Origin of the sequence: Pseudomonas sp. QS1027, assembly GCF_002814235.1 — a bacterium.
Taxonomy (GTDB): domain Bacteria; phylum Pseudomonadota; class Gammaproteobacteria; order Pseudomonadales; family Pseudomonadaceae; genus Aquipseudomonas.
On sequence record NZ_PHSU01000005.1, the window covers coordinates 1 to 210,088 of the forward strand.

General features: G+C 61.3%; 182 protein-coding genes, 4 tRNA genes, 1 other RNA gene and 3 pseudogenes. 75 read left to right on the top strand and 115 right to left on the bottom strand.

Annotation, left to right across the window (positions count from 1 at the left end; genetic code table 11):
- Nucleotides 1-68 precede the first annotated feature (68 nt).
- The 12 genes from msrQ to CWE01_RS05675 all read right to left on the bottom strand — a co-directional run bounded on the left by msrQ (nucleotide 69) and on the right by CWE01_RS05675 (nucleotide 10,737).
- The gene (msrQ, locus tag CWE01_RS05620; RefSeq protein ID WP_100939554.1) at nucleotides 69-695 is read right to left on the bottom strand and encodes a protein-methionine-sulfoxide reductase heme-binding subunit MsrQ; all 627 of its coding nucleotides are present in this window, start codon (nucleotides 693-695) and stop codon (nucleotides 69-71) included.
- Complete coding sequence (msrP, locus tag CWE01_RS05625; protein WP_100939555.1) at nucleotides 695-1,708, bottom strand: protein-methionine-sulfoxide reductase catalytic subunit MsrP; 1,014 nt, start codon at nucleotides 1,706-1,708, stop codon at nucleotides 695-697. Before msrP ends, msrQ begins: the two co-directional genes overlap by 1 nt.
- Before the next feature lie 63 nt (nucleotides 1,709-1,771).
- Nucleotides 1,772-2,629: a CDP-diacylglycerol--serine O-phosphatidyltransferase gene (gene pssA, locus CWE01_RS05630; protein WP_100939556.1), complete on the bottom strand. Its 858-nt coding sequence runs from the start codon at nucleotides 2,627-2,629 to the stop codon at nucleotides 1,772-1,774.
- A 126-nt stretch (nucleotides 2,630-2,755) separates the two neighbouring features.
- Entirely contained in the window at nucleotides 2,756-3,913 is a 1,158-nt protein-coding gene (locus tag CWE01_RS05635; protein ID WP_100939557.1) for a glutathionylspermidine synthase family protein, read from the bottom strand.
- A gap of 13 nt (nucleotides 3,914-3,926) precedes the next feature.
- Nucleotides 3,927-4,658, bottom strand: a complete 732-nt coding sequence (locus CWE01_RS05640; protein WP_100939558.1) for a DUF1190 domain-containing protein — start codon at nucleotides 4,656-4,658, stop codon at nucleotides 3,927-3,929.
- A gap of 27 nt (nucleotides 4,659-4,685) precedes the next feature.
- On the bottom strand, nucleotides 4,686-5,111 hold the full coding sequence (locus CWE01_RS05645) for a DUF350 domain-containing protein (RefSeq protein WP_100939559.1): 426 nt from the start codon (nucleotides 5,109-5,111) through the stop codon (nucleotides 4,686-4,688).
- A gap of 13 nt (nucleotides 5,112-5,124) precedes the next feature.
- Nucleotides 5,125-5,784 (bottom strand): DUF2491 family protein, encoded by a 660-nt coding sequence (locus tag CWE01_RS05650; protein ID WP_100939560.1) that lies wholly within the window; start codon nucleotides 5,782-5,784, stop codon nucleotides 5,125-5,127.
- Nucleotides 5,785-5,881: 97 nt separating this feature from the next.
- Nucleotides 5,882-6,586, bottom strand: coding sequence for a PspA/IM30 family protein (locus tag CWE01_RS05655; RefSeq protein ID WP_100939561.1), 705 nt, complete (start codon nucleotides 6,584-6,586; stop codon nucleotides 5,882-5,884).
- Nucleotides 6,587-6,608: 22 nt separating this feature from the next.
- Entirely contained in the window at nucleotides 6,609-7,280 is a 672-nt protein-coding gene (locus tag CWE01_RS05660) for a YjfI family protein (protein ID WP_100939562.1), read from the bottom strand.
- Between the two features lie 175 nt (nucleotides 7,281-7,455).
- Complete coding sequence (gene ilvC, locus CWE01_RS05665) at nucleotides 7,456-8,472, bottom strand: ketol-acid reductoisomerase (protein WP_003212125.1); 1,017 nt, start codon at nucleotides 8,470-8,472, stop codon at nucleotides 7,456-7,458.
- Between the two features lie 47 nt (nucleotides 8,473-8,519).
- Entirely contained in the window at nucleotides 8,520-9,011 is a 492-nt protein-coding gene (gene ilvN, locus CWE01_RS05670) for an acetolactate synthase small subunit (protein WP_003176102.1), read from the bottom strand.
- A 1-nt stretch (nucleotide 9,012) separates the two neighbouring features.
- The gene (locus tag CWE01_RS05675; protein WP_100939711.1) at nucleotides 9,013-10,737 is read right to left on the bottom strand and encodes an acetolactate synthase 3 large subunit; all 1,725 of its coding nucleotides are present in this window, start codon (nucleotides 10,735-10,737) and stop codon (nucleotides 9,013-9,015) included.
- 404 nt (nucleotides 10,738-11,141) lie between these two features.
- Between CWE01_RS05675 and CWE01_RS05680 the strand changes: the two genes are divergently transcribed.
- Nucleotides 11,142-11,573 (top strand): DUF4124 domain-containing protein, encoded by a 432-nt coding sequence (locus tag CWE01_RS05680; protein ID WP_100939563.1) that lies wholly within the window; start codon nucleotides 11,142-11,144, stop codon nucleotides 11,571-11,573.
- Here the strand turns inward: CWE01_RS05680 and CWE01_RS05685 are convergent, their stop codons facing one another.
- The 3 genes from CWE01_RS05685 to mrcB are packed head-to-tail and all read right to left on the bottom strand — an operon-like array spanning nucleotide 11,574 to nucleotide 15,032.
- Entirely contained in the window at nucleotides 11,574-11,903 is a 330-nt protein-coding gene (locus CWE01_RS05685; RefSeq protein ID WP_100939564.1) for a YqcC family protein, read from the bottom strand.
- Entirely contained in the window at nucleotides 11,903-12,685 is a 783-nt protein-coding gene (locus CWE01_RS05690) for a tetratricopeptide repeat protein (RefSeq protein WP_100939565.1), read from the bottom strand. The genes CWE01_RS05685 and CWE01_RS05690 overlap by 1 nt, the downstream gene beginning before the upstream one ends.
- 16 nt (nucleotides 12,686-12,701) lie before the next feature.
- Entirely contained in the window at nucleotides 12,702-15,032 is a 2,331-nt protein-coding gene (gene mrcB, locus CWE01_RS05695; RefSeq protein ID WP_100939566.1) for a penicillin-binding protein 1B, read from the bottom strand.
- Nucleotides 15,033-15,149: 117 nt separating this feature from the next.
- Here mrcB and CWE01_RS05700 point away from each other — a divergent pair, with 117 nt between their 5' ends.
- From CWE01_RS05700 to CWE01_RS05715, 4 genes are all read left to right on the top strand, one after another.
- Nucleotides 15,150-16,703, top strand: a complete 1,554-nt coding sequence (locus CWE01_RS05700) for a bifunctional aminoglycoside phosphotransferase/ATP-binding protein (protein WP_100939567.1) — start codon at nucleotides 15,150-15,152, stop codon at nucleotides 16,701-16,703.
- An 89-nt stretch (nucleotides 16,704-16,792) separates the two neighbouring features.
- The gene (locus tag CWE01_RS05705) at nucleotides 16,793-17,134 is read left to right on the top strand and encodes a pentapeptide repeat-containing protein (protein ID WP_100939568.1); all 342 of its coding nucleotides are present in this window, start codon (nucleotides 16,793-16,795) and stop codon (nucleotides 17,132-17,134) included.
- 258 nt (nucleotides 17,135-17,392) lie between these two features.
- Nucleotides 17,393-17,665 (top strand): TfoX/Sxy family protein, encoded by a 273-nt coding sequence (locus CWE01_RS05710; RefSeq protein ID WP_100939569.1) that lies wholly within the window; start codon nucleotides 17,393-17,395, stop codon nucleotides 17,663-17,665.
- Nucleotides 17,666-17,680: 15 nt separating this feature from the next.
- Nucleotides 17,681-18,481, top strand: coding sequence for a Crp/Fnr family transcriptional regulator (locus tag CWE01_RS05715; RefSeq protein WP_100939570.1), 801 nt, complete (start codon nucleotides 17,681-17,683; stop codon nucleotides 18,479-18,481).
- A 260-nt stretch (nucleotides 18,482-18,741) separates the two neighbouring features.
- On the opposite strand, the gene deoC is transcribed toward CWE01_RS05715, so the two are convergent.
- The 4 genes from deoC to CWE01_RS05735 form a co-directional block, all read right to left on the bottom strand.
- A complete protein-coding gene (deoC, locus tag CWE01_RS05720; RefSeq protein ID WP_100939571.1) occupies nucleotides 18,742-19,512 on the bottom strand; it encodes a deoxyribose-phosphate aldolase in 771 nt (256 codons plus the stop codon).
- Nucleotides 19,513-19,732: 220 nt separating this feature from the next.
- Nucleotides 19,733-20,500 carry a heme ABC transporter ATP-binding protein gene (locus CWE01_RS05725; RefSeq protein ID WP_100939572.1) on the bottom strand — a complete coding sequence of 256 codons (768 nt, stop codon included), beginning with the start codon at nucleotides 20,498-20,500 and terminating at the stop codon, nucleotides 19,733-19,735.
- The gene (locus CWE01_RS05730; protein WP_177144881.1) at nucleotides 20,500-21,483 is read right to left on the bottom strand and encodes an iron ABC transporter permease; all 984 of its coding nucleotides are present in this window, start codon (nucleotides 21,481-21,483) and stop codon (nucleotides 20,500-20,502) included. Before CWE01_RS05730 ends, CWE01_RS05725 begins: the two co-directional genes overlap by 1 nt.
- A gap of 50 nt (nucleotides 21,484-21,533) precedes the next feature.
- The gene (locus CWE01_RS05735) at nucleotides 21,534-22,409 is read right to left on the bottom strand and encodes a hemin ABC transporter substrate-binding protein (RefSeq protein ID WP_100939574.1); all 876 of its coding nucleotides are present in this window, start codon (nucleotides 22,407-22,409) and stop codon (nucleotides 21,534-21,536) included.
- A 130-nt stretch (nucleotides 22,410-22,539) separates the two neighbouring features.
- On the opposite strand from CWE01_RS05735, the gene CWE01_RS05740 reads away from it, so the two are divergent.
- Nucleotides 22,540-22,857 carry a Rieske (2Fe-2S) protein gene (locus CWE01_RS05740; RefSeq protein WP_100939575.1) on the top strand — a complete coding sequence of 106 codons (318 nt, stop codon included), beginning with the start codon at nucleotides 22,540-22,542 and terminating at the stop codon, nucleotides 22,855-22,857.
- Nucleotides 22,858-22,861: 4 nt separating this feature from the next.
- Here CWE01_RS05740 and sfsA read toward each other — a convergent pair whose 3' ends face one another.
- Together sfsA and CWE01_RS05750 are read right to left on the bottom strand one after the other, a co-directional pair.
- Nucleotides 22,862-23,569 carry a DNA/RNA nuclease SfsA gene (gene sfsA, locus CWE01_RS05745; protein ID WP_100939576.1) on the bottom strand — a complete coding sequence of 236 codons (708 nt, stop codon included), beginning with the start codon at nucleotides 23,567-23,569 and terminating at the stop codon, nucleotides 22,862-22,864.
- On the bottom strand, nucleotides 23,569-24,741 hold the full coding sequence (locus CWE01_RS05750; protein WP_100939577.1) for a pyridoxal phosphate-dependent aminotransferase: 1,173 nt from the start codon (nucleotides 24,739-24,741) through the stop codon (nucleotides 23,569-23,571). The genes sfsA and CWE01_RS05750 overlap by 1 nt, the downstream gene beginning before the upstream one ends.
- Nucleotides 24,742-25,083: 342 nt before the next feature.
- Between CWE01_RS05750 and dksA the strand changes: the two genes are divergently transcribed.
- The 16 genes from dksA to CWE01_RS05830 all read left to right on the top strand — a co-directional run bounded on the left by dksA (nucleotide 25,084) and on the right by CWE01_RS05830 (nucleotide 45,483).
- The gene (gene dksA, locus CWE01_RS05755; RefSeq protein WP_100939578.1) at nucleotides 25,084-25,530 is read left to right on the top strand and encodes an RNA polymerase-binding protein DksA; all 447 of its coding nucleotides are present in this window, start codon (nucleotides 25,084-25,086) and stop codon (nucleotides 25,528-25,530) included.
- A gap of 102 nt (nucleotides 25,531-25,632) precedes the next feature.
- Entirely contained in the window at nucleotides 25,633-26,523 is an 891-nt protein-coding gene (gene gluQRS, locus CWE01_RS05760) for a tRNA glutamyl-Q(34) synthetase GluQRS (protein ID WP_100939712.1), read from the top strand.
- Nucleotides 26,524-26,600: 77 nt separating this feature from the next.
- Nucleotides 26,601-26,777, top strand: coding sequence for a hypothetical protein (locus CWE01_RS05765; protein ID WP_003176118.1), 177 nt, complete (start codon nucleotides 26,601-26,603; stop codon nucleotides 26,775-26,777).
- Complete coding sequence (locus CWE01_RS05770) at nucleotides 26,761-29,715, top strand: sensor histidine kinase (RefSeq protein WP_177144834.1); 2,955 nt, start codon at nucleotides 26,761-26,763, stop codon at nucleotides 29,713-29,715. Before CWE01_RS05765 ends, CWE01_RS05770 begins: the two co-directional genes overlap by 17 nt.
- Nucleotides 29,716-29,737: 22 nt before the next feature.
- On the top strand, nucleotides 29,738-31,174 hold the full coding sequence (locus CWE01_RS05775; protein ID WP_100939580.1) for a sigma-54 dependent transcriptional regulator: 1,437 nt from the start codon (nucleotides 29,738-29,740) through the stop codon (nucleotides 31,172-31,174).
- A 776-nt stretch (nucleotides 31,175-31,950) separates the two neighbouring features.
- Entirely contained in the window at nucleotides 31,951-33,339 is a 1,389-nt protein-coding gene (locus CWE01_RS05780; protein ID WP_100939581.1) for a polynucleotide adenylyltransferase PcnB, read from the top strand.
- Nucleotides 33,340-33,343: 4 nt separating this feature from the next.
- Complete coding sequence (gene folK / locus CWE01_RS05785; protein WP_100939582.1) at nucleotides 33,344-33,835, top strand: 2-amino-4-hydroxy-6-hydroxymethyldihydropteridine diphosphokinase; 492 nt, start codon at nucleotides 33,344-33,346, stop codon at nucleotides 33,833-33,835.
- Nucleotides 33,836-34,064: 229 nt separating this feature from the next.
- Nucleotides 34,065-34,865 carry a 3-methyl-2-oxobutanoate hydroxymethyltransferase gene (gene panB, locus CWE01_RS05790; protein ID WP_100939583.1) on the top strand — a complete coding sequence of 267 codons (801 nt, stop codon included), beginning with the start codon at nucleotides 34,065-34,067 and terminating at the stop codon, nucleotides 34,863-34,865.
- Nucleotides 34,862-35,722 carry a pantoate--beta-alanine ligase gene (panC, locus tag CWE01_RS05795; protein ID WP_100939584.1) on the top strand — a complete coding sequence of 287 codons (861 nt, stop codon included), beginning with the start codon at nucleotides 34,862-34,864 and terminating at the stop codon, nucleotides 35,720-35,722. The genes panB and panC overlap by 4 nt, the downstream gene beginning before the upstream one ends.
- A 105-nt stretch (nucleotides 35,723-35,827) precedes the next feature.
- Nucleotides 35,828-36,208, top strand: coding sequence for an aspartate 1-decarboxylase (gene panD, locus CWE01_RS05800; protein ID WP_040064140.1), 381 nt, complete (start codon nucleotides 35,828-35,830; stop codon nucleotides 36,206-36,208).
- 249 nt (nucleotides 36,209-36,457) lie between these two features.
- Nucleotides 36,458-38,122, top strand: coding sequence for a glucose-6-phosphate isomerase (pgi, locus tag CWE01_RS05805; protein WP_100939585.1), 1,665 nt, complete (start codon nucleotides 36,458-36,460; stop codon nucleotides 38,120-38,122).
- A gap of 109 nt (nucleotides 38,123-38,231) precedes the next feature.
- Nucleotides 38,232-40,169 (top strand): acetate--CoA ligase, encoded by a 1,938-nt coding sequence (gene acs / locus CWE01_RS05810; protein WP_100939586.1) that lies wholly within the window; start codon nucleotides 38,232-38,234, stop codon nucleotides 40,167-40,169.
- A 46-nt stretch (nucleotides 40,170-40,215) separates the two neighbouring features.
- Complete coding sequence (locus tag CWE01_RS05815; RefSeq protein ID WP_100939587.1) at nucleotides 40,216-41,088, top strand: oxygenase MpaB family protein; 873 nt, start codon at nucleotides 40,216-40,218, stop codon at nucleotides 41,086-41,088.
- 46 nt (nucleotides 41,089-41,134) lie between these two features.
- On the top strand, nucleotides 41,135-42,151 hold the full coding sequence (locus CWE01_RS05820; protein WP_100939588.1) for a class I SAM-dependent rRNA methyltransferase: 1,017 nt from the start codon (nucleotides 41,135-41,137) through the stop codon (nucleotides 42,149-42,151).
- A gap of 108 nt (nucleotides 42,152-42,259) precedes the next feature.
- Nucleotides 42,260-45,187 (top strand): DUF748 domain-containing protein, encoded by a 2,928-nt coding sequence (locus tag CWE01_RS05825; protein WP_100939589.1) that lies wholly within the window; start codon nucleotides 42,260-42,262, stop codon nucleotides 45,185-45,187.
- A 2-nt stretch (nucleotides 45,188-45,189) separates the two neighbouring features.
- Nucleotides 45,190-45,483: a DUF2845 domain-containing protein gene (locus tag CWE01_RS05830; RefSeq protein WP_100939590.1), complete on the top strand. Its 294-nt coding sequence runs from the start codon at nucleotides 45,190-45,192 to the stop codon at nucleotides 45,481-45,483.
- Nucleotides 45,484-45,634: 151 nt separating this feature from the next.
- Here CWE01_RS05830 and CWE01_RS05835 read toward each other — a convergent pair whose 3' ends face one another.
- From CWE01_RS05835 to rlmE, 16 genes are all read right to left on the bottom strand, one after another.
- A complete protein-coding gene (locus CWE01_RS05835; RefSeq protein ID WP_100939591.1) occupies nucleotides 45,635-46,237 on the bottom strand; it encodes a BON domain-containing protein in 603 nt (200 codons plus the stop codon).
- Between the two features lie 292 nt (nucleotides 46,238-46,529).
- Nucleotides 46,530-48,635: a polyribonucleotide nucleotidyltransferase gene (gene pnp, locus CWE01_RS05840; protein ID WP_100939592.1), complete on the bottom strand. Its 2,106-nt coding sequence runs from the start codon at nucleotides 48,633-48,635 to the stop codon at nucleotides 46,530-46,532.
- Between the two features lie 211 nt (nucleotides 48,636-48,846).
- Entirely contained in the window at nucleotides 48,847-49,116 is a 270-nt protein-coding gene (rpsO, locus tag CWE01_RS05845; RefSeq protein WP_002555121.1) for a 30S ribosomal protein S15, read from the bottom strand.
- A 143-nt stretch (nucleotides 49,117-49,259) separates the two neighbouring features.
- The gene (truB, locus tag CWE01_RS05850) at nucleotides 49,260-50,177 is read right to left on the bottom strand and encodes a tRNA pseudouridine(55) synthase TruB (RefSeq protein ID WP_100939593.1); all 918 of its coding nucleotides are present in this window, start codon (nucleotides 50,175-50,177) and stop codon (nucleotides 49,260-49,262) included.
- Between the two features lie 3 nt (nucleotides 50,178-50,180).
- Nucleotides 50,181-50,597: a 30S ribosome-binding factor RbfA gene (gene rbfA, locus CWE01_RS05855; RefSeq protein ID WP_100939594.1), complete on the bottom strand. Its 417-nt coding sequence runs from the start codon at nucleotides 50,595-50,597 to the stop codon at nucleotides 50,181-50,183.
- Between the two features lie 158 nt (nucleotides 50,598-50,755).
- Nucleotides 50,756-53,281, bottom strand: a complete 2,526-nt coding sequence (gene infB, locus CWE01_RS05860) for a translation initiation factor IF-2 (RefSeq protein ID WP_100939595.1) — start codon at nucleotides 53,279-53,281, stop codon at nucleotides 50,756-50,758.
- 27 nt (nucleotides 53,282-53,308) lie between these two features.
- Nucleotides 53,309-54,790 carry a transcription termination factor NusA gene (gene nusA / locus CWE01_RS05865; protein WP_100939596.1) on the bottom strand — a complete coding sequence of 494 codons (1,482 nt, stop codon included), beginning with the start codon at nucleotides 54,788-54,790 and terminating at the stop codon, nucleotides 53,309-53,311.
- Nucleotides 54,791-54,837: 47 nt separating this feature from the next.
- Nucleotides 54,838-55,296 carry a ribosome maturation factor RimP gene (gene rimP, locus CWE01_RS05870; RefSeq protein WP_157815186.1) on the bottom strand — a complete coding sequence of 153 codons (459 nt, stop codon included), beginning with the start codon at nucleotides 55,294-55,296 and terminating at the stop codon, nucleotides 54,838-54,840.
- Nucleotides 55,297-55,439: 143 nt separating this feature from the next.
- Nucleotides 55,440-55,516: transfer RNA gene (locus CWE01_RS05875), tRNA-Met, on the bottom strand.
- 96 nt (nucleotides 55,517-55,612) lie between these two features.
- Nucleotides 55,613-55,698, bottom strand: a tRNA-Leu gene (locus CWE01_RS05880).
- Nucleotides 55,699-55,727: 29 nt separating this feature from the next.
- Nucleotides 55,728-56,108, bottom strand: a complete 381-nt coding sequence (gene secG / locus CWE01_RS05885; RefSeq protein ID WP_100939598.1) for a preprotein translocase subunit SecG — start codon at nucleotides 56,106-56,108, stop codon at nucleotides 55,728-55,730.
- 4 nt (nucleotides 56,109-56,112) lie between these two features.
- Nucleotides 56,113-56,868 (bottom strand): triose-phosphate isomerase, encoded by a 756-nt coding sequence (gene tpiA / locus CWE01_RS05890; protein WP_100939599.1) that lies wholly within the window; start codon nucleotides 56,866-56,868, stop codon nucleotides 56,113-56,115.
- 66 nt (nucleotides 56,869-56,934) lie between these two features.
- Nucleotides 56,935-58,272 (bottom strand): phosphoglucosamine mutase, encoded by a 1,338-nt coding sequence (gene glmM / locus CWE01_RS05895; protein WP_100939600.1) that lies wholly within the window; start codon nucleotides 58,270-58,272, stop codon nucleotides 56,935-56,937.
- A 16-nt stretch (nucleotides 58,273-58,288) separates the two neighbouring features.
- Complete coding sequence (folP, locus tag CWE01_RS05900; RefSeq protein ID WP_100939601.1) at nucleotides 58,289-59,140, bottom strand: dihydropteroate synthase; 852 nt, start codon at nucleotides 59,138-59,140, stop codon at nucleotides 58,289-58,291.
- Nucleotides 59,141-59,148: 8 nt separating this feature from the next.
- Nucleotides 59,149-61,059 (bottom strand): ATP-dependent zinc metalloprotease FtsH, encoded by a 1,911-nt coding sequence (gene ftsH, locus CWE01_RS05905; RefSeq protein ID WP_100939713.1) that lies wholly within the window; start codon nucleotides 61,057-61,059, stop codon nucleotides 59,149-59,151.
- A 203-nt stretch (nucleotides 61,060-61,262) separates the two neighbouring features.
- The gene (rlmE, locus tag CWE01_RS05910; protein WP_100939602.1) at nucleotides 61,263-61,892 is read right to left on the bottom strand and encodes a 23S rRNA (uridine(2552)-2'-O)-methyltransferase RlmE; all 630 of its coding nucleotides are present in this window, start codon (nucleotides 61,890-61,892) and stop codon (nucleotides 61,263-61,265) included.
- Between the two features lie 106 nt (nucleotides 61,893-61,998).
- Between rlmE and yhbY the strand changes: the two genes are divergently transcribed.
- Nucleotides 61,999-62,307, top strand: a complete 309-nt coding sequence (gene yhbY / locus CWE01_RS05915; RefSeq protein WP_100939603.1) for a ribosome assembly RNA-binding protein YhbY — start codon at nucleotides 61,999-62,001, stop codon at nucleotides 62,305-62,307.
- Nucleotides 62,308-62,319: 12 nt separating this feature from the next.
- Here yhbY and CWE01_RS05920 read toward each other — a convergent pair whose 3' ends face one another.
- The 8 genes from CWE01_RS05920 to grpE all read right to left on the bottom strand — a co-directional run bounded on the left by CWE01_RS05920 (nucleotide 62,320) and on the right by grpE (nucleotide 72,670).
- A complete protein-coding gene (locus tag CWE01_RS05920; RefSeq protein WP_100939604.1) occupies nucleotides 62,320-62,724 on the bottom strand; it encodes an MFS transporter in 405 nt (134 codons plus the stop codon).
- Nucleotides 62,725-62,752: 28 nt separating this feature from the next.
- On the bottom strand, nucleotides 62,753-63,229 hold the full coding sequence (gene greA / locus CWE01_RS05925; protein WP_024077441.1) for a transcription elongation factor GreA: 477 nt from the start codon (nucleotides 63,227-63,229) through the stop codon (nucleotides 62,753-62,755).
- On the bottom strand, nucleotides 63,226-66,447 hold the full coding sequence (carB, locus tag CWE01_RS05930) for a carbamoyl-phosphate synthase large subunit (protein ID WP_100939605.1): 3,222 nt from the start codon (nucleotides 66,445-66,447) through the stop codon (nucleotides 63,226-63,228). The genes greA and carB overlap by 4 nt, the downstream gene beginning before the upstream one ends.
- 105 nt (nucleotides 66,448-66,552) lie before the next feature.
- The gene (carA, locus tag CWE01_RS05935; RefSeq protein WP_100939606.1) at nucleotides 66,553-67,689 is read right to left on the bottom strand and encodes a glutamine-hydrolyzing carbamoyl-phosphate synthase small subunit; all 1,137 of its coding nucleotides are present in this window, start codon (nucleotides 67,687-67,689) and stop codon (nucleotides 66,553-66,555) included.
- A 259-nt stretch (nucleotides 67,690-67,948) separates the two neighbouring features.
- Complete coding sequence (gene dapB, locus CWE01_RS05940) at nucleotides 67,949-68,755, bottom strand: 4-hydroxy-tetrahydrodipicolinate reductase (RefSeq protein ID WP_100939607.1); 807 nt, start codon at nucleotides 68,753-68,755, stop codon at nucleotides 67,949-67,951.
- Between the two features lie 10 nt (nucleotides 68,756-68,765).
- Entirely contained in the window at nucleotides 68,766-69,890 is a 1,125-nt protein-coding gene (gene dnaJ, locus CWE01_RS05945) for a molecular chaperone DnaJ (RefSeq protein ID WP_100939608.1), read from the bottom strand.
- Between the two features lie 193 nt (nucleotides 69,891-70,083).
- Nucleotides 70,084-72,003, bottom strand: a complete 1,920-nt coding sequence (gene dnaK / locus CWE01_RS05950; RefSeq protein ID WP_100939609.1) for a molecular chaperone DnaK — start codon at nucleotides 72,001-72,003, stop codon at nucleotides 70,084-70,086.
- 100 nt (nucleotides 72,004-72,103) lie between these two features.
- Entirely contained in the window at nucleotides 72,104-72,670 is a 567-nt protein-coding gene (gene grpE / locus CWE01_RS05955) for a nucleotide exchange factor GrpE (protein ID WP_100939610.1), read from the bottom strand.
- A gap of 241 nt (nucleotides 72,671-72,911) precedes the next feature.
- Here grpE and recN point away from each other — a divergent pair, with 241 nt between their 5' ends.
- Entirely contained in the window at nucleotides 72,912-74,585 is a 1,674-nt protein-coding gene (recN, locus tag CWE01_RS05960) for a DNA repair protein RecN (RefSeq protein WP_100939611.1), read from the top strand.
- Nucleotides 74,586-74,684: 99 nt separating this feature from the next.
- Here the strand turns inward: recN and fur are convergent, their stop codons facing one another.
- The gene (gene fur / locus CWE01_RS05965; RefSeq protein ID WP_100939612.1) at nucleotides 74,685-75,092 is read right to left on the bottom strand and encodes a ferric iron uptake transcriptional regulator; all 408 of its coding nucleotides are present in this window, start codon (nucleotides 75,090-75,092) and stop codon (nucleotides 74,685-74,687) included.
- A 97-nt stretch (nucleotides 75,093-75,189) separates the two neighbouring features.
- On the opposite strand from fur, the gene CWE01_RS05970 reads away from it, so the two are divergent.
- Nucleotides 75,190-75,714, top strand: a complete 525-nt coding sequence (locus tag CWE01_RS05970) for an outer membrane protein assembly factor BamE (protein WP_100939613.1) — start codon at nucleotides 75,190-75,192, stop codon at nucleotides 75,712-75,714.
- A gap of 46 nt (nucleotides 75,715-75,760) precedes the next feature.
- Here CWE01_RS05970 and CWE01_RS05975 read toward each other — a convergent pair whose 3' ends face one another.
- Both CWE01_RS05975 and CWE01_RS05980 read right to left on the bottom strand, forming a co-directional pair.
- Nucleotides 75,761-76,075 carry an RnfH family protein gene (locus CWE01_RS05975; RefSeq protein ID WP_100939614.1) on the bottom strand — a complete coding sequence of 105 codons (315 nt, stop codon included), beginning with the start codon at nucleotides 76,073-76,075 and terminating at the stop codon, nucleotides 75,761-75,763.
- Nucleotides 76,068-76,502 (bottom strand): type II toxin-antitoxin system RatA family toxin, encoded by a 435-nt coding sequence (locus CWE01_RS05980; RefSeq protein ID WP_100939615.1) that lies wholly within the window; start codon nucleotides 76,500-76,502, stop codon nucleotides 76,068-76,070. Before CWE01_RS05980 ends, CWE01_RS05975 begins: the two co-directional genes overlap by 8 nt.
- A 127-nt stretch (nucleotides 76,503-76,629) precedes the next feature.
- On the opposite strand from CWE01_RS05980, the gene smpB reads away from it, so the two are divergent.
- Complete coding sequence (smpB, locus tag CWE01_RS05985) at nucleotides 76,630-77,112, top strand: SsrA-binding protein SmpB (RefSeq protein ID WP_100939616.1); 483 nt, start codon at nucleotides 76,630-76,632, stop codon at nucleotides 77,110-77,112.
- A 32-nt stretch (nucleotides 77,113-77,144) separates the two neighbouring features.
- Here smpB and CWE01_RS05990 read toward each other — a convergent pair whose 3' ends face one another.
- The gene (locus CWE01_RS05990) at nucleotides 77,145-77,912 is read right to left on the bottom strand and encodes a GntR family transcriptional regulator (RefSeq protein ID WP_100939617.1); all 768 of its coding nucleotides are present in this window, start codon (nucleotides 77,910-77,912) and stop codon (nucleotides 77,145-77,147) included.
- A 261-nt stretch (nucleotides 77,913-78,173) separates the two neighbouring features.
- Between CWE01_RS05990 and CWE01_RS05995 the strand changes: the two genes are divergently transcribed.
- From CWE01_RS05995 to CWE01_RS06035, 9 genes are all read left to right on the top strand, one after another.
- Nucleotides 78,174-79,868: a lactate permease LctP family transporter gene (locus tag CWE01_RS05995; protein ID WP_100939618.1), complete on the top strand. Its 1,695-nt coding sequence runs from the start codon at nucleotides 78,174-78,176 to the stop codon at nucleotides 79,866-79,868.
- 70 nt (nucleotides 79,869-79,938) lie between these two features.
- Nucleotides 79,939-81,084, top strand: coding sequence for an FMN-dependent L-lactate dehydrogenase LldD (gene lldD / locus CWE01_RS06000; protein ID WP_100939619.1), 1,146 nt, complete (start codon nucleotides 79,939-79,941; stop codon nucleotides 81,082-81,084).
- Between the two features lie 79 nt (nucleotides 81,085-81,163).
- Nucleotides 81,164-83,980: an FAD-binding and (Fe-S)-binding domain-containing protein gene (locus CWE01_RS06005; protein ID WP_100939620.1), complete on the top strand. Its 2,817-nt coding sequence runs from the start codon at nucleotides 81,164-81,166 to the stop codon at nucleotides 83,978-83,980.
- Nucleotides 83,981-84,105: 125 nt separating this feature from the next.
- Nucleotides 84,106-84,381, top strand: coding sequence for a hypothetical protein (locus CWE01_RS06010; RefSeq protein WP_100939621.1), 276 nt, complete (start codon nucleotides 84,106-84,108; stop codon nucleotides 84,379-84,381).
- An 82-nt stretch (nucleotides 84,382-84,463) separates the two neighbouring features.
- Nucleotides 84,464-84,855: a transfer-messenger RNA gene (gene ssrA / locus CWE01_RS06015) on the top strand.
- Nucleotides 84,856-85,226: 371 nt separating this feature from the next.
- Nucleotides 85,227-85,451 (top strand): DUF6124 family protein, encoded by a 225-nt coding sequence (locus CWE01_RS06020; protein ID WP_100939622.1) that lies wholly within the window; start codon nucleotides 85,227-85,229, stop codon nucleotides 85,449-85,451.
- A gap of 843 nt (nucleotides 85,452-86,294) precedes the next feature.
- A complete protein-coding gene (locus CWE01_RS33540; protein ID WP_177410454.1) occupies nucleotides 86,295-86,819 on the top strand; it encodes a LasR-specific antiactivator QslA in 525 nt (174 codons plus the stop codon).
- Between the two features lie 347 nt (nucleotides 86,820-87,166).
- Nucleotides 87,167-87,550 (top strand): nucleotide pyrophosphohydrolase, encoded by a 384-nt coding sequence (locus tag CWE01_RS06030; protein ID WP_100939623.1) that lies wholly within the window; start codon nucleotides 87,167-87,169, stop codon nucleotides 87,548-87,550.
- Between the two features lie 24 nt (nucleotides 87,551-87,574).
- The gene (locus tag CWE01_RS06035) at nucleotides 87,575-89,434 is read left to right on the top strand and encodes a DUF2075 domain-containing protein (RefSeq protein ID WP_100939624.1); all 1,860 of its coding nucleotides are present in this window, start codon (nucleotides 87,575-87,577) and stop codon (nucleotides 89,432-89,434) included.
- A 93-nt stretch (nucleotides 89,435-89,527) separates the two neighbouring features.
- Here CWE01_RS06035 and CWE01_RS06040 read toward each other — a convergent pair whose 3' ends face one another.
- The 6 genes from CWE01_RS06040 to cydP form a co-directional block, all read right to left on the bottom strand.
- Nucleotides 89,528-90,811 (bottom strand): hypothetical protein, encoded by a 1,284-nt coding sequence (locus CWE01_RS06040; RefSeq protein WP_157815187.1) that lies wholly within the window; start codon nucleotides 90,809-90,811, stop codon nucleotides 89,528-89,530.
- A gap of 291 nt (nucleotides 90,812-91,102) precedes the next feature.
- Nucleotides 91,103-91,390 carry a cyd operon YbgE family protein gene (locus tag CWE01_RS06045; RefSeq protein WP_218274274.1) on the bottom strand — a complete coding sequence of 96 codons (288 nt, stop codon included), beginning with the start codon at nucleotides 91,388-91,390 and terminating at the stop codon, nucleotides 91,103-91,105.
- Nucleotides 91,380-91,496: a cytochrome bd-I oxidase subunit CydX gene (gene cydX, locus CWE01_RS06050; protein WP_100939626.1), complete on the bottom strand. Its 117-nt coding sequence runs from the start codon at nucleotides 91,494-91,496 to the stop codon at nucleotides 91,380-91,382. The genes CWE01_RS06045 and cydX overlap by 11 nt, the downstream gene beginning before the upstream one ends.
- Nucleotides 91,497-91,508: 12 nt before the next feature.
- Nucleotides 91,509-92,651, bottom strand: a complete 1,143-nt coding sequence (gene cydB / locus CWE01_RS06055) for a cytochrome d ubiquinol oxidase subunit II (RefSeq protein WP_100939627.1) — start codon at nucleotides 92,649-92,651, stop codon at nucleotides 91,509-91,511.
- A gap of 11 nt (nucleotides 92,652-92,662) precedes the next feature.
- Complete coding sequence (locus tag CWE01_RS06060; protein ID WP_100939628.1) at nucleotides 92,663-94,249, bottom strand: cytochrome ubiquinol oxidase subunit I; 1,587 nt, start codon at nucleotides 94,247-94,249, stop codon at nucleotides 92,663-92,665.
- Nucleotides 94,246-94,443, bottom strand: coding sequence for a cytochrome oxidase putative small subunit CydP (cydP, locus tag CWE01_RS34175; RefSeq protein ID WP_100939629.1), 198 nt, complete (start codon nucleotides 94,441-94,443; stop codon nucleotides 94,246-94,248). Before cydP ends, CWE01_RS06060 begins: the two co-directional genes overlap by 4 nt.
- Nucleotides 94,444-94,677: 234 nt before the next feature.
- Between cydP and CWE01_RS06070 the strand changes: the two genes are divergently transcribed.
- A complete protein-coding gene (locus CWE01_RS06070) occupies nucleotides 94,678-95,628 on the top strand; it encodes a helix-turn-helix domain-containing protein (protein ID WP_100939716.1) in 951 nt (316 codons plus the stop codon).
- 69 nt (nucleotides 95,629-95,697) lie between these two features.
- On the opposite strand, the gene CWE01_RS06075 is transcribed toward CWE01_RS06070, so the two are convergent.
- From CWE01_RS06075 to CWE01_RS06085, 3 genes are all read right to left on the bottom strand, one after another.
- Nucleotides 95,698-96,180, bottom strand: a complete 483-nt coding sequence (locus tag CWE01_RS06075; protein ID WP_100939630.1) for a DUF4440 domain-containing protein — start codon at nucleotides 96,178-96,180, stop codon at nucleotides 95,698-95,700.
- An 81-nt stretch (nucleotides 96,181-96,261) separates the two neighbouring features.
- On the bottom strand, nucleotides 96,262-97,116 hold the full coding sequence (locus tag CWE01_RS06080) for a DJ-1/PfpI family protein (RefSeq protein WP_100939631.1): 855 nt from the start codon (nucleotides 97,114-97,116) through the stop codon (nucleotides 96,262-96,264).
- Nucleotides 97,117-97,129: 13 nt separating this feature from the next.
- A complete protein-coding gene (locus CWE01_RS06085; protein ID WP_100939632.1) occupies nucleotides 97,130-97,876 on the bottom strand; it encodes an SDR family oxidoreductase in 747 nt (248 codons plus the stop codon).
- A 359-nt stretch (nucleotides 97,877-98,235) separates the two neighbouring features.
- Here CWE01_RS06085 and CWE01_RS06090 point away from each other — a divergent pair, with 359 nt between their 5' ends.
- Nucleotides 98,236-98,475 (top strand): hypothetical protein, encoded by a 240-nt coding sequence (locus tag CWE01_RS06090; RefSeq protein WP_100939633.1) that lies wholly within the window; start codon nucleotides 98,236-98,238, stop codon nucleotides 98,473-98,475.
- Between the two features lie 44 nt (nucleotides 98,476-98,519).
- Here CWE01_RS06090 and CWE01_RS06095 read toward each other — a convergent pair whose 3' ends face one another.
- From CWE01_RS06095 to ectB, 5 genes are read right to left on the bottom strand one after another with little or no spacing between them, the layout of a single operon-like run.
- Nucleotides 98,520-98,825: a hypothetical protein gene (locus CWE01_RS06095; protein ID WP_100939634.1), complete on the bottom strand. Its 306-nt coding sequence runs from the start codon at nucleotides 98,823-98,825 to the stop codon at nucleotides 98,520-98,522.
- Nucleotides 98,826-98,834: 9 nt separating this feature from the next.
- On the bottom strand, nucleotides 98,835-99,458 hold the full coding sequence (locus CWE01_RS06100) for a LysE family translocator (protein ID WP_100939635.1): 624 nt from the start codon (nucleotides 99,456-99,458) through the stop codon (nucleotides 98,835-98,837).
- 54 nt (nucleotides 99,459-99,512) lie between these two features.
- A complete protein-coding gene (locus CWE01_RS06105) occupies nucleotides 99,513-100,826 on the bottom strand; it encodes a SidA/IucD/PvdA family monooxygenase (protein ID WP_100939636.1) in 1,314 nt (437 codons plus the stop codon).
- Nucleotides 100,827-100,835: 9 nt separating this feature from the next.
- A complete protein-coding gene (locus CWE01_RS06110; RefSeq protein ID WP_100939637.1) occupies nucleotides 100,836-101,303 on the bottom strand; it encodes a GNAT family N-acetyltransferase in 468 nt (155 codons plus the stop codon).
- The gene (gene ectB / locus CWE01_RS06115; RefSeq protein WP_218177026.1) at nucleotides 101,300-102,562 is read right to left on the bottom strand and encodes a diaminobutyrate--2-oxoglutarate transaminase; all 1,263 of its coding nucleotides are present in this window, start codon (nucleotides 102,560-102,562) and stop codon (nucleotides 101,300-101,302) included. The genes CWE01_RS06110 and ectB overlap by 4 nt, the downstream gene beginning before the upstream one ends.
- Nucleotides 102,563-103,305: 743 nt before the next feature.
- Between ectB and CWE01_RS33260 the strand changes: the two genes are divergently transcribed.
- The 3 genes from CWE01_RS33260 (at nucleotide 103,306) to CWE01_RS06125 (ending at nucleotide 106,025) form a co-directional block, all read left to right on the top strand.
- Nucleotides 103,306-103,452, top strand: a complete 147-nt coding sequence (locus tag CWE01_RS33260) for a hypothetical protein (protein WP_157815188.1) — start codon at nucleotides 103,306-103,308, stop codon at nucleotides 103,450-103,452.
- Nucleotides 103,453-103,758: 306 nt separating this feature from the next.
- Nucleotides 103,759-105,468 (top strand): DUF262 domain-containing protein, encoded by a 1,710-nt coding sequence (locus CWE01_RS06120; protein WP_100939639.1) that lies wholly within the window; start codon nucleotides 103,759-103,761, stop codon nucleotides 105,466-105,468.
- A 158-nt stretch (nucleotides 105,469-105,626) separates the two neighbouring features.
- The gene (locus CWE01_RS06125; protein WP_315975348.1) at nucleotides 105,627-106,025 is read left to right on the top strand and encodes a VOC family protein; all 399 of its coding nucleotides are present in this window, start codon (nucleotides 105,627-105,629) and stop codon (nucleotides 106,023-106,025) included.
- A gap of 34 nt (nucleotides 106,026-106,059) precedes the next feature.
- Here the strand turns inward: CWE01_RS06125 and CWE01_RS06130 are convergent, their stop codons facing one another.
- A complete protein-coding gene (locus CWE01_RS06130; RefSeq protein ID WP_100939641.1) occupies nucleotides 106,060-106,539 on the bottom strand; it encodes a lysozyme in 480 nt (159 codons plus the stop codon).
- A 70-nt stretch (nucleotides 106,540-106,609) separates the two neighbouring features.
- Nucleotides 106,610-106,981, bottom strand: coding sequence for a hypothetical protein (locus tag CWE01_RS33265; RefSeq protein WP_157815189.1), 372 nt, complete (start codon nucleotides 106,979-106,981; stop codon nucleotides 106,610-106,612).
- Between the two features lie 333 nt (nucleotides 106,982-107,314).
- Between CWE01_RS33265 and CWE01_RS06135 the strand changes: the two genes are divergently transcribed.
- The 6 genes from CWE01_RS06135 to CWE01_RS06160 all read left to right on the top strand — a co-directional run bounded on the left by CWE01_RS06135 (nucleotide 107,315) and on the right by CWE01_RS06160 (nucleotide 113,420).
- Nucleotides 107,315-108,955 carry an Nramp family divalent metal transporter gene (locus tag CWE01_RS06135; RefSeq protein WP_100939717.1) on the top strand — a complete coding sequence of 547 codons (1,641 nt, stop codon included), beginning with the start codon at nucleotides 107,315-107,317 and terminating at the stop codon, nucleotides 108,953-108,955.
- A gap of 228 nt (nucleotides 108,956-109,183) precedes the next feature.
- Nucleotides 109,184-109,642: a type IV pilin protein gene (locus CWE01_RS06140; protein ID WP_305729720.1), complete on the top strand. Its 459-nt coding sequence runs from the start codon at nucleotides 109,184-109,186 to the stop codon at nucleotides 109,640-109,642.
- Nucleotides 109,642-110,106, top strand: a complete 465-nt coding sequence (locus tag CWE01_RS06145) for a Tfp pilus assembly protein FimT/FimU (RefSeq protein ID WP_100939642.1) — start codon at nucleotides 109,642-109,644, stop codon at nucleotides 110,104-110,106. The genes CWE01_RS06140 and CWE01_RS06145 overlap by 1 nt, the downstream gene beginning before the upstream one ends.
- Nucleotides 110,090-110,506, top strand: a complete 417-nt coding sequence (locus CWE01_RS06150) for a hypothetical protein (protein WP_100939643.1) — start codon at nucleotides 110,090-110,092, stop codon at nucleotides 110,504-110,506. Before CWE01_RS06145 ends, CWE01_RS06150 begins: the two co-directional genes overlap by 17 nt.
- The gene (locus CWE01_RS06155; protein ID WP_100939644.1) at nucleotides 110,503-111,240 is read left to right on the top strand and encodes a PilW family protein; all 738 of its coding nucleotides are present in this window, start codon (nucleotides 110,503-110,505) and stop codon (nucleotides 111,238-111,240) included. The genes CWE01_RS06150 and CWE01_RS06155 overlap by 4 nt, the downstream gene beginning before the upstream one ends.
- 11 nt (nucleotides 111,241-111,251) lie before the next feature.
- Nucleotides 111,252-113,420, top strand: coding sequence for a hypothetical protein (locus tag CWE01_RS06160; protein ID WP_100939645.1), 2,169 nt, complete (start codon nucleotides 111,252-111,254; stop codon nucleotides 113,418-113,420).
- A 15-nt stretch (nucleotides 113,421-113,435) separates the two neighbouring features.
- On the opposite strand, the pseudogene CWE01_RS06165 reads toward CWE01_RS06160, so the two are convergent.
- Nucleotides 113,436-113,711 (bottom strand): annotated as a pseudogene (locus CWE01_RS06165) (DUF1016 N-terminal domain-containing protein); the annotation flags it as partial.
- Nucleotides 113,712-113,924: 213 nt separating this feature from the next.
- Between CWE01_RS06165 and ggt the strand changes: the two are divergent.
- The 4 genes and pseudogenes from ggt (at nucleotide 113,925) to CWE01_RS34185 (ending at nucleotide 119,534) form a co-directional block, all read left to right on the top strand.
- Nucleotides 113,925-115,775, top strand: coding sequence for a gamma-glutamyltransferase (gene ggt / locus CWE01_RS06170; protein WP_100939646.1), 1,851 nt, complete (start codon nucleotides 113,925-113,927; stop codon nucleotides 115,773-115,775).
- Nucleotides 115,776-115,897: 122 nt separating this feature from the next.
- Nucleotides 115,898-117,358: a glycosyltransferase family 39 protein gene (locus CWE01_RS06175; protein WP_177144876.1), complete on the top strand. Its 1,461-nt coding sequence runs from the start codon at nucleotides 115,898-115,900 to the stop codon at nucleotides 117,356-117,358.
- 388 nt (nucleotides 117,359-117,746) lie between these two features.
- Nucleotides 117,747-118,679 (top strand): annotated as a pseudogene (locus CWE01_RS34180) (methyl-accepting chemotaxis protein); the annotation flags it as partial.
- Nucleotides 118,671-119,534, top strand: coding sequence for a methyl-accepting chemotaxis protein (locus tag CWE01_RS34185; RefSeq protein ID WP_371315564.1), 864 nt, complete (start codon nucleotides 118,671-118,673; stop codon nucleotides 119,532-119,534). The pseudogene CWE01_RS34180 and the gene CWE01_RS34185, both read left to right, overlap by 9 nt.
- 161 nt (nucleotides 119,535-119,695) lie before the next feature.
- Here CWE01_RS34185 and CWE01_RS06185 read toward each other — a convergent pair whose 3' ends face one another.
- From CWE01_RS06185 to CWE01_RS06195, 3 genes are all read right to left on the bottom strand, one after another.
- Nucleotides 119,696-120,064 (bottom strand): glyoxalase superfamily protein, encoded by a 369-nt coding sequence (locus CWE01_RS06185; RefSeq protein WP_100939649.1) that lies wholly within the window; start codon nucleotides 120,062-120,064, stop codon nucleotides 119,696-119,698.
- A gap of 207 nt (nucleotides 120,065-120,271) precedes the next feature.
- Entirely contained in the window at nucleotides 120,272-121,165 is an 894-nt protein-coding gene (locus tag CWE01_RS06190; protein WP_100939650.1) for an NAD-dependent epimerase/dehydratase family protein, read from the bottom strand.
- A 135-nt stretch (nucleotides 121,166-121,300) separates the two neighbouring features.
- Nucleotides 121,301-122,197 (bottom strand): LysR family transcriptional regulator, encoded by an 897-nt coding sequence (locus tag CWE01_RS06195; protein ID WP_100939651.1) that lies wholly within the window; start codon nucleotides 122,195-122,197, stop codon nucleotides 121,301-121,303.
- A gap of 452 nt (nucleotides 122,198-122,649) precedes the next feature.
- Here CWE01_RS06195 and CWE01_RS06200 point away from each other — a divergent pair, with 452 nt between their 5' ends.
- The 3 genes from CWE01_RS06200 to CWE01_RS06210 are packed head-to-tail and all read left to right on the top strand — an operon-like array spanning nucleotide 122,650 to nucleotide 125,984.
- Nucleotides 122,650-123,936 carry an ABC transporter ATP-binding protein gene (locus CWE01_RS06200; RefSeq protein ID WP_100939652.1) on the top strand — a complete coding sequence of 429 codons (1,287 nt, stop codon included), beginning with the start codon at nucleotides 122,650-122,652 and terminating at the stop codon, nucleotides 123,934-123,936.
- Nucleotides 123,927-125,288 carry a polysaccharide pyruvyl transferase family protein gene (locus CWE01_RS06205; protein WP_177144879.1) on the top strand — a complete coding sequence of 454 codons (1,362 nt, stop codon included), beginning with the start codon at nucleotides 123,927-123,929 and terminating at the stop codon, nucleotides 125,286-125,288. Before CWE01_RS06200 ends, CWE01_RS06205 begins: the two co-directional genes overlap by 10 nt.
- A 9-nt stretch (nucleotides 125,289-125,297) precedes the next feature.
- Complete coding sequence (locus tag CWE01_RS06210) at nucleotides 125,298-125,984, top strand: 2OG-Fe(II) oxygenase (RefSeq protein WP_371315565.1); 687 nt, start codon at nucleotides 125,298-125,300, stop codon at nucleotides 125,982-125,984.
- A gap of 50 nt (nucleotides 125,985-126,034) precedes the next feature.
- Here CWE01_RS06210 and CWE01_RS06215 read toward each other — a convergent pair whose 3' ends face one another.
- Nucleotides 126,035-126,802: a sulfite exporter TauE/SafE family protein gene (locus CWE01_RS06215; RefSeq protein ID WP_100939654.1), complete on the bottom strand. Its 768-nt coding sequence runs from the start codon at nucleotides 126,800-126,802 to the stop codon at nucleotides 126,035-126,037.
- An 80-nt stretch (nucleotides 126,803-126,882) separates the two neighbouring features.
- Between CWE01_RS06215 and CWE01_RS06220 the strand changes: the two genes are divergently transcribed.
- Both CWE01_RS06220 and CWE01_RS06225 read left to right on the top strand, forming a co-directional pair.
- The gene (locus CWE01_RS06220; protein ID WP_100939655.1) at nucleotides 126,883-127,815 is read left to right on the top strand and encodes a LysR family transcriptional regulator; all 933 of its coding nucleotides are present in this window, start codon (nucleotides 126,883-126,885) and stop codon (nucleotides 127,813-127,815) included.
- A 39-nt stretch (nucleotides 127,816-127,854) separates the two neighbouring features.
- Nucleotides 127,855-128,202 carry a cupin domain-containing protein gene (locus CWE01_RS06225; protein ID WP_100939656.1) on the top strand — a complete coding sequence of 116 codons (348 nt, stop codon included), beginning with the start codon at nucleotides 127,855-127,857 and terminating at the stop codon, nucleotides 128,200-128,202.
- 69 nt (nucleotides 128,203-128,271) lie between these two features.
- Here the strand turns inward: CWE01_RS06225 and CWE01_RS06230 are convergent, their stop codons facing one another.
- Nucleotides 128,272-129,750 (bottom strand): NCS1 family nucleobase:cation symporter-1, encoded by a 1,479-nt coding sequence (locus tag CWE01_RS06230; protein ID WP_100939657.1) that lies wholly within the window; start codon nucleotides 129,748-129,750, stop codon nucleotides 128,272-128,274.
- A 579-nt stretch (nucleotides 129,751-130,329) separates the two neighbouring features.
- On the opposite strand from CWE01_RS06230, the gene CWE01_RS06235 reads away from it, so the two are divergent.
- The gene (locus CWE01_RS06235) at nucleotides 130,330-131,952 is read left to right on the top strand and encodes a methyl-accepting chemotaxis protein (protein WP_256579321.1); all 1,623 of its coding nucleotides are present in this window, start codon (nucleotides 130,330-130,332) and stop codon (nucleotides 131,950-131,952) included.
- Between the two features lie 9 nt (nucleotides 131,953-131,961).
- Here CWE01_RS06235 and CWE01_RS06240 read toward each other — a convergent pair whose 3' ends face one another.
- The 3 genes from CWE01_RS06240 to CWE01_RS06250 all read right to left on the bottom strand — a co-directional run bounded on the left by CWE01_RS06240 (nucleotide 131,962) and on the right by CWE01_RS06250 (nucleotide 136,984).
- Nucleotides 131,962-134,325, bottom strand: coding sequence for a DNA polymerase II (locus tag CWE01_RS06240; protein ID WP_100939721.1), 2,364 nt, complete (start codon nucleotides 134,323-134,325; stop codon nucleotides 131,962-131,964).
- A 236-nt stretch (nucleotides 134,326-134,561) separates the two neighbouring features.
- Entirely contained in the window at nucleotides 134,562-135,446 is an 885-nt protein-coding gene (mmsB, locus tag CWE01_RS06245) for a 3-hydroxyisobutyrate dehydrogenase (protein WP_100939658.1), read from the bottom strand.
- A gap of 14 nt (nucleotides 135,447-135,460) precedes the next feature.
- Complete coding sequence (locus CWE01_RS06250; protein ID WP_100939659.1) at nucleotides 135,461-136,984, bottom strand: CoA-acylating methylmalonate-semialdehyde dehydrogenase; 1,524 nt, start codon at nucleotides 136,982-136,984, stop codon at nucleotides 135,461-135,463.
- Between the two features lie 131 nt (nucleotides 136,985-137,115).
- Here CWE01_RS06250 and CWE01_RS06255 point away from each other — a divergent pair, with 131 nt between their 5' ends.
- Entirely contained in the window at nucleotides 137,116-138,063 is a 948-nt protein-coding gene (locus CWE01_RS06255) for a LysR family transcriptional regulator (RefSeq protein ID WP_100939660.1), read from the top strand.
- A gap of 127 nt (nucleotides 138,064-138,190) precedes the next feature.
- Here the strand turns inward: CWE01_RS06255 and CWE01_RS06260 are convergent, their stop codons facing one another.
- From CWE01_RS06260 to CWE01_RS06290, 6 genes are all read right to left on the bottom strand, one after another.
- Complete coding sequence (locus CWE01_RS06260) at nucleotides 138,191-138,475, bottom strand: hypothetical protein (RefSeq protein WP_100939661.1); 285 nt, start codon at nucleotides 138,473-138,475, stop codon at nucleotides 138,191-138,193.
- Nucleotides 138,476-138,940: 465 nt separating this feature from the next.
- The gene (locus CWE01_RS06265; RefSeq protein ID WP_100939662.1) at nucleotides 138,941-139,189 is read right to left on the bottom strand and encodes a BrnA antitoxin family protein; all 249 of its coding nucleotides are present in this window, start codon (nucleotides 139,187-139,189) and stop codon (nucleotides 138,941-138,943) included.
- Nucleotides 139,167-139,445, bottom strand: a complete 279-nt coding sequence (locus CWE01_RS06270; protein ID WP_100939663.1) for a BrnT family toxin — start codon at nucleotides 139,443-139,445, stop codon at nucleotides 139,167-139,169. The genes CWE01_RS06265 and CWE01_RS06270 overlap by 23 nt, the downstream gene beginning before the upstream one ends.
- Nucleotides 139,446-139,809: 364 nt before the next feature.
- Nucleotides 139,810-140,094, bottom strand: a complete 285-nt coding sequence (locus CWE01_RS06275; RefSeq protein ID WP_100939664.1) for a hypothetical protein — start codon at nucleotides 140,092-140,094, stop codon at nucleotides 139,810-139,812.
- A 383-nt stretch (nucleotides 140,095-140,477) separates the two neighbouring features.
- Nucleotides 140,478-141,368: a triacylglycerol lipase gene (locus tag CWE01_RS06285; RefSeq protein WP_100939666.1), complete on the bottom strand. Its 891-nt coding sequence runs from the start codon at nucleotides 141,366-141,368 to the stop codon at nucleotides 140,478-140,480.
- A 118-nt stretch (nucleotides 141,369-141,486) separates the two neighbouring features.
- On the bottom strand, nucleotides 141,487-143,556 hold the full coding sequence (locus CWE01_RS06290) for an AsmA family protein (protein WP_100939667.1): 2,070 nt from the start codon (nucleotides 143,554-143,556) through the stop codon (nucleotides 141,487-141,489).
- Between the two features lie 361 nt (nucleotides 143,557-143,917).
- Between CWE01_RS06290 and CWE01_RS06295 the strand changes: the two genes are divergently transcribed.
- From CWE01_RS06295 to CWE01_RS06325, 7 genes are all read left to right on the top strand, one after another.
- Entirely contained in the window at nucleotides 143,918-144,457 is a 540-nt protein-coding gene (locus CWE01_RS06295; protein ID WP_100939668.1) for a hypothetical protein, read from the top strand.
- Between the two features lie 165 nt (nucleotides 144,458-144,622).
- Nucleotides 144,623-145,255 (top strand): TetR family transcriptional regulator, encoded by a 633-nt coding sequence (locus CWE01_RS06300; protein WP_100939669.1) that lies wholly within the window; start codon nucleotides 144,623-144,625, stop codon nucleotides 145,253-145,255.
- A gap of 343 nt (nucleotides 145,256-145,598) precedes the next feature.
- Nucleotides 145,599-146,099 (top strand): urease accessory protein UreE, encoded by a 501-nt coding sequence (gene ureE, locus CWE01_RS06305; RefSeq protein ID WP_100939670.1) that lies wholly within the window; start codon nucleotides 145,599-145,601, stop codon nucleotides 146,097-146,099.
- A complete protein-coding gene (locus tag CWE01_RS06310) occupies nucleotides 146,096-146,770 on the top strand; it encodes an urease accessory protein UreF (RefSeq protein WP_100939671.1) in 675 nt (224 codons plus the stop codon). The genes ureE and CWE01_RS06310 overlap by 4 nt, the downstream gene beginning before the upstream one ends.
- Before the next feature lie 9 nt (nucleotides 146,771-146,779).
- A complete protein-coding gene (gene ureG, locus CWE01_RS06315) occupies nucleotides 146,780-147,394 on the top strand; it encodes an urease accessory protein UreG (protein WP_100939672.1) in 615 nt (204 codons plus the stop codon).
- Between the two features lie 41 nt (nucleotides 147,395-147,435).
- Entirely contained in the window at nucleotides 147,436-148,008 is a 573-nt protein-coding gene (locus tag CWE01_RS06320) for a HupE/UreJ family protein (protein WP_100939673.1), read from the top strand.
- Between the two features lie 271 nt (nucleotides 148,009-148,279).
- Entirely contained in the window at nucleotides 148,280-149,413 is a 1,134-nt protein-coding gene (locus CWE01_RS06325; RefSeq protein ID WP_100939674.1) for an AGE family epimerase/isomerase, read from the top strand.
- A gap of 20 nt (nucleotides 149,414-149,433) precedes the next feature.
- On the opposite strand, the gene CWE01_RS06330 is transcribed toward CWE01_RS06325, so the two are convergent.
- The 8 genes from CWE01_RS06330 to CWE01_RS06370 form a co-directional block, all read right to left on the bottom strand.
- The gene (locus tag CWE01_RS06330) at nucleotides 149,434-150,198 is read right to left on the bottom strand and encodes an SDR family oxidoreductase (protein WP_100939675.1); all 765 of its coding nucleotides are present in this window, start codon (nucleotides 150,196-150,198) and stop codon (nucleotides 149,434-149,436) included.
- A 757-nt stretch (nucleotides 150,199-150,955) separates the two neighbouring features.
- Entirely contained in the window at nucleotides 150,956-151,672 is a 717-nt protein-coding gene (locus CWE01_RS06335) for an ABC transporter ATP-binding protein (RefSeq protein ID WP_100939676.1), read from the bottom strand.
- Nucleotides 151,669-152,544 carry an ABC transporter ATP-binding protein gene (locus CWE01_RS06340; protein ID WP_100939677.1) on the bottom strand — a complete coding sequence of 292 codons (876 nt, stop codon included), beginning with the start codon at nucleotides 152,542-152,544 and terminating at the stop codon, nucleotides 151,669-151,671. The genes CWE01_RS06335 and CWE01_RS06340 overlap by 4 nt, the downstream gene beginning before the upstream one ends.
- Nucleotides 152,541-153,839: a high-affinity branched-chain amino acid ABC transporter permease LivM gene (livM, locus tag CWE01_RS06345; RefSeq protein ID WP_100939678.1), complete on the bottom strand. Its 1,299-nt coding sequence runs from the start codon at nucleotides 153,837-153,839 to the stop codon at nucleotides 152,541-152,543. Before livM ends, CWE01_RS06340 begins: the two co-directional genes overlap by 4 nt.
- A gap of 3 nt (nucleotides 153,840-153,842) precedes the next feature.
- On the bottom strand, nucleotides 153,843-154,757 hold the full coding sequence (locus CWE01_RS06350) for a branched-chain amino acid ABC transporter permease LivH (RefSeq protein ID WP_100939679.1): 915 nt from the start codon (nucleotides 154,755-154,757) through the stop codon (nucleotides 153,843-153,845).
- A gap of 170 nt (nucleotides 154,758-154,927) precedes the next feature.
- Nucleotides 154,928-156,061, bottom strand: coding sequence for a branched-chain amino acid ABC transporter substrate-binding protein (locus CWE01_RS06355; protein ID WP_100939680.1), 1,134 nt, complete (start codon nucleotides 156,059-156,061; stop codon nucleotides 154,928-154,930).
- A gap of 363 nt (nucleotides 156,062-156,424) precedes the next feature.
- Nucleotides 156,425-157,708, bottom strand: a complete 1,284-nt coding sequence (locus tag CWE01_RS06360; protein ID WP_100939681.1) for an FAD-binding oxidoreductase — start codon at nucleotides 157,706-157,708, stop codon at nucleotides 156,425-156,427.
- Between the two features lie 223 nt (nucleotides 157,709-157,931).
- Nucleotides 157,932-159,422: an aldehyde dehydrogenase family protein gene (locus CWE01_RS06370; protein ID WP_100939682.1), complete on the bottom strand. Its 1,491-nt coding sequence runs from the start codon at nucleotides 159,420-159,422 to the stop codon at nucleotides 157,932-157,934.
- A gap of 164 nt (nucleotides 159,423-159,586) precedes the next feature.
- Between CWE01_RS06370 and CWE01_RS06375 the strand changes: the two genes are divergently transcribed.
- The 4 genes from CWE01_RS06375 to CWE01_RS06390 all read left to right on the top strand — a co-directional run bounded on the left by CWE01_RS06375 (nucleotide 159,587) and on the right by CWE01_RS06390 (nucleotide 163,635).
- On the top strand, nucleotides 159,587-160,492 hold the full coding sequence (locus tag CWE01_RS06375) for a LysR family transcriptional regulator (RefSeq protein ID WP_100939722.1): 906 nt from the start codon (nucleotides 159,587-159,589) through the stop codon (nucleotides 160,490-160,492).
- 251 nt (nucleotides 160,493-160,743) lie between these two features.
- Nucleotides 160,744-161,943, top strand: a complete 1,200-nt coding sequence (pncB, locus tag CWE01_RS06380; protein ID WP_100939683.1) for a nicotinate phosphoribosyltransferase — start codon at nucleotides 160,744-160,746, stop codon at nucleotides 161,941-161,943.
- A gap of 59 nt (nucleotides 161,944-162,002) precedes the next feature.
- Nucleotides 162,003-162,830, top strand: coding sequence for an ammonia-dependent NAD(+) synthetase (gene nadE, locus CWE01_RS06385; protein WP_100939684.1), 828 nt, complete (start codon nucleotides 162,003-162,005; stop codon nucleotides 162,828-162,830).
- A 109-nt stretch (nucleotides 162,831-162,939) separates the two neighbouring features.
- Nucleotides 162,940-163,635, top strand: coding sequence for a hypothetical protein (locus CWE01_RS06390; protein WP_100939685.1), 696 nt, complete (start codon nucleotides 162,940-162,942; stop codon nucleotides 163,633-163,635).
- Nucleotides 163,636-163,661: 26 nt separating this feature from the next.
- On the opposite strand, the gene azu is transcribed toward CWE01_RS06390, so the two are convergent.
- Nucleotides 163,662-164,108, bottom strand: coding sequence for an azurin (azu, locus tag CWE01_RS06395; RefSeq protein WP_100939686.1), 447 nt, complete (start codon nucleotides 164,106-164,108; stop codon nucleotides 163,662-163,664).
- Between the two features lie 420 nt (nucleotides 164,109-164,528).
- Between azu and CWE01_RS33545 the strand changes: the two genes are divergently transcribed.
- Nucleotides 164,529-164,705, top strand: a complete 177-nt coding sequence (locus CWE01_RS33545; RefSeq protein WP_177144542.1) for a hypothetical protein — start codon at nucleotides 164,529-164,531, stop codon at nucleotides 164,703-164,705.
- 167 nt (nucleotides 164,706-164,872) lie between these two features.
- On the opposite strand, the gene CWE01_RS06400 is transcribed toward CWE01_RS33545, so the two are convergent.
- The 5 genes from CWE01_RS06400 to CWE01_RS06420 form a co-directional block, all read right to left on the bottom strand.
- Entirely contained in the window at nucleotides 164,873-165,784 is a 912-nt protein-coding gene (locus tag CWE01_RS06400) for a transglutaminase family protein (RefSeq protein ID WP_100939687.1), read from the bottom strand.
- Complete coding sequence (locus CWE01_RS06405) at nucleotides 165,784-168,270, bottom strand: circularly permuted type 2 ATP-grasp protein (protein ID WP_100939688.1); 2,487 nt, start codon at nucleotides 168,268-168,270, stop codon at nucleotides 165,784-165,786. The genes CWE01_RS06400 and CWE01_RS06405 overlap by 1 nt, the downstream gene beginning before the upstream one ends.
- Nucleotides 168,271-168,357: 87 nt before the next feature.
- The gene (locus CWE01_RS06410) at nucleotides 168,358-171,633 is read right to left on the bottom strand and encodes a DUF2126 domain-containing protein (RefSeq protein ID WP_100939689.1); all 3,276 of its coding nucleotides are present in this window, start codon (nucleotides 171,631-171,633) and stop codon (nucleotides 168,358-168,360) included.
- A gap of 182 nt (nucleotides 171,634-171,815) precedes the next feature.
- A complete protein-coding gene (locus tag CWE01_RS06415) occupies nucleotides 171,816-172,274 on the bottom strand; it encodes a hypothetical protein (RefSeq protein WP_100939690.1) in 459 nt (152 codons plus the stop codon).
- A complete protein-coding gene (locus tag CWE01_RS06420) occupies nucleotides 172,274-173,194 on the bottom strand; it encodes an NAD synthetase (RefSeq protein ID WP_100939691.1) in 921 nt (306 codons plus the stop codon). Before CWE01_RS06420 ends, CWE01_RS06415 begins: the two co-directional genes overlap by 1 nt.
- A 316-nt stretch (nucleotides 173,195-173,510) precedes the next feature.
- Between CWE01_RS06420 and CWE01_RS06425 the strand changes: the two genes are divergently transcribed.
- Nucleotides 173,511-174,890, top strand: coding sequence for an ATP-binding protein (locus CWE01_RS06425; protein WP_100939692.1), 1,380 nt, complete (start codon nucleotides 173,511-173,513; stop codon nucleotides 174,888-174,890).
- Between the two features lie 135 nt (nucleotides 174,891-175,025).
- Here CWE01_RS06425 and CWE01_RS06430 read toward each other — a convergent pair whose 3' ends face one another.
- Nucleotides 175,026-177,329 (bottom strand): YgiQ family radical SAM protein, encoded by a 2,304-nt coding sequence (locus CWE01_RS06430; RefSeq protein WP_100939723.1) that lies wholly within the window; start codon nucleotides 177,327-177,329, stop codon nucleotides 175,026-175,028.
- 188 nt (nucleotides 177,330-177,517) lie between these two features.
- On the opposite strand from CWE01_RS06430, the gene CWE01_RS06435 reads away from it, so the two are divergent.
- Complete coding sequence (locus CWE01_RS06435) at nucleotides 177,518-181,267, top strand: SET domain-containing protein (RefSeq protein WP_157815190.1); 3,750 nt, start codon at nucleotides 177,518-177,520, stop codon at nucleotides 181,265-181,267.
- Nucleotides 181,268-181,274: 7 nt separating this feature from the next.
- Nucleotides 181,275-185,225: a dermonecrotic toxin domain-containing protein gene (locus CWE01_RS06440; RefSeq protein ID WP_100939694.1), complete on the top strand. Its 3,951-nt coding sequence runs from the start codon at nucleotides 181,275-181,277 to the stop codon at nucleotides 185,223-185,225.
- A 40-nt stretch (nucleotides 185,226-185,265) separates the two neighbouring features.
- Here the strand turns inward: CWE01_RS06440 and dnaB are convergent, their stop codons facing one another.
- The 7 genes from dnaB to rnr form a co-directional block, all read right to left on the bottom strand.
- Complete coding sequence (gene dnaB / locus CWE01_RS06445) at nucleotides 185,266-186,663, bottom strand: replicative DNA helicase (protein WP_100939695.1); 1,398 nt, start codon at nucleotides 186,661-186,663, stop codon at nucleotides 185,266-185,268.
- Nucleotides 186,664-186,790: 127 nt separating this feature from the next.
- Nucleotides 186,791-187,237, bottom strand: coding sequence for a 50S ribosomal protein L9 (gene rplI, locus CWE01_RS06450; protein WP_017125059.1), 447 nt, complete (start codon nucleotides 187,235-187,237; stop codon nucleotides 186,791-186,793).
- Between the two features lie 19 nt (nucleotides 187,238-187,256).
- Nucleotides 187,257-188,159 (bottom strand): hypothetical protein, encoded by a 903-nt coding sequence (locus tag CWE01_RS06455; protein ID WP_100939696.1) that lies wholly within the window; start codon nucleotides 188,157-188,159, stop codon nucleotides 187,257-187,259.
- Between the two features lie 36 nt (nucleotides 188,160-188,195).
- Nucleotides 188,196-188,426 (bottom strand): 30S ribosomal protein S18, encoded by a 231-nt coding sequence (gene rpsR, locus CWE01_RS06460; RefSeq protein WP_002551829.1) that lies wholly within the window; start codon nucleotides 188,424-188,426, stop codon nucleotides 188,196-188,198.
- A gap of 28 nt (nucleotides 188,427-188,454) precedes the next feature.
- Entirely contained in the window at nucleotides 188,455-188,877 is a 423-nt protein-coding gene (rpsF, locus tag CWE01_RS06465; RefSeq protein WP_040063859.1) for a 30S ribosomal protein S6, read from the bottom strand.
- Between the two features lie 399 nt (nucleotides 188,878-189,276).
- Complete coding sequence (gene rlmB, locus CWE01_RS06475; RefSeq protein WP_100939697.1) at nucleotides 189,277-190,038, bottom strand: 23S rRNA (guanosine(2251)-2'-O)-methyltransferase RlmB; 762 nt, start codon at nucleotides 190,036-190,038, stop codon at nucleotides 189,277-189,279.
- Complete coding sequence (rnr, locus tag CWE01_RS06480) at nucleotides 190,035-192,647, bottom strand: ribonuclease R (RefSeq protein ID WP_100939698.1); 2,613 nt, start codon at nucleotides 192,645-192,647, stop codon at nucleotides 190,035-190,037. Before rnr ends, rlmB begins: the two co-directional genes overlap by 4 nt.
- A gap of 224 nt (nucleotides 192,648-192,871) precedes the next feature.
- On the opposite strand from rnr, the gene CWE01_RS06485 reads away from it, so the two are divergent.
- A tRNA-Leu gene (locus CWE01_RS06485) sits at nucleotides 192,872-192,958 on the top strand.
- Nucleotides 192,959-193,187: 229 nt separating this feature from the next.
- A tRNA-Leu gene (locus tag CWE01_RS06490) sits at nucleotides 193,188-193,274 on the top strand.
- Between the two features lie 264 nt (nucleotides 193,275-193,538).
- Here CWE01_RS06490 and CWE01_RS06495 read toward each other — a convergent pair.
- The 12 genes from CWE01_RS06495 to CWE01_RS06550 form a co-directional block, all read right to left on the bottom strand.
- Complete coding sequence (locus CWE01_RS06495) at nucleotides 193,539-195,473, bottom strand: methyl-accepting chemotaxis protein (protein ID WP_100939699.1); 1,935 nt, start codon at nucleotides 195,471-195,473, stop codon at nucleotides 193,539-193,541.
- A gap of 140 nt (nucleotides 195,474-195,613) precedes the next feature.
- Nucleotides 195,614-196,906: an adenylosuccinate synthase gene (locus tag CWE01_RS06500; RefSeq protein ID WP_100939700.1), complete on the bottom strand. Its 1,293-nt coding sequence runs from the start codon at nucleotides 196,904-196,906 to the stop codon at nucleotides 195,614-195,616.
- A 54-nt stretch (nucleotides 196,907-196,960) separates the two neighbouring features.
- Nucleotides 196,961-198,148: an ATP phosphoribosyltransferase regulatory subunit gene (locus CWE01_RS06505; protein ID WP_100939701.1), complete on the bottom strand. Its 1,188-nt coding sequence runs from the start codon at nucleotides 198,146-198,148 to the stop codon at nucleotides 196,961-196,963.
- 291 nt (nucleotides 198,149-198,439) lie between these two features.
- Nucleotides 198,440-199,309, bottom strand: a complete 870-nt coding sequence (hflC, locus tag CWE01_RS06510) for a protease modulator HflC (RefSeq protein ID WP_100939702.1) — start codon at nucleotides 199,307-199,309, stop codon at nucleotides 198,440-198,442.
- Complete coding sequence (gene hflK, locus CWE01_RS06515; protein ID WP_100939703.1) at nucleotides 199,309-200,481, bottom strand: FtsH protease activity modulator HflK; 1,173 nt, start codon at nucleotides 200,479-200,481, stop codon at nucleotides 199,309-199,311. Before hflK ends, hflC begins: the two co-directional genes overlap by 1 nt.
- A 96-nt stretch (nucleotides 200,482-200,577) precedes the next feature.
- On the bottom strand, nucleotides 200,578-201,879 hold the full coding sequence (gene hflX / locus CWE01_RS06520) for a ribosome rescue GTPase HflX (RefSeq protein WP_100939704.1): 1,302 nt from the start codon (nucleotides 201,877-201,879) through the stop codon (nucleotides 200,578-200,580).
- A gap of 12 nt (nucleotides 201,880-201,891) precedes the next feature.
- On the bottom strand, nucleotides 201,892-202,152 hold the full coding sequence (gene hfq, locus CWE01_RS06525; protein WP_040063849.1) for an RNA chaperone Hfq: 261 nt from the start codon (nucleotides 202,150-202,152) through the stop codon (nucleotides 201,892-201,894).
- Nucleotides 202,153-202,245: 93 nt separating this feature from the next.
- A complete protein-coding gene (gene miaA / locus CWE01_RS06530; RefSeq protein ID WP_100939705.1) occupies nucleotides 202,246-203,226 on the bottom strand; it encodes a tRNA (adenosine(37)-N6)-dimethylallyltransferase MiaA in 981 nt (326 codons plus the stop codon).
- Nucleotides 203,226-205,145 carry a DNA mismatch repair endonuclease MutL gene (mutL, locus tag CWE01_RS06535; RefSeq protein ID WP_100939706.1) on the bottom strand — a complete coding sequence of 640 codons (1,920 nt, stop codon included), beginning with the start codon at nucleotides 205,143-205,145 and terminating at the stop codon, nucleotides 203,226-203,228. The genes miaA and mutL overlap by 1 nt, the downstream gene beginning before the upstream one ends.
- Complete coding sequence (locus CWE01_RS06540; RefSeq protein WP_218176983.1) at nucleotides 205,142-206,569, bottom strand: N-acetylmuramoyl-L-alanine amidase; 1,428 nt, start codon at nucleotides 206,567-206,569, stop codon at nucleotides 205,142-205,144. The genes mutL and CWE01_RS06540 overlap by 4 nt, the downstream gene beginning before the upstream one ends.
- Before the next feature lie 3 nt (nucleotides 206,570-206,572).
- Nucleotides 206,573-207,043, bottom strand: coding sequence for a tRNA (adenosine(37)-N6)-threonylcarbamoyltransferase complex ATPase subunit type 1 TsaE (gene tsaE / locus CWE01_RS06545; RefSeq protein WP_100939708.1), 471 nt, complete (start codon nucleotides 207,041-207,043; stop codon nucleotides 206,573-206,575).
- The gene (locus CWE01_RS06550; RefSeq protein ID WP_100939709.1) at nucleotides 207,031-207,891 is read right to left on the bottom strand and encodes an NAD(P)H-hydrate dehydratase; all 861 of its coding nucleotides are present in this window, start codon (nucleotides 207,889-207,891) and stop codon (nucleotides 207,031-207,033) included. The genes tsaE and CWE01_RS06550 overlap by 13 nt, the downstream gene beginning before the upstream one ends.
- 63 nt (nucleotides 207,892-207,954) lie before the next feature.
- Here CWE01_RS06550 and queG point away from each other — a divergent pair, with 63 nt between their 5' ends.
- Nucleotides 207,955-209,043, top strand: a complete 1,089-nt coding sequence (queG, locus tag CWE01_RS06555) for a tRNA epoxyqueuosine(34) reductase QueG (RefSeq protein WP_100939710.1) — start codon at nucleotides 207,955-207,957, stop codon at nucleotides 209,041-209,043.
- Nucleotides 209,044-209,052: 9 nt separating this feature from the next.
- Here queG and CWE01_RS06560 read toward each other — a convergent pair.
- Nucleotides 209,053-210,088: pseudogene (locus CWE01_RS06560) on the bottom strand (hypothetical protein); the annotation flags it as partial.

Here is a 210,088-nt window from a genome sequence, read left to right on the forward strand (position 1 = left end):
TTTCACTTTTCTGTCATAAGGGCCAGAAACAGTGCAAACAACGAGGGCTGTGGCGCTAGTGCCGACGCCTATAGGGAGCGAGTCGTTGTGGAGAGCGGCTTTCTTGCCACAAGGCGAGGCATTCGACGCGCCACCGCCGGGATACGCAATGCCAATAGCAGTGCGCCTATAGAGGCATACACCGTCCACTCCTTCAGATCGGCCCGCACGATCCACAACATATGCAGCAACCCCAACCCGAGAATCACATAGACCAGGCGGTGCAACTTCTTCCAGCCCTTCCCCAGGCGACGCTGGCTGTAACGGTTCGACGTCACGGAAAGCGCCAGTAAACAGAGGAAGCCCAGCGCACCGACAATGATGTAGGGCCGCTTGCGCAACTCGACCGCCAATTGCGACCAGTCCAACCCGAGCACAAACACCAGGTAAGCCGCCAGATGCAGCACTACATAGGCAAAACACCACAAACCCAATTGCCGGCGCACCGCGACCCAGCCCGGCCAACCACTGAGCTTCTGCAACGGCGTCATGCTCAAGGTCACCAACAACAGAATCAGCGTACCCAAGCCCAACCGATCAACCAGGACCTTTCCCGGATCCGGTCCCAGGGCCAGGCTCCACGCCTGGTACAACCAGAGCAACGGCCAGATCGCCGCCGCAATAAAGACGCCCACGCGCCAGAACGGATATCGCATCAGTAGTTCTTCCGCAGATCCAGGCCGGTATAGAGAGAGGCGACTTCATCCGAGTAGCCATTGAACATCTGCGTCTCACGCACATTGGGACTGAACAGCCCGCTGGGCAAACGCCGCTCCCGAGCCTGGGTCCAGCGCGGGTGGTCGACGGTAGGGTTCACATTGGCATAGAAGCCATATTCATCCGAGGCAATGCTTTGCCAGGTGGTCTTGGGCTGCTCTTCCACCAGGCTGATACGCACAATCGACTTCACGCTCTTGAACCCGTACTTCCACGGCACCACCAGGCGCAACGGCGCACCGTTCTGATTCGGCAGTTCCCGCCCGTACATGCCCACTGCCAGAATCGCCAAGGGGTTCATCGCCTCGTCGAGCCGCAAGCCTTCTACATACGGCCAGTCGATCAGGGCGAAACCAGAGCGCTGGCCCGGCATGCTCTTGGGGTCCTGCAGGGTTTCGAAGCGAATGTACTTGGCCTTCGAAGTCGGCTCGACCTGCTTGAGCAACGCCGAGATGGGAAAGCCGATCCAGGGAATCACCATGGACCAGGCCTCGACACAACGCAGGCGATAGATACGCTCCTCCAACTGGTAAGGCTTCATGAAGTCTTCCAGGGCATAACGCCCCGGCTTGCCGACTTCACCGTCCACCACCACTGACCAGGGCTCGGTCTTCAGGCTGCCGGCGTTCTGCGCCGGATCACCCTTGTCGGTACCGAACTCATAGAAGTTGTTGTAGTGGGTCGCATCCTTGTAGGGGGTAATCGCCTCCCCCTTGACCGTCACCGCGCCCCATTGGGTCTCGGGCAGCTTCCCGGCAAACCAGGACGGCGCATTCCCCGCGTCCACATCGGCATAACGCGCCGCCTCGGCGGCACTGGCCCACCGCGGCAGACTGCCGATCGCCAGCCCGGCAACAGAGGCACCGAGTAATGCACGACGGGAAAGATAGAGGGATTCGGGCGTGACGTCCGATTCTTGGCAATCGGATCGCTTGGGAAGCTTGATAAGCATGGCAACTCCGTAGCATTGGAGGACTGATGCACCAATAGACTACGGAGTCTGCGGGAAATTACATCACTCGCCGGCTTTGTGCCGACGAAGATGCAACAGGTACTGGATAGGACCCGAGGCCGCATAGGCGAGGAAAATCAGCAGCAGGATGCGCGGTGGATCGCTGAATACCACGGCGAACACCAGCACCACGGCGAGAATCGCCACGAACGGCACCCGCCCCTTGAGGTCCAGCTCCTTGAAGCTGTTGTACTTGATGTTGCTGACCATCAGCATCCCGGCCGCCGCCACCAGCAAGGCCACCAGGAACGACATCTTCGAACCCTGGATCCCGTAGTCGCTGAACGCCCACACCGTACCCGCTACCACGCCCGCCGCCGCCGGACTGGCCAGGCCGATGAAGTAGCGCTTGTCGGCGGTGCCGACCTGGGTATTGAAGCGCGCCAGGCGCAATGCCGCGCCGGCCACATAGATGAAGGCAACCATCCAGCCGACCTTGCCCATATCCCCCAGTGCCCAACCGAATGCCAGCAGTGCCGGGGCGACGCCGAAGGCGACCATATCGGACAGCGAGTCATACTCGGCGCCAAAGGCACTCTGGGTATTGGTCATGCGCGCCACGCGACCGTCGAGGCCATCGAGCACCATGGCGACAAAGATCGCGATGGCGGAAAACGCGAAATACTTGCTCGCCCCCGCCGGATCCCCGGCACTCGCGGCGCTCTGTGCACTCATCGCACTGATGATGGCGTAGAAACCGGCGAACAGGTTTGCGGTGGTGAACAGGTTCGGCAACAGATAGATACCGCGATGGCGGACTTTCTGGCCGTCGGCGTCATGCCCTTCTTCGACATGTTCGTCGATGGGCAGCAGGCTTTCGGCTTCGGAGCCCTGACCAGGCTCTTCGGGACGTTCAGTCATGACATTACCTTGCAGCTAAATGAATGGTTTCAACAGCACTCGGCGACCACGATGGGAGCGCAAAACGATCCCGCTTTATACCAGAAGCGCCCCGGCCTGCGGAAAAACCCGGGCCAGACCGCTCGATCAACCCAGGACAACGTGGGGCAGGAATCGACTGCTGTCCTTGGTAATCAGGCTGTCGTCTTCACGGATACCGATCCCGGCCGCCACATCCCCCACCACCCATGAACCGATCACGGTGTAGCTGTCGCCGAACTTCGGCAACGGGGAAAAAGCCTGCAGGATAAAGGGCGCATCGGTGTAAGGCCCATCCTCGGCCACCACCTGGTCGTCACCGGTACGGATCTCGATGTTCGCGCCCTCACGGGAAAAGAACGGTTTGCGCACCCAGCCCTTGGGCACGGGCCGCTGCGGGTTCTGGTCGACATAAGCGGGCAAGAGGTTGGGATGCCCTTCATGAAACTTCCACAGCAGCGGCAAAATGCCTTTGTTACTGACAATGGCTTTCCAGGCCGGTTCGATAAATTGCGTGTCACATCCGGGCACCGCCTGGCCGAACACCTCATGGAAGATATGCTCCCAGGCATGCAGCTTGAACAGCCGCTCGATCCAGCGTCCGTCCAGATCGACAAAGCGCCCCTGGGCGGTGAGACCGATGTCTTCGATGTCGATATGCCGCGCCTCGATCCCCGCATGCGCGGCCATCTTGCGCAGGAAGTCGGTGGTCCCGCGATCTTCCTCTGAACCCGAGATGGCCGAGAAGTAGAACGCCCCTCCGGCTGGAAAAGCCGCGAAGGCCCTGACCAGATCTTCGGCAATGGTGTTGAACTGGTTCGCATGGGCCGGCAGCACACCCCGGGCGATCTGCTCCTCAAGCCAGAGCAACTGCACGGAACCGGCTTCGAGCAGACTGGTGGGGGTGTCGTAATTGGCTTCCAGGCACTTGGCCGGACCGCTGCCGTCATACGCCAGGTCGAAGCGGCCGTACAAATGCGGATGTCCCTGCTTCCAGGAGTCGCGGACCAGATCGAAAAACGCCGGTGGTATGGCCAGGCTGGCCAGCAACTCTTCGCTGTCGACAACGCGCTCGACCACCTCCAGGCACAGGTCATGCAGCGCCTTGGTCGGCGCTTCCAGGTCACGGGAGATCTGCTCCTCGGTGAACAGGTAGTAACCGCGCTCATCCCAATAGCGTTCGCCGCCGATGGTGTGGAAGCCGAACCCTTCGCGCTCGACACTCTGGCGCCAGTGCGGGCGTTCTTCGATACCGATCTTTTTCACCCTGGCCGTCTCCTCAACCGCCGGAACTGAAGAAACTGCTGCTCTTGCCGCCCCAACCACTGCGCGCGGTCGCCTGGCTGCCGAAGCCGCCACGCGAGACCGTCGAGGACACAGAGCCGGAACCGCTGCCCAGGCTCTTGCCGAGAGTCGCCTGGGTGTAGCTGTTGCTGGAACTGCTGCGGGCCTGGGTCGAGCGACTGAACGACTTGCCCTGCTCGATCTGCCGCGACAGTGTCGAGCTGGTATAGGTACCGCGATTGTCGCGGCTGTCGTAGATCGGCTGGGAATAGTAACGCCCGCCGCCACCGCTGTTGCTGAGCAGATTGCCGAGCAACAATCCGGTCAGCAGACCACTGTTGCCGCCGCCGCCCGACTGCACGGCCGCTTGTTGCTGGGCCTGTTCGAGGTCCTTGCGCGGCACATCGCCGGACATCGCCAGTTCAAAGCCACCCATCTTCGGCATGTACTTGCCGTCCGGGGTGATCTGGCAATAGCCGGGAACGAAGTCGCTGTCGCAGGAAGCCTGGTCGTCATAGGTCGGCGCGATACGCCGGTGATCGGCCAGCGCCTGCATGAAGGCGTCGGAACAGACCTCCACCGGGACTTTCGCCGCGACACATTCCTCGACCGACTTGAAGTTGCTCTTGGTGTTGAAGGCAACGGTGTCCTGGGACGCACCGCAGGCGGAAAGCGCCAACGGAAAGGTACCGGCCAGCAACAGTTTTACGGAGCTACGGGTTCTCATCGAATGATCCTTATCCTTGCCCTGGGCTCAGGTCGACGGTGTCATGCAGGCCGAATTCAGCAGCCCCACACTGATAGCCACGGACGCCGAATAGATCGCCGCCGCCATCTCGCCGCGCACGATACGCCCGGACAGCCCCTTTAGCACCAGGCTGGTCACGATAAACGCCAGCAATTGCACCACGGCCGCGATCAACACCCAGACGACGACGTCGACGACGCTGATGCTGTTGGCGATGATATTGCTCGCCGGCAGGGCAAAACCCACCAACGACCCCCCCAGGGCCACCGCCGCCGCGGTGTTGCCCTCGCGGATCAGGGCGAACTCCTTGTGGGGCGTGATCAGGGTGTAGATGAACTGGAACAACACGAACAGAACAGCGGCCACCGCCATATAGATGATGAAGCCGTATACCGCGGTGGCGTTGAGCGACAGGCGCAGCGCTTCGAGCATGATGATTTCCTTGTCAGAGAACTTCGATATCGGTGATTTGCAGCGTCACGCCCACAGCGGTGGACAGGGTGATCACCCCTTCCTCGTCTTCCTCGACCGAGAAGAGCAGGAACTCCCGACGGTTGAGCAGGCCGATCTCGCGGGAATAGAGCATGCTCAGGTGCTTGATCGAGTAGGCCGCGTCCGGACTCTTGACGAACTCCTGCATCGGCGTGAGTTCGGTCTGCCCGTCTTCGCCACCCCATTGCCGGCCATATTCCTCGCCTTCGAGTTCATAGAGCGGCATGCCGATCTTCGCATTCGGGCCGGTCAGTTGCAGCAACTGCTCCTTGCTGTTGATCGTGGTGACATCGTGGTAGCCGAACAGGATGAGGTCCTGAATGTCCTCCGCCGCGGGGCCGTTCATGACCACTTGCAGGAAGTAATCCTCGTTATCGAGGTAAAACCGCTGCAAACGCATTGACTGCCCGAGGTCGATGTCGCCCACCGCCCAGACTTTTTCGTCATCGGGCAGCACCACGTGGGACTGCCCCTCGAGCAACAGTTTCAAGGAGCGATCCAGGCAGAGCATCCGCCCCGAGGCCAGCCCCAGGGGACTGCCCGGCGCTACCGAGGTCGCACCCGCGGCAGGCTTCGGCGCCTCGAACCCCATGACGCGCTTGATCCAACTCATCGTGTCTCTCCTTCCTGTCGCGACAACGTACTACCCGACCCGTTTTTCAGACGGCAAAAAGGGCAAAGCGCTCACGCGTTTGCCCCAGGACTTGCGCTTACTGGCCCGAGCCAGGATTCTGCCGGGCCTTCAGACGCGCCAGCACGTCGCTGCCGCTGCCCGACCTGGCGCCGATACCGGCGTCCTGCAGACGGCGTTCCAGATCGCCACCATTGGACTCATCGGCCAATTCCTGCGCCGCATCCAGCTTGGCGTCGCGCTCATCCTGGCGTTGCTTGATACGTGCCAGCGAACCGACCGCCGTTTCCAGCTTGCCATTCGCCCCGCCGGTGGCGGCTGCGGTAGCGACACGGGCCTGCTGGACCGTCTCGCGGGCCTTGGCCATTTCAACCTGCTGCTTCAAACCCTTGATCTGGTTTTCCGCCTTGATCACCTGGGCATGCAGCATCTCGACCTGGGCACCGAACTGATCGGCCAGGAGTTTCTCCTGGTCGCGCAGGGCCTCGATCTCGGCCACCTTGTTGGCGCACTCGCCGGCCAGGCTTTCCACGCCCTTGTCCAGCGCGGCCATGGCCTTGCCTTCCCAGTTGGCGATGTCGTTGTTCAGGCCGTCGAGGCGCTGTTGCGACAGCTTGTAGCGGGCCTTGATGTCCACCAGGCCGTTCTTGGCCTTGGCTACTGCATTTTCGGCGTCGCGCTGTTCCTGCTCGAGGATACGAATGGCGTTGGCATCGACGATGGTCTCACCCACCTCGGAAACGCCACCACGAATGGCGGTAATGACTTTCTTCCAGATACTCATCGAAAACTCCTTGGGGACTTCATTAAACGTGGATGTGGTCTTCGAACGCTTCCACCGCACGGATCACGTTTTCGGCCAGGGTGTAGATTTCCTGGACGATCACGGTGATCGTGGAAGCCGCGCTCAGCGCGCCGAACATGCAGTAGACCTCGGTGCCGTCGCCGACCCGCTCGATGCCCACGGAGGACAGCGGGAACAGGTCGCGGCTGCGCAGCACCAGGCTGTTGAAGACTGCTGGATCCTTGACCCGGCTCACTTCAACCAGGGTCGCGTCCACCAGGATCTGGTCACCGGACACCGCCAGGTAGAGCGGCAGGTCGCCGAATTCGGTCATGTTCAGCTTGATGCTCTGCTCGGCGTTCTCGGCGAGGGTCAGGACAATCTCGCCACTGGACACGACCTCCAGCTCCGACAGCGCCTTGTGCAGCGAGTTGATCGTCCAGTTGATGTTCTCAGTCATGAAAGCCTCCAGTTTGATCCGTTCACCCAGGAAGGGCTGGCGTAACGCCTTTTCGATACCCCGCAGGGCCGTCGCATTCTCGGGAAGAATCCAGAATTCCCGCTTCACCAGCCCGGCGTCGCGCAGACGCGTGCGCATATCGCGAACGTAGTCGGCGGTCGTCTTGGGCTTGGCCGGTGATGACGATTTCTCGCCCGTGAGGGGCTTGTCATCCGCTGCTTTTTTACGGGGCATCTGTCCTCCGAAAAATCTTACATGTAAGTAAATTACGTCCTTTGCCTGGAATGTTCAACATCTGACACAAAAGCTTTATGTGACAAAACAAAACGCCCCGACAAGTCGGGGCGTCTGGGTACAGCGTGTACCGGTGCTCAGCCCCGAAGGGCCAGGCAGCCGGTTGAGCGTCGACTCAGTTCTTGGCTTTGTCGACGATCTTGTTCGCACCGATCCACGGCATCATCGAGCGCAGTTGCTCGCCGATGATCTCGATACCGTGAGCGGCGTTGTTGCGACGCTTGGCGGTCATCGATGGGTAGCCGGTAGCACCTTCGCTGATGAACATCTTCGCGTATTCGCCGTCCTGGATGCGCTTCAAAGCGTTGCGCATGGCCTGGCGGGATTCGGCGTTGATGACTTCAGGGCCGGTCACGTACTCGCCGTATTCGGCGTTGTTGGAGATCGAGTAGTTCATGTTGGCGATACCGCCTTCGTACATGAGGTCAACGATCAGCTTCAGTTCGTGCAGGCATTCGAAGTAGGCCATTTCCGGCGCGTAGCCCGCTTCAACCAGGGTTTCGAAACCGGCTTTGACCAGCTCGACGGTACCGCCGCACAGAACGGCTTGTTCGCCGAACAGGTCGGTTTCGGTCTCGTCCTTGAAGGTGGTTTCGATGATGCCGGTACGACCACCGCCAACGCCGGCGGCGTAGGACAGTGCAACGTTCTTGGCGTTGCCCGAGGCGTCCTGGTAGATCGCGATCAGGTCAGGGATACCGCCGCCCTTGACGAACTCGGAACGCACGGTGTGGCCTGGAGCCTTCGGCGCGATCATGATCACGTCAAGGTCGGCGCGTGGCACAACCTGGTTGTAGTGGATCGCGAAGCCGTGGGAGAAGGCCAGGGTGGCGCCTTTCTTGATGTTCGGCTCGATTTCGTTCTTGTACAGCGCGGACTGGAACTCGTCCGGGGTCAGGATCATGACCAGGTCGGCAGCGGCAACAGCGCTGGCCACGTCGGTCACTTTCAGGCCATGGGCTTCAGCCTTGGCAACAGTGGCCGAGCCTTTGCGCAGGCCGACAGTCACGTCAACGCCGGAATCTTTCAGGTTGCAAGCTTGTGCGTGACCCTGGGAGCCGTAGCCGATGATGGCGACTTTCTTGCCCTGGATGATCGACAGGTCGCAATCTTTATCGTAGTAAACCTTCATGAAATTCCCCTTTATATCCAGGCCGTTCAGGCCGTTTGCAAGTTGGTTTAGATGCTGAGTACTTTGTCGCCGCGCGCAATACCGGTGACGCCACTACGGACGGTCTCCAGGATCGAGGCGGTGCCGATGGACTGAATGAAGCTGTCGAGCTTGTCGCTGGTACCGGTCAGTTGAACGGTATACACGCTGGCGCTGACATCAACGATCTGACCCCGGTAAATATCGGTGGTGCGTTTGATCTCGGCGCGCTGGGCGCCAGTGGCCTTGACCTTGACCAGCATCAGTTCACGCTCGATGTGAGCGCTTTCCGACAGGTCCACCAGCTTGACCACTTCGATCAGCTTGTTCAGGTTCTTGGTGATCTGTTCGATGACTTCGTCATGCCCCACGGTGGTCAACGTCAGACGCGACAGGGTCGGGTCTTCGGTCGGAGCCACGGTCAGGCTTTCGATGTTGTAGTTGCGTTGCGAAAACAGGCCAACCACACGGGACAGAGCGCCAGGTTCGTTTTCCAGAAGCAGGGAAATGATGTGCCGCATATTAGGTACGCTCCGTCTTGCTCAGCCACATATCGCGCATGGAGCCGTCTTTGATCTGCATCGGGTAGACGTGCTCGCTGGTGTCGACCTGGATATCGAGGAACACCAGGCGATCCTTCATGGCGAACGCTTCTTCCATCTTCGGCTTCAAGTCTTTCAGATCCGTGATACGGATACCGACGTGACCGTAGGCTTCGACCAGCTTGACGAAGTCAGGCAGCGATTCCATGTACGAGTGCGAGTGACGGCTGCCGTAGCTCATGTCCTGCCATTGGCGAACCATGCCGAGCACACCGTTGTTCAGGCTGACGATCTTCACCGGCAGGCCGTACTGCAGGCAGGTCGACAACTCCTGGATGTTCATCTGGATGCTGCCCTCGCCGGTGACGCAAGCGACGTCGGCGTCCGGGAAGCTCAGTTTCACACCCATGGCCGCAGGGAAACCGAAGCCCATGGTGCCCAGGCCACCGGAGTTGATCCAGCGATTGGGCTTGTTGAACTTGTAGTACTGCGCCGCGAACATCTGGTGCTGGCCCACGTCGGAGGTCACAAAGGCATCGCCCTTGGTCACTTCGCAGAGGGTCTCGATCACGGTCTGTGGCTTGATGATGCTGCCGTCGCCCTTGTCATAAGGGAACAGGCCGCGATCGCCGCGCCATTCGTCGATCTGCTTCCACCAGCTGGCAACAGACTCCTTGTTCGGGGTCTCGCCGATTTCCTTGAGGGTCGCAACCATCTCGGTCAGCACGCTCTCCACGGGACCAACGATAGGCACGTCTGCCTTGATGGTCTTGGAGATCGATGCCGGGTCGATGTCGATATGGATGATCTTGGCGTTCGGGCAGAACTTCGACGGGCCGTTGATCACCCGGTCATCGAAGCGCGCGCCCACGGCCAGGATCACATCGGCGTGGTGCATGGTCAGGTTGGCGGTGTAGCTGCCGTGCATGCCGAGCATGCCGACGAACTGCCGGTCGGTGCCAGGGTAGGCACCCAGGCCCATCAGGGTGTTGGTGACGGGCAGGTTGAGCATTTTCGCCAGCTCGGTCAGCGGCGCGGAGCCACCCCCGAGGATCACGCCGCCGCCCGCATAGAGCACCGGACGCTTGGCTGCCAGGAGCATCTCTGCTGCCTTGCGGATCTGGCCGGAGTGGCCACGTACCGCCGGGCTGTAGGAACGCAGCTTGGCTTTTTTCGGGAAGATGTATTCGAACTTCTCGGCCGGGTTGGTCATGTCTTTCGGGATATCGACAACGACAGGGCCAGGACGACCGGATTGCGCCAGGTAGAACGCCTTCTTCATGACTTCCGGGATTTCCGAAGCGTGCTTGATCATGAAGCTGTGCTTCACGATCGGCCGGGAGATACCGATCATGTCGGTTTCCTGGAACGCATCGGTACCGACCAGGGTGCTTGGCACCTGACCGGAGATGATAACCATCGGAATGGAGTCCATGTACGCCGTGGCGATACCGGTGATGGCATTGGTTGCGCCAGGACCGGAAGTCACCAGGACCACGCCGGCTTTACCGGTGGCTCGAGCGTAGCCGTCAGCCATATGGGTCGCGGCCTGCTCGTGACGAACCAGGATGTGGGTTACATCCGGCTCCTTGAACAGGGCATCGTAGACATGAAGGAGAGCACCACCCGGGTACCCGTAGATGTACTTGACGCCTTCGTCACGCAAAAAGCGGACGAGCATCTCACCGCCAGATAAAAGCTCCACGTTGTTCACCTCTAAAACGCCAGAATACCGTCCACGCACACTGGAGGACGGGTCTTAATAGGTTTACTTCTCAGCAGAGCATGAGCGACGGTGGTCGCCGACTACGTCAGCACTGACTGAGCAAGTATTGGGAGTGCCCCAAATGTTGCGGGGGTTTCCCACCCAGCGCGAGGTAACGCGTTGCGGGTGTAACAGGTCGGCGCGGATGTGCGCCTCATGATCTGCCGAGTGGGCCTGCTTCTGGCAGTCCCTCTACAGCGGACTTTGGATTGTTCTGATTCGTCCGGTCCAAGTCAAGTCATCTTGTGAGCTTTCTTCGAACTAAGCGCATGACAACGCAGAAGAAAACCTTTCATGAGGGAATGTGCTACGTTGCTTATCGCATTGTCTGACAAGGAAACCTGATGCGTAGAAGCATTCTGATGGCAAGCCTGCTGCTCGCCTTGAGCCCGCTGTGCCAGGCCGGACAGATCTACAAATGGGTCGATGCCCAGGGCCAGACGCACTTCGATGCGCAGCCGCCGACCGGGCAAACGGCCACCGTGGTGACTCCGGCAATCGGCAATGTCCCCGCGCCGCCACCCAGCCCCGCCGTACCGGCGAGTACGCCCCTGGGCGACCAGAAAGCCATCGACGCCAAGGTCAAGAAGCAGATTGCCGATCAGGAAGTGGTGCGCAAAGCCTATTGCGAGAAAGCGCGGACCAACCTGGCCCAGCTGGAGAACAATGCGCGGGTGCGTGAAGAGGTCAATGGCGAACTGCGTCGCCTGACCGAGGAAGAACGCCAGGCGCGCCTGGTGGAGACGCGCAAGACCATCGAGGAAAACTGCTCGTAGTCAGCGGGTCTCGGCAATCAGCTGGTCGAACTGCGCCAGCAACCGCTGCAAACCACGCCCCTGCCCTGGTCGCTGGGCATAGACCATTTCAGCCATGGCCAGAATCCCCGAAGCATTGGGCAGCGGCAGATCCGCCTCGAGAATCAGCTTCATCCTCGGCAGGAAGATCCATTGCAGCCACTGCTCGAACTCCAGCGTATCGACACTGAAAGGCTCGACACTGGCCAGGGCCTCGACGCTGGGCGACTCTTCATCCCAGCAGCCCTGGGCCCGCAGCTCCCGCTCGATCAGCAGGAGTTGCTCGGCAATCAACGGAAAACGTGCATCCATCAGTAACCGGCCTTGGCCTTCTGCTGTGCCTGGGCGGCACCCGCAGCATCGCCCTGCTTGCTTCGCGCCTGGGCGATGATGCCCCAGAGGTTGGCCTGCAGATCAGGACGACCGTTGGCGAAGCTCAGGCCACGACGGGCCAGTTGCTCGGCTTGCGGCGCATCGCCCTGGGCCATGCGCACCTGGGCCAGGCGATAAAGCACTTGCGGCTCACGCGGCGCCACACGCTGGGCGCGCTCGAGACTGGACGAAGCACCATTGAGGTCGCCGCTGGATTGCTGCTGCTGGGCAGTGGTCAACAACGCCAGCACCGGACCGTCCAGTTGCTCGTCAGCGGACAGGCCACCGCTGTTGTTGTTCGACGGAATACCGCTCGGCGCCACCGGGCTCGGCATGTTGTAGCTGCCCTGATTCACCGGCGGGGTGTAGGCGCCCTGGTTATAGGCACCCGAGTCACCCGGCACGGCCTGGATCGGCGCGTTGTTCGAAGGTCCTGGGGTAATCGGCCCTGGCGTGAACGGTTCGCTACTGATCGGCGTCGACACGGCCGCGCCACCACCGGGAATCATCACCACTACGCCGGAATCCTGCGGCACCGCCTGGGTCTGGCTCGGCGCCGACCCCTTGACGATGGTTTTGCGGAAACCGCCGGTGGACGAAATACGCTCGTTGTTGGAGACCGCGGTCCCCGAATCAACCACCGGGATCGAACCCCGTGGCACGCTGGAACAACCACCCAGCACGGTCAGTGCGGCAAAAGCTGGAATCCACCACTTGTTCACGTCAAACCCTCTTCGCTCAATTCAACCAGCCCTTGACCCAATCCATCACTTCGGTGGCCGGCGCAGGGGCCACGCCACCACACGACGCACCGGGTACCGGTTCACTGCCGCGAATATACGGCATCTGCACCGCGCCCGGGCAATTGGCATCGGAGCCTTGCCCGGTATGCGGATCGACCCAGGCCTGGACCACATTATCCGGCTGCGGCATATCCAATGGCAGCGGATCGGCCTTGCGCATGAAACTGGTCCAGACCTGCAAGGCGCCGCTGGCACCGGTAAACGGTGTCTTGCCGTTGTCATCGCGACCGAGCCAGACCACCGCCAACAGGTCCTGGCCGAAACCGGCGAACCAGCTGTCACGCGAGTCGTTACTGGTACCGGTCTTGCCGGCCAGGGTCAGGGTCTTGGGCAGGACGTTGTAGACCCCACTCCCCGTACCCTCGCGCATCACCCGCTGCATCGCCGCCTGGATCAGGTAGATCGAACCCGCATCGAAACGCTGCTGGATCTGGAACGGATAACGCTTGAGCGGCTGGCCTTCGGCTGTCAGCACGCTGCGGATCCCGCGCATCGGCGTATTGAAGCCGCCGTTGGCCAGGGTCTGGTACATGGTCGCGATATCCATCGGCGTCATGCTCGCGGCGCCCAGCAACATCGACGGAAAGGCCGGGAATTCACGGGTAACGCCAAGGCGTCCGAGGGTCTTGAGGACATTCGGCACGCCGACCTCCAGGCCCAGTCGAGCAGTCGCCAGGTTGTAGGAATGCGCCAGGGCCTGATAAAGGAAAATCGTGCCATGGGAACGACGCTCAAAGTTCTTCGGTGTCCAGACCTGTCCGTCGGCGCCTTTCACCGAGAAGGCTTCGTCCGACAGCCAACTGGTCAGCGTGTACTGGCTGGGTTTCTCCAGCGCAGTCAGGTACACCGCCGGCTTGATCAACGAGCCCACCGGGCGTACCGCGTCCAGCGCCCGGTTGAACCCGGCAAAGCTGGACTGGCGACTGCCGATCATGGCCTGGATCTCACCGGTTTCCGGGTTGGTCACCACCATGGCAGCCTCGACATCCTCCCCCCCCTTGCGACCATCCAGACGCTTGAAGGTATCGCGGACCGAGGCCTCTGCCTTCATCTGCAGGATCGGGTCGAAGCTGGTGAAGATACGCAAGCCTTCCTCGGTCAAGTCTTCGTCGCGATAGTCTTGGCGCAGTTGCCGCTTGACCAGGTCGAGGAAGTCGGGGAACGAGCTGTCCGCCAGGCTGCCGCGGGCGGTCACGCCCAACGGCATTTTCTTCGCCGCGGCCACTTGCTCGGCGGTCGCCACGCCCTGCTGCTCCAGCAGGTCGAGCACCAGGTTGCGTCGTTCCAGCGCGCGATCCGGGTAGCGTCGCGGGTTGTAGTAGGACGGGCCCTTGACCATGCCCACCAGCAACGCCACCTGATGCAACTTCAGCTCCGCCAGGGGCTGGCTGAAGAAGAACTGGCTGGCCAGGCCGAAACCGTGCACCGCGCGCTGGCCGTCCTGGCCGATAAAGACCTCGTTGAGGTAGGCTTCGAGAATCTCTTTCTTGCTGTAATGCAGCTCCAGCAGCATGGCCATCATGGCCTCGGTGAGCTTGCGGCTCAGGCTGCGTTCGTTGGTCAGGAAGAAGTTCTTCACCAACTGCTGGGTCAGGGTACTGCCGCCCTGGCGCATCTGTCCGGCCGAGGTATTGACCCAGATCGCCCGGGCAATCGACTTGGGCGAGACGCCGAAGTGATGATAGAAATCCCGGTCCTCGACCGTGACCAGGGTATCGAGCAGGTACGGTGGCACCTGGTCGATCTTGATCAGGATGCGGTCTTCGAGGTTCTTCGGGTACAGGCCGCCGATCAGCAGCGGCTCAAGGCGCACCACCGAGAGCTTCGCGCCGTTGAGCGAGGACAGCTCGGCCACATAGTCGCCGGAGAAGCGCACCCGCACCGGCTGGGCCGACTCCATGCCTTCATAGAACTGGAAACCACGGGTGTTCAGGTCCACGGTATTGCCGTTGACCGCCGCCGCCCCCGGGCCATTGGCCACGGGTTCGCGACGATAACCGAGGGCATCGAGTTCGGTGAGGAAATCTTCCTTGCTCAGTTTCTGGCCGGCGAACAGCTCCAGCGGCCGGGCATAGACCTTGGCCGGGATGGTCCAGCGCTTGCCGGAGAATTTCTCCTGCACGATGGCATCGAGGTAGACGGCAAAACCGGCCAGCACGACGAGGCCAACCAGGCTGAGCTTGATCGCCCAGCCAAGCCAGGGGCGCAAGCGGCCAGCGGGAGGTTTGGATTTGGCGCGGGAACGAGGGGATCGGGTACGAGTCATGGCGGCGGATTATACGCACTTTATTCATGATCAACATGTACGTCCGGCGGTTTGCACTGACGCCCGCAGCGGCCATAATGACCGCCTTGAATTTACCGCCCTCTTGAAGGATCGCCAGTGAGCCAGTCCCTGATTACCGCCCTGCAAAACCCGGCCCTCTACCCGCATCCGGTGGAAGCTTTCCAGGTTATCGAAACCCATATTTCCTGGGTCCTGCTCACCGGTCCCTATGCCTACAAGATCAAGAAGCCGGTCAACTTCGGTTTCCTCGACTTCACCGAACTGAGCGCTCGCGCACACTTCTGCGCGGAAGAGCTGCGCCTGAACCAGCGCCTGACCGCCGACCTGTACCTGGAAGTCCTGCCGATCACCGGCAGCATCGAGGCCCCCGTCCTGGGCGGCAGCGGCCCGGCCATCGAATACGTGCTGAAAATGCGCCAGTTCCCGCAGAGCCAGTTGCTGAGCACCCTGCAGGCCAACGGCGAACTGACCGCCACCCACGTCGATGAAATGGCCCAACAGATCGCCGCGTTCCACCAGAGCGCCCCCGAAGTGCCGAAAGACCACTACCAGGGCACTCCGGAAGCGGTCATGGACCCGGTCCGGCAGAACTTCGATCAGATCCGCCCTTTCCTCAGCGAAAAAGCCGATCTGCTGCAACTCGACGCCCTGCAAGCCTGGGCTGAAACCAGCTTCGAACGCCTCAAGCCGCTGCTGGCCCAGCGCAAGGCCGAGGGTTTCATTCGTGAATGCCACGGCGACATCCACCTGGGCAACGCCACTGTCATCGACGGCAAGGTCGTGATCTTCGACTGCATCGAATTCAACGAGCCCTTCCGCTTCACCGACGTCTACGCCGACACCGGCTTCCTCGCGATGGACCTCGAAGACCGCGGCCTCAAGAGCCTGGCCCGGCGCTTTATCAGCCAGTACCTGGAACTGACCGGCGACTACCAGGGCCTGGCCCTGCTGAACTTCTATAAAGCCTATCGCGCCCTGGTACGCGCCAAGATCGCGCTGTTCAGCATGCCGGCCGACGATGCGGTGCAACGCGCCAGCAGCATGCGCCAGTACCGCAACTACGCCAATCTGGCGGAAAGCTACAGCACCATTCCTTCGCGCTTCCTGGCCGTCACCAGCGGCGTGTCCGCCGTCGGCAAGAGCCACGTCGCCCTGCGCCTGGTGGAAGCCCTGGGCGCCGTGCGCCTGCGCTCGGATGTCGAACGCAAACGCCTGTTCGGCGAACAATCGGTCGAGAACAACGTCGGCGACGGCATCTACAGCCACGATGCCAGCGTGAACACCTACCAGCGCCTGCATGAAATCGCCGACACCGTCCTGCGCGCCGGCTTCCCGGTGGTGATCGACGCCACCTACCTCAAGCGCGAACAACGCGACGCCGCCGCCAAGGTGGCCGAAGCCACTGGCGTGCCGTGCCTGATCCTCGATTGCAGCGCCCCGCAGGCCGTGATCGAAAGCTGGCTGGCCCGGCGCCAGGCGGATGCCATCGATCCGTCCGACGCTACACTGGAAGTGATCGCCGCCCAGCAAGCGAGCCGCGAAGCCCTGAGCGCCGATGAAGTGCTGCGCACCAAACGCGTCGAAACCCACGAAAGCGGGAGCCTCGACGCCCTGGTCGAGCAGATTCGCCAGCGTCTGCCGGGTCTGTAAAAACTATTTCAGCCGTGGGGCCGCAAGTGCTTCACGGCTGAAACATAGTGGCATTATACTGGCGTCATAATTCCAACAGGAGACGTCTCATGAGCCATCCCAAGCTGCTCGACTCACCTTTGTTTGCCCTGCTGCACAAGGATGACATTGCCGGCTTCAACAAGGCACGCCCCAAGGATGGTCCGATCGACATGCGCGGCGGCGACTTCCGCGGCCTGGACCTGCGCGAACTGAATGCCGAGGGGATCGATTTCACCGATGCCTACTTCCGCTCCGCCGACCTGCGTGGCGTGGACTTCCAGAAATCCATCCTGATCGGCGCCAGCGTGGCCCATGCGCAGATTTCCGGCGCTTACTTCCCCGTGGAACTGACCCCGGCCGAGATCCTCATGTCGATGCAGTTCGGTACCCGCTTGCGCTACAGCGCCTAGCCCCGCGGAGGGGCCCGAAGATGGCGGCAACGCCTGCCGTCTGGTGCCTGTTCACGGCCTGGACAAGGCTTGCGCCGTACGACTTTTCCCTTTATGCACCGTTCCTGCTCCGCAGATCAGCGTTGGCGAAAGCCCCGGCTTAGAAGCATTTGCACCACCGCCGAGCAAAGAACCACGCTTTTCCTACTGACCGCTACACTCCTTTTCAGGCTTGCCTACTCTCGTCCACGCAGCGTTCGGCCGTCGCAAGGAGGCTTGATGAACGATGAACTGCAACACCTGAAGAACCTTGGCAAGACGTCGGCGCAATGGCTGCACGCGGTGGGTATCCACAGCGCATCGGATTTGCGTCGACTGGGAGCGGTGGATGCCTACCGTGCGGTACGAACCCGCGGATTCCGGGCATCGAAAGTGCTGTTATATGCGATCGAAGGGGCCTTGATGGACATTCATTGGAACGATATCCCTCAAGAACGCAAAGAAGCCTTGAATAAACAGTTGGACGCGATATCGTCGCGTCACAAAAACTGATTTCGCAGGTTTGGCATGTATCTACTCGGGGAGCAACCGGCCTACGCCGATGAACTGATCAATCGCCTGCAGGCGATTCCGGCACAGCTGCTCAAAGGTTTGCCCCCCTGCGCGGCCCCCCTGGAGTTTGAGCAAATCGCTGACCTCGGCGCCGTGTTGCCCGCCGACCAGGTGTTTCTGATCGACAGCGGCCTGCTGCATGCCCGGGTCGATGAACGGGCCCTGTTCTATCTGCACGAAGGCGACCTGGTCGGATTGCGCCAGGGCATCGACTGGCCGCGCTGTGTGTTGAGCAGCGACAACCCACTGCGCCTGATCCCCTACCAGCGCACTGACCTCTTCGCCCATATCTACGCCGACGAAAACCGCGCCGAAGCGTTGCTGCGTTACCTGATCGGTCAGACCGCCCTGCTCTCCGACGCCGTCACCCGCCTGAAACAGCCGGAATTTCGCAGCAGCAACGGTTTCCAGCAGGTGGCCAGCGGCGAAGTGATGATCCGCCAGGGCGACGACGCCGACCATGTCTTCATCATTACCGACGGGCACGCCGAGGCTTTTGTCGACGGGCACAAGGTCGGCGACGTCCCCAAGGACGAGATTTTCGGCGCCATGGCCGTGTTCACCGGCGAGAAACGCAGCGCCAGCGTGATCGCCAGCCAGCCGTGCACGGTCATGCTGATCCCCAAGGAACAATTCCTCAGCCTGACCCAGAGCAACCCGCGCATCGCCCACAGCCTGATCGAAAGCATGGCCCGACGCATCGATCTGCTGAACAAGGAAGTCACGCGCCTGAGCGCTATCGGCACGCCCCGCTGAACCGCCGCGACCTCGATCACTCACCCGTTGCAGCACCCCGGACGAACGGTCGATAAAAAGACATTGACTTAGAAATGAGAATCGTTATGATTATCACAACTGATCGCGAGATCGGTTGGATTTTCTGGAAGGCCCTGGTTCGGACTCTCAGATTATCTCCTCATCAGGCTAATCACGGTTATTGACCCGGCTTTTTGCCGGGTCTTTTTTTGCCTGTCCGAAAGTCAGCCGAGAAGCCCCTTGGCGGTACAACGCAAGCGTCAGGCCTCACCCACCGGGCACTCCAGTCGTGCCAGCAGCTCATCGAGCAAACCCGAAGCCCCGAGCCGTACATGGTCGGCGTTGACCCAGGCGGCCCCGAAACGCGCGCGCGCCAGTTCGATATAGATGCGCGCGTCATCAAAGGTGCGTATTCCGCCGGAGGCCTTCAGCCCCACCAGCCCGCCCCGCTCGGCGATGGCTTCAAGCATGATGCGCACCGCCTGTTCGGTCGCATTGACCAGGACTTTGCCGGTACTGGTCTTGAGAAAGTCGGCGCCGGCGGCAATCGCGTCCTGGCTGGCCTGGCGGATCATCTGCGGGTCGCGCAGCTCGCCGGTCTCCAGGATCACCTTGAGTTTGGCCCGCCCCTGGCAGGCGTCACGACAGGCGGCGACCATGCTCAGGCCGGTCTGGGCATCGCCCATCAGCAATGAGCGGTAGGGATAGACCAGATCCACCTCATTGGCGCCCGCGGCGAGCGCCTCCAGGGTTTCAGTGACCGCCGCCGCGACATTCGGTCCGCCATGGGGGAAGTTGACCACCGTGGCGACCCGGATCGCCTGCCCGCCCTGAGCATCGAGAGCCCGTCGCGCCAGGGCGATAAAACGCGGAAATACGCACACCGCCGCCACCGGCCCAAAAGGTGTCTGCGCTCGCTGGCACAGCGAAAGGATGCGCTCGTCATCGTCATCGCCACTCAGCGAGGTCAAGTCGAGCAGGCCAATGGCCTGCTGCACCAGTTGTTGATCGGCCTCATTTATCTGCTTCATCTTCACTCCCAATCCGGATCGTTGCATAAACCTGACAAGCGTCCGAGGCGCCTCCTCGGCGGTCCTGGCTGCCGGATGACGCGAAATACGCCAGGGGAAGCAGAATAAAGGACTCGTCGGCGCCAGGGCATGTGTCAGCCAAAGACAAGGACTCGGCTCACATCAGAACAGGAAATATCTCACCCATTACAGGGGACGGATAACGCCTGGGAGAACCCCATCAACGGGCGATGATCAGCGGATGACCACGCTCGGGATGGGCCTGCACCAGCACCTCCAGGCCGAACACCGCCTTGAGCGGCTCGGGGCGCAGTACCACGTCCGGGCTATCCAGGGCATGGGGCCGGCCCTGCTCGAGCAGCAGGATACGGTCACAGTAACGGGCCGCCAGGTTCAGGTCATGGAGGATGATCAACACCGCCGCGCCACGGTCGGCGAAGGTCCGGATGGCTTGCAGGGTGGTGTGCTGGTGCAGCGGATCGAGCATCGAGGTCGGCTCGTCGAGCAGCAGGGTCTGGCCGCTCTCCCCCGGCCATAACTGCGCCAGCACCCGCGCCAGGTGCACCCGTTGTCGTTCGCCACCGGACAAGGCCAGGTAGCTGCGCCCGGCCAGATGAAAGGCGTCGGCCGCCTGCAGGGCCGCCGTGACGATTTCGTCGTCGCGGACCTGGCCGGTCTGGTGCGGCAAGCGCCCCATGCCCACCACTTCTTCGACCCGGAAGGCGAAGTCCAGCGTCGAAGTCTGCGGCAGCACCGCCAGGCGTTGCGCGCGCTCGGCTCCGCGCCAGTCGGCCAACGGCCGCTGATCAAGCCAGACCTGCCCGGCGGCTGGCTGCAGCTCACCACTCAAGGCACCGAGCAGGGTGCTTTTCCCCGCGCCGTTGGGGCCCAGGACACCGAGTATCTGACCCGGTTCGAGGCCCAGGTCGATGCCATCCAGTACCGTTTTCTGCCCGCGACGGATCTGCAGACTCTGCGCACGCAGCATCAGGTACGTCCTCGCAACAGCAGGTAGAGAAAGAACGGCGCACCGAGAAAGGCCGTGACGATACCGATCGGCAGTTCCGCCGGCGCCAGCGCCAGGCGCGCGACCAGGTCGGCGAACAGCAACAGGCTGGCGCCGGCCAGGATCGATGCCGGCAGCAGCACGCGATGATCCGGCCCGGCCAGCAGGCGGACCAGATGCGGCACCACCAGGCCGACAAAACCGATCATCCCGGCTGCCGCCACGGCAGCCCCCACGCCCAGCGCCGTGCAGAGCACCAGTTCGCGCTTGAGGCCTTCGACGTCGATGCCCAGGTGACTGGCCTCCGACTCGCCCAGCAACAAGGCATTCAGCGCCTTGGCCCGGCGCGGCAGCCAGAGGGCCACCGCCACGGCGACCAGCAGCAGCGGCCACAACCGTGCGTAGCTGGCGCCGTTGAGGCTGCCCAGGTTCCAGAAGGTCAGGGTGCGCAGGGTCGCGTCGTCGGCCAGGTAGGTGAACAGGCCCACCGCCGAGCTGGCCAGTGCGGTCAGCGCGATCCCCGCCAGCAGCATGATTGCCACATGGGTCTGGCCATTGCGCCGCCCCAGACGATAGACCAGCGCCGTCACCCCGAGGCCGCCGAGAAAGGCGCAAACCGACAGCAGGTACGGACTCCAGGCATCCGGCAGGCCACCGAACGCGGCACCTCCGACAATCGCGATGGCCGCGCCCAATGCGGCACCACTGGAGACACCCACCAGCCCGGGGTCGGCCAGCGGGTTGCGAAACAGCCCCTGCATGGCCACGCCGGACAGCGCCAGTACACCGCCGACCGCCAGGCCGAGCAAGGTCCGCGGCAGGCGGATCTGCCCCAGGATCAGTTCGGCCTGCTCCAGGCCCTCCGCCGGCAGCGGCACTCCCGCCAGGCGCAACGCCGCGCGCAGGGTGTCGAGCAACGGCAGGCTGACCGGGCCCAGCGCCAGCGACAACCAGGTCGCCAGCAGGCACAACAGGCCCAGGCCGATAAACAGCGTACGCGGCTTGACCAGGGTGGTCATGGTGTCACGGCTGCCGCCGGATAGAACTCACTCGCCAACTGTTTCAGCGCCTGCGGCAGACGCGGTCCCAGCCCACCCACCAGCAAGGTCGGGTCGAGTTCGAAGATCTGCCCGGCCTTCGCCGCCCGGGTCGAGGCGAGAATCGGGTTTTCCTTCATCAAGGCCTGGCGCGCGGCGTCGCCGGTCAGGCTGCGATCGGCGAACACCAGTACTTCGGGGTTCAAGCCGGCCAGCGCCTCGACGGAAAAAGGCTTGTAGCCGCTATGGGTCGCCAGGTTGTGGCCACCGGCCAGGGTCAGCAGCCAATCGGCAGCGGTGTCCTTGCCGGCGATCAACGGCTTGCCACCGGCATGCCCCAGCAACAGCAGGACGCCCGGGCTCGATTGCTTGGCCCGGGCCTGTCGGACCAGGCCCTGCTGTTCTTCGAGTTGCTGTTGATAAGTCTGGAACAGCGTCGCGGCCTGCTCTTCCCGACCGAGCAATTTGCCCAGGTGTTGCAGGTTGCCTTGCAGCGCCGACAAGTCCGCTTGGGCCGAGAACATCTCCACCGGCACTCCGGCCTTGCGAATCTGCTCCAGTACCTGCGGCGGGCCCATCTCCTCGGTACCCACCAGAATCTGCGGACGCAGGCTCAGGATGCCCTCGGCGGACAATTGCCGCTGGTAGCCGATACTCGGCAAGGCTTTCAGGGATTCAGGATGCTGGCTGGTGGTATCGACACCGACCAATTTAGACTCCGCCCCCAGGACACTGACCCATTCAGACAACGCCCCGCCGGCGCTGACCCAGCGTTGCGGCAGTTCGGTCGCCAGGGCGGCATGACTGAGCGCTAGCCCGGCGACAAGGGCAAACAAGCGGGGATGCAGGCGCATAGACGATAATCCTGAAGGGAAGGCGTTCACTATTATCATTTGATAATTATTTGCATTTACCCGTCAACCCGAAACACATCCTGTTGCGTAATCGCCGACAAAACGGCGCGAGGTTCCCTAAAGGATCAACATGAAATTTCTCTGCGACTCGAACACCCTGGCCGACAACAGCAGTCGTGGTTTTGAAGTGGACGGCCGGCCGCTGTTGGCCGTGCGTCGTGAGGGCCGGGTCTACGTCTACCAGAATCGCTGCCCGCACCGCGGCATCCCCCTGGAGTGGCAGCCCGACCAGTTTCTCGACCCCAGCGCCAGCCTGATCCAGTGCGCGACCCATGGCGCGCTGTTCCTGGTCGAAAGTGGCGAGTGCGTGGCCGGACCTTGCGCCGGGCAGTCACTGCTGGCGATCCCCTGCACGGAAGACGCACAGGGCATCTGGCTGACGCCGTGAGCCGCTAGAGCAGCACCGGCAAACGACGATCGACGCGGACTTCCTCCGGCGTCAGGCTCACCCCATAGGCCAGCACCTCGACCCCGGCGGCGACCGCTTCGCGCAGGGCCGCGGCATAACCCGGATCGATCTCCTCGGCCGGCCGCACCGCCTCGATACCGGTCAGGTTCACGCAGTACAGCTGCACCGCCCGCACACCTTCGCGCGCCAGGGTGGCCAGCTCGCGCAGATGCTTGGCCCCGCGCTGGGTCACCGCATCCGGAAACGCCGCCACCGCCGTGCCGTCGAACCCGAGGGTGACGCTTTTGACTTCGACAAACGCTGGTCCCGTCGGATAGTCGAGGCGAAAATCGATCCGGCTGTTCTCCTGACCGTAGGCCACTTCACGCTTCAGGCCGGTAAAGCCGTTCAGTTCGCTGATGACCCCGGCGCGCAAAGCCTCTTCGATCAAGGGGTTGGCCCGCGCGGTATTCACGCAGGCCAGCCGGCCCTGGGGGGTTTCACCGATTTCCCAGGTGCCGGGCAGCTTGCGCTTGGGGTCGTTGGAGCGACTGAACCAGACCTGCCCGCCCGGGACCATGCAGTTGAGCATCGAGCCGGTATTGGGGCAGTGAATGGTCAGCAACTCGCCGGAGGCGGTTTCGATATCCGCCAGGAAACGTTTGTAGCGCTGGATCAGACGACCTTCTTCGAGGGCAGGAGAAAAACGCATCAGCCTTGCCAACTCCGCAGGCCCCGGGCAATCCGCTCCACCGCCTGCTCAAGGCGCGGCAGGCTCTGGGTGTAGGCAAACCGCACATGGTGGCTGGCCAGGTGACGACCGAAGTCCAGTCCGGGGGTAAAGGCCACGTGCTCGGTTTCGAGGAAATGTCGGCAGAATGCGAAGGCATCGCCGCCGAACGCGCTGATATCGGCGTACAAGTAGAAAGCGCCCTGGGGCTCCACGGCGATGCCGAAACCCAGCTCGCGCAACGCCGGCAGGAGGAAGTCGCGACGGCGTCCGAACTCGGCCCGGCGCTCTTCGAGAATGCTCAGGGTTGCCGGCTCGAAACAGGCCAGCGCTGCATACTGGGCCATGCTCGGCGCGCTGATGTAGAGGTTCTGCGCGAGCTTTTCCAGGTCCCCCACCGCTTCCGGCGGCGCCACCAGCCAGCCCAGCCGCCAGCCGGTCATGCCGAAATACTTGGAAAAACTATTGAGCACGAAAGCGCTGTCATCGACTTCCAGCACGCTGGCCGCATCGCAGCCGTAGGTCAGGCCGTGATAGATCTCGTCCACCACCAGATGGCCATGACGCTCCTTGACCGCCGCCGACAGCGCCCCCAGTTCGTCCCGCGTCAGCAGGGTCCCGGTGGGGTTGGCCGGCGATGCCACCAGGGCGCCGACACTGTCCTGGTCCCAATGCCGTGCCACCAGATCGGCGGTGAGCTGATAACGCACCTCCGGCCCGACCGGCACCAGTTGCGCCGCGCCCTCGACCAGGCGCAGGAAATGCCGGTTGCACGGGTAGCCCGGATCGGCCAGCAGCCAGTGTTTGCCAGGGTCCACCAGCAGGCTGGTGGCCAACAGCAACGCGCCGGAACCGCCCGGGGTGATCAAAATACGCTGCGGATCGATATCCAGCTTGTAGCGCTGCTGATAGAAGCCGGCGATCGCCTCGCGCAACTGCGGCAACCCGCGCGCCGCCGTGTAATGGGTCTTGCCCGTCTCCAGCGCGGCCTGACCGGCGCGGATGATCGGCGCGGCGGTGGTGAAGTCCGGTTCACCGATCTCGAGGTGGATCACATCATGCCCGGCGGCCTGCAACTCATTGGCGCGCGCCAGCAGGGCCATCACATGAAAGGGTTCGATTGCGCGGCTGCGCGCGCTGTAGTGCTGAGTCATGTGCCTTCCTTGATTTGACGGGGGAATGGGCGATAGACCGATTCTACCCAACCGCGATCACCCTGGAGGGTTTAAAGCATCCTACGCTTCGCGCAAGATTGGCTAAAATAAACAATTAACCATTGCTTCACGAAGCTGACGTCTTCCATCCGGCATATATTGGCCCGCTTCTTGTAGGAGCAGCCGGTCGACGTTCGACTCGACAAGTCCAGCCTCGACAACCGGGAGTAGCGCACCCCGATTCGATCTGGTAAGTTCGCCCGCTTGCAGCCGCAGGGCCGGCAGGTGTCGGTGATGTTGAAATCCTGCGCAATGGATTAGAAGAGTAGAGGCGGTCCATTCATGCCCACCCAAGCAAAGCAGCAAAGCACTGAGCCAAAGATCGGCGGCTTCGAACCCTATGTTGAAAGCAAGGGCGAGGAGTACATGGGCGAGCCCATGCGCAAACACTTCACCAAGATCCTGCAGAAATGGAAGCAGGAATTGATGCATGAAGTCGACCGTACCGTTGATCATATGAAGGACGAAGCGGCGAACTTCCCTGACCCGGCTGACCGTGCCAGCCAGGAAGAAGAGTTCAGCCTCGAACTGCGTGCCCGCGACCGCGAGCGCAAGCTGATCAAGAAAATCGACAAGACCCTGCAGCTCATCGAAGACGAAGAGTATGGCTGGTGCGAGTCCTGTGGCGTCGAGATCGGCATCCGCCGACTGGAAGCCCGACCAACCGCCGACATGTGCGTCGACTGCAAGACCCTGGCGGAAATCAAGGAAAAACAGGTCGGCAAGTAATCCCTGTCGAAACCTGAGCAAACGGAGCGTGCGAACGCTCCGTTTTCATTTGTGTCGCCGATGCGGCGTATCGCCTACGGATTCTCCAGTAATATCCGAACCATGACTGCCACTCCCGCCTATATCGGACGCTTCGCCCCCACGCCCAGCGGCCACCTGCATTTCGGTTCACTGGTCGCCGCCCTGGCCTCGTACCTCGACGCCCGTTCGGTCGGCGGCCGCTGGCTGCTGCGCATGGAAGACCTCGACCCGCCGCGCGAAGCACCCGGTGCCCAGGCCTCGATCCTCGATACCCTGCAACGCTACGGCTTCGAATGGGACGGCGAACTGGTCCGCCAGAGCGAACGCCACGACGCCTATGCCCAGGTCCTCGAACGCCTGTTCAGTCAGGGCCTGGCCTACGCCTGCACCTGCTCGCGCAAGGAGCTGGAGCCCTACCACGGAATCTACCCGGGCTTGTGCCGCAACCTCGGCCACGGTATCGACAATGCCGCCATCCGCCTGCGCGTGCCGGAGCTGAGCTATCGCTTCGAAGACCGGGTACAAGGCCCCTTCCAGCAGCACCTGGGCCGTGAAGCCGGCGATTTCGTGATCCGCCGCCGCGACGGGCTCTACGCCTACCAACTGGCTGTGGTGCTGGACGATGCCTGGCAAGGCGTCACCGATATCGTCCGCGGCGCCGACCTGCTGGACTCGACACCACGCCAGCTCTACCTGCAGGAATTGCTCGGACTGCCGCAGCCGCGTTACCTGCACGTGCCGCTGATCATCCAGCCCGACGGCAACAAGCTCGGAAAATCCTACCGCTCGCCACCACTGGCGGCCGACCAGGCGACCCCCTTGCTGATGCGCGCCCTGCGTACACTGGGCCAACACCCGCCCGCTGCACTGGAACAGGGCACGCCGCGGGAGGTGCTCGACTGGGGCATCGGCCATTGGGATGCCACACTGATTCCCAGGACCGCCACCCTGGCCGAAGCGCAATTGCACTGACGCCCCTTGCAGGTTGGCGCCCATCCGTTACCATCGCCGCACGTTTTCGGGCACGCACACAATAAAGAGAGGCCGGGATGTACATCTATCGCTTGGTCCTGCTGCTGGTGGTCGGGATCTACCTGTTCTCGCCGGCCATCATGGACTGGTGGATCGACGCCACCGGCGCCTGGTATCGCCCTTATCTGCTCTGGCTGATCCTGATCGTCGTGACCTTCATCCTGCAGAGCCAAAAAGATGCCGATGAGCTTTAGCCTGACCCAGATGCTGCTGATCAGCGCCGCGTACCTGCTGGCGTTGTTCGGCGTGGCCTGGATCAGTGAACGCGGGGTGATCCCACGCTCGATCATCCGTCACCCGCTGACCTACACCCTGTCCCTGGGCGTCTATGCCAGCGCCTGGGCGTTTTATGGCACGGTGGGCCTGGCCTACCAGTACGGCTACGGCTTTCTCTCCAGCTACCTCGGGGTCTCCGGCGCCTTCCTGCTGGCGCCGGTGCTGCTCTATCCGATCCTGAAGATCACCCGCACCTACCAGCTCTCGTCCCTGGCCGACCTGTTCGCCTTCCGCTTTCGCAGCACCTGGGCTGGCGCCCTGACCACGGTGTTCATGCTGATCGGTGTATTGCCGCTATTGGCGTTGCAGATCCAGGCGGTGGCCGACTCCATCGGAATTCTTACCCGCGAACCGGTGCAGCACCGGGTGGCCCTGAGCTTCTGCGCACTGATCAGCCTGTTCACCATCTTCTTCGGCTCACGTCATATCGCCACCCGGGAAAAACACGAAGGCCTGGTGTTCGCCATTGCCTTCGAGTCGGTGATCAAGCTGATCGCCATCGGCGGGGTTGGCCTCTACGCCTTGTACGGGGTGTTCGACGGTCCGCAGCAACTTGAACTTTGGCTGCTGCAGAACCAGACCGCCCTGGCCGCATTGCACACGCCGCTGCAGGAAGGCCCGTGGCGCACCCTGCTGCTGGTGTTCTTCGCCTCGGCCATCGTGATGCCGCACATGTATCACATGACCTTCACCGAGAACCTCAACCCGCGCTCGCTGGTCAGTGCCAGCTGGGGCCTGCCGCTGTTCCTGCTGCTGATGAGCCTGGCGGTGCCGCTGATCCTCTGGGCCGGACTCAAGCTCGGCGCCACCACCAACCCGGAATACTTCACCCTCGGCATCGGCATTGCCGCCAACAACGAGGCCCTGGCCCTGCTGGCCTACGTCGGCGGACTCTCGGCCGCCAGCGGGCTGATCATCGTCACCACCCTGGCGCTGTCGGGCATGGCCCTGAACCACCTGGTGCTGCCGCTCTACCAGCCACCGGCCGAAGGCAATATCTATCGCTGGCTGAAGTGGACACGCCGCGCCCTGATCGTCGCCATCATCATGGCCGGCTATGGTTTCTACCTGCTGCTGGGCGCCGAACAGGACCTCGCCAACCTGGGCATCGTCGCCTTCGTCGCGACCCTGCAATTCCTCCCCGGCGTGCTCTCGGTGCTGTACTGGCCGACCGCCAACCGGCGCGGCTTCATTGCCGGTCTGCTGGCGGGGATCCTGGTCTGGCTGGTGACCATGCTGCTGCCGTTGATCGGCAACCTGCAGGGCTTCTATGTCCCCTTGCTGAACATGATCTATGTGCTCGACGACACCAGCTGGCATATGGCGGCCATCGCCTCCCTGGCGGCCAACGTGCTGATGTTCACCCTGATCTCGCTGTTCACCAGTGCCAGCCCGGAAGAGGCCAGCGCCGCCGAGGCCTGCGCGGTGGACAATGTGCGGCGCCCGCAACGCCGCGAGCTGCACGCCGCCTCACCGCAGGAATTCGCCACCCAACTGGCCAAGCCACTGGGGGCCAAGGCCGCGCAGAAAGAAGTCGAGCAGGCACTGCGCGATCTCTACCTGCCCTTCGACGAGCGCCGCCCCTACGCCCTGCGCCGCCTGCGCGACCGTATCGAGGCCAACCTGTCCGGGCTGATGGGCCCGAGCGTCGCCCAGGACATGGTAGAAACCTTCCTGCCCTACAAGGCCGGTGGTGAAAGCTACGTCACCGAGGACATCCACTTCATCGAAAGTCGCCTGGAAGACTACCACTCGCGTCTCACCGGTCTTGCCGCCGAGCTCGACGCCCTGCGCCGCTACCATCGCCAGACCCTGCAGGAACTGCCGATGGGTGTCTGCTCGCTGGCCAAGGATCAGGAGATCCTGATGTGGAACAAGGCCATGGAAGAGCTCACCGGCGTGGCCGCGCAGCGTGTGGTCGGCTCACGCCTGGGCACCCTCGGCGAGCCGTGGAAGGATTTGCTGCAAGGCTTTATCAACCTGCCGGACGAACACTTGCACAAGCAGCACCTGGCCCTCGACGGCCAGACCCGCTGGCTGAACCTGCACAAGGCGGCGATCGACGAGCCATTGGCGCCGGGCAACAGCGGCCTGGTGCTGCTGGTCGAGGACCTCACCGAAACCCAGATGCTCGAAGACAAGCTGGTGCATTCCGAGCGGCTGGCGAGCATCGGCCGGCTGGCGGCCGGCGTCGCCCACGAGATCGGCAACCCGATCACCGGCATCGCCTGCCTGGCGCAGAACCTGCGCGAAGAGCGCGAGGACGACAGCGAACTGACCGAAATCAGCGGGCAGATCCTCGAACAGACCAAGCGCGTCTCGCGCATCGTCCAGTCGCTGATGAGCTTCGCCCATGCCGGCAGTCACCAGCACAACGACGAAGCCGTCTGTCTGGCCGAGGTCGCCCAGGATGCCATTGGTCTGCTGGCCTTGAACCGGCGCAACTTCGAAGTACAGTTCTTCAACCTGTGCGATCCCGAGCACTGGGTCGACGGCGATTCCCAACGCCTGGCCCAGGTGCTCATCAACCTGCTCTCCAACGCCCGTGACGCTTCGCCTGCCGGTGCGGCGGTGCGGGTCAAGAGTGAAGCCTTCGAACACACCATCGACCTGATCGTCGAGGACGAAGGCACTGGTATCCCGAAGAACATCATGGATCGATTGTTCGAACCCTTCTTCACCACCAAGGATCCTGGCGAGGGCACCGGACTGGGCCTTGCTCTGGTCTATTCCATCGTTGAAGAGCATTATGGACAAATCACCATCGACAGCCCGGCTGACATCCAAAGCCAACGTGGCACCCGTATCCGGGTCACCCTGCCGCGTCATGTCGAAGCGACGTCCGCTGTGAACTGAGACCGTCGAGAGAACCGAATCAATGCCGCACATTCTGATCGTCGAAGACGAAACCATCATCCGCTCCGCCCTGCGTCGCCTGCTGGAACGTAATCAGTACCAGGTCAGCGAAGCCGGTTCGGTGCAGGAAGCCCAGGAACGTTTCAGTATCCCCTCGTTCGACCTGATCGTCAGCGACCTGCGCCTGCCCGGCGCCCCCGGCACCGAACTGATCAAGCTCGGCCAGGGCACCCCCGTGCTGATCATGACCAGCTACGCCAGCCTGCGCTCGGCCGTGGACTCGATGAAAATGGGCGCGGTGGACTACATCGCCAAGCCGTTCGACCACGACGAGATGCTCCAGGCCGTGGCCCGCATCCTTCGTGATCGCCAGGGCAACCAGGGCGCGCCGGCCGAGAAAGTCGCCGGCAAGGGCAATGGCGCGGCGGAAAAAGCCGGTGCCAACAACATGAATGGCGAAATCGGCATCATCGGCTCCTGTCCGCCGATGCAGGACCTCTACAGCAAGATCCGCAAAGTCGCGCCCACCGACTCCAACGTCCTGGTCCAGGGCGAGTCGGGTACCGGCAAGGAGCTGGTGGCCCGCGCCCTGCACAACCTGTCCAAGCGCGCCAAGGCGCCAATGATCTCGGTCAACTGTGCGGCCATCCCGGAAAGCCTGATCGAGTCCGAACTGTTCGGCCACGAAAAAGGCGCCTTCACCGGGGCCAGCGCCGGTCGCGCCGGCCTGGTGGAAGCGGCGGATGGCGGCACGCTGTTCCTCGACGAAATCGGCGAGCTGCCCCTCGAAGCCCAGGCACGTCTGCTGCGGGTATTGCAGGAAGGCGAGATCCGCCGCGTCGGTTCGGTGCAGTCGCAGAAAGTCGATGTGCGCCTGATCGCCGCGACCCACCGCGACCTCAAGAGCCTGGCCAAGATCGGCCAGTTCCGCGAAGACCTTTACTACCGCCTGCACGTGATCGCGCTGAAGCTGCCGGCCTTGCGCGAGCGTGGCGCCGACGTCAACGAGATCGCCAGTGCCTTCCTCGCCCGCCAGAGCGCACGGGTGGGTCGCACCGACCTGCGCTTCGCTCCCGATGCCGAGCAAGCCATTCGCCATTACTCCTGGCCGGGTAACGTCCGTGAACTGGAGAATGCGGTCGAGCGTGCGGTGATCCTGTGCGAAAGCCCGGAAATTTCCGCCGACCTGCTGGGCATCGACATCGAGCTCGGTGATCTGGAAGAAGAAGAATTCATCGGCCTGGCGCCGCAACAGGCCAGCGCCAGTAACGCCAGCCACGAGCCGACCGAGGACCTGTCACTGGAAGACTACTTCCAGCACTTCGTCCTCGAGCACCAGGACCACATGACCGAGACCGAGCTGGCCCGCAAACTCGGGGTCAGCCGCAAGTGCCTGTGGGAACGCCGCCAGCGCCTGGGCATTCCACGGCGCAAGACCGGGGTGGCCAGCGAGAGCTGATCCGGGCGCGCGCCCACAGGTAACACTGCACCTTGTGAAAAAACTGTTACCCCAGGATTTTCACGTAACAAAAGCCGGGTCTATCGGTAACGAAGATCCGGCTTTTTTTCGCCTGAAAAAAACCATTTCCGCGGGAGAACCCAACGTTTACGGGGTTTCGAAAAAGTTGGCACGGCACCTGCTATAGCTTTGGTACAAGAACAATAACAAGCAATGCACCAGACAATAAAAACAAGACGTATCGACTCACGCACAATAAAAACAACACGGCGAGAGACGTAGCTAACTGATTCTTTTGGAGAAGTACTGTAATTGGGGCTTGCCCCGCGACCAGGCCGAGAACAACAAAAACTGCCCTCAAAGCAGCGCCTGAACTGGTTGGATCCTCTGGATCATCACACTACAGCGATCAAAGCAATCCGTTTGCTCTTGGCTCCCGATTGGGAGAGCCCACTGGCTTGAAACCTAGTGGCACAGGGCGATCAACAAAAACAAGAAGCCCGAAACCATAATAAAAATAGAGCACGCAACTACTTCTGGGGGAGCTTCGGCTCCCCTTGTAGTTTCCGCGATACCGACCCGCCCGCCCTGCTTCCCCTGCGCCCTCGATTGATTGATTTGCAGCCTTCGCAACGCCTGTGGCAGACCCTCCATCACGGTCCCTGGCCGATACTGCGGCGGCTTCCTACACCATCCCTCGACTAAATGCTAGAATCCTCGCCCATCGTGCGGTCATTCTTTGAGGTGGCCGAATATTCCTTCAAACAGTGCCTCCCATGCTGAAGAAGCTGTTCCAGTCATTACGTTCTCCCTCGCGTCGAACGCAACATAAACGCAGCACCCCTGAAGTGCTCAATAGCGGCCAGCACTCGCTGCAAAAGGCCCAGTTCAGCCGGTATGCGGTGAATATCGTCGAACGCCTGCAGAACGCCGGCTACCAGGCCTATCTGGTCGGCGGCTGCGTGCGCGACATGCTGCTCAACATCACACCCAAGGATTTCGACGTCGCCACCAGCGCCACGCCGGAGCAGATCCGCGCCGAATTTCGCAACGCCCGGATCATCGGTCGTCGCTTCAAACTGGTGCATATCCACTTCGGTCGGGAAATCATCGAGGTCGCGACCTTTCGCGCCAACCACCCGCAAGACGAAGACGAGGACAGCAATCAGTCCTCGCGCAACGAAAGCGGGCGGATTCTGCGCGACAACGTCTACGGCACCCTCGAGGACGACGCCCAGCGCCGCGACTTCACCATCAACGCCCTGTATTACGATCCGGTCAGCGAGCGCATCCTCGACTACGCCAACGGCGTACACGATATCCGCAACCGCCTGATCCGCCTGATCGGCGACCCGACCCAGCGTTACCAGGAAGACCCGGTACGGATGCTGCGGGCCGTGCGCTTCGCCGCCAAGCTGGACTTCGGTATCGAGAAACACACCGTCGCGCCGATTCGCAAACTGGCGCCGATGCTGCGCGAGATCCCCTCGGCGCGCCTGTTCGAAGAAGTGCTCAAGCTGTTCCTCTCGGGATATGCCGCCGACACCTTCGAGATGCTCGTCGACCTCAAGCTGTTCGAACCGCTGTTCCCGGCCAGTTTCGAGGCCCTGGAACACAACCCGACCTACACCCACACGCTGATCAGCGAAGCCCTGATCAACACCGACCTGCGCATCCAGCAGAACAAGCCGGTCACCCCGGCGTTCCTGTTTGCCGCGCTGCTCTGGCCGGCCCTGCCCGGCCGTGTGCTGCGCTTGCAGGCCAAGGGCATGCCGCCGATTCCGGCCATGCAGGAAGCCGCCCACGAGTTGATCAGCGAACAGTGCCAACGGATTGCGATTCCGAAGCGCTTCACCCTGCCGATCCGCGAGATCTGGGACATGCAGGAACGCCTGCCACGGCGCAGCGGCAAGCGTGCCGACCTGTTGCTGGACAACCCGCGTTTCCGCGCCGGCTACGACTTCCTGCTGCTGCGCGAAACCGCCGGCGAGCAGACCGATGGCCTGGGCGAATGGTGGACCGATTACCAGGACGCCAATGATGCCGGTCGACGCGACATGATCCGTGACCTGGGCAGCAAGGACGACGGTACTGGCACCGGCCCGCGCAAACGCCGGCGCAGCCCGGCCGGCAAGCGCAAGCGTGCCGCTGGTACGGACGAGTAAGTCGATGGAACACGTGTATATCGGGCTGGGCAGCAACCTGGCGGATCCGGCGGAGCAATTGCGCAACGCCATCCAGGCCCTGGGGCAACTGCCCGACACGCTGCTGACAGGCGTTTCCGCGTTCTACCAGAGCGATTCGCTGCTGCCCGGCCAGCCGCGCTACACCAATGCCGTGGCCGCCCTCGACAGCGGCCTGGCGCCCCTGGCGCTGCTGGATGCGCTGCAAGCCATCGAAATCGACCAGGGCCGTGAACGGCACGAGCGTTGGGGGCCGCGCACCCTCGACCTGGATATCCTGCTGTTCGGCGAGCGCCTGATCGACGAGCCGCGCCTGAAAGTCCCGCACTACCATATGCAGGCCCGGGCGTTCGTGCTCTATCCCCTCGCGGAACTGGCGCCGGCTGATTTGCAACTGGCCGATGGCCGCAGCCTGAAGGCGCTGTTGGCGGACTGCCCGTTCGTCGGCCTGGAACGCCTGCAGCCCTCCCACTGCTGAATCGCATCAGTTAAGCCGGTAACACTCCCGGCGTAACATTGCGGTAACACACACGATTGACTTCCCCAGTTCTCCTCACGACTATAGGCGTCCCGTTGCCGCCCCTGCGGCGTTTGAAGGGCGCAATCCAGGCTTTTGCAAGCACGACATCAGAACGTGCGCCTGTATACACGACGAATCACGCGCGTTACTCGCAGTCATTTGCACGGCGCCTAATGAGGACTTTTTCATGCCAGACATTACCCTGACCACCCTGCAAGGCCTCAAGCAAAAGGGTGAGAAAATCACCATGCTGACCTGCTACGACGCGACCTTCGCCCACGCCAGCTGCGCGGCCGGTGTCGAGGTGTTGCTGATCGGCGATTCGCTGGGCATGGTTACCCAAGGGCATGACAGCACGCTGCCCGTTACCGTCGCCGACATCTGCTATCACACCGCCAGTGTCAAACGCGGCAACCAGGGCGCCTTCATCATTGCCGACCTGCCGTTCATGGCCTACGCCACCCTCGAGCAGACCTTTCACAACAGCGGCCTGTTGATGCAGGCCGGTGCGCATATGGTGAAGGTCGAAGGCGCCGCCTGGCTCGCCGAATCCATCCGCCAGTTGGCCGAACGCGGCGTCCCGGTGTGCGTGCACATGGGCCTGACCCCACAGTCGGTGAACATCTTCGGCGGCTACAAGGTCCAGGGCCGCGGCGAAGCCCAGGCCCGGCAGATGCGCGCCGACGCCATCGCCCTGGAACAGGCCGGCGCGGCCATGATCCTGCTGGAATGCGTGCCGAGCGAACTGGCCGCGGAAATCACCCAGGCGGTGAAGGTCCCGGTGATCGGGATCGGTGCCGGCAGCGCCACCGACGGCCAGGTCCTGGTCCTGCACGACATGCTCGGCCTGTCCATCAGCGGTCGCGTGCCCAAGTTCGTGAAGAACTTCATGGCCGGCCAGGACAGCCTGCATGGTGCCCTGAGTGCCTATGTCAGTGAGGTCAAGGCCGCCACCTTCCCTGGGATCGAACACGGATTCAGTGCATGAACACAGTCAAGACCATTCTCGAACTGCGCGCCGCCGTGGCGCGCGCCCGCGGCGAAGGCAAGCGCATCGGTTTCGTGCCGACCATGGGCAACCTGCACAGCGGCCACGCGGCCCTGGTGACCAAGGCTGCGCAACGGGCGGACTTCGTGGTGGCGAGCATTTTCGTCAACCCGTTGCAGTTCGGCGCCAACGAAGACCTCGACAAGTACCCGCGAACCCTCGCCGCCGACCAGGAAAAACTGCTCCAGGCCGGTTGCCACCTGCTGTTCGCCCCCAGTGTCGAGGAAATGTACCCCGGCGGCATGACGGGCCAGACCCGCGTCAGCGTCCCGCAACTCTCCGAAGGCCTGTGCGGCGCCAGCCGTCCCGGGCATTTCGAAGGCGTGGCGACGGTGGTCAGCAAGCTGTTCAACATGGTCCAGCCGGACCTGGCGGTATTCGGTCAGAAGGACTTCCAGCAACTGGCGGTGATCCGGCAGTTGGTGCATGACCTGAACATGCCGATCCAGATCATCGGCGAACCGACCGTACGCGCCGCCGACGGCCTGGCGCTGTCCTCGCGCAACGGCTTTCTCGACGAACAACAGCGGGCCAAGGCGCCGGCGTTGTATCGCAGCCTGAAGCAGATCGCCGAGGCCATCGAACAGGGCGAGCGCGACTATCCCAAGCTGCTGGCCGAGCAGACCCGGCAGATCGAAGGCGCCGGCTTGCGCAGCGACTACCTGGAAATCCGCCACGCCCTGAACCTGCGCCCGGCGACGCCCGAGGACCGCGACCTGGTGATCCTGGTCGCGGCCTTCCTCGGCACCACGCGCCTGATCGACAACCTGCACCTGAACCTCGACAGCCCGGCCTGACCGCCCGATTGCCCGGCCCCACGGCTTCGGGCAAACTGCCGCCGCCCGGCGCCACGCACCGCAAATGCGTGGCGCCGCACGAGGATCCGCCCAAGGAAACACCCCATGCACGCCATCATGCTCAAAGCCAAATTGCATCGCGCCGAAGTCACCCACGCGGTGCTCGATTACGAAGGTTCCTGCGCCATCGACGGCGAGTGGCTGGACCTGGCCGGGATCCGTGAGTACGAACAGATCCAGATCTACAACGTCGACAACGGCGAGCGCTTCACCACCTATGCCATTCGCGGCGAGGAAGGCTCGCGGATCATCTCGGTGAACGGTGCCGCCGCCCACAAGGCCGGCGTCGGCGACCGGGTGATCATCTGCGCCTACGCCCATTACAGCGAGGCCGAGCTGGTCGATTTCAAACCGCGCATGCTGTACATGGCCCCGGGCAACGAACTGAGCCACACCAGCCACTCGATTCCGGTGCAGGTCGCCTGATCACCGCCTGACCGGGTACGCGAAAACGCCTTTCGTCCCCGGGAGTGCGAAAAAGTACCGAGTAAAGGTCAGACAAAGCCAAGACAGATGCAGGCGCGAGCGGTACTGTAATCGCCCCTGCATCATTCAACCGTGCTGACGCAGGTTGCCGGACACTGCCACCGACAAAAGCAGGACGTTCCGGCGTTTCTGGTGTCCAAAAAAGCCAAATGTCCAAAAGGCAGCTCTCGTAAAAGGAAACCCGCAGCGATGGCGTACTACCGCACTCCTCACGACGTGACCACCCTGCCCGCTTGGCAGGCGTTGAACCAACACCGCGACAACATGCACGACTTCAGCATGCGCGAAGCTTTCAATGCCGATCCGCAGCGTTTCAATCAATTCACCCTCAGCAGCTGCGGGTTGTTCCTCGATTACTCCAAGAACCTGATCACCCAGGAAACCCGCAACCTGCTGGTGGGCCTGGCCAATGAAGTCGACCTGCAAGGCGCGATCAAGTCGCTGTTTGCCGGCGAACTGGTCAACGCCTCCGAAGGTCGTCCAGCCCTGCACACCGCCCTGCGCCGCCCGGTGGGCGACAAGCTCTCGGTCAACGGCGTCAACGTGATGCCCGACGTGCACAAAGTGCTGAACCAGATGACCGAGCTGGTCGGGAAAATCCACGACGGCCTTTGGCGCGGCTACAGCGAGAAGCCGATCACCGACGTGGTGAACATCGGTATCGGGGGTTCGTTCCTGGGCCCGGAACTGGTTTCCGAGGCATTGCTGTCCTACGCCCATAAAGGCGTGCGCTGCCATTACCTGGCGAATATCGATGGCAGTGAGTTCCACGAGCTGTCCGCCAAGATCCGCGCCGAGACCACCCTGTTCATCGTCTCGTCGAAAACCTTCACCACCCTTGAAACCCTGAAGAACGCCCGTGCCGCCCGTGACTGGTATCTGGCCCAGGGCGGCTCCGAGGCGGAGCTGTACAAGCACTTCATCGCGGTCTCGAGCAACAATGCCGCGGCCGTGGCCTTCGGCATCCGTGAAGAGAACATCTTCCCGATGTGGGACTGGGTCGGCGGGCGTTACTCGCTGTGGTCGGCCATCGGCTTGCCGATCGCCCTGGCCATCGGCATGTCGAACTTCAAGGAACTGCTGTCCGGCGCCTACACCATGGACCAGCATTTCCAGACCGCGCCGTTCGAACAGAACATGCCGGTGCTGCTGGCCCTGCTCGGTGTCTGGTATGGCAACTTCTGGGGTGCGCAGAGCCATGCGATCCTGCCGTACGACCATTACCTGCGCAACATCACCAAGCACCTGCAACAGCTGGACATGGAATCCAACGGCAAGAGCGTGCGCCAGGACGGCACGCCGGTGTCCACCGATACCGGCCCGGTGATCTGGGGCGGCGTCGGCTGCAACGGCCAGCATGCGTACCACCAGTTGCTGCACCAGGGCACCCAGTTGATCCCGGCCGACTTTATCGTGCCGATCGTCAGCTTCAACCCGGTCGCCGACCACCACCAGTGGCTGTACGCCAACTGCCTGTCGCAGAGCCAGGCGCTGATGCTCGGCAAGACCCGCGACGAAGCGGAACGTGAGCTGCGTGACAAGGGCCTGAGCGAAGACGAGGTGCAGAAACTGGCACCGCACAAGGTGATCCCGGGCAACCGTCCGAGCAACACCCTGGTGGTCGAACGCATCAGCCCCCGTCGTCTCGGCGCCCTGGTGGCGATGTACGAACACAAGGTCTTCGTGCAGAGCGTGATCTGGGGCATCAACGCCTTCGATCAGTGGGGTGTGGAGCTGGGCAAGGAGCTGGGCAAGGGCGTCTACAACCGCCTGACCGGCAGCGAAGAGTCTTCGGCCGAAGATGCTTCGACCCAGGGCCTGATCAACTACTTCCGCGGTCGTCATCGCGGTTGATCGCACTATCCCGGGCAGACATATCTGCCCGGGATGTCACTGAAGCTTGAACCCCTCCTCAACAGAGCGCACCCTTGAGACTTGTCGTAGACAAGAACAAGGAAACGCCATGTTCGATCTTCGCACCTACCCCCAGGCCGACGCCGTGCGTCAGGCCGCGCAATTGAGTCAGGACGACTACCGGCGCCTCTACCGCCAGTCGATCGACCAACCCGACACCTTCTGGGCCGAACAGGCCAAACATTTTCTCGACTGGTCCAGACCCTGGGATCGCGTCCAGCACTGGGACCTGCATACCGGCCAGGCCAGCTGGTTCAGCGGCGCACAACTGAATGTCAGCCACAACTGCATCGACCGCCATCTCGATAGCCGTGGCGACCAGATCGCCCTGATCTGGGAAGGCGACAACCCCAGCGAATCGGCGCAGATCACCTACCGCAAACTGCACCACAACGTCTGCCGCCTGGCCAATGTGCTCAAGGCCCGCGGCGTGAAGAAAGGCGACCGGGTGTGCATCTACATGCCGATGATTCCCGAAGCCACCTACGCCATGCTCGCCTGTGCGCGCCTCGGCGCCATCCACTCGGTGGTCTTCGGCGGCTTCTCCCCCGACGCCCTGCGCGACCGCATCCTCGATGCCGACTGCCGCACGGTGATCACCGCCGATGAGGGCGTGCGCGGCGGCAAATACGTGCCCCTCAAGCAGAATGTCGACCAGGCGCTGCTCAGTTGCCCGGATGTCAGCACCGTGCTGGTGGTGGAACGCACCCAGGCCGAGGTGAACTGGGTCGCGGACCGCGACCTCTGGTACCACGAAGCCCTGCGCGGCATCAGCGCCGACTGCCCCTGCGAACCGATGGACGCCGAAGACCCGCTGTTCATCCTCTATACCTCCGGCAGTACCGGCAAACCCAAAGGCGTCTTGCACAGCACCGGCGGTTACCTGCTGCAGGTCGCCATGACCTTCCAGTACGTATTCGACTATCGCCCCGGCGAGGTCTTCTGGTGCACCGCCGATGTCGGCTGGGTCACCGGCCACAGCTATATCGTCTACGGCCCCCTGGCCAACGGCGCGACCAGCCTGATCTACGAAGGTGTGCCGAACTATCCGGATGCCTCGCGCTTCTGGCAGGTCATCGACAAGCACCAGGTGAATATCTTCTACACCGCGCCCACCGCCCTGCGCGCCCTGATGCGTGAAGGCCCGGCACCACTGGAAAACACCTCGCGGGCCAGCCTGCGCCTGCTCGGCAGTGTCGGCGAACCGATCAACCCGGAAGCCTGGGAATGGTATTTCAATGCCGTCGGCGAGCAGCGCTGCCCCATCGTCGACACCTGGTGGCAGACCGAGACCGGCGGCATCATGCTCACCCCGCTGATCGCCAACAGCCGGATCAAGCCCGGCTGCGCGACCCAGCCGATGTTCGGCGTGCTGCCGGTCCTGCTGGATGAACAAGGCCAGGAAATCAGCGGTGCCGGCAGCGGCGTGTTCGCCCTGAAAAGCAGTTGGCCTGGGCAGATCCGCAGCGTCTATGGCGACCCGCAGCGTATGCTCGAAACCTATTTCAAGCCCTATCCCGGTTACTACTTCACGGGCGACGGCGCCCGCCGCGACGAGGACGGCGACTACTGGATCACCGGTCGTATCGATGATGTGATCAACGTATCCGGCCACCGTATCGGCACCGCCGAAGTGGAAAGCGCCCTGGTGCTGCATGACAGCGTCGCCGAAGCCGCCGTGGTCGGTTATCCCCACGACCTCAAGGGCCAGGGCCTGTATGCCTTCGTCACCCCGATGAAAGGCGTCGAGGCGGATGACAGCCTCAAGAAGGCCCTGCTGGCCCTGGTCGGCAAGGAGATCGGCAGCTTTGCCAAGCCGGACCTGATCCAGTGGGCCCCGGCCTTGCCGAAAACCCGTTCGGGCAAGATCATGCGGCGTATCCTGCGCAAGATCGCCAGCAACGAACTGGACAGCCTCGGCGATACCTCGACCCTGGCCGACCCGAGCGTGGTCGACGGCCTGATCGAGCAACGCCTGAATCCCTGAACCCCGGGCGGTGAATGCTGTTCGCCGCCCTACTGACCGAGCCAGCATGGAATTCCTTCGCAGCCGCATCGAAACCCAGCTCATGAGCCTGACCGGCCTCTCCCTGGGCATGCTCGACCTGGAAAACCCCAAGGGCGACCCCGGCCTCTTCGGCCCGGACTCGGTGAGCTGGCAGGTCCATGGCGACTTCAGCAGCATGCTGATCGGCGGCATCAGCGCGCTGATGCTGCAAGCCCTGCATCCACTGGCCCTGGCCGGGGTCTGGGACCATTCGAACTTTCGCCAGGACATGCTCGGGCGCTTGCGCCGTACCAGCCAGTTCATTGCCGGGACCACCTTCGGCTCGCGCAAGGACGCCGAATGGCTGATCGACAAGGTCCGCACCATCCATTTGCAGGTGGTCGGCACCGCGCCGGATGGCCGGCCCTACGCCGCCAGCGACCCGGAGCTGTTGACCTGGGTGCATGTGGCCGAGGTCAGCAGTTTTCTCAAGGCCCACCTGCGCTACCGCAACCCGAACCTGTCGCCGGAGGACCAGGACCGCTACTACGATGAAATCGCCGTGATCGCCGAACGCCTGGGCGCACAGAACGTACCGCGCTCACGCCAGGCCATCGCCGACTACCTGCAACGCATGCGCCCGCAACTGCTCTGCGATGCCCGCAGCCGCGAGGTCTTGCGCCTGCTGTTGGCCGCCCCCGCGCCAAGCCGTCTGGCCCAGCCGTTCGGCAACCTGATGATGCAGGCCGGTATCGACCTGCTGCCGGACTGGGCCGGCGAGATGCTCGGCCAGTCGCAAAACCCGCTGCAACGCCAGGTCATCCGGGCCGGCGTCAAGCGCAGCGCGCCGTTGTTGCGCTGGGCCATGCGCAACGGCTCCGCCCAGCGCGCCAAACGCCGCATGGGCCTGATCCCCTGAAGGCTGGTAAACTCCCGCGCCAAATCCGACCCCCAAGGCGCCGAGCATGTCTTCCTTGAACCAGGCGCTGCGCGCCGCCCTCGACCATCGCCAGGCACTGCTCGCCGAGCTGCACAGCCAGGGCACCGATTGCTATCGCCTGTTCCACGGCAGCCAGGAAGGTGCCGGCGGCCTGACCATCGACCGCTACGGCCCGCAGTTGATGGTGCAGACCTTCCACCAGACCCTGGAACGCGAAGACCTGCTCGCCCTGCACGCGGCGATCAACCAGCACCTGGAACTGGACACCCTGCTGGTCTACAACGACCGCTCCCGGGGCAACTCGCGGATCGATCGTGAAGACCCGGTCTATCGTGCCGACGAGGCCGCCCTCGCCGACCTGGTGGGCCATGAAGGCGGCTTGAACTATCGCGTCCGTGGCCGCCACGCCGGCCAGGACCCGCTGCTGTTCCTCGACCTGCGCAACGCCCGTGCCTGGGTTCGCCAGCACAGTGCCGGCAAGCGCGTGCTGAACCTCTTCGCCTACACCTGCGGCGTCGGCCTCAGCGCCGCGGCCGGCGGTGCCCGGGAGGTCTGCAACCTGGACTTCGCCGAGGGCAACCTGGCGGTCGGCCGGGAGAACGGCCAGCTCAATCCACACCTGCCGCAGATGGACTTCATCCAGTCCGACTACTTCCCCGCCATCCGCCAGCTCGCCGGCCTGCCCATCAGCCAGCGCCGTGGCCAGAAGCTGCCCAGCTATCAGCGCCTGGAACAGCGCCAGTACGACCTGGTGCTGCTCGACCCGCCGGCCTGGGCCAAGAGCGCCTTCGGTACCGTCGACCTGCTGCGCGACTACCAGAGCCTGCTCAAGCCGGCCCTGCTGGCGACCGCCGACAACGGTGTGCTGATCTGCTGCAACAACCTGGCGAAAGTCAGCCTGGAAGACTGGCGTGAACAGGTCCTGCGTTGCGCGGAAAAAGCCGGGCGTCCGGTGCGTGAATGGCAAGTGCTGGCGCCCGCCGCCGACTTCCCCTCCCGTGACCTGCAACCGCCGCTGAAGACCCTGGTTCTGCACCTGTAGCAATGACTCGCAAACGCCCACTATTACGCCGCAACAAGGGGCTTGCTTCGGAACTGCAAACGCATGCCATACTCCAAGGCACCTCCACCAAGAGAGACGACGCCTCACATGCCCAAAGGATTGAAACGCGCCCTCGGCGCCTTGTTGACCGGCCTCGCGCTGTATACCGTGCTCGGGTTCCTGATTATCCCCGGTGTTGGCCTGCGTATCGCCAACCAGCAGCTGGCGCACTACGCCACGGTGCCCGCCAGCCTGCAGCGCCTGGAGTTCAATCCCTTCAGTCTCGAACTGACCCTGTGGGGCCTGAATATCGGTGAACCGGGCAAGGAGCAGGTCGCGTTCGAGCGTCTCTATGTCAACCTGCAGATCGACAGTCTCTGGACCCACGCCCTGCACCTGGCCGATATCCAGCTGGACAAGCCCAACACCGAGGTGACGTTCAGCAAGGACGGCACCCTGAACCTCGCCCAGCTGTTCAAGCTGCCACCGAGTGAGCCGACCCCGGCCGACCCCAACGGCAAGCCGTTCCCGGTGCGCATCGACCAGATCGAACTGGCCGGCGGCCGCCTGCATTTCCAGGACCTGCGCCCCAGCGAGCCAATCGAGTTCACCTACACGCCGATGGACCTGGCGCTGAAGAACCTCAGCACCCTGCCGGAAGACAACGCCGACATGACCCTGGTGGCCATCGGCGGCGACAGCGGACGGATCGACTGGAAAGGTAACCTCAGCCTGGTACCGATCGCTTCCGAGGGCTCGCTCAAGATCACCGACAGCCATATGAAAGGCTGGTGGCCTTATGTGCGCGATACCCTGCCACTGGTGCTGGAGGACGGTGTCGTCAACCTCAGCACCGACTACAAGTTCAGCCTCGCCAAAGACACCGAGCTGCTGCTGAACAACACCGCCGTCAGCGTTGCTCCTTTCGCCATGAACGCGCCGGATGGACGCCCGCTGGTACGCCTGGAGCGCCTGGACGTCAGTGAAACCAGCATCGACCTGGCCAAACAACAGGTCGTGGTCGGCAAGATCCGCAGCAACAAACTCGAAACCTGGGCCGCCCGCGAGAAGGACGGGCAACTCGACTGGCAGAAACTCTTCGCCGCGCAACCGGCCAAACCGGCCCCCAAGGAAGCACCGGCCGCCTCCGACGCCCCCAAGGCTGAACCGCCGGCGCCGAGCAAGCCGTGGCAGGTCCTGCTCAAGGACGTGCAACTGCGCGACTACCGCGTGCACCTGGCTGACCGCGCGCCGAAAACCCAGGTGGCCCTGGAGCTCGGTCCACTGAACCTGGACCTGGAAAACTTCGACAGCCTCAACCAGTCGCCCTTCACCCTCAAGCTCGACACCGGGCTGGGCAAGCAGGGCAAGATCCTCGCCAGCGGCGAAGTCAACCTGAGCCCGATCAGCGCCAAGCTCAAGGTCAATACCCAGGACATCGACCTGCGGGTGGCCCAGGCCTATGTCGAGCCGTTCATGCGCCTGGAAGTGCGCAGCGGCATGCTCGGCAGCGACCTTGCGGTCAATCTGAAAAGCGTCGACCCGCTGGCCTTCAGCGTTACCGGCAAGGCCCAGGTCGATCAGTTGCAGACCCTCGACACCCTCAAGAGCCGCGACTTCGTGAAGTGGCAGAAACTGACGATCGATGGCCTGAACTATCAGCACGGTGAAAGCCTGTCGATCGACAAGGTCAACCTGCTGCAACCCTATGCCCGGTTCATGATCAATGACGATCGCACCACCAACATCGATGACCTGCTGATCCCGCAACCGCCCGCAAGCAAGTCGGCGGAAAAAGCCAAGGCGCAACCCACGGCATCCAGCAGCAAGCCGCTGGGTATCCACGTTGGCGGTATTGCCATCAATGACGGCTCGGCCAACTTTGCCGACTTCAGCCTGACCCCCCACTTCGCTACTGCGGTCCAGCAGCTCAACGGCCAGATCGGCACCATCGACAGCCGCCAGCCGAAACCTGCCGGCGTCGATATCAACGGCAAGGTCGATCGTTATGCGCCGGTGACCATCAAGGGCGCGGTGAACCCGTTCGACCCGATGGCCAGCCTGGATATCGCCACCAGCTTCAAGCGCGTCGAACTGACCACGCTGACCCCCTACTCCGGCAAGTTCGCCGGCTACCGCATCCGCAAGGGCCGGCTCAATCTCGACGTGCACTACCTGATCACCAAGGGCCAGTTGAAAGCCGAAAACAAACTGGTGGTCGAACAACTGCAACTGGGTGAGAAGGTCGACAGCCCGGATGCCGTGGACCTGCCGATCAAGCTGGCGATTGCCCTGCTCAAGGACTCCGACGGCAACATCTCCATCGAACTGCCGGTGAGCGGCGACCTCAACAACCCGCAGTTCAGCGTGATGCCGATCATCTGGCAGACCCTGCGCAACCTGATCGTGCGGGCCGCCACGGCGCCCTTCAAGTTTATTGGCGGTCTGATCTCCGGCGGCGACTCCCAGGACCTCAGCAACGTGTCCTTTGCCCCTGGCTCCAGCGAGCTGAGCAGCGATGCCCAGTCGTCCCTGACCAAGCTGGCGGCGGCCCTGAAGGAGCGTCCCAACCTGCGCCTGGAAATCGAAGGCACCGCCGCCCAGAGCAGTGACGGCGCGTTGATCGCCCAGCAGCGCCTGGATCGCGAATACCAGGCCACTTACTACAAGATGCTCCAGCGTCGCGGTGACAAGGTACCCGCCCAGGCCTCGATGATCCAGGTGCCGGAAGGAGAGAAAGCGCCGATGCTCGAAGGCATCTACCGCACCCTGCTCAAGCAGCAACCGCCTGCCGAATGGGCCAAGCTGGGTAACGACGAACGTAGCGCCAAACTGAAAGCCGGGGTGATCACCGCCTGGAGCGGCAATGAGCCGCTGCTGCGCAAGCTCGGCCAAGACCGCGCCAGCAGCATCAAGGACTTCCTCGTGGACAAGGGCCAGTTGGCCGATGACCGCGTGTACCTCATTGACGCGAACCTCGGCGAGGCGCAAGGCGATGGCCGCGTCGTCACCCCATTGCATCTGGATAGCGAGTAAGCATGTTCAAGCCCGTGATGTTCGGCCTGGCGCTGGCGTTGCTCGCCGGCCAGGCCCAGGCCGACACCCTGCGTTGCGGTAGCCAGCTGATCAGTGTGGGGGACCGGAAGTCGGAGGTACTTGGCAAATGCGGCGAGCCGCGCTCCCAGGACCTGCTGGGCTATCAACGCAGCGTGGACCGCCGTGTCGAGGCGCCGATCGAAGAGTGGGTCTATCCCCAGAGTGGCGGCATGGTCCAGTACCTGCGCTTTGTCGGCGGGCGCCTGGAGCGTATCGACAGCAAGCGCGGTAACTGACGCCCCATAATAAAACAGGCCCCGACACACTGCGTCGGGGCCTGCGGTTGGTCACTCCCTGTGACCCATCACCTGAACCTCAAGGTTCGGCAAGCGTACTGCAACAGCACTTGCTTCCCCCTAAAGCGGGCTCAGGCGAGATCCATGAGCATTACTCGGTTTTCAGGCCAGCGGCCGAAACGTCTCTGACACCTTTGATTTTCTTGGTGATGGCCACTGCAGTGTCCTTCTGCGCGGAGGTCACCGGGGTCATGGACGACAGGGAAACCACACCTTTGTTGGTTTCAACCTTGATGTCGGTACCCGGAATGCCTTTTTCAGTCACCAGGTCTGCCTTCACTTTGGTAGTGATCCAAGTGTCGGAGGTCGACTCTTTGGCGTTGTCGATTTGGTCAGCGTGCGCGATACCACCGTCAAGCAGGCCGTCGGCCGATACCGCTGTAACACCCTTGATGCGCTTGGTGATATTGACAGCCATCGTTTTCTGAGCGTCGGAGATCTTCTCTTCCGAAGACAGGGAAACCACGCCGTTATTGGTTTCGACTTTGATCTTCGAACCCGGAATGCCTTTCTCGGTCAGCAAATCACTCTTCACCTTGGTCGTGATCCAGGTATCGGAGGTGGCTTGTTTGGCTTCAGTCACTTCACCAGTAGCCACGACCATAGGTGCCTGAGAGGTTTGAGCGAAGGCGGTATTGGCCATGGCCAAGGTCAGAGCGGTGGCAGTGGCGGCAGCGATAGCGAACGTCTTCATACAAGTAACTCCTGTTCTTCTGAAAAGTCTGCGCCTAGATCCTAGCGGCAGGGTTATCTGTAAGGTTGCAGGCGCTGTGCCAACCTATCGAAACAAAATAAATCCATATAAATCAATAAGTTAAAACAAACCGAAAAAATCGGAATCGTGCAGATTGCATGACCGGCCGCCAAACTGCATGCAAGTTGCGGGTTTGCGCGACGAGCAACCCGCTGAAACTTCGAGCTTTTCCAGCACCCATAAAAAAAGCACCCCGAAGGGTGCCTTTTCTCAGCGTGAAGTCGAAGCGCGATTAAACGCCCGACGCCTTGGCTGCTGCGACGTCCTTGATGGACAGCTTGATACGGCCGCGGTTGTCCACGTCCAGTACCAGCACTTCCACTTCCTGGCCTTCTTTCAGGATGTCGGTCACTTTCTCTACGCGAGCGTCGCTCAGCATGGAGATGTGCACCAGACCGTCCTTGCCTGGCAGGATGTTGACGAATGCGCCGAAGTCGACGATGCGCTCAACCTTACCGACGTAGATCTTGCCGATTTCAGCTTCCGCGGTGATGCCCAGAACGCGCTGACGTGCTGCTTCAGCCGCTTCCTTGGTTTCGCCGAAGATCTTGATCGAGCCGTCGTCTTCGATGTCGATCGAGGCCTTGGTCTCTTCACAGATCGCACGAATGGTCGCGCCGCCTTTACCGATGACATCACGGATTTTGTCGGTGTCGATTTTCATCGCGATCATGGTCGGAGCATTTTCCGACAGCTCGGTGCGGGACTGAGCAATGATCTGGTTCATCTGACCGAGGATGTTCAGGCGGGCTTCCAGGGCTTGGCCCAGCGCCTTTTCCATGATCTCTTCGGTGATGCCCTTGATCTTGATGTCCATCTGCAGCGCGGTCACGCCTTTGGCGGTACCCGCTACCTTGAAGTCCATGTCGCCGAGGTGGTCTTCGTCACCCAGGATGTCGGTCAGGACGGCGAATTTATCGCCCTCTTTAACCAGACCCATGGCGATACCGGCAACCGGAGCCTTCATCGGCACACCAGCGTCCATCAGGGCCAGGGAAGCGCCACAGACCGAAGCCATGGAGCTCGAACCGTTGGATTCGGTGATTTCCGAGACCACACGGATGGTGTACGGGAAGGTAGCGGCATCCGGCAGCATGGCCTGGACCGAACGACGGGCCAGACGACCGTGACCGATTTCACGACGACCTGCACCGCCCATGCGACCACACTCGCCCACCGAGAACGGAGGGAAGTTGTAGTGCAGCATGAAGGGGTCTTTTTTCTCGCCTTCCAGGGTGTCCAGCAGCTGGGCGTCACGGGCAGTACCCAGGGTCGCGACAACCAGGGCCTGGGTTTCGCCACGGGTGAACAGGGCCGAACCGTGGGTCTTCGGCAGAACGCCGACTTCGATGTTCAGCGGACGGACGGTGCGCAGGTCGCGACCATCGATACGTGGCTTGCCGTTGACGATGTTTTCGCGAACGGTGCGGTATTCGATTTCGCCGAAAGCGGCTTTCACTTCGCTGGAAGAAGGCTGGCCTTCTTCACCGGACAGCTTGGCAACCACCTGGTCTTTCAGCTCGCCCAGACGCGCGTAACGGTCGGCCTTGACGGTGATGGTGTAGGCCTGGGAGATCGCTTCGCCGAACTCGGCACGGATCGCGCCCAGCAGTGCGGTGGCTTCAGGGGCGGCAGCCCAGGTCCAGGTTGGCTTGGCAGCTTCGGCGGCCAGCTCTTTCACGGCCTGGATAACGACCTGGAATTCGTCGTGGGCGAACAGTACGGCGCCCAGCATCTGGTCTTCGGTCAGCTCTTTGGCTTCCGATTCAACCATCAGTACCGCTTCCGAGGTACCGGCAACGACCATGTCCAGGCTCGAAGCCTTCTGCTGCTCGTAAGTCGGGTTCAGCAGGTAGCCGGTGCTTTCGTGGAAAGCCACACGCGCGGCGCCGATCGGACCATCAAAAGGAATACCGGAGATGGCCAGGGCTGCCGAGGTACCGATCATCGCAGCGATGTCCGGATCGGTCTTCTTGCTGGTGGAAACGACGGTGCAGACAACCTGCACTTCGTTCATGAAACCTTCAGGGAACAGCGGGCGGATCGGACGGTCGATCAGGCGCGAAGTCAGGGTTTCTTTTTCGGAAGGACGGCCTTCACGCTTGAAGAAGCCACCAGGGATCTTGCCGGCAGCGTAGGTTTTTTCCTGGTAGTGCACGGACAGCGGGAAGAAGCCTTTGCTTGGATCCGCATGCTTGGCACCGACAACGGTCACCAATACGCTGACGTCGTCGTCAACGGTGACCAATACTGCGCCGGAAGCCTGACGGGCGATACGGCCTGTCTCGAGGGTGACGGTCGACTGACCGAACTGGAATTTTTTGATAACCGGGTTCACGGTGTCCTACCTTCTTTTGTGGCTCTTGGGGAACTTGTCTTCTTGCGAAATTCTTGGGCAACGCCGGGAATCGGCCCGACTGTCATTGTCCGGATGCTGTCTTCGGGTAAAGCAGGTGCTCAGATAAAACTAGAGGCTGGAAGCTTGCCATGCGCCTGCGGGAAACCCGCTGACGCACAGCAAACAACCAACCTCATAGCGCAATCGCTGATTAGCGACGCAGACCCAGGCGACCGATCAGAGCGCTGTAACGGCTCACGTCTTTGCCTTTCAGGTAGTCCAGCAGCTTGCGGCGCTGGTTAACCATGCGGATCAGACCACGACGGGAGTGGTGATCTTTACCGTTGGCCTTGAAGTGACCTTGCAGTTTGTTGATGTTGGCGGTCAGCAGTGCAACTTGCACTTCTGGCGAACCAGTATCACCAACGGCTTGCTGGTAGTCGGTAACGATTTGAGCTTTTTCTTCAACGCTGAGAGCCATGAGGCAATCCTTTTATCAAGAAACTGTTTCAGAAAAACAGTCTCAACAGGCCAGGGACAAATCCCTGTATCTATAAATGAGTAGTGACCGTGCCTGTTGACAGCCACCCTCTCCAGCCTGCTTTGACACAGACTGGTTTCCGGTCATTCTGACCGAATCAGTCGACGCGGCGCGATGCGCCCGTCTTCGCTCACTTCACCGATACCGATAAAGCGACCGTTATGATCTTGTACCCGCACCATGCCGAACTTCGGTGCATCCGGCGCACGCACCGGTTGGCCGTTGAGCCAGTAGAACGCGCTGTGCTCGGAGAAGTGCAGCAGCGGCCAGTCTAGCAGACCGCTGTCCGAAGGCATGAGGAAGCGATCAACCGCTTCGTTGCCGCCTTCGGCATGCACGGCCTCGAGCTCTTCCAGCGTGACCGTCTGGGCCAGGGTGAAGGGGCCGGCCTGGGTCCGTCGCAATTCTGCCACGTACGCACCACAACCGAGCTTCTCACCGATATCCTCCACCAGGGTACGAATATAGGTGCCCTTGCTGCAGTCCACCGCCAGCCGCGCAGTATCGCCTTCGCAGGCGAGCAATTCCAAGCGCGCAATAGTAACAGAACGCGGTTCGCGCTCCACTACTTCACCGGCACGGGCGAGCTTGTACAACGGCTGTCCGTCACGTTTGAGCGCCGAGTACATCGGCGGTATCTGACTGATTTGACCGCGAAATCCCGGCAAAACCGCTTCGATATCGGTACGACCAACGGTCACCGGGCGCGTCTGCAAAACATCGCCTTCGGCGTCCGCGGTGGTGGTGGTCTTGCCCAATTGCGCGAGGGTTTCGTAACCCTTGTCGGAATCGAGCAGGTACTGCGAGAACTTGGTGGCCTCGCCGAAGCACAACGGCAGCACGCCAGTGGCCAACGGATCGAGACTGCCGGTATGGCCGGCCTTCTCGGCGTTGAGCAACCAGCGGACCTTCTGCAGGGCGGCGTTGGAGGTGAACCCCAACGGCTTGTCCAGCAGGATGATGCCGCTGACATTACGACGGATACGCTTGACCTGAGCCACCGATTACTCCCGACCGTCTTCTGGAAGGGTGTCTTCTGGAGCCGCGCCGTCGACATGCTGATTGTCTTCGGCCACGGCACGCTCGATCAACGCCGACAGGTGGGCACCACGCACGACGCTTTCGTCATAGTGGAAGTGCAACTGCGGCACGCTGCGCAGCTTCATCTCGCGAGCCAGTTGCATGCGCAGGAAGCCGGCCGCCGCATTGAGCACCTTGATGCTCTGGGCAATGTCTTCCGGGTTGTCCTGGCCCATCACGGTGATGAAGATCTTCGCGTGGCCGACGTCACGGCTGACGTCGACGGCGGTAATGGTGACCAGGCCGACGCGCGGGTCTTTGACTTCACGACGGATCAGCTGCGCGAGCTCACGCTGCATCTGGTCGCCGATACGTTGGGTACGGCTGTATTCTTTTGCCATGTCTTGTTACCTGTAGCTGCCCTGCGGTGAAACCCGCGGGTCTGAAAGCGGCAAACGCCCGGCCTGGCAGAAGCCGGACCGGGCGTTGCGTTTAGAGTCCTGACACCGTGCCGCGCATTTGCATGCGGCGGCTAGGCGTGGCCCTTGAAGTGCGCGAGTCAGAGGCTGCGAGCAACCTGAACCTTCTCGTAGACTTCGATCTTGTCACCGACCTTGACGTCGTTGTAGCTCTTCACGCCGATACCGCATTCCATGCCGGCACGCACTTCGGAAGCGTCATCCTTGAAGCGGCGCAGGGATTCCAGCTCGCCTTCGAAGATAACGATGTCTTCACGCAGTACACGGATTGGACGGTTACGGTGAACAACACCTTCGATCACCATGCAACCGGCGATCGCGCCAAACTTCGGCGAGCGGAACACGTCACGTACTTCAGCGGTACCCAGGATGTTCTCGCGAACATCGCTGCCCAGCATACCGGTGAGGGCTTTCTTGACGTCTTCGATGATGTCGTAGATCACGTTGTAGTAACGCATATCCAGACCTTCCTGCTCGACGATCTTCCGTGCGCCAGCATCGGCACGCACGTTGAAGCCGAACAGTACAGCGCTGGAGGCCAGTGCCAGGTTGGCGTCGGACTCGGTGATACCACCGACACCGCCACCGACAACACGCACTTGCACTTCGTCGTTACCCAGGCCGTTCAAGGCGCCGTTCAACGCTTCCAGCGAACCACGGACGTCGGATTTGAGGACGATGTTAAGCGTCTTCTTCTCTTCCTGGCCCATGTTCTCGAAGATGTTCTCAAGCTTGCCAGCGTGTGCACGGGCCAGTTTGACTTCGCGGAACTTGCCTTGACGGAACAGAGCCACTTCACGGGCTTTCTTCTCGTCGGCCACAACGCTCATCTCGTCGCCAGCGTCCGGGGTACCGTCCAGGCCGAGGATCTCGACAGGGATGGAAGGACCGGCTTCCTTGATCGGCTTGCCGTTCTCGTCGAGCATGGCCCGTACACGGCCATAGTTCGAACCGACCAGGACCATGTCGCCTTGGCGCAGGGTACCGTCTTGAACCAGAACGGTAGCCACCGGACCACGACCCTTGTCGAGACGCGATTCAACCACGACGCCACGGCCAGGAGCCGACGGAGTCGCTTTCAATTCCAGGACTTCGGCTTGCAGCAGGACCGCTTCGAGCAACTCGTCCACGCCGGTACCGACTTTCGCCGAAACCGATACGAACGGGGTGTCGCCGCCCCACTCTTCCGAAGTCACGCCATGAACCGACAGTTCGCTGCGGATGCGATCGAGATCGGCGCCCGGCTTGTCGATCTTGTTCACGGCAACCACCAGTGGAACACCGGCAGCCTTGGCGTGCTGGACAGCTTCAATGGTCTGCGGCATCACGCCGTCGTCCGCTGCAACGACCAGGATCACGATGTCAGTAGCCTTGGCACCACGGGCACGCATAGCGGTAAACGCGGCGTGACCCGGGGTGTCGAGGAACGTGACCATGCCGCGATCGGTTTCAACGTGGTACGCACCGATGTGCTGGGTGATACCACCGGCTTCGCCGGCAGCTACCTTGGCACGACGGATGTAGTCGAGCAGCGAGGTCTTACCGTGGTCAACGTGTCCCATGACGGTCACGACCGGTGCACGGGAGAACGCTTCACCTTCGAACTTCAGGGACTCGGCCAGGGAATCTTCCAGGGCGGTGTCGCTGACCAGGGTCACTTTGTGGCCCAGTTCTTCAGCAACCAGTTGGGCAGTTTCCTGATCCAGAACCTGGTTGATGGTGGCCGGAGTACCCAGCTTGAACATGAACTTGATGATTTCAGCAGCCTTGACCGACATCTGCTGGGCGAGATCGCCCACAGTGATGGTCTCGCCGATCTTCACTTCACGCACGATAGGGCCGGTTGGGCTCTGGAAACCGTGGGCGTTGCGTTTCTTCAGCTTGGCCTTGCCGCGACCGCCACGACGGAAACCGTCGCTTTCTTCGTCGGTAGTGCGCGGAGCCACACGTGGCGCCGGAGCCTTTTCCTTGACCGAAGCACGGTGCGGAGCGTTCTTGCGTTCGCCATCGCCACTGCCGCTACGACGATTGCTATCGTCGGCACGTGGCTTGTCTGGGCGGCGCGGTTCTTCGCGTTTGCGCTCGACGGCGGGTGCAGGAGCGGCCGCCGCGGCTTCGCGGACAGGCTCGGCAGCGACCACAGGGGCCTGGGCAACCGCGTCGACTACCGCAGCGTTCCCCGGAGCAGCAGCAGGCTGGCGGCGCGCTTCTTCTTCGGCGCGACGCTTGGCTTCTTCTTCAGCCTTTTGACGGGCCGCATTCTCTACGGCACGACGTTCTTCCAGCTCGCGCTTGCGCTCGGCTTCGATTTCTTCCGGGCTGCGTTGTACGAAGACTTTCTTCTTGCGTACTTCAACGCTGATGCTTTTGCTACCGGCAACACGCAGGGTGCTGGTGGTTTTGCGCTGCAAGGTAATCTTGCGCGGCTCTTCCACTTTAGCCTTGTGGCTGCTTTTCAGGTGAGTCAGCAGCGACTGCTTCTCACTGTCGGTCACATGTTCCTCGGCGGCGGTGTGTGGCAGACCTGCCTCACGCATCTGCTGCAACAGGCGCTCTACCGGTGTTTTGACCTCATCGGCCAGTTGTTTCACCGTGACTTGCGTCATGCACTTCTCTCCTCAGGCCGCGCCTAATTACTCGAACCAATGGGCTCGGGCGGCCATGATCAACTTGCCGGCACGATCATCGTCAATGCCGTCGATGTCGAGCAGGTCGTCAATAGACTGCTCGGCCAGGTCTTCGCGGGTAATTACGCCGCGCACCGCCAGTTCCATCGCCAAATCCTTGTCCATACCCTCAAGCGAGAGCAGGTCTTCGGCCGGATGGGCGTCTGCCAGCTTTTCCTCAGTAGCGATGGCTTTAGTCAACAAACGATCCTTGGCCCGAGCGCGAAGCTCGTTGACGGTGTCTTCGTCAAAGCCGTCGATGTTGAGCATTTCTTCCAACGGTACGTAGGCAATCTCTTCCAGGCTGGTAAAGCCTTCATCAACCAGTACCTGCGCCAGGTCTTCGTCGACTTCCAGCTCGTCGATGAAGTTGCGCAGAATGTCACCGGTCTCTGCTTGCTGCTTAGCCTGGATGTCCGATTCGGTCATCACGTTCAGGGTCCAGCCGGTCAACTGGCTGGCCAGACGCACGTTCTGGCCACCGCGACCGATGGCCTGAGCGAGATTGTCTGCGCCGACGGCGATGTCCATCGCGTGGGCATCCTCGTCAACGATAATTGCCGCGACTTCCGCCGGCGACATGGCGTTGATCACGAACTGCGCCGGGTTGTCGTCCCACAGGACGATGTCCACGCGCTCGCCACCCAACTCGCCGGAGACGGCCTGGACGCGCGAACCGCGCATACCAATGCACGCGCCTTGCGGGTCGATGCGTTTGTCCTTGGAGCGGACCGCGATCTTGGCACGCGAGCCCGGGTCACGGGACGCAGCCATCACTTCGATCAGGCCTTCGGCGATTTCCGGCACTTCGATGCGGAACAGCTCGATCAGCATTTCCGGCGCGGTACGCGACAGGATCAACTGAGGGCCACGGTTCTCGGTGCGGATTTCCTTGAGCAGGGCGCGTACGCGCACGCCGACGCGGAAAGTCTCGCGGGAAATGATGTCTTCGCGGGCCAGCAGCGCTTCGGCGTTGTTACCCAGGTCAACGATAACGTTGTCACGGGTGACTTTCTTCACGGTGCCGGAGATGATTTCCCCCAGGCGCTCGCGATAGGCGTCGACGACCTGTGCACGCTCGGCTTCGCGAACCTTCTGCACAATGACTTGCTTGGCGGTCTGAGCGGCGATGCGACCGAATTCGATGGACTCGATCTTGTCCTCGACGACGTCGCCAACCTTGGCACCTGGGTGGGTCTCTGCGACCTTGCTCGGCCAGGTCTCGATCGCCGGATCATCAAGATCGGCCTCCTCGACGACTGTCCAGCGACGGAAAGTCTCATAGGCACCCGTGTGGCGGTTGATTTCCACACGCAGGTCAACTTCGTCTTCAAAGCGCTTCTTGGTAGCGGTCGCCAGAGCAATCTCCAGCGCCTCAAAAATCACGCTTGCCGGTACACCCTTTTCGTTGGATACCGACTCAACAACCAGCAATACTTCTTTGCTCATCGTACGCCTCGCCTTTCGCAAGCCATTGGATCCGCGGGATCCGCGTCTCAGTCAAAACTGGGAATAATGTTGGCCTTGTCGATCAAATCGATCGGCAACAGGAACTCATGGTCTTCCACCTGCACCACGATGTCCTGCTCTTCCACTCCGCGCAGAAGGCCCTGAAAATTGCGTCGACCTTCGAAAGGCGAGCGCAACTTTATCTTCACTTGTTCACCGGCATGCGAGGCAAACTGTTCAAGGGTGAACAGCGGGCGTTCCATGCCAGGAGAGGAAACCTCAAGGGTGTATTCACTGGTGATGGGGTCTTCGACGTCCAGAACACCACTGATCTGGCGGCTGACGATGGCACAGTCGTCCACCAGCACACCGCCTTCTTTATCGATATAAACGCGCAACACGGAATGGCGACCTTGAGCCGAATACTCAATACCCCAGCATTCATAGCCAAGGGCCACGACCACCGGGGCCAACAAGGCCTGCAACTGTTCTAGCTTGCTCGACACCTGAACCCCCTCGTGCATCTCTGTGCATGCAATAGAAATAAACAAAAAATGGGCGAATCGCCCATCCCTGAAACGCCGTCGAACAGCGGCGTCATGAAGTACCCAGCCAACAAAAAGCCCCTGAAAAGGGGCTCCGCTAAAACTGGTTGCGGGGGCCGGATTTGAACCGACGACCTTCGGGTTATGAGCCCGACGAGCTACCAGACTGCTCCACCCCGCGACAAAGCTGGGGCGGAAGTATACGACCGATCCCTTGCAGGGTCAATGTAACCTTCCACCTACAAGAAAGCCCGCAACAGCGGGCTCTCCTGATAATTGGTACCGAGAAGGGGACTCGAACCCCTACACCCTATGGGCACAACCACCTCAAGGTTGCGTGTCTACCAATTCCACCACCTCGGCAATACAACGTTTACAGCATGAAACCCATTTTACTTCTGCTCTGGAGCCTTGGGTACATCAGTCGGTGAGGCCGACTTGGGTTCCTGGAGCACCGGTACATCATCAGATGCCGGTTTCTGCTTTGGCACTTCCAACACTGCCGGGTTTGGCAAACCTACTTGAGTCAGCTCATGAGCTTTCTCTTTAGCAAAGTAACCTAACCCCAAGCTGGTTATGAAGAAACCTGCGGCAAGTATAGCAGTAAACTTACTAAGAAAGGTAGAGGAACCTTGGCTTCCGAACACAGTATTTGAAGCACCTGCTCCGAAAGACGCACCAGCGTCCGCACCTTTACCCTGTTGCAGCAATACCAGAGCGACAACGCCCAGCGCACCCAACAGATGAAGAACGACTACGACTGTTTCCAGCATTTTTTCAGTTTCCCGCGGCGCGACAGATCGCACCGAACTCATCTGCATTCAGGGAAGCCCCACCAATGAGCCCCCCATCGATATCCGGCATGCCGAACAGTTCGACCGCATTGGCCGCCTTCACGCTGCCGCCGTATAGAAGCCGCACACCTTGTGCGACCTCAGAATTCTTTGCCGCCAACTGCGCGCGAATGGCGGCGTGCACATCCTGCGCTTGTTGCGGTGAAGCTGTCAGCCCGGTGCCAATGGCCCAGACCGGTTCGTAAGCGATGACAGCCTTGGCAAAAGCGCCGACACCAAACGCCTCGATAATGCTGTCCAGCTGACGCGAAACCACTTCCAGCGTCTTGCCGGCTTCACGCTGCTCCAGGGTTTCCCCTACACAGAGCACCGGAATCAACCCACAGGCTTGCGCTGCCGCAAACTTGCGATTGAGGACGGCATCCGACTCGCCAATGATCAGGCGACGCTCGGAATGCCCTACCAACACCAGGGAACACCCTGCATCGAGCAACTGACTCGGTGCAATCTCACCGGTCAAGGCGCCCTGCTGGGGCTCCACCGCCGAGTTCTGCGCACCGATCAAAATCGATTGGCCTTTCAAGCCTTCAACCACTTGGCTGATATGCAGGCAAGGCGGGAATACCGCCACGTCAACACCGCTCGGCAAGGCCAGGTCACTCAAACCCTTGATCAGCTCGACGACGCTGGCGCGGGTACCGTGCATCTTCCAGTTACCAGCTACCATTGGGCGACGCATGCTGTACCTCGCAGGTCAAAGTGGGCGCAGATGTTACCCAACCGCATCCTCACTGGCAAGCCGAAATCAGGCGCAAACTTCAGTCACCAGTTTTGCCAGTGCATCGGCGTGACCACGGACCGTCGCTTCGTCCTCGCCTTCGACCATTACCCGCACCAGCGGCTCGGTACCGGACTTGCGCAACAGCACGCGACCGCGACCGTTCATGGCCTGGGTGACGTCCTCGCAGGCCTGCACCACCTTTGGGTGCTTGACCGGGTCGACACCACCGGCAAAACGCACATTGACCAGCACCTGCGGGCACTTGCGCAGCGCCTGGCGCGCCTGGGCCAGGCCTTCGCCACGACGTCGCAGGGCCATCAGGGTTTGCAACGCGGCGATGATCGCATCGCCGGTGGTGGTGTGATTCAGGCAGAGAATATGCCCGGAGTTTTCGCCACCCACCAGCCAGTTGCGCTCCAGCAGCTCGGCAATCACATAACGGTCGCCGACATTGGCGCGCACGAACGGAATGTCCAGCTCCTTGAAGGCCAGCTCGAGACCCAGGTTGCTCATCAAGGTACCGACCACGCCGCCGTTCAGCTTGCCACGCTCAGCCATATCCCGGGCAATGATGAACACCAGTTCGTCACCATCCACCACGGCACCGGTGTGATCGACCATCAGCACCCGATCGCCGTCGCCGTCGAAGGCGATGCCCAGGTCCGCCTGCTCGGCCAGCACGGCCGCCTGCAGCGGTTTCATATGCGTCGAGCCGCAGTTGTCGTTGATGTTCAGACCGTTGGGCGCCGCCGACAGGGCGACGACCTGCGCGCCCAGCTCACGGAACACACTCGGCGCGACCTTGTAGGTGGCCCCGTGGGCGCAGTCGATAACAATCTTCAGGCCCGCGAGGTTGGTCCCCGTCGGCACACTGCTCTTGCAGAATTCGATGTAGCGACCGGCCGCGTCATTGATCCGCGAGACCTTGCCGAGCTTTTCCGACTCGACCACGGTCATCGGCGCATCGAGCAACTCCTCGATCATCAGCTCGACTTCATCCGGCAGCTTGGTGCCCGCACCGGAGAAAAACTTGATGCCGTTGTCGTCGTGGGGGTTGTGCGAAGCGCTGATCACGATTCCTGCCTCGGCATGAAACGTCCGGGTCAGGTAGGCGATGGCCGGCGTCGGCATCGGCCCCAGCAGCATCACATCGGCGCCCGCAGCGGAAAGACCGGCTTCCAGGGCGGACTCGAACATGTAGCCGGAGATCCGCGTGTCCTTGCCCACCAGCACCCGGCACGCGCCCAGCTTGCGGAACGCCATGCCGGCGGCCCAGCCGAGCTTGAGCATGAAATCAGGGGTGATCGGGTACTGCCCTACGCGCCCACGAATACCGTCGGTGCCGAAGTATTTTTTCTTCATCAGAACTCCATCGTTCTTATTGTGCAGCGTCAACGGCAGCGATCATGCGCACCACGTCGACCGTTTCGGCGACATCGTGCACACGAAGAATCCGTGCGCCTTTGCTCATCGCCAATGCCGCCAGGGCCAGGCCGCCATAAAGGCGCTCACCGACCGGACGACCAAGGGCCTGCCCTATCATGCTCTTGCGCGAGACGCCGACCAATAGCGGCCGGCCCAGGGCATGCAACGCTTCCATATGCTTGAACAGACTCAGGTTGTGCGCCAGGGTCTTGGCAAAGCCAAACCCCGGGTCGAGCACGATGCGCTCAGCCGCGATACCGGCTGCCGCACACAGCGCCATGCGCTCGGCGAGAAAATTCACCACCTCGCCCGTGACATCGTCGTAATGGGGGTTGTCCTGCATATTTCCCGGCTCGCCGAGCATGTGCATCAGGCAGACCGGCAAGCCAGTCGCAGCAGCGGCCTGCAGGGCACCGTCACGCTGCAACGAGCGCACGTCATTGATCAGGCCCGCACCCAACCTGGCGCTCTCCAGCATGACCTGTGGCGTGGACGTATCGACCGAGATGATCACATCCAATTCCCGGTGAATACGCTCGACCACCGGCGCGACACGCTCCAGCTCCTCGAGAGGAGAAACCACGGGCGCACCGGGACGGGTCGACTCGCCACCGATATCGATCAGCGTCGCACCCGCCTCAACCATGGCCTGCGCGTGGCGCAGGGCAGCATCGAGGTGATTGAAACGGCCGCCATCGGAAAAGGAATCAGGGGTGACGTTGAGAATGCCCATGACATGCGTCCGGGCCAAATCAAGAACCCGGTTGCCGCAAGGCAACCGGGTCGAGGACTGAACAGAAGTCATTTCAAACCTTAATGATCAGCCGCAGGGCCGCCGATCGGCGTTTCTGGTCGTTCGTTCTGGACCACCGGCGGAGTACCCGAAGTGCCCGAACCACCTTCCCAGTCGCGCGGTTCACGCGGTGGGCGACCAGCCATGATGTCGTCGATCTGCTCGGCATCGATGGTTTCGTACTTCATCAGCGCGTCCGCCATGGCGTCGAGCTTGTCGCGGTTGTCCGTCAGGATCTGCCTGGCCGTGCCGTAGCACTGGTCAATGATGCTGCGCACTTCCGAGTCGATCAGCTTGGCCGTTTCGCCGGAGAAGCTGGCGTTCTGACCGCCGCCGCCACGCCCCAGGAATACTTCCTGATCTTCCTCGGCGTACATCAGCGGACCCAGTTTCTCGGACAGGCCCCACTTGGTGACCATGTTCCGGGCAATCTGGCTGGCACGCATGATGTCGTTGGAAGCGCCGGTGGTGACACCGTCAAAGCCCAAGGTCATCTCTTCAGCGATACGGCCGCCATACAGCGAGCAGATCTGGCTGATCAGCGCACGCTTGGACAGGCTGTAGCGATCCTCTTCCGGCAGGAACATGGTCACACCCAGCGCACGACCGCGCGGGATGATCGAGACCTTGTAGACCGGATCGTGCTCGGGCACCACACGGCCGACAATCGCGTGACCGGCTTCGTGATACGCGGTGTTCTGTTTTTCCTTCTCGGACATGACCATGGATTTGCGCTCGGCGCCCATCATGATCTTGTCTTTCGCCAGTTCGAACTCCTTCATCTCGACGATGCGTTTACCGGCACGTGCAGCGAACAGGGAAGCCTCGTTCACCAGGTTGGCCAGGTCGGCACCGGAGAAGCCCGGCGTACCCCGCGCAATCACCCCGGGAGCGACATCGTCGCCCATGGGCACTTTGCGCATATGGACTTTGAGAATCTGTTCGCGACCGCGGATATCCGGCAGACCAACGACCACCTGGCGGTCGAAGCGACCAGGACGCAGCAGCGCCGGGTCGAGTACGTCAGGACGGTTGGTGGCGGCAATCACGATGATGCCGTCGTTCATCTCGAAACCGTCCATCTCCACCAGCAACTGGTTGAGGGTCTGTTCGCGCTCGTCGTGACCACCGCCCATACCGGCACCACGGTGACGACCGACCGCATCGATTTCGTCGATGAAGATGATGCAAGGCGCGTGCTTCTTCGCCTGCTCGAACATGTCACGGACACGGCTGGCACCGACACCGACGAACATCTCGACGAAATCGGAACCGGAAATAGTGAAGAACGGCACCTTGGCTTCGCCGGCAATCGCCTTGGCCAGCAAGGTTTTACCGGTACCCGGAGGACCGACCATCAGCACACCGCGGGGAATTCGGCCGCCCAGGCGCTGGAACTTGCCCGGATCGCGGAGGAACTCGACCAGCTCGCCGACTTCTTCCTTGGCTTCGTCGCAACCGGCGACGTCAGCCAGGGTGGTTTTCACCTGGTCTTCGGATAGCAGGCGCGCCTTGCTCTTGCCGAAACTCATCGGCCCGCCCTTGCCGCCCGCACCGCCCTGCATCTGGCGCATGAAGAACATGAACACCGCGATGATCACCAGGATCGGGAAGCTGGCAACCAGCAACTGGGTCCAGATGCTCTGCTGCTCAGGCTGCTTGCCTTCGACCACGACGTGGTTGTCCACCAGGTCGCCGATCAGGCCGTTGTCCTGGATGGCCGGACGGATGGTCTTGAAGCTGTCGCCATCGTTGCGCTTGCCGGTGATCACGTAGCCGTCCACGGCAACGCGCTCGACTTTGCCATCCTTGACCTGCTGGATGAAGTCGGAGTAGTTGAGGGTCTGCGGCTCGTTAGGGCTGGAGAAGTTGTTCATCACTGTCACCAGGACAGCGGCGATGATCAACCACAGGATCAGATTCTTTGCCATATCGTTCAATTAACTACCCTCATGAAGCGGGATCCGCTACTGGCGCGCGCTTCGCATGATATTCACCGGCGTAACTTACTACATAACCTACAGATCCTGCAGGCGCCGTCTGTAACCCTTTGTGAAACAATCACTACACAATATGCGCTTATTCTCACGGGGCGAAATACGAAAAACCTATCGCCCCGGCCAAGAACCTCGTCTTACTCGATCCGTCCGCGGAAGCCACGGCCCAGCAGATACTGCTCGCGGGACCGATCACGGGAAGACGACGGCTTGCGCGTCTGGACCTTGTCAAACAGCTTGCGGAAGTTCTTGTGGTACTCGTCGAAGCCTTCGCCCTGGAAAACCTTGATCAAAAAATCACCACCGGGGCGTAGGACGCGTCCGGCGAGATCGAGAGCCAGTTCACAAAGGAACATCGAACGCGGCATATCCACTTCGGGTGTACCACTCATATTGGGGGCCATATCGGAAATCACAAGGTCCACCTCGGAATTTCCCACTGCCGCGAGGATTTCAGCCAGGACAGAGTCCTCGGTGAAGTCGCCCTTGATGAAGGTCACGTCGGGGATGCTGTCCATGTCCAGGATGTCGGAAGCGATCAAGCGGCCCTTGCCGCCAATCAGACGACTGGTCACCTGGGACCAGCCACCCGGGGCCGCGCCGAGGTCGATCACGGTCATGCCCGGGCGAATAATCCGGTCCTTCTCCTGGATTTCCAGCAATTTGTAGCTGGCACGGGAGCGGTAGCCGTCTTTTTGCGCCATTTTGACGTACGGATCGTTGAAATGTTCTTTCAGCCAGTTAAGGCTAGTCTTGGAACGGGCCACGGGCCACCTCAAAAAAATAGTCGAATCGCGATTAACTGGGCGGTCCCGGACGCGCTCGGGTAAACTGGCCGCCGCTTTTTACAAGATCAGACGCAGGGGTCAGATTATGCCGCTCACTCAAGAGCAGAAGAAACAGTACAAATCCATCGGCCACCATCTGAAACCAGTATTGACTGTGGCTGACAACGGTTTGACCGAAGGTGTGTTAGCCGAGCTTGAACGCGCATTGGGCGATCATGAGCTGATCAAGATCAAGCTCAATATCCTCGACCGCGAATCGCGCCTGGAGGCCATTGCGCAACTGTGCAAGGCCGGCAAGGCGGATCTGGTGCAAGTCATCGGCAAGATGGCACTGCTTTATCGCAAGAACTTCAGCGTCAACAAGCAGTTGTCCAACGTCCATCGCTTCAAGTGACGTAGGACGGGGTCAAGGGTACGCAGCGCGTGCCCTGCCACTCTCGCCCGGCACCGGTTGCAGCACCAGCACCAGGCCGCAAAGGCCAAGCACCAGATAACTGAACAACTGCCAGCGCGACGCCTCCGGCAGCCAGGTTCGCACCGCGAAATACATCCCGCACGCATAGAACGACATCAACAGCAATTGCCCGCGCGTATCGCGCCATAGGCTTGCCCGGCCTTCGGCCTGGAGCAACACCAGGATCTGCACGATCACACACACCGTTGCAAACCCTATCAATAAAGAGCCCAGCAGGCTATTGATCTCGTCGATCAACAGCGGTGCCAGGCCAATTTGCGTCAACACCGGCAACAAACCGATGTGCAGCAGCCACAGGCCACCAACCCAGAGCATCTGGGTCAGTTGCCAGAGCATGGCGCCCGCACGCAGCGGGCGCCTTCGTTCAGATGTGGCGGACTTCAACAATCTCGTACTCGATAACGCCACCGGGCGTTTTGACAGCCACCACATCACCCTCTTCCTTGGCAATCAAGGCACGGGCCAGTGGCGAGCCAACGGAGATCTTGCCGAGTTTGAAGTCGGCCTCATCCTCACCCACGATGTGATAAACCACGCTTTCGTCGGTTTCGACGTTGGCGATTTCCACGGTGGTACCGAAGATCACCTTGCCGGTGTGCGGGATGGTCGTGACGTCGATGATCACCGCGTTCTGCATGCGGCCTTCGATGTCACGGATCCGCGCCTCGACCATACCTTGCTGCTCGCGGGCAGCGTGGTATTCGGCGTTTTCCTTCAAGTCACCCAGCTCGCGGGCCGTACCGATGTCCTGGCTCAGCTTCGGACGGACGACCTTGGTCAGGTGAGCATGCTCTTCTTCCAGGGCTTTCGCGCCCTGGACGGTCATGGGGTATTTGGTCATGCCTTCAATCCTGCGTGTAGATCCTGCAAGCGACGCACGGTCTTCTCCGGACCGAACTTGAGCGCTTCGCAGATGGCTTCGCCAGCAGCAATGGTAGTGGTGCAGTAGATCTTGTGCTGCAGCGCGTTACGACGAATGGAGTACGAGTCAGCGATCGACTGACGGCCTTCGGTCGTGTTGATGATCAGGGTGACTTCGTCATTCTTGATCATGTCGACGACGTGCGGACGACCTTCCGTCACCTTGTTGACCCGGCGCACTTTCAGCCCGGCCGCTTCGATCACCTTGGCCGTGCCGGCAGTTGCCACCACTTCGAAGCCCAAGTTGATCAGATCACGGGCCACGCCTGCAACCAGTGGCTTGTCGTCATCACGCACGCTGATGAAGGCGGTACCGCCGGTCGGCAGCACTTCGCTGGCGCCCATCTGGGCCTTGGCGAACGCTTCGCCGAAGGTGTCGCCGACGCCCATCACTTCACCGGTAGACTTCATCTCCGGGCCCAGGATCGGGTCCACACCAGGGAATTTGGCGAAGGGGAACACCGCCTCTTTCACACTGTAGAAGTTCGGAATGATTTCCTTGGTGAAGTTCAGCTCTTTCAGGGTCTTACCGGCCATCACGCGAGCAGCGATCATGGCCAGGGAGACACCGATGCACTTGGAGACGAACGGCACGGTACGCGAAGCGCGCGGGTTGACTTCGATGACGTAGATATCTTCGCCTTGCAGGGCCAGTTGCACGTTCATCAGGCCGACAACACCCAACTCCAGGGCCATTTTCTTGACCTGGTCGCGCATCTCGTCCTGGATGTGCGCCGGCAGCGAGTACGGCGGCAGCGAGCACGCGGAGTCACCGGAGTGAACACCGGCCTGCTCGATGTGCTGCATGATCGCGCCGATCACCACGTCGGTGCCGTCACAGACCGCATCCACGTCCATTTCAATGGCGCAGTTGAGGAAGTGGTCCAGCAGCACCGGGCTGTCGTTGGACACTTTCACCGCGTCGCGCAGGTAACGCTTGAGTTCTTCTTCTTCGTAGACGATTTCCATCGCCCGACCGCCCAGCACGTAGGACGGACGCACCACCAACGGGTAACCGATCTTGCTCGCGGCACGAATCGCTTCGTCTTCGCTGCGCACGGTGGCGTTTGGCGGCTGACGCAGGTTCAGGCGCTCGACCATCTGCTGGAAGCGCTCGCGGTCTTCGGCACGGTCGATGGCGTCAGGGCTGGTGCCGATGATCGGCACGCCGGCCGCTTCCAGGGCACGGGCCAGTTTCAACGGGGTCTGGCCGCCGTACTGGACGATCACGCCTTTCGGCTTCTCGACGCGGACGATTTCCAGCACGTCTTCCAGGGTCACTGGCTCGAAGTACAGGCGATCGGAGGTGTCGTAGTCGGTGGACACGGTTTCCGGGTTGCAGTTGACCATGATGGTCTCGTACCCGTCTTCGCGCAGCGCCAGGGCCGCGTGCACGCAGCAGTAGTCGAACTCGATGCCCTGGCCGATACGGTTCGGACCGCCGCCGAGGATCATGATCTTGTCGCGACCCGATGGCGCGGCCTCGCACTCTTCTTCATACGTCGAGTACAGGTAGGCGGTGTCGGTGGCGAACTCGGCCGCGCAGGTGTCGACGCGCTTGTAGACCGGGAACACTTCCAGCTTGTGACGATGGGTCCGCAGGTTTTTCTCGGTCACGCCCAGCAGCTTGGCCAGACGCATGTCGGAGAAGCCCTTGCGCTTGAGGCGGAACATCAGGTCGCGGTCGATGGCCGACAGACCCAGGGTCTTGACCTTCTCTTCTTCCTTGATCAGATCTTCGATCTGCACCAGGAACCACGGATCGATCATGTTCATGCCGAAGATTTCTTCGACGGTCATGCCGGCGCGGAAGGCGTCCGCCACGTACCAGATGCGCTCGGCGCCCGGCACGGTCAGCTCGCGCTTGAGCACGTTCATGCTTTCCGGGTTGCTCAGGTCGAGCTTCTCGTCCAGGCCGCAAACGCCCACTTCCAGGCCGCGCAGGGCTTTCTGCAGGGATTCCTGGAAGGTCCGGCCGATGGCCATGACTTCACCCACCGACTTCATCTGGGTGGTCAGGCGGGCGTCGGCTTTCGGGAATTTCTCGAAGGCGAAGCGCGGCAGCTTGGTCACGACGTAGTCGATGGACGGTTCGAAGGACGCCGGGGTCTTGCCGCCGGTGATGTCGTTCGACAGCTCGTCCAGGGTGTAACCCACCGCCAGCTTGGCCGCGACCTTGGCGATCGGGAAGCCGGTGGCTTTCGAAGCCAGCGCCGAGGAACGCGATACCCGCGGGTTCATCTCGATCACGACCATGCGGCCGGTGTTCGGGCAAATGCCGAACTGAACGTTGGAACCACCGGTTTCCACGCCGATCTCACGCAGTACCGCCAGGGAGGCGTTACGCAGGATCTGGTATTCCTTGTCGGTCAGGGTCTGTGCCGGTGCAACGGTGATCGAGTCACCGGTGTGCACGCCCATCGGGTCGAAGTTCTCGATGGAGCAGACGATGATGCAGTTGTCCTTTTTGTCGCGGACCACCTCCATCTCGTACTCTTTCCAGCCGATCAGCGATTCGTCGATCAGCAGTTCCTTGGTCGGCGACAGGTCCAGGCCACGGGCGCAGATTTCTTCGAACTCTTCACGGTTGTAAGCGATACCGCCACCGGTGCCGCCCATGGTGAAGGACGGACGGATGATGCACGGGAAGCCGAGCTTCTCGAGGACCGCATTGGCCTCTTCCATGCTGTGGGCGATACCGGAACGCGGGCAGTCCAGGCCGATGGATTTCATCGCCTTGTCAAAGCGCGAACGGTCTTCGGCCTTGTCGATGGTGTCGGCGTTGGCACCGATCATTTCCACGCCGAACTTCTCGAGCACGCCTTCGCGCTCCAGGTCCAGGGCGCAGTTCAGGGCAGTCTGGCCACCCATGGTCGGCAGCAGGGCGTCCGGACGCTCCTTCTCGATGATCTTGGCCACGGTCTGCCACTTGATCGGTTCGATGTAGGTGGCGTCGGCCATGGCCGGGTCGGTCATGATGGTGGCCGGGTTGGAGTTCACCAGGATGACGCGGTAACCCTCTTCGCGCAGGGCCTTGCAGGCCTGGGCGCCGGAGTAGTCGAATTCGCAGGCCTGGCCGATCACGATCGGGCCGGCACCGAGAATCAGGATGCTTTTTATGTCTGTACGTTTTGGCATGGGTTTGTCACTCAAATCCGCAGGTCAGTCGGCAAGCCGTTGAACAATCCTAGAAGAGCCCCAGGGGGCCGCCGCGTGGCGGGGCCGCCCTGGGCATTCAGGCGATCAACGGCGCTTGGCCATCTCATTGATGAAGCGATCGAACAGCGGTGCAACGTCGTTCGGGCCCGGGCTGGCTTCAGGGTGGCCCTGGAAGCTGAACGCGCTCTTGTCGGTGCGCTCGATGCCTTGCAGGGAGCCGTCGAACAGCGACTTGTGAATCGCCCGGACATTGGCCGGCAGGGTCGCTTCATCCACCGCAAAACCGTGGTTCTGGCTGGTGATCATGACAACACCGGTATCCAGGTCCTGGACCGGGTGGTTGGCACCGTGATGGCCGTGACCCATTTTCAGGGTCTTGGCGCCGGAGGCCAGGGCCAGCAGCTGGTGACCCAGGCAGATACCGAACACCGGAATCTCGGTTTCCAGTACTTCCTTGATCGCCTTGATCGCGTAGTCGCAAGGCTCCGGGTCACCCGGGCCGTTGGACAGGAACACGCCGTCCGGTTGCAGGGCCAGAACGTCGCCGGCCGGGGTTTGCGCCGGCACGACCGTCACGCGGCAACCGCGCTCGACCAGCATGCGCAGGATGTTGTGCTTGATACCGTAGTCGTAGGCCACGACATGGTAAGGCAGCTTGGAGGCTTCGATGGTCGCGTGGCTGTCGGTCTTCAAGTCCCAGACCGTCGAGCGCCACTCGTACTGCTTCGTGGTGCTGACGACTTTCGCCAGGTCCATGCCCTTCAGGCCCGGGAAACCTTGTGCTGCGGCAATCGCCGCGGCTTCGGAAATGTTGTCGCCGGCCATGATGCAGCCGTTCTGCGAACCTTTTTCCCGCAGGATGCGGGTCAGGCGCCGGGTGTCGATACCGGCGATGGCCACCACGTTGTTGGCCTTCAGGTAATCGGACAGGGACATCGTGTTGCGCCAGTTGCTCGCTACCAGCGGCAGGTCGCGGATGACCAGGCCGGCGGACCAGACACGATCGGACTCGGCATCTTCCGGCGTGGTACCGGTGTTGCCGATGTGCGGGTAAGTCAGGGTAACGATTTGCTGGGCGTAGGAAGGATCGGTAAGGATTTCCTGATAGCCGGTCATTGCGGTGTTGAACACCACCTCACCAACGGTCTGACCGTCGGCTCCAATGGCTTCGCCGCGAAAAATGCTGCCATCAGCAAGGGCGAGTATGGCTGGCTTAGTCAAGAAGACCTCCCGTAAATAAAGCCTGAAAGGGCGATCGCAGGTTGTAAAAAAGCGGAATGACGTATGGACACGTCACCCCGCTCGTTCACTGAATTATTCTGCGCGCTTTTAGTGGACACACTAAAGCTGTAGCTTACAGAAAAAGGCTTTTTTAATCCACCGCTAATGAGCCGAAAAGGCCAGGGAATGCGACAGGGCGTCGCTTTGCGGTGCGAAACAGGGCAGGCAGACCCTGCCAACCCTGTTTCCGGGACATCACTCAGTGCAGTTCGAGCACATCCTGCATATCGTACAGGCCTGGCGCCTTGCCATCCAGCCACAACGCCGCACGCACCGCGCCCTTGGCGAAGGTCATGCGACTCGAAGCCTTGTGGGTGATCTCCAGGCGCTCGCCTTCGGCGGCGAACAGCACGGTGTGATCACCGACCACATCACCACCACGCACCGTGGCAAAACCGATGGTTTCCCGCTCGCGCGCACCGGTATGACCTTCCCGACCGTACACCGCGACCTTCTGCAGATCACGATCCAGCGCCTTGGCGATCACCTCGCCCATGCGCAGCGCTGTGCCCGAAGGCGCATCGATCTTGTGCCGGTGGTGGGCCTCGATGATCTCGATATCCGCATCATCGCCCAACACCCGCGCCGCCATATCCAGCAACTTCAGCGACAGGTTGACGCCGACACTGAAATTGGCCGCGAAGACAATCGCAATATCCTTGCCCGCTTCGGCCAGCAACGCCTTCTGCGCCGCGTCCAGGCCGGTGGTACCGATTACCATGGCCTTGCCGGCCTTGCGGCAGAAAGCCAGGTTTTTCAGCATCACTTCCGGCAGCGTGAAATCGATCAACACATCGAACTCGTCCGCCACCGCGTCCAGGCCATCGGACAACGGCACGCCGATACGCCCCAACGAAGCCAGCTCGCCGGCATCCGCCCCCACCAGCGAACTGCCGGGACGAACGACCGCCGCCGTCAGGCCGGTGAGCGGCGCGCGCTGCTGCACCGCCTCGACCAGGATCTTGCCCATGCGCCCGGCGGCGCCCATCACAGCTATACGTCGCATGCCTCGCTCCTTACAGGTCGCCGAAGAAACGCTTCATCCCTTCGAACCAACCGCTGGCCTTGGGCGAATGAGAGCTGTCGCCAGCCAGGGAGGAACGGAACTCTTCCAGCAGTTCACGCTGGCGACGGCTCAGGTTCACCGGAGTCTCGACAGCCACACGGCACATCAGGTCACCCGCACCACCGCCACGCACGGGCGCAACACCCTTGCCGCGCAGACGGAACTGCTTGCCGGTCTGGGTACCTTCCGGAATCTTCAATTTGACGCGACCGTCCAGGGTCGGCACTTCCAGCTCGCCGCCCAGGGCTGCGTCGACGAAGCTGATCGGCACTTCGCAGAACAGGTGCTTGCCGTCGCGCTGGAAAATATCGTGCTCGCGGACATTGATCACGACATACAGGTCGCCGGTCGGACCACCCTGCGTACCCGCCTCGCCTTCGCCGGACAGGCGAATACGGTCACCGGTATCGACGCCCGACGGCACTTTCACCGACAGGGTCTTGTACTCTTCCACGCGGCCCTGACCATGGCAGGAATCGCACGGATCGGAAATGATCTTGCCCTGGCCATGGCAACGCGGGCAGGTCTGCTGCACCGAGAAGAAGCCCTGCTGCATGCGCACCTGGCCGATACCGCCACAGGTCGGGCAGGTGATCGGCGCGGAACCTTTCTTGGCCCCGGAGCCGTCGCACGGCTTGCAGTTGACCAGCGTCGGCACGCGGATATTGACGGTGGTACCGCGTACCGCCTCTTCCAGGTTCAGCTCCAGCGTGTAGCGCAGGTCACTGCCGCGCTGGGCGCCGCCACGGGAACCGCCGCGACCGCCACCGAAGAAATCGCTGAACACATCGCCGAAGATATCGGAGAAGTTCTGCCCGCCGAAGCCGGCACCGCCGCCACCCATGCTCGGGTCGACACCCGCATGGCCGTACTGGTCGTAGGCGGCACGCTTGCTGGAGTCGGACAGCACTTCGTAGGCCTCGTTGGCCTCCTTGAACAGCTCTTCCGACGCCTTGTCATCCGGATTACGGTCCGGGTGATGTTTCATCGCGAGGCGGCGGTAAGCTTTTTTCAGGTCCGCCTCGCTGGAGCCACGCTCGACCCCCAAAACCTCGTAATAGTCACGCTTTGCCATGATTCTTTGCACTCTTGAGGATGTTCGGGACTCCCGACTTGAACAGTCCCGCCCCGACCATCAGCACCCGAACGCTGTCGCATGCTGTAAAAATTTGCCTATTCCAGACACGCCAACGCGGGAGCAAGCTCCCGCGCGGCGACATCCTACCAGTCACCGCTCAAGAGCAGTCAACCGGTTGACCTGCAAGTGGTTACTTGTGGTCTTTGACTTCTTCGAACTCAGCGTCGACGACGTCATCCTTGTGGTGCGCTTCTTCCTGGGCAGGTTGTGCACCGGCTTCAGGTTTGGCGCCCTGTTCGGCGTACATCTTCTGGGCCACAGGCGCGGAGACCTTGGACAGCTCCTCGACCTTGGCTTCGATAGCCGCCTTGTCGTCGCCTTTGACAGCGGCTTCCAGGGCAACCACGGCCGCTTCGATCGCGGTTTTCTCTTCGGCGGTCACTTTGTCACCGGCGTCGGCGATCATCTTGCGGGTCGAGTGCACCAGGGCATCGCCCTGGTTGCGGGCACCGGCCAGCTCTTCGAACTTGCGGTCTTCCTCGGCATTGAGCTCGGCGTCGCGAACCATCTGCTGGATTTCTTCATCCGACAGGCCGGAGTTGGCCTTGATGGTGATCTTCTGCTCTTTGCCGGTGGCCTTGTCCTTCGCGCCGACGTGCAGGATGCCGTTGGCGTCGATGTCGAAGGTCACTTCGATCTGTGGCACGCCACGTGGTGCTGGTGGAATCTCGGCCAGGTCGAACTTGCCCAGGGACTTGTTCTGCGCGGCTTGCTTGCGCTCACCCTGCAGGACGTGAATGGTCACGGCGCCCTGGTTGTCGTCGGCAGTCGAGAACACTTGCGATTTCTTGGTAGGAATCGTGGTGTTTTTCTCGATCAGCGCGGTCATCACGCCACCCATGGTTTCGATACCCAGGGTCAGCGGGCTGACGTCGAGCAGCAGAACGTCCTTCACGTCACCCGCCAGAACGGCGCCCTGGATAGCAGCACCCATGGCAACGGCTTCGTCCGGGTTGACGTCTTTACGGGCTTCTTTACCGAAGAAGTCGGTGACCAGCTTCTGTACCAGCGGCATGCGGGTCTGACCGCCGACCAGGATCACGTCGTTGATCGCGCCAACGTCGATACCGGCGTCTTTCAGCGCGATGCGGCAAGGCTCGATGGTGCGCTGAACCAGGTCTTCCACCAGCGCTTCCAGCTTGGCGCGGGAGATTTTCACGTTCAGGTGCTTCGGACCGGTGGCATCTGCAGTGATGTACGGCAGGTTGACGTCGGTCGACTGAGCCGAAGACAGCTCGATCTTGGCTTTTTCAGCGGCTTCTTTCAGGCGCTGCATGGCCAGCGGGTCACCCTTGAGGTTCATGCCGCTTTCTTTCTTGAACTCGTCGACGAGGTAGTCGATCAGACGAATGTCGAAGTCTTCACCGCCGAGGAAGGTGTCACCGTTGGTGGCCAACACTTCGAACTGGTGCTCGCCATCAACTTCGGCGATTTCGATCACGGACACGTCGAAGGTACCGCCACCCAGGTCATAAACGATGACAGTGTGGTCGCCCCGAGCCTTGTCCATGCCGTAGGCCAGAGCAGCCGCGGTCGGTTCGTTGATGATGCGCTTGACGTCCAGGCCGGCGATACGACCGGCGTCCTTGGTAGCCTGGCGCTGGCTGTCGTTGAAGTAGGCCGGAACGGTAATGACCGCTTCAGTCACTTCTTCGCCGAGGTAGTCTTCGGCGGTTTTCTTCATCTTTTTCAAGATTTCAGCCGAGATCTGTGGCGGTGCCATTTTCTGGCCGTTCACTTCGACCCAAGCATCGCCGTTGTCAGCCTTGGCGATTTTGTAAGGGACCATCTTGATGTCTTTCTGAACGACTTCTTCGTCGAACTTGCGACCGATCAGACGCTTCACCGCGTACAGGGTGTTATGCGGATTGGTCACCGCCTGGCGCTTGGCCGACTGGCCAACCAGGATTTCGCCATCGTTGGCGTAGGCAATGATCGACGGCGTGGTGCGTGCACCCTCGGCGTTTTCGATCACTTTGGCCTTGCCGTTTTCAAGAATGGAGACGCAGGAGTTGGTAGTCCCCAGGTCGATACCGATAATTTTGCCCATTTCACTCTCCCGAAACTTTGATTTTTTTGCCGCAGCGGTTATGGCCAACTGCGGTAGCACTTAAACGCTTGACTTGTAGATGGGGGCCTTGCAGCCGATTTCAAGCCTGCTCGTCGATCGTCGGCGAAACCGGAGCGACCGCCTTGCTGACCACAACCATCGCCGGGCGCAGCAGGCGACCGTGGAGCTGATAGCCTTTCTGGAACACTTTCAGCACGCTGTTGGGCTCGACATCAGCGCTTTCCTGCATGGCCATGGCCTGGTGCAGGGAGGCATTGAAGGGTTCGCCGTGCGGGTCGATAGCTTCCAGTTGATAACGCTTGAGGGTGTCCTGGAACATCTTCAGGGTCAGCTCGATGCCTTCGCGCATCGGCCGGATGTTTTCATCGTCCGGGTTGGACAGGTCCAGGCCACGCTCGAGGCTGTCGATGATCGGCAGCAGGTCGCCGGCAAACTTCTCCAGGGCGAACTTGTGTGCCTTTTCCACATCCTGCTCGGCACGCCGGCGGATGTTCTGCAGGTCGGCTGCGACACGCAACCCTTGATCCTGTGCCGCTGCCAGTTGCTCTTCGAGCACCTGGACGCGGGTGGCCAGATCGTCGCCCTGAGCCTGTGCGGCCGAGCCGGCTTCCTGATTTTGCGAATCCAGAGTCTGTTCGTCAGCCATAAAAAACCTCCTTTCAATATCGTCCGCGAGCTCGACTCGCGCTTCTGCCCCGATATATGGGGTCGCAATTTCCAGGTTCAAGGGCCAGTCGCGCGGCAATCACCTGCCAGCCTGCCAGCACAAGATTACCGTTCGCGCTAAGAAACCCCGACATTCAAGCCAATCGGACTAAGGGCAAGATTGTCAGCGCAAATCAAAACACTGTATAAATAACCAGACCTAAAGCCTGGGAGCGGCCTTCATGCTGGTGCACCTGTCCGTACATAACTACGCAATCGTCGAACATCTCGATCTGGAACTGGATCGCGGGATGAGCGTAATCACTGGCGAAACCGGTGCCGGCAAGTCGATCATGCTCGACGCCCTCGGGCTGACCCTGGGCGATCGCGCCGACAGCGGCGTGGTCCGTCCCGGTGCGGACAAGGCCGACATCCTCGCCACCTTCGATCTCGAAGACATTCCCGAGGCCCGGGCCTGGCTCGCCGAGCGCGACCTCGACAACGACGGTCCGTGCATCCTGCGCCGGGTGATTACCGCCGAAGGTCGCTCGCGCGGCTATATCAACGGTTCGCCCTGCCCCCAGGGCGACCTCAAGGCCCTCGGCGAACTGCTGATCGACATCCACAGCCAGCACGAACACCAATCCCTGCTGAAAACCGATACCCACCGCCGACTGCTCGACGAATATGCCGGCGCCACCGATCTCGCCCGCCAGGTACAGCTCGCGGCCCAGCGCTGGCGCCAGACCCGCCAGGAACTGGAGCGTCTCTCCAACTCCGGTGACGAACAGCGCGCCCGCCACCAACTGCTCAGCTACCAGCTCGAAGAACTCGAGAACCTCGGCCTGGGGGAAAACGAGCTGGGGGACCTGGAGCAGGAACACAAGAACCTGACCAACGCCGAAACCCTGCTCGGCATCTGCCGCCAGGTGGTGGAACAATGCAGCGAAAGCGACTCGGGCAATGTGCTCAACGCCCTGACCGCGAGCCTCAACCGCCTCTCCAGCGTCAACAACGGTAGCGGCGCCCTGGGCGAAGCCACCAACCTGCTGGCCAGCGCACAGATCCAGGTCGAGGAAGCCGTCGGCGAACTGAACCGTTTTCTCGACCACTTCGACGCCGACCCAGCTCGCCTGCAGCAGCTCGAGGAACGTCTGGACGCCATCTACACCCTGGCGCGCAAGCACCGCATCCAGCCGACCGAAGTGGCGACTCTCCAGCAAAAGCTGCTGGATGAAATCGAAACCCTCAATGCCAACGACGAAGCCATCGAGCGCCAGACGGAAGAGCTCGCGGCCTATGCCCGGCATTACCAGGAGCGGGCACGGGAGCTCAGCGACCTGCGCCATCAGGCGGCAACCAGCCTCGCCAGCGCAGTGGAACAGGAAATCCAGCGCCTGGGCATGCCCGGCGGACGCTTCAGCATCGAACTGCACGCCAACACCAGTAACGAACCACTGCCTTATGGCCTTGAGTTGGTCGAATTGCTGGTCAGCGCCAACCCCGGCCAACCGCTCAAGGCACTGGCGAAGGTGGCCTCCGGGGGCGAGCTGTCACGGATCAGCCTGGCGATCCAGGTCATCACCGCACAGACTTCGCGCATCCCGACCCTGGTGTTCGACGAAGTGGACGTGGGTATCGGTGGCCCGACCGCCGAGATCGTCGGCCAACTGCTGCGCCGCCTCGGCGAACGCGGACAGGTCCTGACGGTCACGCACCTGCCACAAGTGGCGGCGCAAGGGCACCATCATCTATTTGTGCACAAGATGCGCGGCAGCGATGCCACCCGCACGGCGGTCTCGAAACTGAGCAAGGCCGAACGGATCGAAGAAGTCGCGCGCATGCTCGGGGGCATTGACCTGACCAAGGAATCCCTGGCCCACGCGAAAAAGATGGTGATCACAGCCAAAGCTTGAGCCTGGACATCGGCACCTAGAAAAATCTGGCAACAAAAAGCACAAAGGCGACCCTGAGGTCGCCTTTGATCGCTTCGCGAACCGGTATTCGCAACAGACTTATTTTTTCTTTTGGCGTACGTACAGCACCAGATTGTGATCCACCAGCTCGAAACCGTGAGCTTCGGCGATCGCCTTCTGAAGTGTCTCGATTTCCGGGCTGGTGAACTCGATCACCTCGCTCGTATCGACGTTGACCATATGGTCGTGGTGCCCGCCGTCCGCCAGCTCGAAGACCGCATGGCCGCCGTCGAAATTGTGGCGAACCACCAACCCGGCCGCTTCGAACTGGGTCAGTACACGGTAGACCGTTGCCAGGCCAACATCCTCGCCAGCTTCCATCAGCGCCTTGTAGACATCCTCGGCGCTCATGTGACGCTGCTCGGCAGAATCGAGCATTTGCAGAATCTTGACCCGTGGCAGAGTCACTTTTAAGCCGGCTTTACGTAGTTCGCTATTTTCAACCATGGTCAGCTTTCTCGCGATGCTGCTTCGCAGCTTCTCTTAATACGGGTATGATCGGGGTTTACGTTGTCCCAGCCAAGATAGTGGAAGTCGCCCACCGATGCAAAACACCAAGCTGTTGCTAACCAGTTTTACCTTAGTGGGACTGCTCGCACTCGCCGGTTGTTCATTCCCCGGGGTTTACAAAATCGACATCCAACAGGGCAATGTCGTCACGCAGGACATGATAGACCAGTTGCGCCCGGGAATGACCCGCAAGCAAGTAAGGTTTATCATGGGCAACCCCCTGCTGGTCGACACATTCCACCCCAATCGCTGGGATTACCTGTATAGCCTGCAGCCCGGTGGCGGTGAACGCCAGCAGGAGCGTGTCAGCCTGATATTCAATGCCAATGATCAACTCGCCAGCCTGTCCGGCGACTTCAAGCCCGGCGTAAGCCGCGATGAAGCGATCCTGGGCAAGGACGGCACACAGGTGAACGCTCCGGTGCAGAATACCGAGAAGCCGAAGCCAGAGACGCCAGCCAAGCCGGGTTCGCTGCTGGATCAGATCCAGAAAGATGTCGACGGCGTAAAAGCCGTACCGGTCCCGGTCCCGGAACCGTTGGATACCACACCGCAGTAAAACGGCGGTACAAAAAAAGCCCGGCATGTCCGGGCTTTTTTTATGCCTACAGGTTTTGCGCCTTGGCCTTGGCCGCTTTTTCCGCACGCAGGCGCCGGACTTCCTTCGGATCGGCCAGCAAGGGGCGATAGATTTCGATGCGATCACCCTCCGTCACCATGCGGCTATCGGCATCGGCAATCGCCTTGCCGAAAATCCCCAACGGACAGACCGCTATATCCAGCGCGGGAAACTGCTCGGCGATCCCCGACAGGCGCACCGCCGCCCGCAACGTCGTTCCCGCCGACACTGAAACCGCCTGCAGGCACTGACGCCCGATATCGGCGTAAACCACCTCTATCGCAACCAGGGGCTCAACCATGGAGTTGCTTGGCCCGCTGACAGAAGGCATCCACCAGGGTATTGGCCGCCTGGTTGAAAAGCGGCCCGAGGGTTGCCCGCACGAGGGGCCCGGCATAATCGAAGGTCATGTCCAGGCTGATCTTGCAGGCTTTCTCCCCGAGGGGCTTGAACACCCAGACACCGTGCAGTTGAGTGAACGGCCCTTCTTCCAGGTTCATTTCAATCGAGTGTCCCGGTACCAGCGTATTGCGGGTGACGAAATGCTGGCTCAAGCCCGCCTTGGCCACCCCCAGCGTGGCACGCATGTGCGTCTCAGAGCTTTCGAGCACCTGGGCCGTCGAGCACCACGGCAGGAACTCCGGGTAACGCGCCACGTCGTTCACCAGGTCATAAAGCGCCTGTGCCGGGTAAGGCAGCAAGGCCGAACGTTGAATATGGGTCGTCATGTCAGCGTTGATTCCACAGCTGGGCGGCAAACAAAAGTGCGCGCATTGTCCGGGATTCATCCTACGCGCTCAAGCACGCAGCTTCACCGTAGCCGAGTGGCGCGCAACTCCCTATAATGCCGCCCCTATGGCTAAACAGAAGAAGCACCCCACAGGGACCATCGCGCAAAATAAAAAGGCGCGCCACGATTACTTCGTCGAACAACGGTTCGAGGCTGGTCTGGTCCTGGCCGGCTGGGAAGTAAAGAGTCTACGTGCAGGCAAGGCACAGCTGGTCGACAGCTATGTACTGCTCAAGAACGGTGAAGCCTGGCTGTTTGGCAGCCACTTCACGCCGTTGACGACCGCCAGCACCCACGTCATTGCCGACCCGACGCGCACGCGCAAGCTGCTGCTCAACCAGCGCGAGCTGGAAAAGATACACGCGGCCGTACAGCAGAAGGGCCATGCCTGTGTCTGCCTGTCGCTGTATTGGAGCAAGCACCTGGTCAAGTGCGAGATTGCCCTGGGCAAGGGCAAGAAGGAATACGACAAGCGCGATACCGAGCGCGAGCGCGATGCCAATCGGGACTTGCAGCGCGCCGTGCGCAACAAGGGCAAGGAAGACTGAGCCGGTGGCGAGGGGGCAACCCCTCGCCACGCTTACAACCCCTTGCGCCGCTCGGCCCGCGCCACCCGCTGCACTTCCTGGCGCACTTCCTCCAGTACCTCCTGCACATACAGAATGTGCCGGCTGGACACGGCTCGGGCGTCGTCGGCACGTCCTTCGATAATCGCCAGGTACAGCTCGCGATGCTGGTTGATCAGCATGTCCCGGGTTTCGCTGCGCTGCTTGTACATGCCGCCAATGTTGGTCACCACATTACGCTTGAGCAGATCGAACAAGCCGCGGATGGTATGCAGCAACACCGCGTTATGACTCGCCTCGGCAATTGCCAGGTGAAAACTCGCGTCCGCCGCGCCCTCTTCCGCCCGACTCACCTCGTCCGCCCGCCCGTAGCAGCTCTGCAAGTGCTCAAAAACCACGCGCAGGCGCTCCCGATCCGCCTCGGTTGCCCGCAACGCCGCGTAATAGGCGCAGGACGCCTCCAGGGTATGACGAAACTCCAGCAGGTCGCGCTGGGCTTCCGGATTGCTTTCCAGCAGGTGCAGCAACGGATCGCTGAAGGTCGAACCCAGCGACTCCACCACATAGTTGCCACCGCCCTGGCGACTGACCAGCAGCCCCTTGGCCACCAGCTTCTGGATCGCCTCGCGCAGCGACGGGCGTGAGACACCGAACTGCTCGGCCAGCGCACGCTCGGCCGGCAGCCGCTCACCGGCCTTGAGCGTGCCCTCGAGGATCATCCCCTCAAGCTGCTGGACAATATCGTCAGACAAACGGCGCTGACGAATCTGATCAAACCCCATCACTCACTCCTTACGATCCCGAACCCTTGCCGGGACTGCCTATTCTGGCCTATCGAGGCGCGACCAGCACCTGCCAGACACGACATAAATCACCTGCTCAGCCCCCTCGCCGAACACCTCTCAGACGAAAGTTTCAGAGCGGCAAATTGACACATCCCTAACAAGGCTTTTAACCTAGCGTCCGTCGATTGTAAATTGGTATTACCAATTATCCAAATCGCCATCAGTGCCTGACCAACAACAATTAGGGGCCACCCCACTATGCAAACCTGGCAACAGCTCTACAGCCCTCTCGGCAGCCTCGGCCTGTCTGCTCTCGCAGCCGTGATTCCCATCGTTTTCTTCTTCCTGGCCCTGGCGGTGTTTCGCCTCAAGGGTCATGTGGCGGGCAGCATTACCCTCGTGTTGTCGATCCTGGTGGCGATCTTCGCCTTCAAGATGCCGGTCGACATGGCGCTCGCCGCCGCCGGCTACGGATTCGCCTACGGCCTGTGGCCCATCGCCTGGATCATCGTGGCGGCGGTCTTCCTCTACAAACTGACGGTCAAGAGCGGCCAGTTCGAAATCATCCGCAGTTCGGTGCTGTCGATTACCGATGACCAGCGCCTGCAAGTGCTGCTGATCGGCTTCTGCTTCGGAGCCTTCCTCGAAGGTGCCGCCGGCTTCGGCGCCCCGGTGGCGATCACCGCCGCCCTGCTCGTCGGCCTGGGCTTCAACCCGCTCTACGCAGCCGGCCTGTGCCTGATCGCCAACACCGCGCCGGTGGCCTTCGGCGCCCTCGGCATCCCGATCATCGTTGCAGGCCAGGTCACCGGTCTCGACGCGTTCAAGATCGGCGCCATGGCCGGCCGCCAGCTGCCACTGCTGTCGCTGTTCGTGCCGTTCTGGCTGGTGTTCATGATGGACGGCCTGCGCGGTGTGCGGGAAACCTGGCCGGCGGCCCTGGTGGCCGGGCTGAGCTTTGCCGTGACCCAGTTCTTCACCTCGAACTTCATCGGCCCGGAACTGCCGGACATCACCTCGGCGCTGGTCAGCCTGGTCTCCCTGACCCTGTTCCTGAAAGTCTGGCAACCCAAGCGCACCGCCGGCGCGCAGATCGCCGGTGCCGCTCCGGGCGCGGTGATCACCGCCAGCGTCGGCGGTTTCGGCCAGCCGCGCAGCAGCCTCGCCTCGCCCTACAGCCTGGGGCAGATCTTCAAGGCCTGGTCGCCGTTCCTGATCCTCACCGTGCTGGTGACAATCTGGACCCTGAAGTCGTTCAAGGCGCTGTTCGCCACTGGCGGCGCGATGTACGGCACGGTGTTCAGCTTTGCCATCCCGCATCTCGACCAACTGGTGATCAAGACCGCGCCGATCGTCGCAACGCCCACGCCGATTGCGGCCGTCTTCAAGCTCGACCCGATCGCGGCCACCGGCACGGCGATTTTCTTCTCCGCCCTGGTGTCGATGCTGATCCTGAAAATCGACTTCAAGACTGGTCTGACCACTTTTAAAGAAACCCTTTACGAGCTGCGCTGGCCGATCCTGTCCATCGGCATGGTGCTGGCCTTCGCCTTCGTCACCAACTACTCGGGCATGTCCTCGACCATGGCCCTGGTTCTGGCCGCGACCGGCGCCGCGTTCCCGTTCTTCTCGCCGTTCCTCGGCTGGCTGGGGGTGTTCCTCACCGGCTCCGATACCTCGTCCAACGCCCTGTTCAGTTCGTTGCAAGCGACCACGGCGCACCAGATCGGCGTCAACGACATCCTGCTGGTGGCGGCCAACACCAGCGGCGGCGTCACCGGCAAGATGATCTCCCCGCAATCGATCGCCGTGGCCTGCGCCGCCACTGGCCTGGTGGGCAAGGAATCGGATCTGTTCCGCTTCACCCTCAAGCACAGCTTGTTCTTCGCCACCATTGTCGGGCTGATCACCCTGGCCCAGGCCTATATCTTCACCGGCATGCTGGTGCACTAAAGTGACAAGGGCCGGGGGCCTGTCAAAGCCCCCGGCAACCGTTCCCTTTCAACCAACGCTGCGAGCCCCCATGATTATTTCCGCCTCCACCGATTACCGCGCGGCCGCTCAACGCAAGCTGCCGCCCTTCCTGTTCCACTATGCCGACGGCGGCGCCTACGCCGAGCACACCCTGCGCCATAACGTCGAGGACCTGGCGAACATTGCCCTGCGTCAGCGCGTGCTGAAGAACATGTCCGAGCTGAGCCTGGAAACCAAGCTGTTCAATGAGACCTTGAGCATGCCGGTGGCCCTGGCACCCGTCGGCCTGACCGGCATGTATGCCCGTCGCGGCGAGGTTCAGGCGGCCCGCGCGGCGGCGGCCAAGGGCATTCCCTTTACCATGTCGACCGTGTCGGTCTGTCCGATCGAGGAAGTGGCCCCCGCCATCAGCCGTCCCATGTGGTTCCAGCTGTACGTACTCAAGGACCGCGGCTTCATGCGCAATGCCCTGGAGCGCGCCAAGGCCGCGGGGGTCACCACCCTGGTCTTTACCGTGGACATGCCGGTGCCCGGCGCCCGCTACCGGGATGCGCATTCCGGGATGAGCGGCCCGAACGCGCCGCTGCGGCGTGTCTGGCAAGCCATGACTCACCCACAGTGGGCCTGGGACGTGGGCCTGATGGGCAAGCCCCACGACCTGGGCAATATCTCGAAGTATCGCGGTAACCCGACGGGCCTCGGCGACTACATCGGCTGGCTGGGCGCCAACTTCGACCCGTCGATTTCCTGGAAGGACCTGGAGTGGATCCGCGAGTTCTGGGAAGGGCCGATGGTCATCAAGGGCATACTCGATCCCCAGGATGCCAAGGATGCGGTGAAGTTCGGTGCCGACGGCATCGTGGTCTCCAACCATGGCGGTCGCCAGCTCGACGGCGTGTTGTCCAGCGCCCGCGCCCTTCCGGCCATCGCCGATGCGGTGAAAGGCGACCTGAAGATCCTCGCCGACTCCGGCATCCGTAGCGGCCTGGACGTGGTGCGCATGATCGCCCTGGGTGCGGACACCGTGCTGATCGGCCGCGCATTCCTCTACGCACTCGCCGTCGCGGGCGAAGCGGGTGTGAAGAATCTGCTGGACCTGTTCGAGAAGGAAATGCGCGTGGCCATGGTGCTCACCGGCGCCAAGTCCATCAGCGAGATCAACCGTGATTCGCTGGTTCGTGAACTGGGCGCCTGAACATCGCGCCCCGACGAATCACCGCCTGATTGAACGGGGCACGTAGCGCACCAGACGCGCGACCCCGTGAGGAGTTTGCATGAACCTGCCCCAACCGTTCCTCCACGCGGTCGAACGCCTGATCCCTCGCGAGCGCCGTTTCGACGACCCGCTCTCGACCCTGGCCTTCGGTACCGATGCCAGCTTCTACCGGCTGATCCCCAAGCTGGTGATCCGCGTCGAGTCCGAAGACGAAGTGGTAGCCCTGCTCAAGCTGGCGAGCCGCGACCAGGTTCCGGTGACCTTCCGCGCGGCCGGCACCAGCCTGTCGGGCCAGGCCATCAGCGACTCGGTACTGATCGTGCTCGGCGACCACTGGAACGGTCGGGAGATTCGCGGTCAAGGTGCGCAGATCCGCCTGCAACCCGGCGTTATCGGCGCCCAGGCCAATGCCTGGCTGGCGCCGTTCGGGCGCAAGATCGGCCCGGACCCGGCCTCGATCAACGCCTGCAAGATCGGCGGCATCGTCGCCAACAATGCCAGCGGCATGTGCTGCGGCACCGCACAGAACACCTACCACACCCTGGCCGGGATGCGCCTGGTCCTCGCCGACGGCAGTCGCCTGGACACCGAGGATGCGGCCAGCGTCGCGGCCTTTCGCCAGAGCCATGGCCCGCTGCTCCATCAACTTTCGGTGCTGGCCCGGGAAACCCGCGCCAACAGCGAGTTGGCGGCAAAGATCCGGCACAAGTACCGGCTGAAAAACACCACCGGCCTGTCCCTTAACGCCCTGGTGGATTTCGATGAGCCGCTGGAGATTCTCAGCCATCTGCTGGTGGGCTCCGAAGGGACCCTCGGCTTTATCAGCGCAGTGACCTACGACACGGTGATCGATCACCCGAACAAGGCCTCGGCGCTGATCGTCTTCCCCGATGTGGAGACCTGCTGCACCGCCGTCACCGTGCTGAAAAGCCAGCCGGTGTCCGCCGTGGAGCTGCTCGATCGCCGCAGCATGCGTTCGGTACAAGACAAACCAGGCATGCCGGCGTTCGTGCGCGAACTGTCCGATGGTGCCTGCGCCCTGCTGATCGAATCCCGCGCCGCATCCTCGTCGCTGTTGCAGGAACAACTGCGGCAGATCATGACGTCGCTGGCGTCGTTCCCGGTGGAAAAACAGGTCGACTTCACCGAAGACCCGACCGAAAACGCCCGGCTCTGGGCGATCCGCAAGGACACCTTTCCCGCCGTCGGCGCCGTGCGCAAGACCGGCACCACGGTGATCATCGAAGACGTGACCTTCCCGGTCGAACAACTGGCCATCGGCGTCAACCGCCTGATCGCGCTGTTCGACAAGCACCACTACGACGAAGCGATCCTGTTCGGCCATGCCCTGGAAGGCAACCTGCACTTCGTCTTCACCCAGGGCTTCAACAGCGCCGCCGAAGTGACCCGTTACCAGGCATTTATGGAGGACGTCGCGCATCTGGTGGCCGTCGAATTCGGCGGCTCGCTCAAGGCCGAACACGGCACCGGTCGCAATATGGCGCCCTTTGTCGAACTGGAATGGGGCCACGACGCCTACCAGTTGATGTGGGCCATCAAACGCCTGCTCGATCCCCAGGGCATTCTCAACCCGGACGTGGTGCTCAGCGACGATCCGCAGATTCACCTCAAGCATCTCAAACCGCTGCCTGCCGCCGACGAGATCGTCGACAAGTGCATCGAGTGCGGCTTCTGCGAACCGGTCTGCCCGTCTAAGGGACTGACCTTGAGCCCGCGCCAGCGGATCGTGATCTGGCGGGATATCCAGGCGAAAAAACGCGCCGGGGTGGACACCACGGAACTGGAGGCCGCCTATCAGTACCAAGGCATCGACACCTGCGCCGCGACCGGGCTCTGTGCGCAACGTTGCCCGGTAGGTATCAACACCGGCGAACTGGTGAAAAAGCTGCGGGGCGAGCAGGCCACACATGGAAAAACCGCCGACTGGCTCGGCACGCATTTCGCCACGGTCTTGCAAGGTGCGCGCTTTACCCTGCATGTCGCCAACGGTGCACGCATGCTGCTTGGGGCGCCGCGCCTGGCGAAGCTGTCATCGAGCCTGACGCGTCTGTCCAAGGGCCGCGTGCCGCAATGGACCAGCGCCATGCCGCAACCGGAGCGCGCGGTGCGCTTCAGTCCGGCGGTCAGCGACGAGCGACCACGGGTGGTCTATCTGGCTGCCTGCGTATCACGGGTGATGGGCCCGGCGGCGGGTGACAAGGAGCAGATGTCGCTGCTGGACAAGACTCGCGGCCTGCTGGAAAAAGCCGGTTACCAGGTGGTGTTCCCGGACAACACCGACCAGCTCTGCTGCGGTCAACCATTCGCCTCCAAGGGCTACGCCGAACAGGCCGAGCACAAACGCCAGGAGTTGATCGGCGCGCTGCTGCATGCCAGCCGCGGCGGTCTCGATCCGATCTATTGCGACACCAGCCCGTGCACCTTGCGGCTGGTGCAGGACCTGGGTGACACCCGCCTCGACCTCTACGATCCGGTGCGCTTCATCCGCACGCATTTAGTGGAGCGGCTGGAATTCACGCCGCAGGACGCGCCGATTGCGGTGCACGTGACCTGCAGCACCCAGCACCTGGGCGAGAGCCAGGCGCTGATCGACCTGGCGCGACGTTGCAGCCACAACGTGGTGATTCCGGAAGGCATTCACTGCTGTGGTTTTGCCGGCGACAAGGGTTTCACCACCCCGGAGCTGAATGCCCACTCGCTGCGGACCTTGAAGGACGCGGTGCAGTATTGCGAAGAGGGGATCTCCACCAGCCGCACCTGCGAGATCGGCCTGAGCCAACATGGCGGGATCGACTACCACGGGCTGGTGTACCTGGTGGATCGGGTGACCCGGGCCAAGTCGGCACACGGATAATAAATAGAACCTTGGCAAGCGCCGGTAGTCCACAGAGAAGGTCCCGTGAAAACGGGACTTCTTCTAATTCGACAGTCTGCGCTGGTGATCGATGACATCGGATCACTCAGTTCAAGGAGATACACATGAACCGTTCCGTACTGCTGGGTCTCTTCGTCACCGCTTCCGTACTCGCCGGGCCTTCGTTTGCCTCGCCGAAGGATGAGTGCCAGGTCAACCTGCAGACCCTCAGCAATGCCAGGGCCCAGCTGCCGTCCACCAGCCAGCAGCAAAACCTCGACAACAGCGTGCAACAGGCGAAAGCCGCCGAGGCGCAAAAAACCGAAAAAGGCTCCGAAGACTGCGTCGCTATCACCGACCGGGCGATTCTGGAAATCCGTAACAGCCAGAAAGGCGGCTAGTAAACCAGCCGTGCGTCGGGATGGCCTTGCGAGCCAGATTGGCGTACACTGCGCAGGCCTGCTGGTTACGTACAGCAGGCACGGGGCCGTTTAGGATTCGACGCCGGTCGCGAAACTCTAGGTGCATGCCGAGTTGGTAACAGAACTCGTAAATCCACTGTTGCAACTACTTATAGTTGCCAATGACGACCATTACGGGGAACAAGCTCTCGCTGCGTAAGCGGCGCTAGCCTTCCTCCTGGCTACTTCGGTGCCAGCAATCATCAGGGGATGTCTGTAAACCCAAAATGATTGTCATATAGAACAGAATCGCCGTGCAGTACGTTGTGGACGAATCGGCTAAAACTTACACAACTCGCCCAAAGCACCCTGCCCGTCGGGTCGCTGCGGGTTAACTTAATAGACACGGCTACGCATGTAGTACCGACAGCGGAGTACTGGCGGACGGGGGTTCAAATCCCCCCGGCTCCACCAAACGAAGCAAAACGAAGCCCGCCTTGTGCGGGCTTTGTTGCATCTGGCCCCCTGACTTTTCGAGCCACACCCGCCCCACCTGTAGGAGCCGGCTTGCTGGCGATGAGGCCATCCGCAACAACCTCAATCTTCCTGCTACAACCCCTCGCACCAACCGCCTCCCCTCACCAAAAACCCGCGCTATTCCAGAGCCATTTTTCACACCCTGCAAGACGACTCCCTTTCCCTTGCCTGAAATTTCCTAGAAACTCCCGTTCGCTTGCGCCTGCCAATTCCGCTGACTAATCTTCGGCCCATCACTGCAAATCAGTGATCGGGTTTAGCAGCCCGGAAACCGTTAGTGGCTCTTCTTTACACCAGGAGTTACTGCAATGGTCAAATCCCCCTATCCCCCATCATCCAATACACAACGCGAAGAAACCCTGATAACCGCCAGTTCGATCCTCGAGTCCGCTGCCGCCACGGCCTATGAAAATGCCGACAATCTCACCGGGCCCAACCGCAAGGTGGCGATGGGTGTCGTGCATCTGATCGAATTGGCACAACGGCTGGTGGACTCGGTGATAGAGGACGTACCAGCGGGAGTAACGAGTTAACGAGGACTTCTGCACCTGGGGAGGCTGAGCCTCCCCGTCATTGCACGACAATAAATAGATCCATTCCCATTTCGCCACTTTAATCTAGGCACCTTTGTCATGATCAATGGCCGCCAGCGTTCAAAAGACCTCAGCGTTGCGGAGATGATGAGCCTTAAAAACAGCTCACGTGACCGTCAGGTTGATGCTGTCTATGCAGCAGGCCCCCTGGCTCTTGAAATGGCTGCGGCTCGGGTTAAAGCTGTCCTTCGTGGAAGCTCTGGACCGCTCACTCGCCCACAACGATTTTCTGCGCTTAGCCGCTGATTTTCGGTCGAACCGGCTTGGCCGTCCCACATTCGACCCTGGCCCAACGGATTGGCGTGAGCGCCCTGTTTCTCCATCCAAGAAACAAAATGCGACAAACAGATCCCACCCCGCCAACAAGACACCCCTACAAAATTATCGGATACTTCGCACGCCGCCTTGGTCCATGACCGACTGAGCAATGCTCCCCCCTTCGTTAGGCTTCTTGAGTCACGGGCATACCTGTGACCGGGTGTCAGAACCTGTAAACCTCACGAAGGCGCGGTAGCGCCGTAGCGATGGAGTCGGCGCATTTTTGCGTTCGGTTGCTTCGCTCATATGGTGGACCGCGCGGGGCAGGCTTCGGCCTGGCCGGCGTTCCTTCGTGAGCCGGATTCTGACCCCCGTGCGGTCCGCCACCCCAACCGCGTCAGATCGGCGGGTGTCGGTTCCTTAACCTCACGATGGAGATAAGGAGAATGGCCTCCCCCCCTTTCGCGCCCGGGCACCACCCACTTTACTTGGCGTTCATGCGACCCGACCACGGAGACTGCCTCCATGATTGATCGCTCACTGCTCTCGCGCCTACCCACACCCGCACTGATCAAATTCGCCTTCCTGGACACTGGCGAAGCAGTTGATCATTTACGCCGTGCTGCCCACTTGTGTCTGGACGGTGCCCGAACCCTGGCCTTTCAAGATGAACAACAAAAGGAGCTAGGCAACAAACTGATCATGGATGCCATCGCCTTTTATGACATGGCGCTCCTCCGGCAACGTCACCCCCCCTCACTCGCGTCAATCGCCACCACCCGCTTCAACGCCTGCACCGATCCGCTGCCTGGAAGCCCCACACCCTGGGAAAAGCAGTTCGCCCAGGAAATCGCCAGCGGCGCACGTTGCGCCGGGCGTTGGGTAGAACGGCAAACCACCCAGCCTCTGTGGTGGGAACTGATCAAAGCTCGTCGTGACTATCCGGAAGGTGATCGGCGCGAGGCCTTCGAAGCTGGTTTTCTACGCCATCTACAGCAACGACTGATCGCGGTGCAATACCGGAGCTCACGCAGTCCATCGCCCCGCTGAACATTTAGGCGGCAACGTGTTCGCGTTGCCAGCCTCTTTGACTTACAAAAGCTCCCCCTAGAAAGTCGGATGGGTCTATCTGCCTACTACTAAATATTTGCTTTTGACCAAAAACCACCGATGAGAAAGCCACGATTGGTCGAAAGCGAATACTCCACAAAATAAATCCGTCCGGTTTTCGAACACGGCCATTGTCCTGATCGTTCAGGACATCAATTGGTCTCTCGACGGCTTGGCAGGCATACAGGGTGTGAGAGAAAAATATAAAAAACCTGTGCAAACAGAGAAATCTCTTACAATCCAAGGCTGAATTTCCAAAAAAATTTTTGCCCCCAAGAGATAGCCCCGTGAGTGACTCAGACAGCTCATCAGCGCCACTGGTTGACGTAGTGAAGCTTGCCGCATCCCTTCAGCGTTTCGCAGATGATCGCGACTGGCAGCAGTTCCACTCCCCCAAAAATCTCATCTTGGCTCTCACTGGCGAGGTAGGAGAGCTGTGCGAGATTTTCCAATGGATGAGCGATGCCGATTCCCTATCCTCCGCAAAAAATCCCGAAATCGGTCAAGCCGTCAAAGACGAATTAGCTGACGTACTGATGTACCTGGTTCGTCTGAGCAGCGTACTCGGCGTAGACCTCAACGAAGCGGTGACACGGAAACTCGCCTCGAACGGCCAGAAATATCCCGTGGATAAAGCCAGAAGTAGCAGCAAGAAATACGACCAACTCTGATCAACCCGAATCTAAGGACGAGCCGTGATCGTTTACGCTGCGACCAAACAGCAATTTCTTAAAGACAACGATAACGATGACATTGAGGAGGTAATCCTCAGGCATTACAAGGAAGCTACCGGCAAGAGCGTGGGGACCTCGGAAATCAGGTCGTGGCAAGGATCCCTAACGTACATGGCCAAGGTCCTGAGAGATGAGGGACTGCCGAGCGACGCAGGCCTGGCCATCGAATTGCACATTCCGCAGTCGTCGAAGCGAATCGATTTTCTACTCACCGGTCGCGACGAAAACCAGGCAAAAAAGGCCGTATTGATCGAATTGAAGCAATGGAGCAAAGCCAACGCCACGACCAAGGATGCCATCGTCAAAACGGCCTTGGGTGGCGGCCTCGTTGAGACCATTCACCCGTCCTATCAGGTATGGTCATACGCAGCGCTGCTGGAAGGCTTCAACGAGGCCGTGTATGACAAAAGCATCGAAATCCGTCCATGTGCCTACCTCCATAACTACGTCAGCGACGGCATCATAGACTCAGCTCACTACGAATCTCACATCAGCAAAGCTCCACTGTTTCTGAAAGGCCCGGAAGAGCTCACCAAACTAAGAAGCTTCCTGAAAAAACATATTACTCACGGTGACAACAAGGAGGTTCTTTACGAGCTGTCCAATGGAAAAATTCGCCCGTCCAAAGCCCTAGCCGAAGCCCTCGGTGGACTGATGAAAGGCAAGCCAGAGTTCGTATTGATTGACGATCAGAAAACAATTTTTGAGTCGGCGCTTGCGGCAGCAAGCGAGGCCTCGGGCCAAGCGCCAAAGGTGCTGATCATTGAAGGGGGGCCGGGTACCGGGAAAACTGTTCTGGCTATCAATTTGCTGGTGAGGCTCACAGAATTGAGGCTGTTAAGCAAATATGTCTCGAAGAATGCCGCCCCACGCAAGGTCTACGAAAGCAAACTGGTTGGCACCATCAAACGCAGCCATTTCTCGAATTTCTTTTCAGGCTCTGGGGCGTTCATCGACACTGAGCCCAACACATTCGATGCGCTTATCGTGGACGAAGCTCACCGGCTGAATGAGAAAAGCGGGCTTTATGGAAATCTTGGCGAAAACCAGATCAAGGAGCTGATCGACTCAGCCAAATGCTCAATTTTCTTCATTGATGAAGACCAGCGCGTCACCTTGAGTGATATAGGCAGCAAACAAGCCATACGTGCCTTTGCCAAGGCCAAGGATGCAGTAGTTGAGGAATACGCACTGTCTTCGCAGTTTCGCTGCAGTGGCTCTGACGGCTATCTGGCGTGGTTGGATGACATGCTGGGCATTCGCCCAACGGCAAATCCGACGCTCGACGCCACAGAATACGAGTTTAAGGTGTTCAACTCACCTCAGGCGATGCATGAAGCCATCGACGAGAAAAACCACGCAAACAAGGCTCGCGTAGTCGCGGGCTACTGCTGGCCTTGGTTGAGCAAGAAAGCCCCCAATGCCGCCGATATCGTTATCGGTGACTACAATCGCCAATGGAACCTGGATCAGGATGGCAGCCTATGGATCATCGCTGAGAATTCCATCGAACAGGTTGGCTGCATTCATACCTGCCAAGGTCTGGAAGTCGACTACATCGGAGTTATCATCGGGCCAGATCTAGTCGTACGTGATGGCCAAGTTGTGACATCACCGGATGAGCGCGACAAACACGATAAATCGATTCGCGGCTGGAAAAAAATGATGAAGGAACAACCTGCTCTGGCAAAAAAAGAAACAGACCTGATCATCAAGAATACGTACCGAACGCTGATGACTCGCGGGATGAAGGGGTGCTACCTGTACTGCACCGACAAAGAGACCGCGCAGTACTTCGAGAGCCGGCTTAGCCAACCTTGACTACCTGCTGTACGGCGATCAACGGGTCTTCCGCGCGCTCGTACCGTTCAACCGCTGGGCCCGGAACACCACCGCCAACCGTCCGAAAGCCTTTCACGACGGCCACCTGCTCGACGGCAAGCCCCTGGCCGACGAAGGCAGCCCTGCCATGGCCGCCACCGGCGGCGATACGGCAGTCATTCCCAACGCCGCGAGCAATTGCACGCGTGGCAACGGCGTGTGATCGACCAGCAGGGCCCTCAATACACTGGCATCGGCTTCAAGCGGCATGTCCAGTGTCCTGCGCACCGACTTGGGCAGGGCCGCCCGCAAGGCCGTGACCATATCCACTGCCTCACCCAATGATTGGCCCAGGCCGTTGTAGACCCGATAGCGCCCATCCGCCCGTACCAGCACCCGCTGCAACTCGGCCTGCTCAAGCCCGATGCTGTCCAGCAAGGCCCCCGCGGGGCTGTCCTGGCGCACCTCGATGCGCATGCAGCCGGGCCAGCAAGGCAAGGTTTCCAGGGTGTGCAGCACCAGCACATCGCTGTCCTCTCCAGCCGCCGACGCCAGGTAAAGCCCCTCGTACGCGCGGTTCAAGCGCAACTGCTGGCGATACCACAGCGCATCCCGGAGCATCCGCGGGGGTGCCACCTGCGCCGTGGACAACTGACGAAGCTCGTCCTCGTCAGCCCGGGCGATCAGCTCTCGTACCATGGAGGTCGGCAGATCGGCAAAGAACCTTCTGACCTGCCGCACCCGGGGATCGCCCGACTGCTGCCGAAACTGATAACAGATGTCGAACACTTCGTTCCTGCGCCGGGCAAGGGCTTCGCCGGCTTTGCGCCTCAACGCCAACAGGCGGTCTGCGGCCGAGGCGTAGTCGCCCCCCAGCCACTCCCTGATCTGCTCGTCGTCCAGATGATTCAGCACACTGATCCACAGATCGCCGGCCATCAATTGAGCCTCGCTCACCGAGATTCGCGGCAAGTCCTCGGCGCTGTCTTGCGGGTACTCGACCCGGTTGGCGGCTCCCGCTTCGAACAACTGCAATACCCGTGAAGTGGGCCAGATCAGTTGCAGTCCCACTTGTTGCAGATAGCGTTGTACATCGGCGTCTTTTGCCGGCGTCTCGTCTTCGGGATGCTCGATGAAGCGCCTGATCTCCCTGTCCAGCCGGAAGCGCTCCACGGTATCGAGCAAAAAGGCCGGGGGCTGCCGTGCCTGGGGATAGACCTGGTGCAACACGGGGTCGTCGATACCACTGGCCACGCAAATCGGTTCGATGTCGGCGTCATCAAATTCAATGAGCAGCGTGTCGATCAACCATTCGAAGTACGCCCCCGTCTCCTCGGGAGGCTCAAGGGAAACTTCACTGTCAGTGGATGTAGGCATGTAGGTGTGTTCTCCGCGTTTGCTGGCCACCGCCCTTGGCGGCATTGCAGAACGATGGAGCAAACCGGCAACCGCGAGGGGCCACCCCATTACCACACACCGCCGGATCTTCGGTCCGTTCTGGCAGTCGACGCCCGGGGCCACCGACGGTCCCCGGGCATCAGCAGCGGCCATGGCCAGGTTGACGATGGTCACCCGCCGTGTCGCGGCGGATCAGCCCGCGAGGACGGCCAGCAGGTCCTCGTTCTGCGGAAAAGGTGACTGGAAAAGGCGGCGTCCATCTAAGTATCCCTAATGCACCCACATCACCGCATAGCCCAAGGTCATCAGCCCCCAGGCCACGAGCGGATGAAACAGCACTTGCCACACTCGCGCACGCGGGTCGAAGCCCACGCCGTGCACATACCCTGCGGCCACGCCCCACATGACCAGCATCAGCAGGTTGTGGTTGTAGTGACCTTGGGCGTTGAGGATGGTGATGGGGTGGATCAGTAGAATCAGGCTCAATGGAACGGCCAGCAGCAGGGACAAGACCCTGCTGCTGGCTCGTCGCAACCGCGGTGTGGCTTCAGCGGTCACCCGCGGACTCCTTATCCAGCGTGTCGGTGGCTTCGAGCCACATGACGTTGATGATGCCGAAGCTACAGGCCAACAAGACGCCGAGGATCCAGGCAAAATACCACATAGTGTGCGTTCCTCAGTAAAGGCCGTGGGGGTTGGCGTCGATGTGCTTGGTGGTCACTTTGCCCCACATTTTGGCGTAGCACCAAAGGGTGTAGCAGAGGATCAGCGGCACGAAAATCGTTGCGGCAACCAGCATAATGTTGAGTGTCATACGGCTGGAAACCGCATCCCATACGGTCAGGCTGGAGGCCGGGTCGATACTCGACGGCATGACAAAGGGGAACAGGGAAAAACCAGCGGTGCAGAGGGTGCCAACGATGGCCAGGCTGCTGCCCAGGAACGCGCAGCGACTGTGACCGCCGCTGGCCGAAAGCAGGGCCAACAACGCCCCGACTATTCCCACTACCGGTGCAATGACGGTCAGCGGGTATTTCCCGTAGTTCGCCATCCAGCCCAGGTTGCTCGCGGCGACGGTCTTGCTCAACGGATTCAGGGCCATGCCGGGCTCAAAGGCGGAGGTGATGGTTTGCCCTTCGATGCTGCCCAGCAAGAGCCAGAGACCGGCACCGATGAAGGCCAGCAGATAAACCGCCGCGAACAGCTGAGCAGCGCGGCGTGAACGCCGGGCAATATCTCCCTCCGTACGCATCATCAACCACGTGCCGCCGTGCAGGCAGAGCATGCTCAAGCTGACGACGCCGGCGAGCAGTCCGAATGGGCTGAGCAGTTGCCAGAAACTACCGTGGTAGCTGGAGCGCAGCGTGTCATCAAACTGGAAGGGCACGCCCAGGAGCAGGTTACCGAACGCCACGCCGAATACCAGCGAAGGCACCACACCGCCAACAAACAGGCCCCAGTCCCAGCTTTGCCGCCAGCGGGTGTTGCTCAGTTTGCTCCGATAATCGAAGCCTACCGGGCGAACAAACAAGGCAAACAGCACCAGCAGCAGGGCCCAGTAGAAGCCCGAAAACGCAGCGGCATAGACCAATGGCCAAGCGGCGAACAAGGCACCGCCGGCGGTAATCAGCCAAACCTGATTGCCATCCCAATGCGGCGCGATGGTGTTGATCACCACCCGTCGTTCGTTATCGTTGCGGCCGACGAAGGGCATCAGCGCGGCGGCGCCGAGGTCGAAACCATCGGTCAGGGCGAAGCCGATCAGCAAGACGCCAACCAGTACCCACCAGATCAGTTTGAGGCTTTCATAGTCGAACATCATTGTGCTCCTCAGACCAGGGCCGGCTGTGTGGCGTGAGCGAGCGATGCCTCGCGTTCCAGGTGATAACGACCGGTGTGCAGGCTGCTCGGACCCAGTCGGGCGAACTTGATCATCAGGTACATCTCGATCACCAACAGCACGCTGTAAAACGCGACCAGCGCCAGCAGAGAACCCCAGACATCACCGGTCGAAACGCTTGAAGCGGACAGATGGGTCGGGAGTATTTCGCCGACAGACCAGGGCTGACGACCATGCTCCGCGACAAACCAGCCGGTTTGCGTGGCGACCCACGGCAGCGGCAGGCTGAACAGCGCCCACTTGAGCAACCAGGGTTTGCTCATTTCGTTCTTGCGGGTAGACGCCCAGAACGCACAGACGAACAAGGCCAGCATCAGGAAGCCGCTGAGTACCATCAGGCGAAAGGTCCAGAAAATCGAAGATACGCCGGGGATGGAGTCCAGCGCAGCCTGTTTGACTTGTTGGTCGCTGGCATCGACCACTTTGTCCGTGTATTTCTTGAGCAGTAAACCGTAGCCCAGATCTTTTTTCACGGCGTTGAAGGCAGAGACTGTCTGTTCGCTTTTATCCCCTGCGCGCAGTTGCCGAAGCAGGTCATAAGCAACCATGCCATTGCGGATCCGTACCTGATGCTGGGCAACCAGGTCCTTGATGCCTGTCACCTGTGTGTCTAGCGATCGCGTGGCAATAATCCCCATGACATAAGGAATCTTCACCGCGTAATCGGTACGTTGTTCGGCCTGATTCGGCAGCCCGAACAGCGTAAAGGCTGCAGGTGCGGCCTCGGTATCCCACTCGGCCTCGATCGCCGCGAGCTTGGTTTTTTGAACATCGCCGATTTCATACCCAGACTCGTCGCCCAGAATGATGACCGAAAGAATCGATGCCATGCCGAAGGCCGACGCGATGGCAAAGGAGCGCCGCGCGAACCCGATATCGCGGCCCTTGAGCAGGTACCAGCTAGAAATGGCCAGGACAAAAATCGCGCCGGTCACGTAACCGGACGCAACGGTGTGGACGAACTTGACCTGTGCCACGGGGTTGAACAGCAAGGCGCTGAAACTGGTCAGCTCCATCCGCATAGTGGTGAAGTTGAACTCTGCCCCGATTGGATTTTGCATCCAGCCGTTGGCGATCAAGATCCACAATGCCGACATGTTCGAGCCGATCGCGACCAGCCAGGTAACCCCCAGATGCTGGACTTTGCTCAGGCGATCCCAGCCAAAAAAGAACAGGCCGATAAAGGTCGATTCCAGGAAGAACGCCATCAAGCCTTCAATCGCCAACGGGGCACCGAAAATGTCGCCGACGTAATGGCTGTAGTACGCCCAATTGGTGCCGAACTGAAACTCCATGGTCAGGCCGGTGGTGACACCCAAGGCGAAGTTGATGCCGAACAGCTTGCCCCAGAACCGGGTCATGTCCTTGTAGACCTGCTTGCCGGTCATCACATAGACAGACTCCATGATGGCCAGGAGGAAGGTCAAACCCAAGGTCAGAGGGACGAACAGAAAGTGATACAGCGCCGTCATAGCGAATTGCAGTCGAGATAAGTCGACGACTGATTCCGAGATCATTGGGGGGGCTTCTCCGGAGGTGTAGGAGGGGGGCCAAGCACGTGCTGGCCTACTGTGACGCCGTCATCCATGACCTCGACCGGAGCGCTGAACCAGATGCTTCGGATCCCCAACAACAAGATGAGCTTGATAAGCAATATCAGGCCAATTTCCTTCATTAATGGTTTTTTTAGAAATTCGAAGGGGCCTGGCATGATGGGCACTCGCAGGGATGGCGGAATTGTCCCGACGGCGAAGACGGCTGACGTTGACTCAGATCAATATTCTCGGCTGCGATGGGAGCGACGAAACGTCACACTCGAACAGCGGCAGTGCTCACTCATGCCAGGCGCGAGGACTTCTGCATCAGTGGAAGGCAATGATCTGCCATGGCGCTATCCGAGGGTTTCCCGCAAAATACGCCCTCCCGGATTTTGAGTGACCTCATCATGCATCGAGTCGGATTCTTCGTTTGCCATGGCCATGATGCTCTTGATCTTGCCGGCCCCCTTTCGGCGTTCAATCAGGTGGTCACCGCCGCCGGCCATACCCCCTATGATCTCCAGGTCATCTCGCAGGCGGGAGGATCAGTGCTGGGCAATGCGGGCCTTCCGATCGAGACCAGGCCGGTAGGCAGGCGCAGGTTTGACACCGTCCTGTTCATTGGTGGCGATATCGAGCCGATGCGAACGTCGGAAAACATCGCCGCCGCCAAGAAACTGGGAGCCAAGGCCTCGCGGGTGGCAAGCGTTTGTACCGGGGCGTTTCTGTTGGCGGAAACCGGCTTGCTGGACGGACGCCGGGCAACGACGCACTGGCTGTACGCCGCTCAATTGCAGTCGCGCTTCCCTGGCATCAAAGTCGGGGGGAACAGTATTTATATAGCGGACGGACATATCTGGACATCCGCGGGCATCGCCGCCGGCATCGACCTGGCGCTCGCCATGATCGAACGGGATATGGGCGTGGAAGTGGCGCGTGCTACCGCCAGGCTGCTGGTCGTGCCCTATCGTCGACCAGGCGGTCAGTCGCAATTCTCCGCCATGTCACAAATGGAGCCGGAGTCGGATCGCATCCGCATTGCGTTGAATTTTGCCAGGGAACATCTAGCTGAAGCGCTACCTGTCGAGCGACTCGCCGATGCCGCCAGATTGAGCCTGCGACAATTCGGACGGGCCTTTCGCCGGGAAACCGGTGAAACACCGGCCAAGGCGGTCGAGCGCTTGCGCGTTGAAGCGGCGTGCCTGCGCCTGCGCGATGGTAGCGAACCAATCGAACAGATTGCCCTGGCGGTGGGCTTCACCGATCCGGAACGGATGCGCAGGGCCTTCGTCAAACTGCATGGACATCCGCCGCAATCGGTCCGACGCGAGAGTCGATTGAGCGGTGAGCGCGGATAGATCGACGCCCCATCGGCGCGCGTAGCCTAGTCAGTGGCCACCAGGGCCACTGCTGTCAGACCAGGGCGCTCAATGAGCGTCAGGTTTCAGGGGGCCGTAATCACTCCACATGTCGCGGTGCAGCTTCCAGACGCCACCCTGCTTCAGGAAGACCAGGATCTGTTTACCGCGAAACTTGAGCGCTCCACTGTGATCACGGACATCGGCCTCCGAAACTTCGGTAACCGCCTGATCGTCACCGTAGAACTCGTAATTGCTGAAAGATACGCTGCCAGGCTGGGATCCGGCATAGCCCTTGGCGAAGTATTCGGTGATCGCGCGGGCACCTATAACTCGGTCGCCCCCGGGCGGCAAGAGGGCGCCATCTTCCGTATAGAGGCGACCTATCGCCTCATAGTCACCCCGCGCGAAGGCCTGCGCCCATCGCGCGTTCTCGGCCTTGATGGCCGCTTCCGGCGGACGCTGTGGTTCACCGGCAGTGGCCGGCAGGGTAAAGGCGAAAAAGGAGAAGCCGGCTGCAAGGGCAGCCGTACAAAGACGGATCTGTCGCATCTGATGATTTCCGATATTGGCTTGAATGGAAGAGGGCCGCACCCGGCTGGGCAGATGCAGCCAATATTGCTTGCCAGCGTTTCAGCGAACGCCGGGTATTCGCGCGAGCCCCTTGGATGCGCCGGGCAGTACCTTGTCGACCATCGCAATGACCTCTGGCCGAGCATCCCTGGGATGACCGGAGTGGAACGGCGGGGCGGGATCGTATTCGATCGCGAGTTGCGTGAATTCGGCGGCCTGTTGACCGCGCAGCTTCGCGGCCACGCGAAGGGCGAAGTCGATGCCCGCCGTCACGCCGCCGCCGCTCATGAACCGGCCGTTGTCGTCCTCGACGAAGCGGTCCGGAACAGCGATGGCGCCGTATTCAGTCAGCTTGTTGACGAAGGCCCAATGGCAGGCGCTGCGCTTGCCCTTGAGAATGCCCGTGGCGGCGAGCACGAGCGATCCATTGCAGACCGACGTAATATGCTTGGCGCTTTCAGCCAGGCGCAGGATCTGCGCCTGGTACTCCGGCCGCATCGGCGCCGACAAATCCGAGCCGCCAGGGACCAGGAGCACGTCGGTCCGCTCAATGTCGGCCAGTCGTTCAGTATTCCCATACACAACCCCGAATTCGAGGGTCACGTTGCCGCCATTGAGGCTCGCATAACGCACCTTGGTATTCGGTAGCCGGTGAAAAATCTCGCTGGGGCCGGCGAAATCGAGCAGCGTGCCGCCGTCGTAATTCACGATCAGAATATTCAGGGGTTCGTTCGGCGCCACCTCTCCCCCGCTGCCGGCCTGCGCGAGAGCGGGAGCGGCACGGCCAAGCAGGGCTCCGCCGCCCAGGAGGGAGCCGAGGGTGACGATGCCGCCGAACTTGAGAACATCGCGGCGGGAACTCCCCGAGCTGAGCGGACCCTCGCCGGTGACGTTGTTTTCGCTATTGTCGGTCACGATAATTGCTCCTTTAAAGTTGCGAGGCTCCGCCATCGACGACCAGTTCGGTGCCGACCACATAGGAGGATTCATCGCTGGCGAGATAGAGCGCCGCGTACGCAATGTCCTCGGCCTTGCCCATGTGGCCCACCGGAACAGCCTGGGCGAACTCGGCCTTACGCTCGCGAACCCACTCATCGGACATCCCCCACTTGCTGATCAGGGGCGTGTCCATCGCGCCGGGCGCAATCGCGTTGAAGCGGATTTTCCGCTCGAGAAACTCGTAGGACCAACTGCGCGCCAGTGATCGCACGGCCGCCTTCGCCGCGGCGGTCAAGGAGATGCCATGCTTGCCGGTCTGCGCGACGAACGAGGTGTTGAGAATGACCGAAGCGCCCTCTCGCAAGTCAGGCAGCACCGCCTGAAGCGTGACCACCACGCCCTTGACGTTGATGTCCATGATCTCCTCATAGAGATCGTCGTCGATGTCGTTGAGTGCGGACGGGAACGCTCGACCGGCGTTGGCAAACACGACATCCAGGCCGCCGAACCGCTCTTTCACCTCGGCGGCAACCGCCCGCATATCCTTGAGCGAACGCACGTCGCCCTGGAGCACCAGCGCGCTCTCGCCCAGCTCGGCCTGCACACGCTCAAATACGGCAACATCGCGACCGGTCACCGCGACCCGCGCACCCTCTGCAATGAAGAGCCTGGCGGTGGCGAGACCGATGCCACTGGTACCGCCGGTGATCAAAACCGATTTGTTCTTGAGCCTCATCTTCTGTCCCCTTCTCTGCCTCGTGATTGGTCAAGCCGAAAGGTCATGGCGTCATCACGGTTATGCGCATGCCTGCGCTCGATGTCCTGGGCAAAGTATGGAAACAGCACCTTTATGGCGTAAAGGTCGTATAACCCTCAAAAAACGTCACAAGCTGGCAGACAAATACACACGGTGGTGTCGAGACTGAGTGAGGGGGAGTTGTATCCCAGGGGCTAGCGCCTTGCGCAGGCATGCGATCGGTTATCAGATCGGCTTCAAACAGGTGTTACAGTGGAATGTAATTTCGAACGGCACTCCAGTTTCCATTCCGCATGAAAACCAATATCACTCATTAAAATCAATCAGTTAAGGAATACATGCCACAAGAACGGCTCGACCTCTTACGACTTCCGAAACCCATCCGGGACCCTGTCAGCGACTTGGTGCGGGCCCTCAATGCAGCCAGCACCGTCGCAGACGTGGAGGCTGAAAGGGTCATTCAGATTGAATTGATCGGAGGCCTGGAATCCGCCAAGCGATTGCGGGCATCCGATATCGAAGCGCTCTACATCATCTTTGATGATGCCGTGGAGGCGAAACTGAAACAGTTGCGGTGAGTTTCAATCGCCACGGTCAGTTCCCGATCGCCCCCTCGACCCGCTTAACAGGCCCACTTGAAGTCCTGAAACGCCAAACCTTTGGCCGGTGCGAGGACGACAGCGCGGGATGGCGCATGGCGGGCAGCCTGCAGCGACGCCGCATAGCTGATCCCGGGGCCCAGCGCTTCCACAAGCTGGAAAATGCCTTCAAGGCTGCAGTCCAGGATCAACGTCACACCTGGGTAGGCGCTCGTCAGGTTCGCCCCCAGACCTCTCAACTGTGCGGCCTCCGGTGCCACGTCGATCAACAACCAACTACGGTTTTTGAAGCGCACGCCCACTTCCTTGAGCAAGTCTTTCCATTCCATGGTGCACCCTCAGCGACTGGCAATCAGCACAGGGATCGCGTTGTTCAGGGAGAACGCCACCAGGAATATCGCCAATCCGACGTCGATCTGCCGAGTGTATTTGAGGAACAATGTCTTGATCGGGCCTTGGCCGAACAACAGGGCCACCAGGGAGTACCAGGTGACTTCCAGGGTCGAACACAACAGCACCACCAGCACCTTGTCCAGGTCCGAGCGCGGCGAGGACAGGAAGCCCGCGTAGATACTGATCATGAAAGCGATGGTTTTCATGTTGCTGATGTTGGTGATAACACCGACCCGATAGGCCTTGGCAAAGCTGGTAACGCCCGGCCCTGCGGTTTCAGGCGTGCCCGTATTTTTCGCAAGCACGCTTTTGATAATGCTATAGGCGATGTACAGCAGGTACGCCGAGCCGCATAGCGTGGCGACCTTGGAGAACGCCGGATACTCATGCAACAGCGCCGCCAGGCCCAACAGCGAAATGGTCGAGAAGAACACACCCACCGTGCAGATCCCCAGGGTTGCGCCAATGCCAGTGGACACCGAGCCCAAGGAAGAAAACCGGCTGACGATAATGAAGTTGGGGCCAGGGCTGATAACCGCCAGGATGTAGATCAGTGCCGCAGTAAACATGAGAACTCCTTTTCATGGGGCAGCAGCCAGCGATGGCTGCTGCGGGGGCGTGGATCAGGCCAACGCTGTTGCCGGCGGATGCAATGCCGCAACCTGCGTCAGTTTTCCCTCCAGTGCCGACAAGATGTGCTCAACCCGCAGGGAAATCAGGCTGAACGATCCCGCGTCCCCAAGGCCGTGAGAGCTTTCGCACAAACCGTTGAGAAACACCGCCGGCAAATCATCCAGGGCCGTCAGACTGTAGTCGCGGTTGACCACCAGAGCCCCGTGGGCATCGGCTCGGAACAGGCGGTGATGTGGCTCGAGCAACGGAGGGTAAAGCTCACCGTTTTCCTTGGCGGCAATGTCCTTGAAGCCGGTGGCCAAGACCAGCGCATCCAGTGCCAGGGTTGAGTGCTGCTGCTGGTTGACCTCCCTGAGTGCCAGTTCCACCTGCCCCGACGCCCCCAGCACCGCCTGTTCGACTGCGATGTTATTGAGAATGCGAATGCGCTGTTTCCCTTGCAGTTTTTCCTCATGGATTCGCACATACAGGGCGTTGATCACATCGCCATCGGCAGAGCTGTAATTGGTGCCACGCAGCTGTTTGTCCAGGCGAGCCTTGGCTTCGGCGGGCAGGTCGAAGTAGTAATCGACGAACTCCGGGAAGTACACCTTGTCGCTGAACGGGCTGGTGTCCTTGAGACGGAAACTGAAGCTGCGGTGCAACGAATAGATTTCCTTGTCCGGGAACCGGGCGCTCAGGTCGAGAACGATTTCCACAGCGCTTTGGCTCGAACCGATCACGCCGATGCGTTGCGCGGAGAGCGGCAGGTTGTGGACATTTTCCAGGTAGTGGTTCAGGTGAAACACCTGCGGGCCGAGCAATCCGCTGAACACCGCCGGGATGTTCGCCGTACGCCCGGTGCCCAGCACCAGGCTGCGGCCGTAGATAATCCGCTGGTCGTTATAGGTGACCTTCCACACCCGTTCACCTTTGAGCACCAGCGGCTCCACACGGTTGGCGAACGCCGAGGACTCCACGCTGCCCTGAAAATGGTCGGCAACCCATTTGATGTATTCGGCATATTCGCGCCGCAACGGGTACGTCAGCGGCAGGTTGAGGTAGTCGAACAGGCGGCCGGTTTCCTTCAGGTAATTGACGAAGCCGTAGCGGCTACGCGGGTTTCGCGGTGTGACCAGATCCCTGAGAGGGTTGTTCTGGATATCCGAGCCGCTGAGCAGCATTTCATCCTGCCAATCGGGCCGTTTCTTGGCATCCAGGAAACGAAAGGACAACGGCGAATCCGACTCCTCCAGGCCGATGGCCAAGGCCAGGTTGGAAGGGCCGAAGCCAATACCGACGATATCGTAAACAGTCTCTGACATGGGAAGCTCCTATCCTTGGATGCGATGAAGTGGCAGGTGGTAATAGTGGTAATCGCTGTTCTCGACAAATCCAAAGCGCGTGTATAAGTTTCGCGCCCTGGGGTTGTCTTCCGCCCCTTCGATAAACAGTTGTTTGGCACCGGTTTGTTTGGCAAATTCCCTGGCCGCGGTTAACAGCGCCAGTCCGGCACCGGCACCGCGTTGCGCCTCGTCGACATACAGGTCATTCAGTATCCATAAGCGCTGCAGCGTGACACTTGAAAAACTCGGGAACAGCTGAGTAAATCCAATAATTGCCTGATTGCTTTGCGCAACGATAATAATCGATTCCCCCAAGTAGAAACGCTCTTGGATAAACGCGAGCGACCGCGCCAGGTTGGAAGGTTCGCCATAAAAACCTCGATACTTGTCCAGTAACGGTGCAATCGCCGGGGCATCTTCGAGTGACGCGTGCCGGGTCACGATAATGGCGCTCATGGCTCACCCCGCGAGATCACGTCGACAAACGCCTGCTCGAGTATTTTCAGGCCTTGGGTAATCTGCTGCCGAGTGATGGTCAAGGCCGGCAAGAACTTCAATACCTGGCTGTCGACACCGGATGTTTCGATGATCAGTCCGAGAACGTAGGCCTGCGCCGCCATTTTTTGCGCCAGGGTCTTGTCCTGAAACTCGATCCCCTTGAAAAAACCTCGGCCTTTGAGCTGGTTCGGCGCCTGGGCGGCAAAGCCTTCGGACAAGGCCAGCAAGCCCTCATGAAAGAAGCTGGCCTTGGCCTTGATCTCTTCGGCAAAACGCTGGTCGGCCCAATAGTGGTCGATCACGGCCTTTCCCGTCACGAATGCCAGGTTGTTGCCCCGGAACGTGCCGTTGTGCTCCCCTGGCTCCCATACGTCCAGATGCGGCGCGATCAAGGTGAGCGACATCGGCAAGCCGTAGCCGCTGATGGATTTGGACAACGTGACGATATCGGGCGTGACACCCAGGGCCTCGAAGCTGAAGAAGTCCCCCGTGCGGCCGCAGCCGGCCTGAATGTCATCGATGATCAAGAGGATGTCATGGCTCCGGGCAATCGCCTGGATTGCTTGCAGCCAGCCGGCCGATGCATGGGTGACCCCACCTTCGCCCTGGACCGTTTCCAGCACGATCGCCGCAGGCTTGTCGACTCCGCTGCCGCTGCGCAGCATCAGCTCAAGGAACTGTGAGGTGTCCACCGTCTCGCCGAAATACTGGTCGTAAGGCATGAAGGTCACGTTGTTCAAGGTAACGCCCGCGCCCGCACGTTTGCGCGGGTTGGCCGTCAGGGCGAGCGCGCCCAAGGACATCCCATGGAAGGCGTTGGTAAAGGCCACGACGTTTTGTCGTCCGGTGTATTTACGGGCCAGCTTGATTGCCGCTTCCACAGCATTGGTGCCGGTGGGTCCGGGGAACTGTACTTTGTAGCGCAGGTGACGGGGCGCCAGGATCTGCTCCTCGAAGGCCGTCAGGAAGGCCTTTTTGGCCGTTGTCTTGAAGTCCAACCCGTGGGTGATGCCATTTCCACCAATGTAATCGAGTAGCGCGGCCTTCAATAACGGGTTGTTATGCCCATAGTTCAAGGCGCCTGCACCACTGAAAAAGTCGATGAATACCTGGCCCTGCTCGCTCGTCAGCGTCGAGCCTTCGGCGGTCTGGAAGGTAGCGGTAAAGTCCCGGCAATAAGAGCGAACGTTGGACTCGTGGCGCTCGAAAATATCCAGGGGTTCATTCGTCGCGGGCACCGCGTTTGAAAACGAGTGACTCAGAGTAGCCGTCATGTCATATACCGTTTATCAATCCAATGAAATGGACTTTCAATAGGTAGAGTTATTCCCCAGTGGCCATGCAGCTAATGCTGAGAAGACTTTAATCCGTTGAAGTCCGCATCTAACTATCATCCTATGAAACATGACCCGCTCTGTTGGCCAGCAGGAACAATGACGTCTTTCATTTTTTAAACTAGCAGAAACCACCAAAAAACCTGGAATTATAAATTCATATGCTTATGACCTTTCTCGCCTGCCGCCTCCGGAGGCGGCTCCTGCGGCGGAAAATCCATTGGCCGCCGCGCACGAAAAACTGACGCAGTTGCCCTGATTTTCAATCCTCGACTAGCAACACAGCCGAGGCTCCTGCTGGACACACTCGACTAGAAAACCCAATGGGAGGGAGGCGCCTGTGTCTGGGCCGCGTTCCCCACCCGCCCCCTGAAACAATGCCAGCGTCTACTCCTGCTCGATCTCCTGTGGGAATCACATCCCACGCCCATGGCCCGGCCGCCACAAGACGTATCCCATATGGCCGGCCTGAAACCCAGGCCCCATGCGGGGCGCCTCGCTACATTCTTTTCTTACATGTAAGGAACTTTTCCGCGCACTAGTGTCAATTTGATAGCGTCCTGTAGCGCTGAAGAATATTGGACCTAGCAGTGCCGGACTGTTTCCTGGCAATCATGGAGGGTGTGATGAGAGTCATCATTGCGGTGCCGTTGATGCTGAGTGGTTACGCCTATACCGACTGCGACAGCACCGGAGACAGTGACCTGCGCCATGCCTGCCATGCGCAAACAGGTCACGGCCGCCTCGGCTACGGCTGCGATCTCCGAGAGTGACCTACGCAACCAATGTGACGCCTTGAAACCCTGACTGAACGGCGCCCCGGATCCATCCGGGCGGAACCTGCCCAAGTTCATTCTGGAGACACAGGCCACGGCAACTGCAAACTTGACATTGGGCATGCCCCGATAAAGGTTTACTAAAAAAACCGATCACACAGACTTAACCGTTGTGAATTTTTCAGAATTTGCAAAGGCCACTTTGCGTCCTGCAAAAACTTACAACCTGGTTGTATCAGACGCTCTCTGCTCCCCCCAGAGTCCCGATCAGTGGCCACTCACCATTTTGAGCATCTATAGAAAATGAAAAACCCTGACAAAATTAGTGTTCACGAAACCTTCGATGGTTCCGTTCGGTACTCCGCCCCCGTGTACCAGCGATACTATGTTTGGGGAAATGAACCATTACAGGCGCTATTGGAAGACATAGAAAGTTCTGGCGACGAAAACCCAGAGCAATTCATTGGCGCCACCGTTGTCCAGGACTTTGGTAAAAAAGGTGGTAACCAATCGCCTAATGAATACCTGATGATTGATGGCCAACAACGCCTGACCACCATTTACCTGCTCATCTGCGGCCTTGTCTGGTCCTACCTCAAGGGCGGCAAGGACGAAGATGCGCTGACGCTCGCGCAGACCTACTTGTCCTTCTCTGCGGGCAGGCACGCGGGCATGCCAAAGCTCCTGCCGACCATCCAGGACCGTCGGCAGCTGTTCAACATCCTGCAATCCGACATCACCTGCATTGAATGGAACTTCAAGGAGGAAAGTGTCGATGAGCACTCCAGCCGCCGGGGTATTTCAAACCAATGGGACAATATCAAGCGGCAATTCAACGAGGACTTTTTCAGCGAGACGGGGCGCATTTCAAAAAAGAAAATCGAGTACTTTCAGGAACGTCTCCTGTCCAAGATCGTATTCATTCAAGTCACCCTCGAGGCCACAGACGACGCCAACAGTGTCTTCTCGAAGCTGAATTATGAGGGCGTCAAACTGTCGCTCTCAGACCTGATCAGGAACGATATCATCTCCCGCGTTCCAGACAAAAACAGGGATGACCTGAACAAGTTTTATGAATCCACTTGGAGACCTTTTGAAAAGTCTTTCCCGGAGAACTCGTTTGATCAATATATCACCACCTACTCCTTCATAAAGTTCAATGGGTCCGTCTCTAAATCCAGGGCCTTTCCCGAGTTGCAGAAGGCCTGGTTCGGTATTGACCCGAGCGCCATCGTCTCGGAAATGAACCTGTACGCGGACCTTTATTGTGCCTTGGTAAAATACGCGCCACTGAAGGGCATCAGCAAAGAGGTTGGGGAGCGCGTTCACCGATTCAGCCTGATGCCGAAAACCACCGTCACCTGGCCATACATCGTGGAGCTGTTAAATGCATCCAGAGAAGGAACAGCCGCCAAAAGCCATACGCTGCAGTGCTTGTCGATCGTCGAATCATTCCTGGTTCGTCGTGCCGTCGTGGGCCTGGAACCCACGGGACTGCACTCCGTCTTCAAAGGCCTGTGGGGCAAGGCCGGGGCTGACCCCAGGAAGCTCAAGGAAAAACTGGTCACTGGCACGACACGCTGCCCCAACGATCAGCACATCCGAGAAACCCTGCGAAGCGGGGACATGTACTCAAGAAAAATCACCAAGTATCTGCTGATACAGAGTGAGCTCCACTACAACAAGGAAAATGGCTATGACAACGCAACCGATGACTTCACGGTGGAGCACGTTCTGCCCCAAAGCCTGAACGCCAAATGGTCGATCTTGTTTACCAAGGAAGAGCACAAGGCCCTCCTGCATACCATCGGCAATCTTGTGCCGTTGACTGAAGGGCAAAACGGCAGGATCAAGGACCAGGACTGGGCCAATAAAAAGACCCACATAAAGGGCTCAAACTGGAAAATCACCCAAAAGGTCGCCTTGGCGAGAAGCTGGGACAAAGCGCAGATCCAGCGTCGAGCCAAACAGTTTGCCGACTGGGCGCTCAAGGAGTGGCCAGACGTCAAGTAACGCCGTCCCGCCGGGGCGTAGCCTTCCTTGTGTGAGCACAGGGATTGCCACGCCCTTGAGGCGTGCAGTTGATCAAACGGGCACTCTATGCAGTCATGGAGTGGGACTGCGATACTCTTGAAACCTACACTTTCGAAGGATCCGGAATGTTCAGCCACGTGACTGTCGGAACAAACAATCTCGACCAGGCCGCCGCCTTCTACGACGCGGTTCTGATTCCGTTGGGCCTGTGCCGGCGCACGGTCACGCCTGACGGTGGCCCACCTGCCGCTTGCTGGGTCATGCCTGATCGCACCTTGCCTCGGTTCTACGTCTATTCGCCCTATGACCGCCTGCCGGCCAACCCTGGCAACGGCAGCATGCTGGCGTTCTCTGCGCCTTCCCCGGAAGCCGTGGACGCAGCCTATGCCGCCGGCCTCCATGTCGGAGGCGTTGACGAAGGGGCACCAGGGCCTCGGCCTCACTATGGCGACGGCTACTACGGCGCCTACCTTCGCGACCCGGACGGCAACAAGGTCCATATCGCCCATCGTGGTGATTTGAACTTGGCCGGGTGACACCTTCAGACCTGGGTAATCCCTCTGAACAGGCTTATGCCGCCGCCACTCCCGCAGCAATTGCATCCGCCCCGCTGCTGCCGGTGAACAGAGCCGCCTCGGCGGCGCGACGACGAGTCAGGCCAGCCATCACCTTGCCGCCGGCCTTGTTCCAGGACGCGAACTGCTTCACCGCCCCGGTCATGTCATTGGCATTGATCAAGCGCAGAAGCGTTGACGTCTGCAAGTTGCCGGCACCCAGGTTGTAGACGAAGTCCACCAGGGCGTCGAACTGGCCCTGCTTGAGCGGCACCGTTGCGGCTTTGGAGACGGCCTGCTCCCGCGAGACAAGGTCTGTGGTCAACTGCGCGTCAGCCTGCGCCTGGGTCCACACCAGCCCGGAAGTCACTTCGCGACCGGTATGCCCCCAACCAATTGTCCACGGCGCACCACCGCTGGCCGGGTCTGGATACGCCTTCAGCCGGCAACTCTCGAAATACTTCAGCACTGCGATACCGTTGGGTGATGTTTTCATGATCTCTCCATGTGCAAAAGAACCCGCGGGGCGGGCGTTGTTGTTTTACCGATACTTGAATCCACAAGCCTTACGCACAAGGCAGCCGAAACCATCCATGCATCACGGAAAACTTAATAGTTTCAAATAGATAAACGTTTTTTGCTGAGAGGGTGATTTGTCGCATACAGCGTTGAGTGGCGGAGCACATCAACTGTGATAAAAACACCACAAAAGCGAGTAAATAGTCCATTTCCAGACTCACTGTTTTGTGTGCAAATATTCGGCTGTCTGACTGAGCGTAGCATGGGTCGTGAGCCCCATCCATTGCATCGAACGCCAACCACACCGCCAAAAAAGGCTTATCTGCCCCCACCCCCCAGGCAAAAACACCTATAAAAATTTCATAAATTTTTACTCGCCATTTTCTCTCACATTTGGTTACATTCGCCGAAATAACCACGGAGAACTCCTATGGACCCCAGCTCTAGTAGGCCGGTCACACTGACTGGAATGGTGCCGCCTGGCAGGTAGGACTGACCCTGGTTGATCTCCCCCCGCTCGAACGCCCCGCGCTTTATGCAGTTCCCTTCCGTGTGACCTCCAGACAACCCGGACCGACCTCGGTCAGCGGTTGAACAACCCAATTTATTGCGTTTTCCATAACGCCAGGAATGCCTGTCATTTCGTCTCCAACAACGCCCACGGTTTGTGGCCAGGAGAAGGAAGACGTGTGCTCGCCTGTCCGATGGGAATCGAAAGCGGCTGCCAATGCCACGCTTTGGAGGAACTCACCATGTCCAACTTGAATGCACAATCCGCTGTCCTCGACAGCGCCCATATCGGCGATATCCGCGGTGCCTTCGGCACCATTCGCCATGACGATATCGCCCCACGCAACGGCTGGATGCATCGCCTCAAAACCCTGATGGCCATCCTCGGCCCAGGCCTGATCGTCATGGTCGGCGACAACGACGCCGGCGCCTTCAGCACCTACGGCCAGGCCGGCCAGAACTACGGCACGCTGCTGCTGTGGACCCTGGCGCTGCTGATCCCGGTGCTCTACGTCAACCAGGAAATGGTCCTGCGCCTCGGTGTCGTGACCGGTGTCGGCCATGCCCGCCTGATCCTCGACCGCTTCGGCAAGTTCTGGGGCGCGTTCAGTGCCATCGACCTGTTTATCCTCAACGCCCTGACCATCGTCACCGAGTTCATCGGCATCAGCCTGGGGATGGATTTCCTCGGGGTGCCCAAGGTGGCCGGCGTGTGCCTGGCGGCGGTGTTCATCATGCTGGCGGCGTGCACGGGCAACTTCCGGCGCTTCGAACGGTTCGCCCTGGTCCTGGTCATCGGCAGCCTGCTGCTGGTACCGATCTTCCTGATGATCCATCCGCCCATGACCCAGGTCGCCCATGACTTCTTCATCCCGCAACTGCCGGCTGACGGCAAGCTGTCGGACGTGTTGTTGCTGATCATCGGGATCGTCGGCACCACCGTGGCGCCCTGGCAGTTGTTCTTCCAGCAAAGCTACGTGATCGACAAGCGCATCACCCCACGCTTCATCAAGTACGAACGCGCCGACCTGTGGCTGGGCATCGCCCTGGTGGTGATCGGTGCGGTGGCGATGATTGCCTTCACCGCCCAGGTCTTCGTCGGCAACCCGGAGTTCGGCAACTTCACCGACGCCGGTGCCATCGCCGCCGGCATCGCCAAGTATCACGGGCGTCTGCCGGGCGTGCTGTTCGCGGTCGCACTGATCGACGCCAGTATCATCGGCGCCATGGCCGTGTCGCTGTCGACCGCCTACGCCCTGGGCGATGTCCTGAGCCTGAAGCACTCGTTGCACCGCAAACCCGGCGATGCCAAGGGCTTCTACCTGATGTACTGCGGCCTGATCGCCGTCGCCGCGGCCCTGGTGCTGATCCCGGGCGTACCGCTGGGCCTGCTGACCAACGCGGTACAGACCCTGGCCGGCGTCCTGCTGCCCAGCGCCACGGTGTTCCTGCTGCTGCTGTGCAATGACAAGGAAGTCCTGGGCCCTTGGGTGAACAAACGCTTCACCAATGTGGTGACCGCGGTCATCGTCGCTATACTCGTGCTGTTATCCGTAGTCCTGACCTCGGCCGTGGCCTTCCCGGACATGTCCGGTGAAACCATCACCGATATCCTGATGGGTGGCGGTGTCGTGGGCCTGATCATCGCCATTGCGGTGAACGTGTTGCACGCCCGTAAAGCCGTGGACGAAGCCGGCCTGACCGACAAAACAACCACCTTCACCCAGGAAATGATGAACTCTTGGCGCATGCCGCCACTGGGCAAGCTTAAACCCATGGTCCTGTCCCAGCGCAATCGGATCTGGATGGGGGTGCTGCGCGGCTATCTGGTCGTCGCCATGGGCATGGTGATTTTCAAGGTGGTGCAGTTGGCAATAGCGTAAAGGCTGCGCGCTGAACCTGCAGACCGATGAATCGGACCGAGTGGGGTCCTGCCCTGGGCAGGGCGCCGCCCGGTCTGTGGATTGATGGAGATCAACAGAAGGTCCTGGAATAAGACCGATGATGAAAGATTCTCCAGGCCGGGTCGTTCCTCCCGGCCTGATTCCCGAACCGTCACTCAATGATGTCATAATGAAACGTGACCATGGGGTCAGGGGAGCGCCAATCAAATGCCTATGAACAACAACAGAACACAATCGGGGTTTACCCTGATCGAACTGATGATCACCGTCGCCATTGTCGCGATCCTTGCCGCCATTGCCCTTCCGGCCTACAACAGCTACGTCACCAAGAGCAACCTCAAGTCCGCCGAGGCGGATCTGGTCGCACTGAGCCTCAACCTGGAAAACTATTACCAGAAACAATTGGTTTACCCGGTCTCGACCGCCAGCGGTGTCACCCAGATCCAATGCGTGCTGTTCGGCAACCCGACGCCCTGCACCAGCCCGACGTCAGGCTGGCAACCCAGCCAGTCCAGTAATTTCAGCTATTCCATCAGCTCCACCGCCACGACCTATACCGTAACGGCCACGGGCACTGGCACCACTGTCAGTGGCTGCATCCTTACCCTGGACCAGGGTAACAACCGCGGCATCTCCTCCTGCAGTCCCTATAGTAGTTGGCTGTAATGCACAGCCGTGGCTTCACCCTGATCGAGATGATGATCACGATTACCCTGTTCGCGCTTTTGCTGGTAGTGGGGGTACCCTTGACCCAGTCGTGGACCAACAGCGCTTATCAACGCGATGCCGCCGGCCTCTTGAGACAAGGGATCAGCCGCGCCAAGTCGATCGCCCTGCGCAACCAGGGCAAGGTGCAGGACACCGCACCCGCCGCCGTGCTGTGCGTCTCCGGCCAGAGCCTCAAGTTATTGGGCCTCACTCCCGGGCAGACCATCGACTGTACCGTGACCACACAAATCCTCTGGAGTACCCCGCTCCCGACCGTCGCCGTGCTTCAGGTCGCCAACGTCAACCTGGCCTGTATCGCCTTCAGCAACCGAGGTTTCGCGGTCAGCAGCGGCTCATGCACCACCGGCACCGTTCAAGTCACGGCAGGCAGCGAGAGCGCAGTCAATGTCCCGCTCATATAGGTCGGTTCCGAAGCCACAACGGGGCGATATCCTGATCGAAGCGCTGTTCGGCATCCTGCTGATGTCGATTATCGGCCTGGGGATCAGCTATGTCGCATCGCGGGCAGCGGTGAGCCAGCGCGACATGAAACTGGAAAATATCGTGGTCAGCCAGATGCGCAGCCTGCTGGAGCAAAACGGCGCGCTGTTGTGCACGACCAACGCCGCCCTGCTCGTCGTCTCCCTCCCCACCCAGACCGCGACCCAACCGATCGTGGCAACCTGCACCACCCCCCTGGCCGTCACCGTCGGCACCAGCGTCCTCACCGGCGGCGCGCCGCTGAGTTCGGTGGTACTGACCACCCGCACCCAGGACACCAGTATGTTTGGCGGCATCATTCGCGTGGGAGACGAGCCATGATCCGCGGACAACGTGGCTTCACGATGATCAGCATGATGGTCGGCACGGTCATTTCCCTGCTCAGTATCCTGGCCATGCTCTCGCTGTATAAAAACCTGGTCTATAACTCGGTGACATCGATCCAGAGCGCCACCCAGGATGGCCAGGCCGCCTCGGCCCTGTTGACCGCTCAACGTGAGCTGATGAATGGCGGGTTCTGGAGTGGCAGCGCCACCGTGCGCGCCACCTCCGATATCGGTAATAATTTCGTGCTGCTGTCCGGTGCCGCGCTGAGCAATGGCACCCTGACCGGCACCGCCACCGCCCAGACCAATTTCCCGACCCTGACCAGTGCCGCGCCGACCGGTACCACCGGCAACGCGATTGTCTGGTCCTACCAGACCAGCTCCACGGCCACGGCCAGTTGTGCCGGGCTGCTGGCCAGCAACGGCGCCCTGATCAGCATCAATGGCGGAACCAGTTGTACCCAGGCCTCGACGCAATGGGGTACAGCGACCTGGACCAGCACCACGCTGATCGCCACCAACCAGGGCACCGCGCCGTTCTCGGTCGGCTTCGCCACCTGCTGGCCTTACGGCCGTAACACCGACACCACCAATACCGCCTATCGCCTGCAAATCACCCTGAGCGCCAACAACAGCACACTGGACCCCAATAGCACCAATCCGCAGCCCGCCTACGTCCAAAGCAAGGCGACGGCGTGCCTGATCAATTTCGAAAAACCCTCTTCCTGACCGAGCCCTCGATGCCAGCCCGATCGTTTTCCCAGTCGACACGCGCCGCTCAACGCGGCATGGCCGCAACGCTGATGATCCTGTTTGTCGGCATGGCCCTGACCGTGACCGCCCTGGGGATGATGTACGGCATACGCGGCGCCCAGCAGCAGCAATTGGCGGCACACGCCACCTCGCCGGCGGAGTCGCGGGTCTGGAGTGGCGTGGAATGGGTGCGCCTGTACTTGCAGGGGCAGTTGCTGCTGGACAGCACCCTGGCCAATGTCACCCTGGGCAACCTGCCCATCAGCGCCAGCGGGCTCAGTGCACAGATCATTTCCAAAGTCGCCAGCGGTGGCAGCACGCTGGTCACGGCCACCGTCACTGCCACCAACACCCTGGCGACCAGCACCCTGCAAGTGGTCTACCTGCTGACACCGGCCAGCGCCGCGAGCTCGCCTCCCAGCGGCAACCTGCCGCCGGCGTTGCAGTTCAACGGCGACTTCAACTACAGCGGCGGCAGCCTGTCGATCACCAACGGCACGACCCTGGCGAACATCGCCGTGACCGGCGTGCTGACCATTTCCAACGGCTCGACAGCCTATGTCTCCGGATGCGCCAAGGGCGGTATCAACCTCAGTGGCGGCGGTATCGCGAACAACGCGAGCCTCAGCACCGAAGGCACCTTTTCCATGAGTTCCAGCAGCCCGCCGGTCAACCTGACCGTAGCCGCCAAAACCATCAACATCACTCAGTCCGGCGGCAGCTACGCGGCGATCAGCGCCGGGGCTTTCACCGCCAATGTGATCTCGGCCGGATCGACGATCGGCACCGCCCTGGTCGGCGGTCTAAAAAACGCCGACAACTCGATCACCGCCGCCAACACCGGGACCGCCCTGATCACCCTCACCAATGGCACGGTCTACACCCTGGACCTGACCAAGGTCACTCAATCCGGCGGGGTCATCACCACCACCGCCGGCGCGCAGTTGATTTCCGGCACAGGTACCCTGCCCACCAGCATCTCGCTGACCTACAACGCGGTGTACGGCGGCGGCGTCAATTTCCTCACCGGCACCGTGGGCAGCCTCTGGGGCAACACCCTCGCGTTGACCGGCTACAGCGCCACCTACAACCTGCTCAAGGCCAACAGCAACGTCTCGATCCTCACCGCGACGGTGGGTCAGTTCCAAGGCGGCGGCACGTTGAGCGTGACGCAATACAACACGCCGACGTTCACCACCGCCAGCCAGATCACGGGCACCGTGCTCAACCAGAACGGCACGGCCTATACCGGTACCCCACTGGCGAACCTGACGCAGAACGTTGCCACCGCCTCACCCGGCCTGCCCGGCGTACCGTACTGCAACATCACCGCCAGCACGATAGATGTCACCCCCCTGCAAAGCCAAGCCAACTACGTGTTCTACTTTTCCGGGAACACGCCGATGCTGAAGATCCAGAACGTCAACACCGCCGCGGGCACGGCGGTGTCGGTGGGGCCGTACAACCTGGCGACCACCGACATGCGCACCCTGCTGGGGTCCAATTTCCTGACCTGCAACTACGGCAACAACAGTTGCGGCAACAGCGCGACCCCCACCAACGGCTGGACCTTCACCGGTATCCAGGCCCTCCCGCCGGGCGTGCTTTGGTTCCAGGGCAACGTCACCCTCGACGGCGTGCAGAGCCTGAGCCGGCTCACCAATACCGTGCTCACCACCGGTAGCGTCACCCTGACCAGCAACAGCTCGGTGCCCTTGTATTCACCGAACTTCTCCGGTTACTCGAGCCTGTGCACCGGCGCCTTCTACCCGACCAACCTGTGCAACAAAACCGCCACCCCGCCGGGACTGGCCACCTGGACCGACTCCTCCAACGTTGTCCACAGCGGCCTGCCCATCGGCAACATCGCCATTGAAGCCAACAGCGGACTGAGCACCAGCGGCTGGACCCTGTACGGCAACGTCATCCTCGGCGGCCTGGTCAGCACCTCGGGGGCCACCACCAATATCAAAGGTGCGCTGTCCACCGGCAACAACGGTACCAGTCCAACCACTATTTCCCAGGGCGGCATCGCCATCGATGTGTCGGCCGTGACCGGTGACCAGACCATCACCAACCCTGGCACGCCCACCACGGGAGGCGGAAGCTCGGCGGTCCCGGCCTCGACGAAAGTGCGCTGGATCCGGGCGTATTGAATGTTCCTCACGCTAAATCTCATAGAACTGGCGCATGCGGAACAAATTTGATCGAGTAAATCCGCGTAACCCAGGTTGCGTCCGAGCCAGATGCTCGGCCAACTGGCTGACCACTGCATCGCCCCACTCGGCCTGTTCCAGCTTACGGCTGATATAAGCCCCCACCTGCCAATAAACTCAATCAGCCGGGTATTCACCGCTTGCACGGCTTGCAAGCCTGGCACTGTTAATCAACGCAAGCACTTCGTCGAAGCGGTCATCTGCCCGAGCATCGGACACGCTGGTCACCACTTTTTCTGGTCGGTTCAAGCACACACTCCATGCGACGCAGCAGACAGGTAGATCGAGATATTTACCTGTCAGACTGATTGCCTGTCACGGGCAATATGTAAACTTGATCTTTCCAGCCATGAACTAGCGGCTCATCGGTTTTCCTGTTCCTGGCCCCGCTAGCTCAACGATTGTTCCCGCCGCCGCCCCCGGACTATAGTGCCGGGCAAGTCCATGGCAGGAGCCTACACAGTGCACTCACGTTTTCCATCACGTCGTTTCCCTCTTCGCGCCCTGGCTCTCAGCCTCGCGTTCACCCTCAGCAACGCACCCGTTGCCTCAGCCGACACCACCCTGCCCGACGCGCCGGAAATCGGCACGGGCTATCGCACCGGCATGCTCACGCAACACGCGGCCCGGCACATGGCCGCGGCGGCCAACCCGCTGGCGGCCGAGGCCGGGCGCGAGATCCTGCGCCAGGGCGGCTCCGCCGTGGATGCCGCGATTGCCATGCAAGCCGTCCTGACCCTGGTGGAACCGCAAGCCACCGGCATTGGCGGCGGTGCCTTCATCATGGTCTGGGACGGCAAAAAGGTGCATGCCTACGACGGCCGTGAAACCGCACCGGCAGGCGCGACAGAGAAACTCTTCCTCAAACCTGACGGCACCCCGATGGCCTTCACCCAGGCACAGATCGGCGGACGCTCGGTCGGTACGCCAGGGGTGATGCGCGCCCTCGAACTGGCCCATCGCACCCAGGGCCGCCTGCCCTGGGCGAAGCTCTTCGAGCCGGCCATCCGCCTGGCCGAACAAGGCTTCCCGATTTCGCCACGCCTGCACAAGCAGATCGTCGCCAGTCCGTTCCTGCCCCACTCTCCCGCCATGGCCGCCTACTTCCTCAATGCCGACGGCAGCCCGAAAGCGGTCGGTACGACGCTGAAGAATCCGAAGCTGGCCGCCGTGCTCAAGCGCATCGCCAACGAAGGCACGGACGCACTCTACAAGGGTGTCATCGCCGAGGAGATCGTCGCCGCGGTCAATGGCAGCGCCAACCCCGGAACGCTTTCGCTGGCCGACCTGCAAGGCTATCAAGCCAAGGAGCGCACACCGCTGTGCTCCGACTACAAGCAATGGCAGCTCTGCGGCATGCCACCCCCGTCCTCCGGCGGCATCGCCATCGCGCAGATCTTCGGCACCTTGCAGGCCCTGGAAGCGCAGGACAAACGCCAGGCGCTGTCAGCCCTCGGCCCGGTGAAAAGCTCAAGCCCCGCCGGTCTCGAGCCGCGCCCACAGGCCGTGCACCTGATCGCCGAAGCCGACCGCCTGGCCTATGCCGATCGGGGCCTGTATGTCGCCGACAGCGATTTCATCCCGGTCCCGGTCGCCGGGCTGATCGACCCCGGATACCTCGCCCGCCGCGCCCGCCTGATCGGCGAACGCAGCCTGGGCCAGGCCGAACCCGGCGTCCCGGCCGGTATCCAGGTAGCCCTGGCGCCGGACCGCTCGCCGATGCGCATTTCCACCTCGCAGATCGTCGCCGTGGACGACCAGGGCGGTGCCGTGTCGATGACCACCACGGTGGAAAGCTCGTTCGGTTCGCACCTGATGGTCGAGGGTTTTATCCTCAACAACCAGTTGACCGACTTCTCCTTCATCCCGAGCGAAAACGGCAAGCCGGTGGCCAACCGTGTCGAGCCGGGCAAGCGTCCACGCTCGTCCATGGCGCCGACTCTGGTGTTCAATCGGGCGAACGGGGAATTCCTCGGCACCGTCGGCTCGCCCGGCGGCTCGCAGATCATCGAGTACGTCTCCAAGACCCTGGTCGGTTTGCTGGACTGGAAACTCGATCCGCAGTCAGCCATCAACCTGCCCAACTTCGGTAGCCGCAATGGCCCCACCGAACTGGAGCAAGGCCTGTTCTCGGCGCAGCTGGTAAAGGCGTTGCAGGACAAGGGCCACGCCGTCAACGAACTGGACATGACCAGCGGCACCCAGGCGATCATGCGGGTGCGTGATGCCAAAGGGCAGTCGTCATGGGCCGGCGGCGCCGACCCTCGGCGCGAAGGCGAGGCCTTGGGCGACTGAAACGTCTTGGCACACTCTGGGGCGACAGCTCTTCACAATATGTTGAGAAATCGCCCCGTATACTTCGGCCGTCCACAGATTGCCCAGCGACCCGCGTCCTCTCTTTCGGTATCACTATGCGAATGACACGCCCTTTCCTGCTCCTGCTCTTGATGAGCGGCCTATTGTTCTTTTTCGGACTGGGTAACCACGAGTTGCAGGGCTCCACCGAATCCCGGGTAGCCGGGATCGCAATGGAAATGCACCTGACCCAGGATTGGGTCACACCCCACCTGCTGGGCGAGCCCTTCCTGGAAAAACCACCGCTGAGCCTCTGGCTCGACGCCAGCGCCATACAACTGTTTGGCGGCACTCCCCTGGCCGTGCGCCTGGCCTCGGCCTTCGCCGGCCTGTTCACGGTGCTCGCGCTGTTTGCGTTCCTGCGCAAGATCGGTCGCCCGACCGTGCTGGCCTGGACCGCCGCCGCGATGCTCGCGACCATGGCCAGTTACCTGGGCAACGCGCGTCAGGTCGGCGAAGACGCACTGCTCAGCCTCGGAGTGACCCTGGCCCTGCTGGCTTTCTTCCGGGCCACCGAGCAAGCGGCGCAAGGCAACAGGACCCGCGGCGCCTGGTGCGTCTTCGTCCTCGGCATCGCGATCTCGACCCTGAGCAAGGGGGTACTGGGCCTGGCCTTGCCGGGCGTCGTGATTTTCGTCTACCTGGTGAGCCAAAGCCTGATCGACAGACGCTTCACCCTCGGCAACTGGCTGCGCCCGGCACTGTTCACCACGCTAGGGCTGATCCCTCTGCTGATCTGGCTGGCCCTGCTCTACCAGCGCGGCGGCCTGCAGGCCATCGGTGAAGTGCTGTGGGCCAACAGCGTCGGCCGCTTCAGCGGCTCTTTCACCTCCGCCGGACACTACGAGCCGTTCCACTACTACCTGGCCAAGCTGCCGGAAGCCTTCCTGCCCTGGAACCTGCTGGTGTACCTGGGCCTGTGGACGCTGCGCAAGCGCCTGGTGGCCAACCGTCACCTGCTGTTTGCTACCGTCTGGATCCTCGCCCAGTTCACGATGCTGACCCTGGCCTCCAGCAAGCGCATGGTCTACCTGATGTCCATGGCCCCGGCCGCCGCCATCATCGCCGCCGAATACGCGGTGGTGATCCTCGAGTGGTTGCGTCGGCGCTCGGCCACCTCGCCCTTCAGCGCCAAGCTGGTGAAACATCGCCGCCCCCTGGCAGTGGGGTTGATGGGGTTGGTGGTCTGCGCCTACCTGGTGCTGGCGACGCTGGAGTCGCGCATCGACCTCAAGAGCTCCTTCAAACCGCTGACCGACCAGATCATCGAGTTGCAGGCCCATGGCAAGCAGGTCGCGCTGTTCCAACCGGAAGAGCGACTGGCCTCCACCGTGTTCTATACCCGGCGCCAGCAGCAGGTACTGATGACCGAAGCCGAGTTGACGGCCTTCCTCGCCGCCTCGCCGGACAACGTGGTCATCGTCGACCAGAACCTGAAAATTCCGACACCTCCAGCGCCGATCAAGGTCCTGAGCAGCATCACCATCGGTGGCAAGCGTCTGTATCATTTCTACGGGCAGTAAGTTGCCCCGCACTGCCCACCCATAAAGAGCCGGCGCCTTCGAAGCGCCGGTTTTTTTGCCTGAAAAATCGGTTTCGCAAACAAATAACACTATCCTCGGTACTGAGTTACCCAGAAACATGCTGCAAGACAAAAATCTTTCAGCTATTTGTGTTAGCGCCGATACAGGCTCTACCAACAAATTCAGCTGGCTCCAAAAACAACACCTTCCAGCCACCCGATAGCACGCAACACAACGTTCCTGGAGGAATTCGATGAATAGCTGGTTCGGCAATATCAGCGTCAACCTGAAACTTGGCCTGGGTTTCGGCTTGGTGCTGCTCCTGACCACCATCCTGGCCCTGACCGGCTGGAACAGCCTGGGTGGGCTGATCGACCGCAGCAACTGGATGAGTGACATCACCCAGCTCAACGCCTCGCTGACCAAACTGCGCGTGGCGCGCCTGCAATACATGCTGACCAACGGCGACGAAACTGCCGCCCAGAACGTCCAGGTCAACCTGCAAGCGTTCATCGATCAACAGCAGAAGCTGATCGGCAGTTTCAAGAGCCCGGAAAACCTCAAGCTGCTCAAGGAGCAGGCTGACCTCATCACGCAATACCAGCAATCACTGAACAAGATGCGCGATGCCTATCGCACCGGTAACGGCGCACGCCAGACCATGAGCGACAACGCCGATACCGTCAGCAAGCTGATCACCACCATCAACGACCAGGTGCTGCACATGCAGCCCGGCGAGGAAGGCCGCTTCGAACGCTTCCAGGCCATCACCCGGGCCAAGGAACAGTTCCAGCTGACCCGCTATGAAGTGCGTGGCTATGCCGCCAACAGCAACCCGGACACCGAGCAGAAAGCCTTCAATCAGTTGAGTGAAGCGATCAACGGCCTCAAGGCCCTGGAGCAAGCCTTCAGCAGCGCCGAACAGGGCTCCGTGACCCAGCTCGAGACGGCCCTGGGCAACTACCGCACCGCCTTGCAGGCCTACAAGTCCGCCAACGCCGCCGCCGTGCAGGCGCGCAAGGAAATGACCGACCAGGGCACCGACATCGTCACCCGCAGCGAAGCGCTGTATCAGATCCAGCTGGACCGTCGTGACAGCGAAAGCGCCCAGGCCCGCAGCTTCCAACTGGGCAGTACGCTGCTGGCATTGCTGGTCGGGATTCTCGCCGCCGTCGTCATCACCCGGCAGATCACCCGCCCGATCCACGAGACCCTCGGTGTGGTCGAGCGCATTGCCGCCGGCGACCTGACCCACAACCTGGTAGTCACCCGCCGTGACGAATTGGGCGTGTTGCAACAAGGCATCCAGCGCATGGGCAGCACCCTGCGCGACTTGATCAGCGGTATCCGCGATGGCGTCACCCAGATCGCCAGCGCCGCCGAGGAACTCTCGGCGGTCACCGAACAGACCAGCGCCGGGGTCAACAGCCAGAAGATCGAAACCGACCAGGTCGCCACCGCCATGCACGAAATGACCGCCACCGTTCAGGAGGTCGCGCGCAATGCCGAACAGGCCTCCCAGGCCGCCGCCGCAGCGGACGGTGAAGCCCGTGAAGGTGACAAGGTGGTCGGCGAGGCCATTGCCCAGATCGAACGCCTGGCCACCGAAGTGGTGCGCTCGACCGAAGCCATGACCGTGTTGCAGAAGGAAAGCGACAAGATCGGTGCCGTCATGGACGTGATCAAGGCCGTGGCCGAACAGACCAACCTGCTGGCACTCAACGCCGCCATCGAGGCGGCGCGGGCTGGTGAAGCCGGTCGCGGGTTTGCCGTGGTAGCCGATGAAGTGCGCGGCCTGGCCCAGCGCACCCAGAAGTCCACCGAGGAGATCGAGGGCCTGGTCGCGGCCTTGCAGAACGGCACCCAGCAAGTGGCGAATGTGATGAACAACAGCCGCACCCTGACCGACAGCAGCGTCGCCTTGACCCGCAAGGCCGGCACCTCACTGGAAAACATCACCCGCACGGTGTCGAACATCCAGTCGATGAACCAGCAGATCGCTGCGGCAGCCGAGCAGCAGAGCGCGGTGGCCGAAGAAATCAGTCGCAGCATCGTCAATGTCCGTGACGTGTCCGAACAGACCGCCGCCGCCAGCGACGAAACCGCGGCGTCCAGCGTCGAACTGGCCCGGTTGGGTAATCAGTTGCAGATGATGGTCAGCCACTTCCGAGTCTGATACCCCGTCTCGTCGAGGCCCACAGAAGGGAATCTGTGGAGCCTGCAAGGGCGAAAAAAACAGCCCCCCCTCGGACATCCAACCGGCTTCAAAGACCTCTTCGCGGCAATCCGGCAGGCTCCGCGCCTAACTGCGATCGAATTCAACCTGAATGGACGTCCTCAGACGCAAATCGCATTGGTAAACACCAACCGATTGCCGAACGGATCATGGAGAGTCATGTCCAGACTGCCCCAGGGCATGGCCTGAATCTCTGGCGGTACCTCGCCGCCGGCGCTGTCCAGCAACTGCGCCCGGAACGCTTCCAGCTCGTCGGTTTCGATGCGCAGCGCCGCCCCCGGCTTCGCGTCGCCCTTGTGCTCGCTCAGATGCAGCACGCAGTCGCCCCGGGACACTTGCAGGTACAACGGAAACCCGGGCTCGAAACGGTGCTGCCAATCGACGAAGAACCCGAGGAAGTCGATGTAGAACGCCAACGCCTTGCCCTCGTCATCGATATGCAGGACGGGAGTGGTTTTACCGAAGCTCATGACGGGTCTTCCTGGCTACCTGGATCAAAGCGCTTCGGCCTCGAAAGCAGATTCTTTAATAGCCAGATGCCACCAGTGCAAAAAGCGCGAAGTGGCTCGCAAAAACCGCGTCGCAAAGCCTCCGGGCGCGCAGGCAAGCGGGCAGATCGCAGCGCCTGGTCGGGCTGATCGCCACCCTGACCCGGGAGCGATCAACCCACGGTTGCGTTACACCATCTCGTTGAGAATCCACTCGGTTACCGAGGTGCGCTTGGGCTTCCAGCCCAGCAGTTCGCGGGCTTTCTTGCCACGCACCCGGCTGTTGGAACCCAGGCCATAGTTGGCCATTTCATAGCCCCACTCAGCCTCGGCATCAGCCAGCGGCCAGTCCTGCGGTTCGCCCAGGTTCAGGGCCCGGGCCATCGCGGTGGTCATCTCGATAAACGCGGCCTCACCGCTTTCCACGAAATAGAAGGCGCCCGCCGGGGTATTGGTCAGCGCCAGCAGATACAGCGCCACCACGTCATCGATATGCACGTTGGACCAGATGTTCCGGCCCGTGCCCACATGGCGCACCACACCACTCTTGCGTGCCTGTTTGAGCAGTCGCGGCAACTGCACGCTGTCGCGGTTCACGCCCTGGCTATGGCCGTAGATCAGCGTGTTGCAGAGCACCGCCGAGCGTACGCCGAAGGCCGCCGCGCCCAGGACCAGGTTGTCGATGGCTACGCGCGCAGCCTTGTCGACAGTCGGTTCGGGCAGTTGGTCTTCGTAGTAGATACGGTCGCTGGCCAGGCCGCCGGAGGCGTCGCCGACGATGCTCGAACCGCTGGTGTGCAGGAACACCTTGTCGGAACCACGCAGAGCACCGAGCAAGGCTTCGACCGCCCCCCGATGGTCGCTGCTGGCGGCGTTGATCACCGCGTCGGCCTGGCGTGCCTGTTCGGCCAGCAGCAGGCTGTCATCCAGGGTGCCGATGACCGGGGCAATGCCCAGGCGGCGCATTTCTTCGGCCTGTTCGGCGCTGCGCACAAGGCCTGTGACCTGATGGCCGGCCTTGACCAGGCCAGTGGCGATGGAACCGCCGATAAAGCCGGCGGCGCCGGTAATGAAAACATTCATGGAGAAACTCCGTGCGTGGGTAAGTGATGGATTCAGTATCAAAGACTTATCCGTGCCGAATAAGCCCGTGGGACCCAATTCACTCTTGCGCAGGAGTCACGAATTATCTGAACGCTGGCCGCGCCATACCGACGCCTACACGGCATAACCCGCCAGCTTGTCCTGGATAAAGTCGAGGAAGCACTGGATCCGCAACGCCAATTGCGAGTTGCGGTAGTACACCGCGTGAATCGGCTGGCGATAGCCGCTGTTGGCCTCGGGCAGAATCACCTGCAGGCGCCCGGCCTGGATATCCTGGTGGGTCATGAAATGCGACAGGCAGACAATGCCCTGCCCTTCCAGCGCCAGCTGACGCAAGGTCTCGCCGCTGGAGGCGCTGATGCCCGGCTGGATCTGCCAGCGATCACCCTGGGCATGCCGCAACGGCCAGTGATTCAGGCTTTCGGTCTGGGTAAACCCGAGCAACGTGTGCCCGGACAACTCGTTGACGCTGGCCGGTACCCCATGCGCTTCCAGGTACGCGGGGCTGGCGAGGATATTCAGCGGACTGCTGCCCAGGGAACGCGCGTGCAGGGTCGAATCCGCCAGGTTACCGATACGAATGGCGATATCGGTACTTTGCTCCAGCAAGTCGATAATCAGGTCATTGCTGTTGAGCTCCAGCTGGATATCCGGATACAGGCGGCGAAACTCCGCGATATGGGGCACCACCGCATGCAGCATGAAAGGCGAAGCGGCATTGATTCGCAGGCGCCCGGCCGGCGTCTGCTGACGCGAGGACAGGCGCTCCTCCAACTCATCCATCTGTTCAAGGATCTGCTTGGCCCGCTCGAAGAAGAACTTGCCTTCCTCGGTCAGGTCCATGCGCCGCGTGGTGCGGTTGATCAAGGTGGTTTCCAACTTGGCCTCGAGCCGCGACAGACTTCGGCTGACCGCCGAGGGTGTCTGGCCGACCTGTTCGGCAGCGGCGGAAATCGAACCGCACTCGATTACACACACGAAGATCTGCAATTCATCGGATCTGGCTTTCACCTGTGTCCCTCATGGAAAACTCGCTCGACAATCGCCTTATTCAGCGGTCACTTTATTTTGTCTGAAATGTATTAATTCAAACACAATTATTACTTGGGCACTGCTTGACTCCAGGCACTCTTCGCCCTAACCCATTTATCGCATTTAAATGCCCATTGACGCCAATATCCCGACATAAGCCGACCTATTCCTCGGCACTCTGTTCTTCAAGACGGACTGTTTTACGCCCAGGGATAATTCCTTATTTCGGAAATCTCAATTATCAATTATTCTCAGCCACACCAAGAATTTCACTACAGAAATCGGACTGAACTCCCCCTCAAATCAGAGAAAAGTCCTACTCATTATGCCCGCAACAAAGACGGAGCTGTCTGACCGACCGTTGGGTGCGAGGTGATGCACATAAAGCAGTGCTTTAAGGATGCTTGTATTAATGTGTAACGGACTTGCCAATGTCGCTTGATTTCGCAATTGATGTCCAAGACCTGAGCAAGTGCTACCAGATCTACGACACGCCCCAAGATCGCCTGCTGCAAATGCTGCTGCGCAACCGCAAGCGATTCTATCGTGAGTTCTGGGCGCTCAAAGCCCTGTCCCTGCAAGTTCGCCGAGGCGAAACCGTCGGTATCATCGGCCGTAATGGCAGCGGAAAATCCACGCTCTTGCAGTTGCTCTGCGGGACCCTGACGCCCACCCAGGGCACCCTCCAGGTTCAGGGCCGGATTGCCGCCCTGCTGGAGCTGGGCTCCGGCTTCAATCCGGAATTCAGCGGCCGCGAGAACGTCTACCTGAACGGTGCGGTCCTGGGTCTGACGCCGGCGCAGATCGACGCCCGTTTCGACGAGATCCAGGCCTTCGCCAACATTGGCGACTTTATCGAGCAACCGACCAAAACCTACTCCAGCGGCATGCTGGTGCGGTTGGCCTTTGCGGTCTCGGTGTGCGTGGAACCGGACATCCTGATCGTCGACGAGGCACTTTCGGTGGGCGATGCGGCCTTCCAGTTCAAGTGCCTGAACCGCCTGGAAACCCTGACAAAAAATGGCACCACGCTGCTGTTCGTGTCCCACGACATGAACCTGGTCAAACGCTTTTGCAATCGGGTGATCTACCTGAACCAGGGCCAACTGGTTGCCAGCGGCGCGCCCGAGGACATGGCCGAGTTGTACCTGCTCGACATGCGCGATGAGCAGCGACGCTGGGCCTCCGGAGGCGATATTGCGGTCACGCGCAAGTCATTCCTCGACACCCGGGACGGTATCGCCTTCGGTACCTCGGAAGGGCATATCAGCAGCGCCGTGTTCACCAACACGCAAGCTCTGAGCTCCGCCTACCTGTATGGCGAAAACGTCGAAATCCATGTCCAGGCACGGATCCAGGCATCCATTCGCCAACCCTCGGTCAGTTTTACGATTCAAGAAGCTCATCTGCTGGTCATCGGCGGCGCCAACCTGGCGCTGGTGGTAGAGCCGGAGGAAGACGGCTGGCAGCGTGCTTCAACCACCGTCACCTTCAAGGCCAGGCTGGCGGCGGGTCGTTATCACGTCACCCTCAAACTCATGGATGGGCTGATCGAACACACCGCCCAACTGATCGAAAAACAAGTGGCGCCGCTCTCTTTCGAGATGTTGCCCAACGCCGAAAACTTTCTCGGGGCGGTCGACCTCGGCTTGCACGCCGTCGACACCTCCACCCGGACAAATCCTCTATTCAGTAACGGAACCGCGCCATGCAAATGACTGGACGCACCTGGCACATCGGCATCTTCGGCACCTTCGATGTCGAGAACTATGGTGACCTGCTGTTCCCAATCCTCGCCGAAGCCGAATTAAGCAAACGCCTTGGCGCGGTTCAACTGCATCGTTTTTCCTACAATGCAAAAAGCCCAGCCGAGTGGCCCTACGCCGTGACGTCGGTCAGCGACTTGCCGGAGCTGGCCGAACAACTCGACGGCGTTCTGATCGGCGGCGGTTTCATCATCCGTTTCGACAAAGTCGTCGCCCATGGCTACTTCCCCCCCACCGCAGATATCCATCACCCCACGGGTTATTGGTTATCGCCGGCGCTGATTGCCCAGCAGCACGGCGTCCCGGTGATCTGGAACGCCCCGGGCATGCATTGCAATGATATTCCCGAGTGGAGCACGCCCCTGCTCAAGCTCGCGCTGGAGCACAGCCAATGCGTGCGGGTCAGGGATGAGCCGACCCGCGAAAGCCTCGGCGCGCTCAGCCCGAACACCGACATCCAGGTGCTGCCCGATACCGCCTTCAACCTGCCCAACCTGATCGACGAACAATACCCCAGCGCGGCCTTTGCCAAACTGCGCCAGACGTTCGGACTGGATGTGCCCTATATCGTCATCCAGTCGATTCATGTGGTTGAGCCGTTTTTGCAACTGTTCGAGCAACACCCGGAGGCGTTGGCCGGCTACCGCCTGTTGGTCATGCCGATCGGTCCGGTACTGGGCGACCATCACATGGTGGTGACCGCGCGCATACCCGACGCCATCACCCTGCCGTTCTGGCCGGAGCCCTTACTGCTGGCGGAGATCCTCGGCAACGCCCAGGCGGTCATCGGTCACAGTTATCACCTGTCCATCAGTGCCCTGGTCTTTGGCGTGCCGGTGTTTTCCACGGCAGACCTGAGCACCGGCAAGTACACCGCGCTGGCCGAGATGGGGCAGATGCATGCCCTGCCGAAAGCGGAAGAACTGACGGTGCAATGGTTCACTTCACGCATCGGCAAAAAGCCGCCGTCCGCGTCGTTGAGCGCAGCCAAGGTCGAGCTGGGCGCCTATTGGGACCAGGTCGCAAAGATCATCGTCCAAGGGAAGACCTCGGCTCACCGCACCCTCAACCGCTTCTGGCAACACCTGCCGACCTTGCTGGAAAACGGCGTAAACCGTCCCTTGGCGCAAGCGCAACCGTCCCCCCCGACGCTCGACTATCTGAATATCGAGCTCAACGCCCGGCAGCAACAGATCTTCCAGCTGAACGAACAACTGACCACACTGCGAAACTCCAACAGCTTCAAACTCACGGCGCCTTTGCGCTCACTGGGGCGTGGTTTCAGAAAATTGAGAGGGCGATAAATGCAACCCATCCTGAACCTGTCGGCGCTCAAACACGGCGCACTCAAGAGCGACCCGTATGCCTGGGCCGAAATCAGCAACCTGTATTCGGCGCAAGACGCCGCCGCCCTGGCCGCGACCTATCCCCACGATCACTTCAAGACCGTGACGGGCTATGGCGGCGAAAAGAATTATGACTACGAGGCCCGCGCGCTGCTGCCCATGGGTAGCGAGGCGATTGCCTACGAATCGGCACTGAGCGATGTCTGGCGCCGACTGGCCCGGGATCTGTGCAGCGCGGCCTATCGCGAGGCCCTCAGCGCCCTGACCGACCAGGACCTGCGACAGGCACCGATGGAAGTGAACGTTTTCCACTACGGCCCGGGGGCCAGCCTGGGCGCCCATCCGGACCTGCCGGACAAACGGGTCACCCATATTCTCTATTTCAACGAGTCCTGGGACCGGGCCCATGGCGGCTGCCTGAACATCCTGCGCAGCAAGGACCCCGCCGACCTGGCCGCACTGGTCGAGCCGCTGGTGGGCAACTCTGCCGTGCTGGTGCGTTCGAGCAACTCCTGGCACGCCGTCTCTCCCGTCGTCCCGGACCAGAGAATCTCACGCCGCAGCATGACGGTTACCTTCTACCAGCCAGGCTCCGAAAGCTCGATGTGGCCGCCTGGCGATACCACACCGCTGCACAGCTATCCTCGGGACTGATTGCAACAAGACCGGGGTTGGAGCCCTCCACCCCCGGTGACTTCAAGCCATCAACCGCCGATCAGCAGATGCCCACCCAGCAGGCCCAGGCCGATAAAGAACACCCGCTTGAACAGCGTGGCGCTGACCCGTTGGCGCAGCCATTGCCCGAACAGCATGCCGAGGATCGCGGGGAGCAACACCAGCAATGAGGCGCCCAGGGCGCCCTCTCCCAGCGCCCCGCGCCAGAACAGGCCGAGGGCCAGCGCCAGGGTCGAGATGGTGAACGACAGGCCCAGCGCCTGCACCAGCTCATCCCTGTTCAACCCCAGCGCTTGCAGGTACGGCACGGCGGGAATCACGAACACACCGGTGGCCGAGGTGATGAGACCCGTGACCAGCCCACAGACCGGGCCCAACCAGCGCTCCGTTCGGGTACCGACCCGCAGCGCCGGTAGGAACAAGCCACTCAAGGCATACAGCAGCAAGGCCGCGCCCAACGCCCGCACCATCCCATGACCGCCGTCCATCCCGCCCAACCATCCCGTGCCGGCAGCGGTACCCAGGAAGATCGCCAGCAACATCGGCCACAACCGCCGGAGCAGGGTCGACAGGTGTCCGCCGGTCGCCAGTTGCCAGACATTGGTCAGGGTCGCGGGAATGATCAACAGCGCCGCAGCCTGCGTCGGTGCCATAGCCAGGCCGAGCAGGCCCATGGCAACCGTCGGCAGCCCGAGGCCGATCACCCCCTTGATCATGCCCGCCAGCAGAAAGGTGCCCAGCACCAGCAGGGAAAGGGCCAGGCCCAGGCTTTGGTAAAACTCGAGGAATGTATTCATGCCGACAGACTGGACCCGGGCAACGGATTTGAAAATCTGCCATGCCTTGAGCTAGCCTCTTGCAAAGAGAGAGGCTGAGCATGCACTTCGACCTGATCGACCTTCGGCTGTACCTGAATATCCTCGACGCCGGCAATATCACCGCCGGGGCGGCGCGCAGCCATCTGTCGCTACCGGCCGCCAGTGCCAGGATACGAGCCCTGGAAACCTCCCTCGGCATGCCATTCTTCCAGCGTGGCCACCGTGGCGTCACCCCCACGCCCGCCGGCAAGGCCCTGGCCCAGCATGCCCGGCTGATGCTGCAACAGGCCGAACGCCTGCGCCAGGACCTGGCCGAATACGCCCGAGGTGTAAAAGGCCAGGTCCGCCTGCTGGGCAACAGCGCCGCGATCAGTGAATACCTGCCGGAACGGCTCGCGGACTTTCTGTGCCGTCACCCGCATATCGACCTCGACCTGCAGGAGTTGCCCAGCCTGCGCATTGTCCACGCCATCAGCCAGGGCGCGGCGGAGCTCGGCATCGTCTCCGACGCGGTGGATACCCGGGACCTGCAGACCCGAGCCTTTTGCGACGATCCGCTGGTGGTGGCGATTCCCCTGGGTCACGCCTTGGCGGAACAACCGCACCTGCGCTTCAGCGATACCCTGCACCACGAACAGGTCGGCCTGCCCGCCGGCAGCGCCCTCGCCGCCTACCTGGAAGAGCAGGCCTTGCACCTGGGGATGCGCCTGCAACTGCGGGTGCGCGCCGACGGTTTTGACGGGGTGTTGCGCATGGTCGCGCGCGGTGCGGGTCCCGGCATCGTGCCCCAGGCAACCCTGGATCGTTGGCCCGGCGCCACGGCCTTTGTCAGCCGTCCGCTGCCCGAACCCTGGGCCCGGCGCAAGCTGCTGCTGTGCGCCCGCTCATTCGAACAGTTGCCGGGTTACGCCCGCGCCTTGCTCGACGCTTTATGCGCTCATGGGCAGGTCGATGTCGAACCTGGACAACTGCCCGGTGTCGGCGACCGCTAGGGTGCAGGCTTCCTCAAGAACCTGCGCCCGGAGCCCAGCATGTCCAATCCACCGATCACCGTTCTGCGCGACACCCACCCGTTGCCGGTCCTCGATGCCTGCAAATGGGAAAAACTGGCGGGCGACCCGCACACCGTCAACCTCAACGCCTACACCAGCGAAGACGGCAGCAAGATCATGGGCACCTGGATCTGCACCCCGGGCAAATGGCGGGTCGAATACGTGAAGTGGGAGTACTGCCACTTCCAGGAAGGCTACTGCATCATCACTCCGGACGGCCTGGCGCCGATCCACCTGCGTGCCGGCGATATCTTCGTGATCGAGCCCGGGATGAAAGGCACCTGGGAAGTGGTGGAAACCGTGCGCAAGTACTTCGTCTTCGCCTGATTCCGCTCAGCCGGAACAGACCGCGGGTGAAACGACGGACAACCCTGTCCGTCGTTTCACCCAGTCCCTCTAGACTGTTTCGCCGAGCGCTGAAACAGCCGTCCCCCGGCGATTGGCCGCCACATAGATCAGCGCCCCGCTGCCGGCACCGATCAGCCAGCCCCAGTCACCGACATTGAAAATCAAGCCGAATGCGCCCAGCAGCGCCAGGCCGATCGACAGGCTTCCCGAAACGATCAGCGCGAACAAGGCCTTGCTGTTCCAACCGCCCTCGAAATACAGCGAGCCGGCAGGCGACAGTGTGTACAGGTCCTCCAGCTTGATGACCTGGCGCTTCACCCGATAGTAGTCGGCGACCATGATGCCGAACATCGGCCCCAGCACGGCACCGAAGATACTGACGAATACCGTGATCGCCTGGGGGCTCGAGACGAACAACCAGGGGCAGACCAGCACCGACAGGATCGAGGTGATCAAGCCGCCCAGCCTGAAGTTGATTTTCTGCGGTGCCAGGTTGGCGATGTCATAGGCGGGCGAGACGAAGTTCGCCACGATATTGATGCCCATGGTGGCGACGATGAAAGTGAGCGCGCCGATGATCGAGACCAGTGGGTTATTGATTTTCTCGACAATCAGCACCGGGTCCATGATCGCCTCGCCGAAGACCTTCATCGAACCGCCCGTGACAATCACCGTGATGATCGCAAAGACGACGAAGTTCACCGGCAGCCCCCAGAAGTTGCCTTTTTTCATCACCGCTTCGCTCTTGGCGAAACGTGAAAAGTCACCGAAGTTCAGCAGCAGCGCGGCGAAGTAGGCAACGATCAGCATCGCGGCGCTGGCCATCAGGCCGACCGACTCCAGGCCTGTGAAATGCTTGTCGGAGAACTGCATCGAAAAGCTGTCCAGGCCGGTCTTCGAGATCATCCAGCCGGCCAGCGCGAACATGACCACATAGACCACCGGACCGCAGAAATCGATAAATTTGCGGATCGTCTCCATCCCGGCCAGGAAGATCACCAGCTGGAAGAACCACATGAAGGCGAAACTGATCCAGCCCAGCGTGGACAGCCCCAGCAGGCTGTTGTGGGTGAACTCCGCCGCCGAGGGCAGCACCGCGATCACCAGCACCTGCACCGCCTTGGAGGCGAAATAGGTCTGCACCCCATACCAGACGATGCCGACGATCCCCCGCACGACCGCGGCGAGATTGGCGCCGCGAACGCCGAAAGACATGCGCGCGACCACCGGAAAGGGGATGCCGTACTTTTGCGACGGCCTGCCGATCAGGTTCATCAGAAAGTACACGATCGAGATCCCGACGATCATCGAGAGCAGCACCTGCCAGCCCGTCAGCCCGAGAAAGAACAGGCTGGCGGCAAAGGTATAACCACCGACCGAGTGAACGTCGGACATCCACATCGAGAACAGGCTGAACGTCCCCCAGGTTCGCCCCTCCGGCGGCGTGGGGGCGAGGTCCTGGTTGTAGAGCTGGGCGTGTGCGCCGGTGATGACGACCACCGGGACCTGAGTTGGATCGATAGACATTGGGGTGACTCCCATGATTTTGCGCATTCTGATTGGCGTTATTTTGAATACATGTACGTGCAAGATTGGCCACAACCGCAAGCCTGATAAACACGCATCAGCAAAATACGCGCCAGAAAAACCATGAGCTGTCTGATGGACGCTCGCAGATCGGGTCTTGAAGGGGCTGTGCCGATTGGAGACTTTTCGATTGGTGCGACTGAACGCTATAAAATGGATACATCCAATAACTAAAATTGTTCATTGGAGTGCTCGCCCAGCGTAGACGCTTATTTTGTAAGCGAGGACCTTCCGGCCTCTTTTGAGGTTCGAAATACCGCTGAAGATCATCAGGGGTCGCCGCTTGATAGCGCCAAGGCGCGAGACCGGTGCAGCCGTTGCGCCAATCTGGTGCCCATAGGCCCCCGTTTCCGGCACCGGGCCGCTCCCCCGGCCAGAAAGCTATCGCCCTGATTAAGTAATTCAATCAGCGCCCCCTGCGAGCAGTAACATTACTGTGCCAGTATCGTCACATTCGGAAAGACCCCATCCCGTTTCCAGCCCCCCTCCCTAACCGAGCCTATCCAGGAGCCGTTCGTCATGCTGTTGAGGAACCTCAAGATCCCTGTTCGTTCTGCCCTGAGCTTCGCTGTCATCACCCTGTTGCTGGTGATCCTCGGGTTGTTCTCACTGTCGAACATGAAGTCGATTCGTGGCCTGGCCGCGCAACTGGAAGAGCACTCCATGTCGGGCGTTATCGCCGCCGACCGGGTCAATGCCACGGGCCTGAAGCTGCTGCTGGAAAGCCGTCGGCTGATCGCCCAGACCAACTCCCCGAACCATGACGGCACCGTGCAGAACATCCGCAGCCTGCGCGCCGACCTGCTCGCTCAACTGCAGAGCTACAGCGCCTACATCAGCAGCGACCAGGAACGCCAACTGTTCACGGTGGTCAGCGACGGCATCCAGCGCCTGACGCGCCTGGCCGACAGTTGCATCGACTTCAGCCAGAAAGGCCAGTACGCCGAAGCCGCCGCCCTGCTCGACGATCAGATCCCCCTGAACAAACAGATGCAGCAAGCGATCGACCAGTTGGTGCAGCTGAATATCGACGGTGCCAGGCAGTCCGGCCGGGACTCCGACCAGACCTACCACAACAGCTTCAACGTCATCGTCGCGTTGATCATCGTCGCCGCCCTCGCCACCCTGGCCCTGGCCTTCCTCTTCACCCGCAGCATCGTCGAACCGCTGAAATACGCGCTGACGATCAACGACACCATCGCCCGTGGCGACCTGCGCAGCGAGATCGTGATCAAGGGCCAGGACGAGTTCTCGACCCTGTTGAAATCGGCCAAAACCATGCAGGACAACCTGCGCGAAACCATCCGCCTGATCGGTGACTCGTCCACGCAACTGGCCTCGGCTGCCGAACAGATGAGCAGCGTCACCGGCGAATCCAGTCGCGGCCTGCAACGCCAGAACCAGGAAATCGAACAGGCCGCCACGGCGGTGAACCAGATGACCGTCGCTGTCGATGCCGTGGCCCGTAATGCCGCCTCGGCCTCGGACGCGGCGCGCTCCTCCGGCCAGTCCAGCCAGATCGGCTCCGACCGGGTCACGCACACCGTCGCCGCCATCGAGAAACTCAGCGCCACCGTGCAAAGCACCAGCGGTGACGTCCAGCAACTGGCGGCACAGTCCCAGGACATCAGCCAGGTCCTGGAAGTGATTCGTACCATCGCCGAGCAGACCAACCTGCTGGCCCTCAACGCCGCCATCGAGGCTGCCCGGGCTGGTGAGCAGGGACGCGGCTTTGCGGTGGTGGCCGACGAGGTGCGCGCGCTGGCCGGACGCACCCAACAGTCGACGGGGGAAATCTCGCAGATCATCGAGCGCATTCGCCAGGGCACCGAGCAGGTCACCAGCGCCATGCAGGACAGTTGCCAGGAAGCCCAGGACACCCTGCGCATCGCCCACGAAGCGGGCACCGCGCTGACGGAAATCTCCACGGCGATCAACCAGATCAACGAGATGAACCTGCGCATCGCCGCCGGCTCCGAGGAGCAGGCCGAAGTGGCACGCACCGTGGACCGCAACCTGACGAGCATTCGCGACCTGTCCGTGCACAGCGCCACCGGTGCCCAGCAGACTTCAGTGGCGAGTACCGAACTGTCGCGACTGGCGGCGGATATGCATCGCTTGGTGGCGCGCTTCAGTCTCTGAGGGTGACGCCTAGAACAGCCCCAACTGCCCACCGATCAGGGTGCTGAAATCATCCTGGACAAAGGGCAGGATCGCGTCCGCCACCGGCTGTAGCTGCCGGGTGATGTAGTGGTCGTAGTCGATCGGCGCGCGGCGTATCTCCAGCGGCTCGGGGCCGGCCAGGGTGATCACGTAGCTGATCCAGCCACCGTTCTGGTACTGCCGGGGCCGGCCTTGAGCATCGTTGTATTCATCGGCCAGGCGTGCCGCCCGCACATGGGGCGGGACGTTGCGCTGGTAGTCGCCCAACTGGCGACGCAGGCGCTTGCGGTAGACCAGCCGGTCGTCCAGCTCGCCCGCCAGGGTCCGACGCACATAGTCACGCACATAGTCCTGATACGGCACCCGGTCGAAGATCCGCCGGTACAGCTCCTGCTGGAAGTCCTGGGCCAGGGGCGACCAGTCGCTGCGCACGGTTTCCAGGCCCTTGTAGATCATCTCCTGGGTACCGTCGGCACGGGTCACCAGGCCGGCATAACGCTTCTTGCTGCCCTCCTCGGCACCGCGAATGGTCGGCATCAGGAAGCGACTGAAGTGGGTCTCGAACTGTAGCTCCAGGGCGCTGCTCAACCCGAGCTCCTGTTGCAGATGTTCGCGCCACCATTGGTTGACCTGGGCCACCAGCTTGCGGCCGATCTGCGCGGCATCGTCATCGCTGTGGGCACGCTTGAGCCAGACGAAAGTGGAGTCGGTGTCGCCATAGATCACCGCGTAGCCCTGGGCTTCGATCAGCTCTCGGGTCCGCCGCATGATCTCGTGGCCGCGCAGGGTGATGGAGGACGCCAGGCGCGTATCGAAGAAGCGGCAACCGCTGGAGCCGAGCACGCCGTAGAAGGCGTTCATGATGATCTTCAGGGCCTGGGACAACGGCGCATTGTGCTCACGCTTGGCCGTCTCCCGGCCCTGCCAGACGCTCTCGACAATGGCCGGCAGGCAATGCCGCGTACGGGAGAAACGCGCGCCGCGAAAACCGGGAACCGAGTCACTGTCGTCGGGATGGCGCAGGCCTTCCACCAGCCCCACCGGATCGATCAGGAAGGTGCGGATGATCGACGGATAGAGGCTTTTGTAATCGAGCACCAGCACCGATTCGTACAAGCCGGGCCGTGAGTCCATGACAAAACCGCCGGGACTGGCTTCGGGGGTGCGTTCCCCCAGGTTCGGCGCGACGAAACCCTGGCGATGCATCAACGGCAGGTAGAGATGGGTGAAGGCCGCCACCGAACCGCCGCTACGGTCGGTGGGCAAACCGGTGACAGTGGCGCGTTCCAGCAGGAAGGTCAGCAACTGGGTCTTGTCGAAGATCCGCGTCACCAGCTCGCAGTCCTTGAGGTTGTAGCGCGCCAGGGCGGGCTTGTCCTCGGCGAACATGCGGTCGATCTCGTCCATGCGCTGGTATGGGTTTTCGATGGACTTGCCCTCGCCGAGCAGGTGCTGCGCCACGTACTCAAGGCTGAAGGACGGAAAGCTCCAGGTGGCAGAGCGCAGGGCCTCGATGCCGTCGATGATCAAGCGGCCGGCGGCGGCGGCAAAATAATGGGTGTTGCGCGCGCCGTTGTCGCGCCAGCCCATGACATCGCCGCCACGTCCCAGGCGCAGGGGCACCTTCAGGCGTTCGGCGTGTTCGTGCAGAACGCGCAGGTCGAACTGCACCAGGTTCCAGCCGATGATCGCGTCGGGATCATGCAGGGCCAACCAGTCGTTCAGGGCTTCGAGCAAGCCGGCGCGGGTGTCGCGGTAGTCGAACTTGAAGTCGACCTGGGTGGGATCGCCGTTGGCCGGCCCCAGCATGTACACCTGGCGCTCGCCGCAGCCTTCCAGGGCAATGGAGTACAGCTCGCCCTGCATGGTGGTTTCGATGTCCAGGGACACCAGCTTCAGGCTCGGACGATAGTCCGGTGCCGGTTTCATCTGGGTATCGAGCAGCGGGCCGTCAGCATTGGCGGTGCCGCCGAACTGCACCGGCGCGGTGATAAAACGCTCCATCAGGAAGCGCTCGGGCGGGCGGATATCGGCTTCATAGACATCGACGCCGCCCTTGCGCAGCAGCTTCTCGATATTCATCAGTTGCCGGTGTTGCTGGCAATACAGGCCGAGGATGGGGCGATGATGGAAGTCGAGCAGTTCCAGGGGACGCAACTCGACGCCACGCTCACCACGCAGCAAGGCTTCGGCACGTTGGCGATGGGCGACGGGAATGAAGGCGACGGAGGGTTGCGGCGGTAGCCGGACATGCCGGGGACCGTTGTCGGTGGCCAGCCAGAACTCGACCTGCGTGCCCGTGGGGGTGTCGCGCCAATGCCGGGTCAGGACAAAACCCTGCTGTAGATCCACCACCCGCACCTCGAAAGCATTTTCAGGGGGATGATTCTACGCGTCATGGGCGGTCAGGTGTGCGGATCCAGCCCTGTCCAGGCCCTCAAGAACACTGAAAACCTGTAGGAGCAGGGCTTGCCCGCGAAGCTTTTGGCGCCCTCAAGGGCCCCTTCGCGGGCAAGTCACGCTCCTACAGGTTTGTGTCGTGCCCTGAGGCGGTGTTTACCGGAAGGCCGCAGGAGCCCCTCACACACCTAGGGTTTGCGATAGGAATTGACGATCGCCGAGAAATCCAGACCACCTTCCCCGCGCAAACTCATCGCCTGATAAAGCTGCTGCGCCACCGCCCCCATCACCACCGGCTGATGCGCCTGGCGCGCCGCTTCCGTTGCCAACCCCAGGTCCTTCAACATCAGCTCGGCCCCGAAACCACCGGTATAGCCCCGCGACGCCGGCGCCGTATCGACGATCCCCGGCCAGGGGTTATAGGTCTCCGAACTCCAGCAACGTCCGGTGGAACTGTTGATCACCCCGGCCAGCACCTGGGTGTCGATCCCCAGCGCCGCGCCGAGGGCCATGGCTTCACTGACCCCGACCATGGAAATGCCCAGCAGCAGGTTGTTGCAGATCTTGGCGATCTGCCCGGTGCCCACTTCACCGCAGTGGACGATATTGCGACCCATCTGCGCCAGCACCGGTTGCAGGGTGACGAACAACTCCTGGGAAGCGCCGACCATGAAAGTCAGGGTCCCGGCCGCGGCACCGCCAGTCCCACCGGACACCGGCGCATCGCCCATCGCCACACCCTGCCTGGCCGCTGCCGCGGCGACATCCTTGGCGGTCTGTGGATCGATGGTGCTGCAATCCACCGCAGGGACGCCCCGACCGATACCGGCCAGCACACCGTCCTCACCCAACCAGACGCTACGCACATGGGCCGCCGCCGGCAGCATGGTGATCACCAGCTCACTGCCCTGGGCCGCGACTTTCGGCGATGCGCTGATGGTCCCGCCGAGGGCCGCCAGCTCTTCCAGCACGGTCTTGTTCAGGTCGAACAGGTTCAGGCTGTGCCCGGCCTTGATCAGGTTGCGCGCCATTGGCGCGCCCATATTGCCCAGGCCGATAAATGCAATCTTCATGGCAGATTCCTCACTCAGCGCAGATTGATGGTGGTGTTCACACCATGGTTCACACTGTCGTCGTCGAACCAGCGACTGGTGACCGTCTTGGTCTGAGTGTAGAACTGCACCACCTGCTTGCCGTACGGACCGAGGTCACCGAGCTTGGAACCACGCGAACCGGTGAAGCTGAAGAACGGTACTGGCACCGGAATCGGGATATTGATGCCGACCTGGCCGACGTCGATTTCGCTCTGGAACTTGCGCGCCGAGGCGCCGCTCTGGGTAAACAGGCCGGTGCCGTTGCCGAACGGGTTGGCGTTGACCAGGGCAATCGCTTCATCGAGGGTGTCGACTTCCAGCACCACCAGCACCGGGCCGAAGATTTCCTGGGTGTAGATCTGCATATCGGTGGTCACCCCGGAGAACAGGGTCGGACCGACGAAGTTGCCCTGTTCGAAGCCCGGCACCTTAATGTCGCGACCGTCCAGCTCCAGCTTGGCGCCTTCCTTGATACCGCTTTCGATCAGGCTCAACACACGCTCTTTCGCGCGCTTGGAAATCAGCGGACCGACATCGGTGCCCGCCTCGCTGCCGGCATTGACCTTGAGTTTCAGCGCCAGGGCCTTGAGGTCCGGCAGCCATTGTTTCGCCGCGCCCACCAGCACCACCACCGAGGTGGCCATGCAACGCTGGCCGGCCGCGCCGAAACCGGCACCGACCAGGGCATTGAGGGTCTGTTCACGATTGGCATCGGGCAGTACAACGGCGTGGTTCTTCGCGCCCATCATCGACTGCACACGCTTGCCATGGCGGCCGGCGAGGTCGTAGACATGGGTACCGACGGCAGTCGAACCGACGAAGGAAACAGCCTTGATGTCCTTGTGGGTGCACAGCGCATCCACCACCTCCTTGCCACCGTGCACCACGTTGAGCACGCCTGGTGGAACGCCGGCTTCCAGCGCCAGCTCCACCAGCAGCAGGGTCGACAGCGGGTCCTGCTCGGACGGCTTGAGGACGAAGGTGTTGCCGCAGGCAATTGCCATCGGGAACATCCACAGCGGAATCATTGCCGGGAAGTTGAACGGGGTGATCCCGGCGCAAACACCGATGGGCTGGCGCAGGGTGTAGGTGTCGACACCGCCGGCGACGTTCTCGGCGAACTCACCCATCTGCAGGGTGCCGATGGAGCAGGCGTGTTCCACCACTTCCAGGCCGCGGAAGATATCGCCTTCGGCGTCGGCGATGGTCTTGCCCTGTTCGGCGCTGAGGACCACGGCGATGCGCTTGGAGTGTTCGCGGATCAGCGCTTGCAGCTTGAGCATGATGCGCATGCGCGCGCCGATGGGGGTCAGCTTCCAGGTCTGGAAGGCACGGTGCGCGGCGTCGATGGCGGCATTGACTTCATCGGCGGTGGCGAACGGGACTTTGGCCAGGACTTCCTGGGTGGCCGGGTTGACGATGTCGTGCCATTCGTGGGTTTTGGATTCGACCCATTCGCCGTTGATCAGCAGCTTGGCGGTCTTGAGGGTGGCGTCGGGCTTGAGAGAAACGTTCATTGAAGTCTCCTGAATTATTGTGGGGCCGAATCCGAGGCGGGCGAGGCAGCGCCCGAGCATGGTGACTGGACTGTTTTTGGAGTATAGATGTGCGTTCTTCTAATAAGAATGCACATAAAAACCGGACCAACATGCAAAAAAACATCACGTCTTTGGGTTCATTGAACTGGGACGACCTGAAGTTTTTCCTCGAGGTCGCCCGTACCCGCAAGGCCAGCAGCGCGGCCAAGCGCCTGGCGGTGGACTACACCACGGTGTCGCGCCGCATCAGCTCATTGGAGGGTGCGCTAGGCACCTTGCTCTTCGAAAAGTCCCGGACCAACGGCTTTGTGCTGACTGCCGAAGGCCAGCGTTTGCTGGGGTATGCAGAGTCTATCGAGAGCACCTTGCACATGGCTTGCGAGCAGGTCTCGGGGTCCGGTGTGGCGCTGTCGGGGCATGTGCGCATGGGCTGCACGGAAGGGTTCGGCAGCTTTTTCATCACCCCGCAGTTGAGCCATTTCGTCGACGCGTATCCGGCGATTTCCGTCGATATCCTGCCGTTACCGCACTTCATCAGTTTGTCCAAGCGCGAGGCGGATATCGTCATTGCGCTGGAGCGGCCGGAGCATGGGCCGTATGTGTGCTGCAAGCTGTGTGACTACCGGCTACAGCTCTATGCGACCCAAGAGTATCTGGACCAGCACCCGCCGATCCGGCGTGCCAGTGATTTGGGGCGGCATCGGTTTGTCAGTTATGTCGATGACCTGGCGTTCAGCAATGAGCTGCTGTACCTGGCCAATGCCCTGCCGAATGCCACGGCCAATTTGCGCAGCACCAGCGTGATTGCCCAGTTCGTCGCGGCACAGCAAGGCCGGGCGTTGGCGATCCTGCCATGTTTCCTCGCGGCCCAGGACCCGAGGTTGCTGCCGGTGCTGGCGGATGAGGTGAATATCACCCGGCAGTTCTGGATGTACTGCCGGGAGGATCTGCGCAAGTTGAAGCGTATTACCTTGTTGTGGGATTACATTCGGGATGTGACGGAGCGCAATCAGGCGCTGTTGATGGGGGAAACGCGGAGCATGGTTTTCCACGGTTGAGACCGGGTGCGATCCCTTGTAGGAGCAGGGCTTGCCCGCGAAGGGGCCCGTGAGAACGCTAAAAGCTTCGCGGGCAAGCCACGCTCCTACAGGTTGTGTGGTGTTTTCAGATCCACGTTTTTTTGGATCAAGCCTGCAAGGCGCTTGGCTGACGATCCGTGAAACGCCCCTGCATCGCATCCAACGCATCGCAGCCATCCTGCAACAACAGATAGGCCGCTGAGGCAAAGTGCTGGAGATCGCGGTCGCAGGTATTGCCGATGCTCATGCAGGTCAGGCTGTGGCTCAGGTCGCGAGCCGCCTTGAGGCGCTGTATGGCAAATTCGTAGAGGTTGCGCACCGGGACATCGAGCTTGAGGTAGAGCACCGGGGCGTCAGTGAGGTTGCTTTGTAGCGGGCGGAAATTGGTCATGGTGTCACTCCGTAATAGTCATAGAGTCACCAACATCTGCGGCTAAACAAACGAGGGTGGCAGCTGTACGCGGGTTAGCCGACCGGGGACTATTACGAAACCCGGCACACCCGTAGGTGTCCCACGCACAGCCGCCATGGCAAAAAACCAGGCAGCAAAAAGCGCCGACATCATAGGGCGCTTCTGCGTTTCGTAACAGTTTCGATCGGCTAAGACCGGTCACCGATTCGTCGATGACCACCGAACTATAGTTCAGCGCCCCGCCGAATAGCTGCCGCTTTTACACCCTGAAATACGTGCCAGTACCGCTGCCAGCGATGGCATTTTCATTCCCTGCGCCATGTTCATGCAGGCTAGGCTATGGCTCAGATCCAAGCTACGCTTTCAGCACAGGAGAAGACCTCAGCCTGAAGACGCTGCGGCTGATAATGCGGGCGCTTAGCGCAACACTTACCGCTTGCTTTATCACCCCTGATGAGCCTGCATGTACTGGCGCAACAACTGATTGATGCGTGTCTGGTAGCCGGTACCTTGACCCTTGAACCACTCCAGCACATCAGCGTCCAGACGGATGGTTACCGCCCGTTTCACCGGCACACGCAATTCGGCACGGCGGAAGAAGTCTTCACCCAGCTCGGGGATTTCGCTGGTGTCGATGTCCTGATCGTTGAGCTTGGCCAGGTGTTCCCAGTCAGTTTTCGATGCTTTCGGCATAGTGTTTGGCCTCCTGTTTGGTAGCTTTTCGGGCAGAGATGATGCGGATCACATCGCCTCGCTGCTCGGTATAGACGACCACGCCAAGCAATATCTTGATCCAGCCAATGCTGACCCAGCGCTCCTCACCGTAATCCGTTCGGTCATCGCGCAAGGCCAGCATTGGATGCTGGAAAATATCCGGCACGTCATTGAAGTCAATGCCGTGCTTACGGATGTTGGCCTGGTTTTTGGCTTCGTCCCATTCAAAACGCATGGGACATCCTGTATTTACTTTTGTACATACACTATAGCCCGCTTGATAATGTGTGTGTAGCCCTTGGCAGCTCAGTGGCGCAGGAGCCACTGCAACGGGATTTATTTACATCCGCCGATAGCTACTGAACATCAAAAAATAAATGCGCGGTGTTTCCGCGAAGCCGCTCGATGGCGGCCCGCAAACGCTCACGAATGTCGTCACTCCCAGCGATACCGGCCACCAGGCGCTCGGCGAGACTGGACGCGATCCCTTGTAGGAGCAGGGCTTGCCCGCGAAGGGGCCCGTGAGAACGCTATAAAGCTTCGCGGGCAAGCCACGCTCCTACAGGTTGTATGGTGTTTTCAGATCCGCGTTTTTCGGATCAAGCCTGCAAGGCGCTTGGCTGACGATCCGTGAAGCAACCCTGCATTGCATCCAATGCATCGCAGCCATCCTGTAACAACAGATAGGCCGCTGAGGCGAAGTGTTGGAGATCGCGGTCGCAGGTATTGCCGATGCTCATGCAGGTCAGGCTGTGGCTCAGGTCGCGAGCTGCCTTGAGGCGCTGTATGGCAAATTCATAGAGGTTGCGCACCGGGACATCGAGCTTGAGGTAGAGCACCGGGGCGTCAGTGAGGTTGCTTTGTAGCGGGCGGAAATTGGTCATGATTCAAATCCAAAGTATGTAGGCTGAATAGCGACCACCCCTTTGCGGCTAAACAAGTGAGGGTGGCAGCTGCACGCGGGTTAGCCGACCGGGACATACTTTGGGAGAACCCGGCACACCCGAAGATGTCCCGCGCACAGCCGCCATAGCAAAACGCAAAGCGACAAAAAGCGCCCGCATTGTACTGGAGGCGCTTGTGCATCCAATAGCATGTATTTCGATCGGCTAAGACCGGTCACCGATTCGTCGATGACCACCGAACTATAGTCCGGTGAATCGCCGAATAGCTGCCGCTTTTACACCCTGAAATACGTGCCAGTACCGCTGCCAGCGATGGCATTTTCACCCTCTGCGACAAGGCGTTCAGCTTTGAACGCCTCGCTTCAGACACCCGCCAACCTCAACCGCCGAGCATGCTCGACAAACAACCGGATCGGCTCCGCGCCCTTGCCCACCAGCCCAAACGACTGGTTGACGATATCGAGGTGATCCAGCGGATAGTCATCACCGATCACCGTCCCCAGGTGCGAGCTGTTGCGGCCGACCATGCCATCGCACTGCCCGGCCTCACGCACAAAGGTTTTGGCGAACAGCCGGCAACTGCGATTGGTGCCGTCGAACAGATTACGCCCGCGATCCGTGATCCCGGGTTGCAAGATGCCGGACCAGGAGTAGTAACGCACCCCATTCACCAGTTCATCGCCCTGCCCGCCCCAGCTCTGCGGCAACCCTTGCGGGTATTGCTGATTGAACAGCGCAACCCCTTCGCTGGTCAGCGACTGGTGTGACGCCGGAAGGTCCATCGGCAGCCTCAGCCCGTAATGGCCCGTGTCCAGCCAACCCATCACCCGCGCCACCATACAAAGCGCCAGACTGAGCAGACGAGCCGGCAGCCCCTCACGGGGATAGTGCTTGTCAAAATAGTCGGCCAGCTCCGAGCCATGATTGGGGCCGGCGACCGAGGTCACCGAGGCCACCCACTCCGGCCGCTTCGCCGCTGCATAACGGGCGGTCAACGCGCCCTGGCTATGGCCGATCAGATTGACCTTGTCGGCCCCGGTGTCGCGGCGGATCTGCTCGATCCGCGCCAGCAATTGTTCACCGCGCACCTCGCTGGAATGCAGCGGCGAGACCGCTACCGGAAACACCTGCGCGCCACCGCGACGCAACGCCGGAACTATCCCGTACCAGTAGGGGAAAAACACCAGGCGGACAAAACCGAGCATGCCCGGCACCAGCACCAGCGGATAACGTGTGGCAAGTTCTTGCGGCATTCCGTGAGCGTCCCTGAAGGTCAAAAGCCAAAGCCCGGCACTGCAAAGATCAAAGCATCGGCATTGAAGATGACAAATGCATTGTGGCGAGCCGGCCCAGTGCTACCAGGCCGCTCTTTCAGCCCTTCACCGTCTTCGGTGCCTTGCCCGCCCGCATCTGTTCCAGCAACGGCGCGCACTGGTTCGGCACATCTCCGCTGGGCGCCACCAGCGCCAGCAGCCCCGCCGCCGGCCCGGCAATCAGGCCCAGGGCGACCATGCCCGCGCCGCGCAACATCAACGGCACCGCCTGCACGCCGGCATCGGGCTTGATAAATTTGCCCCGCACATACAAAGGCGAGCGCAAGGACAACAGGCGGAAACCCTTGGACTCAGGCGTGACCTTCAAATCCAACTGCTCGTTGGCAAAGTTGGCCGTGCCATCGATATAGATGATCGCGTTCTCGGTATCGAAGACAAATAGCCGGGTGGTTGCCAGGCCGCTCTTGATCCCCAGGTCCGCCGCCGCGCAATTGATCTTCACTTCCTTGTCGCCAAAGATTTTCCCGACCACGTAGTTACCCACGTTGAGTCCAGCGATCTCCATCAACCCACGACTGATGGCGCCATCGTTGACCAGCATCTTCAGGTCGCCATTGGAGGTGCCGAGCAATTTCGCCACCGAGTTGCCGGTACCGGCGATATCCGCATCGCCATTGAGTTCACCGAAGCTGGTTTTCATCGGCTCGAAGGTCGGGAACAGTTGCTTGAGCTTGAAGTTGCGCGCCGTCAGCTTGGCCCGGCCCTGCATCGGCGTGGTGCGGCCGTTGAGGCGGATCTGCGCGTCGAGCTTGCCACCGGCCACGCCGAAGCGCAGGGGCTCCAGGCTGAGTTCGCCATCGGTGAGCACCAGGTGGGTATAGAGGTCGGTGAACGGCAATTCGCTGCTGTGGACGATGCGCTTGCCGGTGAACTCCACATCGGCGTCCATATCGCGCCAGCGCTCGGTACGGAACTCTTCCACCGGCAGCACCCTGTCCGCCGGCTGCTTGCTTTCGCCGCCCCGGGCCTTCTGCTTGGCGTTGGAATCGGCGCCGATCAACGGCGCCAGGTCGGTCATCAGCAGTTGATTGGAAACCAGGGTGCCACTGAGTTTGGGCCGCGGCTGGCTCGCCAGATAAGTGAGGTCGCCATGAATATCGCTGGTGCCGATCTTGCCGTTGAATTTCTCGTAGGTGAACGCCGCACCCGCAGGATCGCGCAGCTTGGCGATCAGATGGCCGTCGGTTTCATACGCCGGCGAATCCGGCAAGGTGACGCCGGTCAGCGGGTAAAGGTTGCCCAGGCTGGTGCCCGACAACGTCAGGCGCAGGTCGAGGGCGCCGAGGTTACGCGGGTCGGTCAGGGTCCCGGCGACGGCGATCCGGGTGTCGGCGATCTTCACATCGGCCTGGACCGGGAACGGTTTGGCCGCATCCTGTAACGCGAGCAAGCCACCGATCTTGCCGCTGCCGGTGAGGTTCTGGCCGTGGTACTGGCCCTTGACCTTCAGCGCAAAGGCATAGTCCTGGGGGGCAACCCCCTTCTCCAGGGCTTTTTTCGCCGCCTTGTCACCGACGATATCGCCGAACGGAATCGATTTGCCCAATGGGTCAATCACCAGGTCCAGGTGCGCCTTCAGGCTCTGGTCGTCGAAGGTCACATGGCCCTTGTCAAAGCCGATGGCGCCAATATCCACCACCCAGTTGGACGGTTCGGCATTCGGGTCCTTGGGGTCGAACTGGAAGCTCCAACTGGCGCGGCCATCGGCCAGGCGTTCAATGTTGGCATTGGGTTCGGTCAGGTCGATACGCGGGATCACCACCTGCTGCGCCAGCAGCGGCAGCGGCGAGAGGCGCAGCTCGACCCGCTTGAGCGTGACCATCTGCGGGTTCTTCGACCAGTCGGGATTGCCCAGGGTCAGGTCCTCGGCGATCAGATGCGGCCAGGGCACCCAGGCCCGCCAGCCGCCTTCGTCGGCTTCACGCTGCCAGCGCACGGACAAATCGCCATTGATGGCGAAGGGGCGATGGAGGATGGCCGAGACCTTGGCATTGATCGGCGGCTTGACCCGGTTCCAATCGAACAAGGCGATGACGGCAACCAGCACCGCCAGCAGGAGGACGAGACTGGCGCCGGTCCAGGCAAGGATCTTTCGAGTGCGCGTCATTGCACGGGGCTCCTAGAACGACTGAGCGTCCAAAAATCGACGCATTATGCCTTTACGACCAGCAAACGCCCGACAAGGTTTAACGCCAAAAACCATTAATCGACCCAGGCAGGGAACAAACGGTCCTGACCCATCCGCCAGCTTTTCGTTCACCGCATGCCCCCATGTGGCGCGGCAGTGGGTCGAAAATACCCATTGCAGGGCAAAGGTAACGCGCTGCAAGCCCCGGTCTAGAGGGGTTTGGGTAGAACCATCAATTCCGTTGATTATTACCATTGTGCTTATGAACTTTTATATCGATTTTGCAAGAGTAGCATTAGCTTCGTACCCACTTTATCGCCCTCCTACGGAGCATCCGATCATGAAACGCCAATTAATCCTCAGTCTTACCCTTGCCGTCCTGGCTGCCAATGCCTACGCGCTGCCAGCCCGTGAACAGGCTGCTCCACAAGCTCAAGCCAGCCATGCAACCGTTAGCCAAGTGCTGAACACCCTGGCCGAAGACGGTAGCGCCCATACTCCACAAGCCCAACACGAAAGAGAAAACGGCTTGGCCGAGAACGGTTCCAGCAAAACCGCAATTGGTGAGAACGACAAATTCGCTGAAAACGGTAGCGCCCATACTCCACAGGCCCAGCACGAAAGAGAAAACGGCCTGGCCGAGAATGGCTCCAGCAAAACCGCAATCGGTGAGAACGACAAATTCGCTGAAAACGGTAGCGCCCATACTCCACAGGCCCAGCACGAAAGAGAAAACGGCCTGGTCGAGAACGGTTCCAGCAAAACCGCAATTGGTGAGAACGACAAATTCGCTGAAGGCGGCCGTGCTCGCCTGGAAGAGAAAGGTTTGGTCCAAGACGGTGGTGACCGTGTGATCGAACGCAACAGCAGCCTGAGTTAAGGCCTTGCTGGCCTGGAACAAAGCCCGGTCTCCTGGACCGGGCTTTGATATTTCAGGGCCCTGAATATTCGAAACGCCCGCGATGCCCCCTTCTCTTGGTTCGACGCCGGCAAAGCTGATTTGCTAGAGTGCGCCGCTCTCTTCATCCAGAAAAATACCCTTGCGATGCTGCCCCGCGCCGAACAGAAACAACAGACTCGACACGCGCTCATGGACGCTGCCCGGCACCTGATGGAATCCGGCCGTGGCTTCGGTAGCCTGAGCCTGCGGGAAGTGGCGAAAACCGCCGGAATCGTGCCCACCGGTTTCTACCGGCATTTCGATGACATGGACCAACTCGGCCTGGCCCTGGTTCGTGAAGTCGGCCAGACCTTCCGCGAAACCATCCGGCTGGTGCGCCACAATGAATTCGTCATGGGCGGCATCATCGATGCGTCGGTGCGGATCTTTCTCGATGTCGTGGCGGTCAATCGCTCGCAGTTCCTGTTTCTGGCCCGCGAGCAATACGGTGGTTCGCTGCCGGTGCGCCAGGCCATCGGGGCATTGCGGGAAAACATCAGCACGGACCTGGCGACCGACCTGGGCCTGATGCCCAAGCTCGACCATCTGGACCCGGCTGGATTGGCAGTCATGGCCGACCTGATCGTCAAAAGCGTGTTCGCCACCCTCCCAGACATCATCGATCCGCCGTCCGAGCCCCTGCCGGAACACCTGACGCCCCAGGCCAAGATTACCCAGCAATTGCGCTTCATCTTTATCGGCTTGAAGCATTGGCAAGGGCTAGGCAGTACCGAGTAGCCGGAACGGGTGCCCTGCACCCGGATCGCCAGCAAGCCGGCTCCTACACGTTTCACACCAAGCCAAGATCCAGCTACCCGCACGATGTCGCATCCCGCGCCGGCACGACGCGATCTTCGCGTTGGAACACGGACCTGTAGGAGCCGGCTTGCTGGCGATGAGGCCCGCAAGGCACCACAAAAGCGCACCGATAGCACTTGCGCACCATCTTGAAACATTCTGAAACATGACTACGCTCCCTTTTCAGGCATCCAATGCTTTCTGACGGGACTTTCCTACGCAGCGAACGATTGGCAAGCCCCTTGCTCTAGCTCAACCATCGCTCATTGCCGGAAGCCTCCTGATGTTGGTGATTCATCGCAGAATCGAAGCGCAATCCACCTGGGCCGCCGAGCTGCACCTGAACTTCGAAGCCCGCAGCAAAAGTCGCCTGCGCTGTTTCAGTGCCGAGGGTGAGGACGTAGGACTATTCCTTGAACGTGGCCAGCCACCGCTGTACGACGGTGAATACCTGGAAGCCGAGGACGGCCGCATCGTGCGGGTCTGCGCACGCCCCGAACAACTGCTGCACGTCACCTGCCGCAATGCCTTCGAACTGACCCGTGCCGCCTATCACCTGGGCAACCGCCATGTCGCCCTGCAAGTCGGCGACGGTTGGCTCAGGCTGCTCGACGACTACGTGCTCAAGGCCATGCTCGAACAACTCGGCGCCCATACCGAAACCCTCGAAGCGCCGTTCCAGCCGGAACACGGTGCCTACGGCGGCGGCCATCACCATTCCCGCCACGGCGACGAAGACTTCAACTACCCGCCGCGCCTGCACCAGTTCGGTGTGCGCCCATGAACCCGGCCTGGGCGCTATTGCGCCTGGCCAGCCCACAATTGCCCATCGGCGGCTACAGCTATTCCCAGGGCCTGGAAATGGCTGTGGAACAGGCCCGGGTCAAGGACGCAGACGGCGCCCGGCGCTGGATCGCCGATCAATTGCTGCTCAATCTGGCCCGCTTCGAAGCGCCGCTGCTGCTCGCCCACTGCCAGGCCGCGGCGGACGAAGACTGGGTCGGGTTGAAACAACTCTGCGCAGAACACCGCGCCAGTCGTGAAACCCGCGAGCTGTATCAGGAAAGCCGGCAGATGGGCTATTCCCTGCAGCAGTTGCTCAGCGGCCTGCCGGAACTGGATGACAGAGCCCGCACCTTCCTCGCACAACAAACCGAACCGCATCTGGCCCTGGGCTGGGCCCTGGCGGCCCGCGCCTGGCACATCAGCCCCCAGGACGCCCTGGCTGCCTGGCTCTGGAGCTGGCTGGAAAACCAACTGGCCGTGCTGATGAAAACCCTGCCCCTGGGCCAGCAAGCCGCCCAGCGCCTGACCAGCGAATTGCTGCCCCTGCTGCAACAGGCCCAGCAAGCCGCCACGGCCCAGGACCTTCAATCCATCGGCAGCGCCGCCTTCGGCCTGTCCCTGGCGTGCATGGCCCATGAGCGCCAGTACAGCCGCCTGTTTCGTTCCTAGGAGAACATCATGAATACACAACCTCTGCGCGTCGGTATCGGCGGCCCGGTGGGCTCCGGCAAGACCGCCCTGACCCTGGCCCTGTGCCTGGCCCTGCGCGACCGCTACAACCTGGCGGTGGTCACCAACGATATCTACACCCGCGAAGACGCCGACTTCCTGGTGCGCAACGAGGCCCTCGCCCCGGAGCGGATCATCGGCGTGGAAACCGGCGGTTGCCCGCACACCGCGATTCGCGAAGATGCCTCGATCAACCTCGAAGCCGTGGACCAGTTGAACCGCCGCTTCCCGGGGTTGGACCTGATCCTGGTGGAGTCCGGTGGCGACAACCTCTCGGCAACCTTCAGCCCGGAACTCTCCGACCTGACGATCTACGTGATCGATGTGTCGGCCGGCGACAAGCTGCCGCGCAAGGGCGGCCCGGGGATCTGCAAGTCCGACCTGCTGGTGATCAACAAGATCGACCTGGCACCGCTGGTGGGCGCCTCCCTGGAGATGATGGACAGCGACACCCGACGCATGCGCGGCGACAAGCCGTTTGTCTTCAGCAACCAGAAAACCGGACATGGCCTGGACGCCATCGTCGCCTTTATCGAGCGCCAGGGCCTGCTGACGGCGGCCTGAGGCTTGGCAATCCCCTCTCTCAACAAGCAGGAATCCCGCCCATGACATTGAAGAAAATTCTCAGCACCCTCGCCCTGCTGCTGATACCTGCCGTCGCCTTTGCCCACCCCGGCCATGGCGACAGCGGCTGGATGGCCGGTGTCAGTCATCCGATCAGTGGCATCGATCATTTGCTGGCGATGGTGGCGGTCGGTTTGTGGGCAGCGCAGCAACAAGGCACCGCGCGTTGGGCGCTGCCCTGCACCTTTGTCGGCACCATGCTGGTCGGCGGGGTATTGGGGTTCGAAGGGCTGGCGCTGCCGGCGCTGGAAAGCGGGATTGCCGCTTCGGTATTGGCCTTGGGCCTGGCCGTGGCGCTGGCGGTACGACCACCGTTGAGCCTGGCGATAGCGGCGACGGCGCTGTTTGCCTTGTTCCACGGTGTGGCGCACGGTCTTGAACTGCCGGATATGTCGAGCCCGTGGACCTATGCGGCCGGTTTTGTGGTGGCGACCGCGACTTTGCATGCGCTGGGTTATGGGGTGGTGCGAGTGTTGCCCCTGGCTGCGGCACCGTTGGTGCGGGTGGCCGGTGTTGCGTCCGCGGCGACTGGAATCTGGTTGCTCGCGGGCTGAGTCTTGTAGCGCCAGGGCGGGCCTCTTCGCGGCGGTGCGGCGTCCCGACAAGCCCAGCTCCTACAGTTTTGCGGCGAGCCTCAATGAGGTGATCGACATAAACCCTGTAGGAGCTGGGCTTGCCCGCGAAGAGGCCCGCATGATCAGCAAAAATGTCTCAGGCAGACCCCCATTGCGCTATTCCTGCGTTCTGCTCACCACAACCACAGCATCGTCCGCTACCGCCTGTTAACATGTCGCGCAACCGCCCTTGCCCTGACGACGCCAGCCGATGCCCGATGTTTCCAGCTCCGCCTCCACGCCTGAATTGAGTGCACTGTTCAACACCGTGCAAGACCACTTCCGCCAGGTCATCGTGCCGCTGTGGCAAGGTCCCGGCTGGAACGCCGACATGGCACTGCCCTACGAGGCGCTGGACGCCGATCATCGGCCACTGCCCCCGCAACGCTATCGCGCCATGGCCTGCGCCCGTCAGTTGTATCTGTTTTCCAGCCTGATCGGCGACGCCGCTTTCCCGACCGCCGCAGAACGCGCCAGCGCGCTGTTCCGCTCGCTGCAACGGCATTTCCACGATGCCGAGTACGGCGGCTGGTTCTACAGCGTCGACCCCCATGGCAAGCCGCTGGACACCCGCAAGGATCTCTACACCCACGCCTTCATTCTCTTCGCCTGCGCCCATTACTGGGCCAAGGTCCGCGAACCGCTGGTGGAGTCGGTGCTCAATGCCGCCCTGGAAGTGATCGCCGTGCGTTTCGCCAATGGCGACGGCCTGTATGAAGCCAGCCTGGAGCGCGACTGGTCGCCCCTGGGCAGCGGGCCGTTGCAGAACCCATTGATGCACCTGGCCGAAGCCTTTCTGGCGACCCTGTCGGTGCGTGAAGACGCCGCCACGCAGGAGGCACTGCTGGCCCTGGCCGCCGGCATGCAGCAACGCTTTATCGACCGCCATCACGGCGTGATGCTGGAGAAACCGCTGGGGGCTGTGGATAACTGGTTCGAACCGGGCCATCAGTTCGAATGGCTGTTCCTGCTGGAATCATCACCGTTGCTGCGCGGCACCGCGCTGCATGGCTCGCTGGAGCGCGCGTTCGCCTTCGCCGAACAGGTGGGGGTCGATCCGCAAAGCGGCGCGGTCAGCGGCATGCTCGACACCAACGGCAACCTGCGCGATGGCACCCAGCGGATCTGGGCCCAGGCCGAATACCTGCGGGCGCTGACGTTGCGTGTGGATAACTCGGCGCACTTGCAGCGCCAGTTGGCGGCCTTGCAGCAGCACTTCCTGCTCCCGGGCGGCTGGCATGAGTGCCTGGACGCCAAGGGCGAGGTCAGCCGACGGGATATGCCGTCGACCACGCCGTATCACCTGGCGACCTGCCTGAGTGGCCTGGCCGACTATTTCGGCTGAGCCACAACAGGCAAGCGACCTCAGCCCTTATTGCGCTCGATGGCAAACCCGCTCCAGGTCTGGCTCACCGGCATCAGCTCGAGGCTGTTGATATTGACGTGGGCCGGGGTGTTGAGCACCCAGAAAATCGTATCGGCAATGTCCTGCGGCTGGATCGGCTCGGCGCCGGCATAGGTCGCGTCGTAACGCGCCTGGTCACCGGCAAAACGCACCAGCGAGAACTCACTCTCACACAGCCCCGGCTCGATATTCGTCACCCGCACGCCCGTGCCCTGCAGGTCGCAACGCAGGTTCAGGGAGAACTGTTTGACGAACGCCTTGCTCGCGCCATAGACATGACTGCCCGGGTACGGGTAGTTGCCGGCAATCGACCCCAGGTTGATGATCCCCGCTCCACGACCATAGGCAATCAGGTGCGGCAGCAGCAAACGGGTGCTGTACATCAACCCCTTGATGTTGGTGTCGACCATGGTGTCCCAGTCGTCCAGGTCACACTTGGGCGCCGGATCAACCCCCAGGGCCAGCCCCGCGTTGTTGATCAGCCCACGCAGCTTGGCGAAGCTCGGCGGCAGGTTGGCGATGGCCTCTTCCATGGCCTTGCGGTCGCGCACATCCAGTACCAGGCCATGCACTTCGGTCTGCTGCGACAGCTCGGCGCACAAGGCATTCAGGCGCTCCTCGCGACGGCCGGTGAGCACCAGCTTCCAGCCGGCCTCGGCAAAACGACGGGCACAGGCCTCGCCAAAACCGGAAGTCGCGCCCGTGATAAACAACGTGGATGTCATGGAGTTCTCCTTGCTCGGCCCGCGGGCCGCCAGATATGAATACGGTCGTTGCGCAGCATGCCTCAACGCCGGCCCGTGACGAAATGGAATCTTGAAAACAGTACAGCTGTACAAAAAACGTTCAATCGTAGCAAAGCCACGCAAACCGTGGCCTGGCGCCTGCTGTACGCACCTTATCCACAGCCCCGTCCACAGTATCCGGGGGCAACTCGAAAACCCGCCGATCCCCTGTACACAAGGCCTCCAGCGGTATTTCAAAAGTTTTTCCCTTGACCCCGGAACACCCGTTGTGCAGCCACAGCGGAAAAATCCCCTGTGGACGATTTCGCCCCAGTGGCTCCAGGCCAGTAATTACGCCACCCGGGAGCATGTTTCCAGAGTTTGCCCACAGAGTTATCCACAGGCTGGGCAACCCACTTGCCGGGCGCAAGCCGTGACAATATACCTGTTGACAAAACCGCTCGGCGCTTTGCAAAACGCCACCGATCAAAAAACAACCAGCACGCTGCAGGCCACGGTTTCAAAGGCTCTCAGCCAGCTACTCCCACGTTACCCACAGCCACCTCCACAGCAAACGGGGACAAGTCAAATTGATGACAAAACAATCATTTGCAGCGGTTTCATGTCGCACTTTGGCAGGTTGCCCAGATTGTTTTCCACAATTTCGGATCCAGCCCGTGGGCAGACAAAAAAACGCCCCGGATCCGAAGATCACGGGGCGTTTCAGGGTTGCACAATGACTGCGTCAGGATGGGACTCAATGCCCGCCCAGGTAGGCGTTACGCACTTCCTCGTTGACCAGCAGCTCCTTGCCGGTGCCACTGAGGCGAATCTCGCCGTTGACCATCACATAGGCCCGGTCCGACAAGCGTAGCGCGTGGTTGGCGTTCTGCTCCACCAGGAAGATGGTCATGCCCGAAGCCGCCAGCTCGCGCAGGGTGGCGAAAATCTGCTTCACCACGATCGGCGCCAGGCCCAGGCTCGGTTCGTCCAGCAACAGCAGCTTGGGCCGGCTCATCAGCGCCCGGGCAATCGCCAGCATCTGCTGCTCGCCGCCGGACATGGTCATGGCCCGCTGGTTACGCCGCTCCTTGAGCCGCGGAAACAACTCGAACATGCGCTGCATGTCCTCGTCGACGAACTTGTCGCCAATGGGGATGGTGCCCATCTGCAGGTTCTCTTCCACGGTCATGTCCGGGAACACCCGGCGGCCTTCCGGCGACTGGGCGATACCGTTGGAGGCGATGTAGTGGGACGACTTGTGGGTAATGTCGACGCCCCGGTAGATGATCTCCCCCGCAGCAGCCCGCGGCTGGCCGAAGATCGACATCAGCAGCGTCGACTTGCCCGCGCCGTTGGAGCCGATCAGGCTGACGGTTTCGCCTTCGTTGATGTGCAACGAGACTTTCTTCAGGGCCTGGATCGGCCCGTAGAACACTTCCAGGTTCTTCAGTTCGAGGATAGGTTGACTCATACCAGTTCCTCTTCATCGGCGCCCAGGTAGGCGGCAATCACTTTCGGATCGTTGCGGATGGCTTCCGGACCACCCTCGGCAATCACGTTGCCGTGGTCCAGTACCACGATGTGGTCGGAAATACTCATGACCATGCCCATGTCGTGTTCGATCAGCACCACGGTCAGGTCGTGCTCGTCGCGCAGCAGTCGGATCATCGCGCTCAGCGCTTCGGTTTCCTGGGGGTTGAGGCCCGCCGCCGGTTCGTCGAGGCAGATGATTCGCGGCCGCGTGCACATGGCCCGGGCGATTTCCAGACGGCGTTGCTGGCCGTAGGACAGTTCGCCCGCCAGGCGGTTGGCACAGTCCACCAGATCGACCACTTCCAACCAGTAGAACGCGGTGTCCAGGGCGTCGCTTTCAGCCTTGCGGTAGCCCTTGGTATTGAGGATACCGGCGAGCATGTTGCGGTTGACCCACATGTGCTGGGCCACCAGCAGGTTCTCCAGCACCGACATTTCCTTGAACAGGCGAATGTTCTGGAAGGTCCGGGCCAGGCCCGCACGGTTCACCAGATGGGTACCGCCGAACATCTTGTAGTAGAGCCGGCTGAGGAAGGTTTTCGGCGAAGCGAAATCCCCCAGGCGAAAGGACTCGCCCAGCAGCTGGATCACGTTGGTGCGCTTGTCGCGGACATTGAGTTCGATCTTGCCGCCGGTGGCCTTGTAGAAGCCGGTCAGGCAGTTGAACACCGTGGTCTTGCCCGCGCCGTTGGGGCCGATCAGGGCAAAGATCGAGTTGCGTTTGACTTGCAGGCTGACGTCGCTGAGGGCCTTGATCCCACCGAAGTGCATCATCAGCTTTTCGACTTTCAGAACGATGTCATTGCTCATTGGCCAGTCCCTCCCACCAGGACGCCCTTGCGTGGGGTCACCCCGGTACGGCTGATGCGGATCAGGCCACGTGGCCGCCAGATCATCATCAACACCATCAACACGCCGAACAGCAGCACGCGGTACTCGGCAAAGCTGCGCAGCAGCTCCGGCGCCACGGTCAGTACAAAGGCCGCGATCACCACACCGATGGTCGAACCCATGCCGCCCAGCACCACGATGGCGAGGATCAACGCGGACTCGAAGAAGGTGAAGGACGTCGGGTTGACGAAACCCTGGTAGGTGGCGAAAAACACACCGGCCAGGCCAGCGGTCGAAGCCCCGAGGGTGAACGCCGAGAGTTTTACCAGCACGTGGTTCAAGCCCATGGCGCGACAGGCGATTTCGTCTTCACGCAAGGCTTCCCAGGCGCGGCCCACCGGCATGCGGGTCAGGCGATGCTTGATGTAAAGCACGGCCAATACCACCAGGAACAGCACGGCGTAGATGAAATAGAACTTCACATCCGGGTTGTAGGCGATGCCGAAGAACTCATGGAAGGGAATCCCACCCTCCTTCGCGCGCTTGCCGAACTCCAGACCGAAGAAAGTCGGCAGCGGCGCCGGCATGCCGTTCGGACCGCCGGTCAGCGACAGCCAGTTGTTGAGGATCAGGCGGATGATCTCGCCGAAGCCCAGGGTCACGATGGCCAGGTAGTCACCGTGCAGACGCAGGACCGGGAAGCCGAGGATGCACCCCGCCAGCGCGGCGGTGATGGCGGCCAATGGCAAGACGGTCCAGAACCCCAGCCCGAGGTATTGATAACCCAGCGCCAGGCCATAGGCACCGATGGCGTAGAACGCCACGTAACCCAGGTCGAGCAAGCCGGCGAGGCCCACCACGATGTTCAGCCCCAGGCCGAGCAAGACGTAGATCAGGCCGAGGATCACCACCCCCAGCAGGTAGGAGTTGGCGAACACCGGAAAGATCACCGCGATCGCGATCATGATCGGGATGATCCAGCGCAGGCGCGACTTGTAGTCCGGCGCCAGCACATGCACACCGGAACCGGTGCTTTCGAAGCCTTCGAGAATCCGCAGGCCCTTGGGTGTTTGCAGGAACAGGCTGAGGAAAAAACGACCGAGCATCACGATCGCCACCAACCAGGCGACGCGGGTCGGTTGCAGGTTGAAGCTGTAACCCTCCAGGACGACCCCGACGATGGGGCCGAAGACAATCAGTGCGACCAGGCCGGCGAGAATGGCGTCAACCAGGCTTTTTTTGATATCGAGCGATTTTTGAGTGGTTGAGGACATTGCTTACACCTTCGACACAAGAGGACGGCCCAACAGGCCTTGCGGCCGAAAGACCAGCACCAGGACCAGCAGCGAGAAGCTGAAGACGTCCTTGTAATCCGAGTTGACCAGGCCGGAGAACAGCGATTCGGAGATGCCGAGGATGATCCCACCGAGCATGGCGCCCGGCAGCGAGCCGATACCGCCAAGCACCGCGGCGGTGAACGCCTTGATGCCGATCACGAAGCCGGCGTAGAAGTCGAAAGTGCCGTAGTTCATGGTGATCAATACACCGGCCAGGGCCGCCATGGCCGCACCGATGATGAACACATAGGAAATCACCCGGTCGGTGTTGATCCCGAGAATCGAAGCCATCTTGCGGTCTTGCTGGGTCGCGCGGCACATGCGGCCCAACTTGGTGTACTTGATGACATAGGTCAGCAGGCCCATGCCGAGGAACGCGGCCACCAGGATAAAGACCTTGGTGTAGGTGAGCTGGACAAAGCCGGTGCCGACATCGACGCGCCAGGCGCCGGTGAGCAGCGTCGGTACGCCCTGTTGCTTGGCGCCCTGGGCGATCTGCGCGTAGTTCTGCAGGATCAGCGAAATCCCGATGGCGCTGATCAGCGGTGCCAGTCGCGTGGAGTTGCGCAGGGGTTTGTAGGCAATGCGCTCGATGACCCAGCCATACACCCCGGTGACGATGATGGTGAAGACCAGCGTGCCGAGCATCAGGAGCGGGAAGGATTCAATACCGAAGTAAGCCAGCAGAGCCAGACTGATTGCCGCGAGGTAAGCGGAAATCATGTAAACCTCGCCGTGGGCGAAGTTGATCATGCCGATGATGCCATAGACCATTGTGTAGCCGATGGCGATCAGGCCATAGACCGACCCGAGGGTCAGGCCATTGACCAGTTGCTGCAGGAAAATACCATCCATAACGCAATCTCACGCATTTGAGAGACTGCACAGAAGCGCACCGCGACGGCCGGGGTTCAACCGCCGTCGCAGCACAGCCATGTGCAGTTCTACGAGAAAAGACAGGTACTGCACGGACACGCGTGGCGACTGGCCGGCGCACGGGGCGCCAGCCGGGTCAGGCCTTCATGTCACTTCTGTTTTTCCAGCTGATGGTATTTGCCGTCTTTGTCCCACTGGTAGACCACGTAGTCGGAGACCTTCAGGTCGCCCTTGGCGTCCCAGGTCTTCTCGCCCATCACGGTTTTGACCGAGTGCGATTTCAGCCATTTGGCCGCGTCTTCGCCTTTGTTGGACTTGGCACCGTTGAAACCGGCAGCCAGGGCCTGGACCGAAGCGTAGGCGTACAGGGTGTAGCCTTCTGGCTCGGTACCGGCTTTACGGAATTGCTCGACGACTGCCTTGCTGTCCGGCAGCAGGCGTGGGTCGGCGCCGAAGGTCATCAGCACGCCGTCAACGTATTGCGGGCCGCCCGCTGTAGTCACAAGCTCGTCGGTCACGATGCCGTCATCGGACATGAACTTGACGTCTTTCAGGCCTTCAGTGCGCAGTTGCTTGACCAGTGGACCGGCTTCCGGGTGCAGGCCGCCGAAGTAGACGACGTCGGCTCCGGCTGCACGGATCTTGGTGACCAGGGCGCTGAAGTCTTTCTCGCCACGGGTCAGGCCTTCGTAGATCACCGGGGTCACGCCGCGCTTGATCAACTGGGCCTTGGTAGCATCCGCCAGGCCTTGGCCGTAGGTGTCCTTGTCGTGGATGACCGCGACTTTCTTGCCCTTGAGCACGTCGACGATGTAGTCGCCGGCAACGATACCCTGCTGGTCGTCACGCCCGCACATACGGAACATTGCACCCAGGCCACGTTCGGTGACCTGTGGGTTGGTGGAACCCGGGGTGATCGCGATGATGCCCGCTTCGTCGTAGATCTCCGAAGCCGGGATGGTGGAAGAGGAACAGAAGTGCCCGACAACGCCGGCGACTTTCTGGTTGGTCAGGTCCTTGGCGACCGTCACAGCCTGTTTCGGCTCGCAGGCGTCATCGCCTTTGACCAGGACGATTTTCTCGCCGTTGACGCCGCCCGCCGCGTTGACCGCATCGGCCGCCGCTTGTGCACCTTTCATGTACTGCTCGCCGAATGCCGCGTTGGCACCGGTCATCGGACCCGCTACGCCGATCTTGACGTCAGCCTGAGCAAACGCAGAAACACCCAACGCAGCAGCCACTGCGAGGGCTACAAAGCCTTTCTTGTAAAACGTCTGGGACATGAGGTGGTGCTCCAAGGTTTTTTTAGTTGGCACTGCGACTTCAATGAATGCTCAGAGCAAGGGGCGTGCCATAGGTTTTTTGTTCTGCAAAAAGTCGCTGTCTTATTGTTTTATGGACTGTTTCGGGCCCTTTTTAACTGGGCGTGCAACCGTCTAAACCGCGGAAGGTGGAACCTTTCAAGAAAAAAGGTGCAACCCAGCGGTGCCACTATTGCAACCATGGCGCCGAAGGGTGTGCAACCACCCTGTAACAACGTGCGTCACCGAAGTGCACACTCGCGGTGCGCGACTGCTACATCGCGCACCATTACAGGCTAGCCGTATCGGACAAAAGCGCCGTCCAATTCGGCATTTTTTGTTGTATCAAATGACAATCCGCAGGCACTGGCCCGCGTGATACAGCGAAAATCCCGCCTCATAGAGACCACTGCGCAGGCCTACCGCCGGTATCGGACGCATGGGCGCGAAGGGAATCGGCAGGGCTTGAGGATTTCCGTTACACAGGTAATCGGCGAACGCCTTGCCGACCACCGTCCCCGTGGTCACCCCACGCCCGTTGTAGCCGGTGACTGCCACTAAACCGGGCGCCGGTTCGAACAGGCGCATCAGATGGTCGGGGGTAAAGGCGATGCAGCCGGTCCAGGTGCATTCCCAGTCGACCTTTTTCAGGTAGGGGAAATAGTGCTGCTGCACCCGGTCTGCCCAGGCCCGCAGGAACCACGCCGGTTTCTGGTTGCCGTTGCCCAGGCTGCCCAGCAACAGGCGACCGTCGGCGTCGCGGCGAATACTGCTGAGCACCTGGCGGGTATCCCAGGAGCCCTGTCCGCCTGGCAGGATCTGCCGCGCGGCCTCTTCGGTCAGCGGACTGGACGCGACCTGGTAGTAGTAGCCCGGAAAGAAGTTGCGCCGCAGCTCGGTCCATTCGCCTTCGGTGTAGGCATTGGAGGCCATCACCACCTGTTCGGCACTGACCGCGCCCTCGGCGGTCTGCACCGACCAGCGCTGGCCCTGGCGTTCCAGGCGGGTGACCGGGGAATGGTCGAACAACTGCGCACCCAGCCGCGAGGCGGCCTTGGCCAGGCCCGAGGTATAGGCCATGGGGTTGAGGGTACCGGCGCGCCGGTCGAGCAAGGCGGCGGCGACCTTCCTGGTCCCGGTGGCGATTTCGCAGTCCTTGCCGGTGAGCAGCTCCACTGGTGCGCCGCGACGTTTCCACTGCGCTTCGCGGCTGCGCAGATCGGCCTCGCCCTTGGCGTTGTGGGCCATGTGCAAGGTGCCTTCGCGGCGCAGCTGGCAATCGATGCCATGCTTGTCCACCAGGCTGAATACCAGGGCCGGCGCGGCCCCGAGCATGCGGTTGAGCTGGCTGCCCACCGCTTCGCCGAAACCGGCTTCGATCTCGTCCGGGGGAATCCACATCCCGGCATTGACCAGCCCCACATTGCGCCCGGAGCCGCCGTGGCCGGTGCGATGGGCTTCCAGTACACAGACGCTCTTGCCTTGTTCACGCAGGTGGATCGCGGCCGAGAGCCCGGTGATACCGGCGCCGATAACGCAGACATCGACCTTCAGCTCGCCCTTGAAGGACGGCGCTTCAGGCCGCTGTGGTGTGAGTGTTTCCCATAGACATTCTTCGCGTAACGGCATTGCCAGACTCCGAAAATGAAACCCAACAAACACACTCCAGACTTAACTTGTTGCGGCAGACGGACTGAATGTGGCGAGGGGGCTTGACCCCGTTCGGCTGCGCAGCAGTCGTAAAATCGGTCGATGCGTTCTGCCTGATAGCTCGCGATTACCGATTTCAGGGCCGCTTCGCGCCCCAACGGGGGCAAGCCCCCTCGCCACAGGGACCGGCCTCGCACCTTCGTTAATCGAAGGTGATGCCCTGGGCCAGCGGCAATTCCAGCGAGTAGTTCACGGTATTGGTCTGGCGGCGCATGTAACCGCGCCAGGCGTCCGAACCCGACTCACGACCGCCGCCGGTTTCCTTCTCGCCGCCAAAGGCGCCGCCGATCTCCGCACCGCTCGGGCCGATGTTGACGTTGGCAATGCCGCAGTCGCTGCCCACCGCCGACATGAACTGCTCGGCCTCGCGTACATCAGTGGTGAAGATGCACGAAGACAGACCTTGTGGCACCGCATTGTTCAAGCGCAGGGCTTCGGCGAATTCGTTGTAACCGATCACGTAGAGAATCGGTGCAAAGGTTTCGTGGCAGACCACTTCGCTCTGCTCCGGCATCTCGACGATGGCCGGCGACACGTAATAGGCATTCGGGAATTTGTCCTGCAACTGGCGCTCGCCGCCGAACACCCGGCCGCCTTCGCTCAGGGCCTGTTCCAGGGCGTCCTGCATGTTCTCGAAGCTTTGCTTGTCAATCAGCGGGCCGACCAGGTTGCCTTCCAGCGGATGGCCGATACGGACCTTGGAATAGGCCGCCTTCAAGCGGGTGACAATCTCCGCCTTGACCGATTCATGGGCAATCAGACGTCGCAAGCTGGTGCAGCGCTGGCCGGCGGTGCCGACGGCGCTGAACAGAATCGCCCGCACGGCCATGTCCAGGTCGGCGCTTGGGCCGAGGATCATCGCGTTGTTGCCGCCCAGTTCCAGGATGCTGCGGGCAAAGCGCGCGGCGACTTTCGGTGCCACTTCGCGGCCCATGCGGGTGCTGCCGGTGGCGCTGATCAGGGCCACACGCGGGTCATCGACCAGGGCGGCACCGGCATCGCGGCCACCGATGATCACCTGGCTCAGGTACTCGGGCGCATCGCTGAAGTTTTTCAGTACACGCTCGAACAGGGCCTGGCAGGCCAGCGCGGTCAGCGGGGTCTTTTCCGAAGGTTTCCAGATCACCGAGTTACCGCACACCAGCGCCAGGGTGGTGTTCCAGGCCCAGACCGCGACCGGGAAGTTGAAGGCGCTGATCACGCCGACCACACCCAGCGGGTGCCAGGACTCACGCATATGGTGGCCCGGACGCTCGGAGGCGATGGTCAAGCCGTACAGCTGGCGCGACAGGCCCACGGCGAAATCGCAGATATCGATCATTTCCTGCACTTCACCCAGGCCTTCCTGGGTGATCTTGCCGGCTTCCCAGGAGACCAGCTCACCGAGGTCGGCCTTGAATTCACGCAACACTTCGCCGAACTGGCGCACCAGCTCGCCACGGCGCGGGGCCGGCACCTTGCGCCAGGCGTCGAAGGCGCGCTCGGCACGGCTGACCTGCTGCTCGACTTCAGCGGCGCCCTCCCAGTTCACGCCGGCGATGCGGCTGCCGTCGATGGGCGAATGCACGGGCTGTTTGCCCTGTTGATACAGCGCCGGGTTCACACCAAGACGATCAAGCAATGCGGCAACCATGGGGGTCACTCCTGTAGGCAAAAAACGGAACGCTTGCGTCGAAAACAACACGACGATTCAGACCTTCAGTTGTAGCGGCCTTCAGCTTTGCCAACAAACGACGATTAGGCGAGATATCATTCCATTTATTCATGCAGCGCAAGACAGAAGAAAAAGGCCCGTCCATGCTGAATAAAAGATACCTGCCTTCGATCACGGCCCTGCAATGCTTCGAAGCCGTCACCCGCCACCTGAGCTTCACCCGCGCGGCAGAAGAGCTGAACCTGACCCAGAGCGCCGTGAGCAAACAGGTCGCGCAGCTGGAAGAGCTGTTGCAGCACCTGCTGTTCCGCCGGGTACGGCGACGCCTGCAACTGACGCCGGCCGGGGATCTGTACCTGGTGGAAGTCCGAAAAATCCTGACCCAGGTGGAGATGTCGACCCACTACCTGCGCTCCTACGGTGGCGAAACCGAAGTCCTGCGGGTATCCACGCCCTCGACCTTCGGCGCCCGCTGGCTGGTGCCGCGGCTCAAGGGCTGGCGCCTGCGTCACCCGCATATCCACCTGGACCTGTGCAACGAACAGGAAGCCGACGACCTGTTGCAGGGCCGCAGCGACCTGGCGTTCTATTTCGGCCAGGGTTCGCGCCCGGGCACCGAGTGCGTGAAGCTGTTCGGTGAAGAGCTGGTGGCGGTGTGCGCGCCGGGCTGCCTGCCGGAGAAACCCTTCAGCGATCCGACGCAGTTGAGCGAGCTGGTGTTGTTGCAGAACGCCTCGCGGCCCCAGGCCTGGCACGACTGGTTCGACAGCCAGGGTTATCACACCGAGCACAGTTACCACGGGCCGCGTTTCGAGACGTTCTATATGTGCATCCGCGCCGCCCAGGTCGGTTGCGGGGTGGCGTTGCTGCCCAGGTTCCTGGTGGAAGAGGAACTGGTCGAGGGCAAGCTGGTGCTCGCCTGGCCCTATGCGATGCCCGGTCATGACGCCTATTACCTGGCGTACCCGGAGCATTCGGCGGAGGTGCCGAAGGTGCGGGATTTCGTGAGCTGGATGCTGGAGCAGATCGACAACCCTACTCAGGTGTGATCTCCCTGCTGCAGACACACCGCTTCATGAACACCGCAAAACTTGTAGGAGCGGCCGGTCGACGCTCGATTGCCCGCGAAGCTTTTGGCGGTCTCACAGGCCTCTTCGCTGGCAAGCCATGCTCCTGCAGAGGGTGTTGTCGCTTAAAAAATCGCTGGTAAAACCGCCAGCGGATATGCGCCACTAGCAGCCTTCATTCAAGAACTGCCAGGACGCCGCCGCAGCGCGCGACTGGCATGGAGATACCCGTTATGAGCGATAAGGCCTTTGGCGATCGCATTGTGCAGAACCTGCTGGACACCGACTTCTACAAGCTGACCATGATGCAGGCGGTGCTGCACAACTACCCCAACGTCGAAGTCGAATGGGATTTCCGCTGCCGCAACAGTGAAGACCTGCGTCCGTACCTGGCGGAAATCCGCTACCAGGTCGAACGCCTCGCCGAACTGAGCCTGAGCGCCGACCAATTGGGCTTCCTGGAGCGCATCAGCTTCCTCAAGCCGGACTTCCTGCGCTTCCTCGGCCTGTTCCGCTTCAACCTGCGCTATATCCACACCGGGATCGAGAACGGCGAGCTGTTTATCCGCCTGCGCGGCCCGTGGCTGCATGTGATCCTGTTCGAAGTGCCGCTGCTGGCCATCGTCAGCGAAGTGCGCAACCGTTATCGCTATCAGGAAACCCTGCTGAGCCAGGCCCGCGAACAGCTATACCGCAAGTTCGACTGGCTGAACGCCAATGCCTCCCCCGAAGAGCTGTCGGAGCTGCAGGTCGCCGACTTCGGCACCCGCCGGCGCTTCTCCTACCGGGTCCAGGAAGAAGTGGTCAGCGTGCTCAAGCACGACTTCCCCGGACGCTTCGTCGGCACCAGCAACGTGCACCTGGCCCGCGAATTCGACATGAAGCCCCTGGGCACCATGGCCCACGAATGGATCATGGCCCACCAGCAACTCGGTCCGCGCCTGATCGACAGCCAGATCGCCGCGCTCGACTGCTGGGTTCGCGAATACCGCGGCCTGCTCGGCATCGCCCTGACCGACTGCATCACCACCGATGCCTTCCTCACGGATTTTGACCTGTACTTCGCCAAGCTCTTCGACGGTTTGCGCCACGATTCCGGCGATCCGGTGATCTGGGCCGAAAAATGCATCAATCGTTATCACCAGCTGGGCATCGACCCGATGAGCAAGACCCTGGTGTTTTCCGACAGCCTCAGTCTGCCCAAGGCCCTGGGGATATTCCGGGCGCTGCGCGGTCGGATCAATGTCAGCTTCGGCATCGGCACCAACCTCACCTGCGACATCGAGGGGGTGGAACCGATGAGCATCGTGCTTAAAATGACCGCCTGCAACGGCCAGCCCGTGGCGAAGATCTCCGACGAGCCGGGCAAGGCCCAGTGCAAGGACCCGAACTTCGTGGCCTACCTGCGCCATGTGTTCCAGGTCCCCGGCTAGAGACTCGCCCAACCGTACCGATCAACCTGTTCCAGACCCCATCCCGCAAGGAGTGAATCATGCAAGCCGTACAGCGCCAGATTGCTGAACAGCTCAAGGTCCAGCCACCGTTCGCCGACCAGGCCGCCCTCGAAGCCGAAGTGGCGCGGCGGATCGCCTTTATCCAGGATTGCCTGCTGAACTCCGGGCTCAAGACCCTGGTGCTGGGTATCAGCGGCGGCGTCGACTCGCTGACCGCCGGCCTCCTGGCCCAGCGCGCCATGCATGAGCTGCGCGAGCGCACCGGCCACCAGGATTACCGCTTCATTGCGGTGCGCCTGCCGTACGAAACCCAGTTCGACGAACACGAAGCCCAGGCCTCGGTGGACTTTATCGCCCCCGACGAGCGCCACACGGTGAATATCGGCCCGGCGGTCAAGTCGCTGGCAGCGGAAGTCGCCGCCTTCGAAGGCAAGGCCGCGGTGTCGCGAGACTTCGTCCTCGGCAATACCAAGGCGCGCATCCGCATGGTCGCCCAGTACACCATCGCCGGCGCCGCCCATGGCCTGGTGATCGGCACCGACCACGCGGCAGAAGCGGTGATGGGCTTCTTCACCAAGTTCGGTGACGGCGCCTGCGACCTGGCGCCCTTGAGCGGGCTGGTGAAAAACCAGGTCCGGGCCATCGCCCGGCACTTCGGCGCTCCGGAGTTCCTGGTGGAAAAAATCCCCACCGCCGACCTCGAAGACCTGGCACCGGGCAAGCCCGACGAAGCCTCCCACGGCGTGACCTATGCCGAGATCGACGCCTTCCTGCACGGCGAGCCAGTGCGTCAGGAAGCCTTCGACATCATCTGTCGGACCTACGAAAAAACTCATCACAAACGTGAGATGCCATTTGCACCGTGATTGAGTTGGCGGGAATGTCGTAGGAAACGTCTCTTTTTCCGCCTAACACTTGAGGCAGCATCGGTCACTGGGCAGTCTTCGCCGCATCCAGTTGGCAGGGCCCCATCCGATGCTGCTCAATCGCAAATACCCCAAATTGCACGCGCAATCCGTGTTCCGCCACCCGTGGTTTTTTCCGCTGCTCGGCGCGCTCGGGGTGATCTGCTGGGTTGCCACCGCCGCCAGCACGCCGGACCAGCATGCCGCCGGCCAACCCAGTGCCGCGCATTTTCTGCTGATCGCCCAGATGCCGGCGCAAATCGCCTTGCGGGCCAACGCGCACTACATCCCGAGCACCAACCAGGCCGGCTGCCCCTATCAACCGCCGGTGCTGCACTTCAATACCCCCCTCGCCGACACACCGCGCAGCTCCGACTTCAAGGTGCCCCTGGGCTACGAATTGCCTGACTGCAAGCTGCATCTGAGTGAAGTGGACTTCGAGACCGAGGCGTTCTACGGACCTGACAACCTGAACCGCAGCATCACCCATGGCGGCTCGATTGCCGTGCGCGACAACCTGCGACCGGGAGTGTCGGGTTTTCCAAGCTCGGGGGAAAAACAGTATGAGGGCTTGTGCGACTGGGAGATTACCGACCCCGAAGCCCTCTTCGGACCTGGCCAGGTACTCACCTGCCATGCGCTGGACGATCAGGGGCGGGTGATCGGCGGGAATCGCAAACCCTCCCGGCTCGGCGGAACCCTGAGCCTGGAGGACCTGCAAGGCAAACGTATTCGCCTGAATCTCAAGATGAAGGAGCAACCCTGACCGCTGGGCCAGGGTTGCGGCGCGGGTTACTTGACCTCGAGCTTGCCTTTCATGATCGAATTGTGGCCCGGGAACGAGCAGAAGAACTCGTAGTCCTCACCGGCGGTCAGTTTCGACACGTCGAAGGTGACCGAGTCTTTTTCACCGGCACCGATGATCTTGGTGTGGGCGATGATGCGGGTGTCGCCGTCTTTCAGGTAGTTCTTGTCGATCCCGGCGCTCATGCCATCGGTCGCGATCCCGGTCATGTCGGAGGCCTTGCTCAGCACCCAGTTATGGCCCATGACGTTCTTCGGCAGACTGCCGGCATGGCTCAGGTTCACGGTGAAGTTCTTGCAGCTCTTGTCGACGGAGATTTCCTTGACGGTGAAGGACATCTGGTCGGTGGAGTCGACATCGACCGAGCATTCGGCGGCAAGCAATTGGCCACTGGCGAGGGCCAACAGGGATACCGCAACAACTTTGGCGAACATGGTGAATCTCCAAGGCAGGGTATGAAAATCAAGGGCTAAAATGGGGAGAATAGCCAAAATCGGGCTCAGTTCTCCTGATCTGCATCAACAGATTGTATACAATCCTATGCTATCGCTTCGATGGATACAATCAAACAGCCAGACGAACCGGCGCCCCCTAACATTAGGACGTTCTCAGCCAACGGAGCGTCTACCATGTCTATTAACAGCCTGCTGCAAAGCTTGCTCGCCGCTTACGCCTGCGGGGCCAGCGGTACCTTTGAAAGGCCCTCGCGCGAGGTTTAATCCTTGGAGAGTCGCCGGCCAGCCTTTACTCTGGGGCCACGCTTGTCGCCGTAAACCATTGTTTCGTGTGCTGCGCCACGAACACAGGCAGAATACGCGCCGCTCAACCTCACCTTCGACCCCAGAGGATCGCCCATGGCCAAACCCAATTACTCCTTTGCCAAACGTCAGCGCGACCTGGCCAAAGAGCAGAAGAAAGAGGAAAAACTGCAACGCAAGAAAACCACCGCAGAAGAAGAGGCCGCGGCCTTGTTGAATCCGGAAGCGGAAGGCGAAGAAACCGAGGCGCAAGATCCAACGCCGAACGCCTGATCGCACCGAGCTCTGCTCCTACAGATTCAGGGCGTACGCAAAATCCGCGCTCGACGCCAAACTGTAGGAGCCGGGCTTGCCCGCGAAGGGGCCCTCAGGACCGCCAAAAGCTTCGCGAGCAAGCTCTGTTCCCACAGGTTCCGTAGCGTTTCGAAGTCACATCCGGCTCAGTTGGCCGACCGCCCCACATCCCCCATCGGCATCACCGTCACCTGCACTTCAGGGTCATGGTTGCCGCCCCCCAGAATCACCCCACGCAACGGCGACACATCGGAGAAATCCCGGCCCCAGGCCAGGGTGATGTGCTCCAGGGCCGGCTGCACATTGTTGGTTGGATCGAAATCCACCCAGCCCGACACCGGACAGAACACCGACACCCAGGCATGGGAGGCATCGGCACCGATCAGGCGCGGCTGGCCGGGCGGTGGCTGGGTCAGCAGATAACCACTGACATAACGCGCCGCCAGGCCACGCGAGCGCAGGCAGGCGAGCATCAGGTGGGCAAAGTCCTGGCAAACCCCGCGCCGCCGCTCCAGCACCTCCACCAGCGGCGTGGCGACCTGGGTCGCTTCGGCATCGAAGGTGAACTCGCTGAAGATTTTCTCCATCAATGCCTGGACGCCCATCAGCAAGGGACGTCCGCTGGGGAAGCAGCTCTCGGAAAACTCGACGAAGCTTTTCTTCAGATGCACGTAAGGCGATTCGAAGCGATAACGGCAGGCTTCGAGAATTTCCGGATTCAACGCCTGGCCGCTGTAGGTCAGGGCATTGCGCGTGTCATCCCAGGCGGCTGACACATTGAAATCCACCGCCGGCCGCGCCAGCACCTCGACATTCAGCCAGGCATTGACCAGCAACTCGTCATGGGGCCGCTCGAACGCCAACCGGGTCAACGGATTGCCGAACACATCGAGCTCATCCCGGCGACTGGTGGGTTCCGGGCTGATCTTCAACATCTGCTCGCTGCACACTTGCCAGTCACAAGCCCGCGGCCACAGGTGGGCGAGTTGCTGGGCCAGGGACACCGGGCTGTCGTAGTGATAATGGGTATCGTGGAAAATCTGGTAGAGGGCACTCATCACACGGACACCGTCTGCTGGCTGACATCGTCGACATGGGCAAAATGCCGCAAGGCCAGGCGATCGGAGACCTGGCCGCTGGCATCGGCGATTTCCTGCAACAGCTCGGCCAGACCGTCGAGCACATCGCGCACGCCGGTCTCGCCGAACAGGGCGCTTTCCAGGTTGCCGAGATCGAAACGCCCCAGACGCTCGACCAGCTGGTTCAGCCCCAACTCCCGCGGGACGCCGAAGTCATCGTTCAAGCGACGCAAGGTGCGGCTTACCAGCTTCAGCTGGAACAGCACCGCATGGGGGTTCTGCTCATCCAGCAGCAACAGGTCGAGCACCGGGATCAACTGCGGCACCGCGAGGTAGCGCGAGCGATAGGTGATGCTGCTGTTGCCCAACTCCAGCAACCACTCCAGCCCGGCCTGATCGAACACCGCGATGCCGCGCAGGAAGGCCGCGAGGCTGCTGCTGAGAAATTGCAGGCGCTCGATGCGCCGACCGATCATCAGGAAGCGCCAGCCCTCGTCGCGGGTCATATCGTCCAGGGCAAAACCGGACAACGCCGCCAGGGACATGACCAGACGGTTGAGGAAATCCAGCAGCTCGCCGAAGTTCGGGTCTTCGCTTTCCAGGCTCAGGGCTTCGCGTTGCAGTTCCACCAGCGCCTGCCAGTTTTCCCGCGACAGCTTGCCGCGTACCTGGGACGCCGCCCACTGCAAGCGCTGCAGATTGGAGCGCAGGCTGAACGGCCAGTCGTCGCCGAGCAGGGCCGCCAGCAGGCGCTCGGGCAACTCGCCCTCGTCCGGCAGCAGCATCAGGCTTTCGCCAAGCTCCACCGCCGCCTGCAAGGCCTGGGGATCGTCGCCGTCGACATAGCGCGCCAGCATGATCCGCAACAAGCGCGCACTGTCGTCGCAACGCTCACAGTAGCGGCCGAACCAGAACAGGTTTTCCACCACCCGCGACGGCAGGTAGGGATCGCGTCGCACCAGGTCGCGGACCCCGAGGGAACGCTGGGTGCGCCATTGCTCGCCGCTGGGCGTGCGCTCGCTGAGCACCCAGGTGTCCTTGCTCGCACCACCGCGCTGCATTGACACCACCTCGGCATCGGCATCCGCCGCCACCCGTGTCAGGCCACCGGGCAACACCCGATAACCGTCGGCGCTGGCAACGGCGTACACGCGCATGCCGATGGCCCTCGGTTGCAAGACGCCCTCCTCGGCTTGCCAGATCGGCGCCTGGGACAACTGCGCCAGCTCCTGGGCGACATAGGCATAGGGCCGTGCACGCATGCGCTCGGCCAACGCCTGGCGTTGTTCGTCATCAAGATCACGGCCGAACACCGGGACAAAACTCTGGGACGGGAACGCCGGCTTGATCAACAGTTCAGGCAGTTTTTCCAGGGCCTGGGCCAGCACCGGCGGCTCGCCGCACCACCAGGTGGCGATGGACGGCAGGATCAGTTCCTCACCGAACAGGTGCTGGTTGATCTTCGGCAGGAAGCCCAGCAAACCGGGCGACTCCAGCACGCCGCTGCCCAGGGCATTGGCTACCAGCACCCGGCCCTGGCGCACCGCCTCCAGCAGGCCGGGCACGCCCAGGGCCGAGTCGGTGCGCAGTTCCAGCGGATCGCAGAAGTCGTCGTCGAGCCGGCGCATGATCGCGTGCACCCGCTGCAGGCCGCTCAGGGTCTTGAGGTAGACCGTGGCGTCGCGCACCGTCAGGTCGCCGCCCTCCACCAGCGGGTAGCCCAGTTGGCGCGCCAGGTAGAGGTGTTCGAAATAGCTTTCGTTGAAACGGCCCGGGGTCAGCAACACCACCAGCGGCGCCTCGGCGTCGCTCGGCGCCTGGCGTACCAGGGTTTCCTGCAGGGTGCGGAAGAACCCGGCCAGGTGATGCACCCGCAGGTCGCGGTACAGATCGGGAAAGGCCCGCGACACAATGGTGCGGTTTTCCAGGGCATAGCCGGCCCCGGAGGGCGCCTGGGTCCGATCCGCCGTGACCCACCAGCGACCGTCCGGCGTGCGCGCCAGGTCCACGGCGAACAAGTGCAGGAAGGTCCCGGCCGGCGGCTGGATACCCTGGCAGGGCCAGAGGAAATTGTTGTGGCCGAAGACCAGCTCGGCGGGCAGCAGGCCGTCGCGAATCAGGGTCTGCGGGCCATAGAGATCGGCCAGCACCGCATTCAGCAGCCGCGCGCGCTGGGCAATGCCCGCCGCCACCCGCTGCCATTCGTCCGCGGGGATGATGTGCGGCAACAGATCGAGCTCCCAGGGCCGGTCGGCGCCCTTGGGGTCGGCATAGACGTTATAAGTCACGCCATTTTCCTGGATCTGCCGGGCCAACAAGGCCTGGCGCTGAGCCAGTTGTACAGGCGTGCTGCGTTGCAACTGGTCGAGCAGCGGCCGCCAATGCGCACGCACGGCGCCGCCGTCGTCCAGCAGTTCGTGATAGGTCCCCGCTGTCAGCGGGTAGCGGTCAAGCAGGTCGGGCATGGAGAGCTCGGCAGACGGCAAGGGCAATCAGGTTAACGCAGACAGATGACGCACGGATACGCGAAAACTCCGTGCGCCCTGTCAGATTTATGTGTGTCGCAAGTCCAATGTCATCGGCAGTTCGTCGTTGATCTTCAACGTCGGAATCGGCAACGTGCCAGGACTGTGGCCAAGGCGGAAGAACCGCGCCATACGCCGGCTTTCCGCTTCGTTGGCGTTCACCGGCAAGGTCTCGTAGTTGCGCCCGCCCGGGTGGGCGACATGGTACTGGCAACCGCCAAGGGAGCGATGCATCCAGGTGTCGAGCAGGTCGAACACCAGCGGTGCATGGACCGGGATGGTCGGTTGCAGGCAGTTGGCCGGTTGCCAGGCGCGATAACGCACGCCGGCGACAAATTCGCCGACCCGCCCGGTGGGCTGCAGCGGGACCGCCACGCCATTGCAGGTCAGCAGATAGCGTTGCGGCGCCAGGCCACTCAACTTGACCTGCAGGCGCTCCAGGGACGAATCCACGTAGCGCACCGTGCCACCGACCGCGCCCTCCTCGCCCAGCACATGCCAGGGTTCGAGGGCCTGGCGCACTTCCAGTTCGATGCCATTGACCGCGTAGTCGCCGACTTTCGGGAAACGGAACTCCAGGTGTGCGGCGAACCACTCGGCACGCAGGGGATAACCGGCGGCGTTGAGGTCGACGATCACATCGGCGAAATCCTGCTCGATAAAGTGCGGCAACAGGAAGCGGTCATGCAGTTCGGTGCCCCAGCGCGCCAGCTTGGGCGGCGCATAGGGCTCGCGCCAGAACCGCGCCACCAGCGCCCGCAGCAGCAGTTGCTGGGTCAGGCTCATGCGCGCGTGAGGCGGCATTTCAAAGGCGCGCAGCTCCAGCAGGCCCAGGCGCCCCGTGGCACCGTCCGGCGAGTAGAGCTTGTCGATGCAGAACTCGGCGCGGTGGGTGTTGCCGGTCACGTCGATCAGCAGGTTGCGCAGCAGGCGATCCACCAACCAGGGCGGACATTCCTCGCCCGGTTGCGGCATCTGCGCAAAGGCGATTTCCAGTTCGTACAACGAGTCATTGCGCGCTTCGTCCACCCGCGGCGCCTGGGAGGTCGGGCCGATAAACAGCCCGGAGAACAGGTAGGACAGCGACGGGTGATTGTGCCAATAGCTGATCAGGCTGCGCAGCAGATCGGGACGGCGCAGGAACGGCGAGTCCGCCGGCGTGGCGCCGCCGAGGACAAAATGGTTGCCGCCGCCGGTGCCGGTATGGCGCCCGTCGATCATGAATTTTTCGGTGGTCAGGCGGGTCTGGCGCGCCTCCTCATAGAGGAACTCGGTGCGCTCGACCAACTCGTCCCAGGTGGCGGACGGCTGCACATTGACCTCGATCACGCCCGGGTCGGGGGTGATCCGGAAATTCCCCAGGCGCGCATCGTGGGGTGGCTCGTAGCCTTCCAGCAAGACCGGGCAATGCAGCTCCTCGGCGGTGGCTTCAATGGCGCTGACCAGTTCCAGATAGTCTTCGACCCGCTCCAGCGGTGGCATGAACAGGTACAAGCGACCACCGCGCGCTTCGGCGCACAAGGCGGTGCGGGTCAGCCAGGCGGCCGACTCGTCGATCTTCGGCACCCGCTCCTCGCTGACCACAGGTTCGCCGTGGACCTTGAGTGCGGCGGTGTCCGGCAGCTCGGGCAAATCCTGGTTCGGATCGGTCGGGTGCACAAACGGATATTCCGCCGCCGTCACCCAAGGCTGGGAAGCCAATGGCAGGCGATAACCCAGCGGCGAATCCCCCGGCACCAACCGGCAATGGCTGTCACGCAGGTACCAGCGCCCGCTCTGCCAGCGGTCATTGGCGGCGGTGCGGGCCAGCGGCAGCACCTGGCCGATGACCTTGTCCAGGCCCTGGGAGAACACCTTGCGCAGCCGCGCGCGCTCCAGTTCGTCATCCAGTCGTGGGTCTGTGGCCGTGACGTTGATCGGCAACTGCCCCTCGCGCCACAGGTAGTAGAAATTGTCCTCGTAGGCCGGGAAGACGAAGCGCGTCGGCAACTTCAGACGCTCGGCGACACTCGCCAGGAAACGCCCGGCCATTTCGCCGTCCGCACCGTAGTCTTCCTGCTCATCGGCGATCAGCGCGTTGTTGTGCCAGATCGGCACGCCGTCGCGGCGCCAGTAGCTATTGAGCGACCAGCGCGGCAACTGCTCGCCGGGGTACCACTTGCCCTGGCCGAAATGCACCAGGCCTTGGGGGGCATAACGCTTGCGCATGCGCTGGAACAGTTCGGCGGACAGCCGGCGCTTGTCCGGGCCCAGGGCGGCGGTGTTCCACTCGGCGCCGTCGGGGTCGTCAATGGAGACGAAGGTCGGCTCGCCGCCCATGGTCAGGCGTACATCGCCTTCGAGCAGGTCGGCATCGATCTGCCGGCCCAAAGCCTGGATCGCCAGCCATTGTTCCTCGGTGTAGGGCTTGGTGACGCGCGGCGCCTCCCAGATCCGCTCCACCGACATTTCATGGCTGAACTCGCACTCGCAAGGTTCCACCAGGCCACTGATCGGCGCCGCTGACGACGGATCGGGACTACAGGCCAACGGAATATGCCCTTCGCCGGCGAACAGCCCGGAAGTGGCGTCCAGGCCGATCCAGCCGGCACCCGGCAGATAGACTTCGCACCAGGCGTGCAGGTCGGTGAAGTCGACCTCGGTGCCAGACGGGCCATCGAGGGCTTTCACGTCGGCGGTGAGCTGGATCAGGTAGCCGGAGACAAACCGCGCCGCCAGCCCCAGGTGACGCAGCAGTTGCACCAGCAGCCAGGCCGAGTCGCGGCAGGAGCCGGAGGCGTTGACGAGGGTCTGCTCGGGCGTCTGCACGCCGGGCTCCATACGGATCAGGTAGCCGATGTCTTCGCTCAGGCGCTGGTTGAGAGCCACCAGGAAATCCACGCTGGGCAGCGGCGTACGCTCGATGCCGTCCAGGTAGGCCTGGAACCTGGGCGTCAGCGGCAGCTTCTCCAGATAGGGCGACAGCTCGTGCTTTTCATCGGCGGCGTAGGTGAACGGGATTTTCTCGGCGTAGGGCTCGAGGAAAAAGTCGAACGGATTGAACACCGCCATCTCGGCGACCAGGTCGACCTCGATGCGCAGTTCCGTGGTTTTTTCCGGGAACACCAGCCGCGCCAGATAATTGCCCTGGGGATCCTGTTGCCAGTTGATGAAATGCTGCTCGGGCTGGACCTTCAGCGCATAGGACAAAATCCGCGTGCGACTGTGGGCCGCCGGACGCAGGCGAACGATCTGCGGACCGAGCTCGATGGCGCGTTCATAGCGGTAATGCGTGACATGGTGCAATGCGACATGGATCGACACGGCGTGCCTCCTGCGAGCCTGGGCTTATACCTGTGCGCGCAAGACTTATGCCACTTGGCCAAGTCCTGCGCTTTCGGCGTGAGTCGTGCTCGCTCAGCTAAGCACAGCACCAGAATGGCGCCAGCCTGAGGGCGTAGTGCAGAGAGTCGCACAGAAACGGGGCGAATGGTCGAACGACGTTCTCAGCGTGGTTTGCGCCGGGCCTTCAGGGCATTTTTCAGGGCTTCGCGCTGGTGGCGAATATCGACGAGTTTGCTGCGCATTTCGCGGTGGCGCTTGCTGTTGAGCAAGAGCAGTCCCAGCAACGGAAACAGCACAGCCAGTGCATAGATGACTTTATGCGGACGATTCTCGAGGGTCGGCAATACGCTCAACAGGCACACCACCAGCACCACGACCAATCCCCACACCCACTGCGGCCTGCCGCGCACCACCATGAAATTGCAGTGCACCACGACCAGTGTGACCGCCGCGCCCCCCACGACCGACCAGGTCGCCTGCTCGCCGAGTGAGGCACCGGCGAAATAGAACGCCGCCACCAACGGAATAGCACAGGCCAATGAGAACAGCGCCGCGAAAATACCGCCGATAAAGGTCGGGAAATAACGCGATAGAAAACGCGGCAGACTCAGGTCGTCCATCACTCCTCCAACTCTTCGTATAAACCGACCGCAATGGTTTTGACATTACCCGACAAACCGCTGCCGAGCAGGCCAATCGCCGCGCTCAGGGAGTCCTTGATCTGGGTGACGGTGGCGTGTTTCAGCTCGGTTGGGGTGAAGCGCTTGGGCAGTTCTCCAGCCAGTTGCTTGAGTTTGAGCATCTTCGGTGTCAACCGTGGATCGTTGATGCTGAGCAACTCCTTGGTCAACTTCGACCTTTCCTGGCGCGTCAGTCCGCGCAACACTTCACGCAGACTCTTACCGGTAGTGGCCTTGGCCACCTTCACCAGTTTTATAGTGGTCAAGGTGGAAGCCCCTACGCCCAACAGCGAGGCCGCGTCCAGGCCAATCGAGGCATATTGGTACCACTCTTCACTGTCCAGCTTGTCGTTGAACGATGGGTTGACCACTTCCGCCACCGTTCGGATGCTCCCGGCGAAACACTGCACCGAACTGGCGGCCGCGGCGGTATAACCCAGAACCACAACCACCGAACTGGCCCCGGCACTGAAGGGAACCGCAACCGAGCCACTGAGCACGACAATCCAGCCCAATACCGCCCCGGCGCAGGACAAGGTGGTATTGATGGCCTCTCCAACCAGACGCGACTCGCGGGGATTGTCCTGCACCTGCTGGGCAAACTGCACCGGCGCAATGTACTTCTGCGCCTCGCGCAAAATGATGCGCTTGGGCTTGATGCTGCAGATCGGCTGGAATTCGCGCAGGGTGACGACGTTGAAGTCGGCGTCGATATAGACCACGCCGGCCCCGACGATGCCTGGGTCGGCATCAATCGCCGCAAAGAGCTTCGGCAGGTTGATCTGGCTTTCGATGCGTTGGCGGGCGAGGAATTGCGAGGGGCTGGAATCCATGCCGATGCCAGGGAGCGGGTTGCTCATGCAGTGTTCATCCTTGAATCGAGCGCTTGGAAATTCGCCGCACCTTAGCAAACGGAACAGGTCTCCGATAGAAACCAAAACGCCAGCACCAGGCTAACGCCCGGCTTTCAACGAGGACTTCGAAACTCGCGACGTTCTCCTGAGGGCTCGCAGGTTGACGTAGAGAAATCCGCTGACAAGGTCGAGGCATATTCCATATGGGCGCGATGATATTCTTACGGCCTTCACGATAAAGGTGGGCAACGATGATCGGCTCGGGAACCTCGATTATGACGCGGCCAATCAAGGCACTCCTCACAGGAAGGATTCGATTGGCATGAGTGAACACCAACAGCGGGAATGGAAGGCCACGTGGCGAGACGATTATCTGAAGTGGATATGCGGTTTCGCCAATGCCGAGGGCGGAGTGCTGGAAATTGGGCGCAGCGACTCTGGAAACCCTGTCGGTCTGGCCGATGCCGCCCGCCTGCTGGAGGATATTCCCAATAAGGTCCGCGACGTACTGGGCATCATGGTAGATGTGAATCTGCGTGAAGAGGCAGGTAAGGACCTATTGGAAATTGTGGTGCCGGCCTATCCCAGCCCAGTCAGTTACAAGGGTGAATATCACTACCGCAGCGGTAGTACCAAACAGGAGTTGAAAGGCCCTGCGTTATCGCGCTTTCTACTGCGCAAACAGGGCCTGCACTGGGATGGCGTGCCTCTACCGGGTCTGACTCTCGGCGACTGCCAACCCGCCGCGTTTCAAGGGTTCCGTGCCAGAGCCGCCAAGAGTGGGCGGGTGGATGAAGCCGTGCTTGAAGACAGTGACATCGTCTTGCTCGCCAGCCTGCAACTGGAAGAAGGCCAATACCTGAAGCGGGCGACCGCGCTCCTGTTTGGCACTCAGCCCGAGCGCTTCGTACCTGGTGCCTATATCAAACTCGGTTTTTTCATCACCGACGACGATTTGCGCTATCAGGACGAAATCCACGGCGACTTGTTCAGCCAAGTGGAAAAGACCTTGGAACTGCTGCACAGCAAATACCTCAAGGCGTATATCCGCTACGAAGGTATCCAGCGCGTGGAGCGATATCTGTTCCCTTTGCAGGCCTTGCGTGAAGCTCTGCTCAACGCGGTGATCCACAAAGACTACGCCAGCGGCATCCCCATCCAGATCAGCGTCTATGAACATCAAATCGTGATCTGGAATCCCGGCCAATTGCCAGATCTCTGGACGCAGGAGCAACTGCTCGCGAAACATCCGTCCCATCCATTCAATCCGCTTCTGGCGTCAGCATTTTTCCGCGCTGGCTACGTGGAGTCCTGGGGACGGGGAATCGAAAAAATCCTCAGTGAGTGTCGCAAACACGGCATTCCGCCACCTCTATTCGATGACGGTTTGTCTGGGCTGATGCTCACTTTCCGAGCCGATCCGGTCCAACTGGCAGTGAACCGAGTAGATGCTGCGCTGACCACCCAAGAAACTACCCAAGAAACTACCCAAGAAACTACCCAAGAAGTTCGTACGGGGACGGTGCGAGAGAAAATTGTAGAGCTATTGCGCCAGCAACCTGCCGCTACCCGCTACGAACTGGCAAGGCAGCTCGGACTGAGCTCTGATGGGGTCAAATATCATCTGAACAAGCTTCGGGTATCCGGGACTATCCGACATGTAGGCCCAACTAAAAGCGGATACTGGGAAGTGCTCAAATAATCAATACCGGCAAAGCTAACGTGGAACACAGGCTCCTGTGACCTGATGCTATCGAAAAAAACGGGTTGAACATACAGCAAAACGCCAGCGCGATGCTGGCGTTTTGTATTTCACTTAGCGTTTGAAGCTAGTGCCTCAGCGCGGCACCACCGGCTTGCGGGCCGGCTTGTTGCCTTTGCCCTTGGCCGCGTCGGCACGCTCCTTGGCGGCCTGCTTGTTACGGGCAAACGCGGCGGCCTTGGCCTGTTCGCGTTTGTCCCAGGCGTTGCCGCCATCGCTGGCACGGGGCGGCAGGCCGGTGTGCTGGGTGAGTATCTTGGTGGTCGTGTCCTTCGCCACCTTATGGCTGCCGGCCGGCGTCGAGTTCTTCCGACGCGCGCTCTGGTAGCTGTCGGTCGCCGGCTGGTGCAGCGGGATCAACTGGTCCTTGCCCGGCCCGATCAGGTCGCCACGGCCCATACGCTGCAAGGCCTCGCGCAACATCGGCCAGCCCTTCGGATCGTGGTAGCGCAGGAACGCCTTGTGCAACCGGCGCTGCTCCTCGCTCTTGACGATGGTCACCGCGTCGCTCTTGTAGGTGACCTTGCGCAGCGGGTTCTTGCCCGAGTGGTACATGGCCGTGGCGGTGGCCATCGGCGACGGATAGAACGCCTGCACCTGGTCGGCCCGGAAGCCGTTGCCCTTGAGCCACAGCGCCAGGTTCATCATGTCTTCGTCGGTGGTGCCCGGGTGCGCGGCAATGAAGTACGGAATCAGGTACTGCTCTTTCCCGGCTTCCTTGGAGTACTTCTCGAACATGCGCTTGAACTTGTCATAGCTGCCGATGCCCGGCTTCATCATCTGGTTGAGCGGACCTTCCTCGGTATGCTCCGGGGCGATCTTCAGGTAGCCGCCGACGTGGTGGGTCACCAGCTCCTTGACGTACTCCGGCGACTCGACCGCAAGGTCGTAACGCAGGCCGGAAGCGATCAGGATCTTCTTCACACCCGGCAAGGCGCGAGCGCTGCGATACAACTGGATCAACGACGAGTGATCGGTGTTCAGGTTCGGGCAGATGCCAGGGAACACGCACGACGGCTTGCGGCACGCGGATTCGATTTCCGGGCTCTTGCAGGCGATGCGGTACATGTTCGCGGTCGGGCCGCCGAGGTCGGAAATCACCCCGGTAAAGCCCGGCACCTTGTCGCGGATCTCTTCGATCTCGCGAATGATCGACTCTTCGGAACGGTTCTGGATGATCCGCCCTTCGTGCTCGGTGATGGAGCAGAACGTACAGCCGCCGAAGCAACCGCGCATGATGTTCACCGAGAAACGGATCATGTCGTAGGCCGGGATCTTCTCCTTGCCATACGCCGGGTGCGGGATGCGCTGATAAGGCATGCCGAACACGTAGTCCATTTCCTCAGTAGTCATCGGAATGGGTGGTGGGTTGAACCAGACGTCTACATCGCCATGCTTCTGCACCAGCGCACGGGCGTTACCCGGGTTGGTTTCCAGGTGCAGCACGCGGTTGGCGTGGGCATAGAGCACCGCGTCGCCACGGACCTTTTCCACCGACGGCAGGCGGATCACGGTCTTGTCGCGGGTCATGCGCGGGCTGGCCAGGATCTGCACGACCTTGGCTTCCTGCGGATCTTCAACCGGCCCCTTTTCCTGCTCGATGGCGCAGGCCTGGGTGTCCTGGGTATTCACATACGGGTTGATGATCTTGTCGACCTTGCCCGGCCGGTCGATCCGCGTGGAGTCGACTTCGTACCAGCCCGCCGGCGTGTCACGACGAATGAACGCGGTGCCGCGCACATCGGTGATGTCTTCGATCTTGTGGCCGTAGGACAGGCGCTGGGCGACTTCGACAATCGCTCGCTCGGCGTTGCCGTAGAGCAGGATGTCGGCGCTGGCGTCGATCAGGATCGAGTTGCGCACGCGGTCCTGCCAGTAGTCGTAGTGGGCGATCCGACGCAGCGAGGCCTCGATGCCGCCAAGGACGATCGGCACATGCTTGTAGGCTTCCTTGCAGCGCTGGCTGTAGACCAGGCTGGCGCGGTCCGGACGCTTGCCGGCCATGCCACCTGGCGTATAGGCGTCGTCGGAGCGGATTTTCTTGTCGGCGGTGTAGCGGTTGATCATCGAGTCCATGTTGCCGGCCGCGACCCCGAAGAACAGGTTCGGCTCGCCGAGCTTCATGAAGTCGTCCTTGGACTGCCAGTTCGGCTGGGCAATGATCCCGACGCGGAAGCCCTGGGACTCCAGCAGCCGGCCGATGATCGCCATGCCGAAGGACGGATGGTCAACGTAGGCGTCACCGGTGACGATGATGATGTCGCAGGAATCCCAGCCAAGCTGATCCATCTCTTCCCGGCTCATGGGCAGGAAGGGCGCGGGCCCGAAACATTCGGCCCAGTACTTGGGATAGTCAAATAACGGCTTGGCTGCTTGCATGGCGATGACCGGTGTCGAGATGAAAATTCGCGGGCGCGGAATATAGCACAAATTTTGATCAAGTCCGACGATAACCGTCGGGTTTTACCCGCGCCCATCCGCCGGGCGCCCGCCGACAACTATCTAGTGCAGCCATACAACCGCCTTGTCGTTAGCTGGGACTTCAAAAAACCGGCAAGGCTACCGTCATGACTCCATCCTCTCCCCCGATCCCGAACGAGCAGTCGCATTTCGAGGTGATTAAAAATCATTTGCCAACATGGCTGCTCGAGGCCCCCCGCGAACAACGCGAAGCCTTGCGCCAGAGCATGCTAGCCAGCTGCAATTCCCGGCATGAAGTCAGGCAGATGATGGCAACACTGCAATCGCCCGCGCAATTCGTCAAACCGTTGCTGGAGCACGCCATCACCGTCAATTTCCAACTCACCCTGGATGTCGAGCAGGCGACTTTCGTTCACGAACATAAAAACGACTATTTCTTCGGATTGATATCGGTCCAGGGCACGACCACCGAGCAAACACTGCTGTCCGCGGCCCTGCACAATTTCGACGAATCGCTGACCAGCGCCGAGGCCTTCGGTGCCAGCTCGGGGATTTACCTGACACCAGGGGCCCGAGACGGCAAAACCCCGATCAAACCCGAGGAGTTCGCCCTGGTCTGTCGCAACCTGGACTTCGGCAGCCTGTATCAGATTCACCTGCGCTCCATTCTCGCGGTACCCACCCAACCCGAGGGTGCTGTCGACGGCACCACCCAGGATGCCCTGATCAAAAGTTACAAGGACGCCTTCGCCGTAGCGATACACCTGGCCATCCTCCAACAAGAGATCTCGATAGCCTCCCACCGGGTGCTGCTCGACGTACTGAACGATCGTTATGTTGTCCGCTATGGCACCCGACCCTGCTCGCAGCTCGAGTTCCTCGGCATGGACGTCAGCGAGGTGCTGGTGATCGGCCTGGACGCCGAAGACGGGACAAGTCCGTGCATCGTCTACATACCCCAGGACCCGATCCTCCCCCTGGCACGCTACGGTTCAATCAAGGATTTTGAAGACGAATTGAACCGCAGGCTGCTGTCGCCCGGCTACCGGCAGTTCTTTTCACGATTCCTCCCGGTCAGTCATCAGGGAAAACTGCTCGACCAGATGATCAGACGGGCCCTGCGGCAAAAATGGGCGCCGAAGACCGGTCCCCTTCCTTGGCCCAATCCTGTGTTTCTCGCGCTGCACCCGATCAAAGGCAACGTATTCAAAAGCCTGCGCGACCAGCGCGTGCGACAGATCGAGCGACACGGGCGGGAGGTTGTGGTCCCCACCGCGGATATCGATACCCAAGCCCGCCAAGAACTGCGGGAGGCCTACGCAAAGGCCGGCCTCAGTGCCTTGCTCCTCGCGGCATCGTTCATCCCCGTGATAGGCGACGTCCTGCTGATCTTCACGGGGGCACAACTGATCAAGGAGGCCTATCAAGGATTCGACGCCTGGAGGCGCGACGAAAAAGTTGAAGCACTCAACTACCTGATGGACGTCGCCGAACAGGTCGCGTTCATGGGCGCAAGCGCGGGCGCCGTCAAGGCCGGGCGTTTCGTCAACTCGCTGCTGCCTGTCAAGCTGTCGTCCAACCGCCTTGCCTTGTGGAAAGCCGACCTGAGCCCCTATCGCCAGTCCCTTGAACTCCCTGAAACGCTGCTCCCCGATGAACAGGGCCTGTACCACTATCAAGGCAAGCACTACCTGTCGCTGGACGAACAACTCTATGAGGTCGGCACTGTCGGGGCCCCGCCCGAGTGGTCCATTCGACATCCCGAGGACCCATGGGCGTATTCACCCCCCTTGCTGCAAAACGGCAGCGGGGCCTGGCGTACCCTGCATGAACAACCACAAGACTGGAGCGACTTGAAACGGCTCAGGCGATTGGGGCCGCTGGCAGCTGGCACCCCACCCGAAGATCTGGCGCCGATCCTGCACGCCAGCGCAAGCGATTCGCAGCTGTTGCTTGAACTTCATCGCGAGAATCAATCGCCGCCGGCACAATTGATCGATACCTTGAAACGCTTCCAGCTCGACAGGCAAATCCAGCATCAGCGACTGCTGGGAAGCCCCCCGGACCACGACGGCGCAGCCCCTGCCCTTGCCGCCGACCCACACACATCGGCACGCTTCGAAGACCTTTATCAAAAGAGCGAACACGTCGAAGGCCCGTTGCCCGAGCAGATCCGACAGGACTTTCCGGACCTGCCCAAAAGCTATGTACAAGCCATGGCGAAATCCATCAACCCTGCTGAATCGCAGCAGATCCTGAACCAGAAAAGCTTGCTGCCCTACCTGAAAGACGAAGCCGAACTGTCAATGAAGAACGTGGATACCGCCCGAATCCATGAAGGCCTTTATCTGCACACGACACTCAATCCAGCCTCGGACCAACTGGTATTCCAGACGCTTGAAGCACTGCCGGGCTGGTCGGGCAACGTTCGCCTGGAACTGTATGCGGACACGCTGGCCGGCCAGCCTATCGCCAGTGTCGGGAACGACACCGCAACGACCGTCAGGCGCCTGCTCCGTGAAGGCTCGGGCTATCAGGTCTACGCGGCCGATGGTGAGCAAATCCTGGCGCCGAGTGATCTCTACTCGGCCATCGGGCAAGCCCTGCCCGCAGTCGAACTCGACAACCTGGGCCTCAGCGGCCCGAATCGAAACAGCGCGCTCAAGCAGTCGCTGATTCACACAATTACCCAACTGAGCGCTTCACCACCGCTCGTACGCCGGATTCCTCCTGCCCCGACCTCGCTGCCCTACAGGACCGGCCTCGCACTGGATACTCACTTCGCGCTGGAAACACCACCGGGCAACCTGGAGACGGTGGGCGATGGCCTGTATCGGGGGGCCCTTTCCCGACACTACATCCAGGAAGAAGAGCGCTATTACCAGGTCGAGTCTTCAGATCTTGGCTGGAAACTGATCGACGCCCGCAGCCCTTTCCGCTGTTATCGCCCGGTGCTACAGCGCCGGGACGGGCACTGGGAAATCAACACCGGCATCGGTTTGAAAGGCGGTGCTCCGGGGCTGGGAAACAGCAAGATCCAGCTGGTGGAAAGTGAAACGACCATGGTGTCGGCGCTTGAATACGTCAAGCCCGAGCCCTTCACCCGCGAAGACCTGCAGCGCATGAAAGCCATCAAATCCTATCAGCGCCAGCCCAACCGGATGGGCGAGTATGACCGGGTGAACAATGGTCGCTATCCATTGCGGGACTTGTCAGGCAATCCGCTGCGCATCAGAAAGATCCAACGCATGAGTGAGATCAACGACTCGGGAGTCCGTTACCCGGCCAAGGAAATCCTGCCGTACTTGAAATGGGAGAACCATGAAGAGGTCGCCAAGCTCTACGAGGAGAAGCTGCTGCTGCGGGAGTTCACCGCCGAGGACGCCAAGTTCCCCCAGGAAACAAGCATGATCGGCCAAGCCATGGTCGTTGCCAGAAAACCGTTGAAAGCCGGGGAGGCCATCGGTGTGTATGGCGGTAACTTCATCCCATTCCACGTCAGCAATGCCCGCCGGGATCCGTTCGTGATCGATGTTATGCCCGGCCCCCTCCCCACCAGGCCGACATGGGATCGGCTGGTGCTGACGGGGGACAACATCATTTCGCGAATCAATTCCATTTTCGAATACGAGGGACGCCTCCCGGTCCGGCAAGCCAGCAGCGGCTACAACGTCGAAGGGGCAACGTTTCCCGTCGATGTAGAAATCGCCGAGGGACGTCTGGAGCCGTTCCTCCTGAGCGGTTTTTTTACCACCCGGGACATTCCCGCCGATGAAGAGCTGCGCTGGAATTACGGTTATACCGAAGCGGGAATTCGCATCACCTTCGCCGAACCCGAGACGCTCCTGGAAACCGTCACGCCAGCACCCGGCCAGTTGCCGGCAATCCGAGAGTGAGCCCGCCATGCACACGACATCCGAAGAAAACGATCACAGTACGCTGCCCCACTACCGACTCATCAGGTCCCGCCTGCCGGCCTGGCTGAAAAACGCGACCGCCGAACAATACGCCAGCCTGCGCTCGGCCATGCTGGAAAACAATGCATCCAGGCTCCTTGTCAGGAACATACTGAGCCCACTCAAAAGCCTGGAGATCTTTGCCGAGCCCATTCTGGAACTTGGCATAAGCCCACTCTCCCGCGATCTCACCGACATGCAGGTCGCCACCCTGGCCAAACGCTGGAAAAAGGACAGCTTTCTGGGTATCCCCATCTACGACGCCAGTCCCGAACACTCATTGCTGGAAGCCGCGCTTTACAATTTCGAAGAATGGGAAACCCACGACGACGCTTTCGGCAGTGGATCGGCCATCTACCCCTCAGGAAAAGCAGCAGGCCTGAAAAGCAGCCTCACCCCCAAGACGTTTGCCCGGTTCTGCCGCCATCTCGACCTCGGGTTGAAATACCACCATCACCTCAAGCAGATACTGGAGCTGGACCGCCCAGCCGACGAGATCATCCTCTTCGATAACAAGCGCGAGCATTTTGTGCACCATGAGTGGAGCCGATTCAACGTCTCGTTATGGATGGCGTTCATGAAAAACGACATCTCCGACGCGTGTGCGGCCCGCTTGAAATACTTTCTGCTGCCCATCAGAAAAAGAACCGGAAAGCTCCCGCGCTATCAACAAGTCAAATGGCTCGGCCACACGTTACCCGGAGTCATTCATTTCGCTTCCGATCCGGACGATAACACCGGCCCCTGCACCCTCTACTGTCCAGGACATCCCAAGTCCGCGCTCAAGGAATATCCGTCGTTTGTCGAGTTTCAAGAGGATTACCTGGAACAAATGCGCTCGGCGGATTTCCGGCAATTGATCAGCCGACTCATGCCGATTGACTATCAGGGCAGCCTGTTGACGGCAAAGATCAGCAAAGTCGCCAGCGGACGCTCGCCTGCCCAATTGAGGCGTCTCATCAGTCTTTCAAGGATTGAAGGCGAGCTGTTCGAAGAGATTCATTGGCAGCGACTGCAACGTCTTGAAAGCGACGTCGGCAGACTGGCGCCCCCCAGCGCACAGGCCAATGCCACAACACGCGAACAATTGCTGGATGAATACCACACGGCGCGCCTGGACCTGCTGTTCGGCCTGAAGGACTTCATTCCCCGATTCCGCCAGACCCTGCTGACACCGCCGGGCAGCCAGCTCGCAGACACGGTCTATCAGGACCTCTTTATCTGGAGCCCCAGGGAAATGAACGCCGGGTTGATCCATTTGCTGAATGTGGCCAAGACGGCGAAAAACAGCCGGACAGCCACCGTGGTAGAAGGGCTGCCCGAGTTGATCCGTGTCCGTTTTCTGGGCCGCACGCGCCTTTGGAAGCCTGACCTGACGCCTTATCAATCAGCGATCAAGCCACCCGATGAGCATTGGCAGGCGAACTCACTGGGCTTGTACCCATGGGCGCAGGCTACCGTCCTGAAACTGGACCGGCAGTATTACAAGGTCGAGCACAATGAAGACACCGACCGCTGGCATATCGTGCTGATCGGTTATCCAAACGTTTACTCGCCGCCCCTGCGGCACAACGGCGTCGGCGCCTGGCGGACGATCCACGAGAAAGTCTTGACCTGGTCGAAACAGCAGTTGATCGCACGCCTGGGGCCACGCGCCGCCAGACTGTCCGAATCGCTTGCAAACGCTGCCCTGACGTTCAGCGGCACACACCTTTACACGCTGCGACAAATTCATCACTACAGCCGTCGGACACCGCCCCTGCTGCTCGATAGCCTCAAGCGCCTGTGGATTTTCCAGGAAATCGAGCACTTCGATCTCGAGCGGGCCAAGGGCAACGTGGTCTCGGAATTATCTCCCAGGATCCAGCTATATCTGCTGACCAGACTGCCCGGATGGCCCAGGGACAAAATGCTGGAGGTCTTGCGCACTGGTTCGCAGGGGACTATCCAGTATGGCGCGGGCGTGAGAATGGCTGGAACGCTGCTCAACGTGGTGCTCGAGGCGCTCGACCAGGAAGAAATCGACTCGTTGCTGGAGAACACTATTGCGCCTCTTGAGCAACTGAACCAATTGGCGCTGAATCTGGTGGCCCAGGCGAAACTGAAAAGCCTGGCTCTGCTGGAGCACCTGTATATCGAGACAGAACAACCCGACACAGCGCCACAACGACGAATACGCCAAGCGCACGCCGAACTCCCCAAAAGTCATCTGGCCGACGCTATTTTCTCATTGGACATACAGGCGCAAGGCGCGCCCGAAACAGAGCCGACGCTAAAAAGGGAGATTGAGCGCGCCCTGGAGCAGGTTCGCATTTCACGGGTGTTCGAAGGCCTCTATCCGGGCTGGCCACACGCTCAGCAAAGTGATCGACTGGCTTTTTCACTACTGGAAACCCTGGAAACCTGGCCGCCGGATATTCGTCTTGAACTGTGGGACCCAGACATCGACACCGCCCTGGAGGCCATCGGTGAGCACGACAGCCTGACCTACAGGCGCCTGAAGAAAACGGGCGCTTTCTACCAACTTCAAGACCAGCAGGGCAGTACGCTGTCCGACCTGCAGGACCTGTACACAAGCGTCTGGCTGGCGATGCCGAAACTGACGCAGCAGGCCCTGAACAGCACACTCAATATAAGCCTGGACGAAAGACGCGCGGCGATGGACCTGAAACAGGCCGTCTTCAGGAACGCCTCGACATTACGCAGCCAGACGCCGGCCCTGCGCATCCCCAACCATGCACCAGGGCAGCCAGAGCCAAACACCAGCACTCGGGTCCCGGAGAGCTTCGCCGTGCGAGGAACAACAGTGTCGGGGCTGGAGCTGCGCAACGGCGGCATTTACTGGAATCTCCACACCAAGCCCCTGGCCGCCCATGCTTACTTGCACTACATCCGCAACGGTGACCGCTACTACCCGGTCAGGCAGGCTCCCGAGGGCTGGCGACTGTTGAACGCCAAGACGCCCTACAGCTTTTATCAACCGTTACTGCAACGCAAGACTGACGGTGAGTGGGTGTTGCCTCAAGGCACTGAGCCCCCCGACCTCACACCGGCAGGCAGCCTGTCGGTCCAGAAACACGGTGCTACGCCGTCCAGCCCGCGCGATGACAAGGCCTTCACGGAAGCTGAACGACAGCGCATGCGCAGCCGAAAATCCTACCGATCCCATTTGAACTCCCCCCTCACCTACGACCGCGTCGACAACGGGCGCTATCCCTTGCGTGACCTGGACGGGTACCCCATGACCATTCTCGCCATTCACTACTCCAAGGCTGAAGGGAGCCGCCAGTCAAAGGCTCGCGCTCAACAAATCGTTCCTTATCTGCAATGGCAAGGCTATGAAAAGGTCGCACAACTCTACGAAGACAAGCTGGAAATAGCCCGATTCGAACACGACGACCTGCGCTATGCGCAAGAAGAGCATCTGGTCGGGAGGTTTCTGGTTTCCGCCAGGCACTACCTGCCCAGAGGTGAAATACTGGGGGTTTATGGCGGCATGCTGATTCCGCTGATCGTCAGCCACCAGCGCCGGGACCCTTTCGCGACCGCGGTCCGGCAGGACTCAACGCATGACCTGATCCGCTTTCGCGACGACCGGCCAGAACCGGCCGCCCCCTGCCTGTCCGGCGATAACATCCTGTCGAGAATCAATACGTGCTACGAATACCGCAACGGGGTTCCCATTCGACAAGCCGCGACAGGCTACAACGTGGAGTCGGTCGCATTTGCGGTTGACGTCAAGGGCCGTGACGGGCGCATCGAAAAAAATCGCTACTTCATCACGGCCCTGTTCGCCAGCCAAGCCATCTTCGAGTTCGACGAATTACGCCTGAATCACGGTTACACCTGGGAACAGATTCGTACGCTGGAGATTTTACCGCGCAGTCATTCGCGCTAAAGGGATAACGCCCCCAAGTCCGGCCCTCGGCGTAACGCCCTTACTCGTCGTCGTCGAAGTTGTAGCTGCCCGGCGCCAGGTTTTCGAAGCGCGTGTACTTGCCGATAAAGGCCAGGCGGATAAAACCGATCGGGCCGTTACGCTGCTTGCCGATGATGATTTCGGCGATGCCCTTGTGCTCGGTCTCGGGGTGATAGACCTCATCCCGGTACACGAACATGATCACGTCGGCGTCCTGCTCGATCGCTCCGGATTCGCGCAAGTCGGAGTTCACCGGGCGCTTGTTCGGGCGTTGTTCCAGGGAGCGGTTGAGCTGGGACAGGGCCACCACCGGGCAGTTGAATTCCTTGGCCAGGGCCTTGAGGGACCGGGAAATCTCGGAAATCTCGTTGGTCCGGCTGTCACCGCTGGAACCGGGGATCTGCATCAACTGCAGGTAGTCGATCATGATCAGGCCGATCTCGCCGTGCTCACGCACCAGGCGCCGGGTCCGCGCACGCATTTCCGACGGGCTGATACCGGCCGTATCGTCGATAAACAGCTTGCGGTCGTTGAGCAGGTTGACCGCCGAGGTCAGGCGGGGCCAGTCGTCGTCTTCCAGGCGACCGGCACGGACCTTGGTCTGGTCGATCCGGCCGAGGGAGGACAGCATACGCATGATCAGCGATTCGCCTGGCATCTCGAGGGAGTACACCAGCACCACCTTGTCGCTGCGCAGCACCGCGTTCTCCACCAGGTTCATGGCGAAGGTGGTCTTGCCCATGGACGGACGGCCGGCGACGATGATCAGGTCGGACGGTTGCAGGCCGCTGGTCTTCTCGTCGAGGTCGGTGTAGCCGGTGGACAGGCCGGTGATGGCGTTGTCGGTGTTGAACAGGGTATCGATCCGGTCGATGGCCTTGGTCAACAGGTCGTTGACGCTGACCGGGCCACCGGTCTTGGGCCGCGCTTCGGCGATCTGGAAAATCTGCCGCTCGGCCTCGTCGAGAATCTCCGCCGCGGTCCGCCCTTGCGGGTTGAACGCGGTGTCGGCGATTTCGGTGCTGATGCCGATCAATTGACGCAGGGTCGCCCGCTCGCGAACGATCGCGGCGTAGGCCTTGATGTTGGCCACCGACGGGATGTTCTTCGCCAGCTCAGTCAGATAGCCCAGGCCGCCGACCTGCGAGGTCTGCCCTTCCTTGTCCAACTGCTCGGCCAGGGTCACCACGTCGATCGGCATGCTCTGATCGGCCAGCTTGGCGATGGCACGGAAGATCAGGCGGTGGTCATGTCGATAGAAGTCGCCGTCCGAGACTTGATCGAGCACGCGCTCCCAGGCGTTGTTGTCCAGCATCAGACCACCGAGCACGGCCTGTTCGGCCTCGATGGAATGCGGCGGCACTTTCAGCGCGGCGGTTTGCAGATCGTATTGCTCGGGAGCGGAGATATCGTTCATGGCCACTTGGAATCAGGGAATTTGCAAAAGGGCGTTGCCCAAAAAACAAAGGGCACGACCTGAATGAACAGAGTCGTGCCCGATGTTAACCGTCTGGCGCGCAAGTCGCCAGACGATTGGGTACTGCTTAAGCAGCCACCACGACAACGCGTACGGTTGCTTCGACTTCGGCGTGCAGGTGCACGGCCACGTCGAATTCACCCACGTTGCGGATGGTGCCGTTCGGCAGACGAACTTCGCTTTTTGCCACTTCAACGCCGGAGGCGGTCAGGGCATCAGCGATGTCGTGGGTGCCGATCGAACCGAACAGCTTGCCTTCGTCACCGGCGGTGGCAGTGATGGTCACTTCCAGCTCAGCCAGTTGGGCGGCACGCGATTCAGCCGAAGCTTTCTTGTCTGCTGCGGCTTTTTCCAGCTCAGCACGACGCTCTTCGAACGCAGCCAGGTTGGCAGCGGTCGCAGCGGTGGCTTTGCCGAATGGCAGCAGGTAGTTACGACCGTAACCGGCCTTAACGTTTACCTTATCGCCCAGGTTGCCCAGGTTGGCGATTTTTTCCAGAAGGATCAGTTGCATGTGGAAATCCTCTTAACTTTTAACCTTCACCGTTCGCGGAACCGTTATCGGCATCTTTCGACGCCAGGCGTCCGCGAAAATCAATCAGGCTGTCGACAATGGCCAATACCATGAGCAACGGACCGAGCAAGTGCATGAATGGCACGAGCGTGACGTACATCCCCACCAGCCAGAAACTGGCCAGTTTCTTCTTCGCCACCAGCCCGTGAATCAGGGACAGGCCGGCGAAAACCAGCGGAACACTGCACAGCGGCAACAGAATCAATGCATGCAGGCCGATAAACGGCGCGACAAACATGATGGCCAGCAGCGACAGCGCCACCTTCCTGGGGATCCGGATTTCGCGAAACTCGCGTCCGAAACCACCGGGGTTGTACAACAACGCTTGCCAATAGCGCCCAAGAATCAGGCACATCACACTAAAGACCTGCAGCGAGATCGCCGTCGAGGTGATCAACAGGGGCACGGCCAGTGACGCGAGGAACGCTCGCTGATCTACCGACAACTTCTGGTAGACCTCACCGAGGGCCAGCGGCACGACTTGTTCAAACGTCTGCGCCAATCCTTCGATGAAGGGACTGAAAATCGTCCCCAGACTCACTGCACATACCAACCCTACTGCCATGCTGACCAGCAGCACGCGGTTCCAGGAGTAGCCGGCGCGTAAAACCAGCGCCAGGCTGCAAGACCCGAGCAGCACCAAAAGGGCCGTGGGGTCTTTCTGGATGTTGAAGTGCCAGAACAGCAGCACCGACAACACACCCAGACCAATGACGCCAAGGGCGTCCGAACCGCGCCGCAGGAGCACAAGGCACCCGGCGGCGGCACTCAACCAGAACAACAGCGGCAATGCCGCAGATCCGGCCACGACGAGCATGGCCTGCATACGTCCGCGCATGATGAAACCAGCTAAGGCGCGCATGCATTCAATCCTTTACTGCGTGTCGACTGCCCGGTCTCAGCGGCCGTGGCTGTCGGTGTAGGCCAGCAGGGCCAGGAAGCGGGCGCGCTTGATAGCGGTGGCCAGCTGACGCTGATAACGAGCTTTGGTACCGGTGATACGGCTTGGAACGATTTTGCCGGTTTCGGATACGTAGGCTTTCAGGGTGTTGAGATCTTTGTAATCGATCTCTTTCACGTCTTCAGCGGTGAAGCGGCAGAATTTACGACGACGGAAGAAACGTGCCATGTAATTGGCTCCTCAAAAGGTCCGTGGATTACTCGTCAGCGTTATCGCTGGCGTCGCTGTCATCACCCTCAACGCCATCGGCGTCGGAGTGCTCAGGACGGTCGCGACGCTCACGGCGCTCACTGCGGTTTTCTTCAGCCTTGAGCATCTCGGACTGGCCGGTAACGGCTTCGTCGCGACGGATGACCAGGTTACGGATCACAGCATCGTTGTAGCGGAAGTTGTCTTCCAGCTCGGCCAGGGCCTTGCCAGTGCATTCAACGTTCAGCATCACGTAGTGAGCCTTGTGAACATTGTTGATTGCATAGGCCAGTTGACGACGGCCCCAATCTTCCAGACGGTGGATTTTGCCGCCGTCTTCTTCGATCAGCTTGGTGTAACGCTCTACCATGCCGCCGACTTGTTCGCTTTGATCCGGGTGGACCAAAAAGATGATTTCGTAATGACGCATGAATGCTCCTTACGGGTTGTAGCCTGCCGCTCAAAAACGGTCAGACAAGGAGTGAATGACACTTGTGTGTCTTGCCTGGAGTAGGCACAGATGCGCCAGCCATCACGGCAAGGGGCGCAATTGTAGAGAAGGGGCGAGAGGGGCGCAAGACAATTGGTGATTATTTGAACAACATCACCACCCGATGCACGCCTGTCTATGTGGGCGCATGCAACCTTGTGGCGAGCGGGCTTGCCCGCGCCGGGGTGCGAAGCGCCCCTAAAACCGGCGAACTTGGTCTATCAGGCAGATCGAGATGGCCGGGTTTGCGACTGCTTCGCAGCCGAACGGGGGCAAGCCCCCTCGCCACAAGACCGCATGCGACCTCAAGGCCCCCATGCAACGGAGGCCAAGAGCGGATCAGGCCTTTTTGGTGGCGGCCTTGACGCTGCGCTGGCGCAGCGCTTCGAACAGGCACACACCGGTGGCCACGGAGACATTGAGGCTGCTGACGCTACCGGCCATCGGCAGGCGCACCAGGTAGTCGCAATGCTCGCGAGTCAGGCGACGCATGCCCTTGCCTTCGGCACCCATGATCAGGATGGTCGGGCCGGTCAGGTCCTGCTGGTACAACTCCTGCTCCGCCTCGCCCGCCGTACCGACAACCCACAGGCCACGCTGCTGGAGCTTTTCCAGGGTCCGCGCCAAGTTGGTCACCGCCACCAGCGGAATCACTTCCGCCGCGCCGCAAGCCACCTTGCGCACCGCCGGAGTCAGGGTCGCCGACTTGTCCTTGGGCACCACCACCGCCAACGCACCCGCCGCATCGGCAGTGCGCAGGCAAGCGCCAAGGTTGTGCGGATCGGTCACGCCGTCGAGCACCAGGATCAACGGCGCGCCTTCGGTGCGATCGAGCAGTTCGTCGAGCATTGCCTCACCCCAGACCTGGCTCGGACTCACGTCCGCGACCACGCCCTGGTGCACGCCTTCGACCCAGGCATCCATCTCGCGGCGCTCGGCCTGGCCGACGGACACGCGGTTTTCCGCGGCCAGGCCCAACAGCACCTGGACCCGCGGATCACTGCGGCCTTCGGCCAGCCAGATCTGCTTGACGCGTTTCGGGTGATGACGCAACAACGCCTCTACGGCATGTACGCCGTAGATTTTTTCCAACTGACTCATGACTTGCCCTTGGGTTTACGCGCCCCGCCGCTTTTCGCGGGACCAGCGCCCGCTTTTGGCGGGCCTTTACGATGCTTGCTCGGCTTTTCCGACGGCGCCCCGCGTGCGGGCTTTCCCTCGGTCTTGCCTTTACCGCCGTTCTTGGCTTCGGCCAACAACGCCTGCTTCATTTCGCGACTCTTGCGTACTTCGGCGTTTTTCGCCGCTGCATCGCTTGGGCGATAGGCATCGTCCGATTTCTTCGCGGTCGCACCACGGCGCCCGGCCCGGGCCGGCTCCGGGGCTTTCTCGACAGGTGCGGGAGCAGGAGCGGTGGCTTCAGTTCCACGCTTCTTGCGACCGATCGGTGCACTGAGGGTTTTCTCGGCCATTTCGAAGTCGATCTTGCGTTCGTCGAGGTCGACGCGCATGACCTTCACTTCCACCGTGTCGCCCAGACGGAAGCTGCGACCGGTACGCTCACCCGCCAGGCGGTGATGGACCGGATCGAAATGGTAGTAATCACCCGGCAAGGCGGTGACATGCACCAGGCCTTCGACGTAGATATCGGTCAGCTCGACAAACAGGCCGAAACCGGTCACGGCGGTAACCACACCCGGGAACGACTCGCCCACGCGGTCTTTCATGAACTCGCACTTGAGCCAGTTCACCACGTCGCGAGTGGCTTCGTCGGCGCGGCGCTCGCTCATCGAGCACTGTTCGCCCAACTGCTCCAGCGCCGCTTCGTCGTACGGATAGATCCGCGCCTTCGGAATGGTCATCGCGCCGGCACGACGCACGTGCGGCGTATCCTGCTTGGAGTGGATGACACTGCGGATCGCGCGGTGCGTCAGCAGGTCCGGGTAACGGCGGATCGGCGAGGTGAAGTGGGTGTAGGCCTCGTAATTCAGGCCGAAGTGGCCCTGATTATCGGCGCTGTACACCGCCTGGCTCAACGAGCGCAGCATCACGGTCTGGATCAGGTGGAAATCCGGGCGGCTCTGGATACTGGCCAGCAACGCCTGGTAATCCTTCGGCGACGGACCGTCCTTGCCTTTGTGCAGGGACAGGCCCAGCTCACCGAGGAAGGCGCGGAGTTTTTCCAGGCGCTCCGGCGGCGGACCGTCATGCACCCGGTACAGGGCCGGAATCTCGTGCTTCTTGAGGAACTCGGCGGTGGCCACGTTGGCCGCCAGCATGCATTCTTCGATCAGCTTGTGGGCGTCGTTGCGGGTAGTCGGACGGATTTCCGCGATCTTGCGCTCGGAACCGAAGATGATCCGCGTTTCCTGGGTTTCGAAGTCGATGGCGCCACGGGTATGACGGGCCGCCAGCAACACCTTGTACAGGGCGTAGAGCTGCTTGAGGTCCGGAACCACTTCCGAATACTCGCCGCGCAGCTTCTTCGCTTCGGTGGTCTTCGGTTGTTCCAGGATCGCGCTGACCTTGTTGTAGGTCAGGCGGGCATGGGAGTGGATCACCGCTTCGTAGAACACGTAGTCGGTCATCTGCCCGCTTTTGTTGATGGTCATCTCGCAGACCATCGCCAAGCGGTCGACATGCGGGTTCAGCGAGCACAGGCCGTTGGACAGCTGCTCCGGCAGCATCGGTACCACGCGCTCGGGGAAGTACACCGAGTTACCGCGGACCTGGGCTTCGGTGTCCAGCGCCGAACCGATCTTCACGTAGCTGGAAACGTCGGCAATCGCCACGTACAACTTCCAGCCGCCGGAGAACAGGCGCAGCTTGCCGGGCTTGGCTTCGCAGTAGACCGCATCGTCGAAGTCGCGGGCGTCTTCGCCGTCGATGGTGACGAACGGCAGATGGCGCAGGTCGATGCGCTTCTCTTTGTCCTTGTCCTCGACTTCCGGCTTGAGCTTCGCGGCTTCCTTGAGCACGGCCTCGGGCCAGACGTGGGGAATGTCGTAGGTGCGCAGCGCGACATCGATTTCCATGCCGGGCGCCATGTAGTTGCCCACCACTTCGATCACATCGCCCTGGGGCTGGAAGCGCGGCGTCGGCCAGTGGGTGATTTTCACCTCGACGAACTGACCGACACGGGCGTCGGCGTTGCGGCCCGGGGTCACCAGCACTTCCTGCTGGATCTTCGGATTGTCCGCGACCACGAAGCCGATGCCGCCTTCTTCGAAGTAACGCCCGACGATGCTCTCGTGAGCACGGGACACCACTTCGACGATCACGCCTTCACGGCGTCCACGCCGGTCCAGGCCGGAAACCCGTGCCAGGGCGCGGTCGCCATCGAACACCAGGCGCATTTGCGCCGGGCTCATGAACAGGTCGTCGCTGCCGTCGTCCGGGATCAGGAAGCCGAAGCCGTCACGGTGACCGGCGATGCGACCGAGGATCAGGTCGAGCTTGTCCACCGGCGCATAGGTGCCGCGGCGGGTGTAAATCAGTTGCGCATCGCGCTCCATGGCACGAAGGCGGCGGCGCAGAGCCTCGAGCTGATCCTCAGTGGTCAGGCCGAACTCGTCCACCAGCTCCTCGCGACTGGCCGGCGATCCACGCTCGGACAGGTGCGCCAGGATAAGCTCGCGGCTAGGAATGGGGTTTTCGTATTTTTCCGCTTCACGAGCGGCCTCGGGATCGAGGGACTGCCAATCGGCCATTAGATAAATTTCACCTTGTCTATATGCGGGTTAGTTTGGCATACGCGTATTGAAACGGGAAATTTCAGGCACACAGGCGGCCTTAAAACCCATTTGTCCGCGCGAAAAATGCCGGCTGATGCACATTGAAGCGTTTTTTTTGGTTTTTTTCATGACAGGGGTTTACAGTTAAAAGGCGCCTCCGTATAGTGCGCGCCATCGACGACGGAGACGTTGACGATACTGCCCAGATGGTGAAATTGGTAGACACGCCAGCTTCAGGTGCTGGTGACCGCAAGGTCGTGGAAGTTCGAGTCTTCTTCTGGGCACCAATTCAAATTTCAGGGTAACACTCTGGAATCTCACAAAAACCCGCGAAAGCGGGTTTTTGCGTTTCTGCCTCCCGTTATTTCCCGAGCTCATCGCGTCCCACCCTCACATGGGCCTGGCGAACGGAGGACTCGTGACTGAGATTTAATTAAAAGCAAAAACAGGGGTTTACAGATCAAAACGCTCTCCGTATAGTGCGCTCCATCAACGGCGTGCAACGCTGCTGATGCTGCCCAGATGGTGAAATTGGTAGACACGCCAGCTTCAGGTGCTGGTGACCGCAAGGTCGTGGAAGTTCGAGTCTTCTTCTGGGCACCAATTCAAGTTTCAGAGTATCACTCTGGAATCTCACAAAAACCCGCGAAAGCGGGTTTTTGCGTTTCTGGCCCTACCATTCAAAAACACCACAGATCTGTAGGAGCAGGGCTTGCCCGCGAAGAGGACCTTCTGATCGCCAAAGGCCCTGAGCCCGCCCCCAAATACGAGGTCGCCCGCGAAGCTTTCAACGGTCTTGAGGGCCCCTTCGCGGGCAAGCCCTGCTCCTACAAGGACCGCGTGCGGCCATTTACATCAGGTAATTTGTCAGGCCCGGAACTGCCCCAGGCTCGCCTTGAGCTGCCCTGCCAGGCTGTCCAGCACCTTGCCGCTGGCCGTGGTTTCCACCACCGCCTGCGCCGCACGCTCGGCCTGGGCATGGATCACCTCGACCCGCCCACGCACCGCATGCGCGCCCTCGGCCTGATGGGCCGCCGCCTTGGTCGCCAGGCCAATCGCCGCATGCACCTGCTCCACCGACGACTGCACGCTCTGCTGCAACTTCACACTGCTACGCAGCACCGCCAAACCTTCACTGGCCTGACGCCCCGCCTGACCAATGGCCGCCACGGCCTCCCGCGCGCCCTGCTGCAAGGCACCGATATGCGCCTGGATATCGCCGGTGGAGCTTTGCGTCTTGCTCGCCAAGGCCCGCACCTCATCCGCCACCACGGCAAACCCGCGACCGGTCTCACCCGCCCGCGCCGCCTCGATGGCCGCGTTCAGGGCCAACAGGTTGGTCTGCTCGGCAATCCCGTGAATCACCGTCAGCACCACTTCAATCTGTTCACTCTGCTGCGCCAGCCGCTCGATCACCTTGGAACCGGTGTCCACCTGCCCGGCCAGGGCTTCGATCAGATTGCCGACCTGGTTCGACGTCCGGGTGTTTTCATCGGTTGCCTGACGAATATCCACCACTTGCTTCAACGCCGCCTGCATCGCATGACTTTCGGTCTGCGCGTCATCGGCCATCTTCGACAATTCGCGCAAGCTCTGCGCCACTTCGTCACGCTGCAGATTCGCGGCGGCATCGGCACCCGCGTTGCGCAAGGTCATCTGGCCGATTTCCACTCCAGTGCGCTGGGCCACATCCCCCGCTTCCCTTACGATCGGCTGCAGCTTGTCGACAAAGCGGTTTACCGCCGAGGCCATGTCACCGATTTCATCATTGCTGTTGAGTTGCACGCGCTTGGTCAGGTCACCCTCTCCCGCCGCCAGGTCATTCAACGCCGCAATCAACAGATGCAGCTTGTTGACCACCCGCCGCCCGAGCACCACCGCCAGCAACAGCAGTACGCCAAGACCGACCAGGGCCAGGCCCATGCCGATCCGCCAGCGCAAGGTCTGCGCCGCATCCTGCACGGTTGCAGTGGTATTGGCCTGCATTTGCGAAGCCGTGGCCTGAGCCGATTGCAAGCGGGCCTGCATGGCCTTGGAACTGTCCGCCGACGCCCCTTGCAGACTGTCGCCCACCAGTTTGTCGCTGCTGGCGATCAAGGCAGTGAAACGCTGGTCCAGCGCCTTCAGCTCGGTCTCGACCGAGGCCGTGGAAACCCCCATCCGCACCTTGCCGATTTCCACTCCATTGGGGCTGATCGAGGCCTCGACGTAGTAGACCGATGGATCGCTCTTCGCCGCGTTGAGCACCTTGTCCAGCGCTCGCTCGCCCTCACCCTTGGCCAAAAGGGCCTGGTTGATCTGGTTTTCCCGATTCAGGTAGCGGGTCAGGTGTTCGCCGGTCGCATCGTCATAGACCACGAACAGGACATTCGGATTGCGCTGGGCGCGACGGGCGAATTCGGAAAGGGTTGGCACATCGTTATCCCACATGGCCCGCGGGGCCACGGAAGCCAATAGTTGCGCCATGTCGTTGGCCGAATCCTGAAGATCCTTCTCCAACGCCGTACGCAGCTGGGCCTGCTCATCCTTCAATCGCGAGGACAAGCCGCTGTTCAGACGCTGGCGCGTATTGACCGAAAGACTATCGAGACTCGATGTCACCTCTTTGCCCGCCTGCTCCAACTCGCCCGACAGCTTCTGGCTGTCGATACCCAGGCGAGCACCCAGGTCAGCCTCCAGCGCGGTGACCGTGCTTCGGGTCAGAGCGACCGCCACCAGCACCTGCACCAAAAGAGCGATACCCAGGGTAACGAACACAGGCCGCAATAGACGGCTTTGTAACAGTGAGAGAACGGCCGACACTGGAGATTCCTCGACTTTGGCGCCATTAATTTGATAGCACCCTTTTTAGAGGATAATCCCAGCAAGGCCCGTGCCGAACAACAGGCAGAAACGACAAAGGACCCCAAATGGGGTCCTTTGTGATCTACATCAACAGCTTATCAGGCGAACGGGTGACGCAGAACGATGGTTTCGTTGCGATCCGGCCCCGTCGAAATAATGTCGATCGGTGCACCGACCAACTCTTCGACGCGCTTGATGTAAGCCAGAGCCGCCGCCGGCAGCTCTTCCAGGGTCTTGGCGCCCAGGGTCGACTCGGTCCAGCCCGGCATTTCTTCGTACACCGGCTCCAGGCCGATATAGCTGTCGGCATCGGTCGGCGCATCGATGACCGCACCGTTTTCGTTCTTGTAACCCACGCAGATATTGATGGTTTCAAGACCGTCGAGCACGTCCAGCTTGGTCAGGCACAGGCCCGAGATGCTGTTGACGTCGATGGCGCGACGCAGGATCACGGCATCGAACCAGCCGCAACGACGGGCACGACCGGTGGTTGCACCGAACTCGTGGCCACGCTTGGCCAGGAAGGCGCCAACGTCATCGAACAGCTCAGTCGGGAACGGACCCGAACCGACACGGGTGGTGTAGGCCTTGGTGATGCCGAGGATGTAATCCAGGTACATCGGACCCACGCCCGAACCGGTGGCGATGCCGCCGGCGGTGGTGTTGGAGCTGGTGACGTACGGGTAGGTACCGTGGTCGATGTCCAGCAACGAACCCTGGGCGCCTTCGAACATGATGTCCTTGCCGGCACGACGCAGGTTGTGCAGCTCGGCGGTGACGTCGAGCATCATCGGCTTGAGCAGCTCGGCGTATTCCATGCACTCATCGAGCGTCTTCTGGAAGTCGATGGCCGGCTCTTTGTAGTAATTGACCAGCACGAAGTTGTGGTAGTCGAGCAACTCGCCCAGCTTCGCGGCAAAACGCTCGCGGTGGAACAGGTCACCGATACGCAGGCCGCGACGTGCGACCTTGTCTTCGTACGCCGGGCCGATGCCGCGACCGGTGGTACCGATCTTCAGCTCGCCACGGGCTTTCTCGCGCGCCTGGTCCAGGGCTACGTGATAGGACAGGATCAGCGGGCAGGACGGGCTGATACGCAGGCGCTCGCGCACCGGTACGCCTTTCTCTTCCAGCTTGGTGATTTCCCGCAGCAGGGCGTCCGGTGCAACCACCACGCCGTTGCCGATCAGGCACTGTACGCCTTCGCGCAGTACACCCGACGGGATCAGGTGCAGGACGGTTTTCTCGCCGTCGATCACCAGGGTGTGGCCAGCGTTGTGGCCACCTTGATAGCGCACCACGGCGGCAGCATGTTCGGTCAGCAGATCAACGATCTTGCCTTTGCCCTCATCACCCCACTGGGTGCCCAGGACTACGACATTCTTACCCATAACACTTGTCCTCATTCGCGCAAACTTGGTGCCGGCAGCCGCCGGCGGGAAAACTCAAGAAGCCAGCGGCAATACTTGCCAAAGCCCGTTCTGCTGAATCAATTGCCGGTCGCAGTCCGCTTCGCGGGCGGCGGCCAATGGTTGTCCGGGCAAGCCCTGGACCACACGCTGACCCTCGCCGCGCAACTGGCAAACCAACTGCCAGAGTGCCGCATCCGTGCTGTCGGGCATCCAGATACCGCCAGACGGTAGCTCGATCTCGGCACGCCCCAGGGTCACCAGGGTTTTCAAATCGGTGGAAAAGCCCGTCGCCGGACGTGCACGACCGAAGTCCGCGCCGATATCGTCATAGCGACCGCCCTGGGCGATGGCCTGGCCAACACCCGGCACGAACACCGCGAACACTACACCGGTGTGGTAGTGATAACCGCGCAGCTCGCCCAGGTCGAAATACAGCGGCAACTGCGGGAAGCGCGCGGACAACCGCTCGGCGATCGCCAGCAGATCATCCAGCGCCGCCGTCACCTGCTCCGGCGCACCGGCCAGGCGCTCACGCGCCGCCACCAGCACTTCGCGGCCGCCACACAGATCCACCAGTGCCCGCAGCATCGCGGCCAGATCGGCCGGCAAACCTTCGGTCAGCTGGATCACTTCATCGATTGCCTTGCGTTGCAGGGCATCGAACAACCGCTGCTCCACTTCACCGGACAAACCGGCGGCGCGAGCCAGGCCACGGTAGATACCGACGTGACCGAGGTCCATGTGCACATCCGGCACATCGGCCAGCTGCAGCATCGCCAGCATCAGGCTGATGACTTCGACGTCACTGCTCGGGCTGGCATCGCCGTACAACTCGGCGCCCAACTGGATCGGGCTGCGCGAGGACGACAGCGCCCGCGGCTGCGCATGCAGCACGCTGCCGGCGTAGCACAGACGGCTCGGGCCTTCGCGACGCAGGGTGTGGGCGTCGATACGCGCCACCTGCGGCGTGATGTCGGCGCGAAACCCCATCTGCCGGCCCGACTGCGGGTCGATCACCTTGAAGGTGCGCAGGTCCAGGTCCTGGCCGGCGCCGGTCAACAAGGATTCCAGATACTCGATATGCGGGGTGACAACGAACTCATAGCCCCAGCTCTGGAACAGATCCAACACCTGACGCCGCGCCACTTCGATGCGCGCCGCTTCAGGCGGCAGTACTTCTTCGATGCCATCTGGCAGGAGCCAGCGATCTACCGTTGCCATTAACGCCTTTCCCCTATGATCCGGGCAGCAAGCCCACAGGCGAGCCTTGAGTGAAGCAGAAAATGGTTAACACGCGCGCAAGAACGACGCGACGAACAGCCTGAAACCGGCTTCGCCTACCACTTTCCTCGAAAAACCTGTCGGGTCGATCAACCCGCCGTCTGTCTATCAAACATACAGACGCAAAAAAGCCGGGAATTTCCCGGCTGCCGCATCATACACCCGTTTTCCGAAAGGATCACCCCGCCCGGCGTTTTAGCTGCCGGGCGGAGGGGCACGATGCGTCTTGGATCAGGGCTTGGCTTTTTCCAGGTAACGGAAGAAGTCGCTGCTCGGGTCCAGCACCAACACGTCGCTCTTGTCCGCAAAGCTTTCACGGTAGGCGCGCAGGCTACGGTAGAACGCGTAGAACTCCTGGTCCTGGCCGTAGGCCTTGGAATAGATCGCGGCGGCCTGGGCATCACCGTCACCGCGGGCCTCTTCCGACTGGCGATAGGCTTCGGCCAACAGCACACGGCGCTGGCGATCGGCGTCGGCACGGATGCCTTCGGCCAGTTCGTTACCCTTGGCGCGGTGCTCACGAGCCTCACGCTCACGCTCGGTGCTCATCCGCTCGAAGACGCTGCGGTTGACTTCCTTCGGCAGGTCGATGGCCTTGACCCGGACATCCACTACCTCGATACCCAGCTCCTTCTCGGCCATGCCATTCAGCGACGCAGTGATGTCAGCCATCAGCGCATCACGCTCGCCGGACACCACTTCATGCAGGGTGCGCTTACCGAACTGGTCACGCAGGCCCGACTCCAGACGCCGGGACAGACGCTCGTCGGCGATCTGCTTCAGACCGGAGGTCGCGGTGTAGAAACGCTCGGCGTCCTTGACCCGCCACTTGGCGTAGGCATCGACCATCACGGCTTTCTTTTCCAGGGTCAGGAAGCGCTGTGTCGGAGCATCCAGAGTCATCAGGCGGGCGTCGAACTTGCGCACCTGATTGACGTAGGGCAGCTTCACATGCAGGCCTGGCTGGACATCGGCCTCGACCACACGGCCGAATTGCAGCAGGACGGCCCGCTCGGTCTGCAACACAATGTAGAAGCAGTTCCAGGCAGCCACTGCCACGATGACCCCGAGGATCAGGGCGATCAGTGATTTATTGCTCATCAGCGGCTCTCCCGGGTGCGAGTGGGTTGCGGCTCGGTGATGTGTGGCGTGACGTCAGTGTTGCCACTGGCCATCGACCCCGTCACCTTGGCCGGCGTAGCGGCGCCGGAACCGCTCTGGATCATCTTGTCCAGCGGCAGGTAAAGCAGGTTGCTCTGGCCGTTCTTGTTACCGGTCACGAGTACCTTGCTGGTGTTACTGAAGACTTCCTGCATGGTGTCCAGGTATAGACGCTCACGGGTGACTTCCGGTGCCTTGCGGTACTCGGCCACCAGCTTGGTGAAGCGGTCGGCCTCACCCTTGGCGCGGGAAACCACTTCGTCGCGATAACCGTTGGCATCCTCGAGGATACGCTGGGCCTGGCCACGGGCTTCCGGCACCACGCCATTGGCATAACCTTCGGCCTGGTTGCGCGAACGCTGTTCGTCTTCACGAGCACGGATCACGTCGTCGAAGGCTTCCTGGACTTCACGCGGCGCGGCGGCGCTCTGGACGTTCACCTGGGTCACGGTGATGCCGGTGCGATAGGTGTCGAGGAAGCGTTGCAGGCGCTCCTTGATCTCGCTGGCCATCTGCACGCGCCCTTCGGTCAGCACCTGGTCCATCGCGGTGGAACCCACCACGTGGCGCAGGGCACTGTCAGTGGCCTGTTGCAGACTGATTTCCGGCTGGTCGACGTTCAGTACGAAGTCCTGCAGGTTGCTGATCTTGTACTGCACGGTCAGCGGCACTTCGACGATGTTCTCGTCTTCGGTCAGCATCTGGCCCTGCTTGGTGTACGCCCGCTCACGCGTGACGTTCTCCATGAACTTCTTGTCGATCGGCGGGAAATAGATGTTCAGGCCCGGCCCTACGGTTTCGTAGTACTTGCCGAAGCGCAGCACGACGGCCTGCTCCTGTTCATCAACGACGTAGACCGCGCTGTACAGCCACATGGCCGCGAGCACGACAAGGCCAATGCCGAGCAGGCCGAAACCGCCGCCCTTGCCACCGCCCGAACCGCCATCGTCACCGCGTTTCTTACCGCCACCGAACAGCCCGTTCAGGCTCTCCTGCAGCTTGCGGAAGGCTTCGTCGAGATCCGGTGGCCCCTTGCGGTCGCCGTTGTTACGGCGCTTGCCACCCCAAGGGTCCTGATTGTTCGAGTTGCCACCCGGCTCATTCCAAGCCATAGCGCTCTCCATCTGATAAAGCAAAGACGCGCCCGCGGCGCGCCGACCAATGCTACAGAATGCCTGTCAACGCGGTACAACCGCTTTCCCAGGCTTTTATTGCAAAGTGTGTTGTTCGATGAATTCCGGCGGCTGCATGCCTTCGCGCGAGACCACTCGATTGAGCTCGGCCCTGGGCAAACGGACGGACAGCAGGCAACTGCCTTCTTCGTCGTGTTCTTCCTTCTGCACTGCGCCCATCTCGAAGAACTGTGCACGCAGTCGAGCAAAACGTTGCGGCAAGCGCAAGGTGCCGACGAACAAATCGTTGCCCAGCAACTCGGCAATCGCCTGTTCAAGCAGTTCCAGGCCCTGCCCATCCCGGGCGCTGAGCCAGACCCGCTGCGGCCTGCCGTCTTCGCCACGCTGGATCTGCGGCTCGACACCCTCGAGCAGATCGAGTTTGTTGTAGACCTCCAGGATCGGCAGGTCCTGGGCCCCGATCTCGCCGAGTACCACCATGACCTGCTCGATCTGCAGCATCCGGTCCGGTTCCGCGGCGTCGATCACGTGCAGCAGCAGGTCGGAGTTGCTGGACTCCTCGAGCGTAGCCCGGAAAGCCTCGACCAGCTTGTGCGGCAGGTGGCGGATAAAACCCACGGTGTCGGCGAGCACGATCGGCCCGAGGTCGGCGAGATCGAGACGGCGCAGGGTCGGGTCGAGGGTGGCGAACAACTGGTCCGCCGCGTACACGTCGGACTGGGTGACCGCATTGAACAGTGTCGACTTGCCGGCGTTGGTGTAGCCCACCAGCGACACGGTCGGGATATCGGCCCGCTTGCGCCCGCGACGAGACTGCTCGCGCTGGCTGCGGACCTTTTCCAGGCGCCCCTTGATCTGCCGCAGGCGTACCCGCAGCAGTCGCCGGTCGGTTTCCAGCTGGGTTTCACCCGGACCGCGCAGGCCAATACCGCCTTTCTGCCGCTCAAGGTGAGTCCAGCCGCGGACCAACCGCGTACTCATGTGCTCAAGCTGGGCCAGTTCGACCTGGAGCTTGCCTTCATGGGTGCGGGCGCGCTGGGCGAAAATATCGAGAATCAGGCCCGTGCGATCCAGCACGCGACACTCGAAGACGCGTTCGAGGTTACGTTCCTGGCTGGGCGTGAGGATGTGATTGAAAATCACGATATCGACCTGTTCGGCCTTGACCAGGTCGCGAAGCTCCTCGACCTTGCCAGTGCCAATCAGATATTTGGCGGTTGGCCGATGACGCGGCACGTTGAAAAACGCGACGGTCTCGGCACCTGCCGATACTGCCAACTCCTGAAACTCCTGCGGATCTTCGCGCGCCTCAGGGTCCTGACCTTCCAAGTGAACGAGAATGGTCCGTTCACCACCACCGTGGCGCTCAAAGAACAAAGGAGACTCCTATCAGGCGTTACCCGGCTCAGCGTCACCCTGTTCGGTTTCGGTTGCGCTAGGCAGACGAATCGGACGAACCGGCACCACTGTCGAGATAGCGTGCTTGTAGACCATCTGGCTGACGGTGTTCTTCAGCAGGATCACGAACTGGTCGAAGGATTCGATCGTGCCTTGCAGTTTGATACCGTTGACCAGATAGATGGAAACCCCAACCTTCTCTTTACGCAAGGTATTCAAGTAAGGGTCTTGTAGCGAATGCCCTTTTGACATGTGCCGCACTCCTTTAAGGATCAATAATAAAAAATGGGTAAATGGATGGCTTGTACCGCCTTTCCCCCAAGGATAGACGGCAATTGCAAGGACTCAGCCCAATATGGAGATCGTCCCAAGGTATTTCAAGGCGCGTGGCAGATTGTCGCAATCCAGGCTGTCCAGCCAGTGCAGATCCGTCCAGCTGCGCAACCAGGTGAACTGGCGCTTTGCCAACTGGCGCGTGGCAATGATGCCGCGCTCCTGCATTTCGGCTGACGTCAGCTTGCCCTCCAGGTGTTCCCAGACTTGCCTGTAACCTACAGCACGTATAGACGGCAACCCGACATGAAGGTCACCTCTCCTACGCAGAGCTACGACCTCGTCTACGAACCCCTGTTCCAGCATTTGTGTGAATCTTTGTGCAATTCGGTCGTGCAGGACCTGACGATTCGCCGGAGCGATGGCCAGGTTGGCAACAGTATAGGGCAATTGCGGCCGTCCCGAAGCGGCTGCGTCAGTACTTTGCGCAGATTGTCGCTCGCGGTGGGCGGTCATGCTCGATCCGCTGACCCGATAGACTTCCAGTGCCCGACTCAGGCGCTGGGGGTCATTGGGGTGGATGCGCGCCGCCGAGACCGGGTCGACGACCGCCAACTGGTCGTGCAAGGCCTGCCAGCCCAGGCGCGTGGCCTCTTCCTCGATTTCGGCACGGATCTGCGGATCGGCCGCCGGCATCTCCGCCAGGCCCTCCAGTAAAGCCTTGTAATAAAGCATGGTGCCGCCCACCAGCAGCGGAATCTTGCCCCGCGCGGTGATCTCGGCCATGGCCACCAGGGCGTCGCTGCGAAATTCGGCGGCGGAATAGCTCTGTGCCGGGTCGAGGATATCGATCAATCGATGCGGGAACTGTGCCAACAGCGCTTTCGAGGGCTTGGCCGTGCCGATGTCCATGTCCCGGTAAACCAGGGCAGAGTCGACGCTGATCAGCTCGCACGGCAGCACCTTGGTCAGCTCGATGGCCAGGTCGGTCTTGCCCGCCGCCGTGGGGCCCATCAGGAAGATGGCCGGCGGTAATGCCTTGGAAGCCGTCATCAGCGACCGCGCAAGAACAGTTTGTCCAGATCATCCAGCCCGAGCTGGGTCCAGGTGGGCCGACCGTGGTTGCACTGGCCGCTGCGCTCGGTGTTTTCCATATCCCGCAGCAAACCGTTCATTTCCGCCAGGGCCAGGCGCCGGTTGGCGCGAATCGCGCCGTGGCAGGCCATGGTCCCGAGCAACTCGTTCAGGTGCGCCTGGATCCGGTCGCTGGTGCCGTATTCCATCAGGTCGGCCAGGACATCCTGGACCAGGCGATTGGCCTCGGCCTGCTTGAGCAAGGCCGGAATCTGCCGGATCGCCAGGGTTTCCGGGCCCAGGCGCTGCAATTCGAAGCCCAGGCGCTGGAACCAGCTGACATGTTCTTCGGCGCAATCGGCTTCGCGCTGGCTGACCGCCAGGGATTCGGGCACCAGCAGCGGCTGGCCGCTCAGGCCTTCGCTGGCCATGGCGATTTTCAGGCGCTCGTACATGATCCGCTCATGGGCGGCGTGCATATCCACCAGCACCAGGCCCTGGGCGTTTTCGCTGAGGATATAGATGCCCTTGAGCTGCGCCAGCGCATAACCCAGCGGCGGCACATCGCCCTGGCTGTCGGGCAGGGTCGGCGATGCCACCGCGTCGGGCAGTGGTGCAAAAAACTCGCGGTAGACGCCCTGGGCCTCGGCGGCGGGCGGCATCTGGGTGGATTGCGGGCGGTACTGATATTGATAACCGGCACCGGAACCCGATCCGGCCGCCGGCGTAAACGCGGATGACGGCTGCGACTGGGGCTGTTCCAGCAGATTGGCCGCCAGGCGCATTTCGCCCTGGGGACCGAACTCGCCGGCTTCGATCCCTGTCGGCCGGACCATGCCGGCTACCGTGGCGGGCGCGGCCAGGTGATCTTCCGGGCGCACGTCGCCCAGGGCGCGGTGCAGGGTGCCGTAGAGGAAGTCGTGGACCATGCGCCCGTCACGGAACCGCACTTCGTGCTTGGTCGGGTGCACGTTGACGTCCACCACCGCCGGATCGACCTCGAAAAACAGCACGAAAGTCGGGTGCCGGCCGTTGAACAGCACGTCACGATAGGCCTGGCGCACCGCATGGGCCACCAGCTTGTCGCGTACCGCGCGGCCGTTCACATAGAAATACTGCAAATCCGCCTGGCTGCGGGAGAATGTCGGCAAACCGACCCAACCCCACAGGTGCAGGCCGTTGCGCTCCACTTCGATGGGCAGGGCCTGTTCGAGGAAACCCGCACCGCAGACCGCCGCCACGCGCCGGGCACGGGCCGCATCGTCATGGGCCTCGTGCAGGCTGAGAATGCTCTTGCCGTTATGGCGCAGATGAAAAGCCACATCGAAGCGGGCCAGGGCCAGGCGCTTGATCACTTCCTGCAGGTGATCGAACTCGGTCTTCTCGGCCTTGAGGAACTTGCGCCGCGCCGGAGTATTGAAAAACAGGTCACGGACTTCCACCGAAGTGCCCACCGGATGAGCCGCCGGCTGCACCCGCGCGTCCATGTCACGGCCTTCGGTTTCCACCTGCCAGGCCTGGTCGGCGTCGCGGGTGCGGGAAGTCAGGGTCAGGCGCGCGACGGAACTGATGGAGGCCAGGGCCTCGCCACGGAAACCGAGGCTCATCACCCGTTCCAGGTCTTCCAGGTCGCGAATCTTGCTGGTGGCGTGGCGCGCCAGGGCCAACGGCAGGTCGTCGGCGGAGATCCCACTGCCATCGTCGCGCACCCGCAGCAGCTTGACGCCGGCCTGCTCGACATCCACATCGATGCGCTTGGCACCGGAGTCCAGGCTGTTTTCCAACAGTTCCTTGATCACCGAGGCCGGGCGCTCGACCACCTCGCCGGCGGCAATCTGGTTCGCCAGCCGCGGGCTGAGCAGTTCGATGCGGGCGCTGCCGTTCAAGGCTTCACTCATTGTTTGGCCGCCAGTTCCGCACCCGGAATCGTCAGGTTCTGCCCGACTTTCAGCTCATCGCTGGTCAGGTTGTTGGCGCTGCGCAGGGTCGACGCCGAGACCTGGTAGCGCACGGCGAGCATGGCCAGGGTCTCGCCCGGCGCCACGCGATGGTCACGCGGGCCCTCGGCGATCTTGCCGGAGTCCCTTAGCCAGGCGATATAAGTGCCCGGTGGCGGGTTCTGCTGGAAGAACTGGCGGATACCGGCGCTGATGGAGCGCGCCAGGGCCTGCTGGTGATTCGCGGAGGCCAGCTTGGACGCTTCGTTGGAGTTGGAGATAAACCCGGTCTCCACCAGGATCGACGGAATATCCGGCGACTTCAGCACCATGAACCCGGCCTGCTCGACGCGCTGCTTGTGCAGCGGAGTAACCCGGCCGATGTTGCTCAGGACCTTCTGGCCGACGTTCAGGCTGGAGGTCAGCGAAGCGGTCATGGACAGGTCGAGCAAGACGCCAGCGAGCATCTTGTCCTTGTCATCGAGGCTGACGTTGCCGGCGCCACCGATCAGGTCGGAACGGTTTTCACTGTCCGCCAGCCAGCGGGCGGTCTCGGAGGTGGCACCGCGATCGGACAAGGCGAACACCGAGGCTCCGAAGGCCGCGGCGGACGGGGCGGCGTCGGCGTGAATCGAGACGAACAGGTCGGCGCCTTTCTTGCGGGCGATCTCGGTACGGCCGCGCAGCGGGATAAAGTAGTCGCCGGTACGGGTCAGCTCGGCGCGATAGCCTTTCTGGCCATTGACCTGGCGTTGCAGTTCGCGGGCGATGGCCAGCACCACGTCTTTCTCGTGCTGGCCACGGGAGCCGGAGGCCCCCGGGTCTTCGCCGCCGTGGCCGGCGTCGATCACCACAATGATGTCACGCTTGCCCGCCGGGGCCGGTGGCAGCTTGATCGCCGGCTCCGTCGGGGTGACCGGGACCGCCGGCACGGTGGCCACGGCAGGGGTCGGCGCGGCTGGAGGCGCGGCATCGGCAGGGTTGTCGAACAGGTCGACCACCAGGCGGTTGCCATACTGCGCGTTCGGCGCCAGGACGAAGCTTTTCGGGGTGACCGCCTTTTTCAGGTCGACCACCACGCGCAAATCGGTCGGCGTACGCTGGGCGGCACGCACGCTGTTGATCGGGGTGTTGGCGGTTGGCACATTCAGCGGGCCGCCCAGGGTCGCGCCATTGATATCGATCACCAGCCGATCCGGGGAGGTCAGGGTGAAGACACTGTGCTGCACCGGGCCGGACAGGTCGAATACCAGGCGCGTGTTGTCCGGGGCCCGCCACAGGCGAACACTCTTGACCTGTGTCGCCGCAACGGCGTCAACGGCCAGTGCCGCCAGCAACAATCCCACGACAGCAACCAACGCGCGAATGCGCATACCAAACCCCATCATTTATTTGATTTCCAATGCCAGATCGGCACACCAGGAGTCACCTCGGGCGCCCTGGGACAACAGATACAGCGAACGACCGCCATTATGCGGGCTAATGGTAATGGTCAGGTCGGGCTTTGGCAAAAAGCCCTCGCCCCGCTGCGGCCACTCCACCAGGCACAGGGCTTCGCCATCGAAATAGTCGCGAATGCCCATGTATTCCAGCTCTTCCGGGTCGACCAGGCGATACAGATCGAAATGGAAGGCACGGATATCACCGATTTCGTACGGCTCAACCAGGGTAAACGTCGGGCTTTTCACCGCGCCGGCATGGCCGAGGCCACGAATGATGCCCCGGGACAGGGTGGTCTTGCCGGCGCCGAGATCGCCTTCGAGGAAAATCACCCCGACGCCACGGGTTACTTCGGCGATTGTCCGGCCGAAGGCGACCATGGCCTCTTCATCCGGCAGTTGAAGAGTTAGTTCAGACACGGTGATTGCTCCTCCAGCAACTGTCGAATGACTGGGATCAGATCGCTGGCCGCCAGTCCACGGCCGTTTTTTCCCAACTGCTCGCCAGCGCTGGCATGCAGCCAGACCGCCAGGCAGGTGGCTTCGTAAGCAGGCAGGCCCTGGGCCCGCAGGGCACCGAGCAACCCGGACAGGACATCGCCCAGCCCGGCCGTGGCCATGGCCGGATGGCCGCGCTCGCAGATCGACAAGCGCCCGTCCGGCGCGGCGACCAGGCTGCCCGCGCCCTTGAGCACGCAGACCGCCTGGTACTGCTGGGCCAGTCGGCGCGCGGCGGCGGGACGATCCGCCTGTACAGCCGCCGTGGAAATCCCCAGCAAACGTGCCGCCTCGCCAGGATGCGGAGTGATCACGCTGTCTGTCGGCAGCATGAAGCCACCCGCCGTCAGCAGGTTCAAGGCGTCGGCATCCCAGATTTGCGGCAAGCCGGCATTGGCCGCCAGCGACAACAGGCTGCGGCTCCAGGCGGATTGGCCGAGTCCCGGGCCGACCACCAGTACGCTGGACTGGGCCAGCAGCGTCATCAGTTGATTGGCCGACTCGATCCCCAGTGCCATCACTTCCGGCAGCCGAGCCAGGGACGCCGCCACATGCTCCGGACGGGTCGCCAGGGACACAAGACCGGCACCATTGCGCAAGGCCGCTTCGGCACTGAGCAGGATCGCGCCGCCAAAACCCCGGTCGCCGCCGATCAATAGCACATGGCCGAACAACCCCTTGTGGGCATCCAGTTCTCGTGCGGGAAGGCTCGGCAGCGTGGCGAGGGTCAATGACTGAATATCGGAAAAAAGCGGTTTGGTCTGCGGCATGCGTCGTCGAGCTCTGATGTCTGGCAGAATTATACGCACCAAAGCCTAGGTTTCTCCTGTCTCATGCCTGTAATTAGCGTCGACCTCCCCGCCCTCGCCCAATCCATCAAGGAATGGGGCCGTGAACTGGGCTTTCAGCAAGTCGGCATCGCCGGTCTCGAGCTGGGCGAGCATGAACAGCACCTGCAACGCTGGCTCGACGCCGGCTATCACGGTGACATGGAGTACATGGGTGCCCACGGCAGCAAACGCTCGCATCCCGACGAGCTGGTGCCCGGGACATTGCGAGTGGTGTCGTTGCGCATGGACTACCTGCCGGGGGACACGCAGATGGCCCAGCGCCTGGGGCAACCGGAAAAGGCCTATGTCTCGCGCTACGCACTGGGCCGTGACTATCACAAGCTGATCCGCAAACGCCTGCAACAGCTCGCCGAGCGTATCCAGCAGGTTATCGGGCCCTTTGGTTATCGCGCCTTCGTCGACAGCGCCCCGGTACTGGAAAAGGCCATCGCCGAACAGGCCGGGCTCGGCTGGATCGGCAAGAACACCCTGGTGCTCAACCGCAAGGCCGGCAGCTACTTCTTTCTCGGCGAGCTGTTCGTCGACCTGCCGCTGCCGGTGGACGCCCCCCACGCCACGGAGCATTGCGGGCGCTGCACGGCGTGCATGGATATCTGCCCGACGGCGGCGTTTGTCGGGCCTTATGTGCTGGACGCCCGGCGCTGTATCTCGTACCTGACCATCGAGCTGAAAACCGCGATCCCGGAAGAGTTGCGGCCGCTGATCGGAAATCGGGTGTTCGGCTGCGACGATTGCCAGATGGTCTGCCCATGGAACCGTTTCGCCCGTCCGTCCGCTGAGGGCGACTTCAAGCCCCGGCACAGCCTGGACAATGCCGGGCTGGCCGAGCTGTTCCTGTGGGACGAAGAGACCTTCCTGAAAAACACCGAGGGCTCGCCGCTGCGCCGGGCCGGTTATGAGCGCTGGCTACGCAACCTGGCGGTCGGACTGGGGAATGCACCATCGACGATTCCGGTGCTTGAAGCGCTCAATACCCGCCTGGACTACCCATCGGAATTGGTCCAGGAGCATGTGCAATGGGCGCTGCGTCAACACGCCGAACGCAGCGCCCTGCGTCCAGTCCCGCTCTGACCCAGAGATTCAAACAGAAACCGCAAAACCACTGACCGGCGCCTGTATCTCAATCTCGCAACGGCGGACCTCCCGCCTCAACAGCAGCAGTGAACGTCCCGTCGAATTCCTCAGCGTTACCCGTGAGCCTTCCCCCAGCACCGCCATCACGGGATGCGTTTCTCCGCTCTTGAACTGGATATAGGCCGGCAATTGAACGGTACGCACCACCTGTTCCAGCGCGCAGGCGCTGTGGCCATCAGCGCTCACCAGGTCGAGCCTGAATGTGCTCTTGTCCTTGAACTTGACGACCTCCAGCGAGGACAGGGACAAGTCCAACTCCGCCAGCGTCTGGCGGGCATCCCCCTGGCCGGACAGGTCCAGGCTCACTTGAGGCAAGCGCTGGAACGCCCCCTCGGGCACCACCAATTCCGTTCGGCTGCCAAAGTTCGAATCAAAGTCTTTTGATGTCAGGACGCTTTTCTTGAACTGCAGGGTGTAGGCAGTCTCGGGATGCAGCCGGACCTGATATTTGTTGAGGGCCTGCGCCTGCGGCGACTCTCCCGCCGCCCAACCGAACGGATTGGCTTCCAGCAGCAGATGAGGCGTGGCACCGAACAGCAGGATCGTCGGTAGAGGACCAAAATCCAGCACCTGCAGCCGGGTGCTCGGGGTGGAGGGCATGGTCACCATCAGCTTGCGCTCCCGCCCCCGACGGGCTTCCCGGCGACGCAGGTACCACCCCTTGTGGACCTGCTCGGTCTTTTCCTTGTCCTTGGCGTCCGACCAAGCGGCCAAATCATCCGGGCCAAGCCCTGACGGCGACAACGTATAACCCCTGGGTTGCTGGCGAACACTGGTGTCCTGGCTAACCGCACCAATGTCCTTGAGCGGATTGGTCTGATCGTTATCGTCCGCATCATTGATCATCGGCGTCAGAAGAAGATCGACGCCCTCTTCCCGCAAGCCGCTGAACAGTTGATCCGCCGCCTGGCGCATCTGCTGCTGGGTCAGGATCCCCGGCAGAGTCGAAGCGCCGAACAGATTGCTGAAGAACAGACCCACT

Bases quoted from the DNA above. Each gene is read 5' to 3' on its own strand.
- msrQ (WP_100939554.1), bottom strand. From the start codon at position 695: ATGCGATATCCGTTCTGGCGCGTGGGCGTCTTTATTGCGGCGGCGATC.
- msrP (WP_100939555.1), bottom strand. From the start codon at position 1,708: ATGCTTATCAAGCTTCCCAAGCGATCCGATTGCCAAGAATCGGACGTC.
- pssA (WP_100939556.1), bottom strand. From the start codon at position 2,629: ATGACTGAACGTCCCGAAGAGCCTGGTCAGGGCTCCGAAGCCGAAAGC.
- CWE01_RS05640 (WP_100939558.1), bottom strand. From the start codon at position 4,658: ATGAGAACCCGTAGCTCCGTAAAACTGTTGCTGGCCGGTACCTTTCCG.
- CWE01_RS05645 (WP_100939559.1), bottom strand. From the start codon at position 5,111: ATGCTCGAAGCGCTGCGCCTGTCGCTCAACGCCACCGCGGTATACGGC.
- CWE01_RS05650 (WP_100939560.1), bottom strand. From the start codon at position 5,784: ATGAGTTGGATCAAGCGCGTCATGGGGTTCGAGGCGCCGAAGCCTGCC.
- CWE01_RS05655 (WP_100939561.1), bottom strand. From the start codon at position 6,586: ATGAGTATCTGGAAGAAAGTCATTACCGCCATTCGTGGTGGCGTTTCC.
- CWE01_RS05660 (WP_100939562.1), bottom strand. From the start codon at position 7,280: ATGCCCCGTAAAAAAGCAGCGGATGACAAGCCCCTCACGGGCGAGAAA.
- ilvC (WP_003212125.1), bottom strand. From the start codon at position 8,472: ATGAAGGTTTACTACGATAAAGATTGCGACCTGTCGATCATCCAGGGC.
- ilvN (WP_003176102.1), bottom strand. From the start codon at position 9,011: ATGCGGCACATCATTTCCCTGCTTCTGGAAAACGAACCTGGCGCTCTG.
- CWE01_RS05680 (WP_100939563.1), top strand. From the start codon at position 11,142: ATGCGTAGAAGCATTCTGATGGCAAGCCTGCTGCTCGCCTTGAGCCCG.
- CWE01_RS05685 (WP_100939564.1), bottom strand. From the start codon at position 11,903: ATGGATGCACGTTTTCCGTTGATTGCCGAGCAACTCCTGCTGATCGAG.
- mrcB (WP_100939566.1), bottom strand. From the start codon at position 15,032: ATGACTCGTACCCGATCCCCTCGTTCCCGCGCCAAATCCAAACCTCCC.
- CWE01_RS05705 (WP_100939568.1), top strand. From the start codon at position 16,793: ATGAGCCATCCCAAGCTGCTCGACTCACCTTTGTTTGCCCTGCTGCAC.
- CWE01_RS05710 (WP_100939569.1), top strand. From the start codon at position 17,393: ATGAACGATGAACTGCAACACCTGAAGAACCTTGGCAAGACGTCGGCG.
- CWE01_RS05715 (WP_100939570.1), top strand. From the start codon at position 17,681: ATGTATCTACTCGGGGAGCAACCGGCCTACGCCGATGAACTGATCAAT.
- deoC (WP_100939571.1), bottom strand. From the start codon at position 19,512: ATGAAGCAGATAAATGAGGCCGATCAACAACTGGTGCAGCAGGCCATT.
- CWE01_RS05725 (WP_100939572.1), bottom strand. From the start codon at position 20,500: ATGCTGCGTGCGCAGAGTCTGCAGATCCGTCGCGGGCAGAAAACGGTA.
- CWE01_RS05735 (WP_100939574.1), bottom strand. From the start codon at position 22,409: ATGCGCCTGCATCCCCGCTTGTTTGCCCTTGTCGCCGGGCTAGCGCTC.
- CWE01_RS05740 (WP_100939575.1), top strand. From the start codon at position 22,540: ATGAAATTTCTCTGCGACTCGAACACCCTGGCCGACAACAGCAGTCGT.
- sfsA (WP_100939576.1), bottom strand. From the start codon at position 23,569: ATGCGTTTTTCTCCTGCCCTCGAAGAAGGTCGTCTGATCCAGCGCTAC.
- CWE01_RS05750 (WP_100939577.1), bottom strand. From the start codon at position 24,741: ATGACTCAGCACTACAGCGCGCGCAGCCGCGCAATCGAACCCTTTCAT.
- dksA (WP_100939578.1), top strand. From the start codon at position 25,084: ATGCCCACCCAAGCAAAGCAGCAAAGCACTGAGCCAAAGATCGGCGGC.
- gluQRS (WP_100939712.1), top strand. From the start codon at position 25,633: ATGACTGCCACTCCCGCCTATATCGGACGCTTCGCCCCCACGCCCAGC.
- CWE01_RS05765 (WP_003176118.1), top strand. From the start codon at position 26,601: ATGTACATCTATCGCTTGGTCCTGCTGCTGGTGGTCGGGATCTACCTG.
- CWE01_RS05770 (WP_177144834.1), top strand. From the start codon at position 26,761: ATGCCGATGAGCTTTAGCCTGACCCAGATGCTGCTGATCAGCGCCGCG.
- CWE01_RS05775 (WP_100939580.1), top strand. From the start codon at position 29,738: ATGCCGCACATTCTGATCGTCGAAGACGAAACCATCATCCGCTCCGCC.
- CWE01_RS05780 (WP_100939581.1), top strand. From the start codon at position 31,951: ATGCTGAAGAAGCTGTTCCAGTCATTACGTTCTCCCTCGCGTCGAACG.
- folK (WP_100939582.1), top strand. From the start codon at position 33,344: ATGGAACACGTGTATATCGGGCTGGGCAGCAACCTGGCGGATCCGGCG.
- panB (WP_100939583.1), top strand. From the start codon at position 34,065: ATGCCAGACATTACCCTGACCACCCTGCAAGGCCTCAAGCAAAAGGGT.
- panC (WP_100939584.1), top strand. From the start codon at position 34,862: ATGAACACAGTCAAGACCATTCTCGAACTGCGCGCCGCCGTGGCGCGC.
- panD (WP_040064140.1), top strand. From the start codon at position 35,828: ATGCACGCCATCATGCTCAAAGCCAAATTGCATCGCGCCGAAGTCACC.
- pgi (WP_100939585.1), top strand. From the start codon at position 36,458: ATGGCGTACTACCGCACTCCTCACGACGTGACCACCCTGCCCGCTTGG.
- acs (WP_100939586.1), top strand. From the start codon at position 38,232: ATGTTCGATCTTCGCACCTACCCCCAGGCCGACGCCGTGCGTCAGGCC.
- CWE01_RS05815 (WP_100939587.1), top strand. From the start codon at position 40,216: ATGGAATTCCTTCGCAGCCGCATCGAAACCCAGCTCATGAGCCTGACC.
- CWE01_RS05820 (WP_100939588.1), top strand. From the start codon at position 41,135: ATGTCTTCCTTGAACCAGGCGCTGCGCGCCGCCCTCGACCATCGCCAG.
- CWE01_RS05825 (WP_100939589.1), top strand. From the start codon at position 42,260: ATGCCCAAAGGATTGAAACGCGCCCTCGGCGCCTTGTTGACCGGCCTC.
- CWE01_RS05830 (WP_100939590.1), top strand. From the start codon at position 45,190: ATGTTCAAGCCCGTGATGTTCGGCCTGGCGCTGGCGTTGCTCGCCGGC.
- CWE01_RS05835 (WP_100939591.1), bottom strand. From the start codon at position 46,237: ATGAAGACGTTCGCTATCGCTGCCGCCACTGCCACCGCTCTGACCTTG.
- rpsO (WP_002555121.1), bottom strand. From the start codon at position 49,116: ATGGCTCTCAGCGTTGAAGAAAAAGCTCAAATCGTTACCGACTACCAG.
- rbfA (WP_100939594.1), bottom strand. From the start codon at position 50,597: ATGGCAAAAGAATACAGCCGTACCCAACGTATCGGCGACCAGATGCAG.
- infB (WP_100939595.1), bottom strand. From the start codon at position 53,281: ATGACGCAAGTCACGGTGAAACAACTGGCCGATGAGGTCAAAACACCG.
- nusA (WP_100939596.1), bottom strand. From the start codon at position 54,790: ATGAGCAAAGAAGTATTGCTGGTTGTTGAGTCGGTATCCAACGAAAAG.
- secG (WP_100939598.1), bottom strand. From the start codon at position 56,108: ATGCTGGAAACAGTCGTAGTCGTTCTTCATCTGTTGGGTGCGCTGGGC.
- tpiA (WP_100939599.1), bottom strand. From the start codon at position 56,868: ATGCGTCGCCCAATGGTAGCTGGTAACTGGAAGATGCACGGTACCCGC.
- glmM (WP_100939600.1), bottom strand. From the start codon at position 58,272: ATGAAGAAAAAATACTTCGGCACCGACGGTATTCGTGGGCGCGTAGGG.
- folP (WP_100939601.1), bottom strand. From the start codon at position 59,140: ATGACTTCTGTTCAGTCCTCGACCCGGTTGCCTTGCGGCAACCGGGTT.
- ftsH (WP_100939713.1), bottom strand. From the start codon at position 61,059: ATGGCAAAGAATCTGATCCTGTGGTTGATCATCGCCGCTGTCCTGGTG.
- yhbY (WP_100939603.1), top strand. From the start codon at position 61,999: ATGCCGCTCACTCAAGAGCAGAAGAAACAGTACAAATCCATCGGCCAC.
- CWE01_RS05920 (WP_100939604.1), bottom strand. From the start codon at position 62,724: ATGCTCTGGCAACTGACCCAGATGCTCTGGGTTGGTGGCCTGTGGCTG.
- greA (WP_024077441.1), bottom strand. From the start codon at position 63,229: ATGACCAAATACCCCATGACCGTCCAGGGCGCGAAAGCCCTGGAAGAA.
- carB (WP_100939605.1), bottom strand. From the start codon at position 66,447: ATGCCAAAACGTACAGACATAAAAAGCATCCTGATTCTCGGTGCCGGC.
- dapB (WP_100939607.1), bottom strand. From the start codon at position 68,755: ATGCGACGTATAGCTGTGATGGGCGCCGCCGGGCGCATGGGCAAGATC.
- dnaJ (WP_100939608.1), bottom strand. From the start codon at position 69,890: ATGGCAAAGCGTGACTATTACGAGGTTTTGGGGGTCGAGCGTGGCTCC.
- dnaK (WP_100939609.1), bottom strand. From the start codon at position 72,003: ATGGGCAAAATTATCGGTATCGACCTGGGGACTACCAACTCCTGCGTC.
- grpE (WP_100939610.1), bottom strand. From the start codon at position 72,670: ATGGCTGACGAACAGACTCTGGATTCGCAAAATCAGGAAGCCGGCTCG.
- recN (WP_100939611.1), top strand. From the start codon at position 72,912: ATGCTGGTGCACCTGTCCGTACATAACTACGCAATCGTCGAACATCTC.
- fur (WP_100939612.1), bottom strand. From the start codon at position 75,092: ATGGTTGAAAATAGCGAACTACGTAAAGCCGGCTTAAAAGTGACTCTG.
- CWE01_RS05970 (WP_100939613.1), top strand. From the start codon at position 75,190: ATGCAAAACACCAAGCTGTTGCTAACCAGTTTTACCTTAGTGGGACTG.
- CWE01_RS05975 (WP_100939614.1), bottom strand. From the start codon at position 76,075: ATGGTTGAGCCCCTGGTTGCGATAGAGGTGGTTTACGCCGATATCGGG.
- CWE01_RS05980 (WP_100939615.1), bottom strand. From the start codon at position 76,502: ATGACGACCCATATTCAACGTTCGGCCTTGCTGCCTTACCCGGCACAG.
- smpB (WP_100939616.1), top strand. From the start codon at position 76,630: ATGGCTAAACAGAAGAAGCACCCCACAGGGACCATCGCGCAAAATAAA.
- CWE01_RS05990 (WP_100939617.1), bottom strand. From the start codon at position 77,912: ATGGGGTTTGATCAGATTCGTCAGCGCCGTTTGTCTGACGATATTGTC.
- CWE01_RS05995 (WP_100939618.1), top strand. From the start codon at position 78,174: ATGCAAACCTGGCAACAGCTCTACAGCCCTCTCGGCAGCCTCGGCCTG.
- lldD (WP_100939619.1), top strand. From the start codon at position 79,939: ATGATTATTTCCGCCTCCACCGATTACCGCGCGGCCGCTCAACGCAAG.
- CWE01_RS06005 (WP_100939620.1), top strand. From the start codon at position 81,164: ATGAACCTGCCCCAACCGTTCCTCCACGCGGTCGAACGCCTGATCCCT.
- CWE01_RS06010 (WP_100939621.1), top strand. From the start codon at position 84,106: ATGAACCGTTCCGTACTGCTGGGTCTCTTCGTCACCGCTTCCGTACTC.
- CWE01_RS06020 (WP_100939622.1), top strand. From the start codon at position 85,227: ATGGTCAAATCCCCCTATCCCCCATCATCCAATACACAACGCGAAGAA.
- CWE01_RS33540 (WP_177410454.1), top strand. From the start codon at position 86,295: ATGATTGATCGCTCACTGCTCTCGCGCCTACCCACACCCGCACTGATC.
- CWE01_RS06040 (WP_157815187.1), bottom strand. From the start codon at position 90,811: ATGCCTACATCCACTGACAGTGAAGTTTCCCTTGAGCCTCCCGAGGAG.
- cydX (WP_100939626.1), bottom strand. From the start codon at position 91,496: ATGTGGTATTTTGCCTGGATCCTCGGCGTCTTGTTGGCCTGTAGCTTC.
- cydB (WP_100939627.1), bottom strand. From the start codon at position 92,651: ATGTTCGACTATGAAAGCCTCAAACTGATCTGGTGGGTACTGGTTGGC.
- CWE01_RS06060 (WP_100939628.1), bottom strand. From the start codon at position 94,249: ATGATCTCGGAATCAGTCGTCGACTTATCTCGACTGCAATTCGCTATG.
- cydP (WP_100939629.1), bottom strand. From the start codon at position 94,443: ATGCCAGGCCCCTTCGAATTTCTAAAAAAACCATTAATGAAGGAAATT.
- CWE01_RS06070 (WP_100939716.1), top strand. From the start codon at position 94,678: ATGCATCGAGTCGGATTCTTCGTTTGCCATGGCCATGATGCTCTTGAT.
- CWE01_RS06075 (WP_100939630.1), bottom strand. From the start codon at position 96,180: ATGCGACAGATCCGTCTTTGTACGGCTGCCCTTGCAGCCGGCTTCTCC.
- CWE01_RS06085 (WP_100939632.1), bottom strand. From the start codon at position 97,876: ATGAGGCTCAAGAACAAATCGGTTTTGATCACCGGCGGTACCAGTGGC.
- CWE01_RS06090 (WP_100939633.1), top strand. From the start codon at position 98,236: ATGCCACAAGAACGGCTCGACCTCTTACGACTTCCGAAACCCATCCGG.
- CWE01_RS06095 (WP_100939634.1), bottom strand. From the start codon at position 98,825: ATGGAATGGAAAGACTTGCTCAAGGAAGTGGGCGTGCGCTTCAAAAAC.
- CWE01_RS06100 (WP_100939635.1), bottom strand. From the start codon at position 99,458: ATGTTTACTGCGGCACTGATCTACATCCTGGCGGTTATCAGCCCTGGC.
- CWE01_RS06105 (WP_100939636.1), bottom strand. From the start codon at position 100,826: ATGTCAGAGACTGTTTACGATATCGTCGGTATTGGCTTCGGCCCTTCC.
- CWE01_RS06110 (WP_100939637.1), bottom strand. From the start codon at position 101,303: ATGAGCGCCATTATCGTGACCCGGCACGCGTCACTCGAAGATGCCCCG.
- CWE01_RS33260 (WP_157815188.1), top strand. From the start codon at position 103,306: ATGAGAGTCATCATTGCGGTGCCGTTGATGCTGAGTGGTTACGCCTAT.
- CWE01_RS06120 (WP_100939639.1), top strand. From the start codon at position 103,759: ATGAAAAACCCTGACAAAATTAGTGTTCACGAAACCTTCGATGGTTCC.
- CWE01_RS06130 (WP_100939641.1), bottom strand. From the start codon at position 106,539: ATGAAAACATCACCCAACGGTATCGCAGTGCTGAAGTATTTCGAGAGT.
- CWE01_RS06135 (WP_100939717.1), top strand. From the start codon at position 107,315: ATGTCCAACTTGAATGCACAATCCGCTGTCCTCGACAGCGCCCATATC.
- CWE01_RS06140 (WP_305729720.1), top strand. From the start codon at position 109,184: ATGCCTATGAACAACAACAGAACACAATCGGGGTTTACCCTGATCGAA.
- CWE01_RS06145 (WP_100939642.1), top strand. From the start codon at position 109,642: ATGCACAGCCGTGGCTTCACCCTGATCGAGATGATGATCACGATTACC.
- CWE01_RS06150 (WP_100939643.1), top strand. From the start codon at position 110,090: ATGTCCCGCTCATATAGGTCGGTTCCGAAGCCACAACGGGGCGATATC.
- CWE01_RS06155 (WP_100939644.1), top strand. From the start codon at position 110,503: ATGATCCGCGGACAACGTGGCTTCACGATGATCAGCATGATGGTCGGC.
- CWE01_RS06160 (WP_100939645.1), top strand. From the start codon at position 111,252: ATGCCAGCCCGATCGTTTTCCCAGTCGACACGCGCCGCTCAACGCGGC.
- ggt (WP_100939646.1), top strand. From the start codon at position 113,925: ATGGCAGGAGCCTACACAGTGCACTCACGTTTTCCATCACGTCGTTTC.
- CWE01_RS06175 (WP_177144876.1), top strand. From the start codon at position 115,898: ATGACACGCCCTTTCCTGCTCCTGCTCTTGATGAGCGGCCTATTGTTC.
- CWE01_RS34185 (WP_371315564.1), top strand. From the start codon at position 118,671: ATGGGCAGCACCCTGCGCGACTTGATCAGCGGTATCCGCGATGGCGTC.
- CWE01_RS06185 (WP_100939649.1), bottom strand. From the start codon at position 120,064: ATGAGCTTCGGTAAAACCACTCCCGTCCTGCATATCGATGACGAGGGC.
- CWE01_RS06190 (WP_100939650.1), bottom strand. From the start codon at position 121,165: ATGAATGTTTTCATTACCGGCGCCGCCGGCTTTATCGGCGGTTCCATC.
- CWE01_RS06200 (WP_100939652.1), top strand. From the start codon at position 122,650: ATGTCGCTTGATTTCGCAATTGATGTCCAAGACCTGAGCAAGTGCTAC.
- CWE01_RS06205 (WP_177144879.1), top strand. From the start codon at position 123,927: ATGCAAATGACTGGACGCACCTGGCACATCGGCATCTTCGGCACCTTC.
- CWE01_RS06215 (WP_100939654.1), bottom strand. From the start codon at position 126,802: ATGAATACATTCCTCGAGTTTTACCAAAGCCTGGGCCTGGCCCTTTCC.
- CWE01_RS06220 (WP_100939655.1), top strand. From the start codon at position 126,883: ATGCACTTCGACCTGATCGACCTTCGGCTGTACCTGAATATCCTCGAC.
- CWE01_RS06225 (WP_100939656.1), top strand. From the start codon at position 127,855: ATGTCCAATCCACCGATCACCGTTCTGCGCGACACCCACCCGTTGCCG.
- CWE01_RS06230 (WP_100939657.1), bottom strand. From the start codon at position 129,750: ATGTCTATCGATCCAACTCAGGTCCCGGTGGTCGTCATCACCGGCGCA.
- CWE01_RS06235 (WP_256579321.1), top strand. From the start codon at position 130,330: ATGCTGTTGAGGAACCTCAAGATCCCTGTTCGTTCTGCCCTGAGCTTC.
- mmsB (WP_100939658.1), bottom strand. From the start codon at position 135,446: ATGAAGATTGCATTTATCGGCCTGGGCAATATGGGCGCGCCAATGGCG.
- CWE01_RS06250 (WP_100939659.1), bottom strand. From the start codon at position 136,984: ATGAACGTTTCTCTCAAGCCCGACGCCACCCTCAAGACCGCCAAGCTG.
- CWE01_RS06255 (WP_100939660.1), top strand. From the start codon at position 137,116: ATGCAAAAAAACATCACGTCTTTGGGTTCATTGAACTGGGACGACCTG.
- CWE01_RS06260 (WP_100939661.1), bottom strand. From the start codon at position 138,475: ATGACCAATTTCCGCCCGCTACAAAGCAACCTCACTGACGCCCCGGTG.
- CWE01_RS06265 (WP_100939662.1), bottom strand. From the start codon at position 139,189: ATGCCGAAAGCATCGAAAACTGACTGGGAACACCTGGCCAAGCTCAAC.
- CWE01_RS06270 (WP_100939663.1), bottom strand. From the start codon at position 139,445: ATGCGTTTTGAATGGGACGAAGCCAAAAACCAGGCCAACATCCGTAAG.
- CWE01_RS06275 (WP_100939664.1), bottom strand. From the start codon at position 140,094: ATGACCAATTTCCGCCCGCTACAAAGCAACCTCACTGACGCCCCGGTG.
- CWE01_RS06285 (WP_100939666.1), bottom strand. From the start codon at position 141,368: ATGCCGCAAGAACTTGCCACACGTTATCCGCTGGTGCTGGTGCCGGGC.
- CWE01_RS06290 (WP_100939667.1), bottom strand. From the start codon at position 143,556: ATGACGCGCACTCGAAAGATCCTTGCCTGGACCGGCGCCAGTCTCGTC.
- CWE01_RS06295 (WP_100939668.1), top strand. From the start codon at position 143,918: ATGAAACGCCAATTAATCCTCAGTCTTACCCTTGCCGTCCTGGCTGCC.
- CWE01_RS06300 (WP_100939669.1), top strand. From the start codon at position 144,623: ATGCTGCCCCGCGCCGAACAGAAACAACAGACTCGACACGCGCTCATG.
- ureE (WP_100939670.1), top strand. From the start codon at position 145,599: ATGTTGGTGATTCATCGCAGAATCGAAGCGCAATCCACCTGGGCCGCC.
- CWE01_RS06310 (WP_100939671.1), top strand. From the start codon at position 146,096: ATGAACCCGGCCTGGGCGCTATTGCGCCTGGCCAGCCCACAATTGCCC.
- ureG (WP_100939672.1), top strand. From the start codon at position 146,780: ATGAATACACAACCTCTGCGCGTCGGTATCGGCGGCCCGGTGGGCTCC.
- CWE01_RS06320 (WP_100939673.1), top strand. From the start codon at position 147,436: ATGACATTGAAGAAAATTCTCAGCACCCTCGCCCTGCTGCTGATACCT.
- CWE01_RS06325 (WP_100939674.1), top strand. From the start codon at position 148,280: ATGCCCGATGTTTCCAGCTCCGCCTCCACGCCTGAATTGAGTGCACTG.
- CWE01_RS06330 (WP_100939675.1), bottom strand. From the start codon at position 150,198: ATGACATCCACGTTGTTTATCACGGGCGCGACTTCCGGTTTTGGCGAG.
- CWE01_RS06335 (WP_100939676.1), bottom strand. From the start codon at position 151,672: ATGAGTCAACCTATCCTCGAACTGAAGAACCTGGAAGTGTTCTACGGG.
- CWE01_RS06340 (WP_100939677.1), bottom strand. From the start codon at position 152,544: ATGAGCAATGACATCGTTCTGAAAGTCGAAAAGCTGATGATGCACTTC.
- livM (WP_100939678.1), bottom strand. From the start codon at position 153,839: ATGTCCTCAACCACTCAAAAATCGCTCGATATCAAAAAAAGCCTGGTT.
- CWE01_RS06350 (WP_100939679.1), bottom strand. From the start codon at position 154,757: ATGGATGGTATTTTCCTGCAGCAACTGGTCAATGGCCTGACCCTCGGG.
- CWE01_RS06355 (WP_100939680.1), bottom strand. From the start codon at position 156,061: ATGTCCCAGACGTTTTACAAGAAAGGCTTTGTAGCCCTCGCAGTGGCT.
- CWE01_RS06360 (WP_100939681.1), bottom strand. From the start codon at position 157,708: ATGCCGTTACGCGAAGAATGTCTATGGGAAACACTCACACCACAGCGG.
- CWE01_RS06370 (WP_100939682.1), bottom strand. From the start codon at position 159,422: ATGGTTGCCGCATTGCTTGATCGTCTTGGTGTGAACCCGGCGCTGTAT.
- CWE01_RS06375 (WP_100939722.1), top strand. From the start codon at position 159,587: ATGCTGAATAAAAGATACCTGCCTTCGATCACGGCCCTGCAATGCTTC.
- pncB (WP_100939683.1), top strand. From the start codon at position 160,744: ATGAGCGATAAGGCCTTTGGCGATCGCATTGTGCAGAACCTGCTGGAC.
- nadE (WP_100939684.1), top strand. From the start codon at position 162,003: ATGCAAGCCGTACAGCGCCAGATTGCTGAACAGCTCAAGGTCCAGCCA.
- CWE01_RS06390 (WP_100939685.1), top strand. From the start codon at position 162,940: ATGCTGCTCAATCGCAAATACCCCAAATTGCACGCGCAATCCGTGTTC.
- azu (WP_100939686.1), bottom strand. From the start codon at position 164,108: ATGTTCGCCAAAGTTGTTGCGGTATCCCTGTTGGCCCTCGCCAGTGGC.
- CWE01_RS33545 (WP_177144542.1), top strand. From the start codon at position 164,529: ATGGCCAAACCCAATTACTCCTTTGCCAAACGTCAGCGCGACCTGGCC.
- CWE01_RS06400 (WP_100939687.1), bottom strand. From the start codon at position 165,784: ATGAGTGCCCTCTACCAGATTTTCCACGATACCCATTATCACTACGAC.
- CWE01_RS06405 (WP_100939688.1), bottom strand. From the start codon at position 168,270: ATGCCCGACCTGCTTGACCGCTACCCGCTGACAGCGGGGACCTATCAC.
- CWE01_RS06415 (WP_100939690.1), bottom strand. From the start codon at position 172,274: ATGGACGACCTGAGTCTGCCGCGTTTTCTATCGCGTTATTTCCCGACC.
- CWE01_RS06420 (WP_100939691.1), bottom strand. From the start codon at position 173,194: ATGAGCAACCCGCTCCCTGGCATCGGCATGGATTCCAGCCCCTCGCAA.
- CWE01_RS06425 (WP_100939692.1), top strand. From the start codon at position 173,511: ATGAGTGAACACCAACAGCGGGAATGGAAGGCCACGTGGCGAGACGAT.
- CWE01_RS06430 (WP_100939723.1), bottom strand. From the start codon at position 177,329: ATGCAAGCAGCCAAGCCGTTATTTGACTATCCCAAGTACTGGGCCGAA.
- CWE01_RS06435 (WP_157815190.1), top strand. From the start codon at position 177,518: ATGACTCCATCCTCTCCCCCGATCCCGAACGAGCAGTCGCATTTCGAG.
- CWE01_RS06440 (WP_100939694.1), top strand. From the start codon at position 181,275: ATGCACACGACATCCGAAGAAAACGATCACAGTACGCTGCCCCACTAC.
- dnaB (WP_100939695.1), bottom strand. From the start codon at position 186,663: ATGAACGATATCTCCGCTCCCGAGCAATACGATCTGCAAACCGCCGCG.
- rplI (WP_017125059.1), bottom strand. From the start codon at position 187,237: ATGCAACTGATCCTTCTGGAAAAAATCGCCAACCTGGGCAACCTGGGC.
- CWE01_RS06455 (WP_100939696.1), bottom strand. From the start codon at position 188,159: ATGCGCGCCTTAGCTGGTTTCATCATGCGCGGACGTATGCAGGCCATG.
- rpsR (WP_002551829.1), bottom strand. From the start codon at position 188,426: ATGGCACGTTTCTTCCGTCGTCGTAAATTCTGCCGCTTCACCGCTGAA.
- rpsF (WP_040063859.1), bottom strand. From the start codon at position 188,877: ATGCGTCATTACGAAATCATCTTTTTGGTCCACCCGGATCAAAGCGAA.
- rlmB (WP_100939697.1), bottom strand. From the start codon at position 190,038: ATGAGTCAGTTGGAAAAAATCTACGGCGTACATGCCGTAGAGGCGTTG.
- rnr (WP_100939698.1), bottom strand. From the start codon at position 192,647: ATGGCCGATTGGCAGTCCCTCGATCCCGAGGCCGCTCGTGAAGCGGAA.
- CWE01_RS06500 (WP_100939700.1), bottom strand. From the start codon at position 196,906: ATGGGTAAGAATGTCGTAGTCCTGGGCACCCAGTGGGGTGATGAGGGC.
- CWE01_RS06505 (WP_100939701.1), bottom strand. From the start codon at position 198,148: ATGGCAACGGTAGATCGCTGGCTCCTGCCAGATGGCATCGAAGAAGTA.
- hflC (WP_100939702.1), bottom strand. From the start codon at position 199,309: ATGAGCAATAAATCACTGATCGCCCTGATCCTCGGGGTCATCGTGGCA.
- hflK (WP_100939703.1), bottom strand. From the start codon at position 200,481: ATGGCTTGGAATGAGCCGGGTGGCAACTCGAACAATCAGGACCCTTGG.
- hfq (WP_040063849.1), bottom strand. From the start codon at position 202,152: ATGTCAAAAGGGCATTCGCTACAAGACCCTTACTTGAATACCTTGCGT.
- miaA (WP_100939705.1), bottom strand. From the start codon at position 203,226: ATGACGGCTTCCAAGGCATTACCGCCGGCCATCTTCCTGATGGGCCCC.
- mutL (WP_100939706.1), bottom strand. From the start codon at position 205,145: ATGAGTGAAGCCTTGAACGGCAGCGCCCGCATCGAACTGCTCAGCCCG.
- CWE01_RS06540 (WP_218176983.1), bottom strand. From the start codon at position 206,569: ATGGGGTTTGGTATGCGCATTCGCGCGTTGGTTGCTGTCGTGGGATTG.
- CWE01_RS06550 (WP_100939709.1), bottom strand. From the start codon at position 207,891: ATGCCGCAGACCAAACCGCTTTTTTCCGATATTCAGTCATTGACCCTC.
- queG (WP_100939710.1), top strand. From the start codon at position 207,955: ATGCCTGTAATTAGCGTCGACCTCCCCGCCCTCGCCCAATCCATCAAG.